This window comes from Pseudomonas fluorescens, from assembly GCF_902498065.1.
Classification (GTDB): Bacteria; Pseudomonadota; Gammaproteobacteria; order Pseudomonadales; family Pseudomonadaceae; genus Aquipseudomonas; species Aquipseudomonas fluorescens_BJ.
The window spans coordinates 1-230,686 of sequence record NZ_CABVIR010000004.1 but is presented as its reverse complement, the minus strand read 5'-3'; the positions used below and the strand labels follow the sequence as shown (position 1 = coordinate 230,686).

Annotated in this window: 202 protein-coding genes, 2 tRNA genes, 1 other RNA gene, 5 pseudogenes and 1 riboswitch (1 of these 211 cut by a window edge); of the genes and pseudogenes, 102 read left to right on the top strand and 108 right to left on the bottom strand. The window is 59.9% G+C overall.

Going from position 1 to position 230,686, the window contains the following annotated elements:
* The 5 genes in view from F8N43_RS16970 to F8N43_RS16950 are tightly spaced (at most 44 nt apart) and all read left to right on the top strand, a layout consistent with a single transcriptional unit that may run on beyond the window.
* Positions 1–1,486, top strand: partial view of a putative bifunctional diguanylate cyclase/phosphodiesterase gene (locus F8N43_RS16970; RefSeq protein ID WP_150654072.1) — the 3' portion only. Its footprint begins 821 nt before the window's first position; the window shows 1,486 of its 2,307 coding nt (coding positions 822–2,307); its start codon lies off the left edge, out of view; it ends in the stop codon at positions 1,484–1,486.
* On the top strand, positions 1,483–3,357 hold the full coding sequence (locus F8N43_RS16965) for a putative bifunctional diguanylate cyclase/phosphodiesterase (protein ID WP_150639682.1): 1,875 nt from the start codon (positions 1,483–1,485) through the stop codon (positions 3,355–3,357). Before F8N43_RS16970 ends, F8N43_RS16965 begins: the two co-directional genes overlap by 4 nt.
* A gap of 44 nt (positions 3,358–3,401) precedes the next feature.
* The gene (locus F8N43_RS16960) at positions 3,402–4,358 is read left to right on the top strand and encodes a cytochrome-c peroxidase (RefSeq protein WP_150654071.1); all 957 of its coding nucleotides are present in this window, start codon (positions 3,402–3,404) and stop codon (positions 4,356–4,358) included.
* Positions 4,355–6,166 carry a DAHL domain-containing protein gene (locus tag F8N43_RS16955; RefSeq protein ID WP_150654070.1) on the top strand — a complete coding sequence of 604 codons (1,812 nt, stop codon included), beginning with the start codon at positions 4,355–4,357 and terminating at the stop codon, positions 6,164–6,166. The genes F8N43_RS16960 and F8N43_RS16955 overlap by 4 nt, the downstream gene beginning before the upstream one ends.
* Positions 6,163–7,569, top strand: a complete 1,407-nt coding sequence (locus F8N43_RS16950; protein ID WP_150654069.1) for an ATP-binding protein — start codon at positions 6,163–6,165, stop codon at positions 7,567–7,569. Before F8N43_RS16955 ends, F8N43_RS16950 begins: the two co-directional genes overlap by 4 nt.
* A 123-nt stretch (positions 7,570–7,692) precedes the next feature.
* Here the strand turns inward: F8N43_RS16950 and F8N43_RS16940 are convergent, their stop codons facing one another.
* Together F8N43_RS16940 and F8N43_RS16935 are read right to left on the bottom strand one after the other, a co-directional pair.
* Positions 7,693–9,018 (bottom strand): APC family permease, encoded by a 1,326-nt coding sequence (locus tag F8N43_RS16940; RefSeq protein WP_150654068.1) that lies wholly within the window; start codon positions 9,016–9,018, stop codon positions 7,693–7,695.
* Between the two features lie 238 nt (positions 9,019–9,256).
* Entirely contained in the window at positions 9,257–10,078 is an 822-nt protein-coding gene (locus tag F8N43_RS16935; protein WP_150654067.1) for a carbon-nitrogen hydrolase family protein, read from the bottom strand.
* A gap of 126 nt (positions 10,079–10,204) precedes the next feature.
* Here F8N43_RS16935 and F8N43_RS16930 point away from each other — a divergent pair, with 126 nt between their 5' ends.
* The 4 genes from F8N43_RS16930 (at position 10,205) to F8N43_RS16915 (ending at position 14,484) form a co-directional block, all read left to right on the top strand.
* A complete protein-coding gene (locus F8N43_RS16930) occupies positions 10,205–11,005 on the top strand; it encodes a helix-turn-helix transcriptional regulator (protein WP_008032237.1) in 801 nt (266 codons plus the stop codon).
* A gap of 175 nt (positions 11,006–11,180) precedes the next feature.
* Positions 11,181–12,800, top strand: a complete 1,620-nt coding sequence (locus F8N43_RS16925; protein ID WP_150654066.1) for an FMN-binding glutamate synthase family protein — start codon at positions 11,181–11,183, stop codon at positions 12,798–12,800.
* Positions 12,801–12,857: 57 nt separating this feature from the next.
* Positions 12,858–13,142, top strand: coding sequence for a putative quinol monooxygenase (locus F8N43_RS16920; RefSeq protein ID WP_150631227.1), 285 nt, complete (start codon positions 12,858–12,860; stop codon positions 13,140–13,142).
* Between the two features lie 217 nt (positions 13,143–13,359).
* Complete coding sequence (locus F8N43_RS16915) at positions 13,360–14,484, top strand: OpgC family protein (protein WP_150631228.1); 1,125 nt, start codon at positions 13,360–13,362, stop codon at positions 14,482–14,484.
* Between the two features lie 121 nt (positions 14,485–14,605).
* Here F8N43_RS16915 and F8N43_RS16910 read toward each other — a convergent pair whose 3' ends face one another.
* Complete coding sequence (locus F8N43_RS16910) at positions 14,606–16,027, bottom strand: amino acid permease (RefSeq protein ID WP_150631229.1); 1,422 nt, start codon at positions 16,025–16,027, stop codon at positions 14,606–14,608.
* Between the two features lie 766 nt (positions 16,028–16,793).
* Between F8N43_RS16910 and F8N43_RS16905 the strand changes: the two genes are divergently transcribed.
* Entirely contained in the window at positions 16,794–19,910 is a 3,117-nt protein-coding gene (locus F8N43_RS16905; protein ID WP_150654065.1) for a transglycosylase domain-containing protein, read from the top strand.
* 154 nt (positions 19,911–20,064) lie between these two features.
* On the top strand, positions 20,065–25,140 hold the full coding sequence (locus tag F8N43_RS16900; RefSeq protein WP_150654064.1) for an NEL-type E3 ubiquitin ligase domain-containing protein: 5,076 nt from the start codon (positions 20,065–20,067) through the stop codon (positions 25,138–25,140).
* A 45-nt stretch (positions 25,141–25,185) separates the two neighbouring features.
* Here the strand turns inward: F8N43_RS16900 and F8N43_RS16895 are convergent, their stop codons facing one another.
* The 6 genes from F8N43_RS16895 to F8N43_RS16870 all read right to left on the bottom strand — a co-directional run bounded on the left by F8N43_RS16895 (position 25,186) and on the right by F8N43_RS16870 (position 32,205).
* Positions 25,186–26,451: a hypothetical protein gene (locus tag F8N43_RS16895; protein ID WP_150654063.1), complete on the bottom strand. Its 1,266-nt coding sequence runs from the start codon at positions 26,449–26,451 to the stop codon at positions 25,186–25,188.
* Positions 26,452–26,499: 48 nt separating this feature from the next.
* Positions 26,500–26,991, bottom strand: coding sequence for a CS1 type fimbrial major subunit (locus F8N43_RS16890; RefSeq protein ID WP_150654062.1), 492 nt, complete (start codon positions 26,989–26,991; stop codon positions 26,500–26,502).
* A 5-nt stretch (positions 26,992–26,996) separates the two neighbouring features.
* Positions 26,997–27,737: a molecular chaperone gene (locus tag F8N43_RS16885; RefSeq protein WP_150654061.1), complete on the bottom strand. Its 741-nt coding sequence runs from the start codon at positions 27,735–27,737 to the stop codon at positions 26,997–26,999.
* A 43-nt stretch (positions 27,738–27,780) separates the two neighbouring features.
* Complete coding sequence (locus tag F8N43_RS16880) at positions 27,781–29,088, bottom strand: hypothetical protein (RefSeq protein WP_224787834.1); 1,308 nt, start codon at positions 29,086–29,088, stop codon at positions 27,781–27,783.
* Positions 29,088–31,610 carry a CS1-pili formation C-terminal domain-containing protein gene (locus tag F8N43_RS16875; RefSeq protein WP_150654060.1) on the bottom strand — a complete coding sequence of 841 codons (2,523 nt, stop codon included), beginning with the start codon at positions 31,608–31,610 and terminating at the stop codon, positions 29,088–29,090. The genes F8N43_RS16880 and F8N43_RS16875 overlap by 1 nt, the downstream gene beginning before the upstream one ends.
* A gap of 103 nt (positions 31,611–31,713) precedes the next feature.
* A complete protein-coding gene (locus F8N43_RS16870) occupies positions 31,714–32,205 on the bottom strand; it encodes a CS1 type fimbrial major subunit (protein WP_150654059.1) in 492 nt (163 codons plus the stop codon).
* A 509-nt stretch (positions 32,206–32,714) separates the two neighbouring features.
* Here F8N43_RS16870 and F8N43_RS16865 point away from each other — a divergent pair.
* Together F8N43_RS16865 and F8N43_RS16860 are read left to right on the top strand one after the other, a co-directional pair.
* Complete coding sequence (locus F8N43_RS16865) at positions 32,715–33,290, top strand: PadR family transcriptional regulator (RefSeq protein ID WP_150654058.1); 576 nt, start codon at positions 32,715–32,717, stop codon at positions 33,288–33,290.
* Positions 33,287–34,072: a siderophore-interacting protein gene (locus F8N43_RS16860; protein WP_150654057.1), complete on the top strand. Its 786-nt coding sequence runs from the start codon at positions 33,287–33,289 to the stop codon at positions 34,070–34,072. The genes F8N43_RS16865 and F8N43_RS16860 overlap by 4 nt, the downstream gene beginning before the upstream one ends.
* A gap of 44 nt (positions 34,073–34,116) precedes the next feature.
* Here F8N43_RS16860 and F8N43_RS16855 read toward each other — a convergent pair whose 3' ends face one another.
* Both F8N43_RS16855 and F8N43_RS16850 read right to left on the bottom strand, forming a co-directional pair.
* Positions 34,117–34,752, bottom strand: coding sequence for a Pr6Pr family membrane protein (locus F8N43_RS16855; RefSeq protein WP_150654056.1), 636 nt, complete (start codon positions 34,750–34,752; stop codon positions 34,117–34,119).
* 2 nt (positions 34,753–34,754) lie between these two features.
* Positions 34,755–34,985 (bottom strand): VF530 family DNA-binding protein, encoded by a 231-nt coding sequence (locus tag F8N43_RS16850; RefSeq protein WP_007903672.1) that lies wholly within the window; start codon positions 34,983–34,985, stop codon positions 34,755–34,757.
* A gap of 425 nt (positions 34,986–35,410) precedes the next feature.
* On the opposite strand from F8N43_RS16850, the gene F8N43_RS16845 reads away from it, so the two are divergent.
* A complete protein-coding gene (locus F8N43_RS16845) occupies positions 35,411–36,793 on the top strand; it encodes a carbohydrate porin (protein ID WP_150639672.1) in 1,383 nt (460 codons plus the stop codon).
* A 213-nt stretch (positions 36,794–37,006) separates the two neighbouring features.
* Positions 37,007–39,418, top strand: coding sequence for a glucose/quinate/shikimate family membrane-bound PQQ-dependent dehydrogenase (locus F8N43_RS16835; RefSeq protein WP_150631241.1), 2,412 nt, complete (start codon positions 37,007–37,009; stop codon positions 39,416–39,418).
* A 244-nt stretch (positions 39,419–39,662) separates the two neighbouring features.
* On the opposite strand, the gene F8N43_RS16830 is transcribed toward F8N43_RS16835, so the two are convergent.
* Together F8N43_RS16830 and purL are read right to left on the bottom strand one after the other, a co-directional pair.
* Complete coding sequence (locus tag F8N43_RS16830; protein ID WP_150631242.1) at positions 39,663–39,974, bottom strand: YqfO family protein; 312 nt, start codon at positions 39,972–39,974, stop codon at positions 39,663–39,665.
* A gap of 5 nt (positions 39,975–39,979) precedes the next feature.
* Positions 39,980–43,876 (bottom strand): phosphoribosylformylglycinamidine synthase, encoded by a 3,897-nt coding sequence (gene purL / locus F8N43_RS16825; protein ID WP_150639671.1) that lies wholly within the window; start codon positions 43,874–43,876, stop codon positions 39,980–39,982.
* Between the two features lie 274 nt (positions 43,877–44,150).
* On the opposite strand from purL, the gene mltF reads away from it, so the two are divergent.
* The gene (gene mltF, locus F8N43_RS16820; protein WP_150631244.1) at positions 44,151–45,611 is read left to right on the top strand and encodes a membrane-bound lytic murein transglycosylase MltF; all 1,461 of its coding nucleotides are present in this window, start codon (positions 44,151–44,153) and stop codon (positions 45,609–45,611) included.
* A 125-nt stretch (positions 45,612–45,736) separates the two neighbouring features.
* Here mltF and pdxJ read toward each other — a convergent pair whose 3' ends face one another.
* The 8 genes from pdxJ to lptF form a co-directional block, all read right to left on the bottom strand.
* On the bottom strand, positions 45,737–46,480 hold the full coding sequence (pdxJ, locus tag F8N43_RS16815) for a pyridoxine 5'-phosphate synthase (protein ID WP_150631245.1): 744 nt from the start codon (positions 46,478–46,480) through the stop codon (positions 45,737–45,739).
* A 49-nt stretch (positions 46,481–46,529) separates the two neighbouring features.
* Positions 46,530–47,213: a DNA repair protein RecO gene (recO, locus tag F8N43_RS16810; RefSeq protein ID WP_150631246.1), complete on the bottom strand. Its 684-nt coding sequence runs from the start codon at positions 47,211–47,213 to the stop codon at positions 46,530–46,532.
* A 162-nt stretch (positions 47,214–47,375) separates the two neighbouring features.
* Positions 47,376–48,278, bottom strand: coding sequence for a GTPase Era (era, locus tag F8N43_RS16805; protein WP_150631247.1), 903 nt, complete (start codon positions 48,276–48,278; stop codon positions 47,376–47,378).
* Entirely contained in the window at positions 48,271–48,960 is a 690-nt protein-coding gene (rnc, locus tag F8N43_RS16800; protein WP_010463056.1) for a ribonuclease III, read from the bottom strand. The genes era and rnc overlap by 8 nt, the downstream gene beginning before the upstream one ends.
* A 184-nt stretch (positions 48,961–49,144) precedes the next feature.
* Positions 49,145–49,999 (bottom strand): signal peptidase I, encoded by an 855-nt coding sequence (lepB, locus tag F8N43_RS16795; RefSeq protein ID WP_150631248.1) that lies wholly within the window; start codon positions 49,997–49,999, stop codon positions 49,145–49,147.
* Between the two features lie 5 nt (positions 50,000–50,004).
* On the bottom strand, positions 50,005–51,804 hold the full coding sequence (lepA, locus tag F8N43_RS16790; RefSeq protein WP_150631249.1) for a translation elongation factor 4: 1,800 nt from the start codon (positions 51,802–51,804) through the stop codon (positions 50,005–50,007).
* Between the two features lie 172 nt (positions 51,805–51,976).
* On the bottom strand, positions 51,977–53,038 hold the full coding sequence (gene lptG, locus F8N43_RS16785) for an LPS export ABC transporter permease LptG (protein WP_150639670.1): 1,062 nt from the start codon (positions 53,036–53,038) through the stop codon (positions 51,977–51,979).
* Entirely contained in the window at positions 53,031–54,149 is a 1,119-nt protein-coding gene (gene lptF, locus F8N43_RS16780) for an LPS export ABC transporter permease LptF (RefSeq protein ID WP_150631251.1), read from the bottom strand. Before lptF ends, lptG begins: the two co-directional genes overlap by 8 nt.
* Positions 54,150–54,460: 311 nt before the next feature.
* Here lptF and F8N43_RS16775 point away from each other — a divergent pair, with 311 nt between their 5' ends.
* The 5 genes from F8N43_RS16775 to rlmF all read left to right on the top strand — a co-directional run bounded on the left by F8N43_RS16775 (position 54,461) and on the right by rlmF (position 61,197).
* The gene (locus F8N43_RS16775) at positions 54,461–55,951 is read left to right on the top strand and encodes a leucyl aminopeptidase (protein WP_150654055.1); all 1,491 of its coding nucleotides are present in this window, start codon (positions 54,461–54,463) and stop codon (positions 55,949–55,951) included.
* 60 nt (positions 55,952–56,011) lie between these two features.
* The gene (locus F8N43_RS16770; RefSeq protein ID WP_150631253.1) at positions 56,012–56,440 is read left to right on the top strand and encodes a DNA polymerase III subunit chi; all 429 of its coding nucleotides are present in this window, start codon (positions 56,012–56,014) and stop codon (positions 56,438–56,440) included.
* Positions 56,441–56,448: 8 nt separating this feature from the next.
* Positions 56,449–56,835, top strand: coding sequence for a DNA polymerase III subunit chi (locus F8N43_RS16765; protein ID WP_150631254.1), 387 nt, complete (start codon positions 56,449–56,451; stop codon positions 56,833–56,835).
* A 223-nt stretch (positions 56,836–57,058) separates the two neighbouring features.
* Positions 57,059–59,905: a valine--tRNA ligase gene (locus tag F8N43_RS16760; RefSeq protein ID WP_150631255.1), complete on the top strand. Its 2,847-nt coding sequence runs from the start codon at positions 57,059–57,061 to the stop codon at positions 59,903–59,905.
* Between the two features lie 269 nt (positions 59,906–60,174).
* A complete protein-coding gene (rlmF, locus tag F8N43_RS16755) occupies positions 60,175–61,197 on the top strand; it encodes a 23S rRNA (adenine(1618)-N(6))-methyltransferase RlmF (RefSeq protein ID WP_150631256.1) in 1,023 nt (340 codons plus the stop codon).
* Between the two features lie 213 nt (positions 61,198–61,410).
* On the opposite strand, the gene F8N43_RS16750 is transcribed toward rlmF, so the two are convergent.
* Positions 61,411–61,692 (bottom strand): HU family DNA-binding protein, encoded by a 282-nt coding sequence (locus tag F8N43_RS16750; protein WP_007905514.1) that lies wholly within the window; start codon positions 61,690–61,692, stop codon positions 61,411–61,413.
* A gap of 408 nt (positions 61,693–62,100) precedes the next feature.
* Between F8N43_RS16750 and yejK the strand changes: the two genes are divergently transcribed.
* Positions 62,101–63,105 carry a nucleoid-associated protein YejK gene (yejK, locus tag F8N43_RS16745; RefSeq protein WP_150631257.1) on the top strand — a complete coding sequence of 335 codons (1,005 nt, stop codon included), beginning with the start codon at positions 62,101–62,103 and terminating at the stop codon, positions 63,103–63,105.
* Positions 63,105–63,455, top strand: coding sequence for a glutaredoxin family protein (locus F8N43_RS16740; protein ID WP_150639668.1), 351 nt, complete (start codon positions 63,105–63,107; stop codon positions 63,453–63,455). Before yejK ends, F8N43_RS16740 begins: the two co-directional genes overlap by 1 nt.
* Positions 63,456–63,533: 78 nt before the next feature.
* Here F8N43_RS16740 and F8N43_RS16735 read toward each other — a convergent pair whose 3' ends face one another.
* The 4 genes from F8N43_RS16735 to F8N43_RS16720 form a co-directional block, all read right to left on the bottom strand.
* The gene (locus F8N43_RS16735; protein ID WP_150639667.1) at positions 63,534–64,469 is read right to left on the bottom strand and encodes a glutathione S-transferase family protein; all 936 of its coding nucleotides are present in this window, start codon (positions 64,467–64,469) and stop codon (positions 63,534–63,536) included.
* A gap of 88 nt (positions 64,470–64,557) precedes the next feature.
* Positions 64,558–64,878, bottom strand: coding sequence for a GIY-YIG nuclease family protein (locus F8N43_RS16730; protein ID WP_150654054.1), 321 nt, complete (start codon positions 64,876–64,878; stop codon positions 64,558–64,560).
* A gap of 40 nt (positions 64,879–64,918) precedes the next feature.
* Positions 64,919–65,389, bottom strand: coding sequence for a nuclear transport factor 2 family protein (locus F8N43_RS16725; RefSeq protein ID WP_150639665.1), 471 nt, complete (start codon positions 65,387–65,389; stop codon positions 64,919–64,921).
* A gap of 114 nt (positions 65,390–65,503) precedes the next feature.
* Positions 65,504–66,136: a response regulator transcription factor gene (locus F8N43_RS16720; RefSeq protein WP_150639664.1), complete on the bottom strand. Its 633-nt coding sequence runs from the start codon at positions 66,134–66,136 to the stop codon at positions 65,504–65,506.
* 351 nt (positions 66,137–66,487) lie between these two features.
* On the opposite strand from F8N43_RS16720, the gene F8N43_RS16715 reads away from it, so the two are divergent.
* The 10 genes from F8N43_RS16715 (at position 66,488) to F8N43_RS16670 (ending at position 76,139) form a co-directional block, all read left to right on the top strand.
* Positions 66,488–67,126 carry a DUF1120 domain-containing protein gene (locus F8N43_RS16715; RefSeq protein WP_150654053.1) on the top strand — a complete coding sequence of 213 codons (639 nt, stop codon included), beginning with the start codon at positions 66,488–66,490 and terminating at the stop codon, positions 67,124–67,126.
* Between the two features lie 329 nt (positions 67,127–67,455).
* Positions 67,456–68,085 carry a DUF1120 domain-containing protein gene (locus F8N43_RS16710; protein WP_150639662.1) on the top strand — a complete coding sequence of 210 codons (630 nt, stop codon included), beginning with the start codon at positions 67,456–67,458 and terminating at the stop codon, positions 68,083–68,085.
* Between the two features lie 66 nt (positions 68,086–68,151).
* Positions 68,152–68,772, top strand: coding sequence for a DUF1120 domain-containing protein (locus tag F8N43_RS16705; protein WP_150639661.1), 621 nt, complete (start codon positions 68,152–68,154; stop codon positions 68,770–68,772).
* Between the two features lie 51 nt (positions 68,773–68,823).
* Positions 68,824–69,540, top strand: coding sequence for a fimbria/pilus chaperone family protein (locus F8N43_RS16700; protein WP_150639660.1), 717 nt, complete (start codon positions 68,824–68,826; stop codon positions 69,538–69,540).
* A 117-nt stretch (positions 69,541–69,657) separates the two neighbouring features.
* A complete protein-coding gene (locus F8N43_RS16695) occupies positions 69,658–72,126 on the top strand; it encodes a fimbria/pilus outer membrane usher protein (RefSeq protein WP_150654052.1) in 2,469 nt (822 codons plus the stop codon).
* A gap of 10 nt (positions 72,127–72,136) precedes the next feature.
* A complete protein-coding gene (locus tag F8N43_RS16690; RefSeq protein ID WP_150654051.1) occupies positions 72,137–73,279 on the top strand; it encodes a DUF1120 domain-containing protein in 1,143 nt (380 codons plus the stop codon).
* 82 nt (positions 73,280–73,361) lie between these two features.
* Positions 73,362–73,985, top strand: coding sequence for a DUF1120 domain-containing protein (locus tag F8N43_RS16685; RefSeq protein ID WP_150654050.1), 624 nt, complete (start codon positions 73,362–73,364; stop codon positions 73,983–73,985).
* Between the two features lie 77 nt (positions 73,986–74,062).
* Positions 74,063–74,680 carry a DUF1120 domain-containing protein gene (locus tag F8N43_RS16680; protein WP_150633426.1) on the top strand — a complete coding sequence of 206 codons (618 nt, stop codon included), beginning with the start codon at positions 74,063–74,065 and terminating at the stop codon, positions 74,678–74,680.
* Positions 74,681–74,759: 79 nt separating this feature from the next.
* On the top strand, positions 74,760–75,380 hold the full coding sequence (locus F8N43_RS16675; protein ID WP_150654049.1) for a DUF1120 domain-containing protein: 621 nt from the start codon (positions 74,760–74,762) through the stop codon (positions 75,378–75,380).
* Positions 75,381–75,488: 108 nt separating this feature from the next.
* The gene (locus F8N43_RS16670; protein ID WP_150633428.1) at positions 75,489–76,139 is read left to right on the top strand and encodes a DUF1120 domain-containing protein; all 651 of its coding nucleotides are present in this window, start codon (positions 75,489–75,491) and stop codon (positions 76,137–76,139) included.
* Here F8N43_RS16670 and F8N43_RS16665 read toward each other — a convergent pair whose 3' ends face one another.
* The 6 genes from F8N43_RS16665 to F8N43_RS16640 form a co-directional block, all read right to left on the bottom strand.
* Entirely contained in the window at positions 76,140–77,447 is a 1,308-nt protein-coding gene (locus tag F8N43_RS16665; RefSeq protein WP_150633429.1) for a CynX/NimT family MFS transporter, read from the bottom strand. It abuts the gene before it with no gap.
* Positions 77,437–78,096, bottom strand: a complete 660-nt coding sequence (locus tag F8N43_RS16660) for a FadR/GntR family transcriptional regulator (RefSeq protein WP_150633430.1) — start codon at positions 78,094–78,096, stop codon at positions 77,437–77,439. Before F8N43_RS16660 ends, F8N43_RS16665 begins: the two co-directional genes overlap by 11 nt.
* Before the next feature lie 144 nt (positions 78,097–78,240).
* Positions 78,241–79,005: an amino acid ABC transporter ATP-binding protein gene (locus tag F8N43_RS16655; protein WP_150639652.1), complete on the bottom strand. Its 765-nt coding sequence runs from the start codon at positions 79,003–79,005 to the stop codon at positions 78,241–78,243.
* 10 nt (positions 79,006–79,015) lie between these two features.
* The gene (locus F8N43_RS16650; protein ID WP_150633431.1) at positions 79,016–80,113 is read right to left on the bottom strand and encodes an amino acid ABC transporter permease; all 1,098 of its coding nucleotides are present in this window, start codon (positions 80,111–80,113) and stop codon (positions 79,016–79,018) included.
* A gap of 10 nt (positions 80,114–80,123) precedes the next feature.
* Positions 80,124–81,305, bottom strand: coding sequence for an amino acid ABC transporter permease (locus F8N43_RS16645; RefSeq protein WP_150633432.1), 1,182 nt, complete (start codon positions 81,303–81,305; stop codon positions 80,124–80,126).
* A gap of 65 nt (positions 81,306–81,370) precedes the next feature.
* Entirely contained in the window at positions 81,371–82,402 is a 1,032-nt protein-coding gene (locus F8N43_RS16640; protein WP_017340659.1) for an amino acid ABC transporter substrate-binding protein, read from the bottom strand.
* Between the two features lie 468 nt (positions 82,403–82,870).
* Between F8N43_RS16640 and F8N43_RS16635 the strand changes: the two genes are divergently transcribed.
* From F8N43_RS16635 to F8N43_RS16615, 5 genes are all read left to right on the top strand, one after another.
* Positions 82,871–83,527, top strand: coding sequence for an alpha/beta hydrolase (locus tag F8N43_RS16635; RefSeq protein WP_150633433.1), 657 nt, complete (start codon positions 82,871–82,873; stop codon positions 83,525–83,527).
* Between the two features lie 97 nt (positions 83,528–83,624).
* A complete protein-coding gene (gene rhlB, locus F8N43_RS16630) occupies positions 83,625–85,112 on the top strand; it encodes an ATP-dependent RNA helicase RhlB (RefSeq protein ID WP_150633434.1) in 1,488 nt (495 codons plus the stop codon).
* A gap of 128 nt (positions 85,113–85,240) precedes the next feature.
* Complete coding sequence (locus tag F8N43_RS16625; RefSeq protein WP_150639649.1) at positions 85,241–86,188, top strand: ornithine cyclodeaminase family protein; 948 nt, start codon at positions 85,241–85,243, stop codon at positions 86,186–86,188.
* Positions 86,189–86,332: 144 nt separating this feature from the next.
* Positions 86,333–87,460 (top strand): NAD(P)/FAD-dependent oxidoreductase, encoded by a 1,128-nt coding sequence (locus F8N43_RS16620; RefSeq protein ID WP_150633436.1) that lies wholly within the window; start codon positions 86,333–86,335, stop codon positions 87,458–87,460.
* Positions 87,461–87,550: 90 nt separating this feature from the next.
* Positions 87,551–88,177 carry a transcriptional regulator gene (locus F8N43_RS16615; protein ID WP_150633437.1) on the top strand — a complete coding sequence of 209 codons (627 nt, stop codon included), beginning with the start codon at positions 87,551–87,553 and terminating at the stop codon, positions 88,175–88,177.
* Positions 88,178–88,251: 74 nt separating this feature from the next.
* On the opposite strand, the gene hmpA is transcribed toward F8N43_RS16615, so the two are convergent.
* A complete protein-coding gene (gene hmpA, locus F8N43_RS16610; RefSeq protein WP_150633438.1) occupies positions 88,252–89,433 on the bottom strand; it encodes an NO-inducible flavohemoprotein in 1,182 nt (393 codons plus the stop codon).
* A gap of 156 nt (positions 89,434–89,589) precedes the next feature.
* On the opposite strand from hmpA, the gene norR reads away from it, so the two are divergent.
* The 5 genes from norR (at position 89,590) to F8N43_RS16585 (ending at position 94,054) form a co-directional block, all read left to right on the top strand.
* Positions 89,590–91,140: a nitric oxide reductase transcriptional regulator NorR gene (gene norR, locus F8N43_RS16605; RefSeq protein ID WP_150633439.1), complete on the top strand. Its 1,551-nt coding sequence runs from the start codon at positions 89,590–89,592 to the stop codon at positions 91,138–91,140.
* Positions 91,141–91,338: 198 nt separating this feature from the next.
* On the top strand, positions 91,339–92,241 hold the full coding sequence (locus F8N43_RS16600; RefSeq protein ID WP_150633440.1) for a chemotaxis protein CheV: 903 nt from the start codon (positions 91,339–91,341) through the stop codon (positions 92,239–92,241).
* Positions 92,242–92,267: 26 nt separating this feature from the next.
* On the top strand, positions 92,268–92,726 hold the full coding sequence (locus F8N43_RS16595) for a GNAT family N-acetyltransferase (RefSeq protein WP_150639686.1): 459 nt from the start codon (positions 92,268–92,270) through the stop codon (positions 92,724–92,726).
* 168 nt (positions 92,727–92,894) lie between these two features.
* Positions 92,895–93,221 (top strand): hypothetical protein, encoded by a 327-nt coding sequence (locus F8N43_RS16590; protein ID WP_150639647.1) that lies wholly within the window; start codon positions 92,895–92,897, stop codon positions 93,219–93,221.
* An 83-nt stretch (positions 93,222–93,304) separates the two neighbouring features.
* On the top strand, positions 93,305–94,054 hold the full coding sequence (locus F8N43_RS16585) for a YkgJ family cysteine cluster protein (RefSeq protein ID WP_150654048.1): 750 nt from the start codon (positions 93,305–93,307) through the stop codon (positions 94,052–94,054).
* Here F8N43_RS16585 and F8N43_RS16580 read toward each other — a convergent pair.
* The 3 genes and pseudogenes from F8N43_RS16580 to F8N43_RS16575 all read right to left on the bottom strand — a co-directional run bounded on the left by F8N43_RS16580 (position 94,051) and on the right by F8N43_RS16575 (position 96,044).
* A complete protein-coding gene (locus F8N43_RS16580) occupies positions 94,051–95,094 on the bottom strand; it encodes a methyl-accepting chemotaxis protein (RefSeq protein ID WP_412071064.1) in 1,044 nt (347 codons plus the stop codon). The two genes, F8N43_RS16585 and F8N43_RS16580, sit on opposite strands and share 4 nt — an antisense overlap.
* A gap of 258 nt (positions 95,095–95,352) precedes the next feature.
* Positions 95,353–95,634 (bottom strand): annotated as a pseudogene (locus tag F8N43_RS29905) (PAS domain-containing protein); the annotation flags it as partial.
* Between the two features lie 152 nt (positions 95,635–95,786).
* Positions 95,787–96,044 carry a hypothetical protein gene (locus F8N43_RS16575; protein ID WP_150633444.1) on the bottom strand — a complete coding sequence of 86 codons (258 nt, stop codon included), beginning with the start codon at positions 96,042–96,044 and terminating at the stop codon, positions 95,787–95,789.
* Between the two features lie 235 nt (positions 96,045–96,279).
* On the opposite strand from F8N43_RS16575, the gene F8N43_RS16570 reads away from it, so the two are divergent.
* The 7 genes from F8N43_RS16570 (at position 96,280) to F8N43_RS16540 (ending at position 106,020) form a co-directional block, all read left to right on the top strand.
* A complete protein-coding gene (locus F8N43_RS16570) occupies positions 96,280–97,440 on the top strand; it encodes an efflux RND transporter periplasmic adaptor subunit (RefSeq protein ID WP_150654047.1) in 1,161 nt (386 codons plus the stop codon).
* A complete protein-coding gene (locus tag F8N43_RS16565; protein ID WP_150654046.1) occupies positions 97,437–100,538 on the top strand; it encodes a multidrug efflux RND transporter permease subunit in 3,102 nt (1,033 codons plus the stop codon). The genes F8N43_RS16570 and F8N43_RS16565 overlap by 4 nt, the downstream gene beginning before the upstream one ends.
* A 9-nt stretch (positions 100,539–100,547) precedes the next feature.
* Positions 100,548–101,225, top strand: coding sequence for a heavy metal response regulator transcription factor (locus tag F8N43_RS16560; protein WP_007916978.1), 678 nt, complete (start codon positions 100,548–100,550; stop codon positions 101,223–101,225).
* Complete coding sequence (locus tag F8N43_RS16555) at positions 101,215–102,579, top strand: heavy metal sensor histidine kinase (protein WP_150633447.1); 1,365 nt, start codon at positions 101,215–101,217, stop codon at positions 102,577–102,579. The genes F8N43_RS16560 and F8N43_RS16555 overlap by 11 nt, the downstream gene beginning before the upstream one ends.
* 140 nt (positions 102,580–102,719) lie before the next feature.
* Positions 102,720–102,944, top strand: a complete 225-nt coding sequence (locus F8N43_RS16550) for a hypothetical protein (RefSeq protein ID WP_150633448.1) — start codon at positions 102,720–102,722, stop codon at positions 102,942–102,944.
* A 194-nt stretch (positions 102,945–103,138) separates the two neighbouring features.
* Positions 103,139–104,449 (top strand): OprD family porin, encoded by a 1,311-nt coding sequence (locus F8N43_RS16545; RefSeq protein ID WP_150639643.1) that lies wholly within the window; start codon positions 103,139–103,141, stop codon positions 104,447–104,449.
* 68 nt (positions 104,450–104,517) lie between these two features.
* Entirely contained in the window at positions 104,518–106,020 is a 1,503-nt protein-coding gene (locus tag F8N43_RS16540) for a sensor domain-containing diguanylate cyclase (protein ID WP_150654045.1), read from the top strand.
* A 181-nt stretch (positions 106,021–106,201) separates the two neighbouring features.
* Here F8N43_RS16540 and lpxC read toward each other — a convergent pair whose 3' ends face one another.
* The 18 genes from lpxC to rsmI form a co-directional block, all read right to left on the bottom strand.
* Positions 106,202–107,113 carry a UDP-3-O-acyl-N-acetylglucosamine deacetylase gene (gene lpxC, locus F8N43_RS16535; protein ID WP_150633451.1) on the bottom strand — a complete coding sequence of 304 codons (912 nt, stop codon included), beginning with the start codon at positions 107,111–107,113 and terminating at the stop codon, positions 106,202–106,204.
* 112 nt (positions 107,114–107,225) lie between these two features.
* Positions 107,226–108,419, bottom strand: a complete 1,194-nt coding sequence (ftsZ, locus tag F8N43_RS16530; protein ID WP_150633452.1) for a cell division protein FtsZ — start codon at positions 108,417–108,419, stop codon at positions 107,226–107,228.
* Between the two features lie 70 nt (positions 108,420–108,489).
* Positions 108,490–109,749 carry a cell division protein FtsA gene (ftsA, locus tag F8N43_RS16525; protein ID WP_008025987.1) on the bottom strand — a complete coding sequence of 420 codons (1,260 nt, stop codon included), beginning with the start codon at positions 109,747–109,749 and terminating at the stop codon, positions 108,490–108,492.
* 15 nt (positions 109,750–109,764) lie between these two features.
* Positions 109,765–110,634, bottom strand: coding sequence for a cell division protein FtsQ/DivIB (locus F8N43_RS16520; protein ID WP_150633453.1), 870 nt, complete (start codon positions 110,632–110,634; stop codon positions 109,765–109,767).
* A gap of 4 nt (positions 110,635–110,638) precedes the next feature.
* Positions 110,639–111,595 (bottom strand): D-alanine--D-alanine ligase, encoded by a 957-nt coding sequence (locus F8N43_RS16515; RefSeq protein ID WP_150633454.1) that lies wholly within the window; start codon positions 111,593–111,595, stop codon positions 110,639–110,641.
* On the bottom strand, positions 111,592–113,052 hold the full coding sequence (murC, locus tag F8N43_RS16510; RefSeq protein WP_150633455.1) for a UDP-N-acetylmuramate--L-alanine ligase: 1,461 nt from the start codon (positions 113,050–113,052) through the stop codon (positions 111,592–111,594). Before murC ends, F8N43_RS16515 begins: the two co-directional genes overlap by 4 nt.
* Positions 113,045–114,115, bottom strand: coding sequence for an undecaprenyldiphospho-muramoylpentapeptide beta-N-acetylglucosaminyltransferase (gene murG, locus F8N43_RS16505; protein WP_150633456.1), 1,071 nt, complete (start codon positions 114,113–114,115; stop codon positions 113,045–113,047). The genes murC and murG overlap by 8 nt, the downstream gene beginning before the upstream one ends.
* Positions 114,105–115,322: a putative lipid II flippase FtsW gene (gene ftsW / locus F8N43_RS16500; RefSeq protein ID WP_150633457.1), complete on the bottom strand. Its 1,218-nt coding sequence runs from the start codon at positions 115,320–115,322 to the stop codon at positions 114,105–114,107. Before ftsW ends, murG begins: the two co-directional genes overlap by 11 nt.
* Positions 115,319–116,665, bottom strand: coding sequence for a UDP-N-acetylmuramoyl-L-alanine--D-glutamate ligase (gene murD, locus F8N43_RS16495; RefSeq protein ID WP_150654044.1), 1,347 nt, complete (start codon positions 116,663–116,665; stop codon positions 115,319–115,321). The genes ftsW and murD overlap by 4 nt, the downstream gene beginning before the upstream one ends.
* Positions 116,666–116,670: 5 nt before the next feature.
* Positions 116,671–117,753: a phospho-N-acetylmuramoyl-pentapeptide-transferase gene (mraY, locus tag F8N43_RS16490; protein WP_150633459.1), complete on the bottom strand. Its 1,083-nt coding sequence runs from the start codon at positions 117,751–117,753 to the stop codon at positions 116,671–116,673.
* A complete protein-coding gene (locus F8N43_RS16485; protein WP_150633460.1) occupies positions 117,753–119,120 on the bottom strand; it encodes a UDP-N-acetylmuramoyl-tripeptide--D-alanyl-D-alanine ligase in 1,368 nt (455 codons plus the stop codon). Before F8N43_RS16485 ends, mraY begins: the two co-directional genes overlap by 1 nt.
* Positions 119,113–120,576, bottom strand: a complete 1,464-nt coding sequence (locus tag F8N43_RS16480) for a UDP-N-acetylmuramoyl-L-alanyl-D-glutamate--2,6-diaminopimelate ligase (RefSeq protein ID WP_150633461.1) — start codon at positions 120,574–120,576, stop codon at positions 119,113–119,115. The genes F8N43_RS16485 and F8N43_RS16480 overlap by 8 nt, the downstream gene beginning before the upstream one ends.
* Positions 120,576–122,315, bottom strand: a complete 1,740-nt coding sequence (locus tag F8N43_RS16475; RefSeq protein WP_191623738.1) for a peptidoglycan D,D-transpeptidase FtsI family protein — start codon at positions 122,313–122,315, stop codon at positions 120,576–120,578. The genes F8N43_RS16480 and F8N43_RS16475 overlap by 1 nt, the downstream gene beginning before the upstream one ends.
* On the bottom strand, positions 122,315–122,608 hold the full coding sequence (gene ftsL, locus F8N43_RS16470) for a cell division protein FtsL (protein ID WP_150633463.1): 294 nt from the start codon (positions 122,606–122,608) through the stop codon (positions 122,315–122,317). The genes F8N43_RS16475 and ftsL overlap by 1 nt, the downstream gene beginning before the upstream one ends.
* Positions 122,605–123,552 carry a 16S rRNA (cytosine(1402)-N(4))-methyltransferase RsmH gene (gene rsmH, locus F8N43_RS16465; RefSeq protein ID WP_008037287.1) on the bottom strand — a complete coding sequence of 316 codons (948 nt, stop codon included), beginning with the start codon at positions 123,550–123,552 and terminating at the stop codon, positions 122,605–122,607. Before rsmH ends, ftsL begins: the two co-directional genes overlap by 4 nt.
* Positions 123,549–124,004, bottom strand: coding sequence for a division/cell wall cluster transcriptional repressor MraZ (gene mraZ / locus F8N43_RS16460; RefSeq protein ID WP_008147486.1), 456 nt, complete (start codon positions 124,002–124,004; stop codon positions 123,549–123,551). Before mraZ ends, rsmH begins: the two co-directional genes overlap by 4 nt.
* Before the next feature lie 354 nt (positions 124,005–124,358).
* Positions 124,359–124,712: RNase P RNA component class A (rnpB, locus tag F8N43_RS16455), an RNA gene on the bottom strand.
* A gap of 75 nt (positions 124,713–124,787) precedes the next feature.
* Entirely contained in the window at positions 124,788–125,693 is a 906-nt protein-coding gene (gene rsmI, locus F8N43_RS16450; protein ID WP_161990822.1) for a 16S rRNA (cytidine(1402)-2'-O)-methyltransferase, read from the bottom strand.
* Between the two features lie 176 nt (positions 125,694–125,869).
* On the opposite strand from rsmI, the gene F8N43_RS16445 reads away from it, so the two are divergent.
* The 4 genes from F8N43_RS16445 to F8N43_RS16430 all read left to right on the top strand — a co-directional run bounded on the left by F8N43_RS16445 (position 125,870) and on the right by F8N43_RS16430 (position 129,316).
* Complete coding sequence (locus F8N43_RS16445; RefSeq protein ID WP_150633464.1) at positions 125,870–127,681, top strand: penicillin-binding protein activator; 1,812 nt, start codon at positions 125,870–125,872, stop codon at positions 127,679–127,681.
* Positions 127,681–128,043, top strand: a complete 363-nt coding sequence (locus F8N43_RS16440) for a YraN family protein (protein WP_019582357.1) — start codon at positions 127,681–127,683, stop codon at positions 128,041–128,043. Before F8N43_RS16445 ends, F8N43_RS16440 begins: the two co-directional genes overlap by 1 nt.
* A 104-nt stretch (positions 128,044–128,147) precedes the next feature.
* Positions 128,148–128,741 carry a phosphoheptose isomerase gene (locus F8N43_RS16435; protein WP_008025961.1) on the top strand — a complete coding sequence of 198 codons (594 nt, stop codon included), beginning with the start codon at positions 128,148–128,150 and terminating at the stop codon, positions 128,739–128,741.
* Positions 128,738–129,316 carry a BON domain-containing protein gene (locus F8N43_RS16430; protein ID WP_008025960.1) on the top strand — a complete coding sequence of 193 codons (579 nt, stop codon included), beginning with the start codon at positions 128,738–128,740 and terminating at the stop codon, positions 129,314–129,316. Before F8N43_RS16435 ends, F8N43_RS16430 begins: the two co-directional genes overlap by 4 nt.
* Positions 129,317–129,428: 112 nt before the next feature.
* On the opposite strand, the gene F8N43_RS16425 is transcribed toward F8N43_RS16430, so the two are convergent.
* The 7 genes from F8N43_RS16425 to rplM form a co-directional block, all read right to left on the bottom strand.
* Entirely contained in the window at positions 129,429–129,842 is a 414-nt protein-coding gene (locus F8N43_RS16425; RefSeq protein ID WP_150633465.1) for a ClpXP protease specificity-enhancing factor, read from the bottom strand.
* A gap of 16 nt (positions 129,843–129,858) precedes the next feature.
* Entirely contained in the window at positions 129,859–130,476 is a 618-nt protein-coding gene (locus F8N43_RS16420) for a glutathione S-transferase N-terminal domain-containing protein (RefSeq protein ID WP_150633466.1), read from the bottom strand.
* A 150-nt stretch (positions 130,477–130,626) separates the two neighbouring features.
* Entirely contained in the window at positions 130,627–131,409 is a 783-nt protein-coding gene (locus F8N43_RS16415; RefSeq protein WP_150633467.1) for a cytochrome c1, read from the bottom strand.
* A complete protein-coding gene (locus F8N43_RS16410) occupies positions 131,409–132,620 on the bottom strand; it encodes a cytochrome b (protein ID WP_083375773.1) in 1,212 nt (403 codons plus the stop codon). Before F8N43_RS16410 ends, F8N43_RS16415 begins: the two co-directional genes overlap by 1 nt.
* Positions 132,620–133,213, bottom strand: coding sequence for a ubiquinol-cytochrome c reductase iron-sulfur subunit (petA, locus tag F8N43_RS16405; protein WP_150633468.1), 594 nt, complete (start codon positions 133,211–133,213; stop codon positions 132,620–132,622). The genes F8N43_RS16410 and petA overlap by 1 nt, the downstream gene beginning before the upstream one ends.
* Positions 133,214–133,480: 267 nt before the next feature.
* A complete protein-coding gene (gene rpsI, locus F8N43_RS16400) occupies positions 133,481–133,873 on the bottom strand; it encodes a 30S ribosomal protein S9 (RefSeq protein WP_002555064.1) in 393 nt (130 codons plus the stop codon).
* A gap of 14 nt (positions 133,874–133,887) precedes the next feature.
* A complete protein-coding gene (gene rplM, locus F8N43_RS16395) occupies positions 133,888–134,316 on the bottom strand; it encodes a 50S ribosomal protein L13 (protein ID WP_007905295.1) in 429 nt (142 codons plus the stop codon).
* A 245-nt stretch (positions 134,317–134,561) separates the two neighbouring features.
* Between rplM and F8N43_RS16390 the strand changes: the two genes are divergently transcribed.
* Entirely contained in the window at positions 134,562–135,602 is a 1,041-nt protein-coding gene (locus tag F8N43_RS16390) for an NADP(H)-dependent aldo-keto reductase (RefSeq protein WP_150633469.1), read from the top strand.
* A gap of 131 nt (positions 135,603–135,733) precedes the next feature.
* Here the strand turns inward: F8N43_RS16390 and F8N43_RS16385 are convergent, their stop codons facing one another.
* On the bottom strand, positions 135,734–136,870 hold the full coding sequence (locus tag F8N43_RS16385) for an acyl-CoA dehydrogenase family protein (RefSeq protein WP_150634726.1): 1,137 nt from the start codon (positions 136,868–136,870) through the stop codon (positions 135,734–135,736).
* A 244-nt stretch (positions 136,871–137,114) separates the two neighbouring features.
* Between F8N43_RS16385 and F8N43_RS16380 the strand changes: the two genes are divergently transcribed.
* Positions 137,115–138,011 carry a GlxA family transcriptional regulator gene (locus tag F8N43_RS16380; RefSeq protein WP_191623776.1) on the top strand — a complete coding sequence of 299 codons (897 nt, stop codon included), beginning with the start codon at positions 137,115–137,117 and terminating at the stop codon, positions 138,009–138,011.
* 194 nt (positions 138,012–138,205) lie between these two features.
* Here F8N43_RS16380 and zapE read toward each other — a convergent pair whose 3' ends face one another.
* From zapE to F8N43_RS16365, 3 genes are all read right to left on the bottom strand, one after another.
* Entirely contained in the window at positions 138,206–139,300 is a 1,095-nt protein-coding gene (zapE, locus tag F8N43_RS16375; RefSeq protein WP_017340705.1) for a cell division protein ZapE, read from the bottom strand.
* Positions 139,301–139,390: 90 nt separating this feature from the next.
* Positions 139,391–140,746, bottom strand: coding sequence for a tryptophan--tRNA ligase (locus F8N43_RS16370; RefSeq protein ID WP_150654043.1), 1,356 nt, complete (start codon positions 140,744–140,746; stop codon positions 139,391–139,393).
* Positions 140,747–140,770: 24 nt separating this feature from the next.
* On the bottom strand, positions 140,771–141,400 hold the full coding sequence (locus tag F8N43_RS16365; RefSeq protein ID WP_150634730.1) for an alpha/beta hydrolase: 630 nt from the start codon (positions 141,398–141,400) through the stop codon (positions 140,771–140,773).
* Between the two features lie 144 nt (positions 141,401–141,544).
* Here F8N43_RS16365 and F8N43_RS16360 point away from each other — a divergent pair, with 144 nt between their 5' ends.
* The gene (locus tag F8N43_RS16360) at positions 141,545–141,979 is read left to right on the top strand and encodes a YhcB family protein (protein ID WP_008025941.1); all 435 of its coding nucleotides are present in this window, start codon (positions 141,545–141,547) and stop codon (positions 141,977–141,979) included.
* Positions 141,980–142,135: 156 nt separating this feature from the next.
* Here the strand turns inward: F8N43_RS16360 and F8N43_RS16355 are convergent, their stop codons facing one another.
* Together F8N43_RS16355 and F8N43_RS16350 are read right to left on the bottom strand one after the other, a co-directional pair.
* Complete coding sequence (locus F8N43_RS16355; protein ID WP_150634731.1) at positions 142,136–142,867, bottom strand: OmpA family protein; 732 nt, start codon at positions 142,865–142,867, stop codon at positions 142,136–142,138.
* A gap of 102 nt (positions 142,868–142,969) precedes the next feature.
* Positions 142,970–143,614 (bottom strand): MBL fold metallo-hydrolase, encoded by a 645-nt coding sequence (locus tag F8N43_RS16350; RefSeq protein WP_150634732.1) that lies wholly within the window; start codon positions 143,612–143,614, stop codon positions 142,970–142,972.
* Positions 143,615–143,831: 217 nt separating this feature from the next.
* Between F8N43_RS16350 and F8N43_RS16345 the strand changes: the two genes are divergently transcribed.
* Positions 143,832–146,732: a M10 family metallopeptidase gene (locus F8N43_RS16345; RefSeq protein WP_150654042.1), complete on the top strand. Its 2,901-nt coding sequence runs from the start codon at positions 143,832–143,834 to the stop codon at positions 146,730–146,732.
* A gap of 137 nt (positions 146,733–146,869) precedes the next feature.
* On the opposite strand, the gene F8N43_RS16340 is transcribed toward F8N43_RS16345, so the two are convergent.
* The 5 genes from F8N43_RS16340 to F8N43_RS16320 all read right to left on the bottom strand — a co-directional run bounded on the left by F8N43_RS16340 (position 146,870) and on the right by F8N43_RS16320 (position 155,969).
* Entirely contained in the window at positions 146,870–149,608 is a 2,739-nt protein-coding gene (locus F8N43_RS16340; protein WP_150654041.1) for a LuxR C-terminal-related transcriptional regulator, read from the bottom strand.
* Between the two features lie 174 nt (positions 149,609–149,782).
* Positions 149,783–151,147: a DUF1329 domain-containing protein gene (locus F8N43_RS16335; protein ID WP_150633111.1), complete on the bottom strand. Its 1,365-nt coding sequence runs from the start codon at positions 151,145–151,147 to the stop codon at positions 149,783–149,785.
* Between the two features lie 28 nt (positions 151,148–151,175).
* On the bottom strand, positions 151,176–153,146 hold the full coding sequence (locus tag F8N43_RS16330; RefSeq protein ID WP_150654040.1) for a DUF1302 domain-containing protein: 1,971 nt from the start codon (positions 153,144–153,146) through the stop codon (positions 151,176–151,178).
* Between the two features lie 336 nt (positions 153,147–153,482).
* Positions 153,483–155,165 carry a fatty acid--CoA ligase gene (locus F8N43_RS16325; RefSeq protein WP_150633109.1) on the bottom strand — a complete coding sequence of 561 codons (1,683 nt, stop codon included), beginning with the start codon at positions 155,163–155,165 and terminating at the stop codon, positions 153,483–153,485.
* A 174-nt stretch (positions 155,166–155,339) separates the two neighbouring features.
* Complete coding sequence (locus F8N43_RS16320) at positions 155,340–155,969, bottom strand: LysE family translocator (RefSeq protein WP_150633108.1); 630 nt, start codon at positions 155,967–155,969, stop codon at positions 155,340–155,342.
* A 91-nt stretch (positions 155,970–156,060) separates the two neighbouring features.
* On the opposite strand from F8N43_RS16320, the gene F8N43_RS16315 reads away from it, so the two are divergent.
* The 3 genes from F8N43_RS16315 (at position 156,061) to F8N43_RS16305 (ending at position 158,895) form a co-directional block, all read left to right on the top strand.
* Positions 156,061–157,026 carry a 2-hydroxyacid dehydrogenase gene (locus F8N43_RS16315; protein ID WP_150633107.1) on the top strand — a complete coding sequence of 322 codons (966 nt, stop codon included), beginning with the start codon at positions 156,061–156,063 and terminating at the stop codon, positions 157,024–157,026.
* Between the two features lie 33 nt (positions 157,027–157,059).
* On the top strand, positions 157,060–158,058 hold the full coding sequence (locus F8N43_RS16310) for a class I SAM-dependent methyltransferase (RefSeq protein WP_150654039.1): 999 nt from the start codon (positions 157,060–157,062) through the stop codon (positions 158,056–158,058).
* Between the two features lie 40 nt (positions 158,059–158,098).
* A riboswitch (yybP-ykoY riboswitch) is annotated at positions 158,099–158,221 on the top strand.
* 89 nt (positions 158,222–158,310) lie between these two features.
* Positions 158,311–158,895 (top strand): TMEM165/GDT1 family protein, encoded by a 585-nt coding sequence (locus tag F8N43_RS16305; RefSeq protein ID WP_150633105.1) that lies wholly within the window; start codon positions 158,311–158,313, stop codon positions 158,893–158,895.
* Between the two features lie 147 nt (positions 158,896–159,042).
* Here F8N43_RS16305 and F8N43_RS16300 read toward each other — a convergent pair whose 3' ends face one another.
* Entirely contained in the window at positions 159,043–159,861 is an 819-nt protein-coding gene (locus tag F8N43_RS16300; protein WP_150633104.1) for a M48 family metallopeptidase, read from the bottom strand.
* 156 nt (positions 159,862–160,017) lie between these two features.
* Between F8N43_RS16300 and F8N43_RS29900 the strand changes: the two are divergent.
* Positions 160,018–161,421 (top strand): annotated as a pseudogene (locus tag F8N43_RS29900) (HAMP domain-containing protein); the annotation flags it as partial.
* Between the two features lie 12 nt (positions 161,422–161,433).
* Positions 161,434–162,276 carry a methyl-accepting chemotaxis protein gene (locus F8N43_RS29895; RefSeq protein WP_412071056.1) on the top strand — a complete coding sequence of 281 codons (843 nt, stop codon included), beginning with the start codon at positions 161,434–161,436 and terminating at the stop codon, positions 162,274–162,276.
* Between the two features lie 133 nt (positions 162,277–162,409).
* Here F8N43_RS29895 and F8N43_RS16290 read toward each other — a convergent pair whose 3' ends face one another.
* From F8N43_RS16290 to F8N43_RS16280, 3 genes are read right to left on the bottom strand one after another with little or no spacing between them, the layout of a single operon-like run.
* The gene (locus F8N43_RS16290; RefSeq protein ID WP_150633102.1) at positions 162,410–163,033 is read right to left on the bottom strand and encodes an SOS response-associated peptidase; all 624 of its coding nucleotides are present in this window, start codon (positions 163,031–163,033) and stop codon (positions 162,410–162,412) included.
* Between the two features lie 35 nt (positions 163,034–163,068).
* Positions 163,069–163,329 (bottom strand): putative signal transducing protein, encoded by a 261-nt coding sequence (locus F8N43_RS16285; protein WP_123435102.1) that lies wholly within the window; start codon positions 163,327–163,329, stop codon positions 163,069–163,071.
* Between the two features lie 11 nt (positions 163,330–163,340).
* A complete protein-coding gene (locus F8N43_RS16280; protein WP_150633101.1) occupies positions 163,341–163,523 on the bottom strand; it encodes a CPXCG motif-containing cysteine-rich protein in 183 nt (60 codons plus the stop codon).
* Positions 163,524–163,665: 142 nt separating this feature from the next.
* Between F8N43_RS16280 and F8N43_RS16275 the strand changes: the two genes are divergently transcribed.
* Complete coding sequence (locus F8N43_RS16275) at positions 163,666–164,829, top strand: 1-acyl-sn-glycerol-3-phosphate acyltransferase (protein WP_191623728.1); 1,164 nt, start codon at positions 163,666–163,668, stop codon at positions 164,827–164,829.
* A 63-nt stretch (positions 164,830–164,892) separates the two neighbouring features.
* Here the strand turns inward: F8N43_RS16275 and F8N43_RS16270 are convergent, their stop codons facing one another.
* A complete protein-coding gene (locus F8N43_RS16270; RefSeq protein WP_150633099.1) occupies positions 164,893–165,177 on the bottom strand; it encodes a hypothetical protein in 285 nt (94 codons plus the stop codon).
* Between the two features lie 195 nt (positions 165,178–165,372).
* On the opposite strand from F8N43_RS16270, the gene F8N43_RS16265 reads away from it, so the two are divergent.
* Positions 165,373–165,579, top strand: a complete 207-nt coding sequence (locus F8N43_RS16265) for a hypothetical protein (protein WP_150633098.1) — start codon at positions 165,373–165,375, stop codon at positions 165,577–165,579.
* Positions 165,580–165,770: 191 nt separating this feature from the next.
* Here F8N43_RS16265 and F8N43_RS16260 read toward each other — a convergent pair whose 3' ends face one another.
* Positions 165,771–166,355 carry a YajG family lipoprotein gene (locus F8N43_RS16260; protein WP_123410123.1) on the bottom strand — a complete coding sequence of 195 codons (585 nt, stop codon included), beginning with the start codon at positions 166,353–166,355 and terminating at the stop codon, positions 165,771–165,773.
* Between the two features lie 205 nt (positions 166,356–166,560).
* Between F8N43_RS16260 and F8N43_RS16255 the strand changes: the two genes are divergently transcribed.
* Positions 166,561–166,794, top strand: coding sequence for a hypothetical protein (locus F8N43_RS16255; protein WP_150633097.1), 234 nt, complete (start codon positions 166,561–166,563; stop codon positions 166,792–166,794).
* A gap of 737 nt (positions 166,795–167,531) precedes the next feature.
* Entirely contained in the window at positions 167,532–169,040 is a 1,509-nt protein-coding gene (gene mqo / locus F8N43_RS16250) for a malate dehydrogenase (quinone) (protein WP_150633096.1), read from the top strand.
* Between the two features lie 210 nt (positions 169,041–169,250).
* Here the strand turns inward: mqo and F8N43_RS16245 are convergent, their stop codons facing one another.
* Positions 169,251–169,538: a PA4642 family protein gene (locus tag F8N43_RS16245; RefSeq protein WP_092278109.1), complete on the bottom strand. Its 288-nt coding sequence runs from the start codon at positions 169,536–169,538 to the stop codon at positions 169,251–169,253.
* Positions 169,539–169,601: 63 nt separating this feature from the next.
* Positions 169,602–170,087, bottom strand: coding sequence for a hypothetical protein (locus F8N43_RS16240; protein ID WP_150633095.1), 486 nt, complete (start codon positions 170,085–170,087; stop codon positions 169,602–169,604).
* 150 nt (positions 170,088–170,237) lie between these two features.
* On the opposite strand from F8N43_RS16240, the gene dauA reads away from it, so the two are divergent.
* Positions 170,238–171,959: a C4-dicarboxylic acid transporter DauA gene (gene dauA, locus F8N43_RS16235; protein WP_150639815.1), complete on the top strand. Its 1,722-nt coding sequence runs from the start codon at positions 170,238–170,240 to the stop codon at positions 171,957–171,959.
* Between the two features lie 7 nt (positions 171,960–171,966).
* Here the strand turns inward: dauA and F8N43_RS16230 are convergent, their stop codons facing one another.
* Both F8N43_RS16230 and F8N43_RS16225 read right to left on the bottom strand, forming a co-directional pair.
* A complete protein-coding gene (locus tag F8N43_RS16230; RefSeq protein WP_150639816.1) occupies positions 171,967–172,440 on the bottom strand; it encodes a WbuC family cupin fold metalloprotein in 474 nt (157 codons plus the stop codon).
* 4 nt (positions 172,441–172,444) lie between these two features.
* Entirely contained in the window at positions 172,445–173,002 is a 558-nt protein-coding gene (locus F8N43_RS16225) for a hypoxanthine-guanine phosphoribosyltransferase (protein WP_109634772.1), read from the bottom strand.
* Between the two features lie 176 nt (positions 173,003–173,178).
* On the opposite strand from F8N43_RS16225, the gene upp reads away from it, so the two are divergent.
* Together upp and F8N43_RS16215 are read left to right on the top strand one after the other, a co-directional pair.
* Entirely contained in the window at positions 173,179–173,817 is a 639-nt protein-coding gene (upp, locus tag F8N43_RS16220) for a uracil phosphoribosyltransferase (RefSeq protein ID WP_008025893.1), read from the top strand.
* 2 nt (positions 173,818–173,819) lie between these two features.
* Positions 173,820–175,094: a uracil-xanthine permease family protein gene (locus F8N43_RS16215; RefSeq protein WP_150633092.1), complete on the top strand. Its 1,275-nt coding sequence runs from the start codon at positions 173,820–173,822 to the stop codon at positions 175,092–175,094.
* Positions 175,095–175,194: 100 nt separating this feature from the next.
* On the opposite strand, the gene hemH is transcribed toward F8N43_RS16215, so the two are convergent.
* Together hemH and F8N43_RS16205 are read right to left on the bottom strand one after the other, a co-directional pair.
* Positions 175,195–176,220 (bottom strand): ferrochelatase, encoded by a 1,026-nt coding sequence (hemH, locus tag F8N43_RS16210; protein ID WP_150639817.1) that lies wholly within the window; start codon positions 176,218–176,220, stop codon positions 175,195–175,197.
* Positions 176,221–176,233: 13 nt separating this feature from the next.
* Positions 176,234–177,136, bottom strand: coding sequence for a TIGR01777 family oxidoreductase (locus F8N43_RS16205; RefSeq protein WP_150639818.1), 903 nt, complete (start codon positions 177,134–177,136; stop codon positions 176,234–176,236).
* A gap of 196 nt (positions 177,137–177,332) precedes the next feature.
* Between F8N43_RS16205 and F8N43_RS16200 the strand changes: the two genes are divergently transcribed.
* The 12 genes from F8N43_RS16200 to F8N43_RS16145 all read left to right on the top strand — a co-directional run bounded on the left by F8N43_RS16200 (position 177,333) and on the right by F8N43_RS16145 (position 187,462).
* On the top strand, positions 177,333–178,319 hold the full coding sequence (locus tag F8N43_RS16200) for an NAD(P)/FAD-dependent oxidoreductase (RefSeq protein WP_150633089.1): 987 nt from the start codon (positions 177,333–177,335) through the stop codon (positions 178,317–178,319).
* On the top strand, positions 178,316–178,531 hold the full coding sequence (locus tag F8N43_RS16195; RefSeq protein WP_150633088.1) for a TIGR02450 family Trp-rich protein: 216 nt from the start codon (positions 178,316–178,318) through the stop codon (positions 178,529–178,531). Before F8N43_RS16200 ends, F8N43_RS16195 begins: the two co-directional genes overlap by 4 nt.
* A gap of 197 nt (positions 178,532–178,728) precedes the next feature.
* On the top strand, positions 178,729–179,688 hold the full coding sequence (locus F8N43_RS16190; RefSeq protein ID WP_150654038.1) for a YbgA family protein: 960 nt from the start codon (positions 178,729–178,731) through the stop codon (positions 179,686–179,688).
* Positions 179,688–180,629, top strand: coding sequence for a MerR family transcriptional regulator (locus tag F8N43_RS16185; protein WP_150654037.1), 942 nt, complete (start codon positions 179,688–179,690; stop codon positions 180,627–180,629). Before F8N43_RS16190 ends, F8N43_RS16185 begins: the two co-directional genes overlap by 1 nt.
* Positions 180,630–180,650: 21 nt before the next feature.
* Positions 180,651–182,096, top strand: coding sequence for a deoxyribodipyrimidine photo-lyase (gene phrB / locus F8N43_RS16180; RefSeq protein WP_150654036.1), 1,446 nt, complete (start codon positions 180,651–180,653; stop codon positions 182,094–182,096).
* Positions 182,089–182,511, top strand: coding sequence for a nuclear transport factor 2 family protein (locus F8N43_RS16175; RefSeq protein WP_150633084.1), 423 nt, complete (start codon positions 182,089–182,091; stop codon positions 182,509–182,511). Before phrB ends, F8N43_RS16175 begins: the two co-directional genes overlap by 8 nt.
* Positions 182,508–183,290 carry an SDR family NAD(P)-dependent oxidoreductase gene (locus tag F8N43_RS16170; RefSeq protein ID WP_150639821.1) on the top strand — a complete coding sequence of 261 codons (783 nt, stop codon included), beginning with the start codon at positions 182,508–182,510 and terminating at the stop codon, positions 183,288–183,290. The genes F8N43_RS16175 and F8N43_RS16170 overlap by 4 nt, the downstream gene beginning before the upstream one ends.
* Entirely contained in the window at positions 183,287–184,534 is a 1,248-nt protein-coding gene (locus F8N43_RS16165) for an NAD(P)/FAD-dependent oxidoreductase (protein ID WP_150633082.1), read from the top strand. Before F8N43_RS16170 ends, F8N43_RS16165 begins: the two co-directional genes overlap by 4 nt.
* Complete coding sequence (locus F8N43_RS16160; protein WP_150639822.1) at positions 184,531–185,346, top strand: DUF1365 domain-containing protein; 816 nt, start codon at positions 184,531–184,533, stop codon at positions 185,344–185,346. Before F8N43_RS16165 ends, F8N43_RS16160 begins: the two co-directional genes overlap by 4 nt.
* Positions 185,333–186,604, top strand: a complete 1,272-nt coding sequence (locus F8N43_RS16155) for an SAM-dependent methyltransferase (protein ID WP_150633080.1) — start codon at positions 185,333–185,335, stop codon at positions 186,602–186,604. The genes F8N43_RS16160 and F8N43_RS16155 overlap by 14 nt, the downstream gene beginning before the upstream one ends.
* A complete protein-coding gene (locus tag F8N43_RS16150; RefSeq protein ID WP_150633079.1) occupies positions 186,597–187,103 on the top strand; it encodes a DUF2878 domain-containing protein in 507 nt (168 codons plus the stop codon). The genes F8N43_RS16155 and F8N43_RS16150 overlap by 8 nt, the downstream gene beginning before the upstream one ends.
* Before the next feature lie 53 nt (positions 187,104–187,156).
* On the top strand, positions 187,157–187,462 hold the full coding sequence (locus F8N43_RS16145) for a YkgJ family cysteine cluster protein (protein ID WP_150633078.1): 306 nt from the start codon (positions 187,157–187,159) through the stop codon (positions 187,460–187,462).
* Positions 187,463–187,587: 125 nt separating this feature from the next.
* On the opposite strand, the gene F8N43_RS16140 is transcribed toward F8N43_RS16145, so the two are convergent.
* From F8N43_RS16140 to hemA, 6 genes are all read right to left on the bottom strand, one after another.
* A complete protein-coding gene (locus F8N43_RS16140) occupies positions 187,588–188,106 on the bottom strand; it encodes an acyloxyacyl hydrolase (RefSeq protein WP_150633077.1) in 519 nt (172 codons plus the stop codon).
* A gap of 122 nt (positions 188,107–188,228) precedes the next feature.
* Positions 188,229–189,020 (bottom strand): glutamate racemase, encoded by a 792-nt coding sequence (gene murI, locus F8N43_RS16135; protein WP_150639823.1) that lies wholly within the window; start codon positions 189,018–189,020, stop codon positions 188,229–188,231.
* Positions 189,013–189,768 carry a molybdopterin-synthase adenylyltransferase MoeB gene (locus tag F8N43_RS16130; RefSeq protein WP_150639824.1) on the bottom strand — a complete coding sequence of 252 codons (756 nt, stop codon included), beginning with the start codon at positions 189,766–189,768 and terminating at the stop codon, positions 189,013–189,015. Before F8N43_RS16130 ends, murI begins: the two co-directional genes overlap by 8 nt.
* Positions 189,762–190,592, bottom strand: a complete 831-nt coding sequence (gene prmC / locus F8N43_RS16125; protein ID WP_150633074.1) for a peptide chain release factor N(5)-glutamine methyltransferase — start codon at positions 190,590–190,592, stop codon at positions 189,762–189,764. Before prmC ends, F8N43_RS16130 begins: the two co-directional genes overlap by 7 nt.
* On the bottom strand, positions 190,593–191,675 hold the full coding sequence (prfA, locus tag F8N43_RS16120; RefSeq protein WP_150633073.1) for a peptide chain release factor 1: 1,083 nt from the start codon (positions 191,673–191,675) through the stop codon (positions 190,593–190,595). It lies immediately after the preceding gene.
* Complete coding sequence (hemA, locus tag F8N43_RS16115; RefSeq protein ID WP_150633072.1) at positions 191,672–192,961, bottom strand: glutamyl-tRNA reductase; 1,290 nt, start codon at positions 192,959–192,961, stop codon at positions 191,672–191,674. Before hemA ends, prfA begins: the two co-directional genes overlap by 4 nt.
* A gap of 345 nt (positions 192,962–193,306) precedes the next feature.
* On the opposite strand from hemA, the gene F8N43_RS16110 reads away from it, so the two are divergent.
* The 8 genes from F8N43_RS16110 (at position 193,307) to ychF (ending at position 200,224) form a co-directional block, all read left to right on the top strand.
* Positions 193,307–195,031 carry a tetratricopeptide repeat protein gene (locus tag F8N43_RS16110; protein ID WP_150654035.1) on the top strand — a complete coding sequence of 575 codons (1,725 nt, stop codon included), beginning with the start codon at positions 193,307–193,309 and terminating at the stop codon, positions 195,029–195,031.
* Between the two features lie 4 nt (positions 195,032–195,035).
* Complete coding sequence (gene lolB, locus F8N43_RS16105; RefSeq protein WP_150633070.1) at positions 195,036–195,653, top strand: lipoprotein insertase outer membrane protein LolB; 618 nt, start codon at positions 195,036–195,038, stop codon at positions 195,651–195,653.
* 2 nt (positions 195,654–195,655) lie between these two features.
* A complete protein-coding gene (gene ispE, locus F8N43_RS16100) occupies positions 195,656–196,507 on the top strand; it encodes a 4-(cytidine 5'-diphospho)-2-C-methyl-D-erythritol kinase (protein WP_150633069.1) in 852 nt (283 codons plus the stop codon).
* 36 nt (positions 196,508–196,543) lie between these two features.
* A tRNA-Gln gene (locus tag F8N43_RS16095) sits at positions 196,544–196,618 on the top strand.
* Positions 196,619–196,663: 45 nt separating this feature from the next.
* Entirely contained in the window at positions 196,664–197,605 is a 942-nt protein-coding gene (locus tag F8N43_RS16090; protein ID WP_003208392.1) for a ribose-phosphate pyrophosphokinase, read from the top strand.
* Between the two features lie 141 nt (positions 197,606–197,746).
* Positions 197,747–198,346, top strand: a complete 600-nt coding sequence (locus F8N43_RS16085) for a 50S ribosomal protein L25/general stress protein Ctc (RefSeq protein WP_150633114.1) — start codon at positions 197,747–197,749, stop codon at positions 198,344–198,346.
* A gap of 170 nt (positions 198,347–198,516) precedes the next feature.
* The gene (gene pth / locus F8N43_RS16080) at positions 198,517–199,101 is read left to right on the top strand and encodes an aminoacyl-tRNA hydrolase (protein ID WP_008037207.1); all 585 of its coding nucleotides are present in this window, start codon (positions 198,517–198,519) and stop codon (positions 199,099–199,101) included.
* 22 nt (positions 199,102–199,123) lie between these two features.
* Positions 199,124–200,224 carry a redox-regulated ATPase YchF gene (ychF, locus tag F8N43_RS16075; protein WP_017340760.1) on the top strand — a complete coding sequence of 367 codons (1,101 nt, stop codon included), beginning with the start codon at positions 199,124–199,126 and terminating at the stop codon, positions 200,222–200,224.
* Between the two features lie 116 nt (positions 200,225–200,340).
* Here ychF and F8N43_RS16070 read toward each other — a convergent pair whose 3' ends face one another.
* The 3 genes from F8N43_RS16070 to F8N43_RS16060 all read right to left on the bottom strand — a co-directional run bounded on the left by F8N43_RS16070 (position 200,341) and on the right by F8N43_RS16060 (position 202,412).
* Complete coding sequence (locus F8N43_RS16070) at positions 200,341–200,574, bottom strand: hypothetical protein (RefSeq protein ID WP_150633068.1); 234 nt, start codon at positions 200,572–200,574, stop codon at positions 200,341–200,343.
* 4 nt (positions 200,575–200,578) lie between these two features.
* Positions 200,579–201,070 carry a hypothetical protein gene (locus F8N43_RS16065; RefSeq protein ID WP_150639826.1) on the bottom strand — a complete coding sequence of 164 codons (492 nt, stop codon included), beginning with the start codon at positions 201,068–201,070 and terminating at the stop codon, positions 200,579–200,581.
* 124 nt (positions 201,071–201,194) lie between these two features.
* Positions 201,195–202,412: an MFS transporter gene (locus tag F8N43_RS16060; RefSeq protein ID WP_150633066.1), complete on the bottom strand. Its 1,218-nt coding sequence runs from the start codon at positions 202,410–202,412 to the stop codon at positions 201,195–201,197.
* A gap of 186 nt (positions 202,413–202,598) precedes the next feature.
* Here F8N43_RS16060 and F8N43_RS16055 point away from each other — a divergent pair, with 186 nt between their 5' ends.
* Together F8N43_RS16055 and F8N43_RS16050 are read left to right on the top strand one after the other, a co-directional pair.
* Positions 202,599–204,794 carry a methyl-accepting chemotaxis protein gene (locus tag F8N43_RS16055; RefSeq protein ID WP_412072594.1) on the top strand — a complete coding sequence of 732 codons (2,196 nt, stop codon included), beginning with the start codon at positions 202,599–202,601 and terminating at the stop codon, positions 204,792–204,794.
* A gap of 115 nt (positions 204,795–204,909) precedes the next feature.
* A tRNA-Met gene (locus tag F8N43_RS16050) sits at positions 204,910–204,986 on the top strand.
* A gap of 97 nt (positions 204,987–205,083) precedes the next feature.
* Here F8N43_RS16050 and F8N43_RS16045 read toward each other — a convergent pair.
* The gene (locus F8N43_RS16045) at positions 205,084–206,193 is read right to left on the bottom strand and encodes a DUF2817 domain-containing protein (protein ID WP_150654033.1); all 1,110 of its coding nucleotides are present in this window, start codon (positions 206,191–206,193) and stop codon (positions 205,084–205,086) included.
* 152 nt (positions 206,194–206,345) lie between these two features.
* On the opposite strand from F8N43_RS16045, the gene ggt reads away from it, so the two are divergent.
* A complete protein-coding gene (gene ggt, locus F8N43_RS16040) occupies positions 206,346–208,178 on the top strand; it encodes a gamma-glutamyltransferase (RefSeq protein ID WP_150654032.1) in 1,833 nt (610 codons plus the stop codon).
* A gap of 139 nt (positions 208,179–208,317) precedes the next feature.
* On the opposite strand, the gene ddlA is transcribed toward ggt, so the two are convergent.
* Both ddlA and F8N43_RS16030 read right to left on the bottom strand, forming a co-directional pair.
* Positions 208,318–209,412 (bottom strand): D-alanine--D-alanine ligase, encoded by a 1,095-nt coding sequence (gene ddlA / locus F8N43_RS16035; RefSeq protein WP_150654031.1) that lies wholly within the window; start codon positions 209,410–209,412, stop codon positions 208,318–208,320.
* Between the two features lie 10 nt (positions 209,413–209,422).
* Positions 209,423–210,064 (bottom strand): LysE family translocator, encoded by a 642-nt coding sequence (locus F8N43_RS16030; protein WP_150654030.1) that lies wholly within the window; start codon positions 210,062–210,064, stop codon positions 209,423–209,425.
* Between the two features lie 154 nt (positions 210,065–210,218).
* Here F8N43_RS16030 and F8N43_RS16025 point away from each other — a divergent pair, with 154 nt between their 5' ends.
* Positions 210,219–211,028, top strand: coding sequence for an AraC family transcriptional regulator (locus tag F8N43_RS16025; RefSeq protein WP_150654029.1), 810 nt, complete (start codon positions 210,219–210,221; stop codon positions 211,026–211,028).
* A 76-nt stretch (positions 211,029–211,104) separates the two neighbouring features.
* A complete protein-coding gene (locus F8N43_RS16020) occupies positions 211,105–211,473 on the top strand; it encodes a cupin domain-containing protein (protein WP_150654028.1) in 369 nt (122 codons plus the stop codon).
* Between the two features lie 4 nt (positions 211,474–211,477).
* On the opposite strand, the gene F8N43_RS16015 is transcribed toward F8N43_RS16020, so the two are convergent.
* The 4 genes and pseudogenes from F8N43_RS16015 to F8N43_RS16005 all read right to left on the bottom strand — a co-directional run bounded on the left by F8N43_RS16015 (position 211,478) and on the right by F8N43_RS16005 (position 214,896).
* Positions 211,478–212,077 (bottom strand): flavin reductase family protein, encoded by a 600-nt coding sequence (locus F8N43_RS16015; protein WP_150654027.1) that lies wholly within the window; start codon positions 212,075–212,077, stop codon positions 211,478–211,480.
* Positions 212,078–212,136: 59 nt separating this feature from the next.
* A pseudogene (locus F8N43_RS29890) lies at positions 212,137–212,571 on the bottom strand (methyl-accepting chemotaxis protein); the annotation flags it as partial.
* A 156-nt stretch (positions 212,572–212,727) separates the two neighbouring features.
* Positions 212,728–213,363, bottom strand: a pseudogene (locus F8N43_RS29885) (PAS domain-containing protein); the annotation flags it as partial.
* A 219-nt stretch (positions 213,364–213,582) separates the two neighbouring features.
* Positions 213,583–214,896: an MFS transporter gene (locus F8N43_RS16005; protein WP_150639833.1), complete on the bottom strand. Its 1,314-nt coding sequence runs from the start codon at positions 214,894–214,896 to the stop codon at positions 213,583–213,585.
* Between the two features lie 203 nt (positions 214,897–215,099).
* Here F8N43_RS16005 and F8N43_RS16000 point away from each other — a divergent pair, with 203 nt between their 5' ends.
* Positions 215,100–216,518: a short-chain fatty acid transporter gene (locus F8N43_RS16000; RefSeq protein WP_150639834.1), complete on the top strand. Its 1,419-nt coding sequence runs from the start codon at positions 215,100–215,102 to the stop codon at positions 216,516–216,518.
* Between the two features lie 36 nt (positions 216,519–216,554).
* Here F8N43_RS16000 and F8N43_RS15995 read toward each other — a convergent pair.
* Together F8N43_RS15995 and F8N43_RS15990 are read right to left on the bottom strand one after the other, a co-directional pair.
* Positions 216,555–216,900, bottom strand: a pseudogene (locus F8N43_RS15995) (DUF86 domain-containing protein).
* The gene (locus tag F8N43_RS15990; protein WP_150639835.1) at positions 216,897–217,187 is read right to left on the bottom strand and encodes a nucleotidyltransferase family protein; all 291 of its coding nucleotides are present in this window, start codon (positions 217,185–217,187) and stop codon (positions 216,897–216,899) included. The pseudogene F8N43_RS15995 and the gene F8N43_RS15990 overlap by 4 nt, the downstream one beginning before the upstream one ends.
* Before the next feature lie 144 nt (positions 217,188–217,331).
* Between F8N43_RS15990 and F8N43_RS15985 the strand changes: the two genes are divergently transcribed.
* Both F8N43_RS15985 and F8N43_RS15980 read left to right on the top strand, forming a co-directional pair.
* Positions 217,332–218,504 carry a hypothetical protein gene (locus F8N43_RS15985; protein WP_150633052.1) on the top strand — a complete coding sequence of 391 codons (1,173 nt, stop codon included), beginning with the start codon at positions 217,332–217,334 and terminating at the stop codon, positions 218,502–218,504.
* Positions 218,505–218,685: 181 nt separating this feature from the next.
* On the top strand, positions 218,686–219,198 hold the full coding sequence (locus F8N43_RS15980; RefSeq protein ID WP_150633051.1) for a lysine methyltransferase: 513 nt from the start codon (positions 218,686–218,688) through the stop codon (positions 219,196–219,198).
* 18 nt (positions 219,199–219,216) lie between these two features.
* On the opposite strand, the gene can is transcribed toward F8N43_RS15980, so the two are convergent.
* Positions 219,217–219,861 carry a carbonate dehydratase gene (can, locus tag F8N43_RS15975; RefSeq protein WP_017340775.1) on the bottom strand — a complete coding sequence of 215 codons (645 nt, stop codon included), beginning with the start codon at positions 219,859–219,861 and terminating at the stop codon, positions 219,217–219,219.
* A gap of 168 nt (positions 219,862–220,029) precedes the next feature.
* Between can and F8N43_RS15970 the strand changes: the two genes are divergently transcribed.
* Positions 220,030–220,434 carry a serine kinase/phosphatase gene (locus F8N43_RS15970; protein WP_150639836.1) on the top strand — a complete coding sequence of 135 codons (405 nt, stop codon included), beginning with the start codon at positions 220,030–220,032 and terminating at the stop codon, positions 220,432–220,434.
* A 109-nt stretch (positions 220,435–220,543) separates the two neighbouring features.
* On the opposite strand, the gene rimI is transcribed toward F8N43_RS15970, so the two are convergent.
* Positions 220,544–220,996 (bottom strand): ribosomal protein S18-alanine N-acetyltransferase, encoded by a 453-nt coding sequence (rimI, locus tag F8N43_RS15965; protein WP_008025817.1) that lies wholly within the window; start codon positions 220,994–220,996, stop codon positions 220,544–220,546.
* Positions 220,989–221,729, bottom strand: coding sequence for an energy transducer TonB (locus F8N43_RS15960; protein WP_150633113.1), 741 nt, complete (start codon positions 221,727–221,729; stop codon positions 220,989–220,991). The genes rimI and F8N43_RS15960 overlap by 8 nt, the downstream gene beginning before the upstream one ends.
* Before the next feature lie 219 nt (positions 221,730–221,948).
* Here F8N43_RS15960 and mksB point away from each other — a divergent pair, with 219 nt between their 5' ends.
* The 3 genes from mksB to mksF are packed head-to-tail and all read left to right on the top strand — an operon-like array spanning position 221,949 to position 226,754.
* On the top strand, positions 221,949–223,226 hold the full coding sequence (gene mksB, locus F8N43_RS15955; RefSeq protein WP_191630140.1) for an Mks condensin complex protein MksB: 1,278 nt from the start codon (positions 221,949–221,951) through the stop codon (positions 223,224–223,226).
* Entirely contained in the window at positions 223,216–223,917 is a 702-nt protein-coding gene (gene mksE, locus F8N43_RS15950) for an Mks condensin complex protein MksE (RefSeq protein ID WP_150639837.1), read from the top strand. The genes mksB and mksE overlap by 11 nt, the downstream gene beginning before the upstream one ends.
* Positions 223,914–226,754: an Mks condensin complex protein MksF gene (mksF, locus tag F8N43_RS15945; protein ID WP_150654025.1), complete on the top strand. Its 2,841-nt coding sequence runs from the start codon at positions 223,914–223,916 to the stop codon at positions 226,752–226,754. Before mksE ends, mksF begins: the two co-directional genes overlap by 4 nt.
* 144 nt (positions 226,755–226,898) lie before the next feature.
* Here mksF and F8N43_RS15940 read toward each other — a convergent pair whose 3' ends face one another.
* The 3 genes from F8N43_RS15940 to F8N43_RS15930 are packed head-to-tail and all read right to left on the bottom strand — an operon-like array spanning position 226,899 to position 230,464.
* On the bottom strand, positions 226,899–229,202 hold the full coding sequence (locus tag F8N43_RS15940; RefSeq protein ID WP_150633046.1) for an intermembrane transport protein PqiB: 2,304 nt from the start codon (positions 229,200–229,202) through the stop codon (positions 226,899–226,901).
* Positions 229,195–229,818: a paraquat-inducible protein A gene (locus F8N43_RS15935; RefSeq protein ID WP_150633045.1), complete on the bottom strand. Its 624-nt coding sequence runs from the start codon at positions 229,816–229,818 to the stop codon at positions 229,195–229,197. Before F8N43_RS15935 ends, F8N43_RS15940 begins: the two co-directional genes overlap by 8 nt.
* Entirely contained in the window at positions 229,805–230,464 is a 660-nt protein-coding gene (locus F8N43_RS15930) for a paraquat-inducible protein A (RefSeq protein WP_150633044.1), read from the bottom strand. Before F8N43_RS15930 ends, F8N43_RS15935 begins: the two co-directional genes overlap by 14 nt.
* Positions 230,465–230,686: the final 222 nt, after the last annotated feature.

Below are 230,686 nucleotides of genomic sequence, written 5' to 3'. Positions count from 1 at the left end.
TGCCTGGCGCTGGGTGGAAAACCGTTACATCCCGGTGCGCGACGGTGAGGGCCGTCTGCTGGAAGTCGAAGGCATCATCATCGACATCACCGAGCGCAAACTGGCCGAGGAGAAAATTTTCCTGCTGGCGCGCACTGACGGACTGACCGGGCTGGCCAACCGCGCGACGCTGATCGAGCGCCTGCATCAGGCCTTCGCCGCTGCGCGTCGGGGCGCGACCCCGTTTGCCATCTTTTATCTGGACCTGGATCACTTCAAACGCATCAACGATACCCTCGGGCATCCGGTCGGCGATCTGTTGCTGCAAGAAGTCGCCCGCCGGATCAAGGCTTGCGTGCGTGAGAACGATATCGTTGCGCGGCTGGGAGGCGACGAGTTCTCGATCCTGCAACTGGACGTCAGCGACCCGACCCACTCCGCGGCCCTGGCCACCAAGGTCCGCGACGCGCTGGTGCTCCCCTACTCCCTGGCCGGCAACGAGGTCCGAGTGTCGGTCAGCATTGGCATCAGCAGTTACAGCCCGGCCAGCACCAGCGCCGACGGCTTGCTGACCCAGGCCGACATGGCGCTCTATCGCTCCAAGGAAAAGGGCCGCAACCAGTACCACTTCCATTCCGAGGAGATCAATCAGGAAGTGGTCGAACGCATGACCATCGCCAGCGAATTGAGGGAGGCCATCGAACATGAAGAACTGGAGCTGCATTACTGGCCGGAAGTGGACCTGAGCACGGGCAAGATCCTCGGCATGGAAGCGGTGGTCACCTGGAATCACCCCGAACGCGGTTTACTGGAAAGCTCCGCGTTCCTGCCGGCCGCGGAAAAAACCGGCACCATCATTGCCCTCGGTCACTGGGTGCTGGATCGTGCCTGCCAGCAAATGCGCCAGTGGCGGGATGACGGCGTCGCACCGCCGGTGATCGCGATCAAGCTGTCCCTGGCCCAGCTCAAGAGTGGCCCGGAGCTGATTTATGACGTGCTGCGCACCACCGCGCGCTGGGAGCTCTGCGCCTGGGACCTGCGTTTCGACGTCACCGAGGCGACGCTGGCCCAGACCAAATGGACCCACAACGATGTACTGCCGCGCCTGCGTGAGCTGGGGGTGAAGATTGCCATCGACGACTTCGGCACCGAGTATTCGTCGTTCGATTACCTCAAGACCTACCAGGTCAATCACCTGAAGCTCGCGCAGGCCTTCATCGATACCGCCGCCCGCGACCCGGCCAGTGCCAACACCCTGCGCGCGATTATCAATTTCGCTCGGGACGTAGGGATCGGCATCATCGCCGAAGGTGTCGAAACCCAGGAACAGCGCAGTTCATTGATGGCCACCGGGTCGCCGATGAATGCCCAGGGTTACTTCTTCAGCAAAGCGGTCAGCAGCCAGCAAGCCGCCGAGTTGCTGAAAGCAGGAAGCATCGTGCCGACAAGGCACGACATCGGACCGATCCGGGACAATCCGCAACGGTCCACGGAGGACAAAGGATGAAAGTGCCTTTCGTGCGGACCAACCGGCGCATCCTGATCGTCGACGACACGCCTTCGATTCATGATGATTTCCGCAAGATCCTCGGCCCCGAAACCGACGATGAGCAGACCCTGGCCGGTACGGAAGCGGCACTGTTCGGTACGCCGCAGACGGATCGCCTGACGTTTCACCTCGACTCGGCGTATCAGGGGCAGGAAGCCCTCGAACTGGTCAAACACGCATTGGCCGAAGGACGCCCCTATGCCCTGGTGTTCACCGACATGCGCATGCCGCCCGGCTGGGATGGTCTGGAAACCATCGAGCAACTGTGGCAGGCCGACCCGCACCTGCAAATCGCGTTGTGCACGGCGTATTCGGATTACACCTGGGAAGCCATGGCCGAACGGCTGGAGTTTGGCGACCAGATGCTGGTGCTGAAAAAACCCTTCGACAGCCTGGAAATCCGCCAGATGGCCAGTGCCCTGACCTGGAAATGGCAGATGGCGCAGGACGCGGCGATGAAAGTGCTGAGCCTGGAGCAAACCATCGAGGCGCGGGTTCACGAGTTGCTCAAGGTATCGCATCTGCTGCAGTACGACGTGTTGACCGAGTTACCCAACAGTACGTTGCTGGGTGACCGGCTGAATCAGTCGCTGGCGTTGTCCCGCCGCCATGACAAGCAATTGGCAGTGATGTTTCTGGGGCTCGATCGCTTCAAGCGCATCAACAATGCCCTCGGCCATCCGGCTGGTGACGAGATGTTGAAACAGGTCAGCCGCAATCTGGTGGCCACCGTGCGCGAGTCAGATTCGGTGTTTCGCTATGGCTCCGACGAATTCGTGGTGATCCTTGCCGATATCCACCACCCCCAGCAGACAAAGGGCATCGCCGACAAACTCTTGAACGCTATCCGTACCCCCCTGCACATCGCCGGTCACGACCTGAGCGTGACGGCGAGCCTGGGCATCAGCATTTATCCCGACGACGGCTTCGACGCCATCGAGCTGATCAAGAAAGCCGAAACCGCGATGCGCAACATCAAGGAAAGCGGCCCGAACGAATTCAGCTTTTTCATCGATGAAATGAACCAGCGTGCACGGGATCAGCAAAGCATCGAGACCGGCATTCGCCTGGGGCTGGAGCGCAATGAGTTTGTCCTGCATTACCAGCCCAAACTGGATCTGGGCAGCGGCCAGGTGGTCGGCGCCGAAGCGTTGATCCGCTGGCAGAAACCGGGGCACGGCCTGGTCTATCCGTCGGATTTCATCGCGGTGGCTGAAGACAGTGGTCTGATCGTCCCGCTAAGCAGATGGGTGCTGGCCGAGGCCTGCCGACAATCCTGTGCCTGGCAGGCCCTTGGGCTGCCAAAAATCTGCATGTCGGTGAACATGTCAGCCATCGATTTCCGTCAGCCCGACTTTGTCGATGGTATCAAACGGATCCTCGAACAGACGGGCCTGGAGCCGTCCTTGCTGGAGCTGGAGATCACCGAAGGCGTGTTGATGCAAAACATCGAGACCACCGTCAATTCCCTGAACCGGCTCAAGGCGCTGGGTGTGCGTCTGGCCATCGATGACTTCGGCACCGGCTACTCCAGCCTGAGTTACTTGCAGCGCTTTCCGATCGATGTGCTGAAAATCGACCAGTCGTTCATTCGCGGTTTGAGCAATGACAGCAACGACGCCGCCCTGGTCAGCGCGATCATCAGCCTGGGGCGCAGCCTCAAGCTGACCATCATCGCCGAAGGCGTGGAAACCCTCGAACAACTGAATTTCCTCAGGGCCCATCAATGCGAGGAGGGCCAGGGTTACTACTTCAGCGAAGCCGTGGAGCCGGACAGTTTCGTCCGTTATCTGTGGTCCGCGAAGCCTGCTCCATTTACCGCCACGTGAACGATGCGCAACGACACATGGGCTATCAGCCGAGGAATTATCAGATGTCGCCATCCATTCACCACCTGCTGCTGTCGCTGTTCGGATTCTGCCTGAGCGCGGGCGCCGCGCCGCTGGACGAACCGCTAAAACCGCTGCCCCCGGCGCCACAGCAAAATCCGCTGCGGGTCGAACTCGGTCGACAGTTGTTCAATGAACCGCGCCTGTCGGTCAACAACACGCTGTCCTGCGCCAGTTGCCATCGACTGGAAAGCGGTGGTGCCGATACCCGGGCGTTTTCCATCGGCTTCGCCGGTCAGCCTGTGACGATCAATACCCCCAGCGTGTTCAACGCCACCCTGAACTTCCGACAGTTCTGGAACGGGCGCGCCGACACCCTGGAATCCCAGATCCATGAAGTGGTGAAGAGCCCCAGTGAAATGGGCAGCAACTGGGAGCACGTGGTGCAAGTGCTGGCCGCCGACCCGGGCTACCGCAGCGCATTTGGCAACGCCTACCCGGACGGGGTGACCATGAACAATGTGCAAAACGCCCTGGCCACTTACGAACGTACGCTGCTCAGCAGCAACTCGCGGTTTGATCAATACCTGCTGGGTGACACCGACATTCTCACGACCGAGGAAAAGTACGGTTATCAACGCTTCAAGGAATATGGCTGCATCGCGTGCCATCAAGGCGTGAACATCGGCGGCAACATGTTCCAGAAGTTCGGTGTCATGGGCGATTATTTCAAGGTTCGCGGCAACCCGACCGACGCCGACCTGGGTCGCTATCTGGTCACCCAGGATGAAGAGGACCGCAATGTGTTCAAGGTCCCGAGCCTGCGCAATGTCGCGGTGACCGCACCGTATTTTCACGACGGTTCGGCCAACACGCTGGAAGAGGCAGTGGACGTGATGTTCACGTTCCAGCTCGGGCGCATTCCGTCCGCCGAAGACAAAACCCTGATCATCAAATTCCTCAAGACCCTGACCGGTGAATGGGGAGGCAAACCCTTATGAAAATGTCCCGCCGCCGCAGCCTCACATTGCTGGGCGCCGTCGCTTTGTTGCTGGCCTCGACGCTGTTGTTCCTGTACCTCAAATCGAATTCGAACCAGACCTCGACCTACGCCGAATCCCGGGACCTGATCGGCCGGATCAAACAGCTGAATGCGCAATGGGAAACCGAGATTCTCAAGGCTAGGATCGCCACCAACCACAACTACGATCCGCTGGTCACGCCGCTGATCGAGATGGCCCAACTGTGGGAGCGGTTCGACACCATGGAGTCGAACCACGGCCGCAACGACTCGCCGATCTGGCGCGCCAGCCATGATGCGTACCTGGCCGCCATCCAGGAAAAGACCCGGCTGGTGGAGCAGTTCAAGTCCCACAACGCGTTGCTGCGCAACTCACTGGCGTTCCTGCCCGCCGCCGAGGACGACATTCAGGAGCAACTGGCCCGGTTGGTCGATGGCGACAAACTGCAACTGCAGAACATCGCTACCGACACTTACGATTTGCTGCTCAGCAGCATGGAATACGCCCAGGTCACTTCCGACGACAAGGCTGCTGACATTCTGGTCGGGCTGAACAAACTGGGGGTGAACAAACTGCGACTGCCCGAGCAGTTTCACAGCCCGATCGAGATTTTGAGCAACCACATCTCACTGATCCTGCGCGAACAACCAGTGGTCAACCGCTTGCTGGAAAATATCGAAGCAGTTCCCGTCGCCGAGCGTCTGGACGACATCACCAGCCTGTTGAACAAGGACCAGCAACAGGCCGACGCTGTCGAGCAGCGCTATCACTTTTACATGCTGGTGTTCTCTGTGCTGCTGGTCCTGCTGCTGGTGTACCTGGCCATTCACCTGATGCGCAGTTTCACCATCATCAATCGCGTCAACAGAGCGTTGAAAACCGCCAACGACGACCTGGAACTGCGGGTAGAAGAACGCACCCGTGAACTCAAGGATACCCAGAGCGAGCTGCTCGACACCGCGCGCCAGGCCGGCATGGCCGAGATCGCCACCAACGTGTTGCACAACGTAGGCAACGTGCTCAACAGCGTCAATATCTCGGCCGACCTGGTTTCGCGCAAACTGCGCGCCAGCAAGGCCCAGGGGCTGGGCAAAGCCATGCAACTGATCAACGAACACCCCGGCGACCTTGGCGCCTTCCTGACCCAGGACGAGAAAGGCAAGTTGCTGCCCGGCTACCTCAACCAACTGGTCGAGGCCATCGCCCTCGAACAGCAAGGCATGACCGATGAACTTGCCCAGCTGAGCAAAAGTGTCGACCACATCAAGGACATCGTTGCCACCCAGCAATCCTACGCGGGCGCCAACAGCCTAATGGAGCCGCTGCACATCAGCGAATTGCTGGAAGATGCCTTGCGCATGAACTCCGGTGCGCTGACCCGGCATCACGTCACGGTGGTCAAGGAGTACGGCGAGGTGCCGCAGGTCATGGGCGACAAACACCGGTTGCTGCTGATCCTGATCAACCTGATCAGCAATGCCAAGTACGCAATGTCCGACCTCAGCAACCGCCCGCGGCAAATGACCCTTGGGGTAAAAATCGTCGACGACGCCATGCTGCAAGTCAGCGTCAAGGATGACGGCGAAGGCATCGCCCCGGAAAACATGACGCGCATCTTTGCCCACGGTTTTACCACCCGCAAGGAAGGTCACGGTTTCGGCCTGCACAGTTGCGCACTGGCGGCCATCGAGATGAACGGCCACCTCACTGCCCAAAGCGACGGGCCGGGCAAGGGCGCACAGTTCACCCTGCAGATCCCGCTGAAAACCGTTACGGAGGAGGCATGAACGAGCTGCCGAACCGACGCATTTTGCTGATCGATGACACGCCGTCCATCCATGTGGATTTCCGCAAGATCCTCACGCCGACGCCCGTGCAGACTCTCGAACTGGACGAGATGGAGGCTGCGTTGTTCGGCAGCGAAGTGAAATCCAGCCGCGCGCTGTTCGAGCTCGATTCGGCGTATGGCGGGCAAGAGGGACTGGGCAAACTCAAGCAGGCCTTGCAGCAAAACCAGCCCTACGCGCTGGCCTTCGTCGACATGCGCATGCCCGAAGGCTGGGACGGCGCACAAACCATCGAGCATCTGTGGCAGGAAGACCCACGCCTGCAAGTGGTGGTGTGTACCGCCTATTCCGACTATTCCTGGGATGAACTGCTGGACCGTTTGCAGGCGCATGACCACCTGCTGATTCTGAAAAAACCGTTCGACAACATTGAAGTCCAGCAGATGGCCAACACCCTGCTGACCAAATGGGACATGACCGCACGGGCCTCTGTGCAGATGAGCCATCTGGAGCATCTGGTGGACCGGAGAACCACGCAGTTCAAACAGGCCAGTGAGGCATTGCAACGGGAAATCGACGAGCGCAAACAGCTTGAATCGCAATTGGTGCAGTCGGAAAAACTCGCGTCACTGGGACAACTGGCGGCCGGCGTCGCCCATGAAATCAACAACCCCATCGGTTTCATTTCTTCCAACCTTGGCACCCTCGATGGCTATTTCAAACAGCTGCAGGAAATGCTCGACGCTTATCGGGAGGCGGAAGAGGCCATCGGTTCCTGCGAGCTGGTCGAGCGCTTGCAGCAGTTGCGTGACCGGGTCGAACTGGAATTCCTGCGCGACGACATACCGTTGTTGATCAAGGAATCCAAGGAGGGCATCAGCCGCGTCGGGCAGATCGTCAAAGACCTGAAGGACTTCTCGCGGGTGGACTCCAACCAGGAGTGGCAGCGGGCGAATCTGCAGCAAGGCATCGAATCGACGCTGAACATCGTGGCCAATGAACTGAAGTACAAGGCCGATGTGGTGAAGGACTATCAAGAGCTGCCCGACATCGAATGCCTGCCATCGCAGATCAACCAGGTGATCATGAACCTCATCGTCAATGCCTCGCAGGCCATCGGCCCGGAGCGCGGCACCCTCACCCTGCGCACGGGGATTGACGGTGAAACGGTGTGGATCGAAGTCGCCGACACCGGCACCGGCATCCCGCCGGCCAGCCTGCAGAAAATCTTCGACCCGTTCTTCACGACCAAACCGGTGGGCCAGGGGACGGGGCTGGGATTGTCCCTGTCCTATGGCATCGTGAAAAAACACCGGGGGAATATCCTGGTGCGCAGTGAAGTCGGCGTTGGCAGCACTTTCCGCGTCGAATTGCCGATCCACCAAACAATCTCAGCGGCCTGAACACCTGTCAACTGTGGGAGCGGGCTTGCCCGCGATGACGGAGTCACATCCAACAGACATGTTGGCTGATCCACCGCTATCGCGGGCAAGCCCGCTCCCACAGGTTGCTCATCAGCTCAGAGGTCAGGTGGCTTCCTGGAAATCCATCTCCGGTGGCTGGCGACGGAATCCGCCGGTCAGCACCGCCAGGTACACCACGCCAATCGCCAACCAGCTCAGCCCCAGGTAAATCGCCAGATGATCAAGGCTGACCATCAGCCACAAATCCGCCGCCAGGCCTATAAACGGGAAGATCAGGAACAGCACCCATTCACGCGGGCCTTTTTTCTCGCCGCCGATCCAGTAGTGAAAGATCACCGACAGGTTCACCAGACTGAACGCCAGGAACGCGCCAAAGTTGATGAACGAAGTCGAGGTGGTGACGTCCAGTTTCAGCGCCAGCAAAGCCACCACTGCGCACAGCAGGATGCTGTTGATCGGCGTCCCGAAACGTTCATGCAACGTACCGAAGAAGGATTTCGGCAGCACGCCGTCCCGGCCCATGGCATAGAGCAGGCGCGAACCGCTGGCCTGAGCCGACAGCCCCGAGGCGAATTGGCCGACGATCAAGCCGATCAGGAAGATCGACACGAACAGGTCTCCACCGATGTTGCGGGCAATTTCATAGGCCGCCGAATCGACGCTGTCGAACTGGAACGACGGGTGCGCGATCTGCACGAAGTACGACACGCCAACGAAGATCAGCCCGCCGATCAGGGTGATCAACATGATCGCCCGCGGGATGGTGCGGCGCGGGTCGCGGGTTTCTTCGGTCAGGGTGCTGACCGCGTCAAAACCGAGGAACGAGTAACAGGCGATGGCGGCACCGCTCATGATCAATGGCATCTGCATATCACCATTGAAGAACGGTTTCACCGACCACAACGGCGTGCTCGCATCGCCGCCGACGTAATGCACGCACAGCGCCACAAAGGCGATCAGCACCAGAAACTGCACCAGCATCAGCAAGGCGTTGATGCCATTGGCCAGTTTCAGGCCGACGATGTTAATCGCGCTGGTGATGCCGATGAACGCCAGCACCCAGACCCATTGCGGCACCGCCGGAAACGCGGAGTTGAGGTACGCCGCGCCGATCAGCCAGATCGCCATCGGCAGGAACAGGTAATCGAGCAGCACCGCCCAACCGGCGATGAAGCCGAGTTTCGGGCTGATGGCCTTGCGCACATAACTGTAAGCCGAGCCGGCCACGGGAAATGCCGAGGCCATCCGACCATAGCTCATGGCGGTGAAAAACATCGCCACCAGTGCCACGAGGTACGCGGCCGGCACCATGCCGGCGGTGGATTGAGCGAGGATGCCAAACGTGCCGAGCACAATGATCGGCGTCATGTAGGCGATGCCAAACAGCACCACCGACCCTAATGAGAGGGTGCGTTGCAAACGAGCCATGAGCGACTACTCCGAATTTTATTGGATTTATGGCAGAGCCGAGTTCGGCGCAAGTTACGGGTGTTGCGTTTGTTGTTTTTTGTTCAAATCAAATAGATGTGTTGAGCGTCAGGGCCTCATCGCTGGCAAGCCAGCTCCCACAGGATTTGCGTTGTACATAAAATCGATATCCACAGAAGATTCCTGTGGGAGCGGGCTTGCCCGCGATGGGGCCAACCCGAGCGACACAGAATCCGGATTAGCCCTTGGGAATCAGCAGCTCCCGCAACCCCGAAGCATGCTCAACTCGCTCCCCCGGCAACTTCAGCCGCTGATCATCCAGATACCGATAGTCCTGCCGCGCCGCCGTCAGTTGATTCAGATCCAGCTCCACCGAAAACTGCCCCTGCTCCCGCCCGGCCTCGAACAACAGCGTGCCCAGCGGATTCACCAACGCACTGCCGCCGGCGAACAACAACCCGCCATCGCCCGCTTCTACGCGGTTGACCATCAGCGCAAACGCCTGGTTTTCCTGGGCACGGGCCATGATCGCGGTGCGATGCGTCGGGCCGTACGGGTCCATGTTGCCGTTGGTGACGATCAGCAGTTCGGCGCCCAGTTGTGCGAGGGCGCGGGCGGTTTCCGGAAATTCGATGTCGTAGCAAATCAGCAGGCCCACCCGCACGCCGTTCCACAGGCACGTGGCGTAGCGGTCGCCCGGTTCGTACACGCCGCGGTCCGACGCCCACAGGTGCGTTTTGCGATATTTCAGCGCGATGCCTTCAGGGGTGATCAGCAGCGTGGTGTTGAAAAAACGACCGTGGTCGTTCTCGGCCGTACCAATCACCACGGCGATGTTGCGTTCGCGGGCAGCGGCGACAATCGCACTGACGGTCGGGCCGTTCAGCGGTTCGGCCACCGCAGCGACGGTCTCGGCCGACGGGAAGCCCATCAAGTGGCTTTCCGGAAACATGATCAACTGCGTGTCGGCCGCACAGGCAGCAATCGCCGCCAGCGCGCGTTCGAGGTTGTAAGCCGTGTCGTTGTCACGGCCCGCCAGTTGGGCGAGTTCGACCTTCATGGGTAGTCCTTGTTCTGGTGGCCGGGCGGCAGAAAGATTGCCCGGTCGTTGTCTGTGCGCCAGTATGCGCAGCAAGCAACCGGCCAGGGAATCACGCGGCCGGGGTAACCCGATAGGGGTAGACCCATGACACTCTCGTTAGACGACATCGCCTGGCACCGTTCGGTCGGGCAACTGATCGACGCCCTAGACAAGCCCAATTTCTGGACGCAGCTAGTCCGGTTACTGGATCAATACGTGACCTTCGACAGCTGGGTGGCGCTGCTTTTCAGCGCCGATCAGCACCCGCAAGTGTTCGCCGAATGTCCCGGTGAAGACGGCAGCCCCGATCAGTTGTTCCAGGATTACCTGCGAGGTTTGTACTTGCTCGACCCGTTCTACATTGCCTGCCGCGAGCAATCGCGCACCGGGCTGTATCGCCTGTCGGAAGTGGCGCCGGAGCATTTCGAGCTGACCGAGTATTACCAGCGCTACTTTCGTCTGAATGTGGTGGCCGATGAAATCCAGTTCAATTGTCAGCTCGAAGGCGACCGCACGTTGTGCCTGTCACTGGGCAGCAAACAGCGCTTCAGCGGTCAGCAGATTGCCTTGCTGTCGTTGATCCAGCCGTGGGTGCTTGGCCTTTTGCGCCAGCGCCTGCCGTACGAAATAAATGAAGTCGTGGCCCTCGCGCCGGCGCCTGTCCAGGGTGACTGGCGTGTTCAACTGGAAGCTTCGGTGCAGCAACTCAAAGGCGCGCAACTGACCGCTCGCGAGCTGGATGTCGGGCGTTTGATGCTCAGCGGTTGCTCCAGTAAAGAAATCGCCCGTAAGCTGGAAATCTCTGTCGAAACCGTGAAAGTCCATAAGAAACACATGTACAGCAAGCTGGGGATCAAGTCCCAGTCCGAGCTGTTTTCGATTTTTCTCCAGGCGCAAAATGCCTGACTGTCCGGTGGTGGGCTTGACGCTTTCACTGTGGGAGCGGGCTTGCCCGCGATAGCGACCTTTCAGAAAAATATCAGTTAGCTGACATGACGCAATCGCGGGCAGGCCCGCTCCCACAGGGTTTAGTGTTAATCCCAGGCCTGACAACAACCGAGTCCGAACCCAAGGAAACCGTATGAGCCTGTCACTCCTGAGCCGCTACGCCTTCTTTGCCGCTTGCGTGATTTTCACCCTCGCCAGTCTGCCGTTCCTGGAACACGACTGGCTCTGGCCGATCACCGCAGTCACCGGCGTCCTGAGCCTCGTGGGCCTGTTCGATTTGCTGCAAAGCCCCCACGCCGTGCGCCGCAACTACCCGATCCTCGGCAACATCCGCTATCTGGTGGAGGGCATTCGTCCGGAAATCCGCCAATACCTGCTCGAGTCCGACAGCGACGCCCTGCCCTTCTCCCGGGCCCAGCGTTCGCTGGTCTACTCGCGCGCCAAAAATGAAAGCGCCGACAAACCCTTCGGTACGTTGATCGACGTGTACCAATCGGGTTTCGAATTCATCGGCCACTCCATGCGCCCGGCGCCGTTGAGTGACCCGGCCAGTTTTCGAGTGATCGTCGGCGGCCCGCAGTGCACGCAGCCGTATTCGGCGTCAGTGTTCAACATCTCGGCCATGAGTTTCGGCTCGCTCAGCGCCAACGCCATCCGCGCCTTGAACCAGGGCGCCAAGCTCGGCAACTTCGCTCACGACACCGGCGAAGGCAGCATCAGCGCCTATCACCGGGAAAACGGTGGTGACCTGACCTGGGAGCTGGGCAGCGGTTATTTCGGTTGCCGCACCGCAGACGGTCGCTTCGACCCGGAACGCTTCGCCGCCCAAGCGCAAAACCCGCAAGTGCGGATGATCGAAATCAAGATGTCCCAGGGCGCCAAACCTGGCCACGGCGGGATTCTGCCCAAGCACAAAGTCACCCAGGAAATCGCCGAAACCCGCGGCATCCTGATGGGCGAAGACTGCATCTCGCCGTCGCGGCACAGTGCGTTTTCCACGCCGATCGAACTGATGCACTTCATCCAGCAACTGCGTGAACTGTCCGGCGGCAAACCGGTGGGCTTCAAGTTCTGCCTCGGCCATCCGTGGGAATTCATGGGCATCGCCAAGGCCATGCTGGAAACCGGCATCCTCCCGGACTTCATCGTCGTCGATGGCAAGGAAGGCGGTACCGGTGCGGCGCCTGTGGAATTCACCGACCACATCGGCGTACCGATGCGCGAAGGTTTGCTGTTCGTGCACAACACGCTGGTGGGCCTGAACCTGCGGGACAAGATCAAGCTCGGTGCCAGCGGCAAGATCGTCAGCGCCTTCGACATCGCCAGCGTACTGGCCATCGGCGCCGACTGGGCCAACTCGGCGCGCGGCTTCATGTTCGCCATCGGCTGCATCCAGTCGCAGTCGTGCCACACCAACAAATGCCCGACCGGCGTCGCCACGCAGGACACCCTGCGCCAGCGTGCCCTCGTCGTCCCGGACAAGGCCCAGCGGGTGTTCAACTTCCACCGCAACACCCTCAAGGCCCTGGCGGAAATGCTCGCCGCCGCCGGCCTCGATCATCCGTCGCAGTTGTCGGCCAAGCACCTGGTGCGGCGCATGTCGGCGACCGAGATCAAATTGTTCTCGCAATTGCATGTGTTCTTGAAACCGGGGGAATTGCTCACCGGCGAGGTCAACGGCGAGTTTTATTCGCGGATGTGGCAGATGGCGCGGGCGGACAGTTTTGAGCCCAATGAGTTGGCGGCTGCATAAACACTGTTTGAACGCCAGTCTCATAGGGAGGCTGGCTTTACACCAAGGAAGAACTTCGTGCTGAAAGTCATCGCTCGGGATTTCATCAAACCCGAACACATTGAAACCGTTCGCCCGTGGTACGCCGAACTGGTCGAGAAGACTCGACTGGAGCCCGATTGCATCGCTTACGACCTGTTCATCGATCAAAAAGACCCCGGCCACTTTATCTTCATCGAACAATGGCCGAACCAGGCGGCGCTGGATGCTCATTGCCAGTCTGAACATTTTCGGCGGTTGGTGCCGCAGATCAACCGTTTCCAGGCCCGGGATTGCATTGTCGTGCTGATGGATGCGTTCTGACGCCCGTCGTCACCCGCGAAGCGCCTTGATCGGGGCCGGCTCTTTGATGACCCAGCGGGCGTATTCATTCAGCCAGGACATTTGAGACATTCAGTAATAGCGAGTGTTTTGCAATTGCCGTCGAATCGCGCCACCCTGCGCGCCGCCGATGTGCGGCGCGCAACCTTTTGCAGCGCTGGCCACTCCTTATTCAACACCCGTTCACGAGCCTGCTGTCATGACGTTTGAACGCGATCACCGGATCGACTTTTTTCGAGGCCTGGCGCTGATCTTCATCTTCTGGGATCACGTGCCTCACAACCCCCTCGGTCAAATCACCCCGCGTAACTTCGGTTTCAGTGACGCCGCGGAAATTTTCGTGTTTCTTGCCGGTTATGCGGCCGTTCTGGCTTACGGGAAAATCTTCCGACGCGATGGTTATCTGATTGCCTGCGTGAAGATCCTGCGCCGCGCCTGGGTGCTCTACGTGGTGCATATTTTCCTGCTGGCGATGCTGATGGGCATTGTCTTCTTCGCCAACAGTCATGTGGAAACGAGGGATCTGGTGGAAGAAATGGGCATGCACCATTTCATCACCAACCCGCAGCAAGCGTTGGTGGATGAGCTGCTGCTGCGCTTCAAACCGAACCTCATGGACCCGCTGCCGCTGTACATCGTGCTGCTGGCCGGCTTGCCGCTGGTGCTGCCGATGCTGGTGCACAAGCCATGGGCGGTGGTGGCCGTGTCGTTGACCGTGTACTTGTTGGCGCCGTGGTTCGGCTGGAACCTGGCGGCCATCAAGGATGGCGTGTGGTACTTCAACCCCGTGGTCTGGCAACTGCTGTTCGTCCTGGGCGGCGCGGCAGCAACTCACGGACAAAGACCCCGATTACCCGACACGCGCCCGTTGCTGCGCCGGCCGTTGTTTGTCAGTGCCGCGGTGTATGTGGTGGTTACCGGTGTGCTGACCGTCTCGTGGCGATGGCCCGAAATTCATGACGCGCTGATGCCCGCGTGGCTGAGCAACCTGTTGTACCCGATCAGCAAGACCGACCTGTCGCCGGTGCGGTTGCTGCACTTCCTGGCGCTGGCGTATGTCACGGCGAAACTGTTGCCGGATACCGGCTGGACGCAAAACTGGCTGGCGCAGCAAAGCTGTCGCATGGGCCGTTATTCGCTGGAGATCTTCTGCCTCGGCGTTCTGTTGGCGCCGCTGGCGGACATGGTCAATGCCATGACCGACGATGCGTTTGCCATGCAGATATTCACAGCCCTGGTGGGTGCGGGGTTGATGGCGTTGCTGGGGGCTTGGCTGGATTTCAATAAGCGATTGACCCGGCCGGCACAGGTCGCCGCCGCCTGATATTGACTGTGTAAAACCTTGTGGCGACGACTCGCTAAATCCCCTCACCCCAGCAGATCTCATCAGCCATTAAAAAGCCCCGGCCAATTGACCGGGGCTTTTTCATTTCAAGCGTTACGACTTACGAAGCCGATTGCACCGCACCTTGCGACACATTGGTCGGTTGCAGCTTGAACACGTAGAACAACACGGTCAGCAGCACCAGGAACGCCGGGCCGACATAAAGTGCCACGCGAGTGTCCGGAAAGTACGCCATCAAGCCGACCACCAACACCAGAAACGCCAGTGCCAGGTACGAGCTGACCGGGTACAACCACATCTTGTATTTCAGCCCGGCACGTTCGCTGGCGCTCAGGCCTTGGCGGAACTTGAGCTGGGCCAGCAGGATCATCACCCAGGTCCAGATCGCGCCGAACGTAGCGATGGCCGTCACCCAGACGAAGACTTTTTCAGGCACCAGGTAGTTGAGCAGCACGCCCAGCAACAAGGCGAAAATCGACAGCAGCAGCGCCCGACGCGGCACCCCGTTGTTCGACGTTTTGGCAAAACCAGCCGGTGCCTGACCGTTCTGCGCCAGGCTGTAGAGCATGCGCCCGGTGCTGAAGATGCCGCCGTTGCAGGACGACAGTGCGGCGGTGATCACCACGAAGTTGATGATGCCGGCGGCGGTCTTGATGCCCAGACGCTCGAAGGTCATCACGAATGGACTGCCCTGGGTGCCGATTTCATTCCACGGGTAGATCGACAAAATCACGAACAACGCGCCGACGTAAAACAGCAGAATCCGCCAGAACACCGAGCCGATCGCATTGGGAATGGTCTTCTGCGGGTTCTTCGCTTCACCGGCGGTCAGGCCGATCATCTCGACACCGAGGTAGGCGAACATCACCATTTGCAGGGACATCAACACGCCTTGCACGCCGTTGGGCATGAAGCCGCCGTGAGCCCAGAGATTGGAAACCCCCAACGCCACGCCGTCGTTGCCGAAACCGAACGCGATCACGCCGACGCCGCCGATCACCATCGCAATGATGGTGACGATCTTGATCAGGGCGAACCAGAATTCGAATTCACCGAAGGCTTTTACGGCGATCAGGTTGATCGAGCCCATGCTGATCAACGCGGCGAGTGCCCAGATCCAGCGCGGCACCTCAGGAAACCAGACGCCCATGTACACCGCCACGGCGGTGATTTCCGCGACGCAGGTCACCAGCCACAAGAACCAGTAATTCCAGCCTGTCAGGAACCCCGCCAACGGGCCAAGGTAGTCTTGGGCGTAGCGGCTGAAGGAGCCGGCGACCGGGTTGTGCACCGCCATTTCGCCGAGGGCGCGCATGATCACCAGGATCGCCAGACCGCCGATGATGTAGGACAGCATGATAGCCGGGCCGGCCATTTCAATGGCCTTGGCCGAACCGAGAAACAGACCGACGCCGATACAGGCACCGAGCGCCATCAAGCGAATATGCCGTTCGCCGAGTTCGCGTTTAAGCGGGCCGCCCTGAGCGGTCTCGCCGTGGGGCAGGTGATTGCCGACTGGCATAGGGGTACAACCTCGTCTTGTTATTGGATATGACCACCGAGTGTCGAAGCGCTGACCGATAAGCCATTGCTTGCCTGACACCGGGCCTGCTTCGTGGACAGAACCGTCTTGTAGGACAAAACCTGCAAGATCAGCGGGGCGTGCAGTATAAAAAGCTTCCAACAGGTGTTTTCACTCTATAAACCACAAAATTAAGCGAGAAATCTCGGTTATAGCGCGGTTTACGGAGGTGCATTACCTGACTTTTTCAGGAATTTCCACCGTTAAAACGGCGCGAAGTATTGCACAGCATTGGTGCATCGTCATGCCCCCACCTAGGTAGCATTTACGTAGCGAAGGCTCTAGTACGGCCATCCTGCAGGCGTTGGCTTGCCAGCAATGGCGTCCATGAAATCGCCATCGCCGACAAGCCGGCTCCTACGGGTCGGGGGGGGGGGGCAAAAACATCGGGGTCACCTCAACCCTGTGGGAGCTGGCTTGCCAGCGATGGCGTCCATGAAATCCCCATCGCCGACAAACCAGCTCCTACGGATCGTGGGGGTCAAAAACATCGGGGTCACCTCAACCCTGTGGGAGCTGGCTTGCCAGCGATGGCGTCCATGAAATCGCCATCGCCGACAAGCCAGCTCCCACAACGAGAACATCCGCTCGTCATTGGTCACGGTGAATATTCGATATCCGGGTGTTCACAATTTTTTCACCAGCACCATCCACCGTCTAAGCTTCAAACAAGTCAGATCAATCTGCGTGAATGGATCAGTCGACTATGGGCGCGTTATGGCAAACCGATACGAGTAAAACTGTGGTCCCGACTGAACGTGTGGATGAAGCGCCTATCTCTGAAAAACCCCGTCGTAGCCGCACCAAACACGGGTGGAAGGCGTTTTGGTTACTGGTGTTGATTATCCTGATCGCTCTGGGGTTGGCCGCTGTCAGGGAAATGCGTACCTCGAAGTTTCAATCACGGGAAGCCAGCAAATATGCCGCTACCCTGAGTTACGAACTGAAGCCTGGCCCGAGCGATGCCATTCGCTATCCAGGGGCCGGCCCTTTTGATTTACGTCTGGGCTACAGCGCTCTGGGTGAATTCCTGCCGCGCCTGATCAAACGCGACTATGTCGTTGCGGCACAAACCCGCTTTTCCCAACCGTTGATGGACTACACCGACAAGGGCTTTTTCGTGCCCTATGCAGAAAAAATTCAGGCCGGACTGTCGATCACCGATTGCCGCGCGGCACCGCTTTATCAGTACAAATACCCACAGCAACTCTATTCAAGCTTTGACGCGATCCCGCCGGTGGTGGTCAGCAGTTTGCTGTTCATCGAAAACCGCTTCCTGCTCGACCCTCGTCAACCCCGGGCCAACCCCGCCGTGGATTGGCCACGATTCGGCATGGCGGCGTGGTCGCAGGTCGCCAAATTGCTGCACATGCCTGGCCAATCGGCGGGCGGCAGCACCCTCGCGACACAGCTCGAGAAGTACCGGCATTCGCCCGACGGCTTGACGGTGTCCGGCGGGGAAAAAATCCGCCAGATGATTTCCGCCAGCGTGCGCGCCTATCAGGCCGGGCCGGAAACCCTGGTGGCTCGCCAGAACGTGGTGCGTGATTACCTCAACAGCGTGCCGCTGTCCGCCGTGCCCGGCCACGGCGAAGTGCACGGGATGGCCGAAGGTTTGCGTGTCTGGTACGGCGCCGATTTCAACAAGGCCAACGAACGGTTGCTCAGTACTGACACGGATCCAAAGGCCATGGCGGAAAAAGGCCTGGCCCTGCGTGAGATGCTGTCGTTGATGATTGCCCAGCGCCGCCCTTCCCACTACCTGACCAAGGGCCGTGACGAACTGGCCGAACTCACCGACAGCCACATTCGCCTGCTGGCGCAAAACTTTGTGATCGACGCGCCGTTCGCCGCCGCCGCATTGGCCAGCAAAGTGGTCTATCGCGACTGGCAGACCCAGCCGACCATTCAACCGATCGAAACCAACAAAGGCATCAGCGTGGCGCGCAGTCGCCTGAGCGGGTTGCTCAATCGTCCGCTGTACGACCTCGACCGCCTCGATCTCTCGGCCACCAGCACCCTGCAAGGCGATTTGCAAACCCAGGTCACCGAGTACCTCAAGCATTTGGCCGACCCGGCGTTCGCCACGCAGATTGGTTTGATGGGCGAACGCCTGCTCACGCCCACCAGCACCACGCAAGTGCGCTACAGCTTCACCCTGTTCGAACTGACCCCGGATGGTTCGCGGGTACGCGTGCAGACCGACAGCACCGATCAGCCATTCGACATCAACGAAGGCAGCAAACTGGAATTGGGCTCCACCGCGAAAATGCGGGTGCTGACCACCTACCTGCAAATCATCGCCGAGCTGCACGACAAGTACGCCGAAATGACCGTCCCGGAACTGAAGAAAGTCGACATCCCGGATCAGGATCGCCTGAGCCAATGGGCCGTCGAGTACCTGATCCAGAACAAGGACCGCAACCTGGCGGCCATGCTCGGCGCCGCGCTGGACCGCAAATATTCGGCCAGCCCCGGCGAAGCCTTTTTCACCGGCGGCGGGCTGCATACCTTCGTCAACTTCCGCAAGGAAGACAACGGTCGCATACCAACCTTGCGCGATGCCTTGCGCGAATCGATCAACCTGCCGTTCATTCGGCTGATGCGTGACCTGGTGCGCTACACCACCTACTCCGGCCCGAACAACAGCGCGGCCCTGCTTGGGGACGACCGCGATCCGCGGCGTCAGGAATACCTGGCCGAGTTCGCCGACCGCGAAGGCACTTCGTTCCTGCTGAAGTTCTGGAAGAGATACAAAAACAAGGACACCCAGGCACGCCTCGAAACCTTCCTCGACAGCATGCGCCCGACGCCGATTCGCATGGCTGCAGTGCATCGCTATCTGTTGCCGCAAGCCAGTCAGGAGAGCTTCAACACCTTCGTGCGCTCGCACCTCGCAGGCGCCAAGCTCACCGAAAAACTCACCGACGATCGTCTGCAACGGCTTTATGAAAACTACAGCCCCGGCCTCTACGACTTGCCGGACCAGGGCTTCATCGCCAAGGTCCACCCGCTGGATCTGTGGCTGATCGGTTATTTGTTGAATCATCCCGACGCCAAGTGGAGCGATATCGTCAAGGCCAGCCAGTTTGAACGTCAGGAAGTCTATAGCTGGCTATTCAAAAGCAAACACAAGGGTGCCCGCGATGGCCGCATCCGCACCATGCTGGAGATCGAAGCGTTCCTCGACATTCATGCGCGCTGGCAGAAAGTCGGCTATCCGTTCGATCACCTGGTGCCTTCGCTGGCCACCGCCATCGGCAGTTCCGGCGACCGCCCGGCAGCCTTGGCGGAACTGATCGGCACCATCCTCAATGACGGCGTGCGCATGCCGACATTGCGCATCGACAGCCTGCACTTCGCGGCGAATACGCCGTACGAAACCAAGCTGATCAACGACCCGGATGTCGGCAAACGGGTGATGCCGTCCGAAGTCGCCGCGGCCATGCGCGAAGCCTTGTCGCACGTGGTGGACGCCGGTACGGCCAAACGTGTTTCCGGCACTTTCATCACCCCCGATGGCAAGCCGCTGGCCATGGGCGGCAAAACCGGGACCGGCGACAACCGCATCGAAGCCATTGGTGCCGGCGGGCGGATTCTGAGTTCGAAGTCGATCAACCGCACGGCCACTTTTGTGTTCTATATCGGCGACAGCCACTTCGGTACGTTGACCGCATTCGTCCCAGGGAGCACCGCTGAAGCCTTCAAGTTCACCTCGGCCTTACCGGTGCAAGTACTCAAGGGCATGGCACCGATTCTCACGCCGTACCTGCAACCGGGCACGCATACCCAATGCCTGCCGGTGGAGGTAGCGCGACGCTGATAAACGATGGCGGTAATTAATTATTTTCGGCATTGATAATTCCAATGCCTTTACACAGAGGAACGCGGATCAAGCAGCGGTAATTCAAACTTTTACTTTGAGCCTTGGGCGTTAGGCTGGTCACTCCACTTAATGCTCAAGGTTTATCAAAAGCATGACTGACTTACACGGACGTATATCAGCGCTACCGACATCCGGGAACGACGACAACAAAGGCCGCCACTACGCGTTCATCCAGAACCGCATCCACCCCACCTTCAAAGGCGCTTCACTGCGACGGCTTCATGAACTGAGCCTCACACAAACGGCTTCAGGGCAATGGATACAGAGCGCCAGGGATTTCGATCACGCGCCATTACAAGAAGCCAATCTTGAACTCTGGTCAGCGCAAAACACCGTCGACCAGGTCATGGAAAAGGTGCAGGGCGTTTACGAGTTCGCCGAACCGTTACTGACCGACGCGTTAATGAAACAGTTCGGTGTCGACGTCGATGTAAAGACAACCTGCCTGTACCTTTATCTACCGAAAAAGCTGCCCTGGTATGCCAGCGACATCGGCGGTGCTGTTACCCGCACTGTTTCCCTGCTGGACGCGGCCCTGCATAACTTCGCGAGCACAGAAACCTGCGAACCGGACTCGGACTTCATCAGCCAGCCCGATGCGCGCGGGCACTTCGACATCCTGCCGATCAAACGCAAAATGTCCATTGCCCGGTTCCAGAACCTCTGCCGCGAACTGGACATTGGCGCGCGCTACACCAAATACCTCGAAGAGCAGTTGCTGCCCAGTGACAGCCTCGCCCAGGGTTACCTGAAGCTGAAAATCGTCGAGAGCGAAAAAGCCGCATTCAAGGCGGCCGCTCAACTGGCCGTTCTGACGGGCGACATCGATGCCGATGCCCGTGACCTGATCCTGATGATGCTCGATGGCCAGCGCAACCTCACCCGCAAAGGCCGGGTGATGCAATTCGCCGAGTTGTCGATTCTCGACAGCCTGCTGAACGGAATCGTGTTGATCACACCGATTCCGGAACAACACATCCGCGAAGCTACTCCGGTGATGGTCTACGTCCCGCAGGACCCTGAGCACCCGCTCAAAGAGTACCCCTCGACCGTCGCGTTCATGAAAGAACTGACGCGCCAGCTGCGCGACAACAACGTCGTGTCGTCCACCGGCATGACCTACCAGCAATACTTCAGCCGGTTCGTCGATCAATCAGACCGAGGGCATTTTTTCAGCGGGCTGCAACAACGCCTGTTCGAAGTAAAGTGGCATCAAAAAGAGCCATTGGACCAGGGGCCGAGCTGGCGGGAAGTTGCCGTCACCACCCCCAATCTGCAGTTCAAAGCCGCACCGATTGCAGGCGAACTCTGGGAGTACCTCTTCCAGCAAAAACTCAACAAGGTCCTCAATGACGCCCGACACATTGCTGTGTCCACCGCCGATGCCGACTCCAATGCCCGATGGGCCTGGTGGGAGAACTTCAAGAAAATAGTCTCGGACATCTTCAACATCGCCCTGATGGTCGTCACGCCGTTCGTGCCGGGGCTGGGTGAAATGATGATGATCTACTCCGTGTATCAGATGACCAGCGATGTCCTCGAAGGCGTTGTCGACATGACCCTGGGGATGTGGACCGAAGCCGGCGAGCATATTGCCGGTGTGGTCTCGGACTTTCTTTCGCTGGTGGCGTTTGCCGCCGGCGCGAAGATCGGAAGCCTTGCACGCCTGAAACTGTCACCGCTGATCGAGGGCATGAAACCGGTCACCCTGCCCAACGGCGAACCACGGCTGTGGCATCCCGACCTCAAACCGTATGCGCGGCCCGATGTGAAGTTACCGGCAGACGCCAGCCCTGACGCGCTGGGGCTGCATGCCCACGAAGGCCAGGACATTCTGCCACTGGATGACCAGCACTACGCCGTGCAAAAAGACCCGCAAACCGGCGACTATCGCGTCAAACACCCGCACCGCGAGAATGCCTATCTACCCGAGTTGAAACACAATGGCCTCGGCGCCTGGACCCACGAAGCCGAGGCCCCGCGAGCATGGGATCGCCCGACATTGATGCGTCGCCTCGGCCACTCGGTGGATGGCTTCAGCGACGCGCAACTGGACAACGTGCGTATCGCCAGCGGCACCGACGACGCTGCGCTGCGCCGGATGTACGTCGACAATACCGCCCCGCCACCGCTACTGGACGACAGCCTCACACGCCTGAGAATCCAGCAGCAGACCCGGCACGCCATTGAACGGATTCGCACGGGCCAGCCTCTGGATCCGCACTCCTATTGGTTCGAGTCGCTGGCCACTTACCTGGAAGGCTGGCCATCGGATAAAGCCCTGAGGGTTTACGAAAACGCCGACATGACGAGCCGGTTCCGCCAGTACGGCAATGCCGAGGCGAGCGAGGCGCAGACGCTGTCCACCAGCCAGTCGCAGCTCATGAGCGAGAAGTTTGCGCCGAGGCTGGTCGAGTTCCTCAGCGAAGAAGAGTTGCAAGCGGTGCTCGGTCGCCCCACCGCCAAAGGCGAACAGGTGCAAGCGCTGCGCAATCGACTGGCGGACGAAGCCAGTCGACAGAATGCCAGCATCGTCCATCAGCTTTACCAAGGTACCCAACCGTCCGACGATCCGCAGATCCGCCTCGTTCGCCAGACATTTCCCGAGCTGCCGACCCGCGCGGCACAGACGTTGCTGAACAGTGCCGACGCTGCCGACCTCACGCGCATGACCCAGGAGCAACGTCTGCCATTGAGCCTGAAAAGCCGAGCCCGTGAAGCGGCCTTCGAAGCCCGCACCAACCATGCCTATGAGGGCTTTCATGATGGCGCGCAGTGGGTAGCGGAAACCGAATGCCTTGTGCTGAACGCATTGAGGATTCATACCGACACGTTCGCGCAATTGCGCATCGAGGTTCGCGAAGGCAACGATGCCGGACCACTGCGCGGCAGCGTGGGGACACACGATGCGGCGACGGTCCGGGTGCTGGTCAAGGATGATGTGAACCAGTTCGAAGTCTGGGACGCCGATAACCACAAGCTGCATGAAGCCGCTGGTTTTTACGAAGCGGTCCTCAACGCTTTGCCGAAAGACAAACTGGCGCAGTTGGGTTATCGGCCGGGCCAGGGTGCCTTTTTCAAGCAATGGGTGATGGCCAAGACCGAGACTCCGGCGCAGCGCCGTACTGCGCTCGCCGCGCCGCCAATCCGCCCGAAGGCCATCCACGAAGACATGGTGCTGTTACGCGGTCCCGGTTTCTCCACGACCGCTGCCACGCTCACCGAACGGGTACAGGATATCTACCCCCACTTCAACGAACGCGAGGTCAACACCTTCGTCCGCTCCCTGGGCTCGCAGGAGCAAGGGCACCAGACACTGACCCGACTGGACCGCGAACTGGATGACTTGCGCGTGCTGCTCAATCGCTGGCGATACCGGCAGCCGGATAGCTGGGGGCCGGACCAACGCGGGTTCGTCAGCGGTGGCGGGTTGCACATCCTTGAACGGCTTATCGATTGTTTCAAACGAAAACCCACTGTATTCGGTGAACGCAGTCTCACGGCCGACGGCGGTTATGCGCTGGACCTGTCCGTCGAGTTCGATGTGCCCGATCTCGAACGCTGGTGGAAGGAACTGCCGGACATCAAGCACTACCTCGATCAGATCAGCACCTTGAATCTGGACCGCACGACCTTCTCCGAAACCTCCTCCGGCCTGTTGAACGACTTCCCTCATCTGCGGCAACTGAGCGCCCGCAGTTGCGGGTTGACGCGACTGCCCGAAACCATTGGCAAGATGCACCACCTGCAAACCTTGCGGCTGATGAACAACGACATCACCTTGACCCCGTCCGCCGTCGAGCAACTGCGCAACCTGACCCGCCTTGAAACCCTCAGGCTCGATGACAACAGGCAATTGGGCAGGCTCCCGGACGTCGGGCGCATGCCAAAACTGAGAATCCTGAGCTTGAGCAACACTGGGGCCACCACCTGGCCCGATGGCCTGTTCGGGCCGCTCAACAAGCGTCGACCGCGTGGCTTTTTTCTGGATTTGCAGGAGAACCCGATCAGCGTCATTCCGACGGTCGTACCCGGCTCCGAGGATGCTTTCCTCGTGGCACGGACTCGCTTGTACGAAAAACAACTCTCGGACAAAAACCTGGTGATTTTCAAAGCGTATCGACGGTCAGTCGGCATCGCGCCCAAACAGGTCTACGCCGACGCTGCACGAGACGCTATGAACCTGTGGCCGATGGAAGACGACTCGGTCTGGTGGAGTGCCGAGGTCTCGGGGCTGGGGACTTTCCGGGAGGAAGCCTGGCACGATCTGATGACCGAGCCTGGCTCCGAAGACTTTTTTGCCTTGATCCAGAAGCAGACCCGCTCGGCCGATTATCGGGCCGGCGGCGAATTGCGCCAACAGCTCAGCAACCGGGTATGGCGCATGATCGAAGCCATCGACCTGGACACCGGGTTGCGCAAGGACCTGTTCGAAATGGCCAGGGCGCCCACCACCTGTGCCGATGCCGGGGCCCAGGTGTTCAACCACATGGGCATCAAGGTGCTCGCCTCCGAAGCCCATGCCTTGTCGACGTCCAACGCCGTCCTTGAAAGCAAACTGGTGAACCTGGCCAAAGGTGCCGCTCGCCTCGCGCGGGTGGATGACATTGCCCGGGCCGATTTCGCCAGCCGACCGGGCAATCCCGATGAAGTGGAGGTGTACCTCGCCTACGAAACCGGCCTGGCCCAGCGCCTCGATTTACCCTGGCAATCGGAGTCGATGCTGTATCGCCGCGTGGCCGGCGTGAGCGCCGAAACCCTCGACACCGCCTTCGATACGGTGATGTCGATGGAAGCCGGCGATGGCCTGGTCAACGACATGCTGGAGCAGCCGTTCTGGCAGAAGTACCTGCGTGACACCTACCCGAACGAGTTCCGGCGCAATACCCGGCTGTACGAAACCAGGAGCGACTTGCTGGATGAGTTGCGCGAAGTACAACATGCCTGGGCCAACTCCAAAGACCAGCAAATTGCGCAACGACGCGCACTCAAACAACGCCTGCTAGACCTCGCTCGCCGACTGGATATTGATGAGAGCGTGGTACTGACGGATCAAGACATGACCGATGAGGTCTACGGCGGATTGCTTCACGACATGGGCTACGAAGAAAAAGAGCTGAGCAGAAAGCTGACCCGTGCAGCGCTGCAAAAAGACTCACAGCCGTAATCGGCAAACCCCTGATGCATCGGGTGATGCATCAGGGCTCAACCCTTAACCCACTTCCGAATCCCAGATGACCGTGACCAGGCCGGAGTAGGATCGGGCGATACCAGGCTTGAGCATTTCGCCGACCTCGTCCCGGGCAATCTCGAAGTGCAACGTTCCCGGTTTGCGATCGACATAAAAGCGTGGCTGAAACAGCTCGGTGCCAATGCCGTCGCGCCGCAACGGTCGGCGGTTGACCGGTTGCGCGGCAGCATCCACCAGACCATTGGGCAGCGTCACGCTGACGTCGAGCGGTACGACATGACCGGAAACCGGGTCGCGCACCGAACAGCGGTTGCCATCCAGGGTGTACTGGCAGTCGAGGTTCATCTTGAAGCGACTCGACGAAGACATATTGAACGTCTGATCGCGGAACAGGCGTGTCGGCTTGCGCCCCTGCGTCAGCCACGCTTGCCAGCCGCCCTGCGGGACCAGCTCGACGCGATTGCCGCCCGGTGGTATCTCGACCTTGAGGGTGTGTTGCACTTCCAGCGTGAAATTCAGCACGAGTGTCGAATCGGTTGGCTGCATGACGTCACCCATATCGAAATCGCCGTTCGGTCCGACGCTGTAGGTCAGGCGTCCCGAATAACGGCCCGAAGACATGCCCAACGGGTTCGGTGTGATCAGTTCATAGGCGAAATCCAGATAGCTGTAACGCAACCAGGGCACGTTGAACCTGGCCTGCTTATCGCAGCTGGCCTCGGCGGGTGTTTTCCAGAAAAAGGCATAGTTATTCGACCCCACAAGTCCTACGCCACTATAAAGACAGGGAGCGGGCGCATACACCCAACTGGCGCCCCAGAGTTGGGCGTGGGCAAATACATAGCTGCTCCCTCCACCGACCAGACTGAGAACGTCCTCCGTCACATACTGGGAGCCCAGACCTGCAATTCGAACCTTGACCGTCTCGGGTTCGCCCGTCGTTTCATGCACCACGGACAACTCGCGCCACTGTGCAGGGACTTTGAACGTGGCCCCCTGGCGGGACGACGAGTGATTCGCCTGGATCGGCGCATTGGAGTTGAACTGAATCGGCACACGGAGGCTGAACATGTCGTTGTCACGGCACTCGCTGGGATAACCTGCGCAATAACCGCTGGAAGGTGTGTCATTCCTGAATTTATTCTGCTGAGGGTTTGCCGAGTCCGGTCGGAACGACGCCAGAATCGAGACTTCTTCCGACCAGGCTGAAGAACAGGTGAGCAACGATAAAACCCCGATCCCGACACAGCAACGTACCTGCCGCCCCATGCCTTGTGAATGATTCATGTTTTTTCCTCTGAAACGAGTCAGGTCGACAGCCAGTCGACCATGGCATCACGCACCCGGCAGCACTGCGTTGAAAATCAAATTGACGCTGCCGAAATAGCTGCCCGGTTTATAAACCCCATCGACAGGCGGCATTGGCACGATCTCCAGCAACACACGTTTACCCGGCGCGGCATCGCTCATCGACACCACCTCGCTATTGGTCATTTCATTCAGCACATGGCCGTTGAACAGCACGCGCAAACCAATGTCATGGGCATCCGTGCCGTTGGACAGATAAGGCCTGCCCTCAAGCCGGGCCTCGATAGAACCGGACTCATTCTTCACATCGAAATACTTGCGCAAGCTGCCCAGGGTCGAGGTCACCAGATTCCACGGCAATTGCTGCTCGCGGTGAATCCAGCCGGGGTCGGAGGGAATGACGTAGAACGCCTGGCTCGGGATCGTCACGAACACGTCGAAGTGATGCACTTCGCGGGCGGCAAACGCTGAATGGCAGGCCACTGCCGATACCATCAGAACCATCAGTTTTCTGAACATGGTCATCAGCCCTTCACATCGAGCTTCTTGCTGCTCTCGCCTTCAACCAGGGTGAAGCGATACTCGCGGCCGGCCTGTTTCTCGAACTCGAAGGTGCGGCCCGCCAGAATGTGATGCTTGGTGGTGGGCTGGCAGTCCTGGTCGTTCTTGACCGCGCAGTCCTTGAACTCGTCGATCACCACCACGGTGTTGCCGTTGTTGCGGATGCGGTAATCCGTCGCGCCGTTCTCGATTACGCTGGCGTAACGCGTGTCCTTGGGACGAACGAAAAACACCGCGCCATACCCGGCGAGCACCGTGACCCCGGCGGACAGGGTTTTCTTGTATTCCTCGCGATCTTCAACGGACACCGCGAACTCGTCTTCCTTCTCGGGCACCACCGGCACGAAACGCACGCGGAAATAGCGCTCGCGGTCCCGTTCGCCCATGTACAACAGTCGCGTGCCCTGCATGCCGTTGGCAGGCACGATCAGCCGCGCCGGGCTGGCCATCAAGCCGTCCCGGGTGCTGCCGTCGGCACTGGATTTGAGCGGCACTTCCTGCGACTTGCCGTCGGCGTCGTAGAGGATTTCCAGGATGTTGACCTTGACGAAAGCGGTGCTGTCGCCGCCATTGAACACGCGTTTCAAAAACGTACTTTTATCACCGTCCAGATAGTCGTAAACCGTGCCGATATTGATGCTCGGCCCAGCGTGTGCCATTTGTGCAACCAGTAAAAAACCAAACAGTGCCAACAGGGATTTCATTGTTCTGAACCTCGTCAAATGAACTACAGCAAAGTGCGACCCGCTAAACATCCGAATCCCAGACAACCGTCACATTCCCGGAATACTGTCGCTGATGACCCGGTTGCAGCATCTGCTCCACTTCGCGGGAAGGAATCTCGAAGTGCAGCGTTCCGGGTCTGCGCTCCACGTAAAACGCCGGCTGGAACAGTTCGGTACCGCTGCCATCCATCAGCAAGGGCCGCCGTTCGACGGCTCTGCCGCTTTCATCGCTCAAGCCACGGGGCAGGCTGACGCTGACGTTCAGCGGCACGAAATTGCCGGATACCGGCTCGCGCAACGAGCAGGTCCTGCTGTCTTGGGTGTGCTCACATTCCAGTTTCATCTTGAAGCGCGAACTGGCCGAGATGTTGAAGGTCTGGTCGCGGAACAGCCGCGTAGGCTTGCGGCCCTGTTGCAGCCAGGCCTGCCAGCCGCCTTGTGGCACCAGTTCGACGCGATTGCCACCCGGCGGGACTTCGACTTTGAGGGTGTGCTCGACGGTGAGGGTGAAGTCGAGCTGGATGATGTTGTCCGAGGGCACAACGATGTCACCCAGATCGAAGTCGCCGCCCGGCCCGACGGTGTACACCTGGGTTCCCTCGTACACCCCGGTGGACATTTTCAGTGGGTTTGGAGTACGCAGCTCGTAGGTGAAATCCATGTAGTGGAGCTTAAACTCAGGAATGAGAAACATGGCCTGTTTCGCACACACCGTTTCTTGGGGCGTCAGCCAGAAGAACTGGAAACCGCTATTTCCATAATAGGACAACGGGCCAATTGCCACGCATGGACTGGGGGCATTTTGCCAATCGCCCCCCGCCCACAGCATTCTATGACCCCAGACAATATCTGTTTGGCCGGTAAGCGTTCTTACATCATCACTGAGGTAGTAAACACCGCCCACCCCAGCGATGCGGATTTCCACCTCGGCCGGCTCGCCAGTCTCACGATTGCGCACCGTCAACGAACGCCACGTGGCGGGCGTCTTGATCATCGCGCCCTGTCGCACATCCGGGTGGTTAGGCAGAATGGGGCCACCAAATGGAATATTCCCCACGTGTGAGCGCAGGCTGAAAATATTGTGAGTCTTGCAGATGGCGGGATAGGTACCGCAGAACCCACCGTTGGGCGTCGTATTCCTGAACTCATTCTTCTGCGGATTGTTCGGGTCGGGGTTGAAGGTGGCCGTAATCGGCATGACCCTCGCCTCGATCTGCGGGGCCGAAACAATCAGGCAGGCGCCGAGAAGCAAGGTTCGGGTGGTCAGTCGCCCGAGAGCAATCGATGGTTTCAGCACATTAAAAACTCCAGAACATTGAGCAGCGTCCATCAACCCGCCCTCTGCACGGCATCGGCGACATCCGCCAGGGTGTCCGGCGTGCAACGCAGATCGCCGATCATCAGCACGTTGTTTTCCGTGCGGCCATTGCTCGGGTCCAGGCGGAACTGGCACAGCAACTGGTTGCCGTGGCGCACTTCCAGGGTCGGCGAACCGGCGTTCATTTCCATGGAGAAGAAACCGTCCACTTCACTCACGCCACGGCTGGCGTGGTTGATGATGTGATGGCCCTTGAGCGGGCTGCCCTGGTAGTCCACCAGCCGACCGAGCACGGTGAGGGTTTTCATCACGCGAATCTGCCGATATTCGACGCCGCCCTTGTTCAGGTGATAGCTGGAGCGGGCCGGCTGGATGGTCGCAGCCGGAACATGATTGCCCTCGAAATCGAAACTGACCGAGCTGCTTTTGTAGGCGGTGATCGGCACGAAATTGCGCCCCGGCTTGAGGATTGCGCTGCCGCCGCTCAAGTCGTCGGCACGCAGGGCGATGTCGTCGATGTCCGATTCGACATCAATGATCATGCCCGCACCGTTGCGGTGGTACTGGCTGGTCATGACCATTTTCTGCCCGCCGACGGCGACGGTGCTGTCGAGGTTCAGGCCACCGGTGAAGTCGTTGTTGTAAGAGGAACGCTGGATGAAACCGTCAGCGTTGACCTGCTCCGATTGCATCGTCGCCATCGCGTTCATGCCGATGCCATAGGTGTCGGTGATCGCCGTGGCGGAAACGCTTTGCAGCAGGTGATCCTGCAAGTCTTTGCGGTAGGTGACCGAAGCATTGTTATCGCGCCCGCCGTCGCGATCGGTGCGGGTGCCGATGCTGCCGGAAATCTGTTCGCCCGGACCGCCCAGGGCGATGTTGACACTCAGGTCGACGCCTCGATTGCGGTCATTGCCGGAGCTGAAGCTGCCGGGTCTGTCGAATAGCGACAAGCGCCAGTTGGCGTCGCTGCCGAACAATCGGCTGCGCTGGCTCCAACCCAGATCCACGCCGACGCCTTCGGTATTGCCTTCGCTATGAGACACCCGGGCATTGACCGAACTTTTGCTGGTAAGCCGATGGTTAACCGACAACGACGAGTTGCTGGTCTGGCCGATAAATACGTTGCGCTGCCGCACTCGCGTGCCGTCCGGCAGCGTGTCGTAGAGCCGGGTGGTGTCGAGCCAGCTGCGGTTGTGGCTGGCGACGATGCTGCCGCTGCCGTAGGAATAAAGCCCCTGCACGTCGAGGCCGGTGCCGTAGTCCTCGGTCTTGTAGACGTTGGCATACACGCTGGTATTGTTGACGATCGCCCAGTCGACCGAGGTGCCGTATTGCAGGGTGTCTTTCACCTGTCGGCCCGACAGGCCGAGGATCACCCGCGGGTGCAGCAGAAAGTTGAACGCGGCGCCGGCCGTCATCTCGCCGTCGGCCTGATCGTCCCAGTTGCTGAGCAATTTGGATTCACGCCCGGCGAACAGGTTGTAGCGCCATTGCTCGTCGTGGTTGCGCCAGTTGTTCGGTTTGTAGACCAGTTCCTGCGTGCTGGAGGTGATCTGACCGTCTTCGATCAGGCGCACTTCCACTTCATAGATGCCACCGGGCAACGGCCGCGTGTCGAGGGTCTGCAAACCGGCCGGCATCGCCTGCGTGTTGATCAGCAAACCGTCGCGATAGATTTCCACCGAACCCTGGCGATTGGCCGTGACGTAGATCGGGTAGACCGCCGGTTTCGGGTTGTTGATGGCCAGGCTGTCGGAGCTGCCGTACATGACACCCACTGCGGTGTCGGGGCTGGCGCCGAAGGAGCGTGGCTGACGGGTCAGGCCTTCCGAGTTGGGCGTGAATAAGCCAAGGCGCAGAAAATTGCCTTCCAGTTCGCGCTGGGTATAGAGCTCATGGACAGCGTGATAGGTCTGGTTATCCACACCGCCCAGTCGCGACAGTTGCAGGTTCACCGCTTGAGTCCAGTTACCGAGGCTGCTGCTGGCTTCAAGACCATATCGCCCGCCCAGGTCCTGGTTTTGCCCGCCATTGAGGTTCAACTGGTTGCGCACGATCAACCCGGTGCTGCCGCCTTCGGGCTGGTTGTAATAACGCTGCACCTGATCGTCGCGTTCGGCGTTTTCCGTGAGGATCGACAGCAGCGAGTTTTCCAGGCTGTAGTGCACGGCCAATAGCTGCTCGGGGCATTTCACCTGGCAGTTGCCCAGCGCCACGCCTTGCTTCAAATAGTTCGACCAAGTGTCGCGTTCACTGGCTTTGATCGTGCTGTCGCTGACATCGGCGAAGTCAACCAGGGTGATTCGATCGTCGCGGGTTAACACGACCATTGCCTCACCGAGAAACTGTTGGTCAAGTTCCACTCGCACCGCCAGCGGCACATCAAAGAAGTGTTCTTCAAACTCGCTCGGCAGCCCCTTGGCCTGCGCCAGCAAACTTCTCGGTGTAGTGCCGTTTTCCGTGGGTGCGGCCAAGGCCGTTGCACAAAAAAAAAGGGCAAGCGCCGTCGCGATGGGAGTCATCGGGAACATGAACGAAATACTCTGTGGATAAAGATGTTAAAGCCGATCGACAGACAAAAATCGCCTGCCGATCGGTCAGGCTATCAAGTAAGGACAAGCCTTGGCTGAAGACTTAAATGCGGGGGACCGCATCGAAAATCACGACCGGAGTAGCGGTGTACAGACCGGTCTGATCGGCAGTGGGTTTAGCTGCGGTTACACGCAGTTCCGCGCGCATGCCGCCATTGGATTCGGTGTCACCTACCACTTCCTGACTGGTACCAGTCAATACCTTTCCATTGAAAGCGTAAGTCAGGGCAATGTTTTTCGCGGCATTACCGTTGAACAAGGGTTGCGGGCCGCCTTCGACGTAAGCGTTAACCGAACCTTCAGTGTGCTTCACATCGTACATGCCGACCACGTCTGTCAGGGTTCCGGCAGGGATGAGGTATTGCATTTTCTCGTCTTTACCGAAGTCCGGATTTACAGGCTGGGCATAAAAGATCGAACTCGGAATTTCAGCGGTAATGTTAATGGAGGTGCGCGACTCATCCGCAGCGAACGCCATCGAAGTGCTCAGGGCCATGAGGGTCATCGGAACGGCGATTGCAAACTTCTTGAACATGGTTGAATACCTGTATTTTTCAAAGTGATTGGTCAGTGGAAAGCATGAGTCGTCCAGATCGCCGCCTTAAATAGTGGCAATTTGACTCAACTTTCGACGGAGAGAATGATCGGCCAATTTCCTGAGAAAGTAAGTACGTAACTTCCGAAGAACGTGTAGTAACAACCACCCACAAGCAAGTAGAAAAAACCCTAAAAATCAATAATTAAACCGTTCACCCGACAGAAACATACTACAAACAGTTTTAATGAAAAAAGCACACAGATAAATAAAACAGACAATCTGTAAGAGAAGGACTACTTAGGCTTAACTATTAAAAATCATTCTCTGTTAGTTACTCACAATTAGATTGATCACTCTAAAATAGCAAGCGATAAAACGGTGCTTTCTGCCCCCTGCACTGAAAACCGCCACGACGTCCTTGCGCCGGCGACCGTTGGTCCTGTTCACTTGCCTTCTCGATAAGATATATCTTAAGTTGTATCTAAACACGACAGAGAGAAGGAAAAATGAGAGACCATCATTCCCCCCACCGCGAACACGGTGACGGCCGCGACGGCTTCGAGAAACGCCCCGGTCGCGAACGCGGCGGTCGCGGCCCCCGGGTGTTTGCCCCCGGCGATCTGAAATTGCTGCTGCTGGCGCTCATCGCCGAACAGCCCTGCCACGGCTACGACTTGATCCGCCAGATCGAAGGCATGTTCGACGGCGCCTACAGCCCCAGCCCCGGCGTGATCTACCCGACCCTGACCTTTCTGGAAGAAAGCGAAATGATCCAGGGCGATGCCGAAGGCGGAAAAAAACGCTACAGCGTGACTGACGCCGGTCGTCTGTCTTTAAGTGAGCAAGCGGTTGCACTGGACGGCGTGCGCATGCGCATCGATGTCAGCAAGCGTTCGTTGCGCGGCCATGACCGTCCGGCTGAAATTCACGAAGCGGTGCATAACCTGCGTCATGCGTTGCAACTGCATCACGGTCGCTGGAGCGCGGAAGAAATCGTTCGGGTCGCCGCCCTGCTCAACGACACCGCCAAAGCCATCGTCGATGGCCCCTTCGTTCAACCCACTGCGGAGAAAGCTGAATGACTGAAGTGATCGAGCACACCATTCACCGTGTCATGCATGAAATCAAACGCCGTCGCCTGCAAGTGTTGCGGGTGGTTGACCTGACCCCGCGCATGCGCCGGATTACCCTGGGCGGCCCTGAACTGGCCGGCTTCATCAGCTTGGGCACAGACGACCACGTCAAACTGCTATTCCCGCAGAACGCGGCAGAACAAGCGGCGCTGGAGACCCTGGTGCTCGGTGCCGGCAAGGACAACGGCCCGATGCCGGCGATGCGCGATTACACGCCACGTCGCTACGACCTCGACACCCTGGAGCTGGACATCGACTTCGTGTTGCACGGCGACGGCCCTGCTTCGACCTGGGCCGAACAGGCCACACCGGGGCAGTTCCTGCACATCGGCGGGCCGCGCGGCTCGATGATCGTACCGGACATGTTCGACAGCTATTTGCTGATCGGCGATGAGACGGCAATTCCCGCGATTGCGCGGCGTCTGGAGGGTTTGGCGGCCAATCGGCGAGCGCTGGTGATCATTGAGGTGGAGAACGGCGCGGAACAGCAGAAGCTCGAAAGCCCGGCGCAGGTCGATGTGATCTGGGTGTTGCGCGACGGTGGCAAGAACAATCTGCTGACCACAGTGAAGGAATTGCAGGTGCCCGCCGGCCATCTGTACACGTGGGTGGCGACCGAGAGCAAAGTGTCACGGCAGATTCGTCGGGTGTTGCTGGACGAGCACGGGCTGAACGATCAATTCCTCAAAGCCGTCGGCTATTGGCGGCTGGACGACAGCGACGAGGAATAACAACGCAGGACTGTAGGAGCGGCGTTGATCAGACGTTGGGGTGATCAGCCCCGACGGCGATCCAACGCGATCACCAGCAAGGCAATCAGCACAAACCCCGCCAACAATCCGCCGGCATTCACAAACACCTGTGGATAACCCAGCGTGTCCACATCAATGAACGGGTATGGATAAGTCGCCAGCAGATGCCCGCGCAGCAGGGCATACGCGAAGTACACCAACGGGTAAATCACCCACAGCGCGATGTGCCGCAGACGCAAGGTGCCCTTGGGCACGCACAACCACCACCAGGCCAGAAACAGCAGCGGCATGACGTCGTGCATCAGTTCATCGGCCAGCCATTGCCAGCCTTCGGGATGCCACAGATGGCGCAACAGGACGTTGTAGGCGAGGCCGACCACGGCGATGCTCACGGCAATCCCGCTGCTCACCCACGGCTGCAAAAACCAGCGGCGTGCCGCCGACTCGCGGGACGTCAATGCGCAGGTCAACACAGTTGCCACCAACGTATTGCTGAGCACGGTGAAATAGCTGAAAAAGCTCAGCAGCCCACCCAGCAAACTGGCGCCCAGCGCCCAGCGTGAATAGAAAATCAGGTACAGCTGAATGCTCAATCCTGCCCAGCCGAGCAGCGCCGCCACCGCCACAAAACGACGCCTCGCGGCAGACTGGCTGACCATGTTCAGAGCGGGCGCTTGGTGCGCATCAACTTGACGTACAAGCGTTCAACCTTCTCCCGCGCCCACGGGGTTTTGCGCAGGAAGGTCAGGCTCGACTTGATGCTCGGGTCACTCTTGAAGCAGCGAATATCGATGCGCTCGGCCAGCCCCGACCATTCGTAATGTTCAACCAGCGCGTTGAGGATTTGTTCCAGCGTCACGCCGTGCAGCGGGTTGTTGTTCTGTTCGGTCATGCAGGGCCTTCACGCGAGAGATGAATTGGAAGCCGCGCACCTTAGCCGAGGGGGTGTTCGGGTGGAAGGGTTCTGTGCGCTATCTGATAAATGTAGGCGAAACGGGACAAAAAATTTGAACGCGATTAAGGATCTACGGCATCACACGCCCCCTGTGGGGGCTGGCTTGCCAGCGATGGCGATCTGCAGAGCGATGCAAGATTCAATGGCCCCGTCGCTGGCAAGTCGGATCGCCGCACCGCAGCTCAGTTGCCACGGTGTTCTGACTGTTACCAAATCCGAAAGAATTCATGTCGGGAAAAGGTCTTTCTCTATTTGTAACAGAACATTATCCTTGCGCCCGACAAGCTGAAACGCTTCCGCTCATCGCTCCATCCTTGCTGCTTTCAGTTCACTCCCCAGAAAAGACCAAGAATTCCTTCTCTATGCCTTATCTTCAATCATCGCGAGACAGCGCTGTCTTACCGGCTGTTGCCAGCCGAAATGCCCGGAACCTGATCGGCGGATTCACCGTATTGGGCCTCGCCACCTGCGTTCAGGCCGCCCCGGCCTTCGATAGCGAATCGCCGTGGATGCTCGGTGACTGGAACGGCACGCGCACCGAGCTTTCGGAAAAAGGCTACGACTTCAAAGTCGATTACACCGGTGAAATGGGCAGCAATCTGCACGGCGGCTACGACCATGACCGCACCGCACGCTACAGCGATCAGTTTGGCCTCGGCACGCATCTCGATCTGCAGAAGATCCTCGGTTGGGACGACGCTGAATTCCAGCTGACCATCACCGAGCGCAACGGCAACAACATCAGCAACGACCGGATCAATGATCCACGGGTCGGTGGTTTCACTTCAGCGCAAGAAGTCTGGGGTCGCGGGCAAACCTGGCGCCTGACGCAGATGTGGTATCAGCAGAAATTCTTCGACCGGAAACTCGACATCAAGGTCGGCCGTTTCGGTGAAGGCGAAGACTTCAACAGCTTCCCCTGCGACTTCCAGAACCTTGCGTTCTGCGGCTCTCAGGTCGGCAACTGGGTCGGCGGCATCTGGTACAACTGGCCGGTCAGCCAATGGGCGATGCGGGTCAAATATCACCTGACACCGGAGCTGTACGCGCAAGTCGGCGCGTATGAACAGAACCCGTCGAACCTCGATCGCGGCAACGGTTTCAAGCTCAGCGGCAGTGGCACCCAAGGTGCGATTTTGCCGGTGGAACTGGTGTGGACGCCGAAGTTCAACGGCCTGCCGGGCGAATACCGCGCCGGTTATTACTACAGCAACGCCAACGCTACCGATGCCTACAAGGACCGCAATGGTCAGCCCGCCGCCTTGAGTGGCGAGGCCTACCGCAGCGCATCGAGCAAGCACGGCGTGTGGCTCGGCGTGCAACAGCAACTCACCAGTCGTGCCAGCGACCACTCCCGTGGCCTGAGCGTGTTCGCCAACGGCACGATGCACGACAAGAAGACCAACGCCATCGACAACTATGTCCAGGCCGGCGTCGTCTACAAAGGTCTGTTCGATGCGCGCGCCAAGGACGACATCGGTTTCGCGATGGCCCGGGTTCATGTCAATCCGGCATACCGCAAAAACGCCGAGGCGAGCAATCAGGCCCATGCGGTCTACGACTTCGACGATCCAAGCTACCTGCCGCCGCAGGACACCGAATACAGCGCCGAACTCTATTACGGCGTGCACGTCACGAACTGGCTGACCGTGCGCCCGAACCTGCAATACATCCGCCACCCCGGTGGCGTGGACAAGGTCGATGACGCGCTGATTGGCGGGATCAAGGTCCAGTCCTCGTTCTAACCAACGCCACAAAATCTGTGGGAGCGAGCCTGCTCGCGAAGAGGCCATCAGCTTCAACATCAATGCTGACTGACACACCGCTTTCGCGAGCAGGCTCGCTCCCACAGGGGACCGCATCAACCGAACCTTTTTTATCTGAACCATGCCCGCGCCGGATCGTCATCTACAGTGAACTTGCGCGGGACTACTTGAAACGTCACGGAGAACCACACTATGAGCACTGATGGTGCTTTGAGTCGAAGCCGTCTATTGCCGACCCTGCTCGGCATTCTGCTTCTGCTAATGGGCCTGGCCATGCTGGCCGGCGGGATCAAACTGAGCATGCTCGGCGGCTCGCTGTATTACCTGCTGGCCGGTATCGGCCTGGCACTGACCGGCGTGCTGCTGATTCTTGCCCGCCGCGCAGCCTTGGGGCTTTACGCCTTGGTGCTGTTCGCCAGCACCGTCTGGGCCCTGTGGGAAGTCGGCCTGGACTGGTGGCAACTGGTGCCGCGCCTGGCGATGTTGTTCGCGCTGGGTATTGTCATGCTGCTGCCATGGTTCCGTCGCCCGCTGCTGATCACCGGCCCCGCGCCGATGGGCACCGGCGCGCTGAGCGTAGCCGTGGTGCTGGCGGGCGTTGCTGCTCTGGCCAGCCAATTCACCAACCCCGGTGAAATCAAAGGCCAACTGGACCGCGACAGCGTGCCGGGAATGACCAACACTGCCCCGGCCATGCCCGACGGTGACTGGAACTCCTACGGCCGCAGCGCCCACGGTGATCGTTACTCGCCACTGGCACAGATCACCCCGCAGAACGTGAACAAGCTCGTTCCGGCCTGGACCTACCGCACCGGCGACCTGCCGGGGCCGAACGATCCGGGTGAAACCACCGCTGAAAACACCCCGCTGAAAGTCAACGGCATGCTCTACGTGTGCACGCCGCACAGCCAGGTGATCGCGCTGGACCCGGACACCGGCAAGGAAATCTGGCGTTTCGATCCGAAGCTCTCCACGCAGAATGCGGCGAACTTCAAGGGTTGGGCGCACATGACCTGCCGTGGCGTGTCGTATCACGATGACGCGGCTTACGCCTCCGAGCAGAGCCCGACCGGCACCGCCAGCCCTGCGCCGGTCAGCACTGTCTGCCCACGCCGTATCTTCCTGCCGACCGCCGACACCCGCCTGATCGCCCTCGACGCCGACACCGGCAAGATGTGCGAAGACTTCGGCAACAAAGGCCAGGTCGACCTGAGCGCCAACATCGGCGGCTTCAACGCCGGCGGTTACTACTCCACCTCGCCTCCAGCCGTGACCAAAGACCTGGTGGTGATTGGTGGCCACGTCACCGACAACGTCTCCACCGACGAGCCGAGCGGCGTGATCCGCGCGTTCGACGTGCACACCGGTAAACTGGTGTGGAACTGGGACAGCGGCAACCCGGACGACACCACGCCGATTGCCGAAGGCAAGGTCTACACCCGCAACTCGCCGAACATGTGGTCGATGTTCGCCGTCGACGAAAAACTCGGCATGCTGTACCTGCCGATGGGCAACCAGACACCGGACCAGTTCGGTGGCGCACGCACGCCGGAATCGGAACTGCACGCCGCCGGCCTGACGGCCCTCGACATCGCCACCGGGCACGTGCGCTGGCACATGCAGTTCACCCACCACGACCTGTGGGACATGGACGTCGGTGGCCAGCCAACCCTGATGGACCTGAAAACCGCTGACGGCGTGAAGCCGGCGGTCCTGGCGTCCACCAAGCAAGGCAGCATCTACGTGCTGGATCGCAGCACTGGCCAACCGATCGTGCCGATCAACGAAGTGCCGGTGCCACAAGGCGCTGTCGAAGGTGATCACACCTCGCCGACCCAACCGAAATCCGACCTCAACCTGATGCCGCCGCCGCTGCAAGAGCGCGACATGTGGGGCGTCACCCCGTTCGATCAACTGATCTGCCGGATCGACTTCAAATCCATGCGCTACGACGGCCCGTTCACCCCGCCGTCGCTGCAGGGTTCGATCGTTTACCCCGGCAACTTCGGTGTGTTCGACTGGGGCGGTTTCTCGGTTGACCCGGTGCGTCAGATCGCTTTCGTGAACCCGAGCTACATGGCGTTCAAATCGAAAATGATCCCGGCCGCCGAAATCGCGGCCCAAGGCCCGCGCAAAAGCGAAACCGAAGGCGTGCAGCCGAACAAAGGCGCGCCGTACGGCGTGGTCCTCGAAGCGCTGCTGTCGCCAATGGGCCTGCCGTGCCAGGCGCCGGCGTGGGGCTATGTGGCGGCGATCGATCTGACCACCGCCAAAGTCCTGTGGAAGCACAAGAACGGCACCGTGCGCGACAGCTCGCCGGTTCCGATCCCGCTGAGCATGGGCGTGCCTAGCCTGGGTGGCACCATCACCACTGGCAGTGGTGTTGGTTTCCTGAGCGGCACCCTCGACCAGTACCTGCGTGCCTACGACGTGAAAAACGGCAAACAGTTGTGGGAAGGTCGCCTGCCTGCAGGCGCGCAAACCACACCGATGACCTACACCGGCAAGGACGGCAAGCAATACGTGCTGGTCGTGGCGGGCGGTCATGGGTCTCTGGGCACCAAACAGGGTGACTATGTGATTGCGTACAAACTGTCCGAGTAAGGTTTAGCGGCGGTTAAAACGAAGGCGACTCCCGCGAGGGGGTCGCCTTTTTTTGTGGGTGACACGCACCCCCTGCAGGAGCTGGCTTGCCGGCGATTGCGGTTCAGCATTCAACGTTGATGCTGGCTGACAGGACGCCATCGCTGGCAAGCCAGCTCCCACAGGGGGGTTGCGTGCAGGTTCGACAAATTGCGGGCAACAAAAAACCCGCCTTGGCGGGTTTTTCATTACAGCGGCCAGCGGATCAGAAATCCTCCAGCCGCCACACTTCATACGCCGGTGTCTCGTAGGGATGGCTCTGCTTCAAAGCCGCCACCACCGACCGGATCAACTCATCCGCCACCACCAGCTCAACCTTCCATTCCTCAACCTGTTCGACCTGCCCTGCTTCGCCAATGAACGGCTGACTGCCATCCAATGGACGAAACTGACCCAGGCCCAACACCTGCCATGCGCAGTGATCGTAAGCACCGATCCGCCCGCCACCGGCAGCGAACACAGCGCTTTTGACCGCCTCGACGTGGCTGGCCGGAACAAAAAAGCTGAGCTTGTACACGGCGCTTAGTTCACCCACACGCGAGCGTTACGGAACATGCGCATCCATGGCGCGTCTTCGTTCCAGTCTTCCGAACGCCACGAGTTCTGCACGGCGCGGAACACACGTTCCGGGTGCGGCATCATGATCGTCACGCGACCGTCACGGCTGGTCAAACCGGTGATCCCGCGCGGCGAACCGTTCGGGTTGGCCGGGTAGTTTTCGGTAACCTTGCCATGGTTGTCGACGAAACGCATCGCCACGCAACCCGACAGATCGGCTTCCAGCAACGCTTCTTCGCTTTCGAACTCGGCATGACCTTCGCCGTGTGCGATGGCGATCGGCATGCGCGAACCGGCCATGCCTTGCAGGAAGATCGAGTTCGACTCCTGGACCTGAACCATCGCCACGCGCGCTTCGAACTGCTCGGAACGGTTACGCACGAAGTGCGGCCAGAACTCGCTGCCCGGGATCAGCTCGTGCAGGTTGGACATCATCTGGCAACCGTTGCATACGCCGAGGGTGAAGCTGTCGTTACGTTCGAAGAAACCCTGGAACGCATCGCGAGCACGGCTGTTGAACAGCGCGGACTTGGCCCAGCCTTCACCGGCACCCAGTACGTCGCCGTAGGAGAAACCGCCGCAAGCGACCATGCCCTTGAAGTCGTTCAGGTCGACACGGCCGGCCAGAATGTCGCTCATGTGCACGTCGATCGCGTTGAAACCGGCGCGGTCGAACGCGGCGGCCATTTCCACCTGGCCGTTGACGCCCTGCTCACGCAGTACGGCAACCTGTGGGCGGATGTTTTTCTTGATGTAAGGCGCGGCGACGTCCTGGTTGACGTCGTAGCTCAGCTTGACGCTCAGGCCCGGGTTGTCTTCTTCCAGCAGCACGTCGAACTCTTGCTCGGCGCAATCGGCGTTATCACGCAGACGCTGGATCTGGTAGCTGGTTTCAGCCCAGGTACGCTGCAGCAGACGACGCTGGCCTTCGAAGACGGTGTCGCCGTTGAAGGTGATGTTGATCTGGCCGTTGTTTATCGGCTGACCGATCACCGACACGCACTCGCCCAGGCCAGCAGCGCTGAACTGCGCGAGGATGTCCGGGGTGGCGTCCTGACGAACCTGGATCACCGCGCCCAATTCTTCGTTGAACAGGATCGCGGCGATGTCGGCGGAAGTTTCCGCCAGACCGTCGAGGTTCAGGCTCAGGCCGCAGTGACCGGCGAAGGCCATTTCCACGGCGCTGGTCAGCAGACCACCGTCGGAACGGTCGTGGTACGCCAGCAGGTGACCGTCGGCGTTGAGGCCCTGGATCACCGCGAAGAAGGCTTTCAGGTCTTCGGCGTCATCGACGTCCGGCGCTTGCGAGCCGAGCTTGCCGTGAACCTGGGCCAGGATCGAGGCGCCCATGCGGTTCTGGCCACGGCCCAGATCGATCAGGATCAGGTCGGTGGTGCCCTTGTCCATGCGCAGTTCCGGGGTCAGGGTCTGACGGATGTCAGCCACTGGCGCGAAACCGGTCACGATCAGGGACATCGGCGAGGTGACGGTCTTGTCGACGCCTTCGTCGTTCCAGCGCGTGGCCATGGACATGGAGTCCTTGCCCACCGGAATGGTGATGCCCAGCTCAGGGCACAATTCCATGCCGACCGCTTTCACGGTGTCATACAGGCGCGCGTCTTCACCGGGGTGGCCGGCGGCGGACATCCAGTTCGCCGACAGTTTGATGTCGGAGATCTTGTTGATGCGCGACGCGGCGATGTTGGTCAGGGTTTCGCCGATGGCCATACGGCCCGACGCCGGAGCGTCCAGCAGAGCCAGCGGAGTACGCTCGCCCATGGCCATGGCTTCACCGGTGTAGACGTCGAAGCTGGTGGCGGTGACGGCAACGTCGGCCACCGGAACCTGCCACGGGCCAACCATCTGGTCACGGGCCACGAGGCCGGTGATGGTGCGGTCGCCGATGGTGATCAGGAAGCTTTTGCTCGCCACGGCCGGGTGATGCAGAACGCGTTCGACGCAGTCGGCAATTTCCAGTGTCGACGGATCGAAGTCGTCGCCCAGTTCGTTTTCACGAACGGCCGAACGGTGCATGCGCGGGGCTTTGCCCAGCAGCACTTCCAGCGGCATGTCTACCGGGCTGTTGCCGAAGTGGCTGTCGGTGACCGTCAGTTGCGGCTCGGCAGTGGCTTCGCCGACCACGGCAAACGGGCAACGCTCACGTTCGCAGATCGCCTGGAAGCGTTCGAAGTCCGCCGGGCCAACCGCCAGAACGTAACGTTCCTGGGATTCGTTACTCCAGATTTCGTGCGGGGCCATGCCCGGTTCGTCGTTTGGAATGTTGCGCAGTTCGAAGCGACCGCCACGGTTGCCGTCGTTCACCAGTTCCGGGAACGCGTTGGACAGACCGCCCGCACCCACGTCGTGGATGAAGCTGATCGGGTTCTTGTCGCCCAGCTGCCAGCAACGGTCGATGACTTCCTGGCAACGGCGCTCCATCTCAGGGTTTTCGCGCTGTACGGAAGCGAAGTCCAGGTCAGCCGAGCTGGTGCCGGTGGCCATGGAGGAAGCGGCGCCGCCGCCCAGACCGATCAACATCGCCGGGCCGCCGAGCACGATCAGCTTGGAGCCGACGGTGATCTCGCCTTTCTGCACGTGTTCGGCACGGATGTTACCCATACCGCCAGCCAGCATGATCGGCTTGTGGTAGCCACGAACTTCGTCGCCACGCGGGGTGGTGATCGACTGTTCGAAGGTACGGAAATAACCGGTCAGGGCCGGACGACCGAATTCGTTGTTGAACGCGGCGCCACCCAGTGGGCCTTCGATCATGATGTCCAGCGCGGTGACGATGCGTTCAGGCTTGCCGTACGGCACTTCCCACGGCTGTTCGAAGCCAGGGATCTGCAGGTTGGACACGGTGAAACCGGTCAGGCCAGCCTTTGGCTTGGCGCCACGACCGGTAGCGCCTTCGTCGCGAATCTCGCCACCGGAACCGGTGGACGCACCCGGGAACGGGGCAATCGCGGTCGGGTGGTTGTGCGTTTCGACTTTCATCAGAATGTGCACCGGTTCCTGCACCGCGCCGTACTGGCGGGTTTCAGGGTCCGGGAAGAAACGGCCGGCAACGTTACCGACGATCACCGAAGCGTTGTCCTTGTAAGCGGACAGAACGCCTTCGCTGTGCATCTGGTAAGTGTTCTTGATCATGCCGAACAGGCTTTTTTCCTGGCTCTGACCGTCGATGTCCCAACTGGCGTTGAAGATCTTGTGACGGCAGTGCTCGGAGTTCGCCTGGGCGAACATCATCAGTTCGATGTCGTGCGGGTTGCGCTTCAAGCCGACGAAGGCGTTGACCAGGTAGTCGATCTCGTCTTCGGCCAGGGCCAGGCCCAGCTCGGTGTTGGCTTTTTCCAGCGCGGCGCGGCCGCCACCCAACACGTCGATCGCGGTCAGCGGCTTCGGTTCGGCGTGGCTGAACAGGCCGGCGGCCTGTTCAAGGTTGGCGAGGACGATCTGGGTCATGCGGTCGTGCAGCGCGTCAGAGATCAACAGCGCTTCGGCGTCGCTGAACTGGCCGGCGACATAAAACGCGATGCCGCGCTCCAGACGCTGAATCTTGCCCAGGCCGCAGTTGCGAGCGATGTCGCTGGCCTTGCTGGACCACGGCGAGATGGTGCCGAAACGCGGCAACACCAGGAACAGGCGACCGGTCGGTTCTTGAACCGGAACGCTTGGACCGTACTTCAGAAGGCGCGCGAGCACCTGCTGTTCGTCGCCGGTCAGGACGCCGGTAACTTCGGCGAAGTGAGCGAATTCAGCATACAAGCCACTGACAGCCGGAACCTTCTGGCTCAGTTGCTCAAGGAGTTTGCTGTGGCGAAAGGCAGAAAGGGCAGGAGCGCCGCGCAGGATCAACATCTTCGGGACAGCCTCGGGAAGGGGTGTGCTTTGAGGCCGTGCATTCTAGCCTAAACCGCCCGCAACAGCACCCGAAACGGTACGGGCGGCGTCACCCGGACGTCGGGCCGGTTCTTCGGCGCCGAAACAGCGATCAGTCAGGTGTTATTTTTTGTGTCACAAAATGCAGTTCGGGCCCATTCCTGCGGGCTCCAGAGCGGTTTTTCGCTCTCTAGCAGACACGGCCTTCGCTGTCGAGATATGGCGGTCGTGGTCCTTTGCGTATACTGCGCAGATGTTTTCCCCAACGGCTTTGCGTCCGCGGTACGCCAAATGGCTGATCGCAACCGGACTCTTCCTGATGCTCAGTGGCTGTGTTGATAAACCCAACACGCTGGAGCGCGTAAAGGAGGATGGCGTGCTGCGGGTGGTTACCCGAAACAGCCCCGCCACCTACTTTCAGGATCGCAACGGTGAAACCGGCTTCGAATACGAGCTGGTGAAGCGCTTCGCCGACGATCTGGGGGTCGAACTCAAAATCGAAACCGCCGACAACCTCGACGACCTGTTCAACCAGGTGGGCAAGCCCAACGGCCCCGTCATCGCGGCGGCCGGTCTGGTCAGCAGCGAAGCGCGCAAGCAACAGGTACGGTTTTCCCACTCTTATCTGGAAGTCACTCCGCAGATCATCTATCGCAACGGCCAGTCGCGGCCGACCGATGCGAAGGATCTGGTCGGCAAGAAGATCATGGTGCTCAAGGGCAGCACCCACGCCGGGCAACTGGCGGAGCTGAAGCAGAAATTTCCCGGGATTGAATACGAAGAGTCGGACGCGGTTGAAGTCGTGGACCTGCTGCGCATGGTCGATGAAGGCCAGATTGATCTGACCCTGGTCGACTCCAACGAAGTGGCGATGAACCAGGTCTACTTCACCAATATTCGGGTCGCCTTCGACCTCGGTGACGCCAGCAATCAGAGCTGGGCCGTGGCCGCCGGCGATGACAACAGCCTGCTCAACGAGATCAACGCCTACCTCGACAAGGTAAAGAAGAACGGCACCCTGCAACGCCTGAAGGACCGTTATTACGGCCACGTCGATGTGCTCGGCTACATGGGCGCCACCACCTTCGCCCAGCACTTGCAGCAACGGCTGCCCAAGTACGAGCAGCACTTCAAAACCTACGCCAAGAAAGAAAAAGTCGACTGGCGCCTGCTGGCGGCGGTCGGTTATCAGGAATCCCTGTGGCAAGCGGCCGTCACTTCGAAGACCGGCGTACGCGGCCTGATGATGTTGACCCAGAACACCGCGCAGGCCATGGGCGTGTCCAATCGCCTCGATCCGAAACAGAGCATCATGGGCGGCGCCAAGTACCTGGCCTACATGAAGGAACAGCTGGATGAATCGATCCAGGAACCGGATCGCACCTGGTTTGCACTGGCGGCCTACAACGTCGGCAGCGGTCACCTGGATGACGCGCGCAAACTGGCGGCCAAGGAAGGGTTGAACCCGGACAAGTGGCTGGACGTGAAGAAAATCCTGCCGCGCCTATCGGAAAAGAAGTGGTACAGCAAAACCCGTTACGGCTACGCCCGGGGTGGCGAGCCGGTGCACTTCGTGGCGAACATCCGTCGCTACTACGACATCCTGACCTGGGTGACGCAGCCGCAGCTGGAAGGCAATCAGGTCGCCGAGGGCAATCTGCATGTGCCGGGGGTCGACAAGACCAAACCGAGCCAGGAAACCCCGCAGCTCTGACAGGCACCACCAATCAAATGTGGGAGCGAGCCTGCTCGCGATAGCGGTCTTACAATCAACACCTTCGTTGAATGTTAAGACGCCATCGCGAGCAGGCTCGCTCCCACAGTTTTTTTGTGTTCGGCCTAGGCTTTTGCGGCGGCCAGAATCAACGCCTTCATTTCAGACACCGCCGACTTGAACCCGACAAACAACGCATGCGCCACCAGCGCATGGCCGATGTTCAATTCGTTGATGCCCTTGATCGCCGCGACCGCCTCTACGTTGTGATAGTGCAAACCGTGGCCGGCATTGACGATCAGCCCTTGCGCCAGGCCAAACGCCACGCCATCGGCCACGCGCTTGAGCTCTTCAGCCACGTCCGTCGGCGTCTCGGCATCGGCATAACGGCCGGTGTGCAATTCAATCGCCGGGGCACCGACACGACGGGACGCTTCGATCTGCCGCTCGTCTGCATCGATGAACAGCGACACTTCGCAACCGATCTTCGCCAGACGTTCCACCGCTGCCTTGATTCGCGCTTCCTGCCCCGCCACGTCCAGACCGCCTTCGGTGGTCAGTTCCTGACGGGTTTCCGGGACCAGGCAAATGTGCGCCGGACGGATGCGCTCGGCGAACGCCATCATTTCTTCGGTGACGCCCATTTCGAAGTTCATGCGGGTTTGCAACACATCCTTGAGCAACAGAACATCGCGCTCCTGGATGTGCCGGCGGTCTTCACGCAGGTGCACGGTGATGCCGTCAGCACCCGCCTCTTCCGCGTCCAGTGCCGCCTTGACCGGATCGGGATAGCGAGTGCCCCGGGCCTGACGCAGGGTGGCAACGTGGTCGATGTTCACGCCAAGAAGAATGCGATTGCTGGTGGTCACGGAAGCGCTCCAGAAGAAGAGAAAGTTCGGTGCACAGCATACGGGGTGATCAGGGCTTGCGAAACAACTCGCGACTGACGAGGGGACGACCGCCCAGATGAACGGCCAGCGCCTGGCGCATCAGACGCTTGGCCGCGGACAGCGCGCCGGGGGCAGACCAGTCAGCGTCCGCCATGGCCAGCAGTTCAGTGCCGTTGAACAGACCGGGTTGCAACAGATAGACCTGCTCCAGCCCCGCATCGACTTGCAATCGGTAGAGGCCGTCCGGCGCGATGGGTTCGCCATGGATGTCGGTGGACAGCGCGAAGCCGTACCCGAGATCATCGAGCAGGCGCCATTCAAAGGAGCGCAGCAACGGTTCCAGCGGACGGCCTTCGGCCAACGCGAGCAAGGTTGCGGCGTAGTGATCGAAGACCGCCGGATGGGGATCTTCTGACGGCAGCAGCCGAATCAGCAACTCATTGAGGTAAAGACCGCTGAACAGCGCCTCACCGTTGAGCCAGGTGGAAATGCCGGCGCTTTCCATGCGCCCGACATTCTTCAACTCACCTCGCCCCCGGAACTCGACCTCCAACGGCACGAACGGCCGCGCCAGCGTCCCGGCCTTGCCCCGCGCACTGCGCAACACCGCCCGCAGCCGACCTTGCGGCGTGAGGAAGTCCACCAATGCGCTGGTTTCACGGTAGGCGCGGGAGTGGAGGACGTAGGCGGGTTGGCCGATGGGTTGGGACATGGAAATCGCAGATCTCAATGAAGGAATGCAGTTTTACAAATAGCCCAAAACCAATGTGGGAGCGAGCCTGCTCGCGATAGCGGTCTGTCAGTCAACATTGATGTTGAATACCAGGCCCTCATCGCGAGCAGGCTCGCTCCCACAGTAGATCTTTATGCAGTATTACAGGTCGCCGTAACCCAGCGAACGCAGCGCGCGTTCGTCGTCGGACCAGCCGCCTTTCACTTTCACCCAGAGGTTGAGCATGATCTTGGAGTCGAACAGCAGCTCCATGTCCTTGCGTGCCTCGGTGCCGATGCGCTTGATGCGCTCGCCCTTGTCACCAATGATGATTTTCTTCTGGCCGTCACGTTCGACGAGGATCAACGCATGAATGTGCAGGGTTTTCCCCTGCTGCTTGAACTCTTCGATTTCCACGGTGATCTGGTACGGCAGCTCGGCGCCCATCTGGCGCATGATTTTCTCGCGCACCAGTTCAGCAGCGAGGAAGCGGCTGCTGCGGTCGGTGATCTGGTCTTCCGGGAAGAAGTGATCGTTTTCCGGCAGGTAACCGGCAATCACCCGCTCCAGCGCTTCAAGGTTGTGCCCGTGCTGGGCCGAGATCGGCATGATCTGCGCGTTCGGCAGCTGCTCCTGCAACCAGCTCAGGTGCGGCATCAGCTCGGCTTTGTCTTCGATGCGGTCGGTCTTGTTCAGCGCCACGATCAGCGGGCCGGTCACGTACTGGACGCGCTCGAGGACCATCTGGTCTTCGTCGGTCCACTTGGTGCGGTCAACCACGAAGATCACCACGTCGACGTCTTTCAACGCCGCCGAAGCGGTTTTGTTCATGTAACGGTTCAAGGCCTTTTCGCCGCCCTTGTGCATACCCGGGGTGTCGACGTAGATCGCCTGGACGGCGCCCTCGGTCTTGATGCCCAGCATGTTGTGGCGGGTAGTTTGCGGCTTGCGCGAAGTGATCGCGAGCTTCTGGCCGAGGATGTGGTTCAGCAGCGTGGACTTGCCCACGTTGGGACGGCCGACGATGGCAACATAGCCACAGCGTGTTGCGATTGAATCAGTCATTGCCATTCTCCACACCCAGGGCAATCAGTGCTGCGGCGGCCGCTACCTGTTCGGCAATACGACGACTCACACCCTGACCTCGGCTTTTTTCATTCAGTAAGGTGATTTCACATTCGACGAAGAACGTCCGGCAATGCGGCTCACCCTGGATATCCACCACTTCGTAACGCGGCAGCTCGCAACCCCGCGATTGCAGGAATTCCTGCAGACGGGTTTTTGGATCTTTGTTGGTGTCGACCAGTGTCAGGCCTTCGAACTCGCCGGCCAGCCAGGCCAGCACGCGCTCACGCGCCATGTCCATGCCGGCGTCCAGGTAGATCGCACCGATCAGCGCTTCCAGGGCATCGGCCAGAATCGACTCGCGACGGAAACCGCCGCTTTTCAACTCGCCGGAACCCAGACGCAAGTACTCGCCCAGATCGAAACCGCGGGCCAGTACCGCCAGAGTCTCACCTTTCACCAGGCGTGCGCGCAAACGCGACAACTGGCCTTCGCGGGCCAGCGGGAAGCGATCGAACAGCGCCTCGCCAGCGACGAAGTTGAGGATGGCATCACCGAGGAATTCCAGGCGTTCGTTGTTGCGCCCGGCAAAACTGCGGTGAGTCAGGGCCAGGACCATCAGTTCCTGATCTTTGAAGGTGTAGCCGAGCTGACGCTCTAGACGGCTTAAGGAGACGCTCACGGTTTACCCACGCTGAGTTCGTGGCTGGATTCCACCGCCATCGCCGTGGTGCGGCGCAGGCTTGGGACAATTAACGCTGTGTTCAAAAATTACATCCTGAATATCATTGTTTTCATGCCGCTGGCGCCGATTGTGGCGACTCCAGAAATGCATTCGGCGCTGTGTTCAACAGCGCCGTGTGTGATTACTTGATCAGGCCAACCCGCGAGAAATTCGGCAGGTGACTGAGTTTGGGTTCCGGCCAGCTCATCCAGACTGCGAAGGCCTTGCCGACGATATTCTTGTCGGGAACCATGCCCAGCAGATCCTTGGGAATGCTCGGATCATCCCAGTAACGACTGTCGTTCGAGTTGTCGCGGTTGTCGCCCATCATGAAGTAGTGCCCGGCAGGCACGGTCCAGGTACGGTCCGGCGATGCGCGATAACGGCTCATTTCCTTGCGGATCAAGTGCTCGGCAGCGCCGAGTTTTTCCTTGTAGAGCTCGGCGCTGCCCAGCGTGCCCGGCTCGGAGCCGACCAGTTGCTCGGCAATCGACTCACCGTTGACGAACAGGCGCTTGTCGGCGGTGTAGCGAACCTGGTCACCCGGCAGGCCGACCACACGCTTGATGTAGTTGACGTTCGGATCACTTGGGTAACGGAACACCATCACATCGCCGCGCTGCGGATCACCGACGTCGATGACTTTCTTGTCGATCACCGGCAGGCGGATCCCGTAAGAAAACTTGCTCACCAGAATGAAGTCGCCAACATCCAGCGTCGGTTTCATCGAGCCGGAAGGAATCTGGAACGGCTCCACCAGGAACGAACGCAGGACCAGTACGATGAACAACACCGGGAAGAACGACTTGCCGTACTCAACCAGCAGCGGCTCTTTGTTCAGCTTCTCGACCACCAACCCGTCAGGCTGGCTGACGCTGCCCTGATAGGAAGCGATAGCCGCACGCCGACGCGGCGCCAGGAAAACCAGATCGAGCAACGCCAACAGGCCGCAGACGAACACGGCGATGACCAGCAACAGCGGGAAATTTAGTGACATAGGACCTAACTATCCAACCTGAGCACTGCAAGGAAGGCTTCTTGTGGAATTTCCACGTTGCCGACTTGCTTCATGCGTTTCTTACCGGCCTTTTGCTTTTCCAGCAGTTTTTTCTTACGGCTGACGTCACCGCCGTAGCATTTGGCCAATACGTTCTTTCTGAGTGCCTTGACGGAGGTTCGCGCAATGATCTGTCCGCCAATGGCGGCCTGGATCGCAACGTCGAACATCTGGCGCGGAATCAGTTCTTTCATCTTCTCGGTCAACTGGCGACCTTTGTAGTTCGCATTGTCACGGTGCACGATCAGCGCCAGGGCGTCGACCTTGTCACCGTTGATCAGCACATCCAGCTTCACCAGACTAGCCGATTGGTAACGATCGAAATGGTAATCCAGCGAAGCATAGCCACGGCTGGTGGATTTCAGACGGTCAAAGAAGTCCAGGACCACTTCGTTCATCGGAATATCGTAGGTCACCTGGACCTGGGACCCGAGGAACAGCATGTCGTGTTGCACGCCACGCTTCTCGATGCACAGGGTAATGACGTTGCCCAGGTGCTCTTGCGGCACAAGAATATTGGCCCGCACGATCGGCTCACGCATGTCTTCGATCGTAGACACGTCCGGAAGCTTGGACGGGTTATCGACGTAAATCGTTTCACCGGTTTTCAGCAACAGCTCGAAAATTACCGTCGGTGCCGTGGTGATCAGGTCCAGGTCGTACTCGCGCTCCAGGCGCTCCTGGATGATTTCCATGTGCAGCATGCCGAGGAACCCGCAACGGAAGCCGAAGCCCAGGGCGTCGGAGCTTTCCGGTGTGTACTGCAGCGACGAATCGTTGAGCGTGAGCTTTTGCAGGGCTTCACGGAAATCTTCGAAGTCGTCGGAGCTGACCGGGAACAGGCCGGCGTAGACCTGCGGCTGGATGCGTTTGAAACCTGGCAGCACGTCGACGTCTGGCGTCGAGCTCAAGGTCAGGGTGTCACCGACCGGCGCCCCGTGAATGTCCTTGATGCTGGCAATGATGAAGCCCACTTCGCCAGCCTTGAGGTCAGCCGTAGGGGTGTGTTTCGGGTTGAATACACCGACGCTGTCCACCAGGTGGATCTTGCCGGTGGATTTGACGAGAATCTTGTCGCCCTTCTTCACGCGACCGTGGCGCACGCGCACCAGGGACACAACGCCCAGGTAGTTGTCGAACCAGGAGTCGATGATCAACGCTTGCAGCGGATCTTCGTAGTTGCCGGTTGGCGCAGGAATGGTGTGAACCAGACGCTCGAGCACTTCATCGACGCCCAGGCCGGTCTTGGCGCTGCACTCGACCGCATCGGTGGCATCGATGCCGATGATTTTCTCGATTTCTTCTTTCACACGATCCGGATCGGCCTGAGGCAGGTCGATCTTGTTCAGGACCGGCATGACTTCCAGGCCCTGCTCGATGGCGGTGTAGCAGTTGGCAACCGATTGCGCTTCCACGCCCTGGCCGGCATCGACCACCAGCAACGCACCTTCACAGGCCGCCAGCGACCGGCTGACTTCATAGGTGAAGTCAACGTGGCCCGGGGTGTCAATGAAGTTCAACTGGTACTTGATGCCATCGCGCGCAGTGTAATAAAGGGTGACGCTGTGGGCCTTGATGGTGATCCCGCGTTCACGTTCCAGGTCCATGGAGTCCAGCACCTGGGCTTCCATTTCGCGCTCGGCAAGGCCGCCGCACATCTGGATGAATCGATCGGCCAGCGTCGACTTGCCATGGTCAATGTGGGCGATGATGGAGAAATTGCGGATATGACTCAAATCACTCACGGATCAACACTCAAAAAGGCTGCAGGCATAGCCCGCCGAAAAATAGCCGGGAATTGTACCTGATCCACGGCGCAAGCGTCACGTTCGCAGGTCAGACGGCACCTACAAAAACGCCCCGGTCTTGCGACAGGGGCGTTTTTTTGTCACCCGCGAGGACGGGAAATACCCGTGATCAGCCGGCGCGGCGCAGCAACCAGACCCCGGCCATGGCGCACACACCCGCCGGCACCAGCACCGCAAACAGTGGCGAGAAGCCGAACACCAGGCTCGAAGGCCCCAGCAGATCCTGGACGATGCGGAAGGTAAAGCCCACCAGTACGCCGGTGAACACCCGCTGACCGAGGGTCACCGAACGCAACGGACCGAAGATGAAAGAAATCGCCATCAGTACCAGCGCGGCAGTGACCAGCGGTTGCAACACTTTGACCCAAAACGCCAGCCAGTAGCGGCCATTGTTCAGCCCCTGATCCGCCAGATAGTGGATGTAACCCCACAGGCCGGTGATCGACAGCGAATCCGGCGACATCACCACGGTGCTCAGCAGTTGCGGGCTCAGTGCGACGTTCCAGCGCTCGACCGGGGCCGTGACCACTTCGGTGCTCTTGTCATGGAACAGCGTGGTCGTGACTTCGCTCAACTGCCAGTGATCCGTGTCGAACTGCGCGCGCTTGGCGAAGCTCGAGGACAACATGTGCCGTTGATCGTCGAAGCGATAACGGGTCACGCCGTACAGCACGCCGTTGGGTTGTACCGAGTTGACGTGGATGAACTCCTCGCCCTGACGGTGCCACAGGCCATGCTTGGCGCTTTGCGCATCGCCACTGCCTTGAGCCAGCGAGCGGTTGGCCTGCGCGGTGCTTTCGGTCGCCGGCGCGATGTACTCGCCGATCAACACACCCACGACCATCAGGATCAGCATCGGCTTCATCACGGCCCAGACAATCCGACCGACCGACACGCCGGCTGCGCGCATGATCGTCAGCTCACTGTGGCTGGCCAGACTGCCGAGGCCGATCAGGCAGCCGATCAGTGCCGCCATCGGCAACATGTCGTAGAGCCGGCGCGGCGCGGTCAGCAGGACGTAGCTCAGGACATCGAGCAGGGTGTAGGTATCGCTGACGTCACTCATTTCGTCGATGAAAGCGAACAGCGTCGCCAGGCCGAGAATAATCCCCAATACCGCCAGGATCGCGATGAAGACGCTGCTACCGATGTAGCGATCGAGCTTAACCACGGGCCACCTCCAGCGCGCTGCGGCGACTCGCCCGCTTCAACTGCAAGGGTTCCCAATAGAGCAAGCCAAGGCCGATGGACAGGAAGATCGCGTGAACCCACCACAAGCCCAGCGCGGGCGGGATCTTGCCCTTTTCGAGGGCGCCGCGGGCGGCAATCAGGATGCTCAGGTAAGCCATATAAAGAAGAATCGCCGGCAGCAGCTTGAGGAAACGGCCCTGACGCGGATTGACCCGCGACAGCGGCACCGCCATCAAGGTCACGATGAAAACCAGCAAGGGCAACGACAGGCGCCATTGCAGCTCGGTGCGCGAACGCAGGTCATCACTGCCGAGCAACGAACTGGTGGGCATGGCATCACGGTCGGTGACTTCGTCGCTGACGTCCGGCTTAGGCAGCAACACGCCGTACTCTTCGTACTTGATTGCACGGTAGTCGGCCTGCCCCGGATTACCGTCGTAGCGATAGCCGTTGTCGAGAATCAGGTAGCGGTTGCCGTCAGGGCGAATTTCCTGACGGCCCTTCTCGGCCACCAACACGGAAATCCCGCGATCCTTCTTGTCCGACGAAATGTTCTTTTGCGAAATGAACACCCCGCCAAGGTTGATGCGGTCATCCGACAGTGTTTCGGTGTAGGTCACCCGGGTGCCGTCACGCAGGGCCTGGAAGCGACCCGGCTCGAGGGTATCGAACTCGGTCAGCGCGTCTTGCTTGTTCAGCAGCAACTGGAACTGATTGGCTCCTTGCGGCGCCAGGCTCAGGCTCAACCACGCTACCACCAGTGCCACCAGGGTGGCCGGAAACAGGGTCATGGTGAACAGGCGCTGCTGGCTCATGCCCGTGGCAGAGAGCACGGTCATTTCGCTTTCAAGGTACAGGCGACCGTAGGCCAGCAGGATCCCGAGAAACAGGCCCAGCGGCAGGATCAGCTGCAGAAAGCCTGGCAGACGAAAACCCATGATCAGGAACAGCGAGCCCGGGTCCAGAAGACCAGCCGCCGCCTGGGCGAGGTATTTGATGAAGCGTCCGCTCATGATGATGACCAGCAGCACGGCACTGACGGCGCTCAAGGTCAACAGGACTTCGCGGGATAGGTAACGGAAGACGATCAAACCAGACACTCCAGGGTTGTCAGGCTAAGGCGGCCAAACAAGCAAACGTATCAGGCAGCCCGCAAGACAGAGCCGCCGAAAAAAGTTGGCGCATTATCCTGTGATTGGGTGCGCCTGTCACTGCGCATGGTTGCGCAGGCGGTCAAAGCGTTGAAGATCGTACAACCGAGGGTTGTCAGGCGCCGGTAGCGAGGTTCAAACTGCGGCCTTTGTCGCAAGCCGTGACTTGCGTCTTTCGCACTATAAATAAGCAGGCTCGAACGTCTGTCGTCGAGCACTCGCGCGTTGACCCATCATTCAGGGACCCGGACATGGAACTGGTTGTAAAAAGCGTTAACCCGGAAACGTTGAAAACCGCCACGGTGGTGGTCGCTGTCGGCGAAGGCCGCAAGCTCGGTGCCGTGGCCAAACAACTCGACGAACTGAGCGGCGGCGCCATCAGCGCTGTACTCAAGCGCGGCGACCTGGCCGGCAAGGTTGGCCAGAGCCTGTTGCTGCACAGCCTGCCGAACCTCAAGGCCGAGCGCGTGTTGCTGGTCGGCGTGGGCAAGGACGAAGAGCTGGGTGACCGCCCGTTCCGCAAAATCATCGCCGGCGTCCTCAACACCCTTAAAGGCCTGGGCGGCAGCGATGCCGTGCTGGCGCTGGACGAAGTGATCGTCAAGGGTCGCGACAGCTACGGCAAAACCCGTCTGCTGGCCGAAACCCTCGTGGACGGCGAATACACCTTCGATCAGTTCAAGAGCCAGAAAACCGAACCTCGCGCCCTGAAAAAAGTCACCCTCGTGACCATCAAGGCAGCCCAGGCTGAAGTCGAACGCGCCGTGGCCCACGCCACTGCGATCGCCAACGGCATGGCGTTTACCCGCAACCTGGGCAACCTGCCGCCGAACATCTGCCACCCGACGTTCCTCGGCGAACAAGCGAAAAACCTCGGTAAAGAATTCAAAAGCCTGAAAGTCGAAGTCCTTGATGAGAAGAAGATCAAGGAACTGGGCATGGGCTCGTTCTACGCCGTCGGCCAGGGCAGCGCCCAACCGCCGCGCTTGATCGTCATGCAATACAACGGCGGCAAGAAATCCGAGAAGCCGTACGCCCTGGTCGGCAAAGGCATCACCTTCGACACCGGCGGCATCAGCCTGAAGCCGGGCGCCGGCATGGATGAAATGAAGTACGACATGGGCGGCGCCGCCAGCGTCTTCGGCACCCTGCGTGCCGTGCTCGAGCTGAAGCTGCCGATCAACCTGGTCTGCATCCTCGCCTGCGCCGAGAACATGCCGAGCGGCAACGCTTCGCGTCCGGGCGACATCGTCACGACCATGAGCGGCCAGACCGTGGAAATCCTCAACACCGACGCCGAAGGCCGTCTGGTGCTGTGCGACGCCCTGACCTACTCCGAGCGTTTCAAGCCACAAGCCGTGATCGACATCGCGACCCTGACCGGCGCTTGCGTCGTTGCATTGGGCGCACACACCTCCGGCCTGCTGGGCAACAACGACGAACTGATCGGCCAACTGCTGAGCGCCGGCAAGGCTGCCGACGACCGTGCATGGCAACTGCCGCTGTTCGATGAGTATCAAGAGCAGCTGGACAGCCCGTTCGCCGACATCGCCAACATTGGTGGCCCGAAAGCCGGCACCATCACCGCTGCCTGCTTCCTGTCGCGCTTCACCAAGAACCTGAACTGGGCGCACCTGGACATCGCCGGCACGGCCTGGACCAGCGGCGGCAAGGACAAGGGCGCCACTGGCCGTCCGGTTCCATTGCTGACCCAATACCTGTTGGACCGCGCCAAAGCCTGAAACCGATGACCTCGGGCGGCGTCATTTCCGTATGACGCCGCTCAAGGCTCAGGAACCGCAATGACCAAAGTCGACTTCTATATCCTGCCCAGCGCCGATCCTTCGGCACGGCTGGATTTTGCCTGCAAGCTCACCGAAAAAGCCTGGCGCATGGGTCATCGCATCTACCTGCATTGCAGCGATGCCGCCCAGCGTGACGATCTCGATGCGCGCCTGTGGGCCTTCAAGGGCGAAAGCTTCGTGCCCCACGGCCCTGCCGAAAACGAACCGGACGGTTTGATCGTGCTGGGTCTTGGCGATGACTGCGGTCAACATCAGGATTTGCTGGTCAACCTCGACCTGAAAGTCCCGGCCTTCGCCAACAAATTCGCCCGCGTGGCGGAAGTGGTGGTGGAAGATCCGGCGATACGCACGGCTGCGCGGGAGAGTTTCCGTTTCTACCGCGAACAGGGCTATCCTCTGCAAGATCACCGTTTACAGCGACTCTGAGCATTCCGATGGACACTCCAAAACCGCTGCAAAAGTCCGCGCACCTGCTGGACGACCTCGAGTCGATCCGCCAACTGCTCGGCGATGACAACCTGCAACCACCGCTGCTGACCGACACGGTCGAAGACGGTGACCAGGAACAGATTCCGATGTTGTTTGACACGGTCAGCGCCAGCCAGCCAATCGTCGAACCGACACCCGTCGTCGCTGCCGCGCAACCGGCCGCCGCCCCCAAAGGTCCCGACGACCTGCTGCACCTGGACAGCGAACTGCGCGCCGCCGCACAACTGATCATGCAAGACGTGATCGACGACTTCGCCCCGCACATCGAAACCGAAATCAAACGCCGCCTCAGTGCGCGTCTGGAGCGGTTGTTGAGCCAGTACAACGACTGAACCCAAACCAGTTTCTCTGTGGGAGCGAGCCTGCTCGCGATGGCGGTGAGCCAGTCGACTTAAAGGGTGACTGATACCCCGCCATCGCGAGCAGGCTCGCTCCCACAGGGGACTTGCACCATTTTTGAGGGCGCGCCCTGTCCGCCCCCGCTCGCCCTGCGCCCCATGCCCCGCTATACTCGTCGGCTTTTCCTGAATTAATGCCAATAGGGTCCCGCCGCGCATGGATAAGACCTACCAGCCGCACGCCATTGAAACTTCCTGGTACAACACCTGGGAGTCAGAGAATTACTTCGCCCCGCAAGGCGCGGGCGAGTCCTACACCATCATGATCCCCCCGCCGAACGTCACCGGCAGCCTGCACATGGGGCACGGCTTCAACAACGCGATCATGGACGCCCTGATCCGTTTCCGCCGCATGCAGGGTCGCAACACCCTGTGGCAGCCGGGCACCGACCACGCCGGTATCGCCACGCAAATGCTGGTGGAACGCCAACTCGAAGCCCAGGGCCAGAATCGTCATGACCTGGGCCGTGAGAAATTCCTTGAGAAAGTCTGGGAATGGAAGGATCAGTCCGGCGGCAACATAAGCCGTCAGATCCGCCGTCTCGGCTCGTCCGTGGACTGGGGCCGTGAGCGCTTCACCATGGACGACGGCCTCTCGGAAGCGGTTAAAGAAGCGTTCGTGCGCCTGCACGAAGACGGCCTGATCTATCGCGGCAAGCGTCTGGTCAACTGGGACACCAAGTTGCACACGGCGATTTCCGACCTCGAAGTGGAAAACCACGACGAGAAAGGTTTCCTGTGGAACCTGAAGTACCCGCTGGCCGACGGCGTCAAGACCGCTGAAGGCCACGATTTCCTCATCGTCGCGACCACTCGCCCGGAAACCATGCTCGGCGACGCCGCCGTGGCCGTTAACCCGAACGACGAACGCTACAAAGCCTTGATCGGCAAATTTGTCGAGCTGCCGCTGGTCGGCCGCCGCATCCCGATCATCGCCGACGATTACTGCGATCCGGAATTCGGCACCGGTTGCGTGAAAATCACCCCGGCGCACGATTTCAACGACTACGAAGTCGGCAAGCGCCACAACCTGCCGCTGCTGAACATCTTCGACAAGAACGCCGCCGTGTTGCCGGCCTGTCAGGTGTTCAACCTCGACGGCACGCTGAACGAAAGTATCGACGGCAAGATCCCGGCCGAATACGTCGGCCTCGACCGCTTCGAAGCGCGCAAGCAAATCGTTGCCGCGTTCGATGCGGCCGGTCTGCTGGTCAGCGTCAATGATCACGCGCTGAAAGTGCCGAAAGGCGACCGTTCCGGCACCATCATCGAGCCGTGGCTGACCGACCAATGGTACGTGTCCACCAAGCCGTTGGCCGAGCCAGCGATTGCCGCCGTTGAAGACGGCCGTATCCAGTTCGTGCCAAAACAGTACGAAAACATGTACTTCTCGTGGATGCGCGACATCCAGGATTGGTGCATCAGCCGTCAGTTGTGGTGGGGCCACCGGATTCCGGCCTGGTACGACGAGTCGGGCAAGGTCTATGTCGGTCGCGACGAAGCCGAAGTGCGTGCCAAGAACAACCTCGGCCCGGACGTTGCGCTGCAACAGGACAACGACGTTCTCGACACCTGGTTCAGTTCGGGCCTGTGGACGTTCTCCACCCTGGGCTGGCCTGAGCAGACTGAATTCCTGAAGAAATTTCACTCCACCGACGTGCTGGTCACCGGCTTCGATATCATTTTCTTCTGGGTTGCCCGGATGATCATGCTCACCATGCATTTGGTGAAAAACGAAGACGGCACGCCGCAGGTTCCGTTCAAGACCGTTTATGTGCACGGTCTGGTGCGAGATGGCCAGGGCCAGAAGATGTCCAAGTCCAAGGGCAACGTCCTTGACCCGCTGGACATCATCGACGGTATCGAGCTGGAAGCGCTGGTGCAGAAACGCACCTCCGGCATGATGCAGCCGAAACTGGCGAAGAAGATCGAGAAGCAGACTCGCGACGAGTTCGCCGACGGCATCGCCAGCTACGGCACCGATGCCCTTCGTTTCACCTTCTGCTCGCTGGCGTCCACCGGTCGCGACATCAAGTTCGACATGGGCCGCGTCGAAGGCTATCGCAACTTCTGCAACAAGATCTGGAACGCGGCGCGCTATGTGCTGGACAAGGGCGAAGACTGTGGCCAGAACGGCGAAGCCTACGAGCTGTCGCTGGCGGATCGCTGGATCATCTCGCAGCTGCAACGCACCGAAGCTGAAGTGACTCGCCAACTCGACCAGTTCCGCTTCGACCTGGCGGCACAAGCCTTGTACGAGTTCATCTGGAACCAGTACTGCGACTGGTACCTGGAACTGTCCAAGCCTGTGCTGTGGGACGAGAACGCACCGGTCGAGCGTCAGCGCGGTACGCGTCGCACGCTGGTTCGGGTACTGGAGGTCGCGCTGCGCCTGGCGCATCCGTTCATGCCGTTCATCACCGAAGAAATCTGGCAGCGCATCGCGCCGCTGGCCGGTATCGAAGGCAAGACAATCATGCTGCAGCCTTGGCCAGTGGCGAACGAAGCGCGTATCGATCAGGGCGCCGAAGATGACATCGAATGGCTGAAAACCTTGATGCTCGGCACGCGCAATATCCGCGCCGAGATGAACATCGGGCCGGGCAAACCGCTGAACCTGTTCCTGAAGAACGTCAGCGCTGAAGATCAGCGTCGTCTCACCGAGAACGAAGCCCTGTTGAAGAAACTGGCTCGCCTCGAATCGATCACCGTCCTGGCTGCCGGCGAAGAAGCACCGCTGTCCGCCACCGCGCTGGTGGGCGAGATGGAAGTGCTGGTGCCGATGGCCGGCCTGATCGACAAGGACGCCGAACTGGCACGTCTGGACAAGGAAATCCTGCGTCTGCAGGGCGAAGTCCAGCGTGTGGGCGGCAAGCTATCGAACGCCGGTTTCGTCGACAAGGCCCCGGCCGAAGTCATCGAGAAAGAACGCGCCAAACTGGCTGAAGCCGAACAGGCTTTGGGCAAACTGGCCGAGCAGCATGCGCGGATTGCCAGCCTGTAACGGCAACGCGCAATGAAAGAGGGAGGCCAACAATGGCCTCCCTTTTTTGTGCCCGACGCTTTCTCCCCATCAGCGCAAATCCCCTGTGGGAGCGAGCTTGCTCGCGATAGCGGACTTTCAGCCACCATCAATGTTGAATGTCATGGCCCCATCGCGAGCAGGCTCACTCCTACAGAGGGATGACGCGGTGTTTGTCACAATTGCGTTCACAAGGCCCGGATGTGGGACAATGCCCACCACTTTTAGCCATACCCGAATCGACAACGCCCATGAACGCCCCCCGCACTCCCCGCCCCGCGCGCAAGAAGCCTGACTCCGCCACCCCGGCCAAAGCCGTGGAACCACGTCCGAAGGCCAGCCTGCACCCGCGCAATCGCCATCAGGGTCGCTACGACTTCCCGGAGCTGATCAAGAGCACGCCGGAACTGGCGAAGTTCGTGATCACCAACCCGTACGGCAAGGAAAGCATCGACTTCGCCAGCCCCGACGCGGTGCGCGTGTTCAACCGGGCGCTGCTCAAGTCGTTTTATGGCGTGGCGCATTGGGACATTCCGGCCGATTACCTGTGCCCGCCGGTGCCGGGGCGTGCTGACTATGTGCACTTCCTGGCCGACCTGCTGGCCAGCGTCAATGACGGAGAGATCCCGCGCGGCGCGCCGGTCAAGGTGCTCGATATCGGCATGGGCGCCAACTGCGTCTATCCGTTGATCGGTTACAGCGACTACCGCTGGCACTTCCTCGGCTCGGAAATCGACCCGACCGCTGTGGCCGCCGCCAAAGCCATCGTCCAGTCCAACGGTCTGAACAAGGCCATTCAGTTGCGCCAGCAGACTAATCCCAAGCACATTCTGCTGGGCTTGCTCGAACCCGGCGAACGCTTTGACCTGACCATGTGCAATCCACCGTTCCACGCTTCGATGGACGAAGCGACCAAGGGCAGCGAGCGTAAATGGCGCGCACTCGGTCGCGCCGACCCGAAACGCAAATTGCCGGTGCTGAACTTTGGTGGTCAGTCGGCCGAACTGTGGTGCGAGGGCGGCGAAGCGCGTTTTGTGACGCAACTGATCGCCGAGAGCGCGCATTTTCAACACAAAGTGCTGTGGTTCAGCACCCTGGTCTCGAAAGCCTCGAACCTGCCGGCGATTCAGACGGCGCTGAAAAAGGCCGGCGTGCTGGAAAGCCAGGTCGTGGAAATGTCCCAGGGCCAGAAGCAAAGCCGCTTCGTCGCCTGGACCTTCCAGACCAAATCCGAGCAACAGGTGTGGCGCGAGCGTTGGGCGCGTAAAAGCTGAGTAAAGGTTGGCCTCGCCTCTCCGAGCGCTACAAATATCCTGTGGGAGCGGGCTTGCCCGCGATTAGGCCCTCTGATCCAGCATTGATGTGACTGATACACCGCCATCGCGGGCAAGCCCGCTCCCACAGGATTCGCAGTGTCCGAAAATATCCAGGACACAAAAAAGCCGTGCCCGGATCGCTCCGGAGCACGGCTTTTTTTTTACTGCGTCTTACTTGTTAACAGCGTCGGTCAGGCCTTTGGCCACAACCAGCTTGATAACTTTCTTGGCAGCGATTTCGATGGCAGCGCCAGTCGAAGGGTTACGGCCGGTACGGGCAGGACGCTCAGTCACTTTCAGTTTGCCGATACCTGGCAGAGTGATTTCGCCGCCGTTTTCCAGCTGATCGGCAACGATTTGGCCCAGTTGGTCCAGAGCATTACGCGCGGTGGTTTTTGGCGCGTCGATAGCTTCAGCGATGTCGGCGATCAGTTGGTCTTTAGTAAGAGCCATGTAGTGTTCCTTCCCTATCAAATTCATATGGATTGCAGAGTGCAGTGTCAGCCATCGAGCCCGATCTTCTGGATCTGGCACCCTCGGCCAATAACCACGGGATCGGGGTTATAGATACCGAAATCAGGGTTTGGTTCGACCTGACAAATGCTGAATGCACGCTTAACGCAGTGACTTCGCGCAAGACCGGGCAAAACTAGCACAGAGACGGGGAAATATCCGCCTCTAGCTAGCCATTTGGTCAGCTTTATTGCTCTAAAACCGGAAAAAATTGCATAAGCGCCATCGCACGGCTACGAATTGCCCTTCGCACCGCGCCAAAACCAGTGGTTGCGGTACACTTGGCACTTTTTCGGGAGCCTGTGCCCTGCTCTCTCCAACCAGCCGCTTCAAACAGCCGAGAAGCCCATGCCGATCCGTCATTGCATCGTCCACCTGATCGACAAAAAACCCGATGGCACACCCGCAGTTCTCCACGCTCGTGACTCGGAACTGGCCGAGTCCGGCGCCATCGAGAACATGCTTGCCGACCTCAACGAGAGCTACAACGCCAAACAAGGCAAGGCCTGGGGTTTCTTCCATGCCGAGTCCGGGGCGCATCCGTTCAGCGGCTGGCTGAAGGAATACCTCGACGGCGGCAAGGATTTCACGGCGTTCAGTCGTGTGGCGGTGGAGCACCTGCAAAAGCTGATGGAAGAGTCGAACCTCTCGGTGGGCGGCCACGTGCTGTTTGCGCATTACCAGCAGGGCATGACCGATTACCTGGCGATCGCCCTGTTGCACCACAGTGAAGGCGTTGCAGTGACCGATGAGCTGGACGTGACCCCGTCCCGCCACCTCGACCTTGGCCAGTTGCACCTCGCGGCGCGGATCAACGTCTCGGAGTGGCAGAACAACAAACAGTCCAAGCAGTACATTTCGTTCATCAAAGGCAAGAACGGCAAAAAGGTTTCGGAGTATTTCCGCGACTTCATCGGCTGCCAGGAAGGGGTCGACGGTCCCGGCGAAACCCGCACGCTGCTCAAGGCGTTCAGCGATTTCGTGGAAAGCGAAGACCTGCCGGAAGAGTCCGCCCGCGAAAAAACCAAGACCCTGGTGGATTACGCCAGCAGCCAGGCAAAAATGGGCGAGCCCATGGGCCTGGAAGAACTCTCCGGGCTGATTGACGAAGAACGCCCGAAAGCCTTCTACGATCACATCCGCAACAAGGACTACGGCCTGTCGCCGGAGATTCCGGCGGACAAACGCACCCTGAACCAGTTCCGTCGCTTCACCGGTCGCGCCGAAGGTCTGTCGATCAGCTTCGAAGCGCATCTGCTGGGCTCGAAGATCGAGTACGACGAAGAAGCCGGCACGCTGATCATCAAAGGCCTGCCGACTCAGCTGACTGACCAGCTCAAGCGACGCAACTGATGCTTGGCGGCGTGCTGAAGAAATGCCTGCTGATCCTGCTGGTGGTCGTGGTTTATCAGAACTGGGGCAAGATCGAGCGGGTGTTCAATCCTTCGCAGGTGGTGTCCGAACAGACCCAGGCCAAGGCCAACGTCGTGCTCTACGCCACTGAATGGTGTGGTTACTGCAAACTGACCCGGCGCTTTCTCGATCAGAAAGGCATTCCGTACAAAGCATTCGATATCGAGAAGGACGCCGAGGCGCGCAAGGCCTACGAGGCGTTGGGTGGCGGCGGGATTCCGATCATCGATGTCAACGGGACGCTGATTCGTGGGTATGACCCGGATGCCATTCTTGCGGCCCTGAAGTAACTCTCCAGCACGACACAATCCTTTGCAGGCGCTGGCTTGCCAGCGCCTGCAGGTCGGTGCATGACCAGTAATCCGCGCTTACTGTTTTTCGATGCGAAAACCAAACCGCGGAAAGTGCACATGCACCACACCGCCACGTTCGTCTTCGCGGCGCAGAATCAATTCCTCCCGCCCGGCAAACAGCAACTCCCCGGCCACCGGATCAACACCGTAATCGGTCGCCGCGATGACCACCTGCTGACCCAACTCAAACCCGTTAGGCTCGTCGGACTGCTCATCCGGCAACGCGGCCGGTGTCGCCTTGCGCGCCACTTCCAACGCCTCTTCGGACGTCATCTCGCTGGACGCGCCATGACCGAAGCCCATCACCCGCCCGAACCACGCAGAAACCGCCGGATAGGCATCGACCAACGGTGCAGTCACCGGCGTAGCCTTGAGGAACCACAGGCAGTGCGCCAGGGCAAAGTCGGCAATCGACGGTTCGCCGAACAGGAAGTCGCCCTGCTCGCGCTGAAGCTGCTGCTCCAGGCGCCCCATGATCGTCGGCCATTGATGCCGGGCTTGCTCGGCGGACAACCGGGTAGCGCTGCCGCCACTGAACAACCCGGCGCGATCGGCCAGGAACGCCTTGATCGCTTCTGGCGGCATAGCGCCGAAGCGCACAGCGATCGATTCCGGCTGAAACACCAGGCTGACCGCATGCTGGAACACCACCGAGTCCGCCCACGCGGCGAAGGTTGCAGTGATCATTTCCTGACCTTCCGGGAAGAACGCCGGCAAGGCTTTTTCCTGCTCCAGTCGACGGGCGATCAGCGAAGTGTCGCAATAAATATCAGCGCCTATCTGCAACACCGGGGTCTTGCGATAGCCGCCAGTCAGGGCCGTCAGATCAGGCTTTGGCATCACCGGCGAAATTTTTACCGAGCGCCAGGACAGCCCCTTGAAGCCCAGCAGCAGGCGGGCCTTTTCGGCGAAAGGGGACGTCGGGTAATGATGAAGAATCAACTCGGACATGCTCGGCTCCGCCGCACGGATAGGGAATCCGCAGCTTAGCGCGCATTGCGCGAGCCTCCCACCCATCCGCCTGATGGGAACTTATCAGTCAGATTGATAAGGCGGCCGCAAACGTCGCCACCAGGCACTCCTTGGCGCTTTTCTTGAGTTTTTTGATCAGCCGTTCCTGGCGCAGCGCTTCGCTTTTATCGCGACAGACTTCGGTATAGACCAACGCAACAGCCGGACTGGAGAGAAAGAAGCGCGCGCCTTTACCGCTCTGATGAGTGGCGAAGCGGCGGACGGGATCGTCGCTGATCCCGCAGTAGAGCGAACCGTTGGCCGCGCGAACGAGGTAGACGAACCAGGGCTTGCTGACCGGCAGCGTCGGTTCGGCGGCATTGGCGGCGGGTTCGCTCGGCGTGTTCACGTGACGATCAAGGCTTGAAAGGAAACAAGCCGCGATCTTATCAGCGACTGGCCTGAAATGCCTTCAGCCCCTTCAAGGCCTGAGCGCGAACGGCGTTTCTCACCAAAGGCGTCCAGCCCAGCAGCAGGCCCTTGAACCCCAGTGCCTGACGCGACCAGGTCCACAGATCAAAACTGTCGTGATGCTCGCAGATCTTGCCATCGCGAAAGACAAAACGGGCCTGAATGTCGTTGATCACGGTATTGCCGGTCTGGCTGAACAGGTACGTCGCCACCCAATGCGCGCCGCCGCTGCGTTCATCGCTGCGCACGTTATCGAAGGTCAGGGAAAAGTCCTTGGCCCGGGTGGTGAGCATGCGCCACATGTCGCCCGCGTCGCGCCCGCGCAATTCGCCAAATGCCGGATCACTGAACACCACGTCGTCGGTGTAGCAGGCGCTCATGGCCTCGGCATCCAGACGCTGGAAGGCTTCGTAGAACCGGGTAATCAAGGCGTTGTGGGCATCACTCATGGATAGGCTCCCTGGTTTGAAAACGGGCTTCGTAGAATTGCCTGCACGATAGTCAACTAATGGCCGGAACACTACCGGCATTCGTGGCGCAAATACCCTCTGGTGTGCCCAAGCCTAATGCACCATGCCACTCTCGCGGGCATAGGCAAACAGGTCCACATCCGTGGAAATGCCCAGCCGCTGCATGGCCATGCTTTTCTGTTTGCTGATGGTGGAAACGCTGCGTTTGAAGTAGCCGGCGATTTCACTGACGGTCATGCCACTGGCGAGCATTCTGACCACTTCGTGCTCTTTAGCGGAAAGCACAGCGGAACTCGACTGACCGCGCGCGTCTGCCTGAAGCATCGCAGTGCGCAACGACTCGCTGATATAACCGCGACCTTCACCCACTGATTTGATCGCCAGGGGCAGTTCCTTGGCCGACGCGCTTTTGTCGATGATCGCCACCACGCCGAGTGCGAACGCCGCCCGCAGTGTGGTGACGTTGGCAAACATCGTGACCAGAATGATCGGCATCGTCGGGTAGCTGCGTCGCACCCGGCTCAGCATTTTCAGCCCGTCGGCCTGCAGGTTGCCCGGCATGCAGAAGTCGGTGATCAACAGATCACAAGGCGTCGTGTACAGCAGACTCAACAGACTGTCGGGGCCCTCCGCCTCCCCTACCACCACACATGTCCGGTTCAGATCGACGAGCATTCGCATGCCGATACGAACGACCGGATGGTCGTCAGCAATGATTACGCGCATTGTCGGATTTATCCTGTTTGGTGACTGGAATGCGCGAAAAATAGCGCCGTCCGGGTCCTACCACAACGCCCTTTCCCGAGCGTAAAACCACCTCACCCAATGTAATCGGGGGCCTGTTCTTTCTCCTATAAAACAAAAAGAACCGCCCTACATTTACAAGCTACATCGGCCACACAGAAGGACTACAAACATCGCGACGCAGAAAGACGATCGCAGCCCGCAACACGCTTACATACACCAGGCTCGCCGTTTTCGTATTAGTTGCATTCCGCCTGCACCCCTCGGCCGATAGATTGCGCCCTGCCCGCACAGGGCAATTCCAGCAGTCCTTCATCAAGGAAGACCCGACACATGAACAAACGTCTATCGCTGCTGACGGCAGCTTTACTTCTGGCAGGCGCATCGTCGGCATTCGCGGCGTCGAGCACTGACCTGACGGTAACGGGCATCATCACACCGGCCGCTTGCACCCCGAGCCTGACCAATGGCGGTATCTTCGATTACGGGAAAAGATCCGCGAAAGATCTGAATCAGATCGTCTACACGCCACTCGGCGAACAGACCATTCAACTGACGGTTAACTGCGATGCAGCCGAGCAGTTTGCGATCAGCCTCGCAGACAACCGAAAGAACACAGCAAGCCTGATTGGTGGCGTGCAGAACTTCGGTCTGGGACTGATCAACGGAAATGAAAGGCTGGGCGACTACTACCTGAGTTTCAAAAAGCCGGTCGCTGATCTCGCAGTGCAACTACTGTCGTCGCATGACGAGGGAAAAAGCTGGCGGGTTTATCCAGAAGAAGATTTTATTCCACGGACCTATTGGGTTGCGTTTGGCAACGCTACCGGTAGTGGTTATGCACCTGACTTCCTTCGCGCCGTGACGGTGGATATTGTGGCCACTGCCTTGATCGCCCCTGCCAACACTCTGACTCTGACCGACGAAGTAAAACTGGACGGTTCCGCAACACTGCAGATCGAGTACCTGTAACCCGCCATCCTCTGACCGGCAACGCCTGACATCTCGCGTTGCCCGCTCTCCCGGTACGCCTGTCAATAACGACCTCCCTCCTCGCGCAACGCGCAACGGATCTGCAACTTACGCCTACAAAACCAAAAGAAATGCCCTACGCCTGCAGGGCCATTCACCCCACATCAAAATCCCACAAAAACCACCCGGGACAACCCGCAACATACGTTCATACACCGCGGTGCCGTTTTTCGTATTAGTTGCATTCCGCCTGGCGACCTCGACCGATAGATTGCGCCCTGTCCGTATAGGGCAACTCCCAACAGTCTTTCATCAACGAAGAGCCATACATGAACAAGCGTTTATCCCTTTTGACCGCTGCCTTGCTGCTGACCGGTGCATCGTCGGCGTTCGCGGCGTCCAGTACTGACCTGACGGTGACGGGCATCATTACTCCGGTGGCCTGTGAACCGACTCTCGCCAACGGTGGTGTCATTGATTACGGAAAAATCTCCGCGAAAGACCTGCGTGAAACTGCTCACACCCCACTCGACATCAAAACCATTCAGCTCACAGTGAACTGCGATGCATCAGCGCAGTTTGCGATCAGTACTCTCGACAACCAGGCAGGCACAGCAAGTCTGGGTAGCGAGATGGGGTTGGGCCTGATCAATGGAACTGAAAAACTGGGCTACTACCAGTTGGGTTTCAAAAACCCGGTCGCAAACGTTCCGGTGAGCGTTGGGTATTCAAGGAACGAGGGCGCCACCTGGACAGGGCTTGCCGATGACGAAGCGAAGCTACCGAACGACTGGATCGCGTTTGGCAACCGGATCAGTGGCACCTGGACACCTGAGTTCGTTGAAAACGTCACAGTGGACATGTGGCTAAACACCTCCATCGCCCCCGCCAACAGCCTGACCCTGACCGACGAAATCGCACTCGACGGCTCTGCAACCCTACAGATCGAGTACCTGTAACCCTCCGCCATCAACGGGTAACGCCCGGAACACAGCGTTACCCGCTCACTCAAAGGACGACCCATCATGGACAGATGCTCCCTCGCTCTATTGACCCCACTGCTGATCGCCTGCGTCCCCGTGGCCCTCGCCGCCAGCAGCACCCACCTGAGCGTCACCGGCCTGATCACCCCCAGCGCCTGCACACCCAGCCTGTCCGGCGGCGGCATCGTCGACCACGGTAAAGTCACGGTGAAAAACCTGAGACCGGACCAGCCCACAGCCCTGGAAAACAGCACGCTGTATCTGCAGGTGAATTGCGGTGGCGCCACGCCGTTTACCCTGACGACGATCGACAACCGCGAAGGCACTTCCGCCATCCACCCCAATAGTCACGGGCTGGGCACCATCAACGACGACCAGAACCTGGGCAGCGTTGCACTGGGCCTGTTCGATACGGTGGCCGATGGGGCTGCGGTGAGATCCATCATTTCCCTCAACGACGGTGCCACCTGGCGAGTGTCCTCCTACCTGGGACACGCTGGCCAGACCGCGTTCGCGGCATTGAACGACCTGAGCACACCGATTGCCATCAAGGATTTGCGTGCGCGGCTCACGGCGTTTACCACCATCGTTGGCGCCAACGACCTGCCGCTGACCGATGAAATCCCCATCGACGGGCACGTCACCGTGCAACTGAACTACTGATCGGCCGGTGTTGCCGGTTCCATTTTTTTTGAACATTCAATGAGACTCGTCATGACGATGTTTTCCAAAGTCACCCGTCATCTGTTCCATTCCGGCCTCGGCGCATTTGCGCTGCTGCTGACCGCACACGCCCAGGCCGACGGCATGGTGCCGAACACTTCGGTGGTCATCGTCAACGAGGCTGACGGCGAAGCGTCCGTGTCCGTAACCAACACCGATGCCAACCTGGCGTTGATGCACGTCACCCTCGAAGACATTGCAGAAGACAGCGAATCGCTGGTGTTCGTGACGCCACCGCTGGCACGCGTCGAAGCGGGCAAGACCCAATTGGTGCGGTTCATTCTGCAATCGGAAAAACCCTTGCTGACCCAGCGTTTGAAGCGGGTGATCTTCGAAGGCATACCCCAGGGCAAAACCCCCGCCGAAGCCGGACAGGCACGAGTCGGCGTAACCGTGCGGCAGAATTTGCCGGTGATCCTGCACCCCAAAGGCCTGGCGCCCAATCGCACGCCGTGGACCGACCTGAAATGGTCGCTGAAGGACGGTCAACTGACCGTGCGCAACGACACGCCTTACGTGGTCCGTCTGGGCCAGGAAGTGCAATTGTTGCCGGCGGCGGGCAACGCGATGTTGCCGAAAACCTACGTGCTGCCCGGTGAGCACATCAGCATCAAGGTGCCCGAAGGCGCCGCCACGCAGGTGCGTTTTCAACCGGCGACGGTCTACGGCTTTGCAGTGCCGCATTACGAGGCGCCCATCCAGTCCTGAATCCCTATGACGGCGTCATCAAGGAACGATGAGCGCCCATGTTTCAAGGCGACGGTCGCTTGGCCGTTGCCACAGGCGTGCCGGTAGACGCACGCCGCAATAACCCAAGTGAACCCGATGACCACAGTATCAATTTACCGTGATGGCGAAGCCGTGCCCGTTATTCGGGCCGGCGCTCGCCCTCATCCATGGCAGCGACGAACCACGGTGGCGTTGCTGCTGAGCAACGCGCTGATGATGCTCGACGCCCACGGTGAGGCGTCGTTGCCGGCGTCGTTCGACAAAGACACGTTGCTGCAGCGCGGCATCGATCCGGCGCTGGCGACGTTGCTGATGCAGGCGCCGCAGTTCACGGCCGGCCGCCATCCGGTCACGCTCACCGTCAACGGCCAGCGCCATGGCCGGGTCGACGTCACGTTCAATCGCGAAGGGGCGTTGTGCTTCGATCGCGCGCTGCTCGATGCGGCGAACCTTACGGTGCCTGCGCTGACGCTGGACGCTGGCCCGTGCCACGATTTTCTGGGCAGCGCACCGCAGACCGTCATCGAACCGGACCCGGCGAACCTGGCCCTGTCGTTGATCGTGCCCACCGACGCGATACGCCCCACGGCCCGGGATTTCTCCGGCTATCAAACCGGCGGCATTGCCGGTTTGATCAACTACGACGTCACCGGTTTGCACAGCCGTTCCGGCGACAGCACCAGCCGCTACGCCTCGGCCAACACCGAACTGGGCTTCAATGCCGGTGACTGGATCGTGCGCAGCCGTCAGGTGCAGACCTGGCAGGACGACATTTCCCGCACCACGCACATTGCGGCCTACGCCCAGCGCACTTTCGCCAGCCACGAAGCGGTGCTGCAAGCGGGTCAGATCAACCTCTACAACCCGGTGCTCGCCGGTGCGCAGATCACCGGCGTGCAAGTGCTGAACGAGCAGGCGCTGCAAGTCGAAGAGCAAGGCGCGGTCATAGAAGGGATCGCCAACAGTCAGGCCCAGGTCGAGGTCCGCCAGAATGGTTCGCTGATCCATTCCACGGTGGTGCCGGCCGGGCCGTTCGCACTCACCAACGTGCGCCGACTCAACACGCGCTCCGACGTGGAAGTCACGATCAAAGAGGACGACGGCAGCGAGCGCAGTTTTACCGTGCCGGCCGCAATGTTGGGGATCAGCCTGCCCGCGCCCGGTTATTCGCTGGGCGTCGGTCAGGTGCGCAGTGTCGGTGACGCGCAGGGAGGCGATCCCTGGGTCATCAGCGGCGGCTGGAGCGGTGCGCTCACCCCGCAAGTGTTGCTCAGTGCCGGCCTGACCGGCGCCGCCGACTATCGCGCGGCGGGTGGCAGCGTCGGCCTGTTGCCCTCGCCCGTGACCCAGGTGCAAGCCACGCTGACCGGCGCGGACGCCAGCGGCAAGCAAGCCAGTCAGGGGCTTCAGGCAGACCTGAGCGTCTCACATCGGTTGAACGAGCAGTGGGCGCTCAATGCCGGCAGTTCTTACCGAACCCAGGGCTACCGGGAGCTGGAAGATGCGGTATTCGCCAACACCTCCGACAACAGCCAATCCCGTTACCGCGATCAGCAAAACGCGGCCCTGTCGTGGTCGCATCCATGGCTCGGCGCTTTCAGCAGCGGCGTCAGCCGGTCCAGCTCGTTCGACGGCCAAAGCAGCAGCCGCGCCCTCGCGTCCTGGGGCACCAGCATCGCGGGCGTATCCGTCTCGGCGACCGCCGAATGGCAGGTCAGCGGTTCGAACCGCAACGATGACAGCGTCTACCTGAACCTCAGCATTCCGCTGGGCGAGAACCGCCGGGCGCGCACCTGGGTGCGCAGTTCCGCCGGCGAATACCGCAGCGGCGTGGGCTTGAGTGAACGGGTCAACGATCAACTGGGTTACCGGGTCGGCGTCGAACACGACACCCGCAACAAACAGGTGCAGTCCACGGCCGGCGTTTCGCTGCTGCCGCGCTACACCCAGCTCGATCTCAATTACACCCGCGCCGATGCCGAGCGCTCCAGCTATCAGGCCAGCGCTCGTGGCGGCGCAGTGTTGCACGGTGGCGGCGTGACGCTGTCGCCGTACCCGGTGAGCGACACCTTTGCGCTGCTGTCGGTGGGCGACATGGGTTCGATCAAAGTGTCGACGCCCAGCGGTCCGGTGTGGACCGACTGGCAAGGTCAGGCGGTGATCCCGCAAGTGACGGCTTACGGCAACAGCCCGGTGGAAGTCGACACCAAAACCCTGCCGCGCAACGCCGACATTCATAACGGGCTGGCGGTGATTTCGGCCGGTCGCGGTGCTGTGGACACCGTTGAATTCGGCCTGACGATGACCCGTCGTGCCTTGCTCAAGGCCACCACCGCCAACGGCGCGCCCCTGCCACGCGGTGCCTCCGTGAACACCGAAGATGGCGAGTTCGTGACCCTGGTGCAGGACGGCGGCCTGGTGTTTTTGCCCAACGTCCTCGACCGCCGCGCGTTATGGATCAGCGCGCCGGGGCTGGAGCGCTGCGAACTGCGCTTCGAACTGCCCGCCGACGCCGACACCAACGCGTACTACGAAACCGCCCCCGCCAAGTGCCGAGCCCTTTGAGGATGACTTCATGAACCTGTCGCGCTATCTGCTGTTGACCCTCGCGCCGCTGGCACTGAGCGGATTCACGCCACTGGCCTCGGCGTCCACCGACGACTGCCAGTTCAACCTGAGCCAGCCGGTGCTCGATTACGGGCTGATGAACCGGGCGATACGGCCCGATGCCGCACCGGAGCGCAACCTCGGTGAGCGCCAGCTCAGCCTGACCTTGAACTGTTCGCAGCCCATCGACATGAGCCTGTTCTACCGGGCGATGGCCGCGACCGCTGAACGCTTTCACTTTGCCGAACGCGGCAGCTATCAGATGCGTATTCGCGATGCCGTGCTCGATGGCCAAGCGGTCGATATCGGGTTGATTGCCGGGGTCGGGCAGCCGCCCGCCGAAACGGCCCCGAACCTGATCTGGCGACCGAAGCACGGGGTCGTCCCGGTGCAGGCCGGCGTGCCGGTGCAGGGGCGCAGTTTCTCGGCGCAGCTTGAGCTGACGGCCTGGGTTCAAGAGCAAGGCATGCAAGTGCGTGACGCGGTGACCTGGGAAGCCTTCGGGGTGTTCGATGCAGTTGGCGCCGGACGCACCCGCGAGGCGACCCTGCGCGCCCGCTTCGCTCCGGCGGCCTGCGAGCCGGTGCTGTCCAACGGCGGCGTGGTCGACTTCGGCACCCTGTCGAGAAAAGACCTGCATGCAGACAAGGACACACGTCTGCCGCCCAGGTCGTTGTCGCTGATGGTCGGCTGCGACGCGCCGGCGTCCTTCGCCTTGGTCATGCATGACAACCGCTCGGGTTCGGCGACGCTCGACAGCGAGATTGACTACGGCCTGGGCAAGGACAGCCGCGGCAACAGGATTGGCCGTTTTTCACTGCGCGTGGACCCGGCCACCGCCAATGCCGACGGCTTCGCCCGCCTCTACCGAACCGACTCCAGCACCGCCGGCACGGCCTGGAGCAACGGCAGCGCCAACCCGATCGCCATCGGCAAAAGCCGTTACCTGGCGTTCACCGACAACGCCGGCAGCGGCGCCGGCCCGGTGCTGATCCAGAACCTCAGCACCACGGTGACCGTCGACGCCGTCATCGCCCCCACCCACAGCCTGGACCTGAGCAGCGCCATCAATCTCGATGGCGCGGGAACGATCGAGATTATTTACCTGTAACACCCAACCCGATCCTGCTGGATCCGGGGCGCACTTGAGCGTCTCGGGGCAGACAGGGCACAACCTGAGAAGTGAGTAAACAATGATTAAAAAGTACTTTGCAGCACTCTCCGCCACTGCGCTGATTGGCGTTGCACCTTATGCACTGGCGGCTTCGAGCACTGATTTGACGGTGACAGGCGCTATTACCCCGAACGCGTGTACGCCGACGCTTTCCGGTGGAGGGATCGTCGATCATGGCAAGCTTTCAGCCAAAGACTTGAATCAGGACAAACCCACGAACCTGCCTTTCGAAACATTGCAGCTAGCCGTGAACTGTGACGCACCCGTCGCGTTCAGGCTGCTTCCGACCGATAACAAATCCGGAACGCGTACTGGTAACAATCAATTCGGCCTGGGCTATATCAATGTCGATCAGAAGCTCGGCAGTTTCGACGTACGGTTTATGGCACCGATAGGAGATGGCGTTGCCGTGTCTCCATTGAGATCCCCAGACAATGGCAACACGTGGAAGAATGAAGTTTATTTCTCCAATGAAAAACTCTCCGCGTTTGGTGCGCTCGGTGGCCCGACAACGCCAATTGCAATCAAGGACCTGCAGACAGACCTTAGGATCTGGACCGAAATCGCCCGCGCCGACTCACTGGACCTGACCAACGACGTCCTGCTCGACGGCTCGGTCACCCTCACCATCGACTACCCATAACACCGTAGCCCGACCTTGCCCGAGGTCCTGCTTCGGGCAAGGACTGATTCCGCTCACCACACAGCGAAACCTGTCCCATGAAAAAGATTCCACACGCGCTGACGATGGCGATCATCGTCCTGACTTCACCACTCACCTTCGCCTCGTCGACAGACCTGACAGTCACAGGCGTTATCACGCCGTCGTCGTGTACGCCGTCGCTTTCCGGTGGCGGGATTGTCGATTATGGCAAGATTTCTGCCAAAGACTTGAATCAGGACAAAGCCACGACACTGCCTACGCAGACATTGCAGCTCACCGTGAACTGTGACGCAGCGATCCCGTTCAGGCTGTTACCGACCGATAACAGGTCCGGCACGATTGGTGGTGACACCGATTTCGGCCTGGGCTTTATCAATGTCGATCAAAAGCTTGGTGGGTATTTACTGCGACTGATTACACCAGTGGCAGATGGTGTTGCCGTACAGCCATTGATGTCCGCTAACAATGGCAATACTTGGTTCGCATATTCTTCTCTGAACGCATCACAACTCTCGGCATTCGGCGCTGTAGGGGGCCCGACCACGCCGATTGCCATCAAGGATCTGCAGACAGACCTTAGGATCTGGACCGAAATCGCCCGCGCCGACTCACTGGACCTGACCAACGAAGTCGCTCTGGACGGCTCGGCCACCATTTCCATCGTCTACCCATAACCCCGTAGCCCGACCTTGCCCGAGGTCCTGCTTCGGGCAAGGACGGATTCCGCTCCCCCCACACAGCGAAACCTGTCCCATGAAAAAGATTCCACACGCGCTGACGATGGCGTTCATCGTCCTGACTTCACCACTCACCTTCGCCTCGTCGACAGACCTGACAGTCACAGGCCACATCACCCCGAACGCGTGCACGCCGACACTGGCCGACGGCGGCAACATCGACATCGGCAAAGTCCCTGTAAAGAACCTCAATCCAATCGCAAACACGGAAGTAGGCAACCACTACATGGCGTTCAACGTGAACTGCGATGCACCGGTCCTGTTCGCCGTGAAGTCCATCGACAATAGACCCGATACGAACATAGCTTCCCCTCTTTTTTTTGGCGTGGGACTGACCCCCGCGAATGAAAAGCTTGGCTACTTCTGGCCATATATCGCCAACCTGCAAGCTGACGGTCTGAATGCGGCCGCCATTCGATCGACGGATGGCGGAGAAAGCTGGACCCGCGCCACCACCATCAATTCGAATGAGCTTCTGGCAACAAGCATTATCGGCAACACCACACCCATTGCAGTAAAGGATCTCGCAATGCTTCTGTGGATCAATACCTACATTGCTCGCGCCGACAGCCTGACCCTGAACGACGAAGTGCCCATCGATGGCTCCATGACGCTTGAAATCAAGTACCTCCCCTGAGTCAACGCACTGAGCCGGTCGAATGCCGGTTTCGGTAAAAAAGACCGGTTCAACGCCAACCGGGGCCTGACACAGGCTGAACAAATTCCACGAAATGGACATTCACAAATGAAGCACTACTTTGCCGTACTTGCGACAACCCTGGTCATCAGCGCCACCCAACACACCTGGGCGGCGTCCACCGTTGACCTGAGCGTCAAAGGCACCATCACCCCCCTCGCCTGCACCCCGATACTGTCCAACAACGGCCTCGTCGACTACGGAAAAATCTCCCGGCAGGACCTCAGCGTCGACAAACGCACGCGACTGCGCGACCAGACGCTCGACCTCAACATTCAGTGCAATGCGCCCGCGCGTTTTGCCCTGTTGATGCGCGACAACCGCGACGGCTCGGCCATCGTCAACAGCGAGATTTACTACGGTCTTAACCACGATCACAGCCAAAATAAAATCGGCTTGTATTCGCTGAACTTCGATCCGGCCAGCACCGTGGTGGACGACCTGACGCAGGTTTATCGAACCGACTCCACCACCGGCGGCGTGGCCTGGAGTTCATCGAACAGTCGTCCCATTCCGATCGGTGCCAAAAGCTACCTGGGGTTTACCGACGTGGCCGGCAGCAGTGTCGGCCCGATTGCCATTCAAAACCTCACAAGTCGAGTGATCGTCGAAACCATCATCGCGCCCACCTCCGAACTGGACCTGAGCACCGAGGTGCAGCTCGACGGCTCGGCGACCCTGGACGTTGTTTACCTGTAGTCAGACCTTTTCGCTGACCACCTGCACGTACAACGAACGCCCGGCACCGAGGCCGGCAAGGATGGCGCCGAGGCCAATCACGCCGAAGATCCAGCCTATGGCGTTCCAGCCGCCGGTCCAGTCGTGCACGATGCCCACCGCGAACGGCCCCATGGACGCCAGGGTGTAACCGAAACCCTGGGCCATGCTCGACAGGTTGGCCGCCACGTGCGAGTCCCGCGAGCGCAACACGATCAGGGTCAACGCCAGGCTGAACGTACCGCCCTGCCCCAGACCGAGCAGAATCGCCCAGCCCCACAGGCCTTCGATCGGCGCGTAGAGGCAACCGAACAGACCGCCGAGGGTCAGCGCCATGACGATCACGATTGCCAGGCGCTGATCCTTGCCGCGCGTGGCCAGCCATGGAGCGGCCAATGAACTGGCGAGTTGAATGAGCACCGAACCCGACAGCACCAGGCCGGCCTGGGTCGGCGTCAGGCCGCGACCGATCAGGATCGATGGCAACCAGCCGAACACAATGTAGGCCAGGGAGGATTGCAGGCCCATGTACAAGGTCACTTGCCACGCCAACGGGTCACGCAACAAACCGCGCACCCGGTAGGCCACGTTGTGCGCGCCGTGTTTCTGCCCGACTTGCGGCAACCAGAAAATCGCCGCTGCCAGCGCAGGAATCACCCAGAAGCCGAGGCCCAGCGCCCAGCTTTTGTCGAAGTGCTCGCTCAATGGCACGGTCGCGCCTGCTGCCATGGCCGCGCCCAGACACAACGCCATGGTGTAGACGCCGGTCATGGTCCCGGCGTGCTTGGCGAAGTCGCGTTTGACGATGCCAGGCAACAGAACGCCGATCACGCCGATACTCGCGCCGGCCAACACGCTGCCGGCAAACAGGCCGATTTCACCGAACGAACTGCGCAGAATGATCCCCCCGGCCAACGTCAGCAGAATGCCCAACACCACGCGTTCCGCGCCGAAACGTCGCGCCAGAATTGGCGCCAACGGCGCAAACAGGCCGAGGCACAGCACCGGCAAGGTCGTCAGCAAACCGGCCTGCGCCGCCGACAGGCCGAGGCTTTTCGAGACCTCGCTGAGCATCGGCGCCATGCTCGACAGCGCCGGACGCAGGTTCAGCGCCACCAGAATCAGGCCCAGTAACAATAACCACGGGCGGCGCAGGATCGGGTGACTTTGCTGGACCGCTTCGTCATCGGCCTCGGCGTCGATCAGCAGCTCTTCAAGCTCCGCCGTGCGTTTGGCTTCGTTGATGTGGCTGTTGCGGCTGGACATGGCGTTCTCGGTTTCAAGGTTCATTGATCAACTGCCTCGACAAGGCTTTGGCGCGTTCCGGGTCGCGTTGTTCGACGGCATCGAGCAGGTCGACATGCAGGTCGAACACTGCCTGGCGACGAGGCGTGATGCTCAAGGTCTGGCGCAGTTGTGCGCCGACGACGCTGGAGAAGTAGCGATACAGCTCGCTGAGGGTAGGGTTGTGCGCGGCATCTACCAGGCGACGGTGGAACACCAGATCGCAGGCGATGTAGCTGTCGAGATCGCCGTGGTAGTGATCGCCGCTGATGTTGAGTGCCTGGCGTAATTCGATGAGGTCTTCGTCGGTCCTGCGGATCGCGGCAAGGCCGATGGCCTCGACTTCAAGGATGTGCCGTGTTTCCCGCGCCTGTTCGAGGGAGCAGCGCGACAGCGCTTTCAGGGTGTCCAGCGGATCGATCACCGCCCGCAGGTAACTGCCGTCACCCTGGCGGATTTCGATCAAACCGGAAAACGCCAACACGCGCATGGCTTCACGCACGGTGTTGCGGCTGATGCCCAGTTCTGCCGACAGCTCCGGCTCGGTGGGCAGGCGTTGGCCGACGGTCCAGACGCCTTCGGTGATGCGCAAACGCAACTGGTCCAAGGCTTGATCGACCAGGGATCGCTTAACTAATGGAGACATTTCTGACATAGGATTCGCCCTTTCATCCAATCATAGGATGAATTTTCTGACATGTTAGTCAGCTTAGTCCGGCAGGGCAAACGGTGGTGGGTTTCGGCGGGCGAAAAAAAAACCCGGAACAGCGTCCGGGTTTTTTTCATTGCCTGGCTTCGATCAATGCAGGATCTGGCTCAGGAACAGTTTGGTGCGGTCGTTCTGCGGGTTATCGAAGAAGTCGTTCGGCGCAGCCTGTTCGACGATCTCGCCCTTGTCCATGAAGATCACGCGGTTGGCCACGGTGCGGGCGAAGCCCATTTCGTGGGTCACGCAGAGCATGGTCATGCCGTCTTCGGCCAGGCCGATCATGGTGTCGAGAACTTCCTTCACCATCTCCGGGTCGAGCGCTGAAGTCGGTTCGTCGAACAGCATGATTTTCGGTTTCATGCACAGGGCACGGGCAATCGCCACACGCTGCTGCTGACCGCCGGACAATTGCCCCGGGAATTTATGCGCCTGCTCCGGAATGCGGACGCGTTCCAGGTAATGCATGGCAATTTCTTCGGCCTTGCGCTTGGGCATCTTGCGTACCCACATCGGTGCCAGGGTGCAGTTCTGCAGGATGGTCAGGTGCGGGAACAGGTTGAAGTGCTGGAACACCATGCCGACTTCGCGGCGGACCGTTTCGATCTGCTTGAGGTCGTTGGTCAGTTCCACGCCATCGACCACGATCCGGCCCTGCTGGTGTTCTTCCAGACGGTTGAGGCAACGGATCGTGGTGGATTTGCCGGAACCCGACGGGCCGCACAGGACGATACGCTCGCCCTGTTTAACGTTCAGGTTGATGTCTTTCAACACGTGGAACTGGCCGTACCACTTGTTCACGCCCTGCATCTGAATAATGCCTTCAGGGCTCACAGGCTTTTTGATTGCTTCGCTCATTACAGAACTCCTAACGCTTGTGGCCAGTGTCGAGCTTGCGTTCCAGATGCATGGAATAGCGCGACATACCAAAACAGAAAATCCAGAACACCAGGGCCGCAAACACATAGCCTTCAGTGGCCATGCCCAACCATTTCGGGTCGGCGGCGGCTTGTTTGACGCTGTTGAGCAAGTCGAACAGGCCGATGATGATCACCAGGCTCGTGTCCTTGAACAGCGCAATGAAGGTGTTGACGATGCCCGGGATCACCATCTTCAGGGCTTGCGGCAGAATCACCAGGCCCATGCTGCGCCAGTAACCGAGGCCCATCGCCGCAGCCGCTTCGTACTGACCTTTGGGAATCGCTTGCAGACCGCCGCGCACCACTTCGGCGACGTAGGCCGACTGGAACAGGATCACGCCGATCAGCGCCCGCAGCAACTTGTCGAAGTTCATGCCTTCAGGCAGGAACAACGGCAGCATCACCGAGGACATGAACAGCACCGTGATCAATGGCACGCCGCGCCAGAATTCGATGAAGGTCACGCAGACCACACGAATCGCCGGCATGTTCGAACGACGGCCCAGCGCCAGGACGATACCCAGCGGCAGGGCGCCGGCAATGCCGACGGTGGCGATCACCAGCGTCAGCATCAGGCCGCCCCACTGGCTGGTCGCCACGGTGGTCAGGCCGAACAATCCGCCATGCAGCAGGAAGTAGGCAATGATTGGGTACAGCACCAGGAAGCTCAGCCCGTACACCGCTTTACGCGGGAAGCGCGAGATGAACAACGGTGCCACGCCGATCACCGCCAGCCACACGGTCAGGTCTACGCGCCAGCGCAGGTCCACCGGGTAGTAGCCGTACATGAACTGGCCGAATCGCTGCTGGATGAACACCCAGCAGGCGCCTTCCTTGGTGCAGTCGGCGCGGGTAGTGCCGACCCAGTTGGCGTCGATGATCGCCCATTCCAGAATCGGTGGAACCACCAGGTAAATCAGGTAGAACGCGAACAGGGTCAGCAGGGTGTTGAGCCAGCTGGAGAACATGTTCGCGCGCATCCACGCCATCGGCCCGAAGACTTTGCTTGGTGGCGGCATGTCAGGTTTGAAAGTATGAGTACTCATGCGCTTTTCCTTACCGCTCGATCAGCGCAATGCGCTTGTTGTACCAGTTCATCAGCAGGGAAATGCTGATACTGATCGCCAGGTACACGCTCATGGTGATGGCAATGACTTCGATCGCCTGCCCGGTCTGGTTCAGCACCGTACCGGCAAACAACGAGACCATTTCCGGATAACCGATACCGGCCGCCAGCGAGGAGTTTTTCGCCAGGTTCAGGTATTGGCTGGTCAGCGGTGGAATGATCACGCGCAGGGCTTGCGGGATGATCACCTTGCGCAGGGTCGGACCGTTGCGCAGGCCCAGCGAGTGTGCCGCTTCGGTCTGGCCGTGGCTGACCGACTTGATGCCCGAACGCACGATCTCGGCGATGAACGCCGCGGTGTACACGGTCAGGGCCAGGGTCAGCGCCAGCAGTTCCGGGATCAGCACCCAGCCACCGACGAAGTTGAAACCTTGCAGCTTGGGCATTTCCCAGTGCACGGGCGCGCCGAAGATCAGTGCGCACAGCGCCGGGATCACCAGGAACAACGCCAGGCCGGTCCAGAACTTGTGGAACGGAACACCGGTGGCTTCGAAACGCTTGTTGGCCCAGCGGCACATCAGCACGATGGCGACGATGGCCACGACGACGCTGACCACAAACGGCCAGAAACCATCCGCCGTCAACGCGGCCGGCATGTTCAGGCCGCGGCTGCTGACGAAGAAGGTGTCGCCGAAATTATGACTGTTGCGTGGCCCCGGCATGGTCAGGAACACCGCGAAGTACCAGAACAGGATTTGCAGCAGCGGCGGAATGTTGCGGAAGACTTCCACATAAACAGTCGCCAGCTTGGCGATGATCCAGTTCTTCGACAGCCGTGACACGCCGACGATGAACCCGAGGATCGTCGCCAGGATCACGCCGATGAAAGTCACCAGCAGCGTGTTGAGCAGGCCGATGACAAACACCCGGGCATAGCTGTCCGATTCGGTGTAGTCGATCAGGGTTTGAGCGATGCCGAAACCGGCACTGCGCTCCAGAAAGCTGAAACCGGAGGTGATGCCCCGGTGTTCAAGGTTGGTCTGCGTGTTGTCGAACAGATACCAGCCCATCGAGACCACCGCCACAATGGTGATGATCTGAAATAGCCACGCACGCACTTTGGGATCGCTGAGGCTGAGCCTCTGCTTTGGTGCGCCGATTGAATTTTGCATGAAGTGCCCCGGATGTAATGGAACAGAACATCACCCGGCGGTTGGCCCACCGGGTGATAGAACCATCAGCGCACTGGTGGTGCGTATTGAATGCCGCCGTTGTTCCACAGAGCGTTCAGCCCGCGGTCAATTTCCAGAGGAGTGCTCTTGCCGAGGTTCTTCTCGAACACTTCGCCATAGTTACCCACTTGCTTGACGATCTGGACGACCCAGTCTTTCTTCACTTTCAGGTCTTTGCCGTATTCACCGTCGGTACCCAGCAGACGTGCAACGTCCGGGTTCTTGGTGCCCTTGGCTTCGGCTTCAACGTTTTTCGAGGTCACGCCTGCTTCTTCAGCGTTGAGCATGGCGTAGCCAACCCAGCGCACGATAGCCAGCCACTCGTCATCGCCGTTACGCACGACCGGGCCCAGCGGTTCCTTGGAAATGGTTTCCGGCAGAACCACGTAGTCCTTCGGCGAAGCCAGCTTGCTGCGCTGGGCAAACAGTTGGGACTTGTCGGAAGTCAGTACGTCGCAACGACCCGATTCCAGCGACTTGGCGCTTTCATCGGAGGTGTCGAAAGTGATCGGGGTGTATTTCAGACCGTTGCCACGGAAGTAGTCGGAAACGTTCAGCTCGGTGGTGGTGCCGGCCTGGATGCAGATGGTCGCGCCGTCCAGTTCCTTGGCGCTCTTGACGCCGAGTTTGTTGTTAACCAGGAAGCCGATGCCGTCGTAGTAAGTGATGAAGCCTGGGAATTTCAGACCCATGCCCGAGTCACGGGAGCTGGTCATGGTGGTGTTGCGCGACAGGATGTCGATTTCGCCGGACTGCAGCGCGGTGAAGCGCTCCTTGGCGTTCAACTGACTGAACTTGACCTTGGTCGCGTCGCCAAAGACGGCAGCGGCGACAGCACGGCAGTAGTCAGCATCGATACCAACGATCTTGCCAGTGGAATCCGGAACCGAAAAACCAGGCAGGCCATCACTGACGCCGCACTGTACGAAACCTTTCTTCTGCACTGCATCCAGGGTTGCACCCGCCTGAGCGAACCCGCTGACACCGAGTACTGCGGCTGCAGTCACGATGGCCAGGGTGGATTTCAACATCTTCATTCAAACCTCCAGTTTTGCTCTTGTTGTGTCGGAGCTTGAGTCCAGTCGCACCCTTATGAGGCGTAGTCGACCCGTGTTGGCTTTTTTTAGGGTCAACCGACGTAGGACCTGCGCTATGAGTCTAGTAGGAGAAAATCCACATAATGGACCACTCACTTCTCACCAATCGGCCGAACGGGCTGTAGCCCTTTCACGTTCGCGAAGCCCGTAGCGGCCGCTGGCGAACATCCATCACCGGATTTTTTGCTATCCCACCAGGAACGATGGCCTGCATAGTGTTACCGACAGGCGTGGGATTTTCGTACAGGCTTTCCCATAGCAAAGCCCGTACCAGACCGCACGCTAAAGCGATTCAGCGACAGGTCAATAGCAAAACTTGTAGCCTTGCGACATCTTCTTAACGGATCAACCAGACGCGCACTGACATCTCGCACTTAATGAGAGCGCACGCACACAATTGGAGCAGCCATGACCGAGCCCTTGATTCTTCAACCCGTCAAGCCCGCAGATGCCTGCGTTATCTGGCTGCACGGCCTGGGCGCCGACCGTTACGACTTCCTGCCCGTGGCCGAAGCGCTGCAGGAAAGCCTGCTGACCACCCGCTTCGTCCTGCCTCAGGCTCCGACCCGTGCGGTGACCATTAATGGTGGTTACGAGATGCCGAGCTGGTACGACATTCTGGCCATGAGCCCGGCGCGGGCGATCAGCCGCGAGCAGCTGGAAGAGTCGGCGCAAAGGGTGATTGATTTGATCGAAGAGCAGCGCGCGGGCGGAATAGACGCCTCGCGGATTTTCCTGGCAGGTTTTTCCCAGGGCGGCGCCGTGGTATTCCACACCGCGTTTGTGAAATGGCAAGGAGCATTGGGCGGCGTACTTGCCCTCTCGACTTATGCACCGACCTTCAACGATCAACTGCAACTCTCCGCGAGCCAACAGCGTATTCCGGTGCTGTCCCTGCACGGCCAGTACGATGACGTGGTGCAGAACTCGATGGGTCGCACCGCTTATGAGTATTTAAAGCAGCATGGTGTCACCGTGACATGGCAGGAATACCCAATGGGTCACGAAGTGTTACCCGAGGAAATTCGCGACATCGACGTCTGGCTCGCTGAACGCTTGCGTTAACGGCCCGGCGAAAAACAGCCCATTGATCCATCCCCCTACGCCGCGCCCGATTCTTGCATTACACTGGCCGCCGTATATTCCTTAATCAATTGATGAGATGACCGTGCTCAAAGCACTCAAGAAAATGTTCGGTAAAAGCGAGACTGAGCAGCTCGCGCCAGTCTCCAGCGCTCCGTCTCACGCCCCCAGCCACCGCACCGACGGTAATCAGTCTGGCCGGACCGCCCCCGTAGCGGCACCGAAACAAGAGCCTGTCGCGGCACCGGCCCTCCCGCCTGTTGAAGAGGCGGCCCCCGAACAACCGCGCAGCGAAGCGCCGAAACCGGCAAAACCGCGTCGCGAACCCAAGCCAAAGGCGCCGGTCATTCCCTGGAAACTCGAAGACTTCGTCGTCGAACCCCAGGAAGGCAAAACCCGATTCCACGATTTCAAACTCGCCCCGGAACTGATGCACGCCATCCAGGACCTCGGCTTCCCGTATTGCACGCCGATCCAGGCTCAGGTGCTGGGCTTCACCCTCGCCGGCAAAGACGCCATCGGGCGCGCCCAGACCGGTACCGGCAAAACCGCCGCGTTCCTGATTTCGATCATCACCCAATTGCTGCAAACCCCGCCGCCGAAAGAGCGCTACATGGGCGAGCCACGGGCGCTGATCATCGCGCCGACCCGTGAGTTGGTGGTGCAGATCGCTAAAGACGCCGCCGACCTGACCAAGTACACCGGCCTCAACGTCATGACGTTTGTCGGCGGCATGGACTTCGACAAGCAGCTCAAGCACCTCGAAGCGCGTCATTGCGACATCCTCGTCGCAACCCCGGGCCGCTTGCTCGACTTCAACCAGCGCGGCGACGTGCACCTGGACATGGTCGAAGTCATGGTCCTGGACGAAGCCGACCGCATGCTCGACATGGGCTTCATCCCGCAAGTGCGTCAGATCATTCGCCAGACGCCGCCGAAGAACGAGCGTCAGACGCTGCTGTTCTCCGCGACCTTCACCGAAGACGTGATGAACCTCGCCAAGCAATGGACCACCGACCCGTCGATCGTCGAGATCGAGTCGCAGAACGTGGCCAGCGAAAACGTCGAGCAGCACATCTACGCGGTGGCCGGCGCCGACAAGTACAAACTGCTCTACAACCTGGTCAACGACAACGGTTGGGAGCGGGTGATGGTCTTCGCCAACCGCAAGGATGAAGTGCGGCGCATCGAAGAACGCCTGGTACGCGATGGCGTCAACGCCGCGCAACTGTCCGGCGATGTGCCGCAACACAAGCGCATCAAGACACTTGAAGGCTTTCGCGAAGGCAAGATCCGCGTGCTGGTGGCCACCGATGTCGCCGGTCGCGGCATTCACATCGACGGCATCAGCCACGTGATCAACTTCACCCTGCCGGAAGTGCCGGATGACTACGTGCACCGTATCGGTCGTACCGGTCGTGCCGGCGCCGACGGTGTGTCGATCAGTTTTGCCGGGGAAGACGACTCCTACCAGCTACCGTCCATCGAGGCGCTGCTGGGTCGCAAGATCAGCTGTGAAACACCACCGACGCATCTGTTGCGGGCGGTTGAGCGCAAGCGTCCGTAACAGCGGTTCGCAATAAAAGAGGCGCAGCCGGCAACGGACTGCGCTTTTTTTTCGCCCCGGATATTGCTCGCGACAACTAAAAGTCCATAATAGACAAATTAGTTTACTTCCAGCTCCCGGAGCCGACCATGTCCAGCACGCCTTATGTAATCACCCAACCCCAGGCCCGCGAACTGCTGGCACAGGTCGACGTTCCGCAGATACTGCGCAAGCTGTTCCGCGACCTGGCCGCCGGGCAGGCTGTGCAGCCGGCGCAGCAACTGGTGGAATTTCCCAAGGGGGCAGGCGACTTCATCAACTACCTGGGTGTGCTGGCCGAAGACGGAGTTTACGGGGTGAAGACGTCGCCCTACATCGTGCGCGAACAAGGCCCGCTAGTGACTGCGTGGACCTTGCTGATGTCGATGCAGACCGGCCAGCCGCTGCTGCTGTGCGATGCCGGTGAACTGACCGTTGCGCGCACCGCAGCAGCGACCGCCGTTGCGGTGGACGCCCTCGCGCCGCTTGAAGCCCGACGCCTGGCGATCATCGGCAGCGGCAAAGTGGCCCAGGCGCACCTGCATTACGTGAAGAACCTGCGGGACTGGCAAAGCATCAGCCTCTACTCACAAGGCCTGAACGATCTGAGTCCAGACGCACTGGCTCAGCTCAAAGGTCTCGACCCACGCCTGACCCTGGTCGACAGTTGTGAAGCAGCCCTTCAGGAAGCCGATGTGATCATGCTGTGCACGTCGTCAGCAGGGCCAGTGATGAATCCGGCAACCCTGAGCAAACCAGCGTTGATAACCTCCATCAGTACCAACGCACCGCGCGCCCACGAAGTGCCGCCGCAGAGCCTCAACGACATGCACGTCTTCTGCGATTATCGTCTGACCACGCCAGGCTCGGCGGGCGAAATGCTGATTGCCGGCGAACAGCATGGTTGGGACAGGAACGCGATCGTCGGCGACTTGCCGGATTTGATCAGCGAAAAGGTCCAGCGCCCCGATTACGACCGCCACGTATTCTTCCGCTCGATCGGCCTGGGCCTGGAAGACATCGCGGTGGCTAACGCCATCTACCGCCTGCAGCACTGACACCACAAACCCTGTGGGAGCGGGCTTGCCCGCGATGCAGACGCCAGGCTCAATCAGGCACACCGCGGTGATGCAATCGCGGGCAAGCCCGGCTCCCACAGGTTTCTCTTTAGCAATGGCATTTACGCTCGACAGGAGACGTTCATGAGCCAGGCAGACTTCATCATCATCGGCGGCGGGATCGCCGGCGCTTCCACCGGTTTCTGGCTGTCGCAGCACGCCCGAGTGATCGTACTCGAACGCGAATCCCATCCGGCCTATCACTCCACCGGACGCTCGGCTGCGCTGTTCACCGCTGCGTATGGAACACCGCAAGTCCGGGCACTGACCCAGGCCAGCCGCGATTTCTTCGACGCCCCGCCCGCCGGTTTCTGCGAACACCCGCTGCTGACCCCGCGCGGCGAAATGACCGTGGACTTCACCGGCGACCCGGACGAACTCAACAATCAATACCTGAGCGCCAAAGCCACGGTGCCGGAAATGCAACTGCTCAGCGCCGATGAAGCCTGCCTGCGCCTGCCGATCCTGCGCCGGGAAAAAGTTCATGGCGCGATCTACGATCCGACCGCCAGCGACATCGACACCGACGCCTTGCATCAGGGTTACCTGCGCGGTATCCGACGCAATAAAAGTGAAGTGCATACCGACACGGAAGTCCTGAGCCTGACCCGCGACGGCGAAGGCATGTGGCAGGTCCAGACCAACAGCCAGACCTTCAGCGCCCCGGTCATCATCAACGCCGCCGGCGCCTGGGCAGACAAGATCGGCGAACTGGCCGGCGCCAGGCCGCTGGGTCTGCAACCCAAGCGCCGTGCGGCGTTCATCTTCGCCGGACCGGAAGGCGTGGACATCCACCATTGGCCGATGCTGGTCAGCCTCGATGAATCGTTCTACATGAAGCCCGACGCCGGCATGTTCCTCGGCTCACCGGCCAACGCCGACCCGGTTGAACCGCACGACGTGCAACCCGAAGAACTCGACATCGCCATGGGCATCTATCAGATCGAAGAAGCCACCACCCTGACCATCCGCCGTCCGACCCGCACCTGGGCCGGCCTGCGCAGCTTCGTGGCTGACGGCGATTTGCTGTCCGGCTTCGATCTGCAGGTGCCGGGGCTGTTCTGGGTTGCGGCGCAAGGCGGCTACGGCATCCAGACCTCGCCCGCCATGGGCCAGGCCAGCGCCGCGCTGGTACGCGGTGAAGCACTGCCCGAGCAACTCACGCGCTTCGGCCTGGATGCCGGGATGCTCTCCCCCGCTCGCCTGGGCTGATCCACGTGCTCAGGTGACGTGTCGACACGATTACGGCAAACTTCCAGCGCCCTTTTTGCAGGGCGCTGACGCTGCCTGGAGCTCCATTGTATGAACGCACCTGTTAAAGACCCGGCCCTGGACAACTTCCGCGCGATTGCCGATGCCATCGCCACGTTGTTCTTTCCCCACGCCGAGGTGGTGCTGCACGATCTGCGCACGCAAAAGATCGATTACATCGCCAATAACCTGTCGAAGCGGGAAGTCGGTGACGATGCCGCGCTGGAAGACATGCTCAGCGATGACATCAGCGAACGGAACATCGGCCCGTACGAAAAGTTGAATTGGGATGGTCAGAAGATTCGCAGCCTGAGCAGCGTGCTGCGCGACAGCGACGGTCATCCGCTGGCGGTGCTGTGCATCAACCTGAACATTTCACTGTTCGAAAATGCCAAGGCCGCGCTGGACTTGTTCCTGTCGCCGAACAAATTGATCCCGCAACCGGACTCACTGTTCCGCGATGACTGGCAGGAGCGGATCAACACCTTCCTCCACGGCTGGCTGCGCGAACGCCAGCTGAGCCTGAACCTGCTGACCCGCGACCACAAACGCGAACTGGTGCTGGCCTTGCACGCCGAAGGCGCCTTCAAGGGCAAAAGCGCCTCCAACTATGTGGCCAACGTGCTGAACATGGGACGGGCGACGGTATACAAGCATTTGAAGGAATTGAAGGGCTGAAAGCCCCGTGTTTTGCCGGCGATGGCGAATTTGAGTACGCCATCGCCGGCAAGCCGGGCGTCTGCGATCAGCGATTATTCAAGCGCTGAAGCCGGGCCGAAGAACTCGTAGCGGCTTTGCTTCTCCGGTACACCCAAGGCTTTGAGGTGACGCTTCACCGCCGCCATGAAACCTTTAGGCCCGAGGAAGTACGCATCCAGATCGCGCTGTTGCGGCAACCACTCGCCCAGTTGTTCCTGACTCAACAACCCGACCTTGTGCGCTGCCGGGCTGACGCCGTCATCTTCGTCGTAGCAATAGAAGCGCTTGAGTTGCGGGTGACGTTCGGCCAATCCATCGATCCAGTCGCGGAAAGCGTGAACACTGCCATTGCGTGCGCAGTGGATAAAATGCACCGGCCGCTGGGTTTCCAGCGCCGCCTCGAGCATGGCCAGGGTCGGGGTGATGCCTACGCCGCCGCTGATCAGCACCAACGGTTTGTCGCTGTCGGTCAGGGTGAATTCGCCCGACGGCGGGAACAGCTGAATGCTGGAACCGACGTGCAATTGATCGTGCAGATGGTTCGAGGCGCGGCCACCGTCTTCACGCTTGACGCTGATGCGGTACTGGCCTTTGTTCGCCAGGGCTGACAGCGAATAGTTACGACGAATTTCTTCGCCATCGAGGATCAGTTTCATGCCGATGTACTGGCCAGGCTCTGCGGCGAGGATCGGACCTTTGTCCGCCGGCTCGAAGTAGAACGAGGTGATTTCCGCGCTTTCCTCGATTTTAGCCGCGACGATGAATTCCCGCGCGCCGCGCCAGCCGCCCGGCGCCTGTTCTTTTTGGTCGTAGATGCTGGTTTCGGCGCCGATCAGGATCTCGGCCAGTTGACCGTAAGCGGCGCCCCAGGCGCTCATCACTTCCGGCGTGGCGATCTCGTCACCCAGCACTTCGGAAATCGCCCGCAACAGGCAGGTGCCGACAATCGGATAGTGTTCCGGAAGAATTTGCAGGGCCACGTGCTTGTTGATGATCTTGGCCACCAGGTCGCCCAACTGGTCGAGCTGATCGATATGGCGCGCGTACATCAACACGCCGTTTGCCAGGGCGCGGGGTTGATCACCGCTGGCCTGGTGAGCCTGGTTGAACAGCGGGCGGACTTCCGGGTATTCGGAGAGCATCATGCGGTAGAAATGCGTGATCAATGCTTCGCCGCCGCTTTCCAGCAACGGTACAGTGGATTTGACGATTGCACGGTCTTGAACGCTGAGCATAAGGTGACTCCTGAGCTACTTGGTTTTCTAATTGATTGCTCTCTCCTTATCAGTTTCCGTGCCAGCTATTTAATCGTTATAAATCAACATGTTAAAAACATCATAGTCATAACGACACGGCCTGACTTATAGTCATCTCGACTACATGGAGTCACTATGACTGCAAAATCCTTGCTCACCACATTGCTTCCCCTGGTCTCGGACCTGTCCCGCGAACTCCCCGAGGGCGAGCGCTATCGGCGCCTGCTCGAAGCCATGCGCGCCCTGCTCCCCTGCGATGCCGCCGCACTGTTGCGCCTCGATGGCGACTGGCTGGTGCCGCTGGCCGTCGACGGGTTGAGCACCGACACCCTCGGCCGACGCTTCAAGGTCAGCGAACACCCGCGTTTCGAAGCGCTGCTGAGCAGCCCCGGGCCGACCCGTTTTGCCGCCGACAGCGACCTGCCCGACCCTTACGACGGCTTGGTCGATGGCCTCCATGAACACCTGGAAGTCCACGATTGCATGGGCTGCCCGCTGTTTATCGACGAGCGCCCGTGGGGTTTGCTGACCCTGGACGCCCTCGACCCGGAACGTTTCGAACCGATCGAACTGGACGCCCTGCAGGCCTTCGCCAGCCTCGCCGCCGCCACGGTCAATGCCGCCGAGCGCATCGAGCGGCTGGCCAATCGTGTCGAAGACGAACATCAGCGCGCCGAGGTGTACCGACAGGCCAGCGGCCAGCAGAACCGCGAGATGATCGGCCAGAGCAAGGCGCACAAACGTTTGGTGGAGGAAGTCAGCCTGGTCGGCGGCAGCGACCTGACCGTGCTGATTACCGGTGAAACCGGGGTCGGCAAAGAACTGGTGGCCCAGGCGATTCACGCCGCCTCGCCCCGGGCCGACAAGCCGATCATCAGCCTCAACTGCGCCGCGCTGCCGGACACGCTGGTGGAAAGCGAATTGTTCGGCCATGTGCGCGGCGCCTTTACCGGGGCGACCAGCGATCGTCGCGGCAAATTCGAACTGGCCAATGGCGGCACACTGTTTCTCGATGAAGTCGGCGAACTGTCGCTGACGGTGCAGGCCAAATTGCTACGGGTTTTGCAAAGCGGTCAATTGCAGCGGCTGGGCTCGGACAAGGAGCATCAGGTCGACGTGCGACTCATCGCCGCGACCAACCGTGATCTGGCCGAGGAAGTGCGCAGCGGCCGCTATCGCGCCGATTTCTACCATCGCTTGAGCGTTTACCCGCTATTGGTGCCGGCCCTGCGGGATCGCGGGCGGGATGTGCTGCTGCTCAGCGGTTTCTTCCTTGAGCAGAACCGTTCGCGCATGGGCCTCAACAGCCTGCGCCTCAACAGTGACGCTCAAACGGCGTTGCTGGCGTATGACTGGCCGGGCAATGTTCGGGAACTGGAGCACTTGATTGGCCGGAGCGCGCTGAAAGCGCTGGGTAACTGCAAGGAACGGCCGAAGATTCTCAGCCTGAGTGCGGCGGACCTGGATTTGCCCAATGGCCGTGTTGAAGCGGCGGCCGAACAACCGGTCGCGGCTCCGCTGGCGTTGGTGTCGGGGGATTTGCGTGAGGCGACTGAACATTACCAACGGCAATTGATCAGCGCTTGCCTGGAACGGCACCACGATAATTGGGCGAGCGCGGCGCGTGAGCTAGGCTTGGATCGGGCGAATCTCGGGCGGATGGCCAAGCGATTGGGTTTGAAGTGATGACCCATCGCGAGCAGCCTCGTTCCCGCAGTGGATTTGTGAACGGCACAGATCAAATGTGGGAGCGAGCCTGTTCGCGATATCGTCTTACCATTCAACCGATTTTCTAAAGCCTGCCCCCATCAAGTCGATAACCCGGCATCGATAGCTTTTGGCGACTTTTCATTCGCCCATCACCTTTTTCCACAGAAGGTTTTTATGTCCTCCACCAAAGCCCGCGCAGACTCACTTTCGCTTCTGCTGTTTACCTTGCGCAGCGGCAAGCTGATGGCGATCAACCTGCTCAAAGTCAGTGAAATCATCCCCTGCCCGCCGCTGACCAAGCTGCCGGAGTCGCACCCTCACGTCAAAGGCATCGCCACCCTGCGCGGCGCGTCGTTGTCGGTGATCGACCTCAGCCGAGCGATCGGCGAGCGGCCGCTGGAAGACCCGAACGGTGGCTGCCTGATCGTCACCGACGTCAGCCGCTCCAAACAGGGCCTGCACGTTCAGGCCGTGAGCAAGATCGTCCATTGCCTGACCACCGACATCCGCCCGCCGCCCTTCGGCTCCGGCGGTGTGCGTTCCTACATCACCGGCGTGACCTCGGTGGACGGCACGCTGGTGCAGGTGCTGGACATCGAAAAGGTCATCCACGGGATCGCCCCGGCGCAGATCGAAACGGCCCCGACCGAACTGAGCATGGAAGACGCCGAAGTACTCGGTAACGCGCGCATCCTGGTGGTCGACGACAGCCAGGTGGCCTTGCAGCAATCGGTGCACACCCTGCGCAACCTCGGCCTGCAATGCCATACCGCGCGCAGCGCCAAGGAAGCCATTGATTGCCTGCTGGACCTGCAAGGCACCGCCCAGCAGATCAACCTGATTGTTTCGGACATCGAAATGTCGGAGATGGACGGCTACGCCTTCACCCGCACCCTGCGCGAAACCCCGGATTTTTCGCACCTGTACGTGCTGTTGCACACCTCGCTGGACAGCGCGATGAACAGCGAAAAAGCGCGTCTGGCCGGCGCCAACGCGGTACTGACCAAGTTCTCTTCACCGGAGCTGACCAAGTGCCTGATCGAAGCGGCCAAAGCGGTCGCCGAACAAGGTCACTGAGTGTGGACGAAGCATTCTGCTTGCTGATGCGGCGCAACCTGGCGGAGGTTGTGCCCGCTATCACTTGGCCTCCGGGAATTGTCCTGCACGAATACCGGCAAGAATGGGCAGAAGCCGTTCATCGTTTGATGGAACTGGGGTATCTGGAGGGGGGCGGTCGCGTGCCGACGCTGGATGTCTGGCAACAGCGGTTCGAGACCGACCCTGAATACAATCCGTCCCTGTGCTTCATCGCGCAGGATGCCGACGGTATCGTTGGCGTGTGCCAGTGCTGGACCAGCGCCTACATCAAGAATCTGGTGGTGCACCCGCGAGCTCAGGGTCGGGGTTTGGGCCGGGCGTTGCTGTTGAATGCATTCAAAGTGTTTCAGCAGCGTCGCGAAGGTTTTGTGGATTTGAAGGTATTGGAAGACAACCTTCGGGCACAGCGGTTGTATGAAAGTTGCGGGATGACGGTGGTCCGCCGCGAGCCGGTTCCAGCCTGATACACCGCCATCGCGGGCAAGCCACGCTCCCACAGGATGTGTGTCGTTCGCAAAAGACGAATACGACACACAACCGGTGGGAGCGGGCTTGCCCGCGATGAGGTCGACACATTCCACCTCCTACCATCAGGCATACTCGGCCCACATACGCCCAAGGATGCCTGATCAATGAAAGCCACCACCCTCACCTTCCTCTGCCTCACCGCCCTCGCTTCTCAAGCCCAAGCCTCCAGCCCTGACGCCTGGGCCGCCTTCGACAAAGCCGTGCTCGCCAGTTGCACCAAGGCCAGCGGCCTGACGGACGCCTTCCCCGTAGGCAAAGCCGCGCAGTTCGATGACCGGGTCGAATACACAGCCATTCTGCTGCAAGGCCGCTACCCGCAAAAACACATGAAAGGCCAGCAAGGCACCGAGCTGTGCCTCTACAACAAAAAAAGCAAAACCGCCTACGTGACCGAATGGGACTCCATCCGCACACCGGCCAAATCCAAATGAATGGCGCATAACTTGCTTCAGAGCAGACCTTCGCGGTGGCATTCTGTCGCCATATCCGGCCCTGATAGGCGACTGATCCTTCGATGAATACACCGTTTTCCTGCGTAGGTTGTGGCAAATGCTGCAATGACCATCACGTCCCCCTGACCCTGGCGGAAGCGCGGATGTGGGCGGCCGACGGCGGTCAGGTGATCGTGCTGGTGGAAGGTTTCCTCGGCAATGGCCTCGGCCTGCCGGTGCAGCAACGCGAACATGCCGAACGGCGTTCGGTAGCGGTTCAAAGCGGCACCTGCGAGGCGCACGTGGCCATCACGTTTGCGGCTTACAACGTCGGCCCCTGCCGTAATCTTGACGAAGACAACCTCTGCCGCATCTACGAACGCCGGCCGCTGGTTTGTCGCATCTATCCGATGGAAATCAATCCGCACATTCCCCTCAATCCGGCGATCAAGGAATGCCCGCCCGAATCCTGGGAAAAAGGCCCCGACCTGATCATTGGCGGTGAACTGGTCGATCAGCAGCTCGCAGGACTTATCCAGCGCTCCCGTCAGGCGGATCGCGATGATATCCGCAGCAAAGATGCGATTTGTGCGTCACTGGGGATTCGCGTCACAGCCCTGAAGGGCGATGGATTCACCGCCTACCTGCCGGACATGAGCGCGTTCGCCACGGCCATCGATCAGGTGACGCAACAACAGCTGCCTGGACCGGGCAGTGCCTGGCAGTTCCACGTTTCGGGTGACGATATCGCCGGACAAGTGCTGGCGGCCGGTGCGCAAGTGGCCACCGCGGCGCCGCTCAACTATGCGTTCATTTCGCTGCGGGCGGCTTAGCGACGTGTTCGCCAGAACTCTTGCGCCAACAACCGCAAGTCCCCCGCCAGCCCCGCCACATCGGTGGAATTCGCCTGGCTTTGCTGCCCTTCACTGACCGTGACCTCGCAGGCTGAGCGGATGCCGATGATATTGCGGTTGATGTCTTCGCTGACCGTGCTCTGCTCTTCCACCGCCGAAGCGATTTGCAGGCTCATTTGCGTGATCTGATTGACCCGCCGACTGATCGCTTCCAGCGCGTCGGCGGCACGTCGGGCCTGCTCGACGCTGTTGTCCACCTGTTCACTGCTTTGTTGCATCACCACCACCGCGTCGCGCGTGCTGTTTTGCAGGGTGCTGATCATGCGCTGAATCTCGTTGGTCGACTGCTGAGTGCGCTGGGCCAGGCCACGGACTTCATCGGCCACCACCGCAAAACCGCGCCCGGCATCCCCGGCACGCGCCGCTTCAATGGCCGCGTTAAGGGCCAGCAGATTGGTTTGTTCGGCGATGCTGCGAATCACGTCCAGCACGCCAGTAATCTCGCTGCTGTGCCCCTCCAGTTGATGAATCACCTCAGTGGCGCTGGCCAGTTCCTCGGCCAGACGCAGCACCGCATGGCGACTCTCACTCACCAACCGATGACCTTCACGGGTTTCGCTGCCGGCCAGGTCGGCCGCCTGAGACGCCTGCTGCGCATGGCCGGCAACCTCGGCCACGCTGGCAGACATCTGATTAATCGCCGCCGCCACCTGATCGGTTTCAGCCTGTTGGGCCAGCGTACTGTTGTGGCTGCCTTGCAGGTGCTCGACCAGTTCCGCCGCATGCCCGGCCAGGCGCTGCGATGCATCGCCGATGCGTCCCACCACCGCGCCGACCTGCGCTTCGAGCATCTGCAAGGCAAACTCGATCTGGCCGAACTGGTCTCGACGACCGGTGTAGACAACCTGACTCAACGGATTATCGGCAATCTGCCGGGCGCGCTCGGTCAATGCCTTCAGCGGGCGCAACATCAATGCTGTTCCGAGCGCCGCCAAACCACTGCCCACGACAAACGCCAGTGCGCCGAAAACCGCTGACGAAGGGTTCAACCACGCTTCGATGCCCACCACACAGGCCAATGTTGCGCTGAACAGTGCCATCATCTTGAAACCCGGACCGAGCACGGGCCACCGCTGCCACAGCGATGTGCGATCACTGCGAAGCTGTGTGTAGGCTTTATCCGCGGCTTCGATCTGCCGTGCCGAGGGCTTGGTCCGGACCGACTGATACTCCACGGTTTTACCGTTCTGCGTCACCGGCGTGGCATACGCGCTGACCCAATAATGATCGCCATTCTTGCAGCGATTTTTGACCAGTCCCATCCACGAACGGCCGCTTTTGAGGGTCTGCCACATGTGCGCGAAAGCCGCCGCCGGCATGTCCGGATGACGCAGCAAGTTGTGCGGCGAGCCCAGTAACTCCTCACGGCTGTAACCGCAGATGTTGATGAAATCGTCGTTGGCGTAGGTAATCGCGCTGGTCAGATCAGTGGTCGAGAGGATGTTCGCATCAGCCGCAACGTCGACATTACGGCCGGTCACCGGGAGGTTGATCTTCATGGAAAGCGCGCTCGTTGGATGGAAAGAGTCGGCAGGGCTGCTGACTCTAAGCGCACTGATTCCACAAACGTTGATCTGGCTCAGGATATGAGCACTTAGCCATCACCGCGATTGAAAACCGCAGCCGATGGCCGAGGGTGGCAGGATGGGACTCAGCGTTTGCCCATCGAACGACGGGTGCCGGGCGGCGCTGCGCCGGGAGTTTTGGTGTGGCCGTTCTTGGCGCCATTCTTGTACCAGGGCTGGCTGGCAGACTTTGCCGCGGCCAGTTCACCCGGTTTGAACGGGAACTTGAACGCCGGGATCGCGGCTTTGGTTTCGCTGTCTGCGCTGGAGTCGACGCTGTCTGGCAGGTCTGCCTGGTCGTCGCTCAAAGCGTCGGCAACCGGCGGTTGTGTCGGGGAAGTCATGAAAGCTCCGGGTGATGCAAAAGAGTCGGGCCCGGTCAGCGAGCCGCGAAAGACGGCAGTATACCTGTGTCGGCGATTGCAGCACGCGAGTCCGTCGGGTTTTGTCGTGACAGGCCTGACGCCAAACTGACAGCGCCGTCAGTTAGCAGTCACCTTCCTGACCGGCGAACAGGTTTATAAAGGGAGGTATAACCCTGACCAAACTCCGTCCACCCAGCCCCGGCGTCCCACTCGCATGCGAATTCAGAAAAAAACCGCCCTGCTCGCCGCCTTTCTGATTGTCCTGGCAGCGCTGGGCGTGTGGTACGCCACCGAACCCGCCACGGCCAAACTCGCCGCGCCCACGGCGATCCCGGTTCGAGTGGTCAACGTCAGCGAAAAAGACGTTCCGCGTTATGTCAGCGGCATCGGCTCGGTGCTGTCCCTGCACAGCGTGGTGGTCCGTCCGCAGATCGACGGCATCCTCACCAGGATTCTGGTCAAGGAAGGTCAGTTGGTGAACAAGGGTGACCTGCTGGCCACCATCGACGACCGTTCGATCCGCGCCAACCTCGACCAGACCCGCGCGCAACTGGGCGAAAGCCAGGCGCAGTTGCAAGTGGCGTTGGTCAACCTCAAGCGTTACAAACTGCTGAGCGTCGACGACGGCGTGTCCAAGCAGACTTACGACCAGCAACAAGCGCTGGTCAACCAACTGAAAGCCACGGCTCAAGGCAATCAGGCTTCGATTGACGCCGCTCAGGTGCAGCTTTCCTACACACAGATTCGCTCCCCGGTCACCGGTCGCGTCGGGATTCGCACGGTGGACGAAGGCAACTTCCTGCGCATGACCGACACCCAAGGCTTGTTCACGGTGACCCAGATCGACCCGATCGCCGTGGAGTTTTCCCTGCCGCAGCAAATGCTGCCGACCTTGCAAGGCCTGATCAACGACCCGGAGCACGCTCAAGTGAAGGCCTACATCGGTGCCGACACCGACGGCGAAACCGGCAACCTGCTGGGCGAGGGTCACCTGACCCTGATCGACAACCAAATCAACGCCAACACCGGGACCATCCGCGCCAAGGCTGAATTCAATAATGCCGGGCAGAAACTTTGGCCGGGCCTTCTGGTAACGGTAAAAATTCAGACAGCTTTGGATAAAGATGCGCTGGTTGTCCCGCCCACCGTCGTACAGCGCGGTCTCGATCAACATTTCGTGTACCGGGTCAAGGGCGACAAGGTCGAAACCGTCACCGTACAAATGGTTTACCAAGGCAGCGGCCAAGACATCATCAAAGGCGTGAACCCCGGCGACGTGCTGGTCAGCGACGGCCAATCGCGGCTCAAGCCCGGCTCGACCGTGCAGGTACTGACCGAACCACCGCAAGTGGTGCAAACGGAGGCGAAACCATGAAGGGCCACGGCTCGGTTTCCGCGTGGTGCATCGATCATCCGGTGGCGACAATCCTGCTGACGTTCGCCCTGGTACTGCTCGGCGTCATTGCGTTCCCACGGCTGCCCATCGCGCCGCTGCCGGCCGCTGAATTTCCGACCATTCAGGTGGCCGCGCAACTGCCCGGCGCCAGCCCGGAAACCATGGCCTCCTCGGTGGCCACGCCGCTTGAAGTGCAGTTCAGCGCCATCCCCGGCGTGACTCAGATGACCTCGAGCAGCGCCCTCGGCTCGACCAACCTGACCCTGCAATTCACCCTCGACAAAAGCATCGACACCGCCGCTCAGGAAGTGCAGGCCGCGATCAACACCGCTGCCGGCAAACTGCCCAAGGACATGCCGAACCTGCCGACCTGGCGCAAGGTCAACCCGGCCGATAGCCCGGTGCTGATTCTCAGCATCAATTCGACCCTGATGTCCGGCCCCGAACTCAGCGATCTGGTGGAAACGTTGCTGTCCCGTCAGATCAGCCAGATCGACGGCGTAGGCCAAATCAACATCACCGGTCAGCAACGACCGGCGATTCGCGTTCAAGCCTCGGCCGACAAACTCGCGGCCATCGGCCTGACGCTGGCGGATATTCGTCTGGCGATCCAGCAAACCAGCCTCAACCTGGCCAAAGGCGCGCTGTACGGCGAATCAAGTATCTCGACGCTATCGACCAACGATCAGTTGTTTCATCCCGAGGAATACAGCCAGCTCATCGTTTCCTACAAGGACGGTGCGCCCGTTCACCTGAAGGATGTCGCCAAGGTCGTCTACGGTTCGGAAGATGCCTATGTGCAAGCCTGGGCCGGAGACAAGCCCGGGGTGAACCTAGTGATTTCCCGGCAACCGGGCGCCAACATTGTCGAGACCGTGGATCGCATTCAAGCGGCGCTGCCCGGCCTCGAAGCGATGCTGCCGGCATCGGTGGAGGTCAAAGTGCTGGTGGACCGGACCCAGACCATCCGCGCCTCGTTGCATGAAGTGGAAATCACCCTGCTGATCGCGATCATGCTGGTGGTGGCGGTGATGGCGCTGTTTCTTCGTCAGTGGTCGGCGACGCTGATTGTGTCGGCGGTGCTGGGTGTTTCGCTGGTCGCCAGTTTTGCCCTGATGTACATCATGGGTTTCAGCCTGAACAACCTGACACTGGTGGCGATCGTGGTGGCCGTGGGGTTTGTGGTCGACGATGCGATTGTCGTGGTGGAGAACATTCACAGGCACCTGGAGGCCGGTGACGGCATGCGCGAGGCGGCGATCAAAGGCGCGGGCGAGATTGGTTTTACCGTGGTCTCGATCAGTTTTTCGCTGGTGGCGGCGTTCATTCCGCTGCTGTTCATGGGTGGCGTGGTCGGGCGGCTGTTCAAGGAGTTCGCCCTGACGGCCACGTCTACCATCATGATTTCCGTGGTGGTGTCGCTGACCTTGGCGCCGACGCTTGCGGCGCTGTTCATGCGAGCACCGGTGCATCACGCCCACAGCAAACCCACGTTCGGCGAACGCTTGCTGGCATGGTACGAAAAAGGCCTGCGCCGCGCCCTCGCCCATCAGAAATTGATGATCGGGGTATTCGGCTTGTCTCTGGCGCTGGCCATCGCCGGTTACATCTTCATTCCCAAAGGCTTCTTCCCGGTGCAGGACACCGGTTTTGTCCTCGGCACCACCGAAGCCGCCGCCGATATTTCCTACGGCGACATGGTGAAAAAGCACCTGGCGATGGCGGAAATCGTCGCGGCAGATCCGGCCGTCGCGGCGTTTTCCCACTCCGTCGGTGTCTCCGGCAGTAACCAGACCATCGCCAACGGCCGCTTCTGGATCTCCCTGAAAAAACGCAGCGAGCGCGACGTCTCGGCCAGCCAGTTCATCGACCGGATCCGTCCACAACTGATGAAGGTCCCGGGCATCGTGCTGTATCTGCGCGCAGGCCAGGACATCAATCTCAGTTCCGGCCCGAGTCGCGCGCAGTATCAATACGTGCTCAAGAGCAACGACGGCGCGACCCTCAGCACCTGGACCCAGCGCCTGACGGAAAAACTGCGCGCCAACCCGGCGTTCCGCGACATTTCCAATGACCTGCAACTGGGTGGCAGCATCACCCACATCAGCATCGACCGCAGCGCTGCCGCACGTTTCGGCCTGACCGCCAGCGATGTCGATGAAGCGCTGTACGACGCGTTCGGTCAGCGGCAGATCAACGAATTCCAGACCCAGGTCAACCAGTACAACGTGATCCTGGAGCTGGACACCAAGCAACGCGGCAAGGCCGAAAGCCTCAACTACTTCTACCTGCGCTCGCCGCTCAGTGGGGAAATGGTGCCGTTATCGGCGCTGGCGAAATTCGATGCGCCGACGGTGGGCCCGTTGTCGATCGCCCACGACGGCATGTTCCCGGCCGCCAACCTGTCGTTCAACCTGGCGCCCGGCGTCGCGTTGGGCGATGCGGTGATCATGCTCAACCAGGCCAAGGCCGAGATCGGCATGCCGGCTGCCATGAGCGGCAATTTCCAGGGCGCGGCCCAGGCGTTCCAGAGTTCGCTGGCCAGCCAGCCGTGGCTGATTCTGGCGGCACTGGTGGCGGTGTACATCATCCTTGGCGTGCTCTACGAGAGCTTTGTGCACCCGTTGACCATCATCTCCACCCTGCCTTCGGCGGGGCTCGGGGCGGTGATCATGCTGTGGATCTTCGGCCAGGATTTTTCGATCATGGCGCTGATCGGGCTGGTACTGCTGATCGGCATCGTGAAGAAGAACGGCATCCTGATGATCGACTTCGCGCTCGACGCCCAACGCAACCGTGGCTTGCCACCGGAAGAAGCGATTTTCCAGGCCTGCGTCACGCGGTTCCGCCCGATCATCATGACCACCCTCGCCGCCCTGCTCGGCGCGCTGCCGCTGATGCTCGGCTATGGCACCGGCGCCGAACTGCGCCAGCCATTGGGCATTGCGGTGGTCGGCGGCTTGCTGGTGAGCCAGGCGCTGACGCTGTTTACCACTCCGGTCATATACTTGTGGCTGGAGCGGCTTTTCCATCGGCCAGAACCAGCACCCTTGACGGCGCTGGCGACCACAGACTGAGGCGGGGCCATGCGCGTTCTGATTATCGAAGACGAAGAAAAAACCGCGGACTATCTGCACCGCGGCCTGACGGAACAGGGTTACACCGTGGACCTGGCGCGGGACGGCGTCGAAGGCCTGCACCTGGCGCTGGAAAGCGATTACGCGGTGATCGTCCTCGACGTGATGTTGCCGGGCCTCGATGGCTTCGGCGTACTGCGCGCCTTGCGTGCGCGCAAGCAAACCCCGGTGATCATGCTCACCGCCCGCGAACGTGTCGAAGACCGGATCAAAGGCCTGCGCGACGGCGCCGACGATTACCTCGGCAAACCGTTTTCCTTTCTCGAACTGGTGGCGCGTCTGCAAGCCCTGACTCGGCGCAGCGGCGGCCACGAACCGGTGCAAGTGAGCATCGCCGACTTGTGGATCGATTTGATCAGCCGCAAGGCGACCCGTGCCGGCACCCGTCTGGACCTGACCGCCAAGGAGTTCTCGCTGCTCAGCGTACTGGCCCGCCGGCAAGGTGAAATCCTCTCGAAAACGGCGATTGCGGAAATGGTCTGGGACATCAATTTCGACAGCGACGCCAACGTCGTCGAAGTCGCGATCAAACGCCTGCGCGCCAAACTCGACGGGCCGTTCGACGAGAAACTGCTGCACACGATCCGTGGCATGGGTTATGTGCTGGAGAGCCGTGGTGTCCAGTAATTCGATTGCCCTGCGCCTCAGTGGAATGTTCACGCTGGTGGCGCTACTGGTGTTCCTGTTGATTGGCTGGGCGCTGTATCAGCAGGTCGACAAAGGCCTGGGTCTGCTGCCCGAAGCCGAGCTGGACGCGCGTTACAGCGTGCTCGAATCCACCGTCGGTCGTTACGGCACGCCCGAGCATTGGGTGAAGATCAACAACAAGCTCAAGCTGCTCGGCGAAGAAGACAAACGCATCAGTTTCTGGATCATCAGCACCGATCCGCACTACGAATATGGCAACCCGACGCCGCAGATCCGCGCCTTCGCCGAAGGCCCCCTGGGCATGCGTGACTTGCAGCTGCCGGACCAGCCTTATCCAATGAAAGTGCTGGTCAGCCAGTTCCCGGCCAAGGATCAACGCCCGCCGCTGCGCTTCATGATCGGCATCGACACCGAGACGTTTTTTCAAACACAACACCATCTGCTGATTGCCCTGATCAGCCTGGCGATTGTCGGCGTGCTGCTGGCCTCGGCCCTCGGTTATTGGGTGGCGCGGATCGGCCTCAAGCCGTTGATCAAGTTGTCCCAGGAGGCCCAACGACTGGCGCCGCCGTTGCGTTCCGGGCGTTTACGTTTATCGTCGTTGCCGCCGGAGCTCAATCAGTTCGTCAACTCGTTCAACTCCACGCTGGAACGGGTCGAACAGGCTTACTCGCGGCTTGAGTCGTTCAATGCCGACGTTGCTCACGAACTGCGCTCACCGTTGACCAATCTGATTGGTCAGACCCAGGTTGCGCTGACGCGTGGACGCTCGGCGGAACACTATTTCGAGGTGCTGCAATCGAACCTTGAGGAGCTTGAGCGACTCCGTTCGATCATCAATGACATGCTGTTCCTCGCCAGCGCGGATCAGGGCAGCAAGGCCACCAAACTGACGTCCACCTCGTTGGCGGATGAAGTGGCGACGACGCTGGAATATCTGGATTTCATCCTGGAAGACGCGCAAGTCCAGGTGCAGGTCAGTGGCGACGCGCAGGTGCGGATCGAGATCGCGCATCTGCGTCGGGCGCTGATCAACCTGCTGAGCAACGCGGTGCAGCACACCGAGCCCGGGCAGGTGATTCAGGTGCGGATCGACGTCGAAGAGCATCAGGTGAGTATCGGTGTCGCAAACCCCGGCGCGCCGATTGCCAACGAACATCTGCCTCGATTGTTCGAGCGCTTTTATCGAGTCGATGCGTCGCGCAGCAACAGTGGCAACAACCATGGTTTGGGGTTGGCGATCGTCAAGGCGATTGCGCTGATGCACGGCGGGGATGTATTTGTGCGCAGTGACCATGGCATGAATACCTTCGGTATCCATTTGCCTGTTTAACCCGCTCGCGACCTTTGGCAGGTCTGTGATCTTTGCTTTTCCCGCAACAGTCCTTTCTTGAATTGGCTCTGTTTCCCATCGGCCAAGATCCTTATCTTTGCGCCACCAAACAGCACTTGCCAAGCAAGAAGGTTTTAAAGATGTCCAACACTATGGGTATTGCCAGCGCTTTCGTTTTGTCCTCTTTGTTCCTCTCCCCGTTCGCCATGGCTGAAGAGTCGCAGGCCTTCGTCGCCCACAATGCCGTGCGCGCCGCAGCGTTTGAAGACCATCAGAGCGAAATGACGGCCAAGGCTCAAGACGCCGCGCAAACCCCAAAAGCCTCGACCACTCAGGCCCAGCCACGGGTCGAGAAAGATAGTTGATCGCTCGCATCGCTCTATTTCCCTCGACACTTTTCATCGGCTCTTCCTGTTGAAAAGTTGTCTTCAAAGCCGCTGCTATCAGCGGCTTTTTTTTGTTGTGGTTCACACGCTGTCCGGTTCGTTTTCGCTAACAAGAAACATCCCGCACTTCAAAACAATGAAGTGTTCAGTTGACCCAAGGAGCTGTACCGCTAGTGCGTTTCCCTCAAAGATTCAATCCGCTGTTCATTGCAATTGCCGTAACGATGCCGATCAACGTCGAAGCAGCCGATCATGAAGGTTTCGTCGAAGGGTCGAGCCTCAACCTTAATGCCCGCAACTACTACATGAACCGCAACCGCCTGCAGCAGGCGGACGACAACATCGAATGGGGCCAGGGTTTCCTCGGCATTTTCGAATCAGGCTTCAGCGACGGCACCGTCGGTTTCGGCGTCGATGCCCACGCCATGCTCGGGCTCAAGCTCGACGGCGGTGGCGGCACTGACAATTCGAGCATCCTGCCGATCGGCGAGGGCAACGGCAAAGCGCCGGGGTCGTTTTCAACGGCGGGGGGCACGCTGAAAATGCGCGCCTTCAATACCGAGCTGAAGGCGGGCGACCTGTTTCTCACCAACCCGGTGATCGCCGGCGGCGAGACGCGCATGCTGCCGCAGACCTTTCGCGGCGTCAGCCTGAGCAACCACAGCTTCGACGGTTTTCTGATCGAAGGTGGCCAGGCGAGTTTCACCAAGCCCTACAACCAAAGCGGTCATACGCGCATCGGCACCTCTTATGGCAGCCTCGCCGAGGGCGACGAAAGCCAGCACCTGAATTGGGCCGGCGTGGCCTGGAGCGGCCTGCCGGGGTTGACCAGCAGTCTTTACGCCGCCGAGCTCAAGGACATCTGGAACCAGTACTACTACGACCTTGATTACACCTACGCGCTGAACGAACGAGTCAGCCTCAACCCGGGCCTGCACGTTTATCACACGCAAGACACCGGTGATGCGCTGCTGGGCAACATCGACAACAACACTTACAGCCTGCATTTCACCGTCGGCGTGGGCAATCACAGCGTCACCGCCGCCTACCAGCGGGTCAACGGCAATACACCGTTCGATTACATCAGCCAAGGCGACAGCATTTTTCTCGACAACTCCCAGCAGTATTCCGACTTCAACGGTCCGAATGAACGCTCGTGGAAACTCAAGTATGCCTACGACTTTGTCGGACTCGGCCTACCCGGCCTGACCTCGGCAGTGTCTTACTCCCGGGGCGAGCTGGACCTGACCAAGGTCGACCTGCAGAGTCGCGGTTATGCGTCGTGGTACAGCGCCGACGGCAAAAATGCCCAGCACTGGGAACGCGATGTCGACCTCAAATACGTGGTCCAGGACGGCAAGGCCAAGGACTTGGCAGTGCGCCTGCAATGGGCCACCAACCGTGGCGGCAATGGCTATGGCGCGCTGGATCAGGACACCGACGAATACCGGGTGATCGTCGACTACCCGCTCAATGTCTTCTAAGCTCTAGGCAGTAAAGGCCAGCGCGTTTTGCTGGCCTTTTTTTTGCTCCTCAAGCAGACCTATTTCCCATGCTCGCGAGCCGCCCCCCACTCGTTTCAGCCAAGACCGGCCGCCCGGAGCTCATGGTGATCCTCGGCAGCTCCCTGACGGTCATTGCGATTCTCAGCATCGTCACCTTCCTGCTGATCCGCGAACACGCCAACGCCCAGCAGGCGGCCACACGCGGCGCTACCACGATTGCGCAACTGATCAATGCCGACGTGCTGCGTACCGTCGAACTCTACGACCTGACCCTGCAAGGCCTGATTGCCGCCTCGCAACGGGACGACCTGAAACAGGTGTCCGCACAAATCCGCCACCTCGTACTGTTCGACCGATCCACCACGGCGCGCTTCAAGGGTGACATTCTGTTGCTGGACAAGCACGGCGAGGTGCTGGCCGACTCATCGCAGATCGAACCCAAGCCCGGCAACTTTGCCGATCGCGATTACTTCCTCGCGCATGCCTTCAACCGCGACACCGGCATGTTCATCAGTCGGCCGTTCAAGCCCCGTTGTGACTGCGACGACAGCGACGAATGGCGCATCAGCTTCAGCCGCCGCATCTCCTCGGCCACCGGTGAGTTTCAGGGTGTTGCCGTGGCGTCGATGCGCTTGAGCTACTTCGATCAGTTATTCAACAGCCTGAGCATCGGCACCGACAGTGCGCTGTCGATCATCAACGATGAAGGTATTCTGCTGGCGCAGAAGCCCTATCTGGAAAACGACTCGATCGGCAAAGCCTTCGCCAACCGCCCGAACGTCGTGCGTATCCTGCGCGAGGGCAGTGGCAGCTTCGAAAGCGTGTCGAGCGTTGACCAGCAACGACGCCTGTATACCTTTTCCAGGGTCGGCAACCTGCCCTTGACGGTGATCGTCGCCCTCTCCGGCAACGAAGTGTTCGCCACCTGGAAACGCACGGCGATCGCGATCAGCGTTGCCACCGGCGTTCTGTGCATCGGCCTGCTCTGGCTGACGTGGCTGCTGTGTCGGGAGTTGCGTCTGCGGCACAACGCCGAGCAGGAACTCGCACAACTGGCCGCCACCGATGCCTTGACCGGCGTGGCCAACCGCCGAATGCTCGATCAAACCCTGCGCCATGAGTGGTTTCGCGCGCAACGCTCCGGCAAACCGCTGTCGGTGTTGATGATCGATGCCGACCACTTCAAGGCGTTCAACGATCAACATGGCCATCAGGCGGGTGACGATGCGCTGCGCGCGCTGGCCAAGGTGATCGACGAGCACGTACGGCGACCGACGGATCTGGTCGCTCGCTACGGAGGGGAGGAATTTTCGGTCATCCTGGCGGAAACGGACAGCGCGGGGGCACAGCAGATTGCTGAACACATTCGGTCTGCGGTGGAGCAACTGCCGTTTGTGGCAGGGGTGGAATCACCGATCACTGTCAGTATTGGCATCAGCACCTGGACCCCGACCACCGATACCAGCCTTGAACAGTTGCTGTTTGCGGCGGACAAGGCGCTGTATCAGGCGAAGGAAAGCGGGAGGAATCGGGTGGTGGCTTCTGTCTGATGTTCTTGTGCTGTTGCGACTGGCCCCATCGCGAGCAGGCTCGCTCCCGCACTTGAAATGCGTTCCCCTGTGGGAGCGAGCTTGCCCGCGAGGGGGCCAGAACGAACACCGCATCACTTTCCGGCAGGCATAAAAAAAGGCCACCCGAAGGCAGCCTTTAAAAACTAGAGAGGTTTTTTGCTTACACCGCCGCAACCGGACGCATGTAAGAGATCGGTGCAGCGCTGGCGTCTTCGAAAGTCACGACTTCCCAAGCATCTGTCTGCTCAATCAACTTGCGCAGCAGCTGGTTGTTCAATGCATGTCCGGACTTGAAGCCCTTGAACTCACCAATCAGGCTATTGCCCAGCAGGTAGAGGTCACCAATTGCATCGAGGATTTTGTGCTTCACGAATTCGTCTTCATAGCGAAGGCCGTCTTCGTTCAGTACACCATCCGCGTCGACCACAATAGCGTTTTCAACGCTGCCGCCGAGTGCGAGGTTGTGCTTGCGCAGGTACTCGATGTCACTCATGAAACCAAAGGTACGGGCGCGGCTGACTTCTTTTACGAACGAAGTACTGGAAAAATCCACGCTTGCACTTTGTGTGCGGTTACGGAAAACCGGGTGATCGAAATCGATCTCGAAACTCACCTTGAAGCCTTCGAAAGGGACGAAAGTGGCGCGTTTGTCGCCATCTTCCACTGTCACTTCCCGCAGGATCCGGATGAACTTCTTCGGTGCGTCCTGTTCTTCCAGGCCGGCCGATTGAATCAGGAATACGAAAGGTCCAGCGCTACCATCCATGATCGGGACTTCAGACGCGGAGAGCTCGACGTAGGCGTTATCGATGCCCAGGCCAGCCATGGCCGAGAGCAAGTGCTCCACCGTGTCCACTTTGACGTCACCGTTGACCAGCGTGGTCGACATCGTGGTTTCGCCAACGTTTTCCGCGCGTGCAGGGATCTGCACCACAGGGTCCAGATCGGCACGAACAAACACGATGCCGGTGTCGACAGGTGCAGGCTTGAGGGTCAGGTATACCTTCTCCCCGGAGTGCAGGCCGACACCTGTGGCACGGATAATATTTTTCAGTGTGCGTTGTTTAATCATGGCTTGGGCCGCTTCAGCGCAAATTGCGAACTGGTATCAACAAAGGCTGGCGATGATAGCAGACCGCGCCTTTGCTGAACACCAATCACCTTCATAGCCCTGATACATTCCATTAATCGGCCTGACGACGCAGGAAAGCCGGGATGTCCAGGTAATCCAGATCATCTTGCGGATTCATCTTCGCGGCAGTCGCAGCACCGGCCTGAGCCTGGTTGCGCATGACGGTCGGACGGTCCAGGTCACGGTAGTTCACCGCTGGAGCTTCCTGACGAGCGGGAGCCGATTGTTGCGGCTGCGACGCCATGGAGGTGTGAACGGTGTTGTCGATGACCTTCACAGGCTTCTCGATTTTCGCGCCCAGACCGGTGGCAACCACAGTCACGTGCAACTCGTCGCGCATGTCCGGATCGATAACGGTACCGACCTTGACCATCGCGTGCTCGGAAGCGAAAGCTTCGATGATGCTACCCACGTCGGAGTACTCACCCAGGGACAGGTCAGGACCGGCGGTGATGTTCACCAGGATGCCTCGTGCACCTTGCAGGTTCACGTCTTCCAGCAACGGGTTGCGAATGGCCGCTTCAGTGGCCTCGCGTGCACGGTTCGGACCGCTGGCGCAGCCAGTGCCCATCATCGCCATGCCCATTTCGCTCATCACGGTACGCACGTCGGCAAAGTCGACGTTGATCATGCCCGGACGCTTGATGATGTCGGAGATACCGCGAACGGCACCGGCCAGTACATCGTCAGCCTTGGCGAAAGCCGACAGCAGGCTGGCGTCCTTACCGAGGATGGTCAGCAGCTTCTCGTTGGGAATGGTGATCAACGAGTCGACGCTTTCCGACAGCAGGCGGATGCCTTCGTCGGCGAGCTGCATGCGCTTGCGACCTTCGAACGGGAACGGACGGGTCACCACCGCAACGGTGAGGATCCCCATTTCCTTGGCCACTTCGGCAATGATCGGCGCAGCACCGGTACCGGTACCGCCGCCCATGCCAGTGGTGATGAACACCATGTTGGTGCCCTGCAGGACTTCGGCAATGCGCTCACGATCTTCGAGAGCGGCCTGACGACCTACTTCAGGGTTGGCACCGGCGCCGAGACCTTTGGTCACGCTGGTGCCCAGTTGCAGGATGGTCCGCGCGCTGATGCTTTTCAGCGCCTGGGCATCAGTGTTGGCGCAGATGAACTCAACGCCTTCAATGTTGCTCTTGACCATGTGGTTGACAGCGTTGCCGCCGCCTCCGCCAACACCGATAACTTTAATTACCGGGCTTGCGGGGATGTTGTCTACGAGTTCGAACATTTTCCCTCTCCTTTGATTCTCTAGTTTTTTCGCCTACTACCTGTATCTACAACGGTGCTGCGGTAATTCTTCAGAAGTTGCCTTGTACCCAGCTCTTGATGCGATCGAGCAAGGCGGCTTTCGGTTCGTCATTGCTGTAGCTGTCACGGCTGCTGATGCCCGAGAACGAAATCCCGTCGGACTGCTTCTGCAGGCCGTACATCAACAGGCCGACGCCGGTGGAATAAATCGGGTTGCGCACCACGTCGTCCAGGCCCTTGACGCCATGCGGCACCCCCAGGCGGACCGGCATGTGGAAAATCTCTTCGGCCAGTTCGACCGCGCCTTCCATCTTCGACGTACCACCGGTCAGCACGATGCCGGCCGGGATCAGGTCTTCGTAGCCGCTGCGACGCAGTTCGGCCTGGATCAGCGTGAACAGCTCGTCGTAACGCGGCTCGACCACTTCGGCCAGGGCCTGGCGGGACAGCTCGCGCGGTGGACGGTCGCCCACGCTCGGGACCTTGATGGTTTCACCGGCACCGGCCAGTTTGGCCAGGGCGCAGGCGTAGCGAATCTTGATTTCTTCGGCGTACTGGGTCGGGGTGCGCAACGCCATGGCGATGTCGTTGGTCACCTGATCGCCCGCAATCGGGATCACGGCGGTGTGCCGGATCGCGCCTTCGGTGAAGATCGCGATGTCGGTGGTGCCGCCGCCGATGTCCACCAGGCACACGCCCAGCTCTTTCTCGTCGTCGGTCAATACCGAGTAGGCGGACGCCAGTTGCTCGAGAATGATGTCGTCGATTTCCAGACCGCAGCGGCGCACGCATTTTTCAATGTTCTGTGCGGCGTTGACGGCGCAGGTGACCACGTGGACCTTGGCTTCCAGACGTACGCCGGACATGCCCAGAGGTTCACGAACGCCTTCCTGGTTATCGATCACGTAATCCTGCGGCAGGGTGTGCAACACACGCTGGTCAGCCGGGATCGCCACGGCCTGGGCCGCGTCGAGGACGCGCTCAAGGTCGGCGGAGCTGACTTCGCGATCACGAATCGCGACGATGCCGTGGGAGTTCAGGCTGCGGATGTGATTGCCGGCCACGCCAACGAACGCCGAGTGGATCCGGCAACCGGCCATCAGCTGCGCTTCTTCGATTGCGCGCTGGATCGACTGCACGGTGGACTCGATGTTCACCACCACGCCTTTCTTCAGGCCGCGGGACGGATGAGTGCCGATCCCGACGATTTCCAGCGTGCCGTCGTCCGAGACCTCGCCTACCAGCGCCACCACCTTGGAGGTGCCGATATCGAGACCGACGATCATTTTGCCGCTTTGCACGTTTGCCATGGGTCCTGCCTCTTCTTAATTCTTCGCGACAGCGGGTTGGGCTGTCGTGGGCGCTACAGGTTCCCGCCAGCCAACAGCGAGGCCGTTGGCGTAGCGCAGATCGATGCGCGCAATGTTCGTAATCTGTTCTTTAAGCGTCTTGTCGTAGATGGCAATGAAGCGGCGCATCTTTTCCACCAGGTTGCCGCGGCCCAGCAGCAGTTCGATCCCCGGGCCCGCACTGCCGGCACCGGTGGTCAGGAACCAGCTGCCCCGTTCACGCAACTCCAGGCGTGCAATCGAGAAGCCCAACGGCCTGAGCATCTGGCTCAGCACCTGGTATTGCTGCATCACTTGCTGCTGAGCCCGTTGTGGGCCGAACAGCTGTGGCAAGTGTTCGTAGTTCGCCAGCTCACGCGGGGTGAACGCCTGGCCCTGGTTGTTCAACAGCGACTCATCGCCCCAACGGGCCACCGGCAGTTGTTCTTCCAGGCGGATCACCACTTGATCCGGCCACACCCGACGCACTTCGGCGTGGGCAATCCATGGCATCTGTTCCAGCTCGGTGCGCATGCTCGCCAGGTCGATGGTGAAGAAGCTCGACGCCACATACGGGGCGATCCGCTGCTGCACCGCTTGCTGGCTGATGTAGCTCAGGTCGCCCTGCACTGCGACCTTGGTGATCGGCCGGTCGGCGTACGGCAACAAACGCTGCGCGCCTTCGTAAGTACCGAACCCCACTGCCACCAACATCACCGGCCAGAACAACGCTTTGAGAAAACCAAAATTGGCTTTCGGCAGGCGCGCAGACATCGGCTCTTTCGCCACCATTCGGCTGGCACCCCGCGGCACCGGCTTGCGGCCGGGTGCTGGAGGGGGCTGATGTCTTAGCTGTGCGCCTTGCATGGTCTTACCCTCGAACCTCAACACTGGCGGCCAGGATCGCCAGGACCAATTGCTGGAAATCCAGACCGGCGGCACGGGCCGCCATCGGGACCAAACTGTGATCGGTCATGCCCGGTGCGGTGTTGACTTCGAGGAACCAGAACTGCCCGTCGGCGTCCTGCATCACGTCAGCCCTGCCCCAACCGGCGATACCCAGCGCCTCACAGGCTTTCGCCGTGAGGTCCATCAGTTCTTTTTCCTTGGTGCTGTCCAGGCCACACGGAATCCGGTACTGGGTATCGGAAGCCACGTACTTGGCGTCGTAGTCGTAGAAACTGTGCGTCGTGCCCAGGGCAATCGGTGGCAACACCTGGTCACGCAGGGTGGCGATGGTGAACTCCGGACCTTGAATCCATTGCTCGACCAACACTTGCGAATCGTAGGTACTGGCCGCTTTCCACGCTTCAATCAACTCGGGCGCGGACGTCACTTTGGCCATCCCGATACTTGAACCTTCATGGGCCGGTTTGACGATCAAAGGGAAGCCCAGTTCCGTCGCCGCCGAAATACAATCAGCCTCGGAACTCAGTACCGCGTGGCGTGGCGTAGGAATGCCGAGGCTGTGCCAGACCTGTTTGGTGCGCAGCTTGTCCATGGCCAGTGCCGAGGCCAGAATGCCGCTGCCGGTGTAAGGAATGCCCAGGCATTCCAGCAGGCCTTGCATGCTGCCGTCTTCACCGCCACGGCCGTGGAGAATGATAAAGGCGCGGTCGATTTTTTCGTTGAGCAAACGCTGCAACAGGTCATCGCCCACGTCGAGGCCGAACGCATCCACACCAGCGCTTAGCAGCGCGTCGAGAACGGCGTTGCCCGACTTCAGGGACACCTCACGCTCGGCACTCTTGCCGCCGAACATCACGGCGACGCGGCCGAAATCTTTCGGCGCGATCGTGGAGACGAGGTTGGCGTAAGCAGCAATCATTTCAACTTCCCCACGCTTGGCGCGGCAACAGCGCCAGCGAACAACGGACTGTTCAACAGTTTCGGTGCAAGACCGCCGATATCACCGGCGCCCTGGCACAGCAGAATGTCGCCGGCACGCAGCAGCGGCTTGACCACCGGCGCAAGGTCGACACCGCGCTCGATGTAGATCGGGTCGAGCTGGCCACGCTGACGGATGCTGTTGCACAGCTTGCGGCTGTCCGCACCCGGAATCGGCTCTTCGCCCGCCGGGTACACCTCCATCAGCAACAGCACGTTGGCGTCGGCCAGTACATTGACGAAATCGTCGTACAGGTCGCGGGTGCGGCTGTAACGGTGCGGCTGGTAAACCATCACCAGACGGCGCTCCGGCCAGCCACCGCGCACGGCCTTGATCACCGCGGCCACTTCGGTCGGGTGGTGACCGTAATCGTCGACCAGCATCACGCTGCCGTCTTCGACCGGCAGTTCGCCATAGACCTGGAAGCGTCGGCCGACACCCTGGAACCCGGACAGGCCCTGGACGATGGCTTCGTCGCTGACGCCTTCGTCAGTGGCGATGCAGATGGTGGCCAGCGCATTCAGCACGTTGTGGTTGCCCGGCATGTTCACCGAGACATCCAGCGGTTCGCGATCAGGACGCAGCACGGTGAAGAAGGTCTGCATGCCCTGCTGGCGCACATTGATCGCGCGCACGTCGCAGTCATCACCGAAGCCGTAGGTGACGGCCGGACGTTTGACCTGTGGAAGGATTTCACGCACGACCGGGTCGTCCAGGCACACCACCGCCAGACCGTAGAACGGCAGGTTGTGCAGGAACTCGACGAAGGTTTTCTTCAGTTTATTGAAGTCACCGTCGTAGGTCGCCATGTGATCGGCGTCGATGTTGGTGACCACGGCCACCAGCGGTTGCAAGTGCAGGAAACTGGCGTCGCTTTCATCGGCTTCGGCGATCAGGTAGCGGCTGGTGCCGAGCTGGGCATTGGTGCCCGCGGCATTCAGGCGGCCACCGATGACGAACGTCGGATCAAGGCCACCGGCGGCGAACACCGAAGCGATCAGGCTGGTGGTGGTGGTTTTGCCGTGCGTACCGGCAACGGCGATGCCGTGGCGATAGCGCATCAGTTCAGCCAGCATCTCGGCACGCGGCACCACCGGAATACGGCGCTCAAGCGCGGTGGCGACTTCCGGGTTGGAGGTGTTCACGGCGCTCGACACCACCAACACGTCGGCGGCGGCAGCGTTCTCGGCACGGTGGCCGATAAAGATCTGGGCGCCAAATGATTCGAGACGCTCGGTGACCGGCGAAGCTTTCAGGTCGGAACCGGACACTTCATAGCCCAGGTTCAGCAACACTTCGGCGATCCCGCACATGCCCACGCCGCCGATACCGACGAAGTGGATGCGACGGATGCGGCGCATTTCCGGTTGTGGCATGGCTTTCTGATTCTCAACCATGGGCCACCTCCAGGCAGGTATCGACCACGTTACGGGTCGCATCGGGTTTGGCCAGGCGACGTGCCGCGGTGGCCATGTCGGTGAGTCGTTGTGGTTGCATCAGGACCTCTGTCAGGCGTGCGGCTAGATCCGCTGCGCCAGTCGTTCTTTGCGGCATCAGGAAGGCAGCGCCTTCACGGGCCAAATAATCGGCGTTGCGGGTCTGGTGATCGTCGATCGCGTGGGGCAAAGGCACCAGCATCGAGGGCAGACCGGCGGCGGCCAGTTCACTGATGGTCAGCGCGCCTGCGCGGCACACCACCAGGTCGGCCCAGCCATAGGCGTGGGCCATGTCTTTGATGAAAGGCTGCACTTGCGCCTCGACGCCAGCCGCGCGATAGCGCTCTGCAGTCACTTCATCGTGGTTTTTGCCGGCCTGATGGAACACGTCCGGGCGCAGGTCGGGGGCGACGTGCGACAGGGCTTCAGGCAGCAACTTGTTCAACGGTTCTGCGCCCAGGCTTCCGCCCAGGATCAGCAAACGCGCCTTGCGACCGGCCAGGGCTGGTCGCGGGGTGTCGAGGAACAGCTCGGTGCGCACCGGGTTACCGGTGGTCCGTCGGCTGTCCGACAGGGTAAAGGTGTCGGGGAACGCTTCACAGACTCGGGCGGCCAACGGCACCAGCAACCGATTGGCGGTACCGGCCACGGCGTTCTGTTCGTGAACGATCACCGGCACGCCGGCCAGTTTGGCTGCAACGCCGCCAGGACCGGTCACATAACCACCGAAGCCGACCACGCAAACCGGCTGAAGCTGGCGAATGATCGCCCGCGCCTGCCAGACGGATTTGAGCAACATCAACGGCGCCTTGAGCAGGGACAATTTGCCCTTGCCGCGCAAACCGCTGGCGTTGATCCGGTGCAGCTCGATGCCGGCCATCGGCACCAGGTCATTCTCGATACCACGCGGAGTGCCAAGCCAATGCACGGTGTAACCGCGGGCCTGGAACTCGCGAGCGCAAGCCAGCGCCGGAAACACGTGGCCGCCGGTGCCGCCCGCCATAATCAATACGTTAGCGCCCATGGGTCGGCTCCTCGGCGAAGTCGCTCTCATGGAACTCCATCTCCTCACTGCCCAGATGGGTTCGACTCTCCCACTCAATGCGCAGCAACAATCCGAGACAGGCACAGCAGATCACCAACGAGCTACCGCCATAACTGAGGAACGGCAGGGTCAGGCCTTTGGTTGGCAGCAGGCCGACGTTCACCCCGATGTTGATCAGGAACTGACCAATCCACAGGAATGACAAGCCGTACGCGATATAAGCGGCGAAGAATTGCTTGGCCTTCTCGGCCCAATAACCGATGTACATGCCGCGAATACAGACAAACACGAACAGCGCCACGGTGCACAAGGAACCCACGGCACCCAGTTCTTCGGCCAGAACCGAGAACACGAAGTCGGTGTGGGCTTCCGGCAGGTAGAACTGTTTCTGCACGCTGTTGCCCAGGCCTACGCCGAGCCACTCACCGCGACCAAACGCGATCAATGCCTGCGACAACTGATAACCGGCACCGAACTGGTCAGCCCAAGGGTCGGCAAAGTTCGTCAGACGCGCCATCCGGTATGGCTGCACCTGAATCAACAACACCACCGCCGCGACCGCCAGAACCACCATCAAGGAGAACCGGAACAGCCCGACCCCGCCGAGAAACAGCATCGCCGCAGCCGCCCCCATCATCACGACGGTGGCACCGAAGTCCGGCTCCATCAGCAACAGCCCCGCCATCGGCAGCAGCACGATGAACGGCTTGAAGAAACCCATCCAGCTTTCACGCACTTCTTTCTGGCGACGCACCAGATAACCGGCGAGGTAGATCACCACGAACACTTTGGCGATCTCGGAAGGCTGAACGTTGAAGAAACTGAAACCGATCCAGCGCATCGAACCGTTCACTTCACGGCCGATCCCCGGAATGATCACCATCACCAGCAAACCGAACGCACCAATCAGCATCAGCCAGCCCAGGCGTTGCCAGGTGGCGATCGGAATCATCATGGTGACAATGCAGGCAGCCAGGCCCAGCACCACGTAGATCAGGTGGCGAATCATGTAATACAGCGCGCTGCCCGACTGCAAGGCCGCCACTTCAGTTGAAGCAGAGGCAATCATGACCAGTCCGAGGCCGATCAAGGCCAGGCATCCGACGAGCATCGGAAAGTCGAGGTCGATGCCGCGCCCGGTGATGAGCGGCGAAGGATACGGCTTGATGATGTTGAGCAGGCTCATGCCAGATCCTCCACGGCTTGGACGAACTGGTGACCACGGTCTTCGTAATTCTTGAACATGTCGAAACTGGCGCAGGCCGGCGACAACAGCACCACGTCGCCCGGTTGCGCAGCAGCGCGGCATTGCTCCACCGCTTCGACCAGCGAAGCGGCGCGGATCAGCGGCACCGCGTCGCCAATGGCTTCACCGATCTTGTCGGAATCACGGCCCATCAGGATCACGGCGCGGCAGTTGGCCGCCACCGGATCACGCAGATCATTGAACTCGGCGCCCTTGCCGTCGCCACCGGCGATCAGCACGACCTTGCCGTCGATGTCCGCGCCTAGCCCTTCGATGGCGGCGAGTGCGGCGCCAACGTTGGTGGCTTTGGAATCGTTGTAGTAGCTCACACCGTCCAGGTCACGGACCCACTGGCAGCGATGTTCGAGACCGGCGAACGTGCGCAGGCTCGACAGCATGGCGTCGAACGGCAGGCCGACCGCGTGCCCCAGGGCCAGTGCCGCCAAGGCGTTGGACTGATTGTGGGCGCCGCGAATTTTCAACTCGCGCACCGGCATCAGGTTCTGGAATTCGAAGGCCAGGTATTTCTCACCGTCCTCTTCCCGGATACCAAAGGCCTTGAAATCGGGTTTGTCCAAACCGAAGGTCCAGCAAGGCTGGCCTTCGCCAATCAATGGACGGGTCAGGGCGTCCTGACGATTGACCACAAACTGTTTGGCGCCACGGAAGATCCGGTGCTTGGCCAGGTGATAGGCCGGCAGACCGCTGTAGCGGTCCATGTGGTCTTCGCTGACGTTGAGCACGGTCGCCACTTCGGCGCCGAGGTGATCGGTGGTTTCGAGCTGGAAGCTCGACAGTTCCATCACGTACAACTCGACGTCATCGCGAAGCAGGTCCAGCGCCGGCGTACCGAGGTTGCCGCCGACAGCGACGCGTTTGCCGGCCGCAGCCGCCATCTCGCCCACCAGCGTGGTCACGGTGCTTTTCGCGTTGGAACCGCTGATGGCAACAATCGGCGCCTTCGCGTTGCGCGCGAACAACTCGATGTCGCCGGACAATTTCACGCCACGGGCGGCGGCGGCCTGCAGGGCCGGGGTCGCCAGCGCCAGACCGGGGCTCACGTAGAGCTCGTCGGCACGGCACAGGAATTCGACGTCCAGCTCGCCACAACGCACTTCCACGTGCGGATAGTCACGCTTGAGCGTGGCCAGTTCCGGTGGATTTTCCCGCGTATCGGCCACGGCAAACGACGTGCCCCGGTTCGCCAGGAAGCGAACCAGGGACATGCCGCTCTTGCCGAGGCCGACAACGATGCGGAAGTGGTCAGAAGCGATCAGAGACACTCGTTCTACCTCAGCTTCAGGGTGGCAAGGCCGACCAACACGAGAATCACGGTGATGATCCAGAAACGGACGATCACGCGCGGCTCGGGCCAGCCCTTGAGTTCAAAGTGGTGGTGAATCGGCGCCATGCGGAACACACGGCGACCGGTCAGTTTGAAGGAGGCAACCTGAATGACGACTGACAGGGTCTCCATTACGAATACGCCGCCCATGATGAACAGGACGATTTCCTGACGGACGATCACCGCGATGGTGCCCAGGGCCGCGCCCAGCGCCAGCGCGCCGACGTCGCCCATGAAGACTTGTGCCGGGTAGGTGTTGAACCAGAGGAACCCGAGGCCCGCACCGATCAATGCACCGCAGAACACGATCAGCTCACCGGCGCCGGGTACGTACGGGATCAGCAGGTATTCGGCGAATTTCACGTTACCCGACAGGTAGCAGAAAATCCCCAGGCCACCGCCGACCATCACGGTCGGCATGATCGCCAGGCCGTCGAGGCCGTCGGTCAGGTTGACCGCATTGCTCGAGCCGACGATCACGAAATAGGTCAGGACGATGAAGCCGGCACCCAGCGGAATGCTGTAGTCCTTGAGCATCGGCAGGATCAGGGTGGTTTCGACCGGGGTCGCAGCGGTCTTATAAAGGAAGATCGCCGCAGCGAGGCCAAACACCGACTGCCAGAAATACTTCCAGCGGCTTGGCAAGCCTTTCGAGTTTTTCTCGATCACCTTGCGATAGTCATCGACCCAGCCGATGGCACCGAACAGCAGCGTGACCAGCAACACGGTCCACACATAGCGGTTGCTCAGGTCAGCCCAGAGCAAGGTGCTGACGCCGATGGACGACAGGATCAGCGCACCGCCCATGGTCGGGGTGCCGGATTTGGACAGGTGCGATTGCGGACCGTCGTTACGAACGGACTGGCCGATCTGACGATTCTGCAACGTGCGGATCATCCACGGGCCGAAGCACAGCGACAAAACCAGCGCGGTCAGCACACCGAGAATCCCGCGCAGGGTCAGGTACTGAAAGACCGCGAAGCCTTTGTAGAACTGTTGCAGATACTCCGCTAGCAGCAGCAGCATTAATGTTTCTCCAGACTGGACCCGCACAAAGCGGCGACGATGTTTTCCATCGCAGCGCTGCGCGAACCCTTGATCAAAATGGTGGTGTTTGTGTCTTGCTCGGCGCCGAGGGCCTTGATCAATTCAGCCTGAGTGGTGAAGTGATAAGCCTGCTCGCCAAAAGCATTTACGGCGTGAGCCATCAATGGCCCGACCGCGTAAAGCGCGGAAACCTTGCCCCGGGCGTATTCGCCCACATCGCGGTGCCCCTGCTCCGCCCACTCGCCCAACTCGCCGATATCCCCGAGCACCAGAACGGTGCGACCGGAAAAGCCGGCGAGTATATCAACGGCGGCGCACATGGAGGTGGGGTTCGCGTTGTAAGTGTCATCGATCACGCGCATGCCATTGCTGGCCAGTTGCGCGACGGTGCGGCCCTTGACCGGCTGCACCGCGCCGAGGCCGGTGGCGATGCCGAACAGCGACACGCCCAAGGCATGCGCGGCAGCAGCGGCGGCCATGGCATTGGCGACGTTATGGGTGCCGAGCAGGTTCAGTTGAACGCGCTCCACACCTTCAGGACTGTGCAGATTGAACGCCGGGCAGCCACGCGCGTCGCGATCCAGATCGCTGGCGTAGAAATCGGCGCTGACGTTGCTCAGGGCGAAGGTCAGCACTTTGCGACCAGCGGCGCGGGTCTTCCAGATATCGAACGCCTTGTCGTCAAGATTGAGCACGGCAATGCCATCGGCCGCCAGCCCTTCAATGATCTCGCCTTTGGCTTCAACGATTTTTTCCGGCCCGCCGAATTCGCCAACGTGGGCGGTCCCGGCGTTGTTGAGCACAGCCACGTGGGGCTTGGTCATCCCGACGGTGTAGGCAATTTCGCCAAGGCGCGAAGCCCCCAGTTCGATCACTGCCGCAGTGTGTTCGGGCGCGAGTTCAAGCAAGGTCAGCGGCACGCCGAGGTCATTGTTCAGGTTGCCACGGGTCGCCAACACCGGGCCGCGCGTGCGCAGGATGCTCGCGAGCATTTCCTTGACCGTGGTCTTGCCGCTGGAACCGGTGATGGCGGCGACAGGATGAGTGAACGCCGCACGGTTCATCGCACCCAGTTGCCCAAGGGCCTGACGTGTGTCCTTGACCAGCAATTGCGGCAGCGCACTGTCGGGCACTTCGCGTTCGACCAGGGCAGCCACGGCGCCTTTGTTCGCCACGTCGTTCAAATAGTCATGACCGTCGAATCGAGGGCCGGTCAACGCAATAAACAGTTGGCCCGATTTGATCGCACGGCTGTCGATGCTGACGCCATCGAACATGGCATCGGCGGCGATCAAACGGCCATTCAGTGCGCTGGTCAGTTCGCTCAGTTTCAGGTTCTTAAGCATGAGCCACCTCCCACGCGGTCAAGGCATGATCAGCCTCGACCAGATCCGAGAAGTCATGGCGCTGGCCGTTGATTTCCTGATAGTCCTCGTGGCCTTTACCGGCCAGGACAATCACGTCATCCACCGAAGCACTGGCGATCAACTGCGCAATAGCCTGACCACGCCCGGCGACGAACGTGACGTTATCCGCGTTGGTGAACCCGGCGCGGATGTCATCAAAAATCACTGCCGGGTCTTCGGTGCGCGGATTGTCATCGGTTACCAGCACGCCGTCAGCGAGACGCTCGACCACTTCAGCCATCAGCGGACGTTTGCCGCGATCGCGATCGCCGCCGCAACCGAACAGACACAGCAAGCGACCTTTCGCGTGTGGCCGCAGGGCCATCAATACTTTCTCCAGCGCATCCGGGGTGTGGGCGTAATCGACCACCACCAATGGCTGGGTTCCGCCGCCGAGACGCTGCATGCGTCCGGCCGGGCCTTCGAGTTTTGGCAGGACCTTGAGGATTTCGTCCAGCGCATAGTCCAGACCGAGCAGGGCGCCGACCGCTGCCAGGACGTTGCTCAGGTTGAAGCGACCGAGCAAGGTGCTGCGCAGATGATGTTCGCCCTGTGGCGTGACCAACGTGGCGCGCACGCCTTCGTCGTCGAACTGCGCTTCGCGGCAAAACAGGTAGGCGTTGCTGTCGAGCAGGCTGTAGGTGATCAGCCGCGACTCACGTTTTTCAGCAGCCAGTTGCCGGCCGAAATCGTCGTCGAGGTTCACCACCCGGCATTTCAAATCGTTCCAGGCAAACAGCTTGGCCTTGGCTTCGCCGTAGGCCTGCATGGTCCCGTGGTAATCCAGATGATCGCGGGAAAGGTTGGTCATCACCGCCACATCAAACGCCAATGCAGTCACGCGGCCTTGATCCAGACCGTGGGAAGAAACTTCCATGGCCACGGCTTTGGCGCCGGCCTTTTTCAGGTCGGCGAGGGTCGCTTGCACGGCGATCGGGTTCGGCGTGGTGTGCAGGCCACTTTCCAGCGCGCCGTAGAATCCGGTGCCCAGGGTGCCGACAATGCCGCAATGCTGGCCGAGCAAATCCAGTGCTTGAGCAACCAATTGGGTCACGCTGGTTTTGCCGTTGGTGCCGGTCACGCCGACCAGGTTCAGGTGGCGGCTCGGTTCACCGTAGAAACGCCCGGCGATATCGGACAGCTGCGCCGCCAGGCCTTTGACCGGAATCAGTGGTACGTCGGTGATTGGCAGTACAGTTGCGCCTTCGACTTCATACGCCACGGCCGCAGCACCGCGCTGCAAGGCGTCGGCAATGTGCGCGCGACCGTCGAACTTGCCGCCAGGGACAGCAAGAAACAGATCGCCAGCCCGTACGTTACGGCTGTCCAGCGTCAGTTCGCGGATCAACAGATCGCGGCCGGCGTGGGCGAAAATCTTGTTCAGACTCAGAGACATCAGCCGCGCCCTCCATTGGCTTTCAGCGGAACGACCGGTGTTGCGTTGGCTTGTTGCACGGGTGGCAGGTTGTCCGGCGTGATGTTCATCAGGCGCAAGGTCCCGGACATCACTTTGCTGAACACCGGCGCCGAGACCAGTCCACCGAAGTAGCCGGCTTTGGTCGGCTCATCGATCACCACTACGATGGCGTATCGCGGATCGCTCATCGGGCCAAAGCCTGCGAACAGCGAGCGGTAGGAGTTCTCGGCATAGCCTTTGGTGCCGACCGACGTTTTACGCGCGGTACCCGACTTGCCGCCCACGTGATAGGCCGGCACTTGCGCACGGAATACACCGCGCGGCGCTTCGATCACCTGTTGCAGCATGGTTTGCATGGTCTTGGCGACAGCTTCCGGGAGCACTTGCGTGGTTTGCGGCGCCTTGTCGGTCTTGATCAGGGTCAGCGGCGCGAGGCGACCGTTGTTGGCCAGGGCCGAGAAGGCGTGGACCAGCTGGATCGCAGTCACGGAAATGCCGTAGCCGTAAGAAAGCGTGGCGGTTTCAGCCTTGCGCCACTCGCGGTAGTTCGGCAGGTTGCCCACGCGTTCGCCCGGGAAGCCGAGGCCGGTGTCCTGGCCGAGGCCGACTTTCTGTGCCAGACGGAAAATGGTTTCGCCGCCGATATCGAACGCAACCTTGCTCATGCCGACGTTACTGGAGTTGATCAGGATGCCGGTCAGGTCGAGTACCGGACCTTCACTCTTGGATACGTCCTTGATGGTGTACTTGCCAATCTGCAAGGTGCCTGGATACACCTCGACGGTATCGGTCGGTTTCCAGCGGCCGGTTTCGATCGCGGCGCTCATGGAGATCGCTTTCATGGTCGAACCCGGTTCGAACACGTCGATCATCGCGCGGTTACGCATCATCGCCGGTTGCAGGTTGCGACGATTGTTCGGGTTATAGGTCGGCTGGTTGACCATGGCGAGGATCTCGCCGGTCTTCACGTCCATGATCACCAGGCTGCCGGCCTTGGCGCCGTTCTCGATGATCGCGTTGCGCAGTTCGCGGTTGGCCAGGTATTGCAGACGCAGGTCAATGGACAACGCCAAGGGCTTGCCGGCCTTGGCGTTTTTTGTCACCTGAACATCTTTGATAAGTCGACCGCGCCGGTCCTTGATAACTTGCCGCTTGCCGGCGACACCCGCGAGCCATTCGTCATAGGCCAGTTCGACACCTTCACGACCGTGGTCATCGATGTCGGTAAAACCGACCATATGCGCTGTCACTTCACCGGCCGGGTAGAAACGGCGGAATTCTTCGATGCCGTAAACACCTGGCACTTTCAGGTCGAGCACGGACTGGCCTTGCTCAGGCGTCAGCCCGCGCACCAGATAGATAAATTCTTTGTTGGCCTGGGCTTCGAGACGTTCGGCCAGGGCTTTCGGATCCTGACCCAATGCGGCCGCCAATGCTGGCCACTTCTCTTTGGCCAGTTGCATTTCCTTGGCGTTGGCCCACAGCGTGGTGACCGGGGTACTGACAGCCAAAGGCTCGCCGTTACGGTCGGTGATCAGACCACGGTGAGCCGGAATCGGAATGTGACGAACGCTGCGCGCGTCGCCCTGGCCTTTCAGGAAGGCACGGTCGACCACTTGCAGGTCAATGATGCGCCAGCAAATTGCTGCGACCATGACGCCGAGCAAGCCGACCACCAGGCGAAACCGCCATGGAAAGAGTGCGCCTTCGAGTTTCATCATGGCGCCACCATCTGCACTTCAGCGGCGCCAGGAATACGCATCTTCAGTTGTTCGGTGGCCAGCACTTCGATACGGCTGTGCGCGGTCCAGGTGCTCTGTTCGAGAATCAACCGCCCCCATTCCGCCTGCGCCTTGTCGCGCACGCTCAACTCGCTGTACAACGAGTTCAACAGTTGACGGTTCCAGTGGGCGCTGTACGACACGCCGATGGCCGACACGAGCACGGCAACAAACAGCAGCAGCATGAAAAAGCTTCCGCCGGGCAGTGGCTTGGCGAAAAGCTTGCTCACCGCAGCTTCTCCGCGACGCGCATGACGGCGCTACGGGAACGTGGGTTGGCTTTGAGTTCGGCCTCGGAGGCGGACTGCGCTTTGCCATGGATTTTGATTTTCGGTTCGAAAGCGACGTGACGGACCGGCAGGTTGCGCGGCAGGTTGTCGGCTTCGCCTTTCACCAGTTTGCGCATGAACAGTTTGACGATGCGGTCTTCCAGCGAATGGAAACTGATGACCACCAGACGGCCACCGATTTCCAGGGATTCCAGCGCGGCTTCGAGACCGGCTTCCAGATCGCCCAATTCGTTGTTGACGTGAATACGCAGACCCTGGAAAGCACGGGTCGCCGGGTTCTTGCCCTTTTCCCACGCCGGGTTGGCGACTTTCAGGACTTCAGCCAGATCGCCGGTGCGCTCGAACGGCTTGATGTCGCGACGCTCGGCCACGGCACGAGCCATGCGGCCGGAGAAACGTTCTTCGCCGTATTCCTTGAACACCCGGGCGATTTCTTCCACTGGCGCGGTGTTGACGAATTCGGCAGCGCTGATCCCGCGGGACGGGTCCATGCGCATATCCAGCGGACCATCGTTGAGGAAACTGAAGCCGCGCTCAGGGTCGTCGAGCTGCGGCGAGGATACGCCCAGGTCGAGCAAAACGCCGCTGACCTTGCCGGCCAGACCGCGTTCGGCGACTTCCGATCCGAGCTCGGCAAAGCTTCGCTGCACAACGACAAAGCGGCCGTCTTCGGCCGCTAGCGTCTGCCCGGTGGCAATCGCTTGAGGATCCTTGTCGAATCCCAGCAACCGACCCTCGGGACCGAGCTGACTGAGGATCAGCCGGCTATGCCCGCCGCGTCCGAACGTGCCGTCCAGATAGCAGCCATCAGGACGTACGGCGAGAGCCTCGACGGCTTCGTCAAGCAGTACGGTGATGTGGTTAAAGCCGCTATCAATAGTCACAGGATCAAATCACGCAGTTCATCAGGCATGGCGCCCGGTTGTTGAATAGCAGCCAGGTCAGCGGCAGAAACCGCATCCCAGGCATCCTCGTCCCACAATTGGAACTTGTTCAGTTGGCCTACCAACATCGCGCGCTTATCCAACTTGGCATATTCGCGAAGACGCGGCGGAACCAGAAAACGACCACTGCCATCGAGTTCGAGGTCGACGGCATTACCAATCAATAAACGTTGCAGACGGCGGTTCTCTTCGCGAAGCGAAGGCAGTGCACGCAGTTTGGTTTCAATAATTTCCCACTCATCGAGGGGGTAAACACACAAACACGGATCAACGGCATCAATTGTGACGATTAACTGACCGGAACTACGCGAAACGAGCTCGTCACGGTACCGGCTCGGCATGGCGAGACGGCCCTTTGCGTCGAGACTGATAGCGTTAGCTCCGCGAAACACGTCAGCGTTTCTCCAAATATTAGCGTTTTGCGTTCAAAAAACCCACTTCGTGCCACTTTTCGCCACTTGCGCACACTATAGGAATGCGGCCACCGCACCGTCAAGGCGCGGATTAAAGGAAAACCCTTACAGAACTGAGATTTAGGAGCGTATCGGGAGGGGTAACGGCAATCTGGCGGATGAATCTGCTCAATAACTTGAATCAGCACAGAAGGCTGCATTCAGAAGTTAAAGTAGTTTGTTAAGAGTAAGATTTTTTCGGTATTACAAAAGAGGTTATGCGATTGATTGTGCAGGAGGGAAATTGCCACTACGAGCGCCCTGCTCAACGATTCGAACAGGGAGGGAAAAAAGGTGGAGAGTCGATCTGTAAGCCGGGTTCTGTCTTGAACAGTCATTCGTCTACGATGGCCATCACTGGACATCTTTAGCAACCTACCCGGTCCCAGCGCGGGCCACGCCTTGGGACCCTATTTGGTCTTGCTCCAAGTGGGGTTTACCTAGCCACGAACTGTTGCCAGACGTGCGGTGCGCTCTTACCGCACCTTTTCACCCTTACCGGCGCCGAAGCGCTTAGGCGGTTATTTTCTGTGGCACTTTCCGTAGGCTCACGCCTCCCAGGCATTACCTGGCACTTCGCCCTATGGAGCCCGGACTTTCCTCCCCCCCCTAATTTTCATAGAGGGCAGCGACTGTCCGATCGACTCTCCGCCGCGAAGGTTAACGGCAGAGCGGCCGAAGAACAAGCGTTAAACGCCTTCAGCCACTCCTGCACGTCGGGTTTTACTCACCCTTCTGCTTATCCAACGCGACCTGATACAGGACATTCTTGCGCTCACCGGTAATTTGCGCCGCCAATGCTGCAGCACGCTTGAGCGGCATTTCTTCGAGCAACAGATTAAGGATGCGCATCGCTTCACTGCTGACGGCATCTTCAGTCTCAGGGGCGGACCAGCCCGCCACCAACACCACGCACTCGCCGCGCTGCTGATTGCTGTCCGACTCGACGAACTCGCGCAGCTCGGCCAATGGCAGGCCTTTCAATGTTTCAAAAGTTTTGGTCAGTTCCCGCGCCAGCAACGCCGGGCGCTCCCCGCCGAAGACCAATTCCATGTCTTGCAGGCATTCCAGGATGCGGTGCGGAGCTTCGTAGAAAATAAGCGTGCGCGGTTCTTCCTTGACCAATTCCAGGCGAGCCCGACGACCGACAGCCTTGGCCGGCAGGAAGCCTTCGAAGATAAAACGATCCGACGGCAAACCCGCCGCCGACAGCGCCGCGATCAATGCACAGGCGCCCGGGACCGGCACTACATTGATCCCCGCCGCGCGAGCCTGGCGCACCAGGTGATAACCCGGATCGGAGATCAGCGGCGTCCCGGCGTCGGAGATCAGCGCGACATCGTCGCCGGCGAGCAGGCGGGTAATAAAGCGACTACCTTCATCCCGTTCGTTATGCTCATGACAGGCCGCCAGCGGCGTGGGGATGCCGAAGTGCTGCATCAACCGTTGGGAGTGACGGGTGTCCTCGGCGGCAATCAATGCCACCTCGCGCAGGATTTTCAGCGCGCGCGCACTGATGTCGTCCAGGTTGCCGATGGGCGTCGCCACCACATATAGCGAGCCAGCAGCGGAATTCAAAGCACCTGGAGCAGTCAAAGCGCACACCTCATGATCGGTAAAAGCCGCCATTGTAGCGCGTAGCGACGCTTGCGATACGTGCAAGCAATCCCGGGTTTTTCAGGTTCCGATGTCTCGCTGCAACATTTATACGAGCTAAATTGATCGATTCACGCCAGTAACATCGCGCCCCGGCCAGTGCTTGGGTACAATTCCACGCTAATTTGATCGAGTATCAGGAACACTACATGATCGCTTGCCTGCGGCTGTTCACTGCCCTCTGCCTCGCTGCCTTGCTGGCGGCTTGCGCCAGCTCGCCCTCTTCCAGCCTTGGCGAACTTCCACGGACCCCGGATGCCAGTATCGAGCAATTGCTCGATCAGGCCGCCAAAAGCAAAACGCCGGAACAAGCCGCGCTGTTTCGCCTGAGTGCGGCCGACCTCGCTTATCGCCAGGGCAATGCCGGCCAGTCCGCGCAAATCCTGCAACAAGTGCCGGTCGAGCAACTCAAGCCCGGCCAACAGGTATTCGCCAGCACGCTGGCAGCCGAACTGGCCATGGTGCGCAATCAGCCGAAAGCAGCACTGACCGCACTGAGCCATCCGAGCCTGCAACGCCTGGGTGAATTGCCTGTCGAGCAACAGGTTCGCACCGGCACCGTGCATGCCCGCGCCCTTGAGGCCGATGGCCAGACCCTCGCCGCAGCACGGGAGCGTATTTTCATCGCGCCGATGCTAAGCGATGAAGCGGCAGGCAAAAACCACGAAGCGATCTGGACCCTGATCGCTTCGCTGCCAACCGACCAATTGCAACCGACCACCAACGATGACCTCGGCGGCTGGATAGGCCTGGCGCTGGCAGTTAAAACCGCCGGTACGCTTGAGCAGCAACAAGCCGCGATCGACAACTGGCGCGCCCAGAATCCTAAACACCCGGCGGCCATTCAACTGCCGCTGCCACTGACCAAACTCAAGGAACTGGCCAGCCAGCCTCTGAGCAAGATCGCCCTGCTGCTGCCGCAAGACGGCCCGCTGGCATCGGTCGGCAAAGCGCTTCGTGAAGGTTTCATGGCGGCGCACTACCAGGCTCAACAGGCCGGTCAGAAGCCGCCCGCCATCGAATTCTATGACAGCTCGCGCCTGACATCGATGGACGAGTTCTATCGCAAGGCCCAGGCCGATGGCGTGCAATTGGTTGTCGGTCCGCTGGAAAAACCGCTGGTCAAACAGCTCAGCACTCGTCCGCAGTTACCGATCACGACCCTGGCGCTGAACTACAGCGAAGGCGAACAAGGACCGGCCCAGCTGTTCCAGTTCGGTCTTGCTGCTGAAGACGAAGCCCGTGAAGTGTCCCGTCGCGCTCGCGCCGATGGCCTGCATCGCGCCGCGATCATGGTGCCGAAAGGCGAATGGGGCGACCGCGTACTCAGGGCGTTCAGCCAGGATTGGCAAGCCAACGGCGGCAGCATCGTTGCCACCGAACGCGTTGATCAGCCAGTGCAACTGGCCCAGCAGATCGCCGACATGTTCCAGCTGCGCCAGAGCGAAGGCCGCGCCAAGAGCCTGCAAAGCACTGTCGGCTCGCAGGTCGCTGCCCAGCCTTCGCGCCGCCAGGACATCGAGTTCATTTTCCTGGCCGCAACACCTCAGCAGGCCCAGCAGATCAAACCGACCCTGAACTTCCAGTACGCGGGCGATGTGCCGGTTTACGCCACGTCCCACGTATTCAGTGCCAGCGGCGACGTGAATCAGTACAACGACATGAACGGCATTCGCTTCTGCGAAACCCCATGGTTGCTGGATGCCAACGACCCACTGCGCAAGCAAGTGACTGCACAATGGCCACAAGCCGCCGGCAGCCTGGGTCGTTTGTATGCGATGGGCGTCGATGCCTACCGCCTGGCTCCGCGCCTGGGACAACTCAAGGCACTGCCGGACAGCCGCATCGAGGGTCAATCGGGTAGCTTGGGCATGACTCAGAACCAGCGCGTCGTGCGTCAGTTGCCCTGGGCGCAGTTCGTCAGCGGTCAGGTTCAACGCCTGCCGGACACCCCGCGCTGATGCCTGACAGGTCACGCCAGCAAAGCGGTAAAGATGCCGAGCGCCACGCGCTCGAGCATCTGCAACAACAAGGTCTGCGCCTGCTGGCGCAGAACTGGTTGTGTAAACGCGGCGAGCTTGATCTGGTCATGCTTGATGGCGATACAGTAGTATTCGTTGAAGTTCGCTACAGAAAAAACACTCAATGGGGTGGCGCGCTCGATAGCATCGATGAGCGCAAACGGCAGAAACTGATTTTTGCCGCGCAGTATTTTCTTCAGCGCGAGTCGCGTTGGGCCAATTCCCCTTGCCGTTTCGACGTGGTTGCCATCGACAGCAACCTCGATCAGTTGAACTGGCTGCAGAATGCCTTCGACAGCTGATCGCGTGCGTCCCGAACCGGGCACTTTCACCCAACAATTTTGCTCTTTGCTTTGCGGGCTGCACATTCATGTGCCAAGTAGCCGCGCTAATTAAGGTCACACAGATGGACATGCAATCCCGAATTCGCCAGCTTTTTCAGGCCAGTATCGACACCAAGCAAATGGCGATGGACGTACTTGCACCGCACATCGAGCAAGCCAGCCAAGTGATGGTCAACGCCCTGCTCAACGAAGGCAAAATGCTTTCCTGCGGCAACGGCGGTTCCGCTGGCGATGCCCAGCACTTCTCGTCCGAGCTGCTGAATCGCTTCGAACGCGAGCGTCCGAGCCTGCCGGCCATCGCGCTGACCACCGACAGCTCGACAATCACCTCGATCGCCAACGACTACAGCTACAACGAAATCTTCTCCAAGCAGATCCGCGCGCTCGGCCAGCCAGGCGACGTACTGCTGGCGATTTCCACCAGCGGTAACTCGGCGAACATTATTCAAGCGATCCAGGCCGCACATGATCGCGAAATGATTGTCGTAGCATTGACGGGTCGCGATGGCGGCGGCATGGCCTCGCTGCTATTGCCCGAGGACGTCGAGATTCGCGTACCGGCCAACGTCACCGCACGTATTCAGGAAGTCCACCTGCTGGCGATCCACTGCCTTTGCGACTTGATCGACAGCCAACTGTTCGGGAGTGAAGAATGACCCCTAATCGCCTAGGCCTTCTGGCCTTGACCCTGTGCCTCGGCATCAGCGGCTGCACCTCGGTGGTTAACGCCAGCCGTGAAGCACCAATCGATGATGACCGCGGCACGCGCACCTTAGGCAGCAAGATCGACGACTCTCTGATCGACACCAAGGTCGGCGTGAACATCGCCAAGGCCGATCCAGCCCTGGACAACGATTCGCACATCGTCGTCACCAGCTTCAACGGTGTCGTGCTGCTCGCCGGCCAAACCCCTCGCGCAGACCTGAAAGCCAAGGCCGAACAGGCCGCCGCCGCCGTCCAGCGCGTGAAGACGGTGCACAACGAACTGCAGGTGCTGCCGCCCTCCGGATTTCTTGCCCGCCAGAACGACACTTGGCTGACTTCCAAGATCAAGACCCAGATGCTCACCGATCCGAACATTCCGGGCTCGCGCATCAAGGTCGTCACCGAAAACGGCATCGTCTATTTGCTGGGTCTGTTAACCAAGCAGGAAGCCGCTCAGGCGACCAATCTGGTGCAGGGCGTTTCCGGCGTACAGAAGATTGTGAAGCTGTTTGAGTACATCGACTGACACTTGCTGACCGGCAATGGCATCTCTGAGGTCGCCATCGCCGGAACGCCGCCCGCAGCAAGCTGGCTACTACAGCAATAAAAAAGGCGATCCTTTCGGATCGCCTTTTTTATTACTTCACCACTTTCAAACTAGGCCGACCACTTGGACGCGGCGGCTCACTGTCGGGTGGAGGAAGATCATCATCCGGCTCGATCTCGTCCTCGTCTTCCATAGGCGATTCCAGATCGAACACCATGCCCTGGCCGTTCTCTCGGGCGTAAATACCCAGGATCGAAGCGATAGGCACGTACAGGGTGTGCGGCACGCCACCGAAGCGCCCTTCGAAGCTGACCGCTTCGTTATCCATGTGCAAATGACGCACGGCGGCCGGCGAAACATTCAGGACAATCTGTCCGTCACTGGCAAAACCTTGAGGCACCTGCACCGACGGATACTCGGAATTGACCAACATGTGCGGGGTGCAATCGTTGTCCACAATCCACTCGTAGAGCGCGCGGACCAGATAAGGTCGACTGGAGTTCATAGCGGCTCCTTAAGCCTTAGCGCATATCGCGTTCGACACCAGACAGACTCGCCTGGAAAGCCTCACGCGCAAACGAGCGCTCCATATAATCAAGCAGCGGCTTGGCAGGCCGCGGCAGTTCAATACCTAGAATCGGCAAGCGCCAGAGTATTGGCAATAGGCAGCAATCCACCAGACTTTGATCCTCGCTGAGGAAAAACGGCTTGTCAGCGAACAACGGCGACACGCCAGTCAGGCTTTCGCGCAGCTCTTTACGAGCGACGACACGGGCGGCTTCCTTGGTCCGCGAATCCAGGATCAGATCCACCAGACCACACCAGTCACGCTGAATACGATGAATCAGCAGACGACTGTTGGCACGCGCCACTGGATAAACCGGCAGCAAAGGCGGGTGCGGGTAACGCTCATCCAGATATTCCATCACCACGGTCGACTCCCACAACGCCAGGTCACGATCGACCAGGGTGGGCAGGCTTCCGTAAGGGTTCACCTCAATCAGTTTAGGCGGCTGGCGACCAGCTTCCACGTAAATGATCTCGGCGCTGACACCCTTCTCTGCAAGTACGATGCGCACTCGGTGGGAATAGTGGTCGGCGGGGTCGGAGTAACAGGCCAACCGATTGGTCACGCCCATGGCGGTCCTCCTCGCTTGTTGAAATTATCGGAAGCGGAAAAACGCACGCGCCCAGAGGACGTCTCCCGTAACGCCTGGCTTGCCAGACTCGTTACACCTTCAGAGACGCCCCTGGGCGCGTGCGATTAACAGCAATTGCTTACAGCTTTATCAATGGACGTCTTTCCAGTATTCACGCTTGAGCAAGTAAGCGAATACGAAGAAGAACGCCAGGTACAGCAACACATAGGTACCGATGCGCTGATGCTCCAGCTTAACCGGGTTAGCCGAGTAAGCGAGGAAGGTTACCAGATTCTTGACCTTCTCATCGAACTGCTCTTCGGTCAGAGCACCGCTCTTCGGCACAATGGTCAGCTGATCGCACGCTTCATGAGTCAGCGCGGTACCGGTCAGCGGATCATATTGCTTCTTGCCATCTTCGACGATCTGGACCTGTTTGCAACCGACGACCTGACGACCTTGCAGGCCCACCAGGACGTTCGGCATGCCCACGTTCGGGAAGACCTTGTTGTTCACGCCCCAAGGACGCGACGGGTCTTCGTAGAACGACTTCAGGTAACCGTAGAGCCAGTCCGTACCGCGAACACGAGCCACCAGGGTCAGGTCGGGCGGTGCAGCACCGAACCAGGTCTTGGCGTCAGCCGGCTGCATGCCGATGCTCATGTGGTCGCCAATCTTGGCGCCGGTGAACACCAGCTTCGACAACATCAGATCGTGAGGAATACCCAGATCGTCGGCAACACGCTCGTAGCGTTGGAACTTGGCGCTGTGGCAGCCCATGCAGTAGTTGGCGAATGTACGCGCGCCGTCTTGCATGGCGGCCTTGTCGGAAACGTCGATGTCGACCTTTTCCAGCTCGGGACCACCGTGTTCAGCCGCGAAGGACAGGACAGGCATGGCAGCAAGAATCAGTACAGCAAATAGCTTTTTCATCAGCCAGTCACCCTTTCCGGAACCGGTTTGGTCTTCTCGAGCCTGGTGTAGAACGGCATCAGAATGAAGTAGGCGAAGTACAGGAAGGTGCATACCTGCGACAGCAGCGTACGACCCGGCGTCGGAGCCAGAACACCCAGAATGCCGAGGATCACGAACGAGACGCAGAACACCACCAGCCAGATTTTGCTCAGCCAGCCTTTGTAGCGCATCGACTTGACGGGGCTGCGATCCAGCCACGGCAGGACGAACAGCACAGCGATGGCTGCGCCCATGGCGATAACGCCCAGGAGCTTGTCCGGAACCGCCCGCAGAATCGCGTAGAACGGTGTGAAGTACCAGACCGGAGCGATGTGCTCAGGGGTCTTGAAGGCGTTCGCCACTTCAAAGTTCGGCTTCTCGAGGAAGTAGCCGCCCATTTCCGGGAAGAAGAACACGATCGAGCAGAAGATAAACAGGAACACCACCACGCCGACGATATCTTTCACGGTGTAGTACGGGTGGAAGGCAATGCCGTCCAGCGGTACGCCGTTTTCGTCTTTGTGTTTCTTGATGTCGACGCCGTCAGGGTTGTTCGAACCGACTTCGTGCAACGCCAGAACGTGCAGCACCACCAGACCGAGAATCACGATCGGCAGGGCAACAACGTGCAGGGCAAAGAAGCGGTTCAGGGTGATACCGGAAATCAGGTAGTCACCACGGATCCACTGGGTCAGGTCGTTACCGATGACCGGGATCGCACCGAACAGCGAGATAATCACCTGGGCGCCCCAGTAGGACATCTGGCCCCACGGCAGCAGATAACCCATGAAGGCCTCAGCCATCAGCGCCAGGTAAATCAGCATGCCGAAGACCCACACCAGCTCACGCGGCTTCTGGTACGAACCGTAGAGCAAGCCACGGAACATGTGCAGATACACCACGATAAAGAACATCGAAGCGCCGACGGCGTGCAACATACGCAGGATCGAGCCGTACTCGACGTCGCGCATGATGTATTCGACGGAGGCAAAGGCTTCTTCCGCCGACGGGGTGTAGCTCATGGTCAGCCAGACACCGGTAACGATCTGGTTGACCAGAACGAGCAGTGCCAGGGAGCCAAAGAAATAGAAGAAGTTGAAGTTCTTCGGGGCGTAGTACTTGCTGAGATGGTCTTCCCACATTTTGGTTGCGGGAAAGCGCGCATCAACCCAATCCATGAACTTGCTCATCACGCTTTCTCCGTATCGACGCCGATGACAATGATCTCATCGGTCTCATAGGAATGCGGGGGAACTGGCAGGTTCAAAGGCGCAGGTTGCGACTTGTAGACACGGCCAGCCAGATCGTAATGGGAACCGTGGCATGGGCAGAAATAACCGCCTACCCAGTCCTTGCCCAGATCAGCAGGTGCCACTTCGGGACGGAAGGTTGGCGAGCAACCCAGGTGCGTACAGATACCGATCAGCAGCAGAACCTCTGGCTTGATCGAACGCGTTTCCGGATCGACATAGGTCGGTTGTGTCGAGTTCTTGGAGGTCGGGTCAGACAGCTGGCCCTCGATCTTTTTCAGATTCCCCAGGATTTCCTCGGTACGGCGGACAATGAACACCGGCTGACCGCGCCACTCAGCAATCATCTGCTGACCTGGCTCGATTTTGCTGACATTCACTTTCACCGGTGCACCTGCGGCTTTCGCCTTGGCACTGGGAAACCATGACCCCACGAACGGGACCGCAGCCCCCACCGCTCCTGCAGCACCCACCACGGATGTGGCTGCTACCAAGAAGCGACGCCGGCCTGCATTCACGCCGTCATTGCTCATTCAGTCCTCTCCCATCAGCTTTGTGGCCTGTTAAATCAGGCATCTACTAAGTAAAACTATGTACTTATAAAAATTTTGCCGAATGGTAATGAAAAGCCCCAATTCTGACAAGGTAATTACCGAAGGGCTCCACTGCCAAGCCTTGCAGTATAGGGGCTCTGCGGATGTGGCAAGTTGTCACAGAGCAATTCTTTGATAAATCGCGCCCATAAAAAAACGCCCAGCTCCGTGAGGAAACTGGGCGTTTTTTTTGAACGAGAAAGCGAATTAACGCTTCGAGTACTGCGGACGCTTACGCGCTTTACGCAGACCGACTTTCTTACGTTCAACTTCACGAGCATCGCGAGTAACGAAGCCAGCTTTGCGCAGAGCGCCACGCAGGGTTTCGTCGTACTGCATCAGAGCGCGAGTGATACCGTGGCGGATTGCGCCAGCTTGACCACTTACACCGCCACCGATAACGGTGACGTAGATGTCGAACTTCTCAACTGTCTCGGTCAATTCCAGCGGCTGACGAACTACCATGCGGGCAGTTTCGCGGCCGAAGAAATTATCCAGGGAGCGGTTGTTGATCGAGATGTTACCAGTACCCGGACGCAGGAAAACGCGTGCGGTTGCGGTCTTGCGACGGCCAGTGCCGTAATTTTGAGTCGCCGACATAATGAACTATTCCGTTAAAACTTCAGTTCTTGGGGCTGCTGAGCAGTATGAGGGTGTACAGCGCCCGCATAGACTTTCAGCTTACGATACATGTCGCGACCCAGCGGGTTCTTAGGCAGCATGCCTTTGACCGCGGTCTCGATCACGCGCTCAGGGGCTTTAGCGATCAGCTTTTCGAAGTTGATCGACTTGATGCCGCCCGGGAAACCGGAGTGGGAGTAGTAGATCTTGTCGGTGGTTTTAGCACCGGTTACACGAATCTGCTCGGCATTGATAACGACGATGTAATCGCCGGTGTCAACGTGAGGAGTGTACTCAGCTTTATGCTTGCCACGCAGACGGCTCGCGATTTCGGTGGCCAGACGACCCAGGGTCTGACCTGCAGCGTCGACGACAAACCAGTCGCGCTGTACTGTTTCCGGTTTAGCAGTAAAAGTTTTCATTCTTTATAGCCTCAGGGGCCGCCCTGTAAATTAGACGGCGGATCTTACTGAATAGTGCGTACTTTGACAAGTCAAAGGCAGCCGGATACAGACGCTTTCGGGGGCTCGGGTCGGCGCGTCCGTTCAACGGCAAGATTCTTCGGCGGCGGCGCATCACTTCCACTGCAGAAAGAGGTGCGCAATTATGCAGATTGCGAAAAATATTTCAACCTGCTTTTATGATTGTTTTGCCCAAGGAGCACACGATGGACTATCGCCAGCTAGGCCGAACCAATCTGAACGTAAGCGCCATCTGCCTCGGAACCATGACTTGGGGCGAGCAAAACAGTGAAGCTGAAGCCTTCGCACAGATTGAGCGGGCCAAAAGCGCCGGGATCAATTTCATCGATACCGCCGAGATGTACCCGGTACCACCGAAAGCCGAAACCTATGCCACCACCGAGCGCTACATCGGCAATTACTTCAAAAGCCACGGTGATCGCGCCGACTGGATCCTGGCCAGCAAGATCGCCGGCCCCGGCAACACCATCGACTACATCCGCGACAAAAACCTGCGCCACAACCGCCAGCACATCACCGAAGCCGTGGACGCCAGCCTCAAGCGCCTGCAGACCGACTACATCGACCTCTATCAGTTGCACTGGCCAGAGCGCAGCACCAACTTCTTCGGCCAGTTAGGCTACAAACACAAGAGCGAAGCGAACCTGACCCCACTGGAGGACACCCTCGAAGCGCTGGACGAACAGGTCCGGGCCGGCAAGATCCGCCACATCGGCCTGTCCAATGAAACGCCGTGGGGCACCATGCGCTTCCTGGCACTGGCCGAAGCCCGTGGCTGGCCGCGTGCGGTATCCATCCAGAACCCGTACAACCTGCTCAACCGCAGCTTCGAAGTCGGCCTGGCGGAAATCGCCATCCGCGAGCAATGCGGCCTGCTGGCCTATTCGCCGCTGGCGTTCGGTTTCCTGTCGGGCAAGTACGAAGGTGGCGCGCGCCCGCCGAAAGGCCGCCTGAGCCTCTACAGCCGCTTCAGCCGCTATTTCAATCCACAGTCGGAAGCAGCGTGCAGCCGTTATGTGGCATTGGCCCGTGCACACGGCCTCGACCCGGCGCAAATGGCCTTGGCGTTTGTGACGCAACAGCCGTTTGTGACCAGCAACATCATCGGCGCGACGACGTTGGAACAGCTGGACAGCAACATTGCCAGCTTCGAGCTGAAACTTTCCGATGAAGTGCTGGCGGGGATTGAGGCGATTCACAAGGATCACCCGAACCCGGCGCCTTGATTGACCTTTAGACCCAATCGCGGGCAAGCCCGCTCCCACAAGGCTGTGTGTCGATCACAACATGGCGATCGGTCACAGACCCCGTGTGGGAGCGGGCTTGCCCGCGATGGTGTCCGCCCAATCACGGCAAATTAAAGCGATCTGGCGATAATCTCCTTCATGATTTCGTTAGTCCCGGCATAAATCCGCTGCACCCGCGCATCCGCCCACGCCCGAGCGATCGGGTATTCCCACATGAACCCATAGCCGCCATGCAACTGCACGCACTCGTCGAGCACCTTGCATTGCAGGTCCGTCCCCCAATACTTGGCCATCGCCGCCGTCGGCACATCGAGTTTGCCTTGCAGGTGCAACTCCAGGCAGCGATCGACGAAGACCCGGCCAATCTGGATTTCAGTCGCCATTTCCGCCAGTTTGAAGCGAGTGTTCTGGAAATCCGCAATCGCTTTGCCAAACGCCTTGCGCTCGCGGGTGTACTCCAACGTCCATTGCAGCGCAGCCTCAGCCGACGCCAGCCCGCCTACCGCAACCGTCAGACGTTCCTGCGGCAATTCCTGCATCAGATACGCAAACCCCATCCCGGCCTGGCCCAGCAGGTTTTCCTTGGGCACCCGAACGTCCTGAAAGAACAGCTCCGATGTGTCCTGCGCCTTCATCCCGACCTTTTCCAGGCGCTTGCCCTTGGCGAAGCCCGGCGTATTGGCCTCGACCAGAAACAGACTGGTGCCCTTCGCGCCGGCCTTCGGATCGGTCTTGGCCACGACAATCACCAGGTCCGCGAGATAGCCATTGGTGATGAACGTCTTCGAACCGTTGATCACGTATTCGTCTCCGTCAAGCACTGCCGTGGTTTTCACCCCTTGCAGGTCGGAACCGGCACCCGGCTCGGTCATGGCGATCGCGGTGACCATCTCGCCAGACACCAGTTTTGGCAGGTATTTGTGTTTCAGCGCTTCGCTGCCGTAATGCAGGATGTACGGCGCGACGATGTCGGAATGCAGGGAAAAACCAATCCCGGTCAGCCCCAGTCGACCCACCTCTTCGATCACCACCGCACTGTAGAGAAAATCCGCTCCCAGCCCGCCGTACTCTTCTGGCAGATGCGAACACAACATCCCGGCCTCCCCCGCCTTGTTCCAGAGTTGGCGGTCGATATAACCCTGTTTCTCCCATTGCCCATGAAACGGCACAGCCTCTTTTTCGAGGAACGTTCGCACGCTGTCGCGAAAAAGTTCGTGCTCGGAACTGAACAAGGTTCTGGGGATCATGCGGCACCTGTCGTTATTGTTAGAAGAAGTAGACCTGCAGAGACTAAGCCTCGCTTCCGATACAGGACACTGGACACATCAGACAAAAAATAAGACGATCCAGCCGTCTGGTGACCACTTTCCCCTATAAGAATAAAGTTGAATTATGTCTAACCAAGTCTCCACGCCCTTGCGGCGCGTCAGCATCCTGGCTATCGACCGGGTTTTCGCTTCCACCCTCATGCAAGCCAAGGATTTCTTCCATCTGGCCAGCCTGCGCTACGGCAAACAACTGGGCCAGGGCCTGACACCGGCGTTCGAAACGCGGCTGGTCAGCCCGGATGGCAAACCGGTCAACAGCTTCAGCGATGTGATCATGCCGGTGGACGGCGGCCTGGAAAACGCTGACGTCATCATTCTCCCGGCGTTCTGGGACGATTTCGAAACCCTTTGCCAACGTTACCCACAGGTCCTGCCGTGGCTGCGCCAGCAACATGCTCGCGGCGCGGTACTTTGTGGCGAGGCTACCGGGGTGTTCTGGCTCGCCGAAGCCGGGCTGCTCGATGGCAAGGAAGCGACCACTTACTGGCGTTTCTTCAATGCGTTTGCCGAGCGCTTCCCGAAGGTTTATCTCAATCAGGACAAGCACCTGACCGACGCCGACAACCTGTATTGCGCCGGCGGCACGACCTCGGCGTGCGATCTCTACATCTACCTGATCGAACGCTTCTGCGGTGCCAACGTGGCCCAGGCCGTGGCCCGCGACATTCTCTATGAAGTGCAGCGCAGCTATTCGCCGGGACGCATCGGTTTCGGCGGGCAGAAGCTGCACCAGGACGTGATCATCCTGCAGATCCAGCACTGGCTCGAAGAACACTTCGCCGACAAGTTTCGCTTCGAAGACGTCGCGCGCGAGCACGGCATGAGCATCCGCAACTTCATGCGCCGCTTCCAGACCGCCACCGGCGACAAGCCCCTGCATTACCTGCAACGCCTGCGCATCGAAACGGCCAAGGGCTTGCTGTCCGGCAGCCGCAAGAGCATCAAGACCATCAGTTATGAAGTCGGGTATGACGATGCGAGCTTCTTCGCTCGACTGTTCCGCCAGCACACTGAATTGTCGCCGAACCAGTATCGACAGCAGTTTCAGCAAGCGGCATAAACGCTCAAAAAGAACACAAATCCCTGTGGGAGCGGGCTTGCCCGCGATGGCGGTGCGACAAACACATCAATGCTGGATGTGCCGCCCCTATCGCGGACAAGCCCGCTCCCCTAGGACCTGTCGTGAGTTCGAGATTGTGTCGACACATAAAAAAGGCCTGCATCTGCAGGCCTTTTTTATTTTCCGAAAACGTCCTACGGCTTATGCGCCCGAGACAGGAATTCGTGGGACTGCATTTCCAGCAAACGGCTGAGGGTACGCTGGAACTCGAAGTTCAGGCGACCGCCGGTGTAGAGGTCTTTGAGCTCGACCTCAGCGGAAATGATCAACTTCACGTTACGGTCGTAGAACTCATCGACCATGTTGATAAAGCGTCGGGCGATGTCGTCGGTGGTGACGCTCATTTGCTCGACACCGCTGAGCAACACGGCGTGGAAGATCTTGCCCAGCTCGATGTAATCGTTCTGGCTGCGCGGACCGTCACACAGTTCGCGGAAGTCGAACCAGGCCACGTCATCGCAGGTGCGCAAGGCACGTATCTCGCGGTTCTCGATCATCAGCACATCGTTCTCGATGGCTGCCGTGCATTCCGGCGTCAGGGCGCGGAAGCTCTTGCGCAGGCTTTCGTGGGACGCTTCGTCGAGCGGGAAGTGGAACAGCTCCGCTTGCTCGAGGTGACGCAGACGGTAATCGACGCCGCTGTCGACGTTGACGATTTCGGTGTTCTGCTTGATCAGCGCGATGGCCGGCAGGAAGCGTGCGCGTTGCAGGCCGTCCTTGTACAGGCCGTCCGGCACGATGTTGGACGTCGCGACCAGGGTCACGCCGTTCTTGAACAGCTCTTCCATCAACGTACCGAGGATCATCGCGTCGGTAATGTCGGAGACGAAGAACTCATCGAAACAGATCACTCGCGACTCGTCGGAGAAGCGCTTGGCGATGATGGTCAGCGGGTTTTTCTCGCCGCCGAGGGTCTTCATCTCTTCGTGCACGCGCTTCATGAAGCGGTGGAAGTGAGTGCGGGTCTTTTCCTTGAACGGCAACGCTTCGAAGAAGGTGTCGACCAGGTAGGTCTTGCCGCGGCCTACGCCACCCCAGAAATACAGGCCCTTGACCGGCGCCTGCTCTTTCTTTCCGAACAGCTTGCCGAGCAGGCCCGGTTTGCTCTGCGAGGCGGCGACCAGATCGTCGTACAGGCGCTGCAAATGGCGCACGGCAGTTTCCTGCGCGGCGTCATGGAAGAATTCCGGGCGTTTCAGATCAGCTTGATATCGTTCTAGGGGCGTCATAATTCGTTAGCAAGGCAACAAAAACGGGCCGTCACTGTAGCGACGGCCCGCAGGAATGGCAATCAGCCCTTGGTCGGGCCGAGCCGTTGATTATTCCTGAACCGGTGTCAGCGCAATCCGCAGGGCGTCGATGGCGACGTCGCGAGCGGCACTGTCGGCGAAGGCCGGGCTATCGGCAACGCACTCGCCTTCCAGCCAGACACTGAAGCTCAAGTCTTCGCTGCGCACGTCCAATGGCTGGCCCGCTTGCAGTTGCTTGGTCACCTGACCGGCGGTTTTACCATCGGCGAAGTTGCGCGACAGCAGCAATTGCTCTCCATCGGCCGCCAGCAGACGGAAGCGGAAGCTGCCGTCGTCTTCGCGGAAGCTGACAAAACGCGCGGCTTTCGCGGCTTTCTTCTTGGTGGTCGCCGCGACCTGAGTCTGAGCAACGAAAGAACGCAGGCCCACCGCTTCACGCAGTTCGTGGAGGAACGGTGTCGCCACCGAGCGAGCCTTTTTCGCACCGACTTGCAGGATGTCTTCCAGATCCGCCGGGCGCTCGATCAGCTGGTGATAACGCTCGCGGGACTCGCCCAATTCGCTGTCGAGCAGCTGGAACAGGCGATTCTTCGCCTCGCCCCAACCCAGGCCCTGCAACAGTTCGCTGCGGAATTCGTCGGACTGCGCCGGGGTGGCGAAGGCCTGGAACAGCGTGAACAGGTGCGAATTGTCCGGATCTTTGGCTTCGCCCGGCGCGCGGGAGTCGGTGACGATCCGCGAGATGGCGTCCTTCATTTCCTTGGCGCTGCTGAACAACGGGATGGTGTTGTCGTAGCTTTTCGACATCTTGCGACCGTCGAGGCCGGGCAGCGTCGCGACGCTTTCTTCGATCAGCGCCTCGGGCATGGTGAAGAATTCTTTGCCCTGGCCAAACAGGTGGTTGAAGCGTTGACCAATGTCGCGGGCCATTTCCACGTGCTGGATCTGGTCACGACCGACCGGCACCTTGTGCGCGTTGAACATCAGGATGTCCGCGGCCATCAGCACCGGATAGCTGTACAAGCCCATGGTGATGCCGGCATCCGGGTCTTCACCGGTTTCAACGTTCTTGTCCACCGAAGCCTTGTAGGCGTGGGCGCGATTGAGCAAACCTTTGGCGGCGACGCAGGTCAGCAGCCAGGTCAGCTCGGGGATTTCAGGGATGTCGGACTGACGATAGAACGTCACACGGTCCACATCCAGGCCACCGGCCAGCCAGGTCGCGGCGATTTCCAGACGCGAGCGCTGGATGCGCAGCGGGTCATCGCATTTGATCAGGGCGTGGTAGTCGGCCAGGAAGTAGAACGAATCGGCATTGCTGTCGCGGCTGGCGAGGATCGCCGGGCGGATGGCGCCGGCGTAGTTGCCCAGGTGCGGCGTGCCGGTGGTGGTGATGCCGGTGAGGATACGGGTACGAGTCGTCATGGGTAATCGCTTGTCAGACTGCAATCAATTCGAAAGACGCGGCAGGATCAGATCCTTGAGATCGGTCAGCTTGCCATGAAAAAAGTGTCCGCATTCTGCCACTTTCAGCAGCTCATGGGGGCGATCGAGTTTCTCGGACCAGTCGTAGACCGCTTGCGGGTCGATGACTTCGTCGGTTTCCGGTTGGATCAAGGTCAACTCGCCTTGCCGCGGCAATTGATCTTGATCGCCCAGGCGCATCACCGCTGGCGCGACCATGAACACATGCTTGAGCTGCTCGCCCTTCTCTTCCAGGCGTCCGCCGAGACTGGCGGCAACAAATCCGCCGAAGGAAAAACCGAACAGCGTCAGTGGCAAATCAGGATGTTTCGCCCGCAACCATGCGGCGGCCGCCTGAGCATCGTCGACTTCGCCGGTGCCCATGTCGTGCGCACCTTCGCTGGCACCGACGCCACGGTAGTTGAAACGCAAGGTAATCAAACCGGCATCGCGCGCGGTGCGCTGCAGGGTCGAGACCACTTTGTTGAGCATGGTGCCGCCCTGCACCGGGTTCGGGTGGCAGATCAGCGCGATGCCGCGCGGCTGCTCGATATCCAGGTAAAGAGCTTCCAGTTGACCGACCGGGCCATCAATCACTACAGGGGTTTCGCGCATAAGCAAGGAAGGAACTCCGTGACCTCGAATCGGGTCGACTCGTCTAGCAAATTGTCTGTGCCGATGTGTTGCGAGTGAATCGCGGTATACAGCGCAGGTTCGAGCCGTTAACGTAAAGCAAAGCCGTTTATAGAGGAAGGACTCGTGGAACACTCGCTCTTAGTTTGGTTGTTGCCGACTCTTGCCCTGGTTGTGGGTGTCGCCATTGGATTCCTGATTGCTCGCCTGGTGCCGAACGCCGCGCCCAGCAGCACGCAACGTCAGCTGGATGACATTCAGGAACGTTTCGACAGTTATCAGAACGAGGTGGTTACCCACTTCAACAGCACTGCAAACCTGGTCAAGAAACTGACTCAGAGCTATCAGGAAGTGCAGGATCATCTTGCCGAGGGTGCCAACCGCCTGGCCCTGGACGAGCAGACCCGCCAACGCTTGCTGGCTTCGCTGCACGCCGATGCGGCAGCGGCCCCACGGGAACGCCTGACACCACCGCGTAATCAGGAGCCGCCTCGCGACTACGCCCCCAAAGCCCCGAACGCGCCGGGCATGCTTGATGAGCATTACGGCCTGAAGAAGTAATCAGGTTTCGCGCGATGCAAAAAAGCCCTCGGACGAGTGATTGTCCGGGGGCTTTTTCGGTACTGAAGTGTTCATCGCTTGTTCTGGCGACAAAAAAAACCGCCCGATCTGTTGAGGATCGGGCGGTTTTTTTACGCCTGGAGTTCAGTCAGACAATTATGGGTACTGCTGAACCGTACCTGGCTGTTGCTGACCGCCATACTGCTGGCCCGGGATCGCCTTGAGGTTGACCTCGACGCGGCGGTTCTGTGCCCGGCCATTGACGTCGCCGTTGCTGGCAATCGGGTTATCCGGCCCGGCGCCGCGCGCCGACAGGTTGGCACCACTGACACCTTGGGACGTCAGGTAAGTCGCCACGCTCTGCGCACGACGCTGGGACAGGTCCATGTTGTGTTGACGACTGCCGGTACTGTCGGTGTAGCCAACGATTTCGATCTGGTTCTGGCTGAACTCTTTGAGCGAACCCGCCAGGTTGTTCAGTGGCTGATAGAAACTGGAGGCGATGTTCGCCGAATCGGTGGCGAACGTGATGTTGCCCGGCATGATCAGCTTGATCTGATCGCCCTGGCGCTGCACCTCGACACCGGTGTTGGCCATGCTGGCGCGCAGCTTTTTCTCTTGCTGGTCGGCGTAGTAGCCATAACCGGCAGCCGAAGCCCCCACCACGGCGGCGCCAATCAGCGCACCTTTGCCACGGTTGTTGTGGTCAATGGCTGCGCCGGCCAATGCACCGGCCAGGGCACCGAGGCCACCGTACTTGGCGGTTTTGCTCATGCCCGTGGAACCACCCTCGGCCTGCCCCTGGTTGTCGTATGGGTTAGGCGAGGCGCAGCCCGACAGCAAGGCCACAGCCGTAGCGACAATAATCAAACGCTGCTTGGTGAACATGAAGAACTCCTGGTTTTTGCATTCTGGGGTGCAACGGACTTAGGCATTGGATCTTTGCGGGCGTTGGATCATTTCAGGCGAGAAAAATTCCGTTGATCATTCTTAAGCCCGCACAAATGGGTTGTCGCGCATTTCATCGCCCAGACGCGTATCCGGACCATGCCCGGTTACCACCGTTGCGTCTTCATCAAGGGTGTACAGGCGCTGTTTGATCGAACGCACGATGGTCGCCTGATCGCCGCCCCACAAATCCGTACGCCCTACCCCGCGACGAAACAGGGTGTCACCGGCAATCAGCAGCTTAGCCTCTGAAAACCAAAAGCTCATTGAACCCGGCGTGTGACCTGGCGTATGCAGCGCCACGCCGCAGCCGCAGGCGAGTTCTTCATCGTCGGCCAACCAGCGATCCGGCGAGGGAACTGGCGTATAGGGCACACCGAACATCTGGCACTGCATCTCGAGGTTGTCCCAGAGGAACTGATCTTCTTTGTGCAAGTGCAGGGTGGCGCCGGTTTTTTCCTTCAACTGACCGGAGGCCAGGAAATGATCCAGGTGCGCGTGGGTGTGAATGATGCTGACGACCTTCAGGCCCAGAGCATCGAGCCGCGCCAGAATCAATTCATGATTGCCACCCGGATCGACCACGATGGCTTTTTTGGAAATTGGATCGCCGATGATCGTGCAGTTGCACTGCAACGGGCCGACGGGGAAGGTTTCGCGGATTAGCGCGGGGCTTGGGAGGTTCATGGAAAGTCCTGACGATTCGATTTTCAACAGAATATCAGTCTGCTTTTCCTCAGGCTTCAACATGAGGTGCCGATACAGCGAATACCCGCCACTTATTTGACGCCAATTAAGAAAAAACAATGGCTATGTGATATCAATTGGCGTTGTTTCTGGTACAAAATTGCTTTCTTGTAGCGGCCACATTGTAGGAGGGTCGCAGCCCACTCAGGATTTTCAGATGTCGACGCCTCTTGGTTACGTTTTTACATTCCCCACTTTTTTGACTGGTAACCAACAGATCGACAGCCTGATCTACGGCTCCCAATGGCTGAGTCCCACATGGAAAGGTAATGTCTCCACGACTAATCTGACCTATAGCTTCATCACGCCTGGCGGGTCATTCTTCGCCACCAACTACAGCGCCGAACAAGAGTACCGGAACAGTTTCGCTCTGACATTTGCCCAGCAAGACGCTGTCAAAACCGCACTGGGCGCGTGGAGCGCCGTAGCCAATCTCAAGTTCACTCAGGTCACTGACAATGCCGTCAGCGCTGGAGACTTGCGGTTCGGCGGCTACGCCGGGATGGATGACAAAACCGCTGCCTGGGGCTACTACCCCGACAGATCTCCTGTGGGCGGGGATGTCTGGATCGGACCGACGACCAACAACCCGGACCCCGTCAAAGGCACCTATGACTTCATGACATTTGTGCATGAAATCGGTCACGCCCTGGGTTTGAAGCATCCCTTCGAAGCGAGCCAATCCAACAGCACGGTGCTCAATCCCCTGCTCGACGATTCACATTTCACGATCATGAGTTACAGCAACACGTACTCCTATCAGCCGACTACGCCGATGCTGCTGGATATTCTTGTCATCCAGAAAATGTATGGCGCCAACATGCTTTGGCAAACCGGTGACAACGTCTATCGCTGGGCACCGGACCAATCGGTGTTTCAGACTATCTGGGATGCGGGCGGCAACGACACGATCGACGCCAGCAACCAATTGGCCGCCGTTAACCTGAACCTCAACGAGGGCGCATTCAGCCAGATCGGCAAGGCATTCATCGATGGGGTGAATCAGACGCTCATAAATGACGGCCTGGCAATTGCCTACGGCGCGAAAATCGAAAACGCCACAGGCTCGGCCTTTGACGATGTGCTGACCGGCAATGCGCTGAACAACGTGCTCAACGGCATGGGCGGTGCGGACACCTTGATCGGCGGTGCCGGCAACGACACCTATGTGGTGGATAACATCGGCGACAACGTGATCGAAACCGGCACTTCGCTGACCGAAATCGACATTGTCCTGGCATCGAGCGACTACACCCTCAGTGCCAACGTCGAAAACCTGACCCTGACCGGCAGCGCCCACGTCAACGGCACCGGCAACGCCCTGAACAACATCCTGCTCGGCAACAGCGGCAACAACGTGCTCGACGGCGGCCTCGGCGCCGACAGGATGGTCGGCGGCACCGGCAACGACACTTACGTCGTCGACAACCTCAAGGACATCGTCAGCGAAACCAGCACCCTGGCGGGCGAAATCGACACCGTGATGGCTTCGATCAGCTACACCCTCGGTGCCAACCTGGAAAACCTGACCCTCACCGGCAGCGATAACCTCAACGGCACCGGCAACGCCCTGAACAACGTGCTGATCGGCAACGACGGCAACAACCTCCTCAATGGCGGGCTCGGCATCGACACGCTGATCGGCGGCGGTGGCAACGACACCTATTACCTTGATCAGGCTGCGGAACTGGCGCGGGTACAGGAAGACGCCGATAACGGCACCGACCAACTCTATGTCGCCTACGCCGCCAAGGCGTCGACCAGCGTGATCGACCTGAGCCAGAACAACCTGCTCAACGTCGAGAACGTGACCGTCACCGGCATCGGGGCCTTCAGCGTGATCGGCAACGACTGGAACAACACCCTGATCGGCAACGCGTCCATCAATGTCCTGCAAGGCGGCGCCGGCAATGACTGGCTGGACGGCGGTCTCGGGGCGGACAGCCTCAGCGGTGGCACGGGCGACGATGTCTACATCGTCGACAACGTCGGTGACAAAGTCATCGAACTGGCCGACGAAGGCCGCGATCTGGTCAAGGCCTCGGTCAGCTACAGCCTGTCGGCCAATGTCGAAGACGCCCTGTTGCTCGGCGCTGCCGCCGTGAACCTCACCGGCAACGAACTGGCCAACACCCTGACCGGCAATGCCGCCGCCAACATCCTCAATGGCGGCGCGGGTGCGGACACCTTGATCGGCGGGGCCGGCAACGACACCTATGTGGTGGATCACATCGGCGATAACGTGATCGAAACCGGCACTTCGCTGACCGAAGTCGACACCGTCCAGGCTTCGATCAACTACACCCTTGGTGCCAACGTCGAAAACCTGACCCTGACCGGCAGCGCCCACGTCAACGGCACCGGCAACGCCCTGAACAACATCCTGCTCGGCAACAGCGGCAACAACGTGCTCGACGGCGGCCTCGGCGCCGACAGGATGGTCGGCGGCACCGGCAACGACACTTACGTCGTCGACAACCTCAAGGACGTCGTCAGCGAAACCAGCACCCTGGCGGGCGAAATCGACACCGTGATGGCTTCGATCAGCTACACCCTCGGTGCCAACCTGGAAAACCTGACCCTCACCGGCAGCGATAACCTCAACGGCATCGGCAACGCCCTGAACAATGTGCTGATCGGCAACGACGGCAACAACCTCCTCAATGGCGGGCTCGGGAACGATGTGCTGGACGGCGGTGCTGCCAATGACACACTGATCGGCGGACTGGGTACCGACACGTTGACCGGTGGTACGGGCGCTGATCGGTTTGTCTTCAACGCTCTGAACGAAATGGGCAAAGGCGGCTTGCGTGACGTCATCACAGACTTCAGCAGCCTGGACGGCGACAAACTCGATTTCTCGAAATTCGATGCCAACCTCTTGAGTGCCGGGGTCAACAAGTTCACGTTCATCGACTCGAACGACTTTACGGGGGCCGGCCAATTACGTTTCGTCGACCATGTGCTTTATGGCAACGTCAATGGCGATTTGGTGGCGGACTTCGAAATCCAGTTGGTGGGCGTCAACAGCTTCAGCAGCCATGATTTGGTAGCGTGACAATAGCGATCGAGTAAAAGGCAACCACAGCCAAACGGGTTGCGCGTACGCGCAACGCGTCATGCCTGGCGCACCAAATGAACAACGCCCCGACTGGTTCGGGGCGTTGTTCATTGGTAAGTGCACGCTAAACCCGGTTACCCCAACACGCCCAAGGCTTTCGCCCGCGCCACGGCCTGCGTACGCCGCTCAACGCCAAGCTTGCTGTTGATGTGGCTGGCGTGGGTTTTAACGGTGTGCAGGGAGATGAACAACTGATCGCTGATTTCCTGGTTCGAGCAGCCTTGGGCAATGAGTTTCAGAACCGACAGCTCTCGGGAACTGAGCTGTTCGCAGGCTTGTGAGGGCTCCGGGACAATGCGCGCGGCGACAAGGGGGAGCCGTTCTGAAAGGCTCTGCGAAACCGCCGCTTTTGCGCAGTTCTGCAGTTGCTCGCGAAGCCAGTCGGGGTATTTGCTCAACAAACCATCAAAAGGCTGCAACGCGCCGCCGCTGGCCGCTTCCTGGGATTGAGCGAAAGCTTGACGAGCTTCAGGCTCACGGTTGTGCGCAAGGAGCAGTTCGGTTTTCTGCGTCAGCGCCATCACGCAGAGCAGTTGCCGACCGGTTTGCTGACCATGCTCGAGCAAGGCATTCAACCGGCCCTCGGCCAGCATTGGCTGTCCTTGTATGACATCGAGCAACGCCTGTTGCAACTCGATATGCAGCGGCAGTTGCGGATGGAATTCCGGGGGCGCCGCCGGCCGTTCGCCATTGTAGGTCTGGCCCAATCGCGCTAGCCAGGCTTCCGCCAGATCGGTACGGCCCTGAGCCAGCCAGAGTTCGCATTTGACCAGGGTGATCATCGCCAGATAGTAGATCGGTGGTACGTCCCAGATGTGCATCAGCCGTTCGGCTTCGGCGAGTTCGGCAAACGCCTTGGCAAACTCACCGCTGCTGCCTTCGAGCCGGGCGATCACGCAATGGCCGATCAGGACACTGATGTCGCGACAGGCGCGGGCCTCAGCCAAACCGGCCTGCAGACGCAGCCGCGCGGTCTGTGGTTGCAGGCGCAGGGCCAGCAGAAAACCCTCGTACAAGGTCAATCGGGCGCGTACGGCATAGAGCCGTTGCGGCGACAATCCTTGCAGGCGTTGCAGCCCTTGGCGGACTTCATCCAGCGAACGCAGGATCTCCCCTCGCGCCTGCAACACCCGGGCGCGATCGTAATGGGCCAACGCTTCGAACAATGGATTGCCCACCCGTTGCGCCAGCTCCAGGGAATCACGGTTCAGGCCGCGTGCCCGCCACAAGTCGCCGTCGGCAATGGCCAGGTTGGACAGGGTTGAAAGGCACATCAGGCGCTGACCGTAACGCTTGGACGGAAGACTCTCCAGCGCTTCAGTGCAATACAGCAGGGTCAATTCGCGGTTGCCGCGCCCGCGGGCGATGATCCCGCTCAAGGCCAACCATTGCGCCAGCATGGATTTCTGCGCGGTGGCGGACGGGGCCGGCAGGAAGCGGCTCAGGTGATTGGCCAATTCTTCGGCAGCATCGAGCTGACAGGCCAGCCCCAATGCCCAGCTGTAAAGCACGATCAACCGTGGCGTGCTGATCAGCAGGCTGTCGGGCAAGTCCATTTTCCAGCGCAGCAACATGCCGACGTTCTGTTCAGCCAGCAGTTGCTCTTCCGAAAGGTTCTGCACCAGGTTGGCCGCGACGTCCAGATGACCGGCGCGCAACGCCTGCTCCACGGCTTCATCGAGCAGCCCCTGAGCATTGAACCAGCGACAGGCACGCAGGTGCAGGCTGGCCGCCGGCACCATTGCCTGTGAGGTTGGCCGGGTGCGCAGCAGGTCGGAAAACAGATGGTGATAGCGGTACCAGTGGCCATTTTCATCCAGCGGTACCAGGAACACTTGGTGCGCCAGCAGAAAACGCAGGATCTCGGCACTGTCATGGGCTTCGCGAACGGCATCGCACAGTTCGCTGCAAAAACGCTCTTGAGGGGCCGTGTCATACAGGAACGACTGCACCTCGGCAGGCAGACAATCGATGACTTCTTCGAGCAGGTAATCGCGAATCAGCCCTTCCCCACCGTGCAGGGACTGGGGCAACGCACCATCGGAGCCCGCTTCGGAGGCCGCCAGCAACCAGAAACGCAAGCCGGCAACCCAGCCTTCGCTGCGCTGGATCAGGTTTTCCAGTGCTTCGCCGCGCAACAAACTGCTGTGCCGATCGAGCAGGGTCAACGCTTCATCGTGGGTCAGGCGCAAATCCTGCTCGTGCAACTCGAGCAGCTGCCGTGACAGTCGCAGCCGTGCCAGATGCCAGTCCGGACGCTGGCGACTGGTGACCATCACCAACAAGCCGTCGGGAAGGTGATTGAGGAAAAACTGCAGGCAACGATCGAGTACCGGGCCCTGGGCCAGATGGTAGTCATCGAGGACCAACAACAGTGGCGCCGTCGGCAACAGGTGCACGGCCAACTCATCGAGCAAACCGTCCAGCCATTCCTCAAAAGCAAACGGCTGATGCCGCTGGCGCATTTTCAGCAGGCCCAAAGACTGCCTGCCCAACTGCGGAAAATAGTCCTGAAGACCTTCGAGCAGTCGCTCGAGAAAACGGCCGGGATCGTTGTCCCGCGGACTCAAACCCAGCCACAGACTTTGCCAGTGAGCCGGCAGCCCCTGACAGAACTCCACCGCCAATGAACTCTTGCCGAACCCCGCCGGTGCGCTGACCAGCAACAGCCTGCCGCCGAGTCCGGCACTGAGGCGCTCGCATAAACGAGGACGCAGCACATGGCCGTCGGGCAGCGGAGGCCGAAAAAAACGCCCGTCCAATGTCGCCGCGGCAACGCTTGCAGGGCCCGGGAGTGGGGACAGATCAGTCATGGCCGGCTCTTGTTTGAATTGCTGTTGGCGGCGTTGCAGATCTCCGCAGACTAGCGGTAAACGAAGAGGTATTGAAGGTTATTGCTACAAATGGCTACAAAAAGTCTACGAACAAAAAAAGCCCCGAACCAGTCGGGGCTTTTTTTCGAGGATGCGGCCTCTGTTCAGTTCAGGTCATCGGACCCCGGACTGACGCAATGCCGCCGGTGTGAAGTCGCTGGTCGTGGCGGTGAAGCCGAAGTTATACGCCGATTTCTCTTCGTTCTTCATACCGAGCGCCAGGTAACGGCCCGATTGCAGGTCGTACAGGGTTTCCAGGGTGTACCACGGCACTTGAACGTTGTAGTAGTTCTGGGAGTGAGCTTCCGCCACACGCCAAAGTTGGTTACGACCGTCGTAGTGATCGATGACCGCTGCTTGCCAGGTGTCTTCGTCGATATAGAAGTCACGCTTGGCGTAGATGTGACGCTGACCTTCCTTCAGGGTTGCAACCACATGCCAGACCCGGCGCAGCTCGTAACGAGCCAGGTCCTGGTTGATGTGACCGGCCTTGATGATGTCGGCGTACTTCAGCTTTGGATCGTCGAGCTTGTAACTGTCGGAGGCGATGTACATCTCCTTCTTGCCTTCGAGTTTCCAGTCGTAACGATCCGGTGCACCGTTGTACATGTCCAGGTTGTCAGAGGTACGCAAGCCGTCCGCCGCAGTACCCGGCCCGTCATAGGACACTTGTGGCGCACGACGCACACGACGTTGACCGGCGTTGTAGACCCACGCCGAACGCGGTTCCGCCACCTGGTCGAGGGTTTCATGCACCAGCAGCACACCACCGGCCAGACGTGCCGGCGCGGTCACTTCCTGCTTGAAGTAAAACAGGATATTGCCCGGGTTCGCCGGATCGTAATCCTTCATCTTGTCGCGGAATACGAACTGATCCTGGAAGTACACCAGGCTGTACGAGCCGTTCGGCTGCGGCGTGGCCTGAGTCACCAGACGGGTCACGCTGCCACCGCGATAGCGGGTGATGTGGTTCCAGATAACCTCAATGCCGGTCTTTGGAATCGGGAACGGTACGGCTGTCTCGAAGTTTTTCAACCCGTTGCCGCCGGATACCAGCTCCGTGGCCGTGGCGTTTTTCTTGATGGCAGCGAACACGTCATCCGGCACGGTCGCGCCGCGATGGGACGGGTAAACCGGCATCTTGAAGGTTTCCGGGTAGCGCTTGAACATCGCGTACTGGCCCGGGGCAAGTTTGTCCTTGTACTGGTCGACGTTCTGCGCAGTGATGGTGAACAGCGGCTTTTCACTGGCGTACGGGTCGGCCAGGAAACCTTTGCTGTCGACAGCGCCGGCGTTTTTCGGCAACGGCTTCCAGGCCGGAATCGAACCGTCGGCATTACCCGCCATCTCGGCGCCCATCGGCGTCAGGCTCTTGCCCAGTTTGTCCGCTTCGGCCGCAGGGACCGCTGCCATCACGCTGGTCGCCAGCAGCGTTAGCCCCAGAAATCCAGCGTGGAACAGACTCTTTGTTGTTTTCATAGGTGTGTTCGTCCTGAAAATACAGTGCTTAGAAGTTCACGCCGAAGCTGAGCGCAACGAAGTCGCGGTCATCCACAGTGGTGTACTTGCCGTCAAAGAAGTTGGTGTAGGCCAGGGACGCGGTGTAGGTGTTCTGATACTCGGCATCGAGACCCAGGCTGACCGCCTTGCGACCTTCCTCGAAGTTGCCGCCAGGGCCTGGCGAGTAACCGCTCACGTCATGGGACCAGGCAATGTTCGGCTTGAGGTTTACACCGGCGAATACGCTGTTGTAGTCCCAGATGGCACGAGCGCGATAACCCCAGGAGTCTGTGGTGGTGAAGCCATCGTTCTCACAGTAGCGGCTGACGTTGTTTTGCGCTCCACCCGCCAGGGTCGAAGCGTTCAATGCCTGGCACTGACCGCCTGGCAATGGGCCTGGGCCGTAGCTCGGGTCACGACCGTAACGCGCTTTCGACGTGCTTTCCAGACCGCCGACGTGGGTCCAGCCAACCTCGCCCACCAGGGTCAGTCGCTCAGCACCCATCACCTGATCAAAGAAGTGGGTGAAGGTCGTCTGCAGCTGGCTCACTTCCTTGCGACGATAGCCATGTTGATCCGCGCCTGGCCGTCCTTGCAGTACAGAGACGCGAGGGTCCAGTGGGGTCAGGCCGGAATAAAGGATATCGGTGGTATTGAGCTGTACGGGTGCATTCGGACGATAGCTGAATTCGCCGCTCCACGCGGTACCGGTAGGCAGCGTGGTGGAGAAGCTGACGCCATACAGGCGAATGTCTTCCGGGTACTCGACGAAGTAACTGGAGTTTGCCGCCACTTGCAATGGCAACAACTGTGCAGCGAGACCTCTCTGGCCACCCACGATGGCACCCGCGTTGGCCGGCGGAATACCTGCGCCAACCAGTGCGCCGCCCAGTGCGGTGCCCAGTGCCCGTCCGTCATAGGCACTCGCAGGAGCGCCTTTGCCACTAAAAATCGGCGCACGGCTGTGGTAGTTCATGAAATAGCCACCGAACTCGGTGTCCAGCGGCTCGAACATGTACTTGAAGGACACGCCGAACTGACCGCTGTCACGCGCATCGCGATCCGGACCGCGACGAACGATCGCGCCTTCATCCGGACTACCCCAGTTCACGCCCCTTGCCGCCAGCGTGTTGAGAACAGCGCTACGCGCCCCGGCTGGCAAACGAGCGGCCGCCAAAGAGTTGTTGAGCCCATTACGGGTCCGCAGTACGGCCAGGTTGTTGTCGCAGCCGTCCGAAATCACGTCCGGTTGCGAGAAGAACGTACCGCAGTTGTCGGTAACGGTCTGGTCCCATTCCAGTTGATAGAACGCTTCGGTCGACAGGTTCTCGGTCAGGCTCTGAGACACGTAGAACATGTTGACCGGGATCAGGCCTTCCTTGACCTCGGCACCTGGACGGCGGAACGCGGAAACGTCGATCGGGTTGATCGAGTTGATACCGCCGCCGATGAACGTACTCTCACCCCAGCTCACGACCTGCTTGCCCAGACGCACGGAACCCGGCTCATCGGCAATCGAATAGTTGTGGTAGATGAAGGCGTCGAGAATCTGCCCGCCGGAGGACTTGGCGCCTTCCTTGCGGTTGTTGTCGCTGATGTCCTTGAACGGACGGTCTTCGTCCTTCAGTTCGAAGTCATACCAGTATTTGCCCCGGACGAAGATACCGGTGTCGCCGTATTTCAATTCAAGGTCATGGATGCCCTTGAAGATCTTCGAGAAGGTTTCCCCGCTCTTGAAGTTCAAGTGACCGTCATCAGAGGTCTGGGACAGACCGTGGCCGCCGTTGTTCGCGCCGATGAGGTTCTTGTTGGCACTCTCGGTAGACCAACTGGCACCGACCGACAGGGATGAGTCGAACTGACCTTCGATTTCACCAACGTTGAAACTGACGCCGAATGCGGGCCCGGCGAGCGAAGAGGCAAGACTGACAGCCAGAGGCAGTTTTGCCCGGCGCCAGAACTGGTTTACTGATGTCATCGACGCTACTCCATGTGCATTATTGTTATGGCAGTGAGTATTTTTAAAAACGCTGTGGTTGACCGGAAGCCAAGGCTTTCCGAATTCACTCCAAAGTTGCATCGCCCCGTTTTGTGCGTGTGCCCCGTTCTTAAAAATCCTTGAGCGGACTATAGCCAGCAGGTAGTAGTGCTTGATCCCTCTAAAGTGTGATTTGCAGCTGCCGACCACTCTGGAACAGTCCTTCGCCAGGCCGACACCTGTCGGCACGGGAAGGATGGCTGAAATTCAGGATTTCACAAGCCAAGCGCTTGCTTGGTGGGGCTGGCGTGCCATTTCGGGCACGCCGGGAGGCGCTTAAAGCGTCGAGAGGAAGGTACTGTTGTTGGCTTGCCATTCAGTGATGTCGAGGCGAATCCGCTTCTTGTCGAGCTTGCCGACACTGGTCTTGGGAATTTCAGTAACAAGGGCGATCTGGCTCGGGATGGCCCACTTGCTCAGGTGCCCCAGTTCCACAAAAGGTTTGAGGTGTTCCTTGAGTTCCCTGGCCCCGATTACATGGCCCTCACGGATCACCAGCAAGGCAAACGGGCGCTCGCCCCACTGCGGATCGGCAATGCCCACCACTGCTACTTCGCGTACCGCTACATGGCGACTGATCAGGTCTTCCAGGTCCAGGGAGGAAATCCACTCGCCACCGGTCTTGATCACATCCTTGATCCGGTCGCGAATGTCGATCACGCCCATGCTGTCCAGCGTCGCCACGTCACCGGTATGCAGCCAGCCCCCGGCCCAGAGCTCGGCGCCCTTCTGCGGCTCATTGAAATAGCCTTCGGTGAGCCACGGTGCACGCAGGACCAGTTCGCCCTGGGTCTCGCCATCGGCGGGCAGGAAGTTGCCATCGGTGTCGACGATTGCCGCCTCCACCAAGGGCCCCGGCACGCCGGCCTTGATCCGGTACGTGGTGCGCTCGTCTTCGGTGCCGGCCATCAACTCGTCGTTGAGGTGCGCGCAGGAAACCAGCGGGCCGGTTTCCGACATGCCATACGCGGCGGTCAACTGAATGCCTTTGGCTTTGGCGGCTTCGTACAACGCACGATTCAATGCACTGCCGCCGATCACGATTTTCCAGCCACCGAAGTCGGTGTCTTGCGCAGCCTTGGCGTTGAGGACCATCTGCAGGATGGTCGGTACGCAATGCGAGAAAGTGACCTTTTCCTTGCGCCACAGCTCCACCAGGTATTCAGGGTCGTAGCGGCCCGGATAGACCTGCTTGAGCCCGAGCATGGTCGCCACATATGGCAAGCCCCAGGCGTGCACATGAAACATCGGGGTGATCGGCATGTACACGTCGCTGGTGCCCAGCAGTCGCACGCTGTCGATGGCGCCCATGATGGTCGACACGCCCATGGTGTGCAGCACGAGTTGCCGGTGGGTGAAATACACGCCTTTGGGATTGCCGGTGGTGCCGGTGGTGTAAAACGTGGTCGCGACCGAGTTCTCGTCGAAGTCCTGGAAGTCGTATTGCGTGCTCGCGGCCGCCAGCAATTGCTCGTACTCACCGACGAGGTTTGGCAAGTCGGCGGTTTTTTCCGGCAGGTCGGTCAGCAGCAGGGTTTTCTCGACCGTGGTCAGGTGCCCGGCAATCGCGTTGTACAGCCCGACGAACTCGCTGTTGACCAGCACGAAGCGGTCCTCGGCGTGATTCATGGTGTAGAGGATCTGTTCCGGCGACAGGCGCACGTTGATGGTGTGGATCACCGCGCCGATCATCGGGATGGCAAACATGCATTCCAGATAGCGATGGCTGTCCCAGTCCATCACCGCCACGGTATCGCCAGCCTTGACGCCGGCCGCCGTCAGCACGTTGGCCAGGCGTGCGACCCGTTCGATCAGGGTCGGATAGCTGTAGCGCAACTGATCGCGGTAAATGATCTCGCGGGTTTTCTCATAGCGCGCACCGGACATCAGCAGCCGTTTGATCAGCAGCGGATACTGGTAAGCGCCTTCGGCTGGGGGGATAACGCGAGTCTGCAACATAAGAATCCCTTTTCTGACTGCACGGTCGTGACTGAAAGTAGGCACTCTAGTGCCCTTCCATGACAACCAAATCAGCCGAAGGAATGATTTGCAACATTCAGCAAATGCTAGCGTTGCGCCAGCATTCAACTGCCATCCAGACCTGTAGGAGCCGGCTTGCCGGCTCCTACAAGATCAATGCATCTCGGTGAACGCGAGTTTTACGCCGATGGCGATCAACACCGCGCCCATGGTCCGGTCGAACCAGTGGCCCATGCGGGCGAAACCGGCGCGTACGCGCTGCTGGCTGAACAGCATCGCCACCAGGCAAAACCACACTGCCGTCGCGGCTGCGAGGTAAACCCCGTAACCCGCCTGCACCGCCAACGGCGTATGCGGATTGATCACCACGGTGAACAACGACAGGAAGAACAGCGTGGCTTTCGGGTTCAGACCGTTGGTCACGAAACCCGAGGTGAAGGCGCCGCGAGCGGTGCGTTCACCCGCTTCTTTATGCAGATCATCGGCCAGCGGTTTGGCCGGTTGCGCGCGCAGGGCCTTGAAGCCGATGTACAACAGATAAGCAGCGGCGGCCCATTTCAAGGCGTTAAACAGCACAATCGACTGGGACACGATCAGACCGATGCCCAGCAGCGAATAGCCGACGTGCAGGAAAATTGCCGTACCTACGCCCAGCGCGGTCCAGGTGCCGGCGCGACGGCCATGGGTCACGCTCTCACGCACCACCACGGCAAAGTCCGGGCCGGGGCTGGCGACGGCCAGCAGGTGAATCAGGGCGACGGTCAAAAACTCTGTCCAGTACATGGGGGGTCCTCTTGGCCAAGCGTAACTGTTTGTTTCATCTGGTAGGCTCGGCACATTACGCCTTCAGTTCAATACACAAAAGGTACAGTTGATGACGAACCCTCGCCGCGCCGTTTTCCTCGACCATCCCTCCCTGGACCTCGGCGACCTCGACCTCAGTCCATTGCGCGCCTGCTTCGATGATTTACAACTGTTTGCGCAGACCACGCCGGATCAGGTGATCGAACGTCTCAAGGGCGCGACCGTTGCCATCAGCAACAAAATCCTGATCGACGCCGCGGCCATTGCCGCCAGCCCCGAGCTGAAGCTGATCCTGATCACCGCCACCGGCACCAATAACGTCGATCTCGCCGCCGCCCGCGCCCATGGCGTGACGGTCTGCAACTGCCAGGGTTACGGCACGCCATCGGTGGCGCAGCACACGATCATGCTGCTGCTCAACCTGGCAACGCGCCTCGCCGATTATCAGAAAGCCGTCGGTGAAGGTCGCTGGCAACAAGCGAAACAGTTCTGCCTGCTGGACTACCCGATCGTCGAACTGGAAGGCAAAACCCTCGGCTTGCTCGGTCATGGCGAACTGGGCGGCGCGGTCGCCCGACTGGCCGAAGCCTTCGGCATGCGCGTGCTGCTCGGGCAGATTCCGGGGCGCCCGGCCCGACCGGACCGTTTGCCACTGGATGAACTGCTGCCGCAAATCGATGCGCTGACCTTGCACTGCCCGCTCAACGAACACACTCGCCACTTCATCGGTGCTCGCGAACTGGCTTCGATGAAACCTGATGCTTTCGTGGTCAACACCGCCCGTGGCGGCTTGATTGACGAACAGGCGCTGGCCGATGCCTTGCGCAACGGCCACCTCGGCGGTGCAGCCACGGACGTGTTGAGCGTCGAACCGCCGAGCGCCGGCAACCCGTTACTCGCCGCCGACATTCCACGCCTGATCGTGACGCCGCACAACGCTTGGGGCAGTCGTGAAGCGCGGCAGCGGATCGTGGGGCAATTGACCGAAAACGCGCAGGGATACTTCAGCGGTAAGGCGCTGCGGGTCGTCAGTTGATAAACTGCGGCACTTTTTTTACAGGAGCAGAGTATGGATCCGCGCAGTGAAGTACTGCTTCGTCAGGCCGAGTTGTTCCAGGGTTCGGTGCTGCTGGCCGGTTTGCCCGCCGATGATCTGCTCGGGCGCCTGCCCGACGCCCATGGCTGGTGCTGGCACGCCGGCGACCAGGCCACGCTTGACGCACGCTTCACCGAGCGCAGCCATTTCGGCGTGACGGCGCCCGAGCGCGAGTTCGGCACGGCGGTAGTGTTTCTGCCCAAATCCAAGGACCTCACCGATTACATCCTCAACGCCCTCGCCTCGCGCCTGGCCGGGCGTGAGCTGTATCTGGTCGGCGAGAAACGCAGCGGTATCGAAGGCGCGGCCAAACAACTGAACCCGTTCGGCAAACCGCGCAAGCTCGACAGTGCGCGTCACTGCCAGCTCTGGCAGGTCACCGTGGCCAATGCGCCAGAAGCCAAGTCCCTGGAAAGCCTGGCCCAGACCTATGAATTGCCATTGGCCGAAGGCCCGCTGAAAGTCATCAGCCTGCCGGGCGTGTTCAGCCACGGTCGGCTGGATCGCGGCAGCGCGTTGTTGCTGGAGCATCTGGACAAGTTGCCAAGTGGTCATTTGCTGGACTTCGGTTGCGGCGCCGGCGTTTTGGGGGCGGCGGTCAAGCGTCGTTATCCTCACAATCAGGTCACATTGCTCGACGTGGATGCTTTTGCCGCGGCCAGCAGTCGCCTGACACTGGCGGCCAACGGTCTGGAAGCCGAGGTGATTACCGGTGACGGTATCGATGCGGCGCCGATGGGTTTGAGTGCGATCCTGAGCAACCCGCCGTTCCATGTCGGTGTGCACACGGATTACTTCGCCACTGAAAACTTGCTGAGAAAAGCAGCGAAACATCTGAAAAACGGCGGCGAACTTCGCTTGGTTGCGAACAGTTTCCTGAAGTATCAACCGCTGATCGAAGAGCACCTCGGCGTGTGCGCGATCAAGGCCGAAGGTCAGGGGTTTCGAATCTACCGGGCCAAACGCGGTTAGAAATTTGTACTTGCCCAATCGGATTTGCCTAGGCAGAATCCGCTCCGTCCTAGGGGAGTAGTCTCCCACGAGCGCCATGCTCGTCCGGCATACGTCAACATACTTGGTCCTCAGACCATGGCGTATGCGACCCAAGCGTCCGCATCAGACGGATCGCAGGGTTTGACAAGACCTATGACACGAACACCTTACCCGGGGCGGGAAGGCTGTACGTGTCATAGCCGTGTCGACCCGCCCCTTAGGAAAACCCTGATGCTGGATTCACTTCTCGTTCCCACCGCAATCGTTGCCTTGGCCGAAATCGGCGACAAGACGCAACTGCTCGCGCTCATCCTTGCTGCCCGCTTTCGCAAACCGTGGCCGATCATTGCCGGCATCGTCGCCGCCACCCTGGCCAACCACGCGGCAGCCGGTGCGGTAGGTGCCTGGGTCGGCAGCTTCTTCTCGGATGCAGTGTTGCACTGGATCCTCGCCGCCAGTTTCACTGCGACGGCATTGTGGACGCTGGTGCCGGACAAGATGGATGACGACGAAGCCAGCACCGCCCGCAAGTTCGGGCCGTTCCTGACGACGCTGATCGCCTTCTTCCTCGCGGAAATCGGCGACAAGACGCAGATCGCGACCGTCATGCTGGCCGCGCAATACCCGGAACTGTGGCTGGTCATTATCGGCACCACCGTGGGTATGTTGATTGCCAACGTGCCGGTGGTGTTGGCGGGTAACTTTGCGGCGGACAAATTGCCATTGACCCTGATTCGTCGACTGGCGGCGTCAGCGTTCTTCGTCCTGGCGATTGTCGCGGTGTACAAGGCGATGCAGAGCAGTGGATGGGTTTGACGCGGTAAGTCGGTAACTCCGCGTAATCGTTCATCGCGGGCAAGCCCGCTCCCACAGGTCAAGCGGCGTACACAAAATGTGTGTCACTACGAAAACTGTGGGAGCGGGCTTGCTCGCGATGGCGTCTTCAAAGACACCGCACGACGATCAGGATTTCGGCGCTTTCTCGTACAACGGCATCACCTTCGGAATCGCCGCCTGCAACGAAGCAATCCGACTGGACGACGCCGGGTGAGTACTCATGAACTCCGGCGGCGAACCTTCCGAAGCCTTGCTCATCTTGTTCCACAGGGTGATCGCGGCGTTCGGGTTGTAACCGGCGCGGGCCGCCAGCTCCAGGCCGATCAGGTCGGCCTCGTTTTCGTTGGCGCGGCTGTTGGGCAGCGTCATGCCGTAGTTGGCCACGGTGTCTGCCAGGGCCAGGCTGTCCTGGCCCAGACCGAACAAGGCACCAGCGCCCTGCTTGGCCATTTCGATGCCGTACGCCTTGGACATCGCTTCACGACCGTGCTCGCGCAGGGCGTGGGCGATTTCATGGCCCATGATCGCGGCGATTTCATCGTCGGTGAGTTTCAGGCTGTCGATCAGCCCGGTGTAGAAAAAGATCTTGCCGCCAGGCCCGCAGTTGGCGTTGAGCTCGTCACTCTTGATCAGGTTGACTTCCCATTTCCACTGGGCCGAATCCGGACGGAAAATCGGCGCCTGGGCAATCAGTCGATCGGCGATCGCCTGGATGCGCTTGGCATCGTTACTGGTCTTGTCCAGCACACCTTTGCTGGTCGCCTCGCCAACCGTCTTTTGATAAGACTGGGCGTACATCTGGTTGACTTCATCCGTGGACAACATGCTGAACATGTACTGCTTGCGCTCGACGCCCACGGCACCGCCGCTGGTGGTGTTGACCGACTGACAACCGGCGAGCAGAAGACCCGCGCTCAGTGCACACAAAACCAATCGCTTGTTCATCAAAAAACTCCCTGAAAACATGCCGCGTATCCTAGGCGTGGAATTGTATCTACGCCAGATACAACAGACATACAGACGCAAATTTCGGATAAAGGTCCTATCACCGTAGGAAAAAATTCACATAACCCTTCCCGCCACGGCCAATAACGCCCCGCAATGATTTATTTGCGACCTCTAACACTCCAAAACAGCCATTTCGCCATGCCTCGCTCATGGCCCTCGCCCCCTCTGCCGATACAGCACCGCAGACGTCCTCTTGCGTGCGGAGCACCCATGAAATTCAAGTCAATCCAGTTTTCCGTGGCGGCCCTCGCTGGCGCCATCGTATTAAGTGTCGTGGCAGCCCTGGTGCTGTACGCGCTGTTTTCAGGCGCACGGACGCAAGACATGGTGCAAGAGCGGACCCAGGCGCAATTCGAGCAAGTCATCGAGCAGCGCCTGACATCCCTGGCGCAAACCCAGGTCAGCCAGATCCAGCGTGAACTCGAAGCGCCGCTGCTGATTGCCGGCGGACTGGTGCGGGTCAACGCCTTGATCGGCACGCCGGGGGCCGATGGTCAGCCGCAACTGAACCTGAGCCGCGAGCAATTGATCAGCCTGATCAAGGAAAACGTCGCCAAAAACCCGAAAATTCTCGGCACCTACATCGGCTGGGAAAAAAACGCTCTCGACCACAACGATGCGGCCTACGTCGACACCAAAGTGGTTGGCATCGACGCCAGCAACGGGCGTTTCCTGCCGTGGTGGTTCCGCAACGAAGACGGCAGCCTGGGCCTGGACAAACTGGTGGACGTCGACGACCAGAAAACCCTGTCCACCGGCGTGCGCGCCAGCGAGTACTACCTGTGCTCGAAAGAAACCAAAAAATCCTGCGTGATCGATCCGGCGCCTTACAAGGTCGGCGACAAAATCGTCATGCTCGCCTCCTTCATTGAACCGATCATGCTCAACGGTGCGTTCCAGGGCATCGTCGGCGCCGACCTGTCGGTGAACTTCATCCAGGAAATGCTCCTGGGCGCGAATCAGAAGTTGTACAGCGGTGCCGGTGAAATGGCCCTGATCGGCGGCAATGGCCGGATCGTCGCCTACACCAAGGACCCGAGCAAATTCGGCGAGAAAGTCAGCGATATCCTCGACAGCCAGCAGATCGCCAACATGGCCCATCTCAAGCGCGGCGAAGCGACTTACACCGTCGACAAGGCCCAGGGCCGGATCGAGTTGTACTTGCCGTTCGGCATCGGCCAGACCGATGCGCGCTGGACGCTGATGCTGCAACTGCCGTTGAACGCGGTGATGGCCGACTTGCAAAAACTTCAGGGTGATCTGAACACCCAGCGCAAATCCGACACCTTCGGCATGGCCATGGTTGGCCTGCTGATTGCCGGCATCGGCTTGCTGGTGATCTGGCTGGTGGGCCACGGCATTGCCCGGCCGCTTAAGCAGATGGTGGCCATGCTCGATGACATCGCCAAAGGTGAAGGCGACCTGACGCGTCGCCTGACCAGCGACCGGGCCGACGAACTGGGCTCGATCGCCAAAGGTTTCAACACCTTCCTCGCCAAGTTGCAGGCGATGATTACCCAAGTGGTGACATCGGTGCAGAGCGTCAGCGACTCGTCGGAACACACCGCCGACATCGCCATTCGCACCAACATTGGCGTGCAGAAGCAAATGGTCGAGATCGATCAGGTCGCCACGGCGGTGCATGAAATGACCGCCACCGCCCAGGACGTGGCGCGTAACGCGACCCAGGCGGCGCAAGCGGCCAGCCATGCGGATCAGGCTGCGGCTCAGGGCAAACAAATCGTGCGGGACACATCGCAATCGATCGGCGTACTGGCCTTGGAAATCGGCAAGGCTGTCGGTGTGGTGCAAACCCTGGCCAAGGACAGCGAGAACATCAACGCGATCCTCACCGCCATTCGCGGCATCGCCGAGCAGACCAACCTGCTGGCGCTGAACGCCGCCATTGAAGCGGCCCGCGCCGGCGAGCAGGGCCGTGGCTTTGCGGTGGTGGCCGATGAGGTACGCAATCTGGCGCAGAAAACCCAGAAGGCGACCGAAGAAATCCAGACCATGATCCAGCAGTTGCAACAAGGCACGCGCGATGTGGTGCGGGTGATGGAAGACAGTCAGAGCCGCACCGACGAAAGCGTGCAACATGCAGCGAAAGCCGCCGAAGCGCTGGATGCGATCACTCAGGCGGTGTCGGTGATCAATGACATGAACACGCAGATTGCCAGCGCGGCCGAGGAACAGAGTGCGGTGGCGGATGACATCAACCGTAACGTGATCAACATCGGGCAAGTGGCCAATGAAGTGGCCGGCGGGGCGGATGAGTCGAGCGCGGCGAGTGCGGATCTGACCAAGCTGGCGGAACAGCAGCGGCGGTTGATCAACCAGTTCAAGGTTTAAGGATAGCCGGAAGGTCCTGCGGACCTTATCGTCGGAACGCCGCCCGGAGCCGGCTCGCTCCCACAGGGATTTGCGGTGTTCACAATACCTGTGGGAGCGAGCCTGCTCGCGATGGGGCCAGCCCGACAACTCATCAGCCGGGTGTAAGACACTCCGGCCCGTTCAACTTCGGATCATTCACCAGATTCGCCAACACCCGCTCGCGCAACGCTGCGGGTTCACTGGCCAACAACCCCTGCAACACATGCAACGGCGTCTCCGGATCGAGCCACGCTTCCTGCCCCGCCGCATCCAGAATCAACGGCCGCCGCTGACTCGCCGCCGGTTGCGTAATCACGGCCGTGCTCAACCACACCTGCTCCTGCACCGGATACGCCTCCCAGATCGCCGCGAAAAACAGCGTCGAGCCCTCACCCGGCGTCAGCCAGTAAGGCCGCTTGCGCGTCGTGCCGCGCCATTCGTAAAAACCGTTGGCCGGCAGCAGGCAGCGGCGTTCGCGCAGGGCCTGGCGAAACATCGGTTGCTCGGCCACGGTTTCGGCCCGGGCATGGGCCGGCGTACGGGACAGATCGGTCAGCCACGGCGGCGTCAAACCCCAACGGGCGCGGGCCAACTCGCGCTGGCCGTCGGCGCCGGCACGCTGCATCAACACCGAATCATTGGGAGAAATATTCCACTGTGCCTGCTGATCGGCGGGGAAGCCAGGCAGGGCCGCGAAGGCGGGGTTCCAGCGAAACAGGGCATAACGTCCACACATGGGGCAACACGACTCTTGATAAAACGAACGTCAGCCTAACAGACCAGCGTGCCGGGAAAGCTTTCCGGTTCATCGCCAGGTAGCGGCAGCGCGGCATTGTACGCAGTGATCAGTTCACGGGCGTATTCGGCCTGGTCGTTATCCACCGACAAGCCCAGCAGGCCGAAGATCGGCAATTCGCCGGTGCCGCCGAGCAAATCGCGGCCGACCAGATGCGCCTCGACGCCCTCGCTGGCCAGCATGCTTTGCAGCAACTCGCCTTCCATCAGGTTTTCCGGTTCGTAGATTCGCTGCATGGATGCCCCCCTCACTCGTTCTCGCTGAACACTTCGAGATGCCATTCCTCACCGTGAACCTGCAACACAAACTTAATCGGCCGACAACACACCTGACAATCTTCAATATAGGTTTGATCTCCACCAGAAAGATCCACCGATGTCTCGACCTCTTCACCGCAATACGGGCATTCATACTCTACAGATTCCAGCATCGCGGTCTCCCAGGTGACTTGTGCGTATAATCGCCGGTCTATTTGCAGGGCTATTTTTGTCTGGCTGACTTTTCAGACCGTGCCCCGTTGGTTTTCGATCAAAACCTTTACTTACCCTAGCCGTTTCTAACAAGAGAGCATGATGGGCGAATTCGATGCCATCCGACCTTACGACGACAGCGAAGTCCCAGCGGTGCTGGCACGCTTGCTCGGCGACAAGGCGTTTCTAGATATCCTCACCCACTTCCGCTTCCCGCGTTTTGCCGGTGCCTTCGGCTGGATGCTCAAACCTCTTATAGCTCATCGGCTGCGCCGTGAGTTCGCCGGCATCGATTCGGTGGCCACGCTGCAGGACAAAGTCGAGTATTACGTCGACCACACCATCGAGCGTGCCACGGACGGTGTCACGTACACCGGCGTCGAGCAATTCAAGTCCGGCAGCGCCTACCTGTTCATCGCCAACCACCGCGACATCGTGATGGACCCGGCCTTCGTCAACTATGCCGTGTACCACGCTGGCCTGCCGACGCCGCGCATCGCGATTGGCGACAACCTGCTGCAAAAGCCCTTCGTCAGCGACCTGATGCGCCTGAACAAGAGCTTCATCGTGCACCGTTCGATCACCGGTCGCCGCGAAAAAATGGCGGCCTATCAGCTGTTGTCGGCGTACATCAACCACTCGATCCGCAACGATTGCGCTTCGATCTGGATCGCTCAGGCCGAAGGCCGGGCCAAGGACGGCGACGACCGTACCGAGTCGGCGATCCTCAAGATGTTCCACATGAGCCGCAAGGACGAGCCATTCGGCGAAGTCATCCGCTCGCTGAACGTCACCCCGGTGTCGATCAGCTACGAGTACGACCCGTGCGACCAGGCCAAGGCCCGCGAGCTTTATATCCGCGCCACCACCGGCACCTACACCAAAGTGCCGGGCGAGGACGACGTCAGCATCGCCAAGGGGATCACCGGCTACAAGGGCCGCGTCCATGTGAACTTCGCCGCGCCGATTACCGAGCTGTTCGAAGACACCAAGCAACTGGCGATCGAAATGGACAAGCAGATCCTCGGCGGCTACCGCTTGTTCCCGGTGCACTACCTGGCTTATGCGCAGTGGAAGGACGCCGACCCGCAGTTGCAGGTGCCAAGCGCCACCGAAGTGTTTGCTGCCGACGAACTGGCGAAGGCTCAGGAACAGTGGCAGCAGCGTCTTGATGCCTGCCCGGAAGAACATCGTCCGTTTCTGGTACTGCAATACGCCACGCCGGTACGCAATCAGTACCGCGTGAAAGCGGGATTGCCGCTGTAGGATTTTTTGCCAGCTACGACAACGGCGCCTTCGGGCGCCGTTTTTGTTTCCACGCTGAAGGTGTCAGACCCGCGTACTGATCCACGACACCAGCAGCGCCAACCCCAGGCAGGCAAAACCGAAGCGATAGAAAAACCGATTCATGCGCAAGGTCGCCCCATCCAGCAGCATCATCGGCTCATCGATGCGACGGCTCTGGCTCTGCGCTTCAAGGTTGGCCAACGCGCGCTGTTCACGACGACGCGTCGCGTGCAGCAGCCAACTGCCCGGGAAGGCCAGCAGCAGGGCGAGCAGGTTGATCAATTTGGCGGGATGGGCGGTAAACAGCGTCATCAAATGCAGCGACATCACGAACCTCGGACAAAACAGGTGTGGCGGACGCCAGATCGACGACCGCGGCGCGGATTCTACCGAAAGCACTCTGCCCCACGCTTGGCTTTACGACAAGTAACGAACCATTTGGCAGATTCCTGTCCTGTGTCACGGCTTCGTCATCTGAATGCGCCAATCTCTCGCCCCACCGAAACCGACATGGAAACCGTCATGCTGCACGCTGAAAACCAGGATCGCCTCTATCTCATTGCCCAAAGCGACGAACAACAAGCCTTGGTCGGCAGCCTTGCCTTCAACGTTCAGGATCGCCACTGGCTGGTGTATTGCGCGCTCGGCGGGCATCAACATGCGGATCTGCCGGAGGCGGACCTGCTGACAGGCGTGAGTGTGCTGGAGTTTTATTCGCAGGCTGCCTGACACCGCAGCCCCCTTGTAGGAGCCAGCTTGCTCGCGATTGCGGATTGTCATTCGAAACAGGTGTTGAATGTGATTACGTCATCGCGAGCAAGCTGGCTCCTACAGGGGGGCGAGTTGAATTTGATAAATCAGCACGCACAAAAAAGCCCGAGGCCATCACTGGCGCCGGGCTTTTTGATTTCAGCGAAAATTTATTCGCCGAGAATCTGACCCACGGTCGGGTCCTTGAACAGACGCGTCAACGCATCGCTCAACACATCACTGACCAGCTTGGTGTTGGTTTCCTGATTCGGTGCCATGCCGAAACGCTGATCCAGGGAGGCCCCATAACGGCCGCTGTAACGACGGTTGGCGTTCTGCACATCAGAGCGGAAGGTCGCGCCAATGGTCGCTTCAGTCACGTACATGCCTTCTTTGGGCGACTGATACTTCAACTCGGCCAGGGTCACGGTCAGTTGCGGTGCATTCATGCCATTGGACACCGGGGTGAAGCCCAGCAAACGCACGGCGGCTTCGGCCTGGGCCTGCAGCTTCGGCAGAATCTGCGCGCCCTGCACGGTGATTGCGCTCGTCTCAGGGTACAAGCCACCACGGGTGCCCAGGGTTGGCGACGGACGACCGTCGACCACTCGAACCACGACTTGTTGGCCATGGCCGACCGGGGCCAGCTGAGTCGTCAGCTTCGGTTCCGGGTTCAGTTGTTGCGGGCTGTGGGCGCAGCCAACCAGCGTCAAACTGGTCACAGTGATCAAACCGAACAACAGGCGTTGCAACATGCTCTTCTCTCCAGAATCAGGCACAAACAGGCCGGCAGTATAGCGGTGCGCCATCGTCGCTAACTAGCACCTCGCAATGAATACTGAAATGTCTGACACCCCCCTGATAAGCCGGTTCCTGTCACGCATCTGTCATCCCCCATACACTTTCGCGTCACGGCACTGCGGGACACTTCACCGAAGCCACCCCACAAGGTACTTCGCCATGCGTTATCTCATTTCGCTGTTTGCGCCACGCCCGCTGCACCGCAGCTTCGCCCTGCTCGACCGCAACGGCCATTGCCAGGCGTTCAAGCAGTGCAGCCTCCAGCCGATGGGCGATGGCTGGGTCGAAATCGAAGAAATCCGCCTCAACTGGCTACACCATCCCCTGCCCGCCAGTGCCCGTGTCAACCAGCGCCAACCCCGTGCTCGCACTCAACAACTGCTGGCGACCTGACCAGACGCCTAATAAAAGTCATTAAACACGTCCATTTCCCTGCGTTTCTTAGATACAATCTCCCCCCGATTATAAGGACGTCTCCTGATCGGGCCTCGCAGCAATCGTCAATGCTTCGGTATTGGCACCCCGCACCGCCCACAGAGAGCCGCCCACACAGATCGAGTGAAGCTGGCGCGCTTGCTGTTCCTTGAGCAAAACCCCCACTTTTCGCGAATCTGCAGAGCTGTCATTACGCTCGGTCACTGAGCTGTTTGCCCGTTTTGTCTGTCATGTATTCCATGACGGCCATCCATCCGGGCACGGTGCCAGGCTGGGACAGCCCTTTTTTGAGGTTCACGTCTTCAAAAGAGCGTGAAAAAAACGGGTTTTCACAACTTCACAAGAGTGTGGCGAGCAAATGAATAGTTTTGCGTCTGAACATGCACCATTAGCGTCTGAAACAGCCCAACGACACAGGACCGAGTATTCCTCGAACACCGGAGCCTGAAGCCTGTCCGCTACGGATTTGGTTGCACAAACGGATGTCTCGACCATAAGTCGAATTGCCAGTCGCGTGTTGAAATGAGTTCATAGACCTCATTGACCCGGCCGGTAGCGTCCGTCGAAGTTGCGATAAATTGCGAAGATTCGGACATGGCGACACTGCCATGGGTACCTGGGGCATCACTGACACGCCCCGAACGCCTGGCAGCCATGCCGACAATTTGGTGCTGCAGATTTTGGAGACGCGTTAAATGGCGCATAACGAAGCAGTCGACGTAGTACTGGTTGGGGCCGGCATCATGAGTGCCACCCTCGCTGTACTGCTCAAAGAGCTCGACCCCGCGATCAAGCTGGAAGTCGTCGAGCTGATGGATTCCGGTGCCGCGGAGAGTTCGAACCCGTGGAACAACGCCGGTACCGGTCACGCCGGGCTGTGTGAGCTCAATTACACGCCGCAGGCCGCCGACGGCACCGTCGACATCAAGAAAGCCGTGCACATCAACACTCAGTTTGAAGTGTCGAAGCAGTTCTGGTCCTACCTGACCAAAAAAGGCACCTTCGGCTCGTGCAAGACCTTCATCAGCCCGGTGCCACACCTGAGCTTCGTACAGGGCGATGGCGGCGTGTCCTTCCTCAAGGAACGCTTCAACGTGCTGAGCAGGCACCACGCCTTCTCCGACATGGAATACACCGAAGACAAGGCGAAAATGGCGGACTGGATGCCATTGATGATGCCTGGTCGTCCGGCTGACGAAGTCGTCGCCGCGACCCGTGTGATGAACGGCACCGACGTCAATTTCGGCGCGCTGACCAACCAATTGCTCAAGCACCTGACCAGCGCACCCGATGCCCAGGTCAAATACTGCAAGCGCGTCACCGGCCTGAAGCGTAACGGCAGCGGCTGGACCGTCAGCATCAAGGACGTCAACAGCGGCAACTCCCGTGAAGTCGACGCCAAGTTCGTGTTCCTCGGCGCGGGCGGCGCGGCATTGCCGTTGCTGCAGGCCTCGGGCATCGAAGAAAGCAAAGGCTTCGGCGGCTTCCCGATCAGCGGCCAGTGGCTGCGTTGCGACAACCCGGAGGTGGTCAAACACCACCAGGCCAAGGTGTATAGCCAGGCTGCGGTGGGTTCGCCCCCGATGTCGGTGCCGCACCTGGACACCCGCGTGGTCGATGGCAAGAAGTCCCTGCTGTTCGGACCTTACGCCGGTTTCACCACCAAGTTCCTCAAGCACGGCTCCTTCATGGACCTGCCGATGTCGGTTCGCGCCGGCAACATCGGCCCGATGCTGGCCGTGGCAAAAAACAACATGGACCTGACCAAGTACCTGGTCAGCGAAGTGATGCAGTCGATGGAGCAACGTCTGGATTCCCTGCGCCGCTTCTACCCTGAAGCGAAAGCCGAAGACTGGCGCCTGGAAGTGGCCGGCCAACGGGTGCAGATCATCAAGAAAGACCCGAAAAAAGGCGGCGTTCTGCAGTTCGGTACCGAACTGGTCGCGGCCAAGGACGGTTCCCTTGCTGCCCTGCTCGGTGCTTCGCCAGGCGCTTCGGTGACCGTTTCGATCATGCTGGAGCTGATCGAAAAATGCTTCCCGGCCAAAGCGTCCGGCGAGTGGGCGGCCAAACTGGCGGAAATCTTCCCGGCCCGTGAAAAGGTCCTGGAAACCGATGCTGCGCTGTATCGCAAGATCAACACGCAGAACAACATCGCGCTGGAACTGGTTGAAGAAAGCAGCGAGACCCCAAGCTTCGCTTGATCGTCGCGCATAAAAAACGCCCCGTTCTCTCTGAGAGCGGGGCGTTTTTTTATGGGCGTTGAAACGGATGATCCGGGATATTGAGGGCTAGTACCGGCCTCATCGCGAGCAAGCTCGCGCCAACATTTGATGGGTGTACACCGCTCCACTGTGGGAGCGAGCTTGCTCGCGATAGGGCCAGCACAAACACCACCGATTCAGGACAGCAGTTTAACCGCGGGCCTTGGCAATCAGCTCGATGTACTCGGCTGCGTTGCGCTGATCCTTGATCACCGCGACAAAGTCATTACCGTGCTCGTCCTTGCCGTCCAGATCAAAACCGGCTTCAACAAAGAACGTCAGAAAACGCTCGAAGTCGTCAATGCGCAGGCCGCGGTAAGCCTTGATCAGTTTGTGCAGGGACGGCGAAGTGGCGTCGACCGGTTCGAAATCGAGAAACAACTTGATCTGCTCGTCGCCGATCTCGTCACCAATCACTTGTTTCTTATCTTTACGCATTGCCGACTCCAGCTCGCAGACATTTCACGGGGCGGGCAGTTTACCCCTCACTGGCCGCCGGGCTCAACGCGGACGAACCGCCCCGGTGTGCAGATCGGCCCAAACATGACCGTTGGCGTAGCTGAGGAACTGGCAATACACCGTGTCGTTGCGCAGCAAATCGATCACTACGCGGTACTGCGCCATCGGATAAAACAGCGTCAGGGTTTTGCTTTTTTCGTCGTAGATCGGCTTTTTCAGGCTTTTGCTTTCGCCATCGAAGTTGACCAGCACCTGATTGATGGTCGCGCCCTTGTTCAAGGATTTGCCCTTGAGGCGGATCAGCAATGGAGACGTCACCGGGATCGGTTGTTGGGTGGACTGGCGCTGACTGCCGACTACCACCGAATATTCGGTGACCTGCAGCAGTTGTTGCTGCTCGGGTACGGCATCACGCAGGGTCAGGTCGTCCGGTGGCAGGAACTGCGCATGCATTGGCGCCGGTGCGGCGGCTAGCGGCAGGCTGAGCGTCAGCAACAGGGCGGCGCAGCTGCGGATCAAAAGGCTCATGACGGGCTCCCAGGGTGAAGCCGAGCACTCTAGCACGAGGATCAACCGCGCGAATTCGCGATATGGGTCAATACTTCGCAGTACCCAGCTGGCCATACTGGAAGAGCTTTCAGCCGTCTAAAACGGCGCACCGTCTACCGTGGAGTGCTCATGTCGTTCTCCGTTCCCCCGTTGTTCGCTGCCTGGCGTCAGACCTGGCACGCCGGCTACACCCTCAGACGCTTGCGCGGTGACATCAGTGCCGGGGTGACGGTAGGGATCATCGCCATCCCATTGGCCATGGCCCTGGCGATTGCCGTAGGTGTACCGCCCCAGCAAGGGTTGTATACGGTACTGATCGCCGCCCCCCTGATCGCCCTGACTGGCGGTTCGCGTTTCAATGTCAGTGGGCCGACTGCCGCGTTCGTGGTCATCCTGCTGCCCATCACCCAACAATATGGCCTGGGCGGCCTGCTGCTCTGCACCATGCTTGCCGGGGTCATCCTCATTGCCCTGGGGCTGATTCGGGCCGGGCGGCTGATTCAGTACATTCCGTATCCGGTCACCCTGGGCTTTACTGCCGGGATCGGCATTGTCATTGCCACCCTGCAATTGAAGGATTTGCTGGGCCTGGACACCGCCGGTCAGGCACAACACTACATCGAGCAGCTGGGCGTACTGATTCTCGCGTTGCCCAGCGCTCGGCTGGGGGACGGGATCATCGGCATCGCCTGCCTGGCCGTGCTGATTGTCTGGCCACGGTGGGTGCCGAGGATTCCGGGGCATTTGGTGGCGCTGACCATCGGCGCGCTCCTGGGGTTGGTGCTGGAACACGGCGGGTTGGAGGTGGCGACCTTGGGTGAGCGTTTCAGCTACATGGTCGAGGGCGTCAGCCATCCCGGCATTCCGCCGTTCCTGCCAAGCTTCGATTGGCCGTGGAATCTACCCGGTCCCGACGGCCAGCCGCTGCACCTGTCCTACGACTTGATCCGTCAATTAATGGCGCCGGCGTTCGCCATTGCCATGCTCGGCGCCATCGAATCCTTGTTGTGTGCCGTGGTGGCGGATGGCATGACCGGCAGCAAACACGACCCCAACGCAGAACTGCTGGGCCAAGGCCTGGGCAACCTGATCGCACCGTTGTTTGGCGGCATTACCGCCACGGCGGCCATTGCCCGTAGTGCCACCAATGTGCGCAGCGGAGCCTTTTCGCCATTGGCCGCCATCATTCACAGCGCGGTGGTGCTGATGGCAATACTCGTTCTCGCGCCGCTTTTCAGCTACCTGCCGATGGCTGCGCTGGCCGCATTGCTGGTCATGGTGGCGTGGAACATGAGCGAAGCCCGGCACGTGCTGCATACCTTGCGCATCGCGCCCCGCAGCGATGTGCTGGTCTTGCTGACCTGCCTGAGCCTGACGGTGTTGTTCGACATGGTGATGGCCGTCGGCGTCGGCCTGTTGCTGGCCGCCGGGTTATTTATCAAGCGCATGAGCGATCTGACGGACACCGCCGAACTGCCACGCGCCTACCATCAAGCCTTGCAGGACATGCCGGCGCATGTTCGTTGCTATGCGATACGCGGGCCGCTGTTCTTCGGCGCGGCCGAAAAAGCCCTGGGGGTGCTGCGCAAATTCAGTCCGGAGGTCAAAGTGGTGATCGTCGAGATGAGCGCCGTGCCCATGCTGGACATGACGGCGCTGGCCGCCTTCGACAATATCCTCAGGGATTACCGCACGGACGGCATTGGCCTGATTCTGGTGGCGACCACCCCACGGGTGCGCCTGAAGCTCAGACGCGCGGGTATCCATCGGGAGCAGCGTAAGTTGGCCTACGTGAACAACCTGGAACAGGCTCGTCGCAAAAGCGAACGCTGGCTGGCCGGGGGAAATTGAGCGCGCTTCAGGCGAACTGCGCGCGCATCCACGTCTGATATTCAGCCACACCAGGCTCGCCTTCGCGCGGCGCCCAGTGAGCAAGCTCTCCTTCACCGACGGGGCGATAAGGGCCGGCCTTGCACTCGAACATCAGGCTGTCGGCTTCCAGCACCACCAAACCATGAAACACACCGGCTGGCAGGTCCACGCCCACACAGTCGCCACCGGCCTGCAGGACGTGCTTGCTCACCACCACGCCGGACTCGTCGAAGATCAACACACCAAGCCGCCCTTTGAGGACCAGCAAGGTTTCAGCCTTGTTGTCCCCCAGATGCCGATGAGGCGGGATATACGTGGACGGCTGCAACCCCACCGCCATGCGATGGCAAGCGTCTTCCATCTGATGGAAGTTGTGGTGCTGGCGTCCACGCGGGTTGGCCGCAGACTTCTCGGCCAACTCAGCGAACAGGGCTTGATCAAGAAAGCTCGGCGCGGCCATGTGCTTACATTCCTTTAACGGCAAAAATCCCGTTGGCGTTACGCCAGTAGCCTTTGTAGTCCATGCCGTAACCGAAGATGTAACGGTCGATGCAAGGCAGGCCGACGAAATCGGCTTTCAGGTCCGGGCGAGCCTTGCGGTCGTGGTCCTTGTCGATCAGCACTGCGGTGTGCACTTTGCGCGCGCCGGCGTGTTTGCAGAAGTCGATGATCGCGCCCAGGGTGTGACCTTCGTCGAGGATGTCGTCGATGATCAGCACGTCACGGTCGATGAACGATACTTCCGGCTTGGCTTTCCAGAACAGGTCGCCGCCGCTGGTTTCGTTGCGATAACGGGTGGCATGCAGGTAGGACGCTTCCAGCGGGAATTGCAGATGGGTGAGCAGCTTGCCGGCGAAAATCAGGCCGCCGTTCATCACACAGAACACCACCGGGTTAGTGTCAGCCAGCTGTTCGTTGATGTGTGCACCGACGCGGGCGATGGCCGCCTCGACTTCAGCTTCGGTGTACAGGCAGTCAGCCTCTCGCATGATTTGACGGATATGCTCGAGATCAGCGGACATGGCGCTCTCCAAGGGGGTTTGAGGGGGAGGGACGGTTCAGGAAAAGCGGGCAAAGGTACGCATCCCGCACGGCCAGATCAAGCGTTTGTGGACTAACGTACTCTATGTCTATAGGACAACACCCTCGGATAGATTAATCTAGGCCGGTTTTTTTGCCCGCCGCCGGAGCCTTTCCCATGCCCATCCTCGAGATCCGCCATCCGCTGATCCGCCACAAACTCGGCCTGATGCGCCGCGCAGACATCAGCACCAAGAATTTCCGTGAGCTCGCTCAGGAAGTCGGCGCCCTTTTGACCTATGAAGCCACCAAAGACCTGCCGCTGGAGTCTTACGACATTGAAGGCTGGTGCGGCACCGTGTCGGTCGAGAAAATCGCCGGCAAGAAGATTACCGTGGTGCCGATCCTGCGCGCCGGTATCGGCATGCTCGAAGGCGTGCTGAGCCTGATCCCGGGCGCCAAAGTCAGCGCCGTGGGCGTGGCCCGCAACGAACAGACGCTGCAAGCCCACACTTATCTGGAAAAACTGGTTCCGGAAATCAACGAACGCCTGGCAATGATCATCGACCCGATGCTCGCCACCGGCAGCTCCATGGTCGCCACCATCGACCTGCTGAAAAAGGCCGGTTGCCGCGACATCCGCGCGATGGTGCTGGTCGCCGCGCCGGAAGGCATCGCCGCTGTGGAGAAGGCTCACCCGGACGTGACCATCTACACCGCGTCCATTGACGAGAAACTCAACGAACACGGTTACATCATCCCAGGCCTGGGCGATGCCGGTGACAAGATCTTCGGCACCAAGCAGAAGGACGCTTGAGCATGCAGCAAGAGTTCAACGATCCGCTCTGGCGCACGGTGCTGTCGGGTGCGCAGATGCTGTTCGTGGCGTTCGGCGCGCTGGTGTTGATGCCACTGATTACCGGCCTCGACCCGAACGTGGCGCTGTTCACGGCGGGCCTGGGGACGATTCTGTTTCAGATCGTCACCGGGCGTCAGGTGCCGGTGTTCCTGGCGTCGAGCTTCGCCTTTATCACCCCGATCATTCTCGCCAAGGGCCAGTTCGGTCTTGCGGCGACCATGGGCGGCGTGATGGCGGCGGGCTTCGTCTACACCTTCCTCGGCCTCGCCGTGAAGATCAAAGGCACCGGTTTCATCGACCGTTTGCTGCCACCGGTGGTGATTGGCCCGGTGATCATCTCCATCGGCCTGGCCATGGCGCCGATCGCCGCCAACATGGCGATGGGCAAGGCTGGCGACGGTAGCGAGCTGATTCACTACCAGACGGCCATGCTGATCTCGATGCCAGCCCTGCTGACCACCCTGATCGTCGCGGTGTTCGGCAAAGGCATTTTCCGCCTGGTACCGATCATCTCCGGCGTGCTGGTCGGTTTTGCGATGGCGTTCTATTTCGGCGTGGTGGATACCGCGAAAATTGCCGCGGCACCGTGGTTCGCGATCCCGAACTTCACCGCGCCGGAATTCAACTGGCAGGCGATTCTGTTCATCGTTCCGGTGGCATTGGCCCCGGCCATCGAGCACATCGGCGGCGTGATCGCCGTGGGCAGCGTGACCGGTCGCGACTACCTGAAGAAGCCTGGCCTGCACCGCACGCTGCTGGGCGACGGCATTGCCACCACCGCCGCCGGCCTGTTCGGCGGCCCGCCCAACACCACGTACGCCGAAGTGACGGGCGCGGTGATGCTGACCAAGAACTACAACCCGAAAATCATGACGTGGGCGGCGATCTTTGCCATCAGCCTGGCGTTCGTCGGCAAGTTCGGCGCGCTGCTGCAAAGCATTCCGGTGCCGGTGATGGGCGGGATTCTGTGCCTGTTGTTCGGTTCGATTGCGGCGGTGGGGATGAACACGCTGATTCGCCACAAGATCGACCTGGGCGAAGCGCGCAACCTGGTGATCGTTTCGGTGACGCTGGTGTTCGGGATTGGCGGCGTGCTGGTCGGCACCGGCACCGGTCCGGACGACTTCGGCCTCAAAGGCATCGCGCTGTGCGCGGTGGTGGCGATTGCGCTGAACCTGTTGCTGCCGGGCAATGACAGCTGGAAGCACAAGAAGGCGGATGAGCCGCTGATCTAGGCTGTTCTCAAGTACGCCATCGCGGGCAAGCCCGCTCCCACAGGATTTGCGCAAAACCTGTGGGAGCGGGCTTGCCCCGGGCGGCGTTCCGACGATGCTTTTAAAGTGCCAACGGCGCTCTTTCGCACAATGTGCTCAACGCCTTCGCCCACTGCGGATCATCGTTGAGACACGGCACCAGCACCAACTCCTCCCCTCCCGCTTCGCGGAACTGCTCTGCGCCGCGATCACCGATCTCTTCCAGCGTCTCGATGCAATCGGCAACGAACGCCGGGCACATCACCAACACCTTCCTCACGCCCATTCCCGCCAACTCATCGAGGCGCGCTTCGGTGTAGGGTTCGATCCATTTCGCCCGGCCCAGCCGCGACTGAAACGCCACCGACCATTTGCCGTCCGCCAACCCCAGCCGCTTGGCGAACTCGGCGGCAGTGCGCAGGCATTGGGCGCGGTAGCAGGTCGCCAATACTTCTGGCGAAGCGTTCAGGCAGCAATTATCGCTTTGGAAACAATGGTGACCGGTAGGGTCGATCTTCTTCAGGTGCCGCTCCGGCAAACCGTGGAAGCTCAGCAGCAGATGATCGTGATCCTGCTCCAGATAAGGTTTGGCACTGGCCACCAATGCGTCGAGGTATTCCGGCTGGTCGTAGAACGGCTGAAGGATCGACAACTGCACGTCGAGGTTCTTCTCCCGCACCACCCGCTTGGCTTCCTCGATCACCGTCGTCACGGTGCTGTCGGCGAACTGCGGGTACAGCGGTGCGAGGGTGATTCGCTTGTGCCCTTGGGCGACCAATTGCAGCAGTTTCGATTCAATCGACGGCTCGCCATAACGCATTGCCAGCTCCACCGGTCCGTGTTTCCACTGTGCGGTCATGGCCTGCTGCAAGCGACGACTGAGCACCACCAGTGGCGAGCCCTCCTCCCACCAGATCGAGGCATAGGCGTGGGCCGACTGCTCCGGGCGCTTGATCAGAATCAGCGAGACCAGCAAACGGCGCACCGGCCATGGCAGGTCGATCACGTACGGGTCCATCAGAAATTGATTGAGGTAGCTGCGCACATCCGCCACCGACGTGGAGGCAGGTGAACCCAGGTTGACCAGAAGCAACGCGTGATCGGTCATGCAACGTCCTATTTCAAAGGCGGCTGGACAAGTCGTCCAAAGCCGCGCGCAAGTCAGTGAACTGGAAAGTGAAACCCGCTTCCAGCAAGCGAGCCGGTACGGCCTTCTGGCCGCCCAGCAACAGCAATGACAACTCGCCCAGGCCCACCTTCAAGGCCAGGGTCGGCATGGGCATGAACGCCGGGCGATGCAGCACGCTGCCCAGCGTTTTGGCAAATTCGCGATTGCGCACCGGTTTGGGCGCGCAGGCATTATAAGGACCGCTAGCGTCTTTCCGATGCAGAAGAAAATCAATCAGGGCGATTTGATCCTTGATATGGATCCACGGCATCCACTGCCGACCACTGCCCAGAGGCCCGCCCAGCCCCAGTTTGAACGGCAACAACAGCCGCGACAAAAAGCCGCCCTCGGCTGACAACACCAGCCCCGTGCGAATCAGGATCACACGAATGCCCAAGGCCTCGGCACGCTGCGCGGTTTCTTCCCAGGCAATGCACAACTGACTGGCAAAATCATCGATCACCGGTGGTGATTGTTCAGTCAACTCGCGCTCGCCGCCGTCGCCGTACCAGCCAACGGCAGAGCCCGAAATCAACACCTGCGGTTTCTGTTCGCGGGTATCGAGCCACGCCAGCAAGGTTTCCGTCAGGGTGATGCGGCTGCTCCACAGCAAGGCTTTACGCCGGTGAGTCCAGAGCCGGTCGGCAATCGGCGCACCCGCGAGGTTGATAATCGCATCCACCGGTTCCTGACCGAGGTCCTCGAGTCGGGCGACCGCGCGCACTTGGGCGCCGCAGATTTTCGCGACGTTGGCCGGGGTCCGGCTCCAGACAGTCAGTTGATGGCCCTGACTCAACCAGTGGCGGCAGAGCTGACGTCCTATCAAACCAGTACCGCCGGTCAGCAATATGTGCATGACTTCTTCCTCGCGTGGCGTTTTACCCTGATCACTAGTCTATTTTTATAAGCAGGGATCTTTGATATCGGGCAGTGTCTGTGTTTAACAATAGGCCAAGCTGTCAGAACGAGAACGCTAAAAGTTATACCAAAAAACAATATTGTACAGGTTTAATCCACGGCGTAGTCTGTACAGAAAGGTAAACGAGGCCCCTATGACTGTACCTATCGCAATCATCGGCACCGGCATCGCCGGGCTCTCAGCCGCCCAGGCCCTTACGGACACGGGGCATGTCGTTCAACTTTTCGATAAGAGCCGCGGCAGTGGCGGACGCATGTCGAGCAAGCGCAGCGATGCGGGTGTGCTGGACATGGGCGCGCAATATTTCACTGCGCGTGATCGCCGCTTTGTCACGGAAGTCCAGCGCTGGCAAGCCAAAGGCTGGGTCGCCGAGTGGACGCCGCAGCTCTACACCTACCACGGTGGCCAGCTCAACCTGTCGCCGGACGAACAGACGCGCTGGGTCGGCACGCCACGCATGAGCGCCATCACCCGTGGCCTGCTCGGCGATCTGGAAGTGCATTTTGCCTGCCGCATCACCGAGGTCTATCGCGGCGAAGAGCACTGGCATCTGCAAGATGCCGAAGGCTTTACCCATGGCCCGTTCAGTCATGTGGTGGTCGCCACGCCGGCCCCGCAAGCGACCGCCCTGCTGGCCTCCGCGCCGAAACTCGCGGGTGCCGCCGCCGGGGTCAAAATGGACCCGACCTGGGCCGTTGCACTGGCCTTCGATACACCGCTGGACACGCCCATCGAAGGCTGTTTCGTGCAGGACAGCCCACTCGACTGGCTGGCGCGCAACCGCAGCAAACCAGGGCGCGACAACACCAAGGACACTTGGGTTCTGCACGCGACCAGCACCTGGAGCCGACAACATATCGACCTGTCCAAGGAAGCGGTGATCGAGCAATTGCACGGTGCGTTCGCCGAGCTGCTCCACAGCGCCATGCCGGCGCCGAGCTTCAGTCTGGCACACCGCTGGCTCTACGCCCGCCCCGCCAGCAGCCATGAATGGGGCACGCTGGCCGATGCCGATCTGGGCCTTTACGCCTGTGGCGACTGGTGCCTTTCCGGTCGTGTCGAGGGGGCATGGCTCAGTGGTCAGGAAGCCGCTCGCCGCCTGCACGAGCACCTGCAATGAACCGCATCAACCCGAGCAAATTGCTGCTGTCGAAATGGACAGCAGCCCAGCCGCAAAACCGCGAAAAACATTTTCTGGTCACCGAGCTGTTCCGCGACGAGGAAGGCACAGTGCTGGACATCGAATTACAGGCGGTGCTTACCAAGCGCAGTGAACGGCTCGACTGGCAAACGCTGAAAAACAGCGACACCTGGATCCTAGGCTGGAAATAAGCTCGCGATGTCCGTCAACGCTGAAGCTTTAAACCTGACACGCCTCAGCGGTCTCAGGTTCATCGTGAGCAGCCTCGCTCCTAAAGGCCCCCGCAAAAACCTATACAAATAATTTGACTTGTACACCTTTGAATCTATGATGAAGTCATGTTGTACAGAAATTGAGTTCTGTACAGGTTTAGATTCGAGGTGCTCCGATGTCCCAAGCCAGCGCGAAACCGAAAATCGCCATCAGCGCCTGCCTGATGGGCGCCGAGGTGCGTTTCAATGGCGGGCACAAGGAATCGCGGCTGTGCAGCCGCACCCTCACCGAATATTTCGATTTCGTTCCGGTGTGCCCGGAAGTCGCCATCGGCCTGGGCATTCCTCGCCAGCCTATCCGGCTGGTCGGCGATGCTGAAAACCCTGAAGCCATCGGCACTGTTAACCCCCAACTGAATGTCACCCGGCCGCTGGCCGACTACGGCCAGAGAATGGCCACCGAGCTGGACGATATCTGCGGCTACATCTTCATGCAGAAATCGCCGTCGTGCGGGCTGGATCGAGTCAAGGTCTACCACGCCAACGGTGCACCGGTAGACGGCGGTGGCCGAGGCATCTATGCCCAGGCTTTCTGCGCGCTGCACCCGGACCTGCCGGTGGAAGAAGACGGTCGGCTCAACGACCCGGTGCTGCGCGAAAACTTTCTCACCCGGGTGTTCGCCTACAGCGCCTGGCAACAGTTGCTGCAAGCCGGCCTGACTCGCCGCGCCCTGACGGAATTTCACTCGCGCTACAAATACCTGCTGATGGCCCACAACCCGGTGCAGTACAAAACCCTGGGCAATCTGCTGGGCAACATGGGCCAGATTGACCCGAAAGAACTCGGCCCACGCTATTTCAGCGAACTGATGACGGCCTTGAGCAAATGCGCAACGCGCCGCACCCACACCAATGTCCTGCAACACATCAGCGGTTACCTCAAGCAGGTCATCAGCGCTGAAGACAAACAGGAAGTGCAACACGTCATCGGCCAATACCTTCACGGCATCGTGCCGCTGGTGGTGCCGCTGACACTGCTCAAACATCACTTTCGCCAACACCCGGATCCCTACATTGCGCAACAGGTTTACCTGCAACCGCACCCGGAAAACCTCAGCCTGCGAAACGCGATCTGATGAAAACCCCAATCGATACCAGTGCCCGCGAAGACCTCGGCGCCGACTTCAAAAAAGCCCTCGATGAAGGCTGGCTGCCGATTCGTGAAGTGGCCCGGCAGACCGGCGTCAACGCCGTCACCTTGCGCGCCTGGGAACGACGTTACGGGCTGATCGTGCCGCAACGCACGCCCAAAGGGCATCGGCTGTTCAGCGACGAACACGTGCAACGCATCCTGACGATCCTCACCTGGCTCAATCGCGGCGTGGCGGTCAGCCAGGTCAAGCAACTGCTCGACTCCCCGCAAGCCTTAAGCGAATCGGTCGAAAACGATTGGCAGGTGCTGTGCAACACGCTGTTGCAATCGGTCACTTCGCTCAACGAACGCACCCTCGATGACAGCGTCAACCAGGCGATCGCGTTGTACCCGCCGCGGACCTTGTGTGAACAACTGCTGATGCCGTTGCTGGCCGAGCTTGAACAACGCTGGCAGGGCCAGTTTGGCGCGCAGATGGAGCGCGTGTTTTTTTACTCCTGGTTACGCAGCAAATTTGGCGCGCGCATCTACCATAACAATCGTCAATTGCGCACCGCACCGCTGCTGTTGATCAATCACTCCGACCTGCCGCTGGAACCCCATCTGTGGCTCACCGCGTGGTTGATCAGCAGCGCCGATTGCCCGGTGGAAGTGTTCGACTGGCCGCTGCCGGCGGGTGAACTCGCACTGGCGGTCGATCACCTGCAAGCTCGCGGCGTACTGCTGTATTCCAGCAAAGCCATGAACCTTGGGCAGTTGCCGAAACTTTTCAACGGCGTCAGTTGCCCAAAAATGATTGCCGGACCAACGGTGTGCATCCACCACGCCGAGTTGTCCGTAAAAACCACAGAGATTGCTGAATTGTTCCTGGCCGAAGATCCGTTATCGGCGCATCAGGACCTGGTTCAGCGCGGGCTTATTTAAATGAATCGTGCGGACACCACCATGCAATTGATCTGGCTGCGCAGCGACTTGCGCCTACACGACAACACCGCCCTCTCGGCCGCCGCTTCCCGGGGTCCGAGCGTGGCGGTGTACTTGTTGAGCCCGGTACAATGGCGCGAGCATGACGACGCGCCGTGCAAAGTGGATTTCTGGCTGCGCAACCTCCGCGAACTGAGCCGCGCACTCGGCGAGTTGAACATCCCGTTGCTGATCCGCACGGCCTCTCGCTGGGATGAAGCGCCGAAGGTTTTGCTCGATCTGTGCCAGCAGTTGAAGATCGACGCGGTGCACGTCAACGAGGAGTACGGCATTCACGAAAGCCGTCGTGATGCGGCGGTAGCCGACGCATTGAAAACCAAGGGTATCGACTTCCATAGCTACCTCGATCAGCTGCTGTTCAAGCCTGGCACCGTGCTGACCAAAACCGGCACGTACTTCCAGGTCTTCAGTCAGTTCCGCAAGGTTTGCTACGACCGTCTGCACAGGTCGTTGCCGAGCCTGGTGAGCGCGCCAATCGCTCAATCGCGCCTGACTGTCGACAGCGATGAAATCCCCTCAAGCGTTGCAGGCTTCGCCACGCCCGGCGATACCTTGCGCGCGCTGTGGCCCGCCGGTGAAGCCGAAGCCCGGCGCCGCCTCGACACCTTCGCCGATGCGCAGATCGACTACTACAAAAGTGAACGCGACTTCCCGGCCAAACCCGGCACCAGTCAACTGTCGGCTTACCTCGCGGCCGGCGTGATTTCCCCACGCCAGTGCTTGCACGCCGCCCTGCAAAGCAATCAGGGCGAGTTCGAAAGCGGCAAAGTCGGCGCCGTCACCTGGATCAACGAATTGCTCTGGCGCGAGTTCTACAAACACATTCTGGTGGGCTACCCGCGCGTCTCCCGTCACCGCGCTTTCCGCCCGGAAACCGAAGCCCTGGCCTGGCGCGACGTCCCCGAAGAACTGGCGGCCTGGCAAGAAGCGCGCACCGGTCTGCCGATCATCGACGCGGCCATGCGCCAACTGCTCGAAACCGGCTGGATGCACAACCGTTTGCGCATGGTCGTGGCAATGTTCCTCACCAAGAATCTGTTGATCGACTGGCGTGAAGGCGAACGTTTTTTCATGCAGCACCTGATCGATGGCGACCTCGCGGCGAACAACGGCGGCTGGCAGTGGAGCTCATCCACCGGCACCGACTCCGCGCCCTACTTCCGGATTTTCAACCCGCTCAGCCAATCGGAAAAATTCGACAGCGAAGGCTTGTTCATCAAGCACTGGCTGCCGGAACTCGCCGGGCTGAACAAGAAAGACGTGCACAACCCGGCGAACCTTGGCGGTTTGTTTGGGGTGGCAGGTTATCCCTCGCCAATCGTCAATCTAAATACGAGTCGCGCGCGCGCATTGGCCGCGTTCAAAAACCTGCCATCACGACAAAATGCCGGAGGTGGTTATGAGTGATTTTCTGCGCCGCTTTGCCCGCCAGTTTGCCGAGCTGAACAAAGACAACCTGCAGCGCCTGAATGAGTTGTATGCCAACGACGTGCACTTCACCGATCCGTTGCACGACGTAAAGGGCATCGAGCATTTGCGCAGCTATTTCAGTGAGCTCTACGCCAACGTACGTGAGCTGCGTTTTGATTTTTACGGCTTCGACCAGATCGGCGAAGGCGAAGGTTATCTGCGCTGGGTCATGAGTTACCGCCATCCGCGCCTCGCTGGCGGACGCTTGATTCGGGTGGATGGCTGCTCGCACGTGCTCTGGCGTGACAAGGTTTATCGCCACCGGGATTACTTTGATGCCGGGGCACTGCTTTACGAACATGTACCCGTGTTGGGCCGGGCAATCGCCTGGCTGAAAAGGAGAATGGGATGAGTCTTACACCTCCACGACGATATTGGCTGACCGGGGCCAGCAGCGGCATTGGCGCCGCGCTGGCCGAGGAAATTCTGAAAACCGGCGCCCATCTGGCGGTGAGTGCACGCTCACTGCCGCCGCTGAAAGTCTTGTCGCAACGCTATCCCGGGCAAGTGCTGGTGGTGGCGGGTGATCTGACCAACAGCCAGACCGTACGCGAAATCGGCGAGCAAATCGCGCATGACTGGGGCTCGCTGGATACGGTGATTCTCAATGCCGGCACCTGCGAATACGTCGACGTTAAGCAGTTCGATTCGTCGCTCGTCGAGCACGTGGTGCGCACCAATCTGCTGGCCAGCAGTTACTGCATCGAAGCCGCACTGCCGCTGTTGCGCAAAGGCACCGCGCCGCATCTGGTGGGCGTCGCCAGTTCGGTGACGTACCTGCCGCTGCCACGGGCGGAGGCGTATGGCGCGTCGAAGGCCGGGCTGCGTTATCTGTTCGAATCGTTGCGCATTGACCTCGCGCCCGAAGGCATCGAAGTCACTGTGGTCAGCCCGGGGTTCGTCGACACACCGCTGACGGCGAAGAACGACTTTCCGATGCCGCTCAGTTGGCCGGTGGGCAAAGCTGCACAACACATCTTCGCCAAACTGAAAAACCGGCCACTGGAGATCGCTTTCCCGGCGTTGTTCATGGCGGCGCTCTGGCCGCTGTCGAAAATGCCCAACCGGGTGAAGCTCGCCATCGGCAAACGCATGGTGCGCAGCAGTCCGCCGATCAAGGACGTGCCGTGAACATCGCTATCATAGGCAGCGGCATCTCGGGGCTGACCAGCGCTTATCTGCTGAATCGCAGTCACGAGATCACCCTGTTCGAGGCCGGCGACCGGGTCGGCGGCCATACCCACACCGTGGACGTGCAGGTCGATGGCCAGCGATATGCCGTGGACACCGGTTTCATCGTGTTCAACGACTGGACGTACCCGAATTTCATTCGCCTGTTGGGCCAGATCGGCGTGGGTTTCAAAGCGACAGAAATGAGTTTCTCGGTCACCGATCCGGACAGCGGCCTGGAGTACAACGGCAACAACCTCAACAGCCTGTTCGCTCAGCGTCGCAATCTGCTGTCGCCGGGGTTCTGGGGCATGCTGCGGGACATTCTGCGCTTCAACAAGCGCGCTCAACTCGACCTGTCCGAGGGGCGGATCGCGGCGGACACCACCCTCGATGAATACCTCAAGGCCGGCGGTTACGGTGAGCGGTTCATCCTGCATTACATCGTGCCGATGGGCGCAGCGATCTGGTCGATGCCGATGGCGCAGATGCTGAATTTTCCGCTGCAATTCTTTGTGCGGTTTTTCAAGAATCACGGTTTGCTGTCGGTCAGCAATCGCCCGCAATGGCGGGTGATCGAGGGCGGTTCGAGTGCTTACATCGCACCGTTGACCGCGACCTTTCACCAGAAGATCCGCCTCAACTGTCCCGTGACGCGCGTCGAGCGCGATGCCGATGGCGTCGTGATCCACAGCAGCGCCGGCAGCGAGCGCTTCGACAAAGTGGTGTTCGCCTGTCACAGCGATCAGGCGCTGAAACTGCTGGCCGAACCGAGCGCTGCCGAACGGTCGATCCTCGGCGCCCTGCCCTACGCCGACAACGAAGTGGTGCTGCACACCGACACGCGCCTGCTACCGTCGCGCAAACTCGCCTGGGCCAGTTGGAATTACCGCCTCGGCGGCGCCGGCCATACACTGGCCGCGGTCACCTATGACATGAACATCCTGCAAGGGATCCAGAGCGACACCACGTTCTGCGTCAGCCTTAACCAGAGCGCCGGCATCAGTCCGTCCATGGTGCTAGGCCGATTCACCTACGCCCATCCGCAATACAGCCTGGCGGCCGTGGCCGCGCAGGCGCGCTGGGAAGAATTGAACGGCGCGCAACACAGCTTTTATTGCGGCGCCTACTGGGCCAACGGTTTCCATGAAGACGGCGTGGTCAGCGCGTTGCGCGTGGCCCGCTCGTTCGGGGAGGTGCTGTGAACAGCGCACTCTACAGCGGCTGGATCGCCCATCGACGGTTTGCCCCAAGACGCCATGAATTCCGTTACCGGATCGGCCTGCTGTACCTCGATCTCGATGAACAGGACGCCGTGCTCGGGTTGTCACCGCTGTCGGGCAACCACCGTTTCTCGCCGTTTTCGTTTCGCGAAAGCGACTACCTCAAAACCTTCACCGGCAACGGCATGCGCCTGATCGATGCGGTGCGCGAACAGGTCCGCCTGGCCATTGGTCATGCGCCACAAGGGCCGGTGTGCCTGCTGACGCAGCCTCGCAGTTGGGGCCTGGCGTTCAATCCGGTGAGTTTTTTCTATTGTTATGAAGCCGACGGCCAACTGGCGGCGATTCTTGCCGAAGTCACCAATACCCCATGGCGCGAGCGTTATCACTACGTGTTGCCGGCCAGGGCGCCGGAGGACCTGGGCGATTTCCATCAGCATTTCGCCGTGGCCAAGGCCTTTCATGTGTCGCCGTTCCTGCCACGCGATCTCGAACATCGCATGAGCTTCAGCCCCGTCGCGAAAAAGCTCGGCGTGCACATGGCCGACTGGCAGGGCGAACTGAAGCTGTTCGACGCCACGCTCAACCTGAAACGCGAAGCCCTGAGTCGCGCCAGCCTGCACCGTTACTTGCGGCGTTTTCCGTGGATGACCGCGAAAACCTGTCTGGCGATTTATTGGCAGGCCCTGCGCCTGCTGCTCAAACGCGCGCCGATATTTGCTCATCAAGCTGCCGATGGCAGCTTTCAAACCGCCACCGTTCCGCCCAAGGATCGCCGCAATGAAATCCTCTAGTGTCTCGGCCAAAGCCACAACGCGACGCACCAACGGCCTGACCGGGACGTTGCTGCGTCGCGGTGTGTTGCGGCAACTGGCGCACCTCAAGCACGGGCAACTGGTGGTCGTCGAAGACGGCGAGCGGCATGTCTTCGGCACCGCGGGCAGTCATTTGCTGGGGGAAATTCACATCCTCGACGCCGCAGCGTGGGGATTGGTGGCCAGTAACGGTTCGATTGGCGCGGGCGAGGCGTTCATCCACGGTTACTGGAGTTCGCCGGACCTGACGGCGGTGGTTCGCGTGTTCGTCAGCAACCTTGATGTGCTGGATGCGCTGGAAGGCGGCCTGGCAAAACTCGGCCGTCCGTTCGTTCAAGGCCTGCATTGGCTCAATCGCAATACGCGCAAGGGTTCGCAGAAAAACATCGCTGCGCACTACGACCTGGGCAATGACCTGTTCGAACAGTTTCTCGACCCGACCATGATGTATTCGGCGGCGCAATTTCTGAGCCCCGAGGACAGCCTGGAACAGGCGCAGTTGAACAAACTGGAGCGGATCTGCCAGAAGCTCGACCTCAAACCCAGCGATCACCTGCTGGAAATCGGCACCGGCTGGGGCAGCATGGCGCTGTACGCGGCGCAGCATTATGGTTGCAAAGTCACCACCACCACGCTGTCGAAAGAGCAGTACGCCTTTACCGCGCAACGGATCGATACCCTCGGGTTGCAAGATCAGGTCACGTTATTGCTCAAGGACTACCGCGACCTTACCGGGCAGTACGACAAACTGGTGTCGATCGAGATGATCGAAGCGGTGGGCCATCGCTTTTTGCCGACCTATTTCAAGCAGTGTGCGCACTTGCTCAAGAGCAATGGTTTGATGCTGTTGCAGGCGATCACCATCCGCGAGCAGCGCTACGAGCAGGCCAAGGGCAGCGTCGACTTCATTCAGCGTTACATCTTCCCCGGCGGTGCGCTGCCCTGCGTGCAGAAAATGCTCGAGATCGTCAGCCGCGACACCGACATGAACTTGCTGCACATGGAGGATTTCGGCTTGCACTATGCGCGAACCTTGCGCCTGTGGCATGAGAACTTTCGCCGCGCCCAAGGCCGCTTGAGCGAATTGGGCTACGACGATTATTTCCTGCGGTTGTGGGAGTTTTACCTGTGCTACTGCGAAGGTGGCTTTCTGGAACGCACCATCGGCACTGCGCAGTTGCTGCTGGCCAAACCTTCGGCGATCACCGCGCCACTGCTCGGCCGTTTCGATGCTTGAACGTCTGGTCAACGCTGCGCTGTTCCAGCTCGGCTGGCTTGCCTGCGTGATCGGCGGCAACAGTCTTTGGTTATTGGTGGCGCTGGGCGCTTTGTTGATTCATCTGCTGTGGATAAGTCGCTGGGCGGACGAAGGCCGGCTGATTCTCAGCGTTGTGCTGCTGGGCACGACCGTCGACAGTTCATTGCGCTGGCTGGGGGTGTTCGAGTTCAACGATGTCGCGCCGCTGATTCCTCTATGGCTGATGCTGTTGTGGGCGCTGCTGGCAACGACGTTGCGGCATTGCCTGCAATGGACCGCGACGCCCTGGTGGCTGGGCAGCTTGCTGGGCGCCGTGGGTGGACCGTTGTCGTATTACGCGGGAGGACAACTGGCGGGAGTGCAATTCCCTTACGGCCAATTACCGACGCTGATCGGTATCGGATTACTCTGGGCGCTGCTGTTTCCCACGCTGCATTTCATGGCCCAACGGCTGGCGTCGTCCAACACCCACGGCTGAGCGCCCGTCAGGCCTTTCACACAGCGCTGACCGACTGACTTACACTGCGTGCCATGAAAACCATTCCCCACACGCAAATCGCCGAGCCGGCGGTCACCTGCTCGACCTGCGCAGCCTGCTGCTGCCAGCTCGAAGTGATGTTGATCACCGACACCGGCGTGCCCGAACGTTTTATCGATACCGATGATTGGGGTGGGGAAGTCATGCTGCGCCTGGATGACGGCTGGTGCGCCGCGCTGGATCGCAACAGCATGATGTGCACGATCTACGAAAAACGCCCGCTGATCTGCCGGGAGTTCGAGATGGGCGCACCGGAGTGCATCGAAGAGCGCCAGGGGATTACCACGGCGTATCGCTGAAAGTCAGACCACCGAAGAACTAATGGGGGAGCGAGCCTGCTCGCGGTGACGGACTAACATTCAACATCAGCGTTGACCGTTAGAGCGCTATCGCGAACAGGCTCGCTCCCACATTTGACCGAGCCTTACAACGGCATCGTGTAGTGCAACGCGTAACTTTCTACACCATTGTTCGGGCTGCTGAGCCCCGCATTGGAATAATGCGTCGCACGAACCCCGACTTCATGCCCGCCCGCAAAACGCAGACCGAAGCCGAAACGGTCTTCGAACTGAAAGGCACTGCCCAGTTTGTTGTCTTCAAGTTCGGTATTCGAGAACAACGCCACGCCAACTCCGAGTTCTACATAGGGCTTGACGTTCTGACCGGCAAACTCATAAACAAGGACCGGCGAAAACGAGAGGCTGTTGTTGCTGGAAGTCTTGTCGCCTTCCCAATAGGTATAGGCGCCACTCCAGTAACCAGTCAGGCGACCGACATCACTTTGCAACCAGCTCTTGTCCCAGTCGAACTGCATACCCAGTCGATAGGTCATGGTCGAATCGCTGGTCTGGCCGACCCCGAACTCCACGCCCGCCGCCTGCGCGGTAAAACTTTGCCCCATCAGAGCAGCCGCAATCGCGGCCAAGCAGAATAGTCGCTTCATTAGAAACATCCTTTCCCGAACGATTTCGTATGGTTTTTTTGTTGCTCAGCGAAACTAAAACTATAGAAGTCGACGCTTAATCAGAAGTTCACCCCAATTACCCGTGTCCCCCAAAAATTCATTTACCTGTTGAAGCTTCGCACAACACCCGGGTTATTCCACAGGATCGGCAAGATATTTCTGAAATGCTCCGGATCGGCACTCGTCCAGAATTGTGCTGCGCGAACAGGCCCGTCAGCGAGCAATTCACGCTCGGCCAACAGCCGCTGAAGTTGCCGCGCTACGGCGGCGCCGGTGTCGATCAGGCTGATGTCCTCAGGGATCATCTGCTTAAGCAACGGCTTTAGAAAGGGGTAATGCGTGCAGCCGAGAATTATCGTGTCGCAGCCCGCCGCGAGCAGCGGCCCGACATAGCGGGCCAGCAACTCACGCAGGGCAGGACTGTGCAGATCGCCGTTTTCAATCAACTCCACCAGCCCCGGGCACGGCTGAGTGATCACCCGCACATCAGTGGCGAAGCGGTCGAGTAACGCGGCGAATTTGGCACTCTGCAAGGTGCCGGTGGTGGCGAGCACCCCGACCACTCCGCTGCGGGTCGCGGCGGCGGCCGGCTTGACCGCAGGCTCCATGCCGACGATGGGCCACTCGGGAAAGTCGCGCCGCAAATCGGCAACACCGGCAACCGTCGCCGTGTTGCAGGCCAGCACCAGGGCCTTGGCGCCCTGCTCCTGAAAAAACTCGGCCATCACGCTGCAACGATGGCGAATGAATTCCGGGGTTTTCTCGCCGTAGGGAATATTGCCGCAATCGGCGACGTACAACAGAGACTCGTTGGGCAGCAAACGCTGGACCTCGGCCAGCACCGACAGCCCACCGACCCCGGAGTCGAACACGCCAATGGGCGCTTCACGCATGTTTCGGCCCGCAGACGCTGCAGCCAGGATCACGCTTGACGCGCAATTCGCGGAAGCGCGAGCCCAAGGCATCGATCAACAGCAGCCGTCCTACCAGTGGCTCGCCGAACCCCACCAGCAGCTTCAGCGCTTCCAGCGCCTGAAGGCTGCCGACCAGTCCCACCAATGGCCCGACGACCCCCGCTTCACTGCACGTCAGTTCAGCTTCGCTGCCGTGCCCGTACAAACAGTGGTAGCACGGACTGTCCGGGCGACACGGGTCGAACACCGACAACTGACCTTCGAGACGAATCGCCGCACCGCTGACCAACGGCTTGCCCGCGGCCACGCAGGCGGCGTTGACCGCTTCGCGGGTGGAAAAATTGTCGGAACAGTCCAGCACCAGATCCACGGCGGCAACCGCTGCCGCCAAAGAATCTTCGTCCAGCGCAGTGCGATGGGCGACCAAGGTGATCTCGGGGTTGATTGCGCTCAGTCGGCGAATGGCCGAATCGACCTTGGTCTGGCCGACGCTGTCGGTGTCGTGAACGATCTGGCGTTGCAGGTTGGTCAGGTCGACGGTGTCGAAATCCGCCAGATGCAACTCACCGACGCCAGCGGCGGCGAGATACAGCGCAACCGGCGAACCGAGTCCGCCGAGACCGACGATCAACACGCGGCTTTCTTTCAGTCGCAACTGGCCGTCGATGTCGACGTGTTGCAACAGAATCTGCCGACTGTAGCGCAACAATTCCTGATCATTCAGCACGGCAGGCGCCCCAGGCTGATCCGTTGGTGACCGCCCAGATCGGTGCGGCTGTGGACTTCATCAAAACCGCGCGTCTGCAGCAAATCGCGCACGGCTTCGGCTTGATCGTAACCGTGCTCGAGCATCAACCAGCCGCCCGCCTCAAGATAATCCGGGGCCTGGGCGACAATCAAACGCAGATCGTCGAGCCCGTCGACTCCAGCCACCAAGGCACTGGCCGGTTCGAAACGCACATCGCCTTCCACCAGATGCGGATCGGTGGATGAAATGTACGGCGGATTGCTGATGATCAGTTGAAAGCGCTGACCTTCCAGAGCGCTGAACCAGTGACTGCTCAGCACGGTGGCGTTGTTCAGGTGCAAACGCTGACGATTGCGCTCGGCCAGGGCCACGGCTTCGAGCACGCGATCCACAGCGGTCACGTTCCACGCTGGACGCTCGCTGGCCAACGCCAACGCAATGGCACCGCTGCCGGTGCCAAGGTCGAGGACCTTCGCGGAGGTGGCGGGCAACAATTCCAGCGCGGCTTCAACCAGCAACTCGGTGTCCGGGCGCGGGATCAAGGTGTGCGGCGCGACCTCCAGATCAAGTTTCCAGAAACCTTGCTGCCCCAGAATGTAGGCCACCGGCTCACCGCCACGACGGCGTTGCAGGTACTCGGCAAATTTAAGCGCGGCGTCGCTCGGAACGATGCGCTCCGGCCAGGTGTGCAAAAAACTGCGGGACTTGCCCAACGCCGCCGCCAGCAACAATTCGGCATCCAGGCGCGCCGTCGGCGAGTCGGGTAAATCAGCAGCGCGCAACAAACTGGCAATGATCGTCATTTAGTCACCTATCGCTGCCAATTGATCGGCTTGGTATTCGGCCAGCAACGGTTCGATCACGGCATCGACACCGCCCGCGAGAATTTCGTCGAGCGAATACAGGGTCAGGTTGACCCGGTGGTCGGTGACCCGACCCTGGGCAAAATTGTAGGTGCGGATGCGCTCGGAGCGATCCCCCGAACCGACCAGCAGTTTACGCTCGCTGGCGATGGCATTCGCGGCGGCGCTGGTCTGCTGATCATTGAGTTTGGCCGACAGCCAGGACATCGCCCGGGCGCGGTTCTTGTGCTGGGAACGTTCTTCCTGGCACTCGACGACGATACCGGACGGCAAGTGCGTGATGCGGATCGCCGAGTCCGTCTTGTTGACGTGCTGGCCACCGGCACCCGAAGAACGGTAGGTATCGACCCGCAAATCCGCCGGGTTGATCTCGATCGCTTCCTGCTCGTCCGGCTCGGGCAATACTGCCACGGTGCACGCCGAGGTATGGATACGCCCCTGGGATTCAGTGGCCGGAACCCGCTGCACGCGGTGCACGCCGGATTCGAATTTCAGCTTGCCGTAAACGTTGTCGCCTTCGACGCGGGCGATGACTTCTTTATAGCCGCCGTGTTCGCCGATGTTCTCAGAGAGAATCTCCACCCGCCAACCACGCCGCTCGGCGTAACGCGAATACATGCGGAACAGGTCGCCGGAGAAAATCGCCGCCTCGTCACCGCCGGTGCCGGCGCGGATTTCAAGGAACACGTTGCGCCCGTCGTTCGGGTCCTTGGGCAGCAGCATGCGTTGCAGGCTGGCTTCGATGTCGATCAGTTGCTCTTTGGCTTCGCGGACTTCTTCCACGGCCATTTCACGCATGTCCGGGTCGCTGTCCTTAAGCAGTGCCTGGGCACCTTCAAGGTCGCTCTGTACTTTGAGCAACTGTTTATAGGCGTCGACAATCGGCTCGACTTCCGCGTATTCCTTGGAATAGGCGCGGAATTTGGTCTGATCGGAAATAACCTCGCCGTCGCCAAGCAACGCGGTCAATTCCTCGAAACGGTCCTGGAGGATGTCCAGCTTATTGAGCAGTGACGCTTTCATTGCGGTTTTTTATCCGAAAAGCTATCCGATGAGCCCTCACCGAGGGCAAAGAGTTCCTGGGCCATGGCCAGTGCGTCGAGGCGACCTTCGGCTGAGAGCTTTTTCAACTGCACGCTCGGGGCGTGCAGGAGTTTGTTGGTCAAGCCGCGCGCCAGTTGCACCAGGACGTCTTCGGCGCTGCTGCCGTTGGCGAGCATCCGCTGGGCCTTCTGCAATTCTTCATCTCGCAGGCGCTCGCTCTGTTGGCGATAGGCCTTGAGCACGTCCACAGCTGCCAGTTCGCGCAGGCGGACCATGAAATCTTCGGCGCCGACCGTGACCATCTCTTCCGCCGCTTGCGCAGCGCCTTGACGGCTCTTGAGGTTTTCGGCGACCACTTCGTGGAGATCGTCGACGCTATAAAGGTAAACGTCGTCCAACTCGCCGACTTCAGGCTCGATATCACGCGGTACGGCGATGTCCACCATGAAGATCGGTTTGTGCTTGCGCAGTTTCAAGGCACTTTCCACCGCGCCTTTACCGAGGATCGGCAACTGGCTGGCAGTGGAACTGATGACGATGTCGCTGCGCACCAGCTCTGCCGGAATGTCCGAGAGCAACACGGCATGCGCGCCAAACTGTTCGGCCAGAATGCTTGCACGTTCCAGGGTGCGGTTGGCCACGACGATGCGCTTGACCCCCAGCTCATGCAGATGGCGGGCGACCAGGGTGATGGTTTCGCCGGCACCGATCAGCAAGGCCTGGCTGCGTTGCAGGTCGCTGAAAATCTGTTTCGCCAGGCTGACCGCGGCAAACGCCACGGACACCGGGTTCTCGCCGATGGCGGTGTCGGTGCGCACTTGCTTGGCCGCGTTGAACGTCGCCTGAAACAAACGCCCGAGCAGTGGACCGATGGTGCCGGCCTCGCGGGCCACGGCGTAGCAGGATTTCATCTGGCCGAGGATCTGCGGTTCGCCCAGCACCAGCGAATCGAGCCCGGAGGCGACCCGCATCATGTGACGAACTGCCGCATCATCCTCGTGCACATAAGCGCTCGCGCGCAGCTCTTCGAGGCTCAAATGGTGATAATCGGCCAGCCACCGCAACACAACGTCAGCCGAAAGGTGATCCTGTTCTATATAGAGTTCACTGCGATTGCAGGTGGAGAGGATCGCAGCTTCGCGGCTGTCGGTGAGTCGGCAGAGCTGCTGCAAGGCCTCCACCAGTTGCTCAGGGGTAAAGGCCACGCGCTCGCGGACGTCTACTGAAGCAGTCTTGTGGTTAATACCGAGTGCAAGGAAGGCCATTCAAGGTCGCTGATGGTGACGTGAAGCCGGCAATTGTCCTACTTCGACAGATTCAGAACAACCACTCGATCTCTATTGCCTTGGCAGGCGATGCGCGGACTTGCGAGCGCTTCTCGTTTACACAAACTTTGCCCCGCATACCGCCCCGCTGCAGGAGCCGGCTTGCCGGCGCTGGACTCACGGACGCCGCGCCTTTCCTGTGGAAACACGTCATCGTTGACGACCATCGCTGGCAAGCCAGCTCCTGCAGGGTGCGGCGTATTCGGGAAAATGGCCGGCCGGTTATGTTTGGCCGAAGGCTTGTGTCATGATGATCCGACCGCAGGTTAGTCGTCCTCTTCCTATATGAATAGATCCTCCGCGTTGCTCCTCGCTTTTGTCTTCCTCAGCGGCTGCCAGGTCATGGCACCCGTTTCACCGGACGGTACGCCGCCGGTCGAAGACAGTACTCCGGCCCCTGAAAAGCCCAAGGTCTATAGCTCATTCAGTGAAGAAACCATCTTCAGCCTGTTGAGCGCTGAGCTGGCTGGCCAACGCAATCGTTTCGACATTGCGCTGGACAACTACGTGACCCAGGCCATCAACACCCAGGATCCGGGCATCTCCGAGCGGGCCTTCCGCATCGCCGAGTACCTGGGCGCCGATCAGGCGGCCCTGGACACTGCGCTGATCTGGGCGAAAAACGCTCCGAACGACCTCGAGGCGCAACGAGCCGCGGCCGTGCAATTGGCGCGCGCCGGGCGTTATGACGACTCCATGGTCTATATGGAGAAAGTCCTGCAAGGCAAGGGCGACACGCATTTCGATTTCCTCGCCCTGTCTGCGGCCGATACCGATCAGGAAACCCGCAACGGCCTGATGAAAAGTTTTGACCGTTTGTTGCAGCGTCATCCCAACAACAGCCAGCTGATTTTCGGCAAGGCCTTGTTGATGCAACAGGACGGCGACAGCAAAGGCTCGCTGGTCTTGCTGGAAGACAATCCGCCGGACGACGGTGAAATCGCCCCGATTCTGCTGCGCGCACGCCTGCTGCAAACGCTCAATCGTGGCGATGAAGCCCTGCCGCTGCTGCAAAAAAGCATCAAGAAGTACCCGGACGACAAACGCCTGCGCCTGACCTACGCCCGCATGCTGGTCGAACAGGACCGCATGGAAGACGCCAAAGCGGAGTTCTCCAGCCTGGTTCAGCAGTACCCGGAAGATGACGAATTGCGTTACTCCCTGGCGCTGGTGTGCCTGGAAGCCAAGGCCTGGGACGAAGCCAAGGGTTACCTCGAAGACTTGATCGCCCGGGAAAGCCATGTCGACTCGGCACACCTTAACCTTGGCCGTATCGCTGAAGAGCGTAACGATCCCCAAGGCGCATTGATCGAATACGCCCAGGTCGGCCCCGGTAACGACTACCTGCCCGCGCAGTTGCGCCAGGCCGATATCCTGATGAACAACGGCAAAACCGCCGAGGCGCAAAGCCGTCTGGCGACCGAGCGCGAAGAACAACCCGATTACGCGATTCAGCTGTATCTGATCGAGGCCGAAACGTTGTCCGCCAATAAACAGGGGGACAAGGCCTGGAATGTTCTGCACAAAGCCTTGCAGCAATACCCGGACGATCTGAATCTGCTGTACACCCGCGCCATGCAGGCGGAAAAACGCAATGACTTGGCGCAGATGGAGAAAGACCTGCGGCTGATCATCAAGCGCGACCCGGACAACGCCATGGCGCTGAACGCCCTCGGCTACACCCTGTCCGACCGCACGACGCGTTATGCCGAAGCCAAAGCCCTGATCGAACAGGCGCACCAGATCAATCCGGAAGACCCGGCGGTACTCGACAGCCTCGGCTGGGTGAATTTCCGCATGGGCAATCTCGACGAAGCGGAAAAACTGCTGCGCAAGGCACTCGATCGCTTTCCCGACCAGGAAGTGGCCGCTCACCTCGGCGAAGTCCTGTGGGCCAATGGCAAGCAGCGAGAAGCCAAGCAAATCTGGGGCAAATTCCTCAAGGAACAACCCGATAGCCCAATCCTGCGCGGCACCATCAAGCGCCTGACCGGATCAGAGACTCTTTAAGAATATGTTTTTGCGCCACTTCATCGTTTTCAGTTTCATCGCCCTGCTCGCCGGTTGCGCGGGCTTCGGCGCCCGCGAATCGGTACAGGGCCAGGGTGACGCCGGTCTGTGGCGCATTCACAAAGAGCAACTGACCGGTCTCGACGGCTGGCAGATCAACGGCAAGATAGGCATTCGCGCGCCAAAAGATTCGGGCAGCGGCACGCTGTTCTGGTTGCAGCGCCAGTCGTATTACGACATTCGCCTTTCGGGCCCTCTGGGTCGTGGCGCCGCACGCTTGACCGGACATCCCGGAAAGGTCTCGCTGGAAGTCGCCAATCAGGGGCGCTATGAAGCGCCGACGCCGGAAGTGCTGCTCGAAGAACAGCTTGGCTGGAAGTTGCCGGTGTCCCATCTGGCGTGGTGGGTCCGTGGACTCCCGGCGCCCGACAGCAAGAGCCGCCTGACACTGGATACCGATAGCCGCCTGGCCAATCTGGAACAGGATGGCTGGCAAGTCGAATACCTGAGTTATGCCGAGCAAAACGGCTATTGGCTGCCCGAGCGGATCAAACTGCATGGCACCGACCTTGACGTCACGCTGGTGATCAAGGAATGGCAACCGCGCAAACTGGGGCAATGAACATGACTGCCCCACGCCTGACTTTGCCCTCTCCGGCCAAACTCAATCTGATGCTGCACATCCTCGGTCGCCGTGAAGACGGTTACCACGAGTTGCAGACGATTTTTCAGTTTCTTGATTACGGCGATGAAATCACCTTCGCCGTGCGCGACGACGGCGTAATTCAACTGCACACCGAATTTGACGGTGTGCCTCACGACAGCAATCTGATTGTTCGAGCCGCGAAAAAACTTCAGGAGCAATCCGGTTGTTCGCTCGGCATCGACATCTGGATCGAAAAAATCCTGCCCATGGGCGGCGGCATCGGTGGCGGCAGCTCAAACGCCGCGACGACTTTGCTCGGTCTGAATCATCTCTGGCAACTGGGCTGGGATGAGGATCGGCTGGCCGCACTGGGCCTGACGCTGGGCGCCGACGTCCCGGTTTTCGTGCGTGGACACGCGGCTTTCGCCGAGGGCGTGGGAGAAAAACTCACCCCTGTAGACCCCGAAGAACCGTGGTATGTCGTGCTTGTTCCGCAAGTCTCTGTAAGTACAGCAGAAATTTTTTCAGATCCGTTGTTGACACGTAACTCTTCTCCCATTAAAGTGCGCCCCGTTCCCAAGGGAAACAGTCGAAATGACTGCTTACCGGTGGTAGCAAGGCGTTATCCAGATGTACGTAACGCATTGAATTTGTTAGGTAAATTTACCGAAGCAAAACTCACCGGAACTGGAAGTTGTGTGTTTGGGGGCTTCCCAAGCAAAGCTGAAGCTGATAAAGTCTCGGCCCTTCTTACAGAGACCCTTACAGGGTTTGTAGCAAAGGGAAGCAACATTTCGATGTTGCATCGCAAGCTGCAAAGTCTGCTCTAAAGGAACCGATTACTGGGTAATCGTTGCAACAGATACAGGGGCGTCGCCAAGCGGTAAGGCAGCAGGTTTTGATCCTGCCATGCGTTGGTTCGAATCCAGCCGCCCCTGCCATTTTCTATACTCATCCAGGTTACCCTCAGCCTCTAGGTACTGCGCGTGTCCAAGATGATGGTCTTTACGGGGAATGCTAACCCCGATCTGGCTCGGCGTGTTGTACGTCAGCTGCATATCCCTCTCGGTGACATCTCTGTCGGTAAGTTCTCCGACGGCGAAATTACAGCCGAGATCAATGAAAACGTCCGCGGTAAAGATGTCTTCATTATTCAGCCGACTTGCGCTCCGACCAACGATAACCTGATGGAACTGGTAGTGATGGCTGATGCCTTCCGCCGCTCCTCGGCTACTCGTATTACTGCTGTTATTCCTTACTTTGGTTATGCCCGTCAGGATCGCCGTCCGCGTTCCGCACGTGTGGCTATCAGCGCGAAAGTCGTTGCTGACATGCTTACCGTAGTCGGCATCGACCGTGTTCTCACGGTTGATCTGCATGCTGACCAGATTCAGGGTTTCTTCGATATTCCGGTAGATAACATCTACGGCTCCCCGGTTCTGGTGGATGACATTGAAGATCAGCGCTTCGAAAACCTGATGATCGTGTCCCCGGACATTGGCGGCGTCGTGCGTGCACGGGCTGTTGCCAAATCCCTGGGCGTGGACCTCGGGATCATCGACAAACGCCGTGAAAAAGCCAATCACTCTGAAGTGATGCATATCATCGGTGATGTCGAAGGGCGTACCTGTATTCTGGTCGATGACATGGTCGATACCGCCGGCACTCTGTGCCACGCGGCAAAGGCTTTGAAAGAGCATGGCGCTGCCAAGGTTTTCGCCTACTGCACACACCCTGTGCTGTCCGGTCGGGCGATCGAAAACATTGAAAATTCCATGCTGGACGAACTGGTGGTGACTAACACCATCCCGTTGTCCGCTGCTGCTCAAGCCTGCTCGCGTATCCGTCAACTGGATATCGCGCCGGTTGTTGCCGAAGCGGTCCGCCGCATCAGCAATGAAGAATCGATCAGCGCGATGTTCCGTTAAGGGCCCTGCCCTTCTCGAACAGCTCGTTGACGAAAAGCGCCCCGCCCCGGCATTCCTGTCGGGGCGGGGCTTTTTTGCCCATATCGCCTTTAGCGCTGGTCGCAAACGCTGGGGCGAATGTGGTTATTTTGGAGATACAACATGAACGAATTTACTCTGAATGCTGAAGTGCGTTCCGACCTGGGGAAAGGTGCGAGCCGCCGCCTGCGTCGTCTCGCAAGCCTGGTACCAGCTGTAGTTTACGGTGGCGAAAAAGCCCCTGAATCCATCAGCATGCTGGCTAAAGAAGTTGCCAAACTGCTCGAAAACGAAGCGGCTTACAGCCACATCATCGAGCTGAACGTTGGCGGCACCAAGCAAAACGTAATCATCAAAGCTCTGCAACGTCACCCGGCCAAAGGCCACGTGATGCACGCTGACTTTGTACGCGTAGTTGCCGGCCAAAAGCTGACCGCTATCGTTCCAGTGCACTTCGTCAACGAAGAAGCACCGGTCAAGAAAGGCGGCGAAATTTCGCACGTTGTTGCTGAAATCGAAGTTTCCTGCCTGCCGAAAGACCTGCCTGAATTCATCGAAGTCGACCTGGCTAACGCCGAAATCGGTTCGATCATTCACCTGTCCGACCTCAAAGCCCCTAAAGGCGTTGAGTTTGTTGCTCTGGCACACGGCGATGACAAGGCTGTTGCCAACGTCCACGCTCCACGTGTTGCTCCAGAAGCTACTGAAGGCGCTGCAGAGTAATTCACTCTGTGATGCCGGAGTGACCAGGTAACATCGCGGACTGGAACGTAGCGAGAAAGCGGGCGAGAACGCGGAGTTTACATAATGGTAAATGAGCACTTGTCGTCCACTTTCGCCGCACACTCTGGTCGCGGCGATGTTATCCACCACTCCAAGGAAGGGCCCCTATCGTGACTGCCATCAAACTGATCGTTGGCCTGGGAAATCCAGGCGCTGAATACGAACAGACCCGGCATAACGCAGGGGCCCTTTTTGTTGAGCGCATCGCGAACGCACAAGGCGTCAACCTTGTGGCAGATCGCAAATATTTCGGCCTGACCGGGCGCTATTCGCACCAGGGTCAGGATGTTCGTCTGCTGATTCCTACCACGTACATGAACCGTAGCGGCCAGGCCGTCGCGGCACTCGCAGGATTCTTCCGCATCAAGCCTGAAGAAATACTCGTGGCGCATGACGAACTCGACCTGCCTCCGGGCGTTGCCAAACTCAAACAGGGCGGCGGCCATGGCGGTCACAACGGGTTGCGCGACATCATCGCGCAACTGGGCAATCAGAATACCTTCTACCGCTTGCGGCTTGGCATTGGCCACCCAGGCGTAGCCAGTATGGTTTCAAATTTCGTCCTGGGTCGTGCGCCACGCGCCGAACAGGAAAAACTCGATGCCAGCATCGACTTTGCCCTCGGCGTGCTGCCGGATATCCTCGCCGGGGAATGGAACCGCGCGATGAAAAACCTGCACAGCCAGAAGGCCTGACTTTTACCCGAGGGGAAACACCATGGGATTCAATTGCGGCATCGTCGGCCTGCCTAACGTCGGCAAGTCCACCCTGTTCAACGCCCTGACCAAATCCGGGATCGCGGCCGAGAACTTCCCCTTCTGCACCATCGAGCCGAACACCGGTATCGTGCCGATGCCGGATCCACGTCTGGAAGCCTTGGCGGCCATCGTCAATCCGAAGCGCATCCTGCCGACCACCATGGAATTCGTCGACATCGCTGGCCTGGTTGCCGGCGCCTCGAAAGGTGAAGGCCTGGGCAACAAATTCCTCGCCAACATCCGTGAAACCGATGCCATCGCCCACGTGGTCCGCTGCTTCGAAGACGAGAACGTGATTCACGTCTCCAACAGCGTCGACCCGAAACGCGACATCGAAATCATCGATCTGGAACTGATCTTCGCCGACCTCGACAGCTGCGAAAAGCAACTGCAGAAAGTCGCCCGTAACGCCAAGGGTGGTGACAAGGACGCCGTTGTCCAGAAGGGCCTGCTGGAGCAGTTGATCGCTCACTTCACCCTCGGCAAGCCTGCGCGCACCCTGATGAAGAACATGGCGGCCGACGACAAGGCGGTGATCCGTGGCTTCCACCTTCTGACCACCAAGCCGGTCATGTACATCGCCAACGTCGCTGAAGACGGTTTCGAGAACAACCCGCTGCTGGACATCGTCAAAGCCATCGCCGAAGAAGAAGGCGCCATGGTGGTTCCGGTCTGCAACAAGATCGAAGCCGAAATCGCCGAACTGGAAGACGGCGAAGAGAAAGACATGTTCCTCGAAGCCCTGGGCCTCGAAGAACCAGGCCTGAACCGCGTAATCCGCGCCGGCTACGAAATGCTGCACCTGCAGACCTACTTCACCGCCGGTGTCGAAGAAGTCCGCGCCTGGACCGTCCGCGTCGGTGCCACCGCACCGCAAGCCGCTGGCGTGATCCACACCGACTTCGAAAAAGGCTTCATCCGCGCCGAAGTCATCGCCTACGACGACTTCATCCAGTACAAGGGCGAAGCCGGCGCCAAAGAAGCCGGTAAATGGCGTCTGGAAGGCAAGGACTACATCGTGAAAGACGGCGACGTGATGCACTTCCGTTTTAACGTCTGACGTTATTCAGAACGAAGCACTGACCCAAGAAAAAGCCGCGTTTAAACGCGGCTTTTTTGTGCCTGTTTTTTAATGGATCAAACCAGCACACCAAATGCGACGGCGGCTCCGCTATCTCACACCTGGTACTTCCTCCGATTGAAGAACATCGAAGCGCCCGCCCCCACTACCGCGATTGCAAAGATCCCGACATCAATACTGCCTATATAGGGCGGCAGCACAAGCATCAAGCAAAAGCCCAAACCGACCAGAGCAATACCCAGCCATTTCCTGAGTACGTAGCTCCTTACGCAAGTGTATAGCAGCAGCATCCCCACGCCTGCCAACGCATACTGACTATAGAGACTCATGGGTCTATGCCCCTTGTGACTTGATGATCATGGAAGACACCGAGCGCTGTGGTCCGATGCCGCCACTGACTTGAGCATCCAGACTGACGATGACATCGCCAGCGTGATAGGTCGGTAACTTGCTCTTTACCAACTCTCGGCCAAAATAGCCTGCCGCCGGTCCGACAGCGAGACCAATAACCGGCACTTTAGAGCCAGCCGCCGTAAAGACCCCGGCAGTAATGTTGGCAATACTCATGCGCTGGTTGTTGAGCAGGTCACCCTGCTTGCGGGTCAGCGGGTTGGAGATACCTACCATCATCACGCAGGGCAGGTCTTGGGCGAGCATCTTGTCATACAGCTCGACTAGCAAACTGCTGACCTCAAAATGGGCCGATTTCGCTTCCCCGAAATGGAGCGTCCTGAGGCCACCTCGATCACTGGGGGTGACGCTGAAACGGGTGACGTTGAAGACAATGCCGTGATTGGCGATAAATTGATTCCTGTCAAACTCCACTGCTCGCATCCTTATCGAGTCCAGAAAGGCGCGAAGTTTCCATCAGGACAGTGATTTGCGCAAACGGCAATCACAGCTGCAAGCGCGCTTTAATACTAAAAATCTCTATACCGGTCGGTACGGGTCAGACTTTTTTGGTTCGTGGCAGAAAGATTGCCAACACCCCAAGCAGCGGCAAGAACGAACACAGGAAGTACACGTATTCGATGCCGTGGACATCTGCCAGATGCCCGAGCAATGCCGCGCCAATCCCGCCGAAACCGAACATCAGCCCAAAGAACACCCCTGCGATCATCCCGACATTGCCCGGTACCAATTCCTGCGCATAAACCACGATGGCCGAGAATGCAGAGGCGAGGATGAAGCCGATCACCACGCTCAGAATGCTGGTCCAGAACAAATCAACATGCGGCAGGATCAGCGTGAACGGTGCCACGCCGAGGATCGAGAACCAGATCACCGCCTTACGCCCGATCTTGTCGCCAATCGGTCCGCCGAAGAAGGTCCCCGCCGCCACCGCCCCCAGAAACAGGAACAAATGCAGTTGCGAACTGGCCACCGACAGGTCAAATTTCTCGATCAGGTAGAAGGTGAAGTAGCTGGTGAAACTTGCCATGTAGAAATACTTGGAGAACACCAGCAACCCGAGCACCACCAGCGCACTGATCACTCGGCCCTTCGACAAACCATGCGTCGCCGCCTGACCTTGCTTGAGCTTGAACAGGCTCAAGTGATTGGCGTACCAGCGGCTGATCCGGTAAAGCACAAACAGCGCAAACACCGCGAACAGGCCGAACCATGCGACATGGCCCTGACCGAACGGAATGATGATCGCCGCCGCCAGCAATGGACCGAAGGCCGAACCCGCGTTACCGCCGACCTGAAACGTCGACTGTGCGAAGCCGAAACGCCCACCTGAGGCTAATCGCGCCACACGAGAAGCTTCCGGGTGAAACGTCGAAGAACCGATACCGATCAACCCCGCCGCCAACAGGATCATCGGAAAGTTACCGACCACCGACATCATCAAAATACCAATCAACGTGCACACCGTCCCGGCCGGAAGTAGCCAGGGCTTGGGATGACGATCAGTGTGGTAACCGACCCACGGTTGCAACAGCGAGGCCGTCAACTGAAAGGTCAGGGTGATCAGTCCGACCTGGGTGAAGGTCAGACCGTAGTTGGCCTTGAGCATCGGGTAGATCGACGGCAGCACCGACTGAATCAGGTCGTTGATCAAATGCGCCAGCGCCACCGCGCCGATGATGCGCATGACCAAGGGGCTGCTTTGTGAAGTCGCGGACGCCGGCGGTGTGCCGGTCTGGGCATTGCTGATAGCCATGGGAATTTCCGTACAGCAGATGGGTGCACACGGGCAGGTGCCTCAATGTGCCATTTTTCAGTGCAGCAGCGCCATCCCCTTAGCCAGCTAACGAACTAAATTGCGCAAGTAATAGCGCAACGCCATGGTCTGAATCTTGCCTTGTTTATCCGCTTCAACGCGGCGCCCTTACAAAGGGCACCGAGAATGGGAAGTTTCGCTACAGAGTCGGCCTACAGAGCTGACGAGGGTGAACTTTCGAGGCCTTTAAAAAGGGCACGAGTCGCGGTCGCAATGACCTCGACGCACGCCATTGGTGCGTGGTGTCCAGAGGAGTCATGGGGCATGCAGGCTTTTTTATCTCCGGGGATCGGGTTGCTGGGGCGTTTCGGCTTCGCCCGTAAATTTCAGTTGTTGTTTCTGCTGTTTATCCTGCCGCTGGCGGGTAGCCTGCTGATGATCGGTCAGGACTATCGCGCCAAACTGAACCTGATTTCCGGCGAGCGTGCCGGGGTTCGGCAACTGCTCGCACTGGATGCACTGGATAACCTGCTCGCCGCCCAGCGTGACCGCGCCGCGCGATGGCGTGCCACCGAGACCAATCGCCAGCCGACACCGGCAACGCTTGCCGCGATGGCGGCGTTCGATGCGGTTCAACCCGCTGTCGCCCAAGCCACCACGGACCTCGGCAACGCCTTGCAAGCCGAAGGCGCCGAGGGCGAAACCCAGGCCCGCTATCAAGCCTTGCAAACCGCCCTCAATGGCCTCGACTCGAAAAGCCTGAGCAGCGTCGGCTGGTGGCCGGACGGTTACGATCGCTTCACCAATGCCTTGAGCGCGCTGCAAGCCTTGCGTGAACAGATCGCCATGGACAATCGCCTGACGCTCGCGCCATGGCTGGAAACTTATCTGCTGACGCAGATCTCCACGCAACACGCGCCGGACCTGATCGAGCGCGTAGGCCGTCTGGCCAGCGTCGGCCAGGCGTCGGTGGTGTCCGGTCAGTTCACCCTGCAAAGCCGTCTGCAGTTGCGCGACCTGCGCAGCCGCATTGGCGACGCCCGTGAGCAGCTGGCTAAAACCGCTGGCCTGCTCGAAGCGCGCCTGCCCAGTGCCTTGCAGACTTGGGCCGGGCAATACCATGACAGCCTCAAACACCTCGACGCCGAGCTGAAAGTCCTCGATGACGGCGTGTTTGGCGGCAGCATCAAACTCAAGCCTGAAGAATTCGAACGTAGTCTCGACAGCCTGCTCACCGACCTCGCTTCATTACGGCAGCAATCGTTGGTCTCGCTGGATCAGCGTCTGGATTACTACCATGGCTCGGCGATCCGCCAGTTCATTGTGGTGGCAGCGATCTTTGGTTGCCTGTTGCTGGCCGCGTTATACCTGTTCATCTGCTTGCAGGCCTCGATCCGCCGCAGCGCCAGTGGCATCACGCTGCTGGCCGAAGCCTTGCGTGACGGCAATCTGAGCCTGCAAGTGCCGGTTGAAGGCCGCGACGAACTGGCGGCGATCAGCACTGCGCTCAACGTCGCCGTGGTGCAACTGCGCAACAGCTTGCTGGGGGTCGACCACGAAACCCTGCAACTGAGTAACGCGGTGCGCACGCTCAACCATCACTCCAGTGGTGCGTTGGGTGAGGTCGAAGCGCAGCAATTGCAGATCAGTCAGATCGCCGCAGCGGCAACGCAATTGGCCGCGACCTCTCAAGGCGTCGCCCAGAGTTGCGAACAGGCCTCCGGCAGCGCTCAGCACACTCAGCGCATCGCCGCCGACAGCAGCCGTGACAGCCAACGCACCACCGCGAGCATTCAACAGCTCAACCAGCGTTTGAACGACACGGCGGCGGCGCTCGGACGGGTCAGCGAACAAGGCCAGCAGATTCAATTGGTGGTCGACACTATTCGCGGCGTCGCCGAGCAGACCAACCTGTTGGCGCTCAACGCCGCCATCGAAGCCGCCCGTGCGGGTGAACAGGGTCGAGGCTTTGCGGTGGTCGCCGATGAAGTGCGCAGCCTGTCGCAACGCACCCAATCGTCCACCGCGCAGATCGCCGGCACCGTCGACAGCTTGCGTAACACGGTGAATGAAGCCGTGAGCCTGATGGAAGCCGCCTGCGGCCAGGCGCAATCCGATGCGCAAGCGGTCACCGGCCTCGGCGAGCGACTGGGGGAAATCGCCAGCGCCGTCCAAAGCGTCACCGACACCCTGGCGCAGATCGCCACAGCGGTCGATGAGCAGGCAACCACTGCCGACGAAGTCAGCGGCAACATCCAGCAAGTCGATCAGGCGGCAGTGCGCTTGCTCGAAGGCGCGCGGGCGGTGAACCTGGCAGCTGACACCTTGAGTCAGGGCAGCAAGGCCCTGAGCGCCAATACCGGGAGATTCCAGCTCGGTTGACGCCCTCCCCGGTCCGGCTTTTCGGCTCAGATGGATAAGCGGTTGAAAGCGTAGAGAAATATTTTAGATTTACGCTTGACGCATCTTCATTACCGGTGAATAATGCGCGCCACTTGGCTACATAGCTCAGTTGGTTAGAGCATAGCATTCATAATGCTGGGGTCCGGGGTTCAAGTCCCTGTGTAGCCACCAAGTACTAAAAACGGCTTACCGAAAGGTAGGCCGTTTTTTTATGCCTCGAGAAAAGTTGCCCGAACCATGAGCCGGGTTCGGGCAACAAAAGCACGCCTCAGGAACGCATCACCGCCAACGCTGACAACCCCCGCTCCCATATCTGCCACGTACGCAGCCAGACCATCGCCTGCCAGTCGCTGTCGGCGGGATAGAACTGCTCCAGCAGATTCAGTTTGATTTCACGCCCTACCGCATCACTCGGATTGCCGTGCAGATGCAACCAATGGTCATCGCGCAAATGACGGTGAACCTCGGCCCCCGGATAAGTCCCGCACTCGATCACGAAAGGCATCAATCGCACCTGCGGCAGCGCGTCGATCAACGCCTGCGAGGTGTAGCCGGTGGCTGTCGCAGCCACGCCGGTTTCGCTCAGCGTGTCGGCGCCGGTCAGCAGCGTATAGAGCCACGGCCCGTAAATCGCCTGCGCATCCGGCAACGCTGGATAAGCGGACTCGGTAATGGTCAGCAACATCGGATGGCCGTATTCCCCGGCGCCGGTGTGCAAGTCAAAGCACATCGCGACATCGGCGTGGGCGACATGTTTTTGAAGGATCCGGTGCAACGTGCGGTTCGACCAGCTCGGTGCCCGCCCGCCGTAAAACAGACCGTCGGGATGACTGTGCTGGCCGCCCTCGACAATCGACATCACCGCCGGCCAGCCGTGTTCGTGGATCTGCTGATCAAGCAGCGCATCGGCGCGATCACGCTCGGGGCCTGTCAGCTCAGTGCAGGCATAGATTTCATGCAGCGCGGCGTAGGCCTGATTGTCCGGCAGCGGATGTTCGAAGTTCAGGTGATTGCGATTGAGGTCGATGTTGTCTTCGTTGACCCGGCGCAGCCACGCCGTGCCCCAGGGATTGATCAGATGGACAAACACCACCGCGACATCGGCCGGTAATGAACGCTTGCCCAACTCCTGCATCCACTTGATCTGGCAACCCGAGCCATAGAAGCCCTCGACCCCGTGAGTGCCACTCAGCGCGACCAGCAAGCGCTGGGCGGCCGGATCACCGAGCACCGCCACATCGGTGCTCAGAGGTTCACCGAACGGGCCTTTGAGCGGGTGCGGATACTCGGTCAGTATCGCGCCGGCCGCATTCGCTGCTGCCAGAAACTGTTCACGCTGAGCGCCATAGCTCGGCTGTGCGGGGAAGTCGGTCTGCATGCCTGCCTCTTGTTGATCTTCTGACTCGTCTGCTGCCCTTGACCCTACAGAAAATCTACCAATGGAAGAAGGACAAAAACGTCCCGTGGTTTGCGTCACTGGCTGTCGGCCGATAAAGTCCCCTGACCTTTCCCACGGACGGAGTGCCCCGCGTGTTCTCAGCCCTTCGCTTGAATCGCTATCGCCTGTCAGCCCTTTCGCTGATTGTCGGCGCATTAACCCTCGCGGCGTGCAACGTTCCGCCCGCTTCGACGTTACCCCTCGCACCGGAAACCGCCTCGGGCTATCGCTCCGATCTGCAGACCCGGCATGCCTCAAAACATATGGCCGCAGCGGCGAATCCGCTCGCCGCCGAAGCCGGACGAGCGATGTTGCGTCAGGGCGGTTCGGCGATTGACGCCGCTATTGCGATGCAAGCGGTGCTGACGCTGGTCGAGCCGCAATCCTCGGGGATTGGCGGTGGTGCATTGATCATGCTCTGGGACGGCAAAACCGTGCGCACCTACGACGGTCGTGAAACTGCGCCGGCCGGCGCCACCGAGAAGCTGTTCCTGCAAGCCGACGGCAAACCGATGCCGTTCACTCAGGCGCAGATTGGCGGTCGTTCCGTGGGCACCCCCGGCGTGTTGCGGGCCCTGGAACTGGCCCATCAGAAACACGGGCGCCTGCCATGGGCGCAGCTGTTCGAGCCGGCGATCAGACTCGCGGAGCAAGGTTTCCCCATCTCGCCACGCCTGCATCAGTTGATCGCGTCGGATTCGTCCATGCAGCGCTCGCCAGACATGATGGCGTACTTCCTGAACGCCGATGGCAGCCCGAAAGCCGTCGGTACCTCACTGAAAAACCCGGCGCTGGCCGCTGCGTTCAAACGCATCGCAGAGGAAGGTCCCGATGCGTTGTACAAAGGTCCCATCGCGCAGGAAATCGTCGCCAAGGTTCAGGGCCACGCCAACCCCGGCAGCCTGTCGCTGAGCGATCTCAACGGCTACACCGCCAAGGAACGCGCGCCGTTGTGCACTGATTACAAACGCTGGCAAGTCTGCGGCATGCCGCCGCCGTCGTCGGGCGGAATCGCCGTGGCGCAGATCCTCGGCACCTTGCAGGCCCTGGAAGCCCGTGACCCGCGTTATGCCCTGGCGCCATTGAAGCCAGTCAAAAGCACCCTCCCCGCAGGCCTTGAACCGGCCCCTGAAGCCGTGCACCTGATCTCCGAAGCCGAGCGCCTCGCTTACGCCGATCGCGCACAGTACGTCGCCGACATCGACTTCGTGCCCGTCCCCGTCAAGGGCCTGGTGGACCCGACCTATCTCGCCAGCCGCGCCGCCCTGATCGGCGATCGCAGCATGGGCACGGCCCAGCCTGGCACGCCGCCGGGCATTCAGGTCGCCTACGCGCCGGACCGTTCGCCGCTGCGCATTTCCACCTCGCAAGTGGTGGCCGTCGATGACCTGGGCGGAGCGGTGTCGATGACCACCACGGTCGAATCCGCATTTGGCTCACACCTGATGGTTCAGGGCTTCCTGCTCAACAACCAGATGACCGACTTCTCATTCATTCCCGAAGAAAACGGACAGAAAGTCGCCAACCGCGTCGAACCCGGCAAACGCCCGCGCTCGTCCATGGCGCCCACCCTGATCTTCGACCGCCAGAGCGGCGAATTCCTCGCCACCCTCGGCTCTCCCGGCGGCTCGCAGATCATTGAATACGTCGCCAAATCCACGGTCGGCCTGCTCGACTGGAACCTCGACCCGCAAACCGCCATCAACCTCCCCAACTTCGGCAGCCGCAACGGCCCGACCGAACTGGAACAGGGGCAGTTCAGTGCGGGTTTGATTCAGGCGTTGAAGGACAAGGGGCACAGCGTGACCGAGATCGACATGACCAGCGGCACTCAGGCGATTGTCCGGGTCAAGGATGCGCAGGGGAAAGCCTCGCTGGCAGGCGGAGCGGATCCGCGGCGGGAGGGAGAAGCGTTGGGGGATTGAGTCCTGCGCGGCATGGAAAGGGCTTACCGGGTGGTAGGCCTTTTCCATGGAGAACCCATCCTGATCCTCATGCTTGCGCAGCCTTTTCCTCTTTGAATACGTTACGTGCGCAGGCCTTCATGATGTCAGTTAACTTTTCTCAGCGAGAAATCTTCAGCGCCTGCCGCGCCTTGTGCTTCTCCAGCGCCAGCTCGATCAGACGACTGACCAGCTCGCTGTACGTCATGCCCGTGGCCTGCCACAGCTTGGGGTACATGCTGATGCGGGTGAAACCGGGGAGCGAGTTGATCTCGTTGATCAGCACTTCGCCGCTGTCGGTCAGGAACACATCGACTCGCGCCAACCCGGAACAGCCCAACACCTGAAACGCCTCGACAGCCAGTGCTCGAATGCGCTCGCTGGTTTCGCTGCTGATGTCGGCCGGGACCACCACTTCAGCGGCCTGTGCGTCGATGTACTTGCTGTCGTAGGAATAGAACCCGCTGCGGATGACGATTTCGCCGCAACCGCTGGCGATGGCGTCTTCGTTGCCGAGCACCGCGCACTCGATCTCGCGGCCACTGACGGCTGATTCGACCAGCACTTTCTCATCGAAGCCGAGAGCCAGTTCGACTGCTGCCGTGTATTCGGCTTCATCGTTGACCTTGCTCACGCCCACCGAAGAACCCTGATTCGCCGGTTTGACGAACAGCGGCAGGCCGAGTTTGGCCTGGACCTCGGCGAACCCGGTGCGCTTGGCCGTTGCGCGAGTCAGGGTGACGAACGGTGTCACCGCCAACCCCGCGTCGCGCAGCAGACGTTTGCTGATGTCTTTGTCCATGCACACGGCCGAGCCCAGCACATCGGAGCCGACAAACGGCAGATCGGCCATGCGCAGCAAGCCTTGAAGGCAACCGTCTTCGCCCAGCGTGCCGTGAACGATCGGGAAGATCACATCAACATGCCCCAACAGTTCCTGACTGGAGGTTTCCACTAATTGCTGACTGGCCTTGCCCGGCACCACGGCGAGTTCGCGGTTGGACTGGTTGAGGGCGATCAGCGCCGGGTTTTCCTGGTTGAGCAGGAAGTTCGACGGATCGTTGAGATGCCAGTGGCCCTGCTTGTCGATGCCGATCAATACCGGTTCGAAACGCGACCGGTCCAGCGCGTCGACGATGTTTTTCGCCGATTGCAGCGACACTTCATGTTCAGCCGAACGGCCACCAAAAATAATGCCAATCCGCAGTTTACTCATTCAGAACTCCTCAACGACTGGCCACCAGATGCGCACCGAACAACAGGTAGCAACTGCCGGCAAAGCGATCCAGCCATGTGCGCGAACGGTCGTACACCCGCGTCATCCGACGGCTGGAGAACAGTAGCGCCACGCTGCAATACCAACTGAACGACAACGTCGCCATGGTCAGTACGGCCAGCGCCAGCAACATCGGCGGCACCGTCGCAGGCATGGCGGTCGCGAAGATCGTCGCGACGAACAGTGCGGATTTGGGGTTGGTCATGTTGCCCAGAAAACCCTGGCCATACACCGACCACAACGTGCGCCCCGCATCGGCAATCAAGCGGTTGTCGCCCGCAGTCACCGGCGCTTTGCGCTTGAACTGCTTCAAACCCAGATAGATCAGGTAACAGCCACCGGCAATCTTGAAACCCAGGTAAAGCGTCGGCGCCGCGCTGAACAGCGACTTGATGCCCAGCCCGCCCGCCAGCCCCCAGAGCACCGTGCCCGTCGCCACGCCCAGCGCGGCTACCACGCCATGACGCTTGGATTGACTGGCCGCCAGTTGCGCGATGTTGAAAAAATTCGGTCCCGGCGTCACCACCGCAACGGTCCACAGCAGCGCCAGCGACAACAAGGGTGCGGCGTAGCTCAGGTGGGACATTTCCATGATGGGGGTCGCCTTCGTGGCTGCAGAAGATGTGCAACACAGTGCAACATTTCCCTTCGGTTTTCTACTTGCACGAGGCCTTCCATCGGCCAGAAGACAGACGACCGATCACTGGGTTAACGTGATCCGTATCGAGTTCCAGGCAACGATCAGCATGACCAGACACCCACCGCACAATGACTGGTTCCAACGCGCGCCCGATGTGGCGGGTCTGCAGCGGTTCGAGGCATTTTTTGCCGGACATGGCTACGACCTGCATCGCCACGACACCTACGCCATCGGCCACACCCTCGCCGGCGTGCAGCGCTTCCAGTACCGCGGCGGTTGGCGCCACAGCCTGCCCGGCGGGACGATGGTGCTGCACCCGGACGAAGTCCACGATGGCGAGGCCGGGACCGAGACCGGGTTTCAGTACCGAATGATGTACATCGAACCGGCGCTGATCCAGCAGATGCTCGGCGGTCAGCCGCTACCGTTCATCAAGAACGGCTTGTCGCCCGACCCGCGCCTGTTCGCCGCCACCGAAGTCCTGCTGCGCAGCCTCGATATACCCCTCGAACCGCTGGAAGCGCAGGACGCGCTGTTCGATCTGGCGCAAGCCTTGAACAGCGCTGGCGGAGTCACTGCCAGGCATGCAAGCTTCGACTACAGGGCCGCGGAGCGCGCGCGGGAATACATGCACAGCGCACTGGATCGCACCGTGACGCTGGAAGAACTGGCGCACCACAGCGGCCGGGATCGCTGGAGTCTGTCGCGAGATTTTCGCCTGTTGTTCGGCACCAGCCCTTACCGTTACTTGACCATGCGCCGACTCGATCTGGTTCGTTCGCTGCTGATTCAAGGGCAGTCGCTGGTCAGCGCCGCACTGATCGCCGGCTTCACCGATCAGAGCCACATGACCCGCCAGTTCAGCAAAACCTACGGTTTGTCGCCCGCGCGCTGGATGAAGATGCACCGGCGCTGAGCCACGCACAATCGTACAAGAAGCACGCTGCTGCGCTGGCTATCGTGGTTTGACGATCAACCATGAGAGCTGCGCCATGAAAGCCTACGAAAGCCTGAATTTCGCCGAAAAAATCTCCCGGATCGACTCGCACTGGACACCGCGGGTCATCGCCGAAATGAACGACTATCAGTGCAAGGTGGTGAAGTTGCTGGGGGATTTCATCTGGCACGACCACCACGATACCGACGAAGCCTTCATCGTTCTGGAAGGCCAGTTGCGCATCGATTTTCGCGATGGTCACGTGCTGGTGAATGCCGGCGAAATGTATGTGGTGGCCAAGGGTGTCGAGCACAAGCCGTTCGCCGGGCAGGAGGTGAAACTCCTGCTGATCGAACCCCGAGGCGTGTTGAACACCGGTGACAAGGGTGGCGAACGCACGGCGCAGAACGACCTCTGGGTGTGACGTCTTACGGCTGTAAGGTCTTGCCGTCCACCGGATCACCGATTGTCAGGAAATGCCCTCCCGCCACGTGGTGCAAGGTGCGCAATGCATCGTGCCCCTCGAAGTGCCAGCGACCGTCGCTGAACACGCGCTCGTCCGCCTGGGCGGCAATCACTTCGGCCAGGAACAGATCGTACTGTTGGTGATTGCCGGGCTCCGGCAGCAGTCGGCATTCCAGCCAGGCCACGCAACCTTCGAGCATCGGCGCATCGATCAGCTCGCCGCTGAAAGTCTGCAAATCATAGGTCTGGAATTTGTCCCGGCCCTGGCCCTGAGTCAGCTCCAGCCCGGATGTCGAGCCAACGGTTTGCACGATATCGGCCTGGGCGGCGCAGGGTACGTTCAGCACGAACGTGCCCGACGCTTCCAGCAGTTGCCGGGTCCAGGTGGACTTGTCCAGCACCACGGCAATTTTCGGCGGTTCGAAATCCAGCGGCATGGCCCAGGCCGCCGCCATGATGTTGCGCTGCCCGTCATGGGCGGCGCTGACCAGCACGGTCGGCCCATGATTGAGCAGACGATAAGCCTTGGACAAGGGAACCGGGCGGCGATGGGAAGCGCTCATGGGCATCTGCTCCTGGGGAAAGATGCCGATTGTAGCGATTTCCACCCGGTTGGCAGGCATCAACTCGATAGCTGATTGGCGAACTGTCCGACCGCATTCACCACTTTCTGCGCGCCGTCCTGAATTTCGACAATCACCGTGCCCGCCTCTGCCGCCAGCGCCAGGCCTTGTTCGGCCTGAAGTTTACCGTCGGTCATCAGGGCTACGGCGTTACGCGCCATGTCCTGGTTCTGACGCACCACCAACACGATTTCATCGGTGGCCTGACTTGTGCGCGAAGCCAGTTGCCGGACCTCGTCCGCCACCACGGCAAAACCACGCCCCTGCTCTCCGGCCCGGGCGGCTTCGATGGCCGCGTTGAGCGCCAGCAGGTTGGTCTGTTCGGCGATGCCACTGATGGTTTTGACGATGGTGCCGATCACCAGCGATTGCTCATTCAGCGCTTCGATTCCCTCGCCGGCGGTTTGCATGTGCTCGGCCAGGTCGCGCATCACGTTCACCGCTTGTGTCACCACGGCCGTGCCGCGCTGGGCGCTTTGATCGGTTTGTTGCGAGGTGCCGTAGGCAATGTTGGCCGCTTCTGCGACGGCGTGTTCCTGATTGACCTGATCGGTAATCACGGTGGCGAACTTCACCACTTTATAGAGCTTGTTGTTGGCGTCGACCACCGGGTTGTAGGACGCCTCCAGCCAGACCGTACGCCCGTGGCTATCCACGCGCTTGAAGCGGCCGGCGACGAACTCTCCGGCATTCAGGCGACGCCAGAAGTCCTGATACTCGGCACTGCTGTACTCCTGCGCATCGCAGAAGGTGCGGTGATGTTTGCCCTTGATTTGCGCCAGGCTGTAACCCATGCCGTTGAGGAACCGTTCATTGGCTGCGAGCACGTTGCCAGCGAGGTCAAACTCGATCACCGCCGTCGAGCGCACCAGCGCGCCGATCAGGTTCTCATGCTCACGGGACGCCTCGATGGTGCGGGTCAGGTCACTGGAAAAAATCGAGAAATGCTTGATCCGCCCGTCCGAGGAACGCACCGGCTGCACGATCGAGCGCAACCAGGCTTCCTGGCCATCACCTCGCAGCAGGCGCACTGCACCGGAGAAGTGCTCGCCACGGGTCAGCGCGGCCTTGAAACGGTGGTGGAATTCATCGGACTTCACGTGGGGCGGCACGATGTCTTCGATCGGACGATCGATCAGGTCGTGGCTCTTGTAGAGCATCTCGCTGAGAAAATTCTGATTGACCGATTGAATACGCCCATCGGGATCAAGGGTCAGGACCAGCATTTCGCTTTCCAGACTTTCCTTCACTTGCTGAAGGCTGGAGAGTTCTTCGCGAAGAGCCGACAACTCTTGCTTCAAGCGTTTGTTGAACATGGGAAAGCACCGATGGGCAGGGATAGAAAGCGGCATGCAGCCTAACCATCGGCCTTGGGAGTATTTTCTGAAGAGTGTTTCAGGGTTGTCCTACAAAAATATTCGTCATGTGCGCCACGCCGCCTTCAATCAGATGGCACCAGCCGCCGGGCAGTTGCCCGTCCTCGGCATGCGCGCACCGAAATACAACGCGCTGCTCACACCCACCGCGCCCATCACCGCGCAGAAGATCACGCAAATCCAGGGACTCCACGGCATCAGGCCGATCAGCAACAGCGGTGTGATACTCGCCCACGCGGCGTAGGCAATGTTGTACGTGAAGGAAATCCCCGACACGCGAATCCGCGCCGGGAACAGGCTGACCATCACCGACGGCACCGCGCCGACCACGCCACAACTCAGGCCGGCAATCGCGTACGCCAGACCGATCCAGTGGCTGCCAATGATCAGGCTGGTATAGAGCACGCCAATGCCCAGCGGCAGCAGCAGGCTATACAGCATCACCGTGCGCCAGGCGCCGATGCGGTCGACCAGCAAACCGGCCAGCACGCAGCCGATGTTCAGGAACACGATGCCCAACGCGCTCAGGGCAAAGGTGTGGCTGGCGGTCATGCCGAAGGTTTTCTGCATCATGGTGGGAGTGATGACCACAAAGACCACCACGGCCGAAGTCAGCACGCAGGTGAGAATCATCGCCGGCAAAATCGCCAGGCGATGTTCGCGCAAAACCGTGCGTAGCGGCAGTTCGACCGCGTCATCGCGTTTCGCCTGCATCGCCATGAACACCGGGGTTTCGCTGAGCCAGCGGCGTAGCCAGACGCCTATCACGCCAAACACGCCGCCCAGCAGGAACGGGTAACGCCACGCGTAATCGAGGATTTCCGCCGGGGTGAACGCCTGCGCCAGAAAGGTCGCCGTCAGCGCGCCGATCAAGTAACCAAAGGTCAGCCCCGCTTGCAGGAAACCGAGCGCGTAACCACGGTGCGCGACCGGTGCGTGCTCGGCGACAAACACCCAGGCACTCGGCACTTCTCCGCCCACCGCCGCGCCTTGCAGAATCCGCAGGGCCAACAGCAGCAGCGGCGCGAAATAGCCGATCTGGGCGTAGGTCGGCATGATGCCGATCAGCAGGCACGGCAGCGCCATCATCAAAATGCTCAAGCTGAAGACTTTCTTGCGCCCCAGCCGGTCGGCGAAATGCGCCATCAGGATCCCGCCCAACGGCCGCGCCAGGTAACCGGTGACGAAAATCCCGAAACTTTGCAGCAAGCGCAGCCATTCGGGCATTTCCGGCGGAAAGAACAGCTGGCTGAGGGTCAGGGCGAAAAACACGAAAATGATGAAATCGTAGATTTCCAGCGCACCGCCAAGGGCCGCAAGGCCGAGGGTCTTGTAGTCCGAGCGGCTGAACGGTGCCGGGCGCGAATCGTTGAGAGCAGTCATCAAAAAGAACTCTGGCATGGACAAGAAACCAAGGCGCCCATGGTCTACGCAAATGCGCCAGCGGACAACCCGTTAGACCATCGTCCCGTATGGCTAAAAACTTCGTCACAAATCGTGACCGATTGATTTACTGTTGGCACCTGTCCAGATGGGCCTCTGCGACCCTGAAGACCACAACAAACATAAAAATTCGAGGTACTCCCGTGGCTGCTGATATCGAAGATACCCGCTCCGCCCGTTTTGCCCTGCGCTGTTCAAGTTTTGCCGAACGCTGGTTTCCCGACTCCTGGGTATTCGCCGCGCTGGCGGTGATCATCGTCGCCGTGGCCACCCTGTTCATGGGCGCCAAACCCACCGACGCGGCGATGGCATTCGGTGACGGGTTCTGGAGCCTGATCCCGTTCACCATGCAGATGGCCTTCGTGGTGATCGGCGGCTATGTGGTTGCCAGCTCGCCTCCCGCCGTGAAACTGATCGACCGCCTGGCGCGCATCCCCAAGAACGGCCGTTCCGCCGTAGCATGGGTGGCGTTGATTTCCATGGTCGCGTCGCTACTGAACTGGGGTCTGTCGCTGGTATTCGGCGGCTTGCTGGTGCGTGCCCTCGCCCGTCGCGTCGATCTGAAAATGGATTACCGCGCGGCCGGCGCAGCAGCGTATCTGGGCCTTGGCGCCGTGTGGGCCTTGGGCCTGTCGTCGTCCGCCGCGCAATTGCAGGCCAACCCGGCCAGCCTGCCGCCGTCGATTCTGTCGATCACCGGGGTGATTCCTTTCACACAAACGATCTTTCTCTGGCAGTCCGGCGTCATGCTGCTCGCGCTGATCGTGGTCTCGCTGATCATTGCCTACGCCACCGCACCCGGCCCGAACTCGGCCCGTGATGCCGAAGCCTGCGGCATCGACCCGAGCTTCAACCTGCCGCCATTGCAACCGCGCACCCGCCCCGGCGAATGGCTGGAACACAGCCCGTTGCTGACGATTCTGCTGGTGTTGCTGGCGGCCGGGTGGCTGTTTCACGAGTTCTCGACCAAACCGGCGATCAGTGCGATTTCCGGCCTGAACACCTACAACTTCCTGTTCATCATGCTCGGTGCCTTGCTGCACTGGCGCCCGCGAAGCTTCCTCGATGCGGTGTCACGCGCGGTGCCGACCACCACCGGCGTGCTGATCCAGTTCCCGTTGTACGGTTCGATCGCTGCGTTGATGACCACGGTCAAAGGCACTGACGCGCAGACCCTGGCGCACCACATCTCGACCTTTTTCGTACAAATCGCGTCCCACGACACCTACGCCCTGCTGATGGGCGTGTACTCGGCGATCCTCGGGTTCTTCATTCCGTCGGGCGGCGGCAAGTGGATCATCGAAGCGCCGTATGTGATGCAAGTGGCCACCGACCTGAACTACCACCTGGGCTGGGCCGTGCAGATCTACAACGCCGCCGAAGCCCTGCCGAACCTGATCAACCCGTTCTACATGTTGCCGCTGCTGGGCGTACTGGGGTTGAAGGCACGGGACTTGATCGGGTTTTCGTTCGTGCAACTGCTGGTGCACACGCCACTGGTGCTGTTTCTACTGTGGGCGTTGGGGACGACGCTGACGTATACGGCGCCGGTGATGCCTTAAACGGTGTTGATTGCACCTGCTGTGAGGCAGGTGCGATCAGTCTTTATCGGTGGGTAACACCTTCAGAAGTTCAGGCAAAGCAGCCTGAACCGTATCCCACACCACTTCCAGATTGATAACGAAGTAGCCGTGAGCAATGCGGTTGCGCATACCTCGCATGCTGCGCCATGGCACCTGAGGGTTCTGCGTGGCGTACTCGACGTAACGATCCATGATTTTGGTCGCGGCCTCGCCAATAATGATGAGGCTCATGATGACGGCTTGCTGGGGTTCGTTTGTCGTCGAAGAACTCTTCTTTACTCAAACCTTCGACAAAGATCAGCGCATCCCCAGCGGCCTGACGCATATGGTCAAGGTAATCGCCGAGACGGTTATCGGTCATACGGGACGAGCCTGCTCAAGCACCTGCTGGCGAAACTTCACAGGAAGATCGCCGGGCGTCAGCAGATCGACACTCACCCCCAACAAATCCTCAAGTTCAACCTGAAGGCCGCCAAGATCAAAAAGTGTGGCACCTGGCAGTGCATCTACCAGCAGATCAAGGTCACTCCCCTCTTTATCCGTCCCGAGCAGTGCCGAACCGAACACACGAGGATTGGCTGTACGAAAGCGGCCGACAACCTCACGAACGGCAACTCGTTGTAGATCAAGTGCAATCGAGGGCTTCATATTTCACCTTTACCCAGTGCAGTATTGCGCCAGTCTAGCAGTGCTTGAGAGAGGTAAACACTGCGCCACTTGTAACCCGACCTGTCACATCCCACTGTACTCGCCTCCGTTTTCAGGGGCCCACACGCTGAAAAGGATCTGAGCATGTTCAAACTCGCAGGACTCACCCTCGCCGCCCTCACCCTGAGTACCGTCGCCCATGCCGATGCCGATCTGAAACTGGGCAGCACCGAGCGCGTCACCCGGCTGTTTGCCTACCCCAACAACTGCAACGTGATCTGCTTTCGCAACTGGACGCTGGAGCAAACCGTCGAGCATTACCTGACCCAAAGCGTGCAGCGCGATGGTTACAGCGACGCGAAGGTGCAAGTCAAAACCGATAACGATCAGCTCTATGCCGCCATCACCGGGGTGCCCAGAGGCTATGAAAAGCCGTTGGCGGCGCTGCTCGATGCCGGCGACCTGGCCTACACCGGCGCCAGCAAGCTGAATGCCGACGGCAAGTGGGCTTATAGCTGGTACTTGTTCCTGCCGCTGGGCATGGCACTGGAGAACCGCAGAAGTGTCGAGTTGCTGCACTTCCCGCCGGATTATTCGCTGACCCAGGCACAGGATTACTTGAAGTCGGCCACCACTGATCGTTGGGCCACGCTGCTGACGGTCAACGGGATCGCTGCCGATCAGACGCCGGCTTTCCAGACCATCATCGACATCGCGCCGATTGCCGCGCCCTCCAACGCAGGCAAGGATCTGGAAGGCGTCTACGACTACTTCAAGGACTACCAGACCACCATGGTCAAGGAAGTCAGCCAGAACGCCAGCGGTACCACGCTGCCGATGGTCGCCTTCGGCGCGCCGGTGCGCAACTGGATCAAACAGCAATACGGGCCAACCGTGAACGTGCTAGGCCTGGTAACCATCAGTCCGAAGGACGGGGTAAAAGTGCCGGTGCTGGGTTCCAACCATCCAAGCTACATCTGGTACGCCGCCGACCCGGACAGCTATACCGGTAAGGATGCCCAGGCCCAGGCTGACGCGGCGGGCCTGAAAGTCATGGGCCAGGACTTGAGTGCCGCGTGCTGGCAAGCCGCCATGGGCCGAGACCCGGACAGCAATCCAGACATTGAACTGAGAAGTTGCACCCAGACCTGGCAGGTGGCCCAGGCAGATAAAACCTGCGAACTGTTCTACACCTCGATCCGCAACCTGACGCCCGGGCAAGCCACGGCCAAATGCGCGACGACACCGATCAAGTCTCAGCTTAAACAGCTCAAAGCCCCGGCGCCTGCGGCCGCGATGCCTGCTCCGCATCTGTAAAAGGCTGAACAGCGTTCCTGCGTAAGCCTTGGCTGACGCAGGAACACGCACTTTTCTTCTGTCAGTTATGACAGTAGACCGTTTGTTTTTTTTGCGAGAGGCTTGAGACATACCCATGTGTTGCAGGGCTGACAGGATGTCAGCCGACGGAGGTCGCAGCACCCAGCCGACAAGGATTGTTATGAAAGCCTACGCCGAACAAGCATTACCCCCACCGCCGTCCAAAGGCATTTACCCGTTTGTCGAGTTGCCGCTGAGCCTTGGATTCCCGTCCTTGGAAGACTTTCAGATCGTCAATAGCCCTCAGGCAAAGGCAAAAGCCGTCTGCGCTCTGCGGGAGTTTCCACGTCTGAGTCGAATCTGCCGGGTTTCCGGGCATCTATTGCCGTATCGCTGTCGACACACCCGGCAAATGGCGCCGGGCATTCATGTATACGACCCACGGTTCTGCGGACTGCTCAGCCACGCCTGCGACCCCAACACCTTTCTCGACATGAGTGAGCTGTGGTTATGGGCGTTGAAGGACATCAGGAAAGGCGATCGGCTGACGATTGATATAGCCATGACCGAAGACAAGCTGCAGCGGCAATTCGCCTGCCGCTGCGCCTGTCCCTGCTGCCGAGGCTGGATCACCGGCTACGACGAAGCACCGAATGTCGATGGCCAGTTGTTTTTCCAGAATTGGCGTCGATGAAGCCTGTGCTGATGTTACTTACAGCGGCTCGAACGGACGCAGGCGGTACTGCGGCGGCAACTGCTCGAAACCACTGATGGTGGCGTTCAGGCTCTTCCACCGACCGTCCTTGATGCCATAGATGCAGCCGTGAATCGACAGCTTCTGCCCGCGGTGCCAAGCGTTTTGAACAATGCTGGTGTGCCCGACGTTGGCCACTTGCTGGATCACGTTGAGTTCGCAGAGGCGATCAACTTGCTCCTCCTCGGTAGGCAGTTTGGAGAGCTCTTCACGCTTTTCGTAATAAAGATCGCGAATAGAACGCAACCAGCCGTCGATCAAGCCGAATTGGCGGTCCTGCATCGAGGCTCGCACACCACCGCAGCCATAGTGGCCGGTGACAAGGATGTGTTTGACCTTGAGCACGTCCACCGCGTACTGAATCACCGACAGGCAATTGAGGTCCGTGTGCAATACCACGTTGGCCACGTTGCGGTGGACGAACAGGTCGCCGGGCAGCATGCCGACAATCTCGTTCGCCGGCACGCGGGCGTCGGAGCAGCCAATCCAGAGGAATTCCGGCGTTTGCTGACGGGCCAGTTTGGCGAAGAAATCAGGATCTTCTTTGGTGATCGCGTCAGCCCAGCGCTCGTTGTTATCAATCAGATCTTGTAATTCGTTCATGCAATGAAGCCTCGAGAATGATGCGCTGCTTTGACTGACAACCGTCCGTCGGGGTCACGCGCGAGATGCAGATTGCCGCTGGTGCATATTACCTGCACACCATGCCGGTGGAATTCTGAGGAGCCCAGTGGGTCCACCGTAGTAAGGCCCACAGTATGAGGAATTGCCATGACTGATTCACGACGTCCTTACGATGCGACGCAACCGGAGCCCATCGACGACAACGAAGACCGCATGGGCTCGATGCATGAGCTGGATTTCGACGAGGAAGAACCCAGCGCAAAAATCGGCGATGAACTGACGGAAAACGAGCGCCAGCGACTGATGCCGCGGGGGCGCGTGCTTGAAGCCGGCATGACCGGCGCCGCGACCGCTGACCATGAGTCCACCGATGATGACATGAGCCCGGAAACCCTGATCCGTGAAGACGGTGCTCGGGATGCGCATGAGGCCGGTGAAGGCGGCCAGGCCGATTGGGATTTGAGCGTTGTCGATGAAGACGACATCGGCGGGGGCAATGGTCTGGATGAAGAGGAATTGGCGCGGCGGGATCCGATGGATGGTAATCGGTGATCTTCGGTTCCCGAGAAACGCCATCGCGAGCAGGCTCGCCCCCACAGGTTTGATGTACGACACCAATCCACTGTGGGAGCGAGCCTGCTCGCGATGCTTTTAAGGAAGCTCAGTCAACCAGGGTGCAGGCCATGACCACTGCGTCTTCGCGCCCACCCACCGCCGGATAATAATCCCGACGCCGGCCAATCTCGTTAAACCCATACCGCTCATACAACCGGAACGCCGACCGATTACTGTCGCGTACTTCCAGAAAACACTCCCGCGCCTCAGCCTTATAGGCAATCGACATCAAGTGCTCCAGCAGCGTTAAACCCAACCCGCGCCCCTGATTTTCCGGTTTGACGGTGATGTTCAGCAAATGCGCTTCATCCAGAATAATCTGCACCACGCCGTGCCCGACCTGTTGCGAACCTTCAAACATCAGCCAGATCTGGTACTTGCCCAGCCCATCGAGAAAAATCCCGCGGGTCCAGGGATGACTGTACGCCGCGAATTCAATTTTCAGCACAGCGTCCAGGTCTGCCTCGGTCATCGGGCGAAACGATACAGCGTCACTCATTCGATTCTTTCCAGCGCGCCATCAGCCGACGCATGGCTTGCCAGACATCAGCCTTACGCTGTGGCTCTTCCATTAATAATTCCAGACCCGGAAGGGCCCAGACCGCGCCCAGGCCTTCGACCTGAAGTTCACGGTTGAAGGATTCGGCGTTGGCCTCGCCAGCAAAACGCACCGCCGGCAGGCCGATCAGCCACACGCAGACGCACGGTGCGTCTTCCAGCCGGGCCGAAAGGAAACCTTGTACGAAATCACGAGCCGCTTCCGGGCCTTGATCCATGGTGCCGCGGGCCAACAACGGCCAGCGCACCGGTTCGCCGACAATTTGCGGGCTGTCCGGCAGACCGGCGGCGCGCAGCATGTCTTTGAGTAGCAGGTAAGCAGGATCGCGGGTCTGGAAGGTTTCGCCTGTGGGTAACTCCACCAGCAGCAGGCAACGACCGGCGCGCAACAATTGCAGGGCGAATCGCGGAGGAGGCACGACCGGCGCCTTGACCACGACCGGAGCCTCCTCTTCTTCGACCTTGGCATTGGTACGCGTACTGGCCAACGATGGGCGCGGCACCTCGATTTTTACCCGTTCGGCCGGTTTGACCACAGGTTCTGCGGGTGCATCGGCCACGGGCGCCGACACCATCGGGGCGACGACCAACGGTTCGGGCACCTCCAGCAGCTCGGGCCGCGAGGGCGCGGCAAAGGGCAATTCGGTACGCGGCAGCCAGTTGACCACCTGCATGGCGGTCAAATAAGCGCGGCGACGGGACTCGATTAGCAAAGGTCGGCCACTTGTGGATAACTAAAGTGCGCTGATTCTACCGCCCTTCGCTCAAGATCGCCCGCTGTTGATCGATACTCTTACCCATAGAATCAGCGACAGCCCGTCCCGAGAGTGAATCGCAACGGGCGTGATGCAGTACAATCGCTGCTTTTATTCGACAACCAGCCGGCCATTCCGATGATCGAACCCAAGCGCGTCTTGCGCGCCCTCGCTGAACACTGGGCACTTCTGGAGCCACTGTGCGAGCACTTCGACCAAGGCACACTGAGCCTCAACGAACTGCGCACGCAACTGGCCACCCAGCAACTCGACAGTACGCCGCAGGACATCACCAGCCTGCTGGACGTGTGGATCCGCCTCGACATTCTGGTTCCCGTGGCGAAAAGCCCGAACCGTTTCGAGCTCAACGCGCAAATCCACGACTTCCTCGCTTACCTGCGCCGCGAGCACCGGCTGGGCCTGTGCCTGGAAATCGAAGCCTATCTGCGCCACCTCGAACGCCTGGCCGGTTACATCCAGGACGCTTTCGACATCCGTGACGGCCACGACCTGGCGCGCCAGTTGCGCCTTCTCGACATGCGCGTACGCGATGTATTGAAAAAACTCGCCAACGACGAACAGGCCCTGGTGGCCGTCGCCGAACGCGCCAAGACCAGCGACCGGCAGATTCCGCTGCGTCAGCGTTACGCCGAAGTGCTGGCGACCTGGGACGAATACGTCGAACCGATGATTCAGTTAGTGAACGCCGACGGCGCCTTCGAGCAAGGCGTGCGCAAGGTCGAAAACGTCCTGTTGAAGATGCTCACCGAACAGCAGCGCCTCGGCCACCTGGTCGATGACGACATGCTGCTGCGCACCCACGCGCGCATCCTCGAAATGCAGACCAGCGCCCAGCTGACCTTGCGTCATGCCCGCGAATTGCTGCTGCCGCTGCGTGAAGAAGCGCGTCGCCATAACGCCGTGACGCGTGGCGCAGCGCTGGCCTTGTCGGCCATCCGTCGCAAAGGCATCGATGCGGTGCCGCAAGCGGCGATGCCGATGTTCACCCGGCCGCAAAGCACCTTCCTCGGCAGCGCCAGTCAGGTCGAAGCCTACGTTTACGCCCTGGCCCGTTTCGAGCCAAAACCGGCACGCTTCCCCAAGGCCCACAAGACCCAGAAAGGCGAAGCCCCGCGCGCGCCACGCACGGTTCGGGAAATGCTCGAACGCTGTGAAGACGCCCTGCCGATGCCGGATCTGATGACCTGGCTGCTGGAGCAGGAACCGGACGGCGCCACCGACGAATTGCTGTACTGGTTCTCACGCCTGTCGCGGGAGAAACGCTTCAAACGCGAGCGTCTGGAACGCCGCGATTACCACACTCATGAGCATCAGGTCAGCCTGCGCTCCTTCGCCCTGCTCTCGGCCCGCGATACCGCCGCCGAGGATTCTGCGAGCATTCCCAATGCATCTTGATCTATCCGAACTGTCCCAGCTGGCGCCGATCTTTCGCGAGCTGTTCAAGGGCTACCACGTCAGCCGCCGCGACCCGGAGCTGTACGCGCAACTGTCGAACTTCCAGGACCAGTACCGCACGCTGTTCAAGGCGCTGGGCTTCGAACTGGTCTGCGACACCCGTGGTTTCTATTACTTTGTGCCGGACCTCGCCGCTGCTGCGGTGAACAAGACCGCGCAGCGGCTGGCGCTGTTCACCTTCATCCTCGTCGAGCATCTGGCCGATCAGGGCCGTGACCCGATTGCCGTGCTCGACGGCGGCAGCCTCGGTCGCGATGAATTGCCGTCGTTGCTGGAGAAGTACCGCGACCTGTTCATCCAGGCCGAAGTGCAGACCGTCGAAGAACTCGAAGAAAAAATCATGCGCCGCATGACGCAGCTCGGTTTTGCCGGCGAAGAAAACGGCGTCTACCGTTTCCTGCCACCGATGCACCGTTTCCTCGACGTGTGCCTGTCGGTTCAACAAGACCGCGATCTGGCCGCCAGCCTGCACAGCGTGCTACCGCTGCCGGTTCCGGTGCTGATCGATGACGACAGCGACGAAAAACTTTTGGAAACCGATGATCCGCTGGACCTCAGTGACTTCGAAGAAGAAAGCGAAGAAGACGCCATGGCCCGCGCCATTGCCGAAGAACAGGAGACCGACGCATGAGCAAGGAACGCTACGGCATTCGCCGCTTTGCCCTTTTGAACACCGCCGGTTACAGCCTCGGCCTGTTTCCGCTGGAAGAACCGTTGTCAGTCTACGGCGCGAACAACCTCGGTAAATCCGCCTCGATCAACGCCTTGCAGTTCCCGATTCTGGCGCGCATGTCGGACATGAGTTTCGGCAAGTACAGCCTGGAACAATCCCGGCGTTTCTACTTCGCCTCGGACACCAGTTACATCCTGGTGGAAGTCTCGCTGCCCCACGGTCCACACGTGATCGGCGTGGTCGGTCGCGGCCCGGGCGGTGGTTTCGGTCACCAGTTCTTTGCCTACGCCGGCAAGCTGGACCTGGCGCATTACCAGAAGAACGACACCTGCCTGCGTCAGAAAGAGCTGTTCACCAACCTTGAACGCGAGGGTCTGAAAGCCTACGAACTCAAACCGGATGAACTGCGTCGCTTGCTGGTCGGCGGCCACACCTCGATTCCGCTGGACCTGACGCTGATTCCGCTGCGTTCCACCAGCGAGCAGAGCCTCAAGACCTTCCGCGCATTGTTCATCAACCTGCTGCACATGCGCGAAATCACTGCGGCCAAGCTCAAGCAGCTGTTCCTCGATGCCTTCGAACACAGCCTGCGTTCCGGCAGCGTCGATTACATTGCCGCGTGCGAAGAAGCGTTCCGTGATGTACGTCGCATGGAGCAGGACTACAACTCGCTGGTCACCGCCGGCCCATTGGTCGAAGCGCTTGCAGCCGGCGTAACCCAGCGCAATATCCTGCGCGGTAAACTGCACCGGATCTCGCCGCTGCTCGACTCATTGCTCGGCACCTGGTCGGACTACGCCAGTGCGCGCAAGGAAGAGCTGACGATTCAGGCCGAGCATTACCGCAACGAGCAAGACGCGCTGCAAAACGATCAGCGCGGCGGCACCCAGGAGCTGATGCGCCTGGAGCGGGAAATCACCGGTATCCAGCGCTGGCTCGGCGAGTTGTCAGTGCTCAAGCATCGCTTCGCGTTGGTCACCGACGTCAAAGTGCTGGAGCAGCAACTGCTCGCGGCCAAGGATGCTCACGATGAACTGGCCGGCGCGCTGGCACAGTCGCGACAGTTTTCAGCCGAAGACCTGGAAGAGCGTCTGCGGGATCTGGAAAAACGCCTGAAGTCGGTCAAGCAACAACTCGATCACGCCGACAACAACAGCTACGCCCGCCTGCGCGAAGAGTTCTCGCAACAGGACGTCGAGCGCCTGATGCGCCTGTTCAACAGCGCGCTGTTCAGCCTGCCGCTGGGCGAACACGGGATTACGCTGGACGAGGACGGTCAGTGGGTCAAATCCATGGAGCTGATTCTCGACGGGTTCAAAGGTGAGCGTTTTGAAGTGCCGGGGCTGTCGATCGACATCTCGCACATCGAACCGCCAGCGCTGCAAGCCCTGGCCGACCGCGCCGCATTGCGCGATCAGAAAGAGCGTCTGGAGAAAGAACTCAAGCAACTGAAAACCCAGCAAGCTGTTGCAGCGGATCGCGCAGCGAGCAAGACTCAGACCGAAGCGCTGTACCAACAAGTGCTGGACGCGCAGAAAGCCCTGGAAGATTTCCGCCGCGCGCAAACCTTGGCCGCCGAGGAAGACGACAAGCTTGAGCAACTGGCGCAGATGGAAGCGGCGCAGGAAGAATTGAAACGCTCCAGCGACGCCTTCACCGAACGCGTCCAGCAACTGTCGGCCAAGCTGCAACTGGTCGGCCGGCAGATCGGCGACATGGAAGCCAAGCAACGCACCCTCGACGACGCCCTGCGCCGCCGTCAGCTGCTGCCGGCAGACCTACCGTTCGGCACACCATTCATGGACCCGATCGACGACTCCATGGACAACCTGCTGCCGCTGCTCAATGACTACCAGGACAGCTGGCAGGGTTTGCTGCGCAGCGACGGCCAGATCGACGCGCTGTACGCTCAGGTGCGCCTCAAGGGCGTGGCCAAGTTCGACAGCGAAGACGATATGGAACGGCGTCTGCAACTGCTGATCAACGCGTACGCGCACCGCACCGATGAAGCGCTGACCCTCGGCAAGGCACGTCGCGCGGCGGTCACCGACATCGCCCGGACCCTGCGCAATATCCGCAGCGACTACGACAGCCTCGAGCACCAACTGGCGCTGTTCAACCGCGAGATCAACAAGCGTCAGGTCTCCAACCTGCAGAGCTTCCGTATCGTCCTCGCGCCAAACAAGGAAGCGTTGAAACACATCGACCAGATCATCCACAGCGCCGGCCAGTACGAAGAAGGCGAAACCCTCTCCGTGTTCGACCTGAGCCAAAGCGCCGATCAGGACAACAAAAACGAAGAAGCCAAGGAATACCTGGCGCGTCTGGTGGCAGCGAACCACAACCAGCTCGGCCTCAAGGACTTGTTCGAACTGGCGTTCGAAATCACCAAGGTCAACGGTCAGCCGGTCATTCATACCGACATCGATGGCGCCGCGTCCAACGGCACGACAATGACCATCAAGGCGCTGACCAACATGTACTTGTTGCTGCACTTGATGGACCGCGACCAGGCCGGCCGCGTACGTCTGCCGTACTACCTCGACGAGGCGGCTGACATCGACGAGAAAAACCAGGCCGCGTTGCTGGAAACCAGCCTGCAACTGGGCTTTGTGCCGATTCTGGCCAGTGTGAAGCCGCAGGTCTGCGCCAGTGTGGCGATCGACCTGGAAGGGGGTAGCGGGCCGAACGGGATCTACATTGATGAGGCGGACTGGAAGTACATTCGTCGTCACGATGAAGTGAAGGCTGTGGTTAACGTTGAAGCGGATGAGCCGGAGCTGGATGCGGTTTGATCGGCGTTAATCGAAGGCAATAAAAAGGCCGCGATCCAGATGGATCGCGGCCTTTTTTATGGCGTGGGATTTTTAGTGAACTTTAGGGCCATTTTGCGGGCTTGCCCGCGAAGGCGTCCTCACAGACGCCCAATCAAGTACCTGCTATTTGCCGAGGGAAATCTTCGGCGCCCAGGTCAGCCATTCATCTTCAAACTTGTCGAACAACGGGAACGTCTGCTCAGGCCGTGCCGGACTGCCCATACGGTCCCCGTCCGGCGTGGCGAAAGCGATACCCCCCTGAATGAGCGTCTCCAGCGACTCGGTGCGCACCGTCGCCCCCTTGAACAAACCGTAGTCGAAACCAAAACCGCTGGTGTTCCAGAAACGTGTGCCGCTACGCACCAATGGCGCGTATTTCGGCTCGATCAGAATGTGCACCAAAACACGGTCAGCGGTCTGGCCCAGCTCATAACCTGTCACCTTGCCCACAGTGACTTCGCGATATGTCACCGGCACACCGGTTTTCAACGAGCCACGGCGAGCGGCGCTCAGAACCAGGCTTAAACCGGCTTCCTGCTTGACGGCCTCTGGCGGATTGGCCAAGGCCACGAAGTTTTTCTGTGGGCCAAGGTTCTTCGCGGCCGGTTGCACTTCGATGTACTGGCCAGTCACCAGGGTTTCCAGGTTTGAGGTCTTCATCAGACCCAGTTCGGGTTTGACCACCCAGAACTGACTGCCTACCCGCGCAATGCGCTCCGGCACTTCGGTGATCCGCGCGGTGAGCAGCACCGACTGCAGGTCATCGCTGAGGTCGACGTCTTCAATTTTGCCGACATCCAGGCCTTTGAATTTCACAGGAGTGCCGCTGCGCAAGCCATCGGCGCGATCGACCCTGATCGTGACCACGGTGCCTTTCTGGTTGGCCTCGTCATGGCTGGCAAACAGGCGGAAACGAGGAATGCGTTTTTGCAATGGCGCTTTGGCTTGCGGGGTTTCGAAGGCAATACCGCCGGCCATCAGGCTTTGCAGCGACTCGCTTTTGACCTGGATTCCACCGGTCAGACCACCCGTGAGCGTAATACCGCTGGCGTTCCAGAAACGGGTCGAGGCGTTAACCAACCCTTCGTATTCCTTCTCGATGTGCACGCCGATCACCAACTGCTTCTTGGTGCGCGAGAACTGATAGCTCTGGACCGAACCTACTTTGACCTGCTTGTAGAGAATCGGGCTGCCGACTTCCAGTGAACCCAGGTTCTCGGTGAACAGCACCAGGTGTAGGCCCGGTGCCCGCAAGTCGAGCGGCGGTGCTTTCGGCCTCGCCACAAATTCGCGCTGCGGTGCGGCCCCCTTGTCCCCTGGGCGCACGGCAATGTAGTTACCTTTGACCAGCGCTTCGAGACCGGTGATGCCCGCGAGGGAGATCGAGGGTTTGACCACCCAGAACTGGGTGCCATCAACGAGGTAATCCTCAGCCAGCGGATCAAGGGTCAATTCCGCGGTGGCACTGGACAGATCAGGATCGATCTTGAGCGCTTTCAGCGTGCCGACCTGAATGCCTTTGTACATCACCGGCGTCCGGCCAGCCTGCATACCTTCGAAGTCACTGAGTTTGACCTTGACCCGGATACCGGCAGCAGCGGCATCGAAATCTTCGTAGAGACGAAATGGCAGGCTCGGATCGGTGGGCGGGCTGTCCTTGCGGTTCTCCGGCGTAGCGAAGGCGATACCGCCGGCGACGATGCTCGCCAGGGATTCGCTGCGCACTTTCACGCCGGACAGGTTAGCGTCGATGCTGATGCCGCTGGCATTCCAGAAACGTGTGTGTTTGCGCACCAGCTTGGCGTAAGTGGGCTCGATGAACACCTTGAGCTCAACGGTACTTTGGTCTTCGGACAACAGGTAGCTTTTGATCTGGCCTACCCTGATCTGCTTGTAAAACACCGGGCTGCCACGGTTCAGCGAGCCGAGGCGATCAGCCTTGATGGTCAGGTGCAGACCGGGCTGGGCGTCAGACAGCGGCGGCTCTTCGGCCAGCGCCTTGAACTTGCGCGTGGGCTCCCCTTCGCCCGGACTGATCGCCACATAGTTACCGGAGACCAGGGTTTCCAGCCCCGTGATGCCGGCCAGGGTCACGCTCGGCTTGACGAGCCAAAAGCGTGTGCTGGTGCGCAGGTATGGCTCCACGTCCTTGTTCATCTCGACGGTGGCAATCACCCCTTTGGAGGCGCCTTCGTCGTCGAGCGTGAGGGTTTTCACCTTGCCGACCGACATGCCTTTGTAAACGACTTCAGTCTTGTTGGCCTGAATGCCTTCACCACTTTCGAAACGCACCTGAATCTCGATGCCGGTTTCGCTGTAGGCACGCCAGCCGAGCCAGCCGCCAATGATCAGGGCGATCAGGGGCAACACCCAAATGGCGGACCAGTTCGAGGCCGGTCGGGTTTTCGCTGTAGGCAAATCAGTCATGGTCGTCGTCCGACTCCGTGTTATCCCAAATCAGTCGGGGATCGAAAGTTACTGCGGCAAGCATCGTCAGAATCACCACACTGGCGAAAGCGATGGCGCCAAGATTGGCTTCGACGCTGGCAAGCCGTCCAAAATTCACGACCGCCACGAGGATGGCGATCACAAAAATATCGAGCATCGACCAGCGGCCGATGAACTCGATAAATCGGTACATCCAGATCCGTTGACGAGCCGAAAGCGGCTGGCGGCGCTGCACCGAAAACAGCAGCAAGGCGATGCCTACCAATTTGAACGTGGGCACCAGGATACTGGCGATAAAAACGACGGCGGCGATGGGAATCATGCCGTGTTGAACCAGTTGAATCACACCGGACATGATGGTGCTTGGATCACCCTGACCGAGAGAGCTGACAGTCATGATCGGCAGCACGTTGGCCGGAATGTAGAGAATGGCGGCCGTGACCAGCAACGCCCAGGTACGAACGAGGCTGTTCGGGCGGCGGGCGTGAACCACCGCACCGCAGCGGGTACAAACCTGCTCGTCGGTGTCAGCTTCCTGCTTGTTCAATTCATGGCATTCGGTACAAATCAGAATGCCTGCATCAATCGCCCGCATGGGCATCCTCTCCTGACAAAGCCTGCCAGATCTGATGAGGCGACATCACCACCTCCAACCAAACCTGGACCAACAACAAACTGATAAAACACGCCAAGCCGAGACCGACGGTAATTGCTGCCATATCTGCCAGTTTGACGATGGCCACCAGTACGCCCATGAGGTAGACCTCGAGCATCCCCCAATCGCGTAGATGGTGATAAATCCGATAGAGCAACAAACCGTAACTACGGCCGATATCAAAACGAATACTCAGCAGCACAGCCAATTGGCAAAGCAGTTTGAGCAACGGGATCCCCATGCTGCATAGAAACACAATCACCGAGACGCCCTGCATGCCGGTATCGAACAGACCGACAACGCCGCTCCAAACAGTATCTTGCGACGACTGTCCGAGTAGATTGAGCTGCATGATCGGTAAAAAGTTCGCCGGGATGTACAACAACAGCGCGGCGATGACCAAGGCGAGACTGCGTTGCACGACATTGTGCCGATGGGCATAGAGCTCGTAGCCGCAACGCGGACACAGGGCTTTCTCGCCATGGGCGAGTTCGGGCTTGCGCATCAGCAAGTCGCACTCATGGCACGCCACCAAGTCGTCCAGCGGTAATTCTGACAGCCCGGGGGCGTCAACCGGATCTGGCATAAAGGCACTGACTCCGAAAAAGTTGGACCTATTCTAGTGTCATGAGTCGAAAATAACTGTGCAAATTTGTGCTGGTCCGAATCGTGCTTTTATTCCGGACAAAACAAAACCCCTACCTGCATACGCAGATAGGGGTTTCGGAATTTAATCTTGACGATGACCTACTCTCACATGGGGAAACCCCACACTACCATCGGCGATGCATCGTTTCACTGCTGAGTT

Bases quoted from the DNA above. Each gene is read 5' to 3' on its own strand.
- F8N43_RS16935 (WP_150654067.1), bottom strand. From the start codon at position 10,078: ATGAAGGTCGAACTCGCCCAACTGGCGGGCCGTGACAACGACACGGCT.
- F8N43_RS16185 (WP_150654037.1), top strand. From the start codon at position 179,688: ATGAAAACCCCAATCGATACCAGTGCCCGCGAAGACCTCGGCGCCGAC.
- F8N43_RS16015 (WP_150654027.1), bottom strand. From the start codon at position 212,077: ATGAGCGCTTCCCATCGCCGCCCGGTTCCCTTGTCCAAGGCTTATCGT.
- F8N43_RS16565 (WP_150654046.1), top strand. From the start codon at position 97,437: ATGAAGGGCCACGGCTCGGTTTCCGCGTGGTGCATCGATCATCCGGTG.
- F8N43_RS16875 (WP_150654060.1), bottom strand. From the start codon at position 31,610: ATGTTCCCGATGACTCCCATCGCGACGGCGCTTGCCCTTTTTTTTTGT.
- F8N43_RS15980 (WP_150633051.1), top strand. From the start codon at position 218,686: ATGAAAGCCTACGCCGAACAAGCATTACCCCCACCGCCGTCCAAAGGC.
- mraY (WP_150633459.1), bottom strand. From the start codon at position 117,753: ATGCTGCTGCTGCTAGCGGAGTATCTGCAACAGTTCTACAAAGGCTTC.
- norR (WP_150633439.1), top strand. From the start codon at position 89,590: ATGACTGCAAAATCCTTGCTCACCACATTGCTTCCCCTGGTCTCGGAC.
- F8N43_RS16150 (WP_150633079.1), top strand. From the start codon at position 186,597: ATGCTTGAACGTCTGGTCAACGCTGCGCTGTTCCAGCTCGGCTGGCTT.
- hmpA (WP_150633438.1), bottom strand. From the start codon at position 89,433: ATGCTCAGCGTTCAAGACCGTGCAATCGTCAAATCCACTGTACCGTTG.
- F8N43_RS16700 (WP_150639660.1), top strand. From the start codon at position 68,824: ATGACGATGTTTTCCAAAGTCACCCGTCATCTGTTCCATTCCGGCCTC.
- F8N43_RS16865 (WP_150654058.1), top strand. From the start codon at position 32,715: ATGAGAGACCATCATTCCCCCCACCGCGAACACGGTGACGGCCGCGAC.
- F8N43_RS16965 (WP_150639682.1), top strand. From the start codon at position 1,483: ATGAAAGTGCCTTTCGTGCGGACCAACCGGCGCATCCTGATCGTCGAC.
- F8N43_RS16030 (WP_150654030.1), bottom strand. From the start codon at position 210,064: ATGGAAATGTCCCACCTGAGCTACGCCGCACCCTTGTTGTCGCTGGCG.
- F8N43_RS16290 (WP_150633102.1), bottom strand. From the start codon at position 163,033: ATGTGTGGACGTTATGCCCTGTTTCGCTGGAACCCCGCCTTCGCGGCC.
- F8N43_RS16690 (WP_150654051.1), top strand. From the start codon at position 72,137: ATGAACCTGTCGCGCTATCTGCTGTTGACCCTCGCGCCGCTGGCACTG.
- F8N43_RS16940 (WP_150654068.1), bottom strand. From the start codon at position 9,018: ATGGCTCGTTTGCAACGCACCCTCTCATTAGGGTCGGTGGTGCTGTTT.
- F8N43_RS16560 (WP_007916978.1), top strand. From the start codon at position 100,548: ATGCGCGTTCTGATTATCGAAGACGAAGAAAAAACCGCGGACTATCTG.
- F8N43_RS16570 (WP_150654047.1), top strand. From the start codon at position 96,280: ATGCGAATTCAGAAAAAAACCGCCCTGCTCGCCGCCTTTCTGATTGTC.
- F8N43_RS16445 (WP_150633464.1), top strand. From the start codon at position 125,870: ATGATCGCTTGCCTGCGGCTGTTCACTGCCCTCTGCCTCGCTGCCTTG.
- F8N43_RS16205 (WP_150639818.1), bottom strand. From the start codon at position 177,136: ATGCACATATTGCTGACCGGCGGTACTGGTTTGATAGGACGTCAGCTC.
- F8N43_RS16835 (WP_150631241.1), top strand. From the start codon at position 37,007: ATGAGCACTGATGGTGCTTTGAGTCGAAGCCGTCTATTGCCGACCCTG.
- zapE (WP_017340705.1), bottom strand. From the start codon at position 139,300: ATGACGCCCCTAGAACGATATCAAGCTGATCTGAAACGCCCGGAATTC.
- F8N43_RS16775 (WP_150654055.1), top strand. From the start codon at position 54,461: ATGGAACTGGTTGTAAAAAGCGTTAACCCGGAAACGTTGAAAACCGCC.
- F8N43_RS16145 (WP_150633078.1), top strand. From the start codon at position 187,157: ATGAAAACCATTCCCCACACGCAAATCGCCGAGCCGGCGGTCACCTGC.
- F8N43_RS16890 (WP_150654062.1), bottom strand. From the start codon at position 26,991: ATGTTCAGAAAACTGATGGTTCTGATGGTATCGGCAGTGGCCTGCCAT.
- F8N43_RS16595 (WP_150639686.1), top strand. From the start codon at position 92,268: ATGCGGCGCAACCTGGCGGAGGTTGTGCCCGCTATCACTTGGCCTCCG.
- F8N43_RS16285 (WP_123435102.1), bottom strand. From the start codon at position 163,329: ATGCAGCGAATCTACGAACCGGAAAACCTGATGGAAGGCGAGTTGCTG.
- F8N43_RS16140 (WP_150633077.1), bottom strand. From the start codon at position 188,106: ATGAAGCGACTATTCTGCTTGGCCGCGATTGCGGCTGCTCTGATGGGG.
- F8N43_RS16020 (WP_150654028.1), top strand. From the start codon at position 211,105: ATGAAAGCCTACGAAAGCCTGAATTTCGCCGAAAAAATCTCCCGGATC.
- F8N43_RS16620 (WP_150633436.1), top strand. From the start codon at position 86,333: ATGAGCCAGGCAGACTTCATCATCATCGGCGGCGGGATCGCCGGCGCT.
- F8N43_RS16345 (WP_150654042.1), top strand. From the start codon at position 143,832: ATGTCGACGCCTCTTGGTTACGTTTTTACATTCCCCACTTTTTTGACT.
- F8N43_RS16725 (WP_150639665.1), bottom strand. From the start codon at position 65,389: ATGAGTGATGCCCACAACGCCTTGATTACCCGGTTCTACGAAGCCTTC.
- F8N43_RS16270 (WP_150633099.1), bottom strand. From the start codon at position 165,177: ATGTCGCTGCATTTGATGACGCTGTTTACCGCCCATCCCGCCAAATTG.
- F8N43_RS16195 (WP_150633088.1), top strand. From the start codon at position 178,316: ATGAACCGCATCAACCCGAGCAAATTGCTGCTGTCGAAATGGACAGCA.
- F8N43_RS16685 (WP_150654050.1), top strand. From the start codon at position 73,362: ATGATTAAAAAGTACTTTGCAGCACTCTCCGCCACTGCGCTGATTGGC.
- mksB (WP_191630140.1), top strand. From the start codon at position 221,949: ATGATCGAACCCAAGCGCGTCTTGCGCGCCCTCGCTGAACACTGGGCA.
- prmC (WP_150633074.1), bottom strand. From the start codon at position 190,592: ATGACGATCATTGCCAGTTTGTTGCGCGCTGCTGATTTACCCGACTCG.
- F8N43_RS16540 (WP_150654045.1), top strand. From the start codon at position 104,518: ATGCTCGCGAGCCGCCCCCCACTCGTTTCAGCCAAGACCGGCCGCCCG.
- rpsI (WP_002555064.1), bottom strand. From the start codon at position 133,873: ATGTCGGCGACTCAAAATTACGGCACTGGCCGTCGCAAGACCGCAACC.
- F8N43_RS16335 (WP_150633111.1), bottom strand. From the start codon at position 151,147: ATGAAAACAACAAAGAGTCTGTTCCACGCTGGATTTCTGGGGCTAACG.
- F8N43_RS16240 (WP_150633095.1), bottom strand. From the start codon at position 170,087: ATGAGCCTTTTGATCCGCAGCTGCGCCGCCCTGTTGCTGACGCTCAGC.
- yejK (WP_150631257.1), top strand. From the start codon at position 62,101: ATGCCGATCCGTCATTGCATCGTCCACCTGATCGACAAAAAACCCGAT.
- F8N43_RS16230 (WP_150639816.1), bottom strand. From the start codon at position 172,440: ATGGCCGCGCCGAGCTTTCTTGATCAAGCCCTGTTCGCTGAGTTGGCC.
- F8N43_RS16305 (WP_150633105.1), top strand. From the start codon at position 158,311: ATGCTGGATTCACTTCTCGTTCCCACCGCAATCGTTGCCTTGGCCGAA.
- F8N43_RS16155 (WP_150633080.1), top strand. From the start codon at position 185,333: ATGAAATCCTCTAGTGTCTCGGCCAAAGCCACAACGCGACGCACCAAC.
- F8N43_RS16735 (WP_150639667.1), bottom strand. From the start codon at position 64,469: ATGTCCGAGTTGATTCTTCATCATTACCCGACGTCCCCTTTCGCCGAA.
- prfA (WP_150633073.1), bottom strand. From the start codon at position 191,675: ATGAAAGCGTCACTGCTCAATAAGCTGGACATCCTCCAGGACCGTTTC.
- F8N43_RS16330 (WP_150654040.1), bottom strand. From the start codon at position 153,146: ATGACATCAGTAAACCAGTTCTGGCGCCGGGCAAAACTGCCTCTGGCT.
- F8N43_RS16355 (WP_150634731.1), bottom strand. From the start codon at position 142,867: ATGTTCACCAAGCAGCGTTTGATTATTGTCGCTACGGCTGTGGCCTTG.
- F8N43_RS16600 (WP_150633440.1), top strand. From the start codon at position 91,339: ATGTCCTCCACCAAAGCCCGCGCAGACTCACTTTCGCTTCTGCTGTTT.
- F8N43_RS29895 (WP_412071056.1), top strand. From the start codon at position 161,434: ATGATTACCCAAGTGGTGACATCGGTGCAGAGCGTCAGCGACTCGTCG.
- ychF (WP_017340760.1), top strand. From the start codon at position 199,124: ATGGGATTCAATTGCGGCATCGTCGGCCTGCCTAACGTCGGCAAGTCC.
- F8N43_RS16420 (WP_150633466.1), bottom strand. From the start codon at position 130,476: ATGGGCGTGACCAATCGGTTGGCCTGTTACTCCGACCCCGCCGACCAC.
- F8N43_RS16260 (WP_123410123.1), bottom strand. From the start codon at position 166,355: ATGTTGCAACGCCTGTTGTTCGGTTTGATCACTGTGACCAGTTTGACG.
- F8N43_RS16575 (WP_150633444.1), bottom strand. From the start codon at position 96,044: ATGACTTCCCCGACACAACCGCCGGTTGCCGACGCTTTGAGCGACGAC.
- F8N43_RS16590 (WP_150639647.1), top strand. From the start codon at position 92,895: ATGAAAGCCACCACCCTCACCTTCCTCTGCCTCACCGCCCTCGCTTCT.
- F8N43_RS16085 (WP_150633114.1), top strand. From the start codon at position 197,747: ATGAACGAATTTACTCTGAATGCTGAAGTGCGTTCCGACCTGGGGAAA.
- F8N43_RS16850 (WP_007903672.1), bottom strand. From the start codon at position 34,985: ATGACCGAACAGAACAACAACCCGCTGCACGGCGTGACGCTGGAACAA.
- F8N43_RS16855 (WP_150654056.1), bottom strand. From the start codon at position 34,752: ATGGTCAGCCAGTCTGCCGCGAGGCGTCGTTTTGTGGCGGTGGCGGCG.
- rsmI (WP_161990822.1), bottom strand. From the start codon at position 125,693: ATGGCGGCTTTTACCGATCATGAGGTGTGCGCTTTGACTGCTCCAGGT.
- F8N43_RS16635 (WP_150633433.1), top strand. From the start codon at position 82,871: ATGACCGAGCCCTTGATTCTTCAACCCGTCAAGCCCGCAGATGCCTGC.
- F8N43_RS16070 (WP_150633068.1), bottom strand. From the start codon at position 200,574: ATGAGTCTCTATAGTCAGTATGCGTTGGCAGGCGTGGGGATGCTGCTG.
- F8N43_RS16190 (WP_150654038.1), top strand. From the start codon at position 178,729: ATGTCCCAAGCCAGCGCGAAACCGAAAATCGCCATCAGCGCCTGCCTG.
- F8N43_RS15935 (WP_150633045.1), bottom strand. From the start codon at position 229,818: ATGCGGGCGATTGATGCAGGCATTCTGATTTGTACCGAATGCCATGAA.
- F8N43_RS16440 (WP_019582357.1), top strand. From the start codon at position 127,681: ATGCCTGACAGGTCACGCCAGCAAAGCGGTAAAGATGCCGAGCGCCAC.
- F8N43_RS16350 (WP_150634732.1), bottom strand. From the start codon at position 143,614: ATGAACCTCCCAAGCCCCGCGCTAATCCGCGAAACCTTCCCCGTCGGC.
- ftsZ (WP_150633452.1), bottom strand. From the start codon at position 108,419: ATGTTCGAACTCGTAGACAACATCCCCGCAAGCCCGGTAATTAAAGTT.
- F8N43_RS16760 (WP_150631255.1), top strand. From the start codon at position 57,059: ATGGATAAGACCTACCAGCCGCACGCCATTGAAACTTCCTGGTACAAC.
- ftsA (WP_008025987.1), bottom strand. From the start codon at position 109,749: ATGGCAAACGTGCAAAGCGGCAAAATGATCGTCGGTCTCGATATCGGC.
- F8N43_RS16485 (WP_150633460.1), bottom strand. From the start codon at position 119,120: ATGCTTAAGAACCTGAAACTGAGCGAACTGACCAGCGCACTGAATGGC.
- F8N43_RS16905 (WP_150654065.1), top strand. From the start codon at position 16,794: ATGGGCGCGTTATGGCAAACCGATACGAGTAAAACTGTGGTCCCGACT.
- mqo (WP_150633096.1), top strand. From the start codon at position 167,532: ATGGCGCATAACGAAGCAGTCGACGTAGTACTGGTTGGGGCCGGCATC.
- F8N43_RS16365 (WP_150634730.1), bottom strand. From the start codon at position 141,400: ATGCGCGAAACCCCTGTAGTGATTGATGGCCCGGTCGGTCAACTGGAA.
- F8N43_RS16915 (WP_150631228.1), top strand. From the start codon at position 13,360: ATGACGTTTGAACGCGATCACCGGATCGACTTTTTTCGAGGCCTGGCG.
- F8N43_RS16425 (WP_150633465.1), bottom strand. From the start codon at position 129,842: ATGAACTCCAGTCGACCTTATCTGGTCCGCGCGCTCTACGAGTGGATT.
- F8N43_RS16650 (WP_150633431.1), bottom strand. From the start codon at position 80,113: ATGAGTACTCATACTTTCAAACCTGACATGCCGCCACCAAGCAAAGTC.
- F8N43_RS16740 (WP_150639668.1), top strand. From the start codon at position 63,105: ATGCTTGGCGGCGTGCTGAAGAAATGCCTGCTGATCCTGCTGGTGGTC.
- F8N43_RS16910 (WP_150631229.1), bottom strand. From the start codon at position 16,027: ATGCCAGTCGGCAATCACCTGCCCCACGGCGAGACCGCTCAGGGCGGC.
- lolB (WP_150633070.1), top strand. From the start codon at position 195,036: ATGTTTTTGCGCCACTTCATCGTTTTCAGTTTCATCGCCCTGCTCGCC.
- F8N43_RS16060 (WP_150633066.1), bottom strand. From the start codon at position 202,412: ATGGCTATCAGCAATGCCCAGACCGGCACACCGCCGGCGTCCGCGACT.
- F8N43_RS15960 (WP_150633113.1), bottom strand. From the start codon at position 221,729: ATGCAGGTGGTCAACTGGCTGCCGCGTACCGAATTGCCCTTTGCCGCG.
- recO (WP_150631246.1), bottom strand. From the start codon at position 47,213: ATGTCCCAACCCATCGGCCAACCCGCCTACGTCCTCCACTCCCGCGCC.
- F8N43_RS16925 (WP_150654066.1), top strand. From the start codon at position 11,181: ATGAGCCTGTCACTCCTGAGCCGCTACGCCTTCTTTGCCGCTTGCGTG.
- rimI (WP_008025817.1), bottom strand. From the start codon at position 220,996: ATGAGTGACGCTGTATCGTTTCGCCCGATGACCGAGGCAGACCTGGAC.
- F8N43_RS15930 (WP_150633044.1), bottom strand. From the start codon at position 230,464: ATGCCAGATCCGGTTGACGCCCCCGGGCTGTCAGAATTACCGCTGGAC.
- mksF (WP_150654025.1), top strand. From the start codon at position 223,914: ATGAGCAAGGAACGCTACGGCATTCGCCGCTTTGCCCTTTTGAACACC.
- F8N43_RS16520 (WP_150633453.1), bottom strand. From the start codon at position 110,634: ATGCAAGGCGCACAGCTAAGACATCAGCCCCCTCCAGCACCCGGCCGC.
- F8N43_RS16695 (WP_150654052.1), top strand. From the start codon at position 69,658: ATGACCACAGTATCAATTTACCGTGATGGCGAAGCCGTGCCCGTTATT.
- phrB (WP_150654036.1), top strand. From the start codon at position 180,651: ATGCAATTGATCTGGCTGCGCAGCGACTTGCGCCTACACGACAACACC.
- rplM (WP_007905295.1), bottom strand. From the start codon at position 134,316: ATGAAAACTTTTACTGCTAAACCGGAAACAGTACAGCGCGACTGGTTT.
- F8N43_RS16255 (WP_150633097.1), top strand. From the start codon at position 166,561: ATGCGTTATCTCATTTCGCTGTTTGCGCCACGCCCGCTGCACCGCAGC.
- F8N43_RS16475 (WP_191623738.1), bottom strand. From the start codon at position 122,315: ATGAAACTCGAAGGCGCACTCTTTCCATGGCGGTTTCGCCTGGTGGTC.
- purL (WP_150639671.1), bottom strand. From the start codon at position 43,876: ATGTTGATCCTGCGCGGCGCTCCTGCCCTTTCTGCCTTTCGCCACAGC.
- murG (WP_150633456.1), bottom strand. From the start codon at position 114,115: ATGGGCGCTAACGTATTGATTATGGCGGGCGGCACCGGCGGCCACGTG.
- F8N43_RS15970 (WP_150639836.1), top strand. From the start codon at position 220,030: ATGACTGATTCACGACGTCCTTACGATGCGACGCAACCGGAGCCCATC.
- F8N43_RS16665 (WP_150633429.1), bottom strand. From the start codon at position 77,447: ATGAACCTTGAAACCGAGAACGCCATGTCCAGCCGCAACAGCCACATC.
- ispE (WP_150633069.1), top strand. From the start codon at position 195,656: ATGACTGCCCCACGCCTGACTTTGCCCTCTCCGGCCAAACTCAATCTG.
- F8N43_RS16900 (WP_150654064.1), top strand. From the start codon at position 20,065: ATGACTGACTTACACGGACGTATATCAGCGCTACCGACATCCGGGAAC.
- F8N43_RS16175 (WP_150633084.1), top strand. From the start codon at position 182,089: ATGAGTGATTTTCTGCGCCGCTTTGCCCGCCAGTTTGCCGAGCTGAAC.
- F8N43_RS16430 (WP_008025960.1), top strand. From the start codon at position 128,738: ATGACCCCTAATCGCCTAGGCCTTCTGGCCTTGACCCTGTGCCTCGGC.
- F8N43_RS16640 (WP_017340659.1), bottom strand. From the start codon at position 82,402: ATGAAGATGTTGAAATCCACCCTGGCCATCGTGACTGCAGCCGCAGTA.
- hemH (WP_150639817.1), bottom strand. From the start codon at position 176,220: ATGACCGATCACGCGTTGCTTCTGGTCAACCTGGGTTCACCTGCCTCC.
- can (WP_017340775.1), bottom strand. From the start codon at position 219,861: ATGAACGAATTACAAGATCTGATTGATAACAACGAGCGCTGGGCTGAC.
- F8N43_RS16200 (WP_150633089.1), top strand. From the start codon at position 177,333: ATGACTGTACCTATCGCAATCATCGGCACCGGCATCGCCGGGCTCTCA.
- F8N43_RS16170 (WP_150639821.1), top strand. From the start codon at position 182,508: ATGAGTCTTACACCTCCACGACGATATTGGCTGACCGGGGCCAGCAGC.
- F8N43_RS16880 (WP_224787834.1), bottom strand. From the start codon at position 29,088: ATGGACGCTGCTCAATGTTCTGGAGTTTTTAATGTGCTGAAACCATCG.
- F8N43_RS16895 (WP_150654063.1), bottom strand. From the start codon at position 26,451: ATGAATCATTCACAAGGCATGGGGCGGCAGGTACGTTGCTGTGTCGGG.
- F8N43_RS16310 (WP_150654039.1), top strand. From the start codon at position 157,060: ATGGATCCGCGCAGTGAAGTACTGCTTCGTCAGGCCGAGTTGTTCCAG.
- F8N43_RS16415 (WP_150633467.1), bottom strand. From the start codon at position 131,409: ATGAAAAAGCTATTTGCTGTACTGATTCTTGCTGCCATGCCTGTCCTG.
- F8N43_RS16710 (WP_150639662.1), top strand. From the start codon at position 67,456: ATGAACAAGCGTTTATCCCTTTTGACCGCTGCCTTGCTGCTGACCGGT.
- era (WP_150631247.1), bottom strand. From the start codon at position 48,278: ATGACTGATTCAATCGCAACACGCTGTGGCTATGTTGCCATCGTCGGC.
- F8N43_RS16670 (WP_150633428.1), top strand. From the start codon at position 75,489: ATGAAGCACTACTTTGCCGTACTTGCGACAACCCTGGTCATCAGCGCC.
- murC (WP_150633455.1), bottom strand. From the start codon at position 113,052: ATGGTTGAGAATCAGAAAGCCATGCCACAACCGGAAATGCGCCGCATC.
- F8N43_RS15990 (WP_150639835.1), bottom strand. From the start codon at position 217,187: ATGAAGCCCTCGATTGCACTTGATCTACAACGAGTTGCCGTTCGTGAG.
- F8N43_RS16480 (WP_150633461.1), bottom strand. From the start codon at position 120,576: ATGTCTCTGAGTCTGAACAAGATTTTCGCCCACGCCGGCCGCGATCTG.
- F8N43_RS16315 (WP_150633107.1), top strand. From the start codon at position 156,061: ATGACGAACCCTCGCCGCGCCGTTTTCCTCGACCATCCCTCCCTGGAC.
- F8N43_RS16660 (WP_150633430.1), bottom strand. From the start codon at position 78,096: ATGTCAGAAATGTCTCCATTAGTTAAGCGATCCCTGGTCGATCAAGCC.
- hemA (WP_150633072.1), bottom strand. From the start codon at position 192,961: ATGGCCTTCCTTGCACTCGGTATTAACCACAAGACTGCTTCAGTAGAC.
- F8N43_RS16720 (WP_150639664.1), bottom strand. From the start codon at position 66,136: ATGCGCGTAATCATTGCTGACGACCATCCGGTCGTTCGTATCGGCATG.
- F8N43_RS16300 (WP_150633104.1), bottom strand. From the start codon at position 159,861: ATGAACAAGCGATTGGTTTTGTGTGCACTGAGCGCGGGTCTTCTGCTC.
- F8N43_RS16645 (WP_150633432.1), bottom strand. From the start codon at position 81,305: ATGCAAAATTCAATCGGCGCACCAAAGCAGAGGCTCAGCCTCAGCGAT.
- dauA (WP_150639815.1), top strand. From the start codon at position 170,238: ATGTCGTTCTCCGTTCCCCCGTTGTTCGCTGCCTGGCGTCAGACCTGG.
- F8N43_RS16055 (WP_412072594.1), top strand. From the start codon at position 202,599: ATGGGAAGTTTCGCTACAGAGTCGGCCTACAGAGCTGACGAGGGTGAA.
- F8N43_RS16655 (WP_150639652.1), bottom strand. From the start codon at position 79,005: ATGAGCGAAGCAATCAAAAAGCCTGTGAGCCCTGAAGGCATTATTCAG.
- F8N43_RS16245 (WP_092278109.1), bottom strand. From the start codon at position 169,538: ATGCGTAAAGATAAGAAACAAGTGATTGGTGACGAGATCGGCGACGAG.
- F8N43_RS16955 (WP_150654070.1), top strand. From the start codon at position 4,355: ATGAAAATGTCCCGCCGCCGCAGCCTCACATTGCTGGGCGCCGTCGCT.
- F8N43_RS16110 (WP_150654035.1), top strand. From the start codon at position 193,307: ATGAATAGATCCTCCGCGTTGCTCCTCGCTTTTGTCTTCCTCAGCGGC.
- ddlA (WP_150654031.1), bottom strand. From the start codon at position 209,412: ATGAGTAAACTGCGGATTGGCATTATTTTTGGTGGCCGTTCGGCTGAA.
- F8N43_RS16515 (WP_150633454.1), bottom strand. From the start codon at position 111,595: ATGATTGCTGCTTACGCCAACCTCGTCTCCACGATCGCGCCGAAAGAT.
- F8N43_RS16765 (WP_150631254.1), top strand. From the start codon at position 56,449: ATGGACACTCCAAAACCGCTGCAAAAGTCCGCGCACCTGCTGGACGAC.
- F8N43_RS16385 (WP_150634726.1), bottom strand. From the start codon at position 136,870: ATGATCCCCAGAACCTTGTTCAGTTCCGAGCACGAACTTTTTCGCGAC.
- petA (WP_150633468.1), bottom strand. From the start codon at position 133,213: ATGAGCAATGACGGCGTGAATGCAGGCCGGCGTCGCTTCTTGGTAGCA.
- F8N43_RS16930 (WP_008032237.1), top strand. From the start codon at position 10,205: ATGACACTCTCGTTAGACGACATCGCCTGGCACCGTTCGGTCGGGCAA.
- F8N43_RS16870 (WP_150654059.1), bottom strand. From the start codon at position 32,205: ATGTTCAAGAAGTTTGCAATCGCCGTTCCGATGACCCTCATGGCCCTG.
- F8N43_RS16950 (WP_150654069.1), top strand. From the start codon at position 6,163: ATGAACGAGCTGCCGAACCGACGCATTTTGCTGATCGATGACACGCCG.
- F8N43_RS16885 (WP_150654061.1), bottom strand. From the start codon at position 27,737: ATGAAATCCCTGTTGGCACTGTTTGGTTTTTTACTGGTTGCACAAATG.
- lpxC (WP_150633451.1), bottom strand. From the start codon at position 107,113: ATGATTAAACAACGCACACTGAAAAATATTATCCGTGCCACAGGTGTC.
- rlmF (WP_150631256.1), top strand. From the start codon at position 60,175: ATGAACGCCCCCCGCACTCCCCGCCCCGCGCGCAAGAAGCCTGACTCC.
- mltF (WP_150631244.1), top strand. From the start codon at position 44,151: ATGTTTTCCCCAACGGCTTTGCGTCCGCGGTACGCCAAATGGCTGATC.
- F8N43_RS16705 (WP_150639661.1), top strand. From the start codon at position 68,152: ATGGACAGATGCTCCCTCGCTCTATTGACCCCACTGCTGATCGCCTGC.
- F8N43_RS16225 (WP_109634772.1), bottom strand. From the start codon at position 173,002: ATGTCCGCTGATCTCGAGCATATCCGTCAAATCATGCGAGAGGCTGAC.
- F8N43_RS16390 (WP_150633469.1), top strand. From the start codon at position 134,562: ATGGACTATCGCCAGCTAGGCCGAACCAATCTGAACGTAAGCGCCATC.
- F8N43_RS16005 (WP_150639833.1), bottom strand. From the start codon at position 214,896: ATGACTGCTCTCAACGATTCGCGCCCGGCACCGTTCAGCCGCTCGGAC.
- F8N43_RS16585 (WP_150654048.1), top strand. From the start codon at position 93,305: ATGAATACACCGTTTTCCTGCGTAGGTTGTGGCAAATGCTGCAATGAC.
- murI (WP_150639823.1), bottom strand. From the start codon at position 189,020: ATGCGTGAAGCGCCCATTGGCGTGTTCGACTCCGGGGTCGGTGGGCTG.
- rhlB (WP_150633434.1), top strand. From the start codon at position 83,625: ATGACCGTGCTCAAAGCACTCAAGAAAATGTTCGGTAAAAGCGAGACT.
- F8N43_RS16340 (WP_150654041.1), bottom strand. From the start codon at position 149,608: ATGACTGATCTGTCCCCACTCCCGGGCCCTGCAAGCGTTGCCGCGGCG.
- upp (WP_008025893.1), top strand. From the start codon at position 173,179: ATGCCCATCCTCGAGATCCGCCATCCGCTGATCCGCCACAAACTCGGC.
- F8N43_RS16280 (WP_150633101.1), bottom strand. From the start codon at position 163,523: ATGCTGGAATCTGTAGAGTATGAATGCCCGTATTGCGGTGAAGAGGTC.
- F8N43_RS16960 (WP_150654071.1), top strand. From the start codon at position 3,402: ATGTCGCCATCCATTCACCACCTGCTGCTGTCGCTGTTCGGATTCTGC.
- F8N43_RS16215 (WP_150633092.1), top strand. From the start codon at position 173,820: ATGCAGCAAGAGTTCAACGATCCGCTCTGGCGCACGGTGCTGTCGGGT.
- F8N43_RS16275 (WP_191623728.1), top strand. From the start codon at position 163,666: ATGGGCGAATTCGATGCCATCCGACCTTACGACGACAGCGAAGTCCCA.
- F8N43_RS16715 (WP_150654053.1), top strand. From the start codon at position 66,488: ATGAACAAACGTCTATCGCTGCTGACGGCAGCTTTACTTCTGGCAGGC.
- F8N43_RS16750 (WP_007905514.1), bottom strand. From the start codon at position 61,692: ATGGCTCTTACTAAAGACCAACTGATCGCCGACATCGCTGAAGCTATC.
- F8N43_RS16325 (WP_150633109.1), bottom strand. From the start codon at position 155,165: ATGTTGCAGACTCGCGTTATCCCCCCAGCCGAAGGCGCTTACCAGTAT.
- F8N43_RS16550 (WP_150633448.1), top strand. From the start codon at position 102,720: ATGTCCAACACTATGGGTATTGCCAGCGCTTTCGTTTTGTCCTCTTTG.
- ftsW (WP_150633457.1), bottom strand. From the start codon at position 115,322: ATGAGCCTGCTCAACATCATCAAGCCGTATCCTTCGCCGCTCATCACC.
- F8N43_RS16860 (WP_150654057.1), top strand. From the start codon at position 33,287: ATGACTGAAGTGATCGAGCACACCATTCACCGTGTCATGCATGAAATC.
- F8N43_RS16045 (WP_150654033.1), bottom strand. From the start codon at position 206,193: ATGCAGACCGACTTCCCCGCACAGCCGAGCTATGGCGCTCAGCGTGAA.
- F8N43_RS16370 (WP_150654043.1), bottom strand. From the start codon at position 140,746: ATGACGACTCGTACCCGTATCCTCACCGGCATCACCACCACCGGCACG.
- F8N43_RS16845 (WP_150639672.1), top strand. From the start codon at position 35,411: ATGCCTTATCTTCAATCATCGCGAGACAGCGCTGTCTTACCGGCTGTT.
- F8N43_RS16320 (WP_150633108.1), bottom strand. From the start codon at position 155,969: ATGTACTGGACAGAGTTTTTGACCGTCGCCCTGATTCACCTGCTGGCC.
- F8N43_RS15985 (WP_150633052.1), top strand. From the start codon at position 217,332: ATGTTCAAACTCGCAGGACTCACCCTCGCCGCCCTCACCCTGAGTACC.
- F8N43_RS16025 (WP_150654029.1), top strand. From the start codon at position 210,219: ATGACCAGACACCCACCGCACAATGACTGGTTCCAACGCGCGCCCGAT.
- F8N43_RS16675 (WP_150654049.1), top strand. From the start codon at position 74,760: ATGAAAAAGATTCCACACGCGCTGACGATGGCGTTCATCGTCCTGACT.
- F8N43_RS16770 (WP_150631253.1), top strand. From the start codon at position 56,012: ATGACCAAAGTCGACTTCTATATCCTGCCCAGCGCCGATCCTTCGGCA.
- F8N43_RS16435 (WP_008025961.1), top strand. From the start codon at position 128,148: ATGGACATGCAATCCCGAATTCGCCAGCTTTTTCAGGCCAGTATCGAC.
- F8N43_RS16680 (WP_150633426.1), top strand. From the start codon at position 74,063: ATGAAAAAGATTCCACACGCGCTGACGATGGCGATCATCGTCCTGACT.
- F8N43_RS16615 (WP_150633437.1), top strand. From the start codon at position 87,551: ATGAACGCACCTGTTAAAGACCCGGCCCTGGACAACTTCCGCGCGATT.
- mksE (WP_150639837.1), top strand. From the start codon at position 223,216: ATGCATCTTGATCTATCCGAACTGTCCCAGCTGGCGCCGATCTTTCGC.
- F8N43_RS16265 (WP_150633098.1), top strand. From the start codon at position 165,373: ATGCTGCACGCTGAAAACCAGGATCGCCTCTATCTCATTGCCCAAAGC.
- lepB (WP_150631248.1), bottom strand. From the start codon at position 49,999: ATGTCACTAAATTTCCCGCTGTTGCTGGTCATCGCCGTGTTCGTCTGC.
- F8N43_RS15940 (WP_150633046.1), bottom strand. From the start codon at position 229,202: ATGACTGATTTGCCTACAGCGAAAACCCGACCGGCCTCGAACTGGTCC.
- F8N43_RS16625 (WP_150639649.1), top strand. From the start codon at position 85,241: ATGTCCAGCACGCCTTATGTAATCACCCAACCCCAGGCCCGCGAACTG.
- F8N43_RS16410 (WP_083375773.1), bottom strand. From the start codon at position 132,620: ATGAGCAAGTTCATGGATTGGGTTGATGCGCGCTTTCCCGCAACCAAA.